At 72.8% G+C, this 229099-nt stretch carries 207 protein-coding genes, 8 tRNA genes and 1 riboswitch (1 of these 216 cut by a window edge); of the genes, 153 read left to right on the top strand and 62 right to left on the bottom strand.

Annotation, left to right across the window (positions count from 1 at the left end; translation table 11 throughout):
• A protein-coding gene (locus ACZ51I_RS25890) for a purine-cytosine permease family protein (protein WP_468880149.1) crosses the window boundary here: on the top strand, positions 1–107 show its final stretch. Its footprint begins 1327 nt before the window's first position; 107 of the gene's 1434 nt are visible here — the last part of the coding sequence; the start codon falls outside the window, past its left edge; its stop codon occupies positions 105–107.
• A gap of 34 nt (positions 108–141) precedes the next feature.
• Here ACZ51I_RS25890 and ACZ51I_RS25885 read toward each other — a convergent pair whose 3' ends face one another.
• The 3 genes from ACZ51I_RS25885 to ACZ51I_RS25875 all read right to left on the bottom strand — a co-directional run bounded on the left by ACZ51I_RS25885 (position 142) and on the right by ACZ51I_RS25875 (position 3131).
• Positions 142–822 carry a gamma-glutamyl-gamma-aminobutyrate hydrolase family protein gene (locus ACZ51I_RS25885; RefSeq protein ID WP_468880146.1) on the bottom strand — a complete coding sequence of 227 codons (681 nt, stop codon included), beginning with the start codon at positions 820–822 and terminating at the stop codon, positions 142–144.
• A gap of 28 nt (positions 823–850) precedes the next feature.
• A complete protein-coding gene (eat, locus tag ACZ51I_RS25880) occupies positions 851–2284 on the bottom strand; it encodes an ethanolamine permease (protein ID WP_468880143.1) in 1434 nt (477 codons plus the stop codon).
• Between the two features lie 118 nt (positions 2285–2402).
• Positions 2403–3131, bottom strand: coding sequence for a FadR/GntR family transcriptional regulator (locus tag ACZ51I_RS25875; RefSeq protein WP_116161919.1), 729 nt, complete (start codon positions 3129–3131; stop codon positions 2403–2405).
• 89 nt (positions 3132–3220) lie between these two features.
• Here ACZ51I_RS25875 and ACZ51I_RS25870 point away from each other — a divergent pair, with 89 nt between their 5' ends.
• The 4 genes from ACZ51I_RS25870 to ACZ51I_RS25855 all read left to right on the top strand — a co-directional run bounded on the left by ACZ51I_RS25870 (position 3221) and on the right by ACZ51I_RS25855 (position 8096).
• On the top strand, positions 3221–4585 hold the full coding sequence (locus ACZ51I_RS25870) for a glutamine synthetase family protein (RefSeq protein WP_468880141.1): 1365 nt from the start codon (positions 3221–3223) through the stop codon (positions 4583–4585).
• A 23-nt stretch (positions 4586–4608) separates the two neighbouring features.
• Positions 4609–5973 carry an aldehyde dehydrogenase family protein gene (locus ACZ51I_RS25865; RefSeq protein WP_468880138.1) on the top strand — a complete coding sequence of 455 codons (1365 nt, stop codon included), beginning with the start codon at positions 4609–4611 and terminating at the stop codon, positions 5971–5973.
• The gene (locus tag ACZ51I_RS25860; protein WP_468880135.1) at positions 5970–6752 is read left to right on the top strand and encodes a 3-oxoacyl-ACP reductase; all 783 of its coding nucleotides are present in this window, start codon (positions 5970–5972) and stop codon (positions 6750–6752) included. Before ACZ51I_RS25865 ends, ACZ51I_RS25860 begins: the two co-directional genes overlap by 4 nt.
• 87 nt (positions 6753–6839) lie before the next feature.
• Positions 6840–8096 (top strand): haloacid dehalogenase-like hydrolase, encoded by a 1257-nt coding sequence (locus ACZ51I_RS25855; RefSeq protein WP_468880132.1) that lies wholly within the window; start codon positions 6840–6842, stop codon positions 8094–8096.
• On the opposite strand, the gene ACZ51I_RS25850 is transcribed toward ACZ51I_RS25855, so the two are convergent.
• A complete protein-coding gene (locus ACZ51I_RS25850; protein WP_468880130.1) occupies positions 8093–9295 on the bottom strand; it encodes an amino acid deaminase/aldolase in 1203 nt (400 codons plus the stop codon). The genes ACZ51I_RS25855 and ACZ51I_RS25850 overlap by 4 nt on opposite strands.
• Before the next feature lie 108 nt (positions 9296–9403).
• Here ACZ51I_RS25850 and ACZ51I_RS25845 point away from each other — a divergent pair, with 108 nt between their 5' ends.
• From ACZ51I_RS25845 to ACZ51I_RS25835, 3 genes are read left to right on the top strand one after another with little or no spacing between them, the layout of a single operon-like run.
• Positions 9404–10783: a hypothetical protein gene (locus tag ACZ51I_RS25845; RefSeq protein WP_468880128.1), complete on the top strand. Its 1380-nt coding sequence runs from the start codon at positions 9404–9406 to the stop codon at positions 10781–10783.
• Positions 10780–11961, top strand: a complete 1182-nt coding sequence (gene mycP / locus ACZ51I_RS25840) for a type VII secretion-associated serine protease mycosin (RefSeq protein WP_468880126.1) — start codon at positions 10780–10782, stop codon at positions 11959–11961. Before ACZ51I_RS25845 ends, mycP begins: the two co-directional genes overlap by 4 nt.
• A gap of 34 nt (positions 11962–11995) precedes the next feature.
• Positions 11996–12730, top strand: coding sequence for an SseB family protein (locus tag ACZ51I_RS25835; RefSeq protein WP_468880123.1), 735 nt, complete (start codon positions 11996–11998; stop codon positions 12728–12730).
• Positions 12731–12734: 4 nt separating this feature from the next.
• On the opposite strand, the gene ACZ51I_RS25830 is transcribed toward ACZ51I_RS25835, so the two are convergent.
• Positions 12735–13112, bottom strand: a complete 378-nt coding sequence (locus ACZ51I_RS25830) for a DUF1844 domain-containing protein (RefSeq protein ID WP_468880117.1) — start codon at positions 13110–13112, stop codon at positions 12735–12737.
• Between the two features lie 331 nt (positions 13113–13443).
• Between ACZ51I_RS25830 and infC the strand changes: the two genes are divergently transcribed.
• The 10 genes from infC to ACZ51I_RS25780 all read left to right on the top strand — a co-directional run bounded on the left by infC (position 13444) and on the right by ACZ51I_RS25780 (position 23408).
• Positions 13444–14130, top strand: a complete 687-nt coding sequence (gene infC, locus ACZ51I_RS25825; protein ID WP_468880111.1) for a translation initiation factor IF-3 — start codon at positions 13444–13446, stop codon at positions 14128–14130.
• 124 nt (positions 14131–14254) lie between these two features.
• Positions 14255–14449, top strand: a complete 195-nt coding sequence (rpmI, locus tag ACZ51I_RS25820; protein ID WP_015032399.1) for a 50S ribosomal protein L35 — start codon at positions 14255–14257, stop codon at positions 14447–14449.
• 106 nt (positions 14450–14555) lie between these two features.
• Entirely contained in the window at positions 14556–14942 is a 387-nt protein-coding gene (gene rplT, locus ACZ51I_RS25815; protein WP_017241732.1) for a 50S ribosomal protein L20, read from the top strand.
• 108 nt (positions 14943–15050) lie between these two features.
• Complete coding sequence (locus ACZ51I_RS25810; RefSeq protein WP_468880107.1) at positions 15051–15890, top strand: TrmH family RNA methyltransferase; 840 nt, start codon at positions 15051–15053, stop codon at positions 15888–15890.
• Between the two features lie 81 nt (positions 15891–15971).
• Entirely contained in the window at positions 15972–17114 is a 1143-nt protein-coding gene (locus ACZ51I_RS25805; protein ID WP_468880105.1) for a sensor histidine kinase, read from the top strand.
• Between the two features lie 156 nt (positions 17115–17270).
• Positions 17271–18398 (top strand): phenylalanine--tRNA ligase subunit alpha, encoded by a 1128-nt coding sequence (pheS, locus tag ACZ51I_RS25800; RefSeq protein ID WP_468880103.1) that lies wholly within the window; start codon positions 17271–17273, stop codon positions 18396–18398.
• On the top strand, positions 18398–20926 hold the full coding sequence (gene pheT, locus ACZ51I_RS25795; protein WP_468880101.1) for a phenylalanine--tRNA ligase subunit beta: 2529 nt from the start codon (positions 18398–18400) through the stop codon (positions 20924–20926). The genes pheS and pheT overlap by 1 nt, the downstream gene beginning before the upstream one ends.
• 91 nt (positions 20927–21017) lie before the next feature.
• Positions 21018–21194 carry a hypothetical protein gene (locus ACZ51I_RS25790; RefSeq protein ID WP_468880098.1) on the top strand — a complete coding sequence of 59 codons (177 nt, stop codon included), beginning with the start codon at positions 21018–21020 and terminating at the stop codon, positions 21192–21194.
• 280 nt (positions 21195–21474) lie between these two features.
• On the top strand, positions 21475–22815 hold the full coding sequence (locus ACZ51I_RS25785; protein WP_468880097.1) for a transcriptional regulator: 1341 nt from the start codon (positions 21475–21477) through the stop codon (positions 22813–22815).
• 62 nt (positions 22816–22877) lie between these two features.
• Positions 22878–23408 (top strand): NUDIX hydrolase, encoded by a 531-nt coding sequence (locus tag ACZ51I_RS25780; protein WP_468880094.1) that lies wholly within the window; start codon positions 22878–22880, stop codon positions 23406–23408.
• 152 nt (positions 23409–23560) lie between these two features.
• Here ACZ51I_RS25780 and ACZ51I_RS25775 read toward each other — a convergent pair whose 3' ends face one another.
• Positions 23561–24421 (bottom strand): 3-hydroxybutyryl-CoA dehydrogenase, encoded by an 861-nt coding sequence (locus tag ACZ51I_RS25775; protein WP_468880092.1) that lies wholly within the window; start codon positions 24419–24421, stop codon positions 23561–23563.
• Between the two features lie 199 nt (positions 24422–24620).
• On the opposite strand from ACZ51I_RS25775, the gene ACZ51I_RS25770 reads away from it, so the two are divergent.
• The gene (locus tag ACZ51I_RS25770) at positions 24621–25844 is read left to right on the top strand and encodes a glycoside hydrolase family 10-like protein (protein WP_468880090.1); all 1224 of its coding nucleotides are present in this window, start codon (positions 24621–24623) and stop codon (positions 25842–25844) included.
• 4 nt (positions 25845–25848) lie between these two features.
• Here ACZ51I_RS25770 and ACZ51I_RS25765 read toward each other — a convergent pair whose 3' ends face one another.
• On the bottom strand, positions 25849–26052 hold the full coding sequence (locus ACZ51I_RS25765; RefSeq protein WP_121829032.1) for a DUF1918 domain-containing protein: 204 nt from the start codon (positions 26050–26052) through the stop codon (positions 25849–25851).
• 262 nt (positions 26053–26314) lie between these two features.
• Between ACZ51I_RS25765 and ACZ51I_RS25760 the strand changes: the two genes are divergently transcribed.
• Positions 26315–26767 carry a GNAT family N-acetyltransferase gene (locus ACZ51I_RS25760; protein ID WP_468880088.1) on the top strand — a complete coding sequence of 151 codons (453 nt, stop codon included), beginning with the start codon at positions 26315–26317 and terminating at the stop codon, positions 26765–26767.
• 84 nt (positions 26768–26851) lie between these two features.
• A complete protein-coding gene (locus ACZ51I_RS25755; RefSeq protein WP_468880087.1) occupies positions 26852–28012 on the top strand; it encodes a methyltransferase in 1161 nt (386 codons plus the stop codon).
• Positions 28013–28139: 127 nt separating this feature from the next.
• Here ACZ51I_RS25755 and ACZ51I_RS25750 read toward each other — a convergent pair whose 3' ends face one another.
• From ACZ51I_RS25750 to argG, 4 genes are all read right to left on the bottom strand, one after another.
• On the bottom strand, positions 28140–29738 hold the full coding sequence (locus ACZ51I_RS25750) for an ABC-F family ATP-binding cassette domain-containing protein (protein ID WP_468880085.1): 1599 nt from the start codon (positions 29736–29738) through the stop codon (positions 28140–28142).
• Between the two features lie 141 nt (positions 29739–29879).
• Positions 29880–30719: a sigma factor-like helix-turn-helix DNA-binding protein gene (locus tag ACZ51I_RS25745; protein WP_468880083.1), complete on the bottom strand. Its 840-nt coding sequence runs from the start codon at positions 30717–30719 to the stop codon at positions 29880–29882.
• 85 nt (positions 30720–30804) lie between these two features.
• Positions 30805–32136, bottom strand: coding sequence for a M48 family metalloprotease (locus ACZ51I_RS25740; protein ID WP_468880080.1), 1332 nt, complete (start codon positions 32134–32136; stop codon positions 30805–30807).
• Between the two features lie 174 nt (positions 32137–32310).
• Complete coding sequence (argG, locus tag ACZ51I_RS25735; protein WP_468880077.1) at positions 32311–33765, bottom strand: argininosuccinate synthase; 1455 nt, start codon at positions 33763–33765, stop codon at positions 32311–32313.
• A 536-nt stretch (positions 33766–34301) separates the two neighbouring features.
• On the opposite strand from argG, the gene argC reads away from it, so the two are divergent.
• The 5 genes from argC (at position 34302) to ACZ51I_RS25710 (ending at position 39305) form a co-directional block, all read left to right on the top strand.
• Positions 34302–35330, top strand: coding sequence for an N-acetyl-gamma-glutamyl-phosphate reductase (gene argC / locus ACZ51I_RS25730; protein ID WP_468880075.1), 1029 nt, complete (start codon positions 34302–34304; stop codon positions 35328–35330).
• A gap of 118 nt (positions 35331–35448) precedes the next feature.
• Positions 35449–36615: a bifunctional glutamate N-acetyltransferase/amino-acid acetyltransferase ArgJ gene (argJ, locus tag ACZ51I_RS25725; RefSeq protein WP_468880074.1), complete on the top strand. Its 1167-nt coding sequence runs from the start codon at positions 35449–35451 to the stop codon at positions 36613–36615.
• Positions 36612–37562, top strand: coding sequence for an acetylglutamate kinase (gene argB, locus ACZ51I_RS25720; RefSeq protein ID WP_468880072.1), 951 nt, complete (start codon positions 36612–36614; stop codon positions 37560–37562). Before argJ ends, argB begins: the two co-directional genes overlap by 4 nt.
• A complete protein-coding gene (locus tag ACZ51I_RS25715; protein WP_468880070.1) occupies positions 37559–38758 on the top strand; it encodes an acetylornithine transaminase in 1200 nt (399 codons plus the stop codon). The genes argB and ACZ51I_RS25715 overlap by 4 nt, the downstream gene beginning before the upstream one ends.
• 7 nt (positions 38759–38765) lie before the next feature.
• Entirely contained in the window at positions 38766–39305 is a 540-nt protein-coding gene (locus ACZ51I_RS25710; protein WP_468880068.1) for an arginine repressor, read from the top strand.
• An 84-nt stretch (positions 39306–39389) separates the two neighbouring features.
• On the opposite strand, the gene ACZ51I_RS25705 is transcribed toward ACZ51I_RS25710, so the two are convergent.
• Positions 39390–39986 (bottom strand): pyridoxamine 5'-phosphate oxidase family protein, encoded by a 597-nt coding sequence (locus ACZ51I_RS25705; protein WP_468880066.1) that lies wholly within the window; start codon positions 39984–39986, stop codon positions 39390–39392.
• A 75-nt stretch (positions 39987–40061) separates the two neighbouring features.
• Positions 40062–41405: a HEAT repeat domain-containing protein gene (locus tag ACZ51I_RS25700; RefSeq protein ID WP_468880063.1), complete on the bottom strand. Its 1344-nt coding sequence runs from the start codon at positions 41403–41405 to the stop codon at positions 40062–40064.
• A gap of 148 nt (positions 41406–41553) precedes the next feature.
• Here ACZ51I_RS25700 and argH point away from each other — a divergent pair, with 148 nt between their 5' ends.
• From argH to ACZ51I_RS25685, 3 genes are all read left to right on the top strand, one after another.
• Positions 41554–42981, top strand: coding sequence for an argininosuccinate lyase (gene argH, locus ACZ51I_RS25695; protein WP_468880060.1), 1428 nt, complete (start codon positions 41554–41556; stop codon positions 42979–42981).
• A gap of 111 nt (positions 42982–43092) precedes the next feature.
• Positions 43093–43644: a TetR/AcrR family transcriptional regulator gene (locus tag ACZ51I_RS25690; protein WP_468880058.1), complete on the top strand. Its 552-nt coding sequence runs from the start codon at positions 43093–43095 to the stop codon at positions 43642–43644.
• Positions 43641–45182, top strand: coding sequence for an MFS transporter (locus tag ACZ51I_RS25685; protein WP_468880056.1), 1542 nt, complete (start codon positions 43641–43643; stop codon positions 45180–45182). Before ACZ51I_RS25690 ends, ACZ51I_RS25685 begins: the two co-directional genes overlap by 4 nt.
• Positions 45183–45255: 73 nt before the next feature.
• On the opposite strand, the gene ACZ51I_RS25680 is transcribed toward ACZ51I_RS25685, so the two are convergent.
• Complete coding sequence (locus ACZ51I_RS25680) at positions 45256–45927, bottom strand: lysophospholipid acyltransferase family protein (RefSeq protein ID WP_030316163.1); 672 nt, start codon at positions 45925–45927, stop codon at positions 45256–45258.
• Positions 45928–46166: 239 nt separating this feature from the next.
• On the opposite strand from ACZ51I_RS25680, the gene ACZ51I_RS25675 reads away from it, so the two are divergent.
• The 3 genes from ACZ51I_RS25675 (at position 46167) to ACZ51I_RS25665 (ending at position 48593) form a co-directional block, all read left to right on the top strand.
• A complete protein-coding gene (locus ACZ51I_RS25675; protein ID WP_468880053.1) occupies positions 46167–47333 on the top strand; it encodes a glycerophosphodiester phosphodiesterase in 1167 nt (388 codons plus the stop codon).
• A 108-nt stretch (positions 47334–47441) separates the two neighbouring features.
• Complete coding sequence (locus ACZ51I_RS25670; protein ID WP_468880050.1) at positions 47442–48068, top strand: sigma-70 family RNA polymerase sigma factor; 627 nt, start codon at positions 47442–47444, stop codon at positions 48066–48068.
• Positions 48069–48104: 36 nt separating this feature from the next.
• Positions 48105–48593: a GNAT family N-acetyltransferase gene (locus tag ACZ51I_RS25665; RefSeq protein ID WP_468880047.1), complete on the top strand. Its 489-nt coding sequence runs from the start codon at positions 48105–48107 to the stop codon at positions 48591–48593.
• Here the strand turns inward: ACZ51I_RS25665 and ACZ51I_RS25660 are convergent.
• Together ACZ51I_RS25660 and ACZ51I_RS25655 are read right to left on the bottom strand one after the other, a co-directional pair.
• On the bottom strand, positions 48590–49003 hold the full coding sequence (locus ACZ51I_RS25660) for a hypothetical protein (RefSeq protein ID WP_468880045.1): 414 nt from the start codon (positions 49001–49003) through the stop codon (positions 48590–48592). The genes ACZ51I_RS25665 and ACZ51I_RS25660 overlap by 4 nt on opposite strands.
• Before the next feature lie 2 nt (positions 49004–49005).
• Positions 49006–49368, bottom strand: coding sequence for a hypothetical protein (locus ACZ51I_RS25655; protein WP_468880042.1), 363 nt, complete (start codon positions 49366–49368; stop codon positions 49006–49008).
• Between the two features lie 571 nt (positions 49369–49939).
• Between ACZ51I_RS25655 and ACZ51I_RS25650 the strand changes: the two genes are divergently transcribed.
• The 8 genes from ACZ51I_RS25650 (at position 49940) to ACZ51I_RS25615 (ending at position 60942) form a co-directional block, all read left to right on the top strand.
• The gene (locus ACZ51I_RS25650) at positions 49940–50995 is read left to right on the top strand and encodes a methionine ABC transporter ATP-binding protein (protein ID WP_468880039.1); all 1056 of its coding nucleotides are present in this window, start codon (positions 49940–49942) and stop codon (positions 50993–50995) included.
• Positions 50992–51660: a methionine ABC transporter permease gene (locus ACZ51I_RS25645; RefSeq protein WP_468880036.1), complete on the top strand. Its 669-nt coding sequence runs from the start codon at positions 50992–50994 to the stop codon at positions 51658–51660. Before ACZ51I_RS25650 ends, ACZ51I_RS25645 begins: the two co-directional genes overlap by 4 nt.
• A gap of 92 nt (positions 51661–51752) precedes the next feature.
• Positions 51753–52607 carry a MetQ/NlpA family ABC transporter substrate-binding protein gene (locus ACZ51I_RS25640; RefSeq protein ID WP_468880034.1) on the top strand — a complete coding sequence of 285 codons (855 nt, stop codon included), beginning with the start codon at positions 51753–51755 and terminating at the stop codon, positions 52605–52607.
• A 242-nt stretch (positions 52608–52849) separates the two neighbouring features.
• Positions 52850–53485, top strand: coding sequence for a GNAT family N-acetyltransferase (locus tag ACZ51I_RS25635; RefSeq protein ID WP_468880031.1), 636 nt, complete (start codon positions 52850–52852; stop codon positions 53483–53485).
• Positions 53486–53558: 73 nt separating this feature from the next.
• Positions 53559–54788, top strand: a complete 1230-nt coding sequence (gene cbiE / locus ACZ51I_RS25630) for a precorrin-6y C5,15-methyltransferase (decarboxylating) subunit CbiE (RefSeq protein WP_468880028.1) — start codon at positions 53559–53561, stop codon at positions 54786–54788.
• Positions 54789–55130: 342 nt separating this feature from the next.
• Positions 55131–58640, top strand: coding sequence for a nicotinate-nucleotide--dimethylbenzimidazole phosphoribosyltransferase (cobT, locus tag ACZ51I_RS25625; protein ID WP_468880026.1), 3510 nt, complete (start codon positions 55131–55133; stop codon positions 58638–58640).
• Between the two features lie 166 nt (positions 58641–58806).
• Complete coding sequence (cobA, locus tag ACZ51I_RS25620) at positions 58807–60039, top strand: uroporphyrinogen-III C-methyltransferase (protein ID WP_468880024.1); 1233 nt, start codon at positions 58807–58809, stop codon at positions 60037–60039.
• An 84-nt stretch (positions 60040–60123) separates the two neighbouring features.
• Positions 60124–60942 (top strand): TrmH family RNA methyltransferase, encoded by an 819-nt coding sequence (locus ACZ51I_RS25615; RefSeq protein ID WP_468880021.1) that lies wholly within the window; start codon positions 60124–60126, stop codon positions 60940–60942.
• A gap of 34 nt (positions 60943–60976) precedes the next feature.
• Here ACZ51I_RS25615 and ACZ51I_RS25610 read toward each other — a convergent pair whose 3' ends face one another.
• Positions 60977–62149 carry a serine/threonine-protein kinase gene (locus tag ACZ51I_RS25610; RefSeq protein ID WP_468880019.1) on the bottom strand — a complete coding sequence of 391 codons (1173 nt, stop codon included), beginning with the start codon at positions 62147–62149 and terminating at the stop codon, positions 60977–60979.
• 503 nt (positions 62150–62652) lie between these two features.
• On the opposite strand from ACZ51I_RS25610, the gene ACZ51I_RS25605 reads away from it, so the two are divergent.
• From ACZ51I_RS25605 to ACZ51I_RS25595, 3 genes are all read left to right on the top strand, one after another.
• Positions 62653–62820: a hypothetical protein gene (locus tag ACZ51I_RS25605; protein ID WP_468880016.1), complete on the top strand. Its 168-nt coding sequence runs from the start codon at positions 62653–62655 to the stop codon at positions 62818–62820.
• Between the two features lie 205 nt (positions 62821–63025).
• Complete coding sequence (locus ACZ51I_RS25600) at positions 63026–64012, top strand: phosphotransferase family protein (protein ID WP_468880534.1); 987 nt, start codon at positions 63026–63028, stop codon at positions 64010–64012.
• 67 nt (positions 64013–64079) lie between these two features.
• Positions 64080–64373, top strand: a complete 294-nt coding sequence (locus ACZ51I_RS25595; RefSeq protein WP_468880014.1) for a TFIIB-type zinc ribbon-containing protein — start codon at positions 64080–64082, stop codon at positions 64371–64373.
• 54 nt (positions 64374–64427) lie between these two features.
• Here the strand turns inward: ACZ51I_RS25595 and ACZ51I_RS25590 are convergent.
• The 6 genes from ACZ51I_RS25590 to ACZ51I_RS25565 all read right to left on the bottom strand — a co-directional run bounded on the left by ACZ51I_RS25590 (position 64428) and on the right by ACZ51I_RS25565 (position 64997).
• Positions 64428–64502 (bottom strand) — tRNA-Val (locus ACZ51I_RS25590).
• A gap of 28 nt (positions 64503–64530) precedes the next feature.
• Positions 64531–64602, bottom strand: a tRNA-Val gene (locus tag ACZ51I_RS25585).
• A 27-nt stretch (positions 64603–64629) separates the two neighbouring features.
• Positions 64630–64704, bottom strand: a tRNA-Val gene (locus tag ACZ51I_RS25580).
• Positions 64705–64738: 34 nt separating this feature from the next.
• Positions 64739–64810 (bottom strand) — tRNA-Val (locus ACZ51I_RS25575).
• 1 nt (position 64811) lies between these two features.
• Positions 64812–64885 (bottom strand) — tRNA-Cys (locus ACZ51I_RS25570).
• A 39-nt stretch (positions 64886–64924) separates the two neighbouring features.
• A tRNA-Gly gene (locus ACZ51I_RS25565) sits at positions 64925–64997 on the bottom strand.
• 304 nt (positions 64998–65301) lie between these two features.
• Here ACZ51I_RS25565 and ACZ51I_RS25560 point away from each other — a divergent pair.
• The 3 genes from ACZ51I_RS25560 (at position 65302) to ACZ51I_RS25550 (ending at position 68098) form a co-directional block, all read left to right on the top strand.
• Positions 65302–66369 (top strand): chorismate-binding protein, encoded by a 1068-nt coding sequence (locus ACZ51I_RS25560; RefSeq protein ID WP_468880011.1) that lies wholly within the window; start codon positions 65302–65304, stop codon positions 66367–66369.
• A complete protein-coding gene (locus tag ACZ51I_RS25555; RefSeq protein ID WP_468880008.1) occupies positions 66366–67196 on the top strand; it encodes an aminotransferase class IV in 831 nt (276 codons plus the stop codon). Before ACZ51I_RS25560 ends, ACZ51I_RS25555 begins: the two co-directional genes overlap by 4 nt.
• A gap of 62 nt (positions 67197–67258) precedes the next feature.
• Positions 67259–68098, top strand: coding sequence for a GNAT family N-acetyltransferase (locus ACZ51I_RS25550; protein WP_468880005.1), 840 nt, complete (start codon positions 67259–67261; stop codon positions 68096–68098).
• A gap of 118 nt (positions 68099–68216) precedes the next feature.
• On the opposite strand, the gene ACZ51I_RS25545 is transcribed toward ACZ51I_RS25550, so the two are convergent.
• Positions 68217–68732, bottom strand: a complete 516-nt coding sequence (locus tag ACZ51I_RS25545) for a DsbA family protein (RefSeq protein WP_468880002.1) — start codon at positions 68730–68732, stop codon at positions 68217–68219.
• Positions 68733–68881: 149 nt separating this feature from the next.
• Between ACZ51I_RS25545 and ACZ51I_RS25540 the strand changes: the two genes are divergently transcribed.
• Positions 68882–69295 carry a hypothetical protein gene (locus tag ACZ51I_RS25540; protein ID WP_468879999.1) on the top strand — a complete coding sequence of 138 codons (414 nt, stop codon included), beginning with the start codon at positions 68882–68884 and terminating at the stop codon, positions 69293–69295.
• Positions 69296–69416: 121 nt separating this feature from the next.
• Positions 69417–69581 carry a hypothetical protein gene (locus ACZ51I_RS25535; RefSeq protein WP_468879997.1) on the top strand — a complete coding sequence of 55 codons (165 nt, stop codon included), beginning with the start codon at positions 69417–69419 and terminating at the stop codon, positions 69579–69581.
• A 21-nt stretch (positions 69582–69602) separates the two neighbouring features.
• Here the strand turns inward: ACZ51I_RS25535 and ACZ51I_RS25530 are convergent, their stop codons facing one another.
• Together ACZ51I_RS25530 and ACZ51I_RS25525 are read right to left on the bottom strand one after the other, a co-directional pair.
• Positions 69603–70160 carry a CGNR zinc finger domain-containing protein gene (locus ACZ51I_RS25530; protein ID WP_468879994.1) on the bottom strand — a complete coding sequence of 186 codons (558 nt, stop codon included), beginning with the start codon at positions 70158–70160 and terminating at the stop codon, positions 69603–69605.
• A gap of 190 nt (positions 70161–70350) precedes the next feature.
• Positions 70351–70764, bottom strand: coding sequence for an SsgA family sporulation/cell division regulator (locus ACZ51I_RS25525; protein WP_015032345.1), 414 nt, complete (start codon positions 70762–70764; stop codon positions 70351–70353).
• Between the two features lie 190 nt (positions 70765–70954).
• Here ACZ51I_RS25525 and ACZ51I_RS25520 point away from each other — a divergent pair, with 190 nt between their 5' ends.
• Both ACZ51I_RS25520 and ACZ51I_RS25515 read left to right on the top strand, forming a co-directional pair.
• On the top strand, positions 70955–71377 hold the full coding sequence (locus tag ACZ51I_RS25520; RefSeq protein ID WP_468879991.1) for a TIGR02611 family protein: 423 nt from the start codon (positions 70955–70957) through the stop codon (positions 71375–71377).
• A 54-nt stretch (positions 71378–71431) separates the two neighbouring features.
• Positions 71432–71506, top strand: a tRNA-Val gene (locus ACZ51I_RS25515).
• Positions 71507–71556: 50 nt separating this feature from the next.
• Here the strand turns inward: ACZ51I_RS25515 and ACZ51I_RS25510 are convergent.
• Complete coding sequence (locus ACZ51I_RS25510) at positions 71557–74091, bottom strand: SCO7613 C-terminal domain-containing membrane protein (protein WP_468879989.1); 2535 nt, start codon at positions 74089–74091, stop codon at positions 71557–71559.
• 83 nt (positions 74092–74174) lie between these two features.
• On the opposite strand from ACZ51I_RS25510, the gene ACZ51I_RS25505 reads away from it, so the two are divergent.
• On the top strand, positions 74175–74621 hold the full coding sequence (locus ACZ51I_RS25505) for an SRPBCC family protein (RefSeq protein WP_468879986.1): 447 nt from the start codon (positions 74175–74177) through the stop codon (positions 74619–74621).
• Positions 74622–74660: 39 nt separating this feature from the next.
• Positions 74661–74732 (top strand) — tRNA-Val (locus tag ACZ51I_RS25500).
• Positions 74733–74786: 54 nt separating this feature from the next.
• Here the strand turns inward: ACZ51I_RS25500 and ACZ51I_RS25495 are convergent.
• Positions 74787–75515 (bottom strand): exonuclease domain-containing protein, encoded by a 729-nt coding sequence (locus tag ACZ51I_RS25495; RefSeq protein WP_468879983.1) that lies wholly within the window; start codon positions 75513–75515, stop codon positions 74787–74789.
• A 121-nt stretch (positions 75516–75636) separates the two neighbouring features.
• Between ACZ51I_RS25495 and ACZ51I_RS25490 the strand changes: the two genes are divergently transcribed.
• The 4 genes from ACZ51I_RS25490 (at position 75637) to ACZ51I_RS25475 (ending at position 80431) form a co-directional block, all read left to right on the top strand.
• Complete coding sequence (locus ACZ51I_RS25490; RefSeq protein WP_468879980.1) at positions 75637–76203, top strand: DUF4365 domain-containing protein; 567 nt, start codon at positions 75637–75639, stop codon at positions 76201–76203.
• Positions 76203–77516: a hypothetical protein gene (locus ACZ51I_RS25485; RefSeq protein WP_468879977.1), complete on the top strand. Its 1314-nt coding sequence runs from the start codon at positions 76203–76205 to the stop codon at positions 77514–77516. The genes ACZ51I_RS25490 and ACZ51I_RS25485 overlap by 1 nt, the downstream gene beginning before the upstream one ends.
• A gap of 153 nt (positions 77517–77669) precedes the next feature.
• The gene (thrS, locus tag ACZ51I_RS25480; protein ID WP_468879974.1) at positions 77670–79646 is read left to right on the top strand and encodes a threonine--tRNA ligase; all 1977 of its coding nucleotides are present in this window, start codon (positions 77670–77672) and stop codon (positions 79644–79646) included.
• 221 nt (positions 79647–79867) lie between these two features.
• Positions 79868–80431: an HIT family protein gene (locus ACZ51I_RS25475; RefSeq protein WP_468879972.1), complete on the top strand. Its 564-nt coding sequence runs from the start codon at positions 79868–79870 to the stop codon at positions 80429–80431.
• Between the two features lie 27 nt (positions 80432–80458).
• Here the strand turns inward: ACZ51I_RS25475 and ACZ51I_RS25470 are convergent, their stop codons facing one another.
• The gene (locus ACZ51I_RS25470; RefSeq protein ID WP_468879969.1) at positions 80459–82114 is read right to left on the bottom strand and encodes a hypothetical protein; all 1656 of its coding nucleotides are present in this window, start codon (positions 82112–82114) and stop codon (positions 80459–80461) included.
• Between the two features lie 176 nt (positions 82115–82290).
• Positions 82291–84507 (bottom strand): elongation factor G-like protein EF-G2, encoded by a 2217-nt coding sequence (locus tag ACZ51I_RS25465; RefSeq protein WP_468879966.1) that lies wholly within the window; start codon positions 84505–84507, stop codon positions 82291–82293.
• 281 nt (positions 84508–84788) lie between these two features.
• Here ACZ51I_RS25465 and pgsA point away from each other — a divergent pair, with 281 nt between their 5' ends.
• From pgsA to ACZ51I_RS25385, 16 genes are all read left to right on the top strand, one after another.
• Complete coding sequence (gene pgsA / locus ACZ51I_RS25460; RefSeq protein WP_468879963.1) at positions 84789–85451, top strand: phosphatidylinositol phosphate synthase; 663 nt, start codon at positions 84789–84791, stop codon at positions 85449–85451.
• A complete protein-coding gene (locus ACZ51I_RS25455) occupies positions 85448–86362 on the top strand; it encodes a phosphatidylinositol mannoside acyltransferase (protein ID WP_468879960.1) in 915 nt (304 codons plus the stop codon). The genes pgsA and ACZ51I_RS25455 overlap by 4 nt, the downstream gene beginning before the upstream one ends.
• Positions 86359–87513 (top strand): glycosyltransferase family 4 protein, encoded by a 1155-nt coding sequence (locus tag ACZ51I_RS25450; RefSeq protein ID WP_468879957.1) that lies wholly within the window; start codon positions 86359–86361, stop codon positions 87511–87513. Before ACZ51I_RS25455 ends, ACZ51I_RS25450 begins: the two co-directional genes overlap by 4 nt.
• Before the next feature lie 110 nt (positions 87514–87623).
• A complete protein-coding gene (locus tag ACZ51I_RS25445) occupies positions 87624–88259 on the top strand; it encodes an MBL fold metallo-hydrolase (protein WP_468879954.1) in 636 nt (211 codons plus the stop codon).
• 11 nt (positions 88260–88270) lie between these two features.
• The gene (locus ACZ51I_RS25440; RefSeq protein ID WP_468879951.1) at positions 88271–88813 is read left to right on the top strand and encodes a LemA family protein; all 543 of its coding nucleotides are present in this window, start codon (positions 88271–88273) and stop codon (positions 88811–88813) included.
• A gap of 115 nt (positions 88814–88928) precedes the next feature.
• Positions 88929–89843 carry a pyridoxal 5'-phosphate synthase lyase subunit PdxS gene (gene pdxS / locus ACZ51I_RS25435; protein ID WP_468879948.1) on the top strand — a complete coding sequence of 305 codons (915 nt, stop codon included), beginning with the start codon at positions 88929–88931 and terminating at the stop codon, positions 89841–89843.
• Between the two features lie 6 nt (positions 89844–89849).
• Positions 89850–90437, top strand: a complete 588-nt coding sequence (gene pdxT / locus ACZ51I_RS25430; protein ID WP_468879945.1) for a pyridoxal 5'-phosphate synthase glutaminase subunit PdxT — start codon at positions 89850–89852, stop codon at positions 90435–90437.
• A gap of 63 nt (positions 90438–90500) precedes the next feature.
• A complete protein-coding gene (locus ACZ51I_RS25425) occupies positions 90501–91253 on the top strand; it encodes a YebC/PmpR family DNA-binding transcriptional regulator (RefSeq protein WP_351188129.1) in 753 nt (250 codons plus the stop codon).
• A gap of 123 nt (positions 91254–91376) precedes the next feature.
• On the top strand, positions 91377–91958 hold the full coding sequence (ruvC, locus tag ACZ51I_RS25420; RefSeq protein WP_468879942.1) for a crossover junction endodeoxyribonuclease RuvC: 582 nt from the start codon (positions 91377–91379) through the stop codon (positions 91956–91958).
• A complete protein-coding gene (gene ruvA, locus ACZ51I_RS25415; protein ID WP_468879939.1) occupies positions 91955–92587 on the top strand; it encodes a Holliday junction branch migration protein RuvA in 633 nt (210 codons plus the stop codon). The genes ruvC and ruvA overlap by 4 nt, the downstream gene beginning before the upstream one ends.
• A gap of 27 nt (positions 92588–92614) precedes the next feature.
• Entirely contained in the window at positions 92615–93715 is a 1101-nt protein-coding gene (gene ruvB, locus ACZ51I_RS25410) for a Holliday junction branch migration DNA helicase RuvB (RefSeq protein ID WP_468879936.1), read from the top strand.
• A 165-nt stretch (positions 93716–93880) separates the two neighbouring features.
• The gene (yajC, locus tag ACZ51I_RS25405) at positions 93881–94378 is read left to right on the top strand and encodes a preprotein translocase subunit YajC (RefSeq protein ID WP_468879934.1); all 498 of its coding nucleotides are present in this window, start codon (positions 93881–93883) and stop codon (positions 94376–94378) included.
• Between the two features lie 144 nt (positions 94379–94522).
• On the top strand, positions 94523–96283 hold the full coding sequence (gene secD, locus ACZ51I_RS25400) for a protein translocase subunit SecD (protein ID WP_468879931.1): 1761 nt from the start codon (positions 94523–94525) through the stop codon (positions 96281–96283).
• Position 96284: 1 nt separating this feature from the next.
• Positions 96285–97355, top strand: coding sequence for a protein translocase subunit SecF (secF, locus tag ACZ51I_RS25395; protein ID WP_468879929.1), 1071 nt, complete (start codon positions 96285–96287; stop codon positions 97353–97355).
• On the top strand, positions 97352–97903 hold the full coding sequence (locus ACZ51I_RS25390) for an adenine phosphoribosyltransferase (RefSeq protein WP_468879927.1): 552 nt from the start codon (positions 97352–97354) through the stop codon (positions 97901–97903). The genes secF and ACZ51I_RS25390 overlap by 4 nt, the downstream gene beginning before the upstream one ends.
• Positions 97904–98129: 226 nt before the next feature.
• Complete coding sequence (locus ACZ51I_RS25385; protein WP_468879925.1) at positions 98130–100613, top strand: RelA/SpoT family protein; 2484 nt, start codon at positions 98130–98132, stop codon at positions 100611–100613.
• A gap of 67 nt (positions 100614–100680) precedes the next feature.
• Here ACZ51I_RS25385 and ACZ51I_RS25380 read toward each other — a convergent pair whose 3' ends face one another.
• Together ACZ51I_RS25380 and ACZ51I_RS25375 are read right to left on the bottom strand one after the other, a co-directional pair.
• Positions 100681–101910, bottom strand: a complete 1230-nt coding sequence (locus ACZ51I_RS25380) for a DUF349 domain-containing protein (RefSeq protein WP_468879924.1) — start codon at positions 101908–101910, stop codon at positions 100681–100683.
• 200 nt (positions 101911–102110) lie between these two features.
• Positions 102111–102917 carry a peptidylprolyl isomerase gene (locus tag ACZ51I_RS25375; protein WP_468879922.1) on the bottom strand — a complete coding sequence of 269 codons (807 nt, stop codon included), beginning with the start codon at positions 102915–102917 and terminating at the stop codon, positions 102111–102113.
• 165 nt (positions 102918–103082) lie between these two features.
• On the opposite strand from ACZ51I_RS25375, the gene ACZ51I_RS25370 reads away from it, so the two are divergent.
• The 5 genes from ACZ51I_RS25370 to rpsD all read left to right on the top strand — a co-directional run bounded on the left by ACZ51I_RS25370 (position 103083) and on the right by rpsD (position 108188).
• Positions 103083–103790: an MBL fold metallo-hydrolase gene (locus ACZ51I_RS25370; protein ID WP_468879920.1), complete on the top strand. Its 708-nt coding sequence runs from the start codon at positions 103083–103085 to the stop codon at positions 103788–103790.
• 8 nt (positions 103791–103798) lie between these two features.
• Positions 103799–105061 (top strand): histidine--tRNA ligase, encoded by a 1263-nt coding sequence (gene hisS / locus ACZ51I_RS25365; RefSeq protein ID WP_468879917.1) that lies wholly within the window; start codon positions 103799–103801, stop codon positions 105059–105061.
• Positions 105062–105193: 132 nt separating this feature from the next.
• The gene (locus tag ACZ51I_RS25360) at positions 105194–105820 is read left to right on the top strand and encodes a vitamin K epoxide reductase family protein (RefSeq protein WP_468879914.1); all 627 of its coding nucleotides are present in this window, start codon (positions 105194–105196) and stop codon (positions 105818–105820) included.
• Between the two features lie 42 nt (positions 105821–105862).
• On the top strand, positions 105863–107215 hold the full coding sequence (locus tag ACZ51I_RS25355) for a replication-associated recombination protein A (protein ID WP_468879912.1): 1353 nt from the start codon (positions 105863–105865) through the stop codon (positions 107213–107215).
• Positions 107216–107573: 358 nt separating this feature from the next.
• Complete coding sequence (gene rpsD / locus ACZ51I_RS25350; protein WP_015032311.1) at positions 107574–108188, top strand: 30S ribosomal protein S4; 615 nt, start codon at positions 107574–107576, stop codon at positions 108186–108188.
• Between the two features lie 34 nt (positions 108189–108222).
• Here rpsD and ACZ51I_RS25345 read toward each other — a convergent pair whose 3' ends face one another.
• A complete protein-coding gene (locus tag ACZ51I_RS25345) occupies positions 108223–110457 on the bottom strand; it encodes an ATP-binding protein (protein WP_468879908.1) in 2235 nt (744 codons plus the stop codon).
• 158 nt (positions 110458–110615) lie between these two features.
• Here ACZ51I_RS25345 and ACZ51I_RS25340 point away from each other — a divergent pair, with 158 nt between their 5' ends.
• The 14 genes from ACZ51I_RS25340 to nusB all read left to right on the top strand — a co-directional run bounded on the left by ACZ51I_RS25340 (position 110616) and on the right by nusB (position 123985).
• Positions 110616–111053, top strand: coding sequence for a DUF948 domain-containing protein (locus ACZ51I_RS25340; protein ID WP_468879906.1), 438 nt, complete (start codon positions 110616–110618; stop codon positions 111051–111053).
• A 6-nt stretch (positions 111054–111059) separates the two neighbouring features.
• A complete protein-coding gene (locus ACZ51I_RS25335; protein ID WP_468879904.1) occupies positions 111060–111404 on the top strand; it encodes a DUF6167 family protein in 345 nt (114 codons plus the stop codon).
• Positions 111404–114073, top strand: a complete 2670-nt coding sequence (gene alaS, locus ACZ51I_RS25330; protein ID WP_468879903.1) for an alanine--tRNA ligase — start codon at positions 111404–111406, stop codon at positions 114071–114073. Before ACZ51I_RS25335 ends, alaS begins: the two co-directional genes overlap by 1 nt.
• Positions 114074–114075: 2 nt before the next feature.
• The gene (ruvX, locus tag ACZ51I_RS25325) at positions 114076–114540 is read left to right on the top strand and encodes a Holliday junction resolvase RuvX (RefSeq protein WP_468880531.1); all 465 of its coding nucleotides are present in this window, start codon (positions 114076–114078) and stop codon (positions 114538–114540) included.
• A 102-nt stretch (positions 114541–114642) separates the two neighbouring features.
• Positions 114643–116385 (top strand): endolytic transglycosylase MltG, encoded by a 1743-nt coding sequence (gene mltG / locus ACZ51I_RS25320; protein ID WP_468879901.1) that lies wholly within the window; start codon positions 114643–114645, stop codon positions 116383–116385.
• Positions 116385–117212: a shikimate dehydrogenase gene (locus ACZ51I_RS25315; RefSeq protein WP_468879899.1), complete on the top strand. Its 828-nt coding sequence runs from the start codon at positions 116385–116387 to the stop codon at positions 117210–117212. Before mltG ends, ACZ51I_RS25315 begins: the two co-directional genes overlap by 1 nt.
• A gap of 143 nt (positions 117213–117355) precedes the next feature.
• Complete coding sequence (gene aroC, locus ACZ51I_RS25310; RefSeq protein WP_468879897.1) at positions 117356–118540, top strand: chorismate synthase; 1185 nt, start codon at positions 117356–117358, stop codon at positions 118538–118540.
• Positions 118537–119055: a shikimate kinase gene (locus tag ACZ51I_RS25305; RefSeq protein ID WP_468879894.1), complete on the top strand. Its 519-nt coding sequence runs from the start codon at positions 118537–118539 to the stop codon at positions 119053–119055. The genes aroC and ACZ51I_RS25305 overlap by 4 nt, the downstream gene beginning before the upstream one ends.
• Entirely contained in the window at positions 119052–120149 is a 1098-nt protein-coding gene (gene aroB, locus ACZ51I_RS25300; protein ID WP_468879891.1) for a 3-dehydroquinate synthase, read from the top strand. Before ACZ51I_RS25305 ends, aroB begins: the two co-directional genes overlap by 4 nt.
• Positions 120146–120592, top strand: a complete 447-nt coding sequence (aroQ, locus tag ACZ51I_RS25295) for a type II 3-dehydroquinate dehydratase (protein ID WP_468879889.1) — start codon at positions 120146–120148, stop codon at positions 120590–120592. The genes aroB and aroQ overlap by 4 nt, the downstream gene beginning before the upstream one ends.
• A 150-nt stretch (positions 120593–120742) precedes the next feature.
• Positions 120743–121756 carry an AAA family ATPase gene (locus ACZ51I_RS25290; RefSeq protein WP_468879886.1) on the top strand — a complete coding sequence of 338 codons (1014 nt, stop codon included), beginning with the start codon at positions 120743–120745 and terminating at the stop codon, positions 121754–121756.
• Positions 121757–121816: 60 nt separating this feature from the next.
• The gene (locus ACZ51I_RS25285; RefSeq protein WP_468879884.1) at positions 121817–122929 is read left to right on the top strand and encodes an aminopeptidase P family protein; all 1113 of its coding nucleotides are present in this window, start codon (positions 121817–121819) and stop codon (positions 122927–122929) included.
• A 49-nt stretch (positions 122930–122978) separates the two neighbouring features.
• A complete protein-coding gene (efp, locus tag ACZ51I_RS25280) occupies positions 122979–123545 on the top strand; it encodes an elongation factor P (protein WP_468879881.1) in 567 nt (188 codons plus the stop codon).
• 2 nt (positions 123546–123547) lie between these two features.
• Positions 123548–123985 (top strand): transcription antitermination factor NusB, encoded by a 438-nt coding sequence (gene nusB, locus ACZ51I_RS25275; RefSeq protein ID WP_468879878.1) that lies wholly within the window; start codon positions 123548–123550, stop codon positions 123983–123985.
• A gap of 150 nt (positions 123986–124135) precedes the next feature.
• Here the strand turns inward: nusB and bldD are convergent, their stop codons facing one another.
• On the bottom strand, positions 124136–124636 hold the full coding sequence (bldD, locus tag ACZ51I_RS25270) for a transcriptional regulator BldD (protein ID WP_093608484.1): 501 nt from the start codon (positions 124634–124636) through the stop codon (positions 124136–124138).
• A 245-nt stretch (positions 124637–124881) separates the two neighbouring features.
• On the opposite strand from bldD, the gene pyrR reads away from it, so the two are divergent.
• From pyrR to ACZ51I_RS25200, 14 genes are all read left to right on the top strand, one after another.
• Complete coding sequence (gene pyrR / locus ACZ51I_RS25265) at positions 124882–125448, top strand: bifunctional pyr operon transcriptional regulator/uracil phosphoribosyltransferase PyrR (protein ID WP_468879875.1); 567 nt, start codon at positions 124882–124884, stop codon at positions 125446–125448.
• 85 nt (positions 125449–125533) lie between these two features.
• Entirely contained in the window at positions 125534–126511 is a 978-nt protein-coding gene (locus ACZ51I_RS25260) for an aspartate carbamoyltransferase catalytic subunit (RefSeq protein WP_468879873.1), read from the top strand.
• A 2-nt stretch (positions 126512–126513) separates the two neighbouring features.
• Complete coding sequence (locus ACZ51I_RS25255; protein WP_468879870.1) at positions 126514–127800, top strand: dihydroorotase; 1287 nt, start codon at positions 126514–126516, stop codon at positions 127798–127800.
• The gene (locus ACZ51I_RS25250) at positions 127797–128378 is read left to right on the top strand and encodes a PH-like domain-containing protein (RefSeq protein WP_468879867.1); all 582 of its coding nucleotides are present in this window, start codon (positions 127797–127799) and stop codon (positions 128376–128378) included. The genes ACZ51I_RS25255 and ACZ51I_RS25250 overlap by 4 nt, the downstream gene beginning before the upstream one ends.
• Positions 128375–129517 (top strand): glutamine-hydrolyzing carbamoyl-phosphate synthase small subunit, encoded by a 1143-nt coding sequence (gene carA, locus ACZ51I_RS25245; protein WP_468879866.1) that lies wholly within the window; start codon positions 128375–128377, stop codon positions 129515–129517. The genes ACZ51I_RS25250 and carA overlap by 4 nt, the downstream gene beginning before the upstream one ends.
• Complete coding sequence (carB, locus tag ACZ51I_RS25240) at positions 129510–132818, top strand: carbamoyl-phosphate synthase large subunit (RefSeq protein WP_468879864.1); 3309 nt, start codon at positions 129510–129512, stop codon at positions 132816–132818. Before carA ends, carB begins: the two co-directional genes overlap by 8 nt.
• A gap of 77 nt (positions 132819–132895) precedes the next feature.
• Positions 132896–134005 (top strand): quinone-dependent dihydroorotate dehydrogenase, encoded by a 1110-nt coding sequence (locus tag ACZ51I_RS25235; RefSeq protein WP_468879862.1) that lies wholly within the window; start codon positions 132896–132898, stop codon positions 134003–134005.
• Entirely contained in the window at positions 134002–134838 is an 837-nt protein-coding gene (gene pyrF / locus ACZ51I_RS25230) for an orotidine-5'-phosphate decarboxylase (protein WP_468879859.1), read from the top strand. Before ACZ51I_RS25235 ends, pyrF begins: the two co-directional genes overlap by 4 nt.
• Positions 134839–135135: 297 nt before the next feature.
• Positions 135136–135459 carry an integration host factor gene (locus ACZ51I_RS25225; RefSeq protein WP_030693098.1) on the top strand — a complete coding sequence of 108 codons (324 nt, stop codon included), beginning with the start codon at positions 135136–135138 and terminating at the stop codon, positions 135457–135459.
• Between the two features lie 73 nt (positions 135460–135532).
• Positions 135533–136096 (top strand): guanylate kinase, encoded by a 564-nt coding sequence (gene gmk / locus ACZ51I_RS25220; RefSeq protein ID WP_468879855.1) that lies wholly within the window; start codon positions 135533–135535, stop codon positions 136094–136096.
• A 28-nt stretch (positions 136097–136124) separates the two neighbouring features.
• Positions 136125–136397 carry a DNA-directed RNA polymerase subunit omega gene (rpoZ, locus tag ACZ51I_RS25215; RefSeq protein WP_005319902.1) on the top strand — a complete coding sequence of 91 codons (273 nt, stop codon included), beginning with the start codon at positions 136125–136127 and terminating at the stop codon, positions 136395–136397.
• A gap of 123 nt (positions 136398–136520) precedes the next feature.
• Positions 136521–137732, top strand: coding sequence for a bifunctional phosphopantothenoylcysteine decarboxylase/phosphopantothenate--cysteine ligase CoaBC (gene coaBC / locus ACZ51I_RS25210; RefSeq protein WP_468879852.1), 1212 nt, complete (start codon positions 136521–136523; stop codon positions 137730–137732).
• A gap of 279 nt (positions 137733–138011) precedes the next feature.
• Positions 138012–139235 (top strand): methionine adenosyltransferase, encoded by a 1224-nt coding sequence (gene metK, locus ACZ51I_RS25205; RefSeq protein ID WP_468879850.1) that lies wholly within the window; start codon positions 138012–138014, stop codon positions 139233–139235.
• Between the two features lie 94 nt (positions 139236–139329).
• Positions 139330–141459, top strand: a complete 2130-nt coding sequence (locus tag ACZ51I_RS25200; protein ID WP_468879847.1) for a primosomal protein N' — start codon at positions 139330–139332, stop codon at positions 141457–141459.
• A 72-nt stretch (positions 141460–141531) separates the two neighbouring features.
• Here ACZ51I_RS25200 and ACZ51I_RS25195 read toward each other — a convergent pair whose 3' ends face one another.
• Entirely contained in the window at positions 141532–142050 is a 519-nt protein-coding gene (locus tag ACZ51I_RS25195; RefSeq protein WP_468879844.1) for a hypothetical protein, read from the bottom strand.
• 401 nt (positions 142051–142451) lie between these two features.
• Between ACZ51I_RS25195 and fmt the strand changes: the two genes are divergently transcribed.
• The 7 genes from fmt to ACZ51I_RS25160 all read left to right on the top strand — a co-directional run bounded on the left by fmt (position 142452) and on the right by ACZ51I_RS25160 (position 149315).
• Positions 142452–143384 (top strand): methionyl-tRNA formyltransferase, encoded by a 933-nt coding sequence (fmt, locus tag ACZ51I_RS25190; RefSeq protein ID WP_468879842.1) that lies wholly within the window; start codon positions 142452–142454, stop codon positions 143382–143384.
• A gap of 166 nt (positions 143385–143550) precedes the next feature.
• The gene (locus tag ACZ51I_RS25185) at positions 143551–144963 is read left to right on the top strand and encodes an RsmB/NOP family class I SAM-dependent RNA methyltransferase (protein WP_468879840.1); all 1413 of its coding nucleotides are present in this window, start codon (positions 143551–143553) and stop codon (positions 144961–144963) included.
• A gap of 149 nt (positions 144964–145112) precedes the next feature.
• Positions 145113–145796, top strand: a complete 684-nt coding sequence (gene rpe / locus ACZ51I_RS25180) for a ribulose-phosphate 3-epimerase (protein ID WP_041128223.1) — start codon at positions 145113–145115, stop codon at positions 145794–145796.
• A gap of 121 nt (positions 145797–145917) precedes the next feature.
• The gene (locus ACZ51I_RS25175) at positions 145918–146967 is read left to right on the top strand and encodes a sugar-binding transcriptional regulator (RefSeq protein ID WP_468879837.1); all 1050 of its coding nucleotides are present in this window, start codon (positions 145918–145920) and stop codon (positions 146965–146967) included.
• Positions 146968–147019: 52 nt separating this feature from the next.
• Positions 147020–147448 (top strand): guanyl-specific ribonuclease, encoded by a 429-nt coding sequence (locus ACZ51I_RS25170; RefSeq protein ID WP_468879835.1) that lies wholly within the window; start codon positions 147020–147022, stop codon positions 147446–147448.
• Positions 147438–147767 carry a barstar family protein gene (locus ACZ51I_RS25165; RefSeq protein ID WP_468879833.1) on the top strand — a complete coding sequence of 110 codons (330 nt, stop codon included), beginning with the start codon at positions 147438–147440 and terminating at the stop codon, positions 147765–147767. Before ACZ51I_RS25170 ends, ACZ51I_RS25165 begins: the two co-directional genes overlap by 11 nt.
• A gap of 105 nt (positions 147768–147872) precedes the next feature.
• A complete protein-coding gene (locus tag ACZ51I_RS25160) occupies positions 147873–149315 on the top strand; it encodes a GuaB1 family IMP dehydrogenase-related protein (RefSeq protein WP_468879830.1) in 1443 nt (480 codons plus the stop codon).
• Between the two features lie 224 nt (positions 149316–149539).
• Here the strand turns inward: ACZ51I_RS25160 and ACZ51I_RS25155 are convergent, their stop codons facing one another.
• On the bottom strand, positions 149540–150523 hold the full coding sequence (locus tag ACZ51I_RS25155; RefSeq protein WP_468879827.1) for an SGNH/GDSL hydrolase family protein: 984 nt from the start codon (positions 150521–150523) through the stop codon (positions 149540–149542).
• A gap of 341 nt (positions 150524–150864) precedes the next feature.
• On the opposite strand from ACZ51I_RS25155, the gene ACZ51I_RS25150 reads away from it, so the two are divergent.
• Together ACZ51I_RS25150 and ACZ51I_RS25145 are read left to right on the top strand one after the other, a co-directional pair.
• Complete coding sequence (locus ACZ51I_RS25150; protein ID WP_468879825.1) at positions 150865–152352, top strand: amino acid permease; 1488 nt, start codon at positions 150865–150867, stop codon at positions 152350–152352.
• 10 nt (positions 152353–152362) lie between these two features.
• A complete protein-coding gene (locus tag ACZ51I_RS25145) occupies positions 152363–152818 on the top strand; it encodes an Lrp/AsnC family transcriptional regulator (protein WP_015032260.1) in 456 nt (151 codons plus the stop codon).
• Between the two features lie 76 nt (positions 152819–152894).
• On the opposite strand, the gene ACZ51I_RS25140 is transcribed toward ACZ51I_RS25145, so the two are convergent.
• The gene (locus ACZ51I_RS25140) at positions 152895–153458 is read right to left on the bottom strand and encodes a Repetin (protein WP_468879821.1); all 564 of its coding nucleotides are present in this window, start codon (positions 153456–153458) and stop codon (positions 152895–152897) included.
• 285 nt (positions 153459–153743) lie between these two features.
• Between ACZ51I_RS25140 and ACZ51I_RS25135 the strand changes: the two genes are divergently transcribed.
• On the top strand, positions 153744–154550 hold the full coding sequence (locus ACZ51I_RS25135; protein WP_468879818.1) for a carbon-nitrogen hydrolase family protein: 807 nt from the start codon (positions 153744–153746) through the stop codon (positions 154548–154550).
• A gap of 58 nt (positions 154551–154608) precedes the next feature.
• Complete coding sequence (locus ACZ51I_RS25130) at positions 154609–156306, top strand: flavin monoamine oxidase family protein (protein WP_468879815.1); 1698 nt, start codon at positions 154609–154611, stop codon at positions 156304–156306.
• Between the two features lie 13 nt (positions 156307–156319).
• Here the strand turns inward: ACZ51I_RS25130 and ACZ51I_RS25125 are convergent, their stop codons facing one another.
• The 3 genes from ACZ51I_RS25125 to ACZ51I_RS25115 all read right to left on the bottom strand — a co-directional run bounded on the left by ACZ51I_RS25125 (position 156320) and on the right by ACZ51I_RS25115 (position 159832).
• A complete protein-coding gene (locus ACZ51I_RS25125) occupies positions 156320–157039 on the bottom strand; it encodes a DUF5995 family protein (RefSeq protein ID WP_468879813.1) in 720 nt (239 codons plus the stop codon).
• 73 nt (positions 157040–157112) lie between these two features.
• Positions 157113–158507 carry a uracil-xanthine permease family protein gene (locus tag ACZ51I_RS25120; RefSeq protein WP_468880528.1) on the bottom strand — a complete coding sequence of 465 codons (1395 nt, stop codon included), beginning with the start codon at positions 158505–158507 and terminating at the stop codon, positions 157113–157115.
• Positions 158508–158617: 110 nt separating this feature from the next.
• Positions 158618–159832 (bottom strand): MFS transporter, encoded by a 1215-nt coding sequence (locus ACZ51I_RS25115; protein ID WP_468879810.1) that lies wholly within the window; start codon positions 159830–159832, stop codon positions 158618–158620.
• A gap of 140 nt (positions 159833–159972) precedes the next feature.
• On the opposite strand from ACZ51I_RS25115, the gene ACZ51I_RS25110 reads away from it, so the two are divergent.
• On the top strand, positions 159973–161115 hold the full coding sequence (locus ACZ51I_RS25110) for an ROK family transcriptional regulator (RefSeq protein ID WP_468879807.1): 1143 nt from the start codon (positions 159973–159975) through the stop codon (positions 161113–161115).
• A gap of 160 nt (positions 161116–161275) precedes the next feature.
• Here ACZ51I_RS25110 and ACZ51I_RS25105 read toward each other — a convergent pair whose 3' ends face one another.
• Positions 161276–163645 carry a chitinase C-terminal domain-containing protein gene (locus ACZ51I_RS25105; RefSeq protein WP_468879805.1) on the bottom strand — a complete coding sequence of 790 codons (2370 nt, stop codon included), beginning with the start codon at positions 163643–163645 and terminating at the stop codon, positions 161276–161278.
• Positions 163646–163918: 273 nt separating this feature from the next.
• Positions 163919–164048: riboswitch (FMN riboswitch) on the top strand.
• A 173-nt stretch (positions 164049–164221) separates the two neighbouring features.
• Here ACZ51I_RS25105 and ribD point away from each other — a divergent pair.
• The 10 genes from ribD to ACZ51I_RS25055 all read left to right on the top strand — a co-directional run bounded on the left by ribD (position 164222) and on the right by ACZ51I_RS25055 (position 172789).
• Complete coding sequence (ribD, locus tag ACZ51I_RS25100) at positions 164222–165304, top strand: bifunctional diaminohydroxyphosphoribosylaminopyrimidine deaminase/5-amino-6-(5-phosphoribosylamino)uracil reductase RibD (RefSeq protein WP_468879802.1); 1083 nt, start codon at positions 164222–164224, stop codon at positions 165302–165304.
• Between the two features lie 2 nt (positions 165305–165306).
• Complete coding sequence (locus ACZ51I_RS25095; protein WP_468879800.1) at positions 165307–165915, top strand: riboflavin synthase; 609 nt, start codon at positions 165307–165309, stop codon at positions 165913–165915.
• Entirely contained in the window at positions 165912–166547 is a 636-nt protein-coding gene (gene pnuC / locus ACZ51I_RS25090; protein ID WP_468879798.1) for a nicotinamide riboside transporter PnuC, read from the top strand. Before ACZ51I_RS25095 ends, pnuC begins: the two co-directional genes overlap by 4 nt.
• On the top strand, positions 166544–167821 hold the full coding sequence (locus ACZ51I_RS25085) for a bifunctional 3,4-dihydroxy-2-butanone-4-phosphate synthase/GTP cyclohydrolase II (protein ID WP_468879795.1): 1278 nt from the start codon (positions 166544–166546) through the stop codon (positions 167819–167821). The genes pnuC and ACZ51I_RS25085 overlap by 4 nt, the downstream gene beginning before the upstream one ends.
• A gap of 30 nt (positions 167822–167851) precedes the next feature.
• Positions 167852–168337, top strand: a complete 486-nt coding sequence (ribH, locus tag ACZ51I_RS25080) for a 6,7-dimethyl-8-ribityllumazine synthase (protein WP_053643767.1) — start codon at positions 167852–167854, stop codon at positions 168335–168337.
• Positions 168338–168372: 35 nt separating this feature from the next.
• Positions 168373–168654 (top strand): phosphoribosyl-ATP diphosphatase, encoded by a 282-nt coding sequence (locus ACZ51I_RS25075; protein WP_055644610.1) that lies wholly within the window; start codon positions 168373–168375, stop codon positions 168652–168654.
• Positions 168655–168707: 53 nt separating this feature from the next.
• Positions 168708–169556, top strand: coding sequence for an ATP phosphoribosyltransferase (gene hisG / locus ACZ51I_RS25070; RefSeq protein WP_468879791.1), 849 nt, complete (start codon positions 168708–168710; stop codon positions 169554–169556).
• 44 nt (positions 169557–169600) lie between these two features.
• The gene (locus tag ACZ51I_RS25065) at positions 169601–170053 is read left to right on the top strand and encodes a PH domain-containing protein (protein ID WP_468879788.1); all 453 of its coding nucleotides are present in this window, start codon (positions 169601–169603) and stop codon (positions 170051–170053) included.
• 220 nt (positions 170054–170273) lie between these two features.
• Positions 170274–171743, top strand: a complete 1470-nt coding sequence (locus tag ACZ51I_RS25060; RefSeq protein ID WP_468879785.1) for a hemolysin family protein — start codon at positions 170274–170276, stop codon at positions 171741–171743.
• Complete coding sequence (locus tag ACZ51I_RS25055; protein WP_468879783.1) at positions 171740–172789, top strand: hemolysin family protein; 1050 nt, start codon at positions 171740–171742, stop codon at positions 172787–172789. The genes ACZ51I_RS25060 and ACZ51I_RS25055 overlap by 4 nt, the downstream gene beginning before the upstream one ends.
• 66 nt (positions 172790–172855) lie before the next feature.
• Here ACZ51I_RS25055 and ACZ51I_RS25050 read toward each other — a convergent pair whose 3' ends face one another.
• Both ACZ51I_RS25050 and ACZ51I_RS25045 read right to left on the bottom strand, forming a co-directional pair.
• Positions 172856–174775 carry an AAA family ATPase gene (locus ACZ51I_RS25050; protein WP_468880526.1) on the bottom strand — a complete coding sequence of 640 codons (1920 nt, stop codon included), beginning with the start codon at positions 174773–174775 and terminating at the stop codon, positions 172856–172858.
• Between the two features lie 318 nt (positions 174776–175093).
• A complete protein-coding gene (locus ACZ51I_RS25045) occupies positions 175094–175723 on the bottom strand; it encodes a uridine kinase family protein (RefSeq protein WP_468879780.1) in 630 nt (209 codons plus the stop codon).
• A 225-nt stretch (positions 175724–175948) separates the two neighbouring features.
• On the opposite strand from ACZ51I_RS25045, the gene ACZ51I_RS25040 reads away from it, so the two are divergent.
• The 4 genes from ACZ51I_RS25040 to ACZ51I_RS25025 all read left to right on the top strand — a co-directional run bounded on the left by ACZ51I_RS25040 (position 175949) and on the right by ACZ51I_RS25025 (position 180789).
• On the top strand, positions 175949–177334 hold the full coding sequence (locus tag ACZ51I_RS25040; RefSeq protein WP_468879777.1) for a peptidase C39 family protein: 1386 nt from the start codon (positions 175949–175951) through the stop codon (positions 177332–177334).
• A gap of 880 nt (positions 177335–178214) precedes the next feature.
• On the top strand, positions 178215–178997 hold the full coding sequence (locus tag ACZ51I_RS25035) for an SAM-dependent methyltransferase (RefSeq protein WP_468879774.1): 783 nt from the start codon (positions 178215–178217) through the stop codon (positions 178995–178997).
• A gap of 198 nt (positions 178998–179195) precedes the next feature.
• Positions 179196–179342: an SCO1431 family membrane protein gene (locus ACZ51I_RS25030; protein WP_468879771.1), complete on the top strand. Its 147-nt coding sequence runs from the start codon at positions 179196–179198 to the stop codon at positions 179340–179342.
• A 274-nt stretch (positions 179343–179616) separates the two neighbouring features.
• On the top strand, positions 179617–180789 hold the full coding sequence (locus ACZ51I_RS25025) for an acyl-CoA dehydrogenase family protein (protein ID WP_468879768.1): 1173 nt from the start codon (positions 179617–179619) through the stop codon (positions 180787–180789).
• On the opposite strand, the gene ACZ51I_RS25020 is transcribed toward ACZ51I_RS25025, so the two are convergent.
• Positions 180752–181027, bottom strand: a complete 276-nt coding sequence (locus ACZ51I_RS25020; protein ID WP_468879765.1) for a hypothetical protein — start codon at positions 181025–181027, stop codon at positions 180752–180754. The genes ACZ51I_RS25025 and ACZ51I_RS25020 overlap by 38 nt on opposite strands.
• A 320-nt stretch (positions 181028–181347) precedes the next feature.
• Between ACZ51I_RS25020 and ACZ51I_RS25015 the strand changes: the two genes are divergently transcribed.
• Together ACZ51I_RS25015 and ACZ51I_RS25010 are read left to right on the top strand one after the other, a co-directional pair.
• Positions 181348–182409, top strand: coding sequence for an Rv3169 family protein (locus ACZ51I_RS25015; protein ID WP_468880524.1), 1062 nt, complete (start codon positions 181348–181350; stop codon positions 182407–182409).
• Positions 182410–182419: 10 nt separating this feature from the next.
• Complete coding sequence (locus ACZ51I_RS25010) at positions 182420–183511, top strand: phosphotransferase family protein (RefSeq protein WP_468879762.1); 1092 nt, start codon at positions 182420–182422, stop codon at positions 183509–183511.
• A gap of 9 nt (positions 183512–183520) precedes the next feature.
• On the opposite strand, the gene ACZ51I_RS25005 is transcribed toward ACZ51I_RS25010, so the two are convergent.
• A complete protein-coding gene (locus ACZ51I_RS25005) occupies positions 183521–183889 on the bottom strand; it encodes a hypothetical protein (RefSeq protein WP_352021751.1) in 369 nt (122 codons plus the stop codon).
• A 224-nt stretch (positions 183890–184113) separates the two neighbouring features.
• Between ACZ51I_RS25005 and ACZ51I_RS25000 the strand changes: the two genes are divergently transcribed.
• The 4 genes from ACZ51I_RS25000 (at position 184114) to fxsA (ending at position 188194) form a co-directional block, all read left to right on the top strand.
• The gene (locus ACZ51I_RS25000; RefSeq protein WP_024760806.1) at positions 184114–184554 is read left to right on the top strand and encodes an Lrp/AsnC family transcriptional regulator; all 441 of its coding nucleotides are present in this window, start codon (positions 184114–184116) and stop codon (positions 184552–184554) included.
• A 66-nt stretch (positions 184555–184620) separates the two neighbouring features.
• Positions 184621–186258: an amidohydrolase gene (locus ACZ51I_RS24995; RefSeq protein WP_468879759.1), complete on the top strand. Its 1638-nt coding sequence runs from the start codon at positions 184621–184623 to the stop codon at positions 186256–186258.
• A 469-nt stretch (positions 186259–186727) separates the two neighbouring features.
• Positions 186728–187504 carry a polyprenol monophosphomannose synthase gene (locus tag ACZ51I_RS24990; protein ID WP_468879756.1) on the top strand — a complete coding sequence of 259 codons (777 nt, stop codon included), beginning with the start codon at positions 186728–186730 and terminating at the stop codon, positions 187502–187504.
• 96 nt (positions 187505–187600) lie between these two features.
• Complete coding sequence (fxsA, locus tag ACZ51I_RS24985) at positions 187601–188194, top strand: FxsA family membrane protein (RefSeq protein ID WP_468879754.1); 594 nt, start codon at positions 187601–187603, stop codon at positions 188192–188194.
• Positions 188195–188351: 157 nt separating this feature from the next.
• On the opposite strand, the gene ACZ51I_RS24980 is transcribed toward fxsA, so the two are convergent.
• The 4 genes from ACZ51I_RS24980 to yczE all read right to left on the bottom strand — a co-directional run bounded on the left by ACZ51I_RS24980 (position 188352) and on the right by yczE (position 191904).
• The gene (locus ACZ51I_RS24980; RefSeq protein ID WP_015032218.1) at positions 188352–188726 is read right to left on the bottom strand and encodes an RNA polymerase-binding protein RbpA; all 375 of its coding nucleotides are present in this window, start codon (positions 188724–188726) and stop codon (positions 188352–188354) included.
• A 255-nt stretch (positions 188727–188981) separates the two neighbouring features.
• Positions 188982–190352 carry an MFS transporter gene (locus ACZ51I_RS24975; RefSeq protein ID WP_468879750.1) on the bottom strand — a complete coding sequence of 457 codons (1371 nt, stop codon included), beginning with the start codon at positions 190350–190352 and terminating at the stop codon, positions 188982–188984.
• 44 nt (positions 190353–190396) lie between these two features.
• Positions 190397–191161: a glycerophosphodiester phosphodiesterase gene (locus ACZ51I_RS24970; RefSeq protein WP_468879747.1), complete on the bottom strand. Its 765-nt coding sequence runs from the start codon at positions 191159–191161 to the stop codon at positions 190397–190399.
• Positions 191158–191904 (bottom strand): membrane protein YczE, encoded by a 747-nt coding sequence (gene yczE / locus ACZ51I_RS24965; protein WP_468879745.1) that lies wholly within the window; start codon positions 191902–191904, stop codon positions 191158–191160. The genes ACZ51I_RS24970 and yczE overlap by 4 nt, the downstream gene beginning before the upstream one ends.
• A gap of 102 nt (positions 191905–192006) precedes the next feature.
• On the opposite strand from yczE, the gene ACZ51I_RS24960 reads away from it, so the two are divergent.
• Positions 192007–193509 carry an SCO1417 family PLP biosynthesis transcription factor gene (locus tag ACZ51I_RS24960; RefSeq protein ID WP_468879742.1) on the top strand — a complete coding sequence of 501 codons (1503 nt, stop codon included), beginning with the start codon at positions 192007–192009 and terminating at the stop codon, positions 193507–193509.
• Positions 193510–193563: 54 nt separating this feature from the next.
• Here ACZ51I_RS24960 and ACZ51I_RS24955 read toward each other — a convergent pair whose 3' ends face one another.
• Positions 193564–195357 (bottom strand): hypothetical protein, encoded by a 1794-nt coding sequence (locus ACZ51I_RS24955; RefSeq protein ID WP_468879740.1) that lies wholly within the window; start codon positions 195355–195357, stop codon positions 193564–193566.
• A gap of 37 nt (positions 195358–195394) precedes the next feature.
• The gene (locus ACZ51I_RS24950; protein ID WP_015032212.1) at positions 195395–195589 is read right to left on the bottom strand and encodes a hypothetical protein; all 195 of its coding nucleotides are present in this window, start codon (positions 195587–195589) and stop codon (positions 195395–195397) included.
• Positions 195590–195897: 308 nt separating this feature from the next.
• Here ACZ51I_RS24950 and ACZ51I_RS24945 point away from each other — a divergent pair, with 308 nt between their 5' ends.
• Both ACZ51I_RS24945 and ACZ51I_RS24940 read left to right on the top strand, forming a co-directional pair.
• Positions 195898–196290 carry an ankyrin repeat domain-containing protein gene (locus ACZ51I_RS24945; protein ID WP_468879737.1) on the top strand — a complete coding sequence of 131 codons (393 nt, stop codon included), beginning with the start codon at positions 195898–195900 and terminating at the stop codon, positions 196288–196290.
• Positions 196291–196551: 261 nt separating this feature from the next.
• Positions 196552–197967, top strand: coding sequence for a HEAT repeat domain-containing protein (locus ACZ51I_RS24940; RefSeq protein WP_468879734.1), 1416 nt, complete (start codon positions 196552–196554; stop codon positions 197965–197967).
• A gap of 451 nt (positions 197968–198418) precedes the next feature.
• Here the strand turns inward: ACZ51I_RS24940 and ACZ51I_RS24935 are convergent, their stop codons facing one another.
• The 3 genes from ACZ51I_RS24935 to ACZ51I_RS24925 are packed head-to-tail and all read right to left on the bottom strand — an operon-like array spanning position 198419 to position 200660.
• A complete protein-coding gene (locus ACZ51I_RS24935; protein ID WP_468879731.1) occupies positions 198419–199282 on the bottom strand; it encodes a 5-oxoprolinase subunit C family protein in 864 nt (287 codons plus the stop codon).
• A complete protein-coding gene (locus ACZ51I_RS24930; RefSeq protein WP_468879729.1) occupies positions 199279–199899 on the bottom strand; it encodes a 5-oxoprolinase subunit B family protein in 621 nt (206 codons plus the stop codon). The genes ACZ51I_RS24935 and ACZ51I_RS24930 overlap by 4 nt, the downstream gene beginning before the upstream one ends.
• Positions 199896–200660, bottom strand: a complete 765-nt coding sequence (locus ACZ51I_RS24925) for a LamB/YcsF family protein (RefSeq protein ID WP_468879727.1) — start codon at positions 200658–200660, stop codon at positions 199896–199898. Before ACZ51I_RS24925 ends, ACZ51I_RS24930 begins: the two co-directional genes overlap by 4 nt.
• A gap of 202 nt (positions 200661–200862) precedes the next feature.
• Here ACZ51I_RS24925 and ACZ51I_RS24920 point away from each other — a divergent pair, with 202 nt between their 5' ends.
• From ACZ51I_RS24920 to ACZ51I_RS24900, 5 genes are all read left to right on the top strand, one after another.
• Entirely contained in the window at positions 200863–201567 is a 705-nt protein-coding gene (locus ACZ51I_RS24920; RefSeq protein WP_468879725.1) for a GntR family transcriptional regulator, read from the top strand.
• An 87-nt stretch (positions 201568–201654) separates the two neighbouring features.
• On the top strand, positions 201655–203199 hold the full coding sequence (locus tag ACZ51I_RS24915) for a hypothetical protein (RefSeq protein WP_468879724.1): 1545 nt from the start codon (positions 201655–201657) through the stop codon (positions 203197–203199).
• The gene (locus ACZ51I_RS24910) at positions 203196–203699 is read left to right on the top strand and encodes a hypothetical protein (protein WP_468879721.1); all 504 of its coding nucleotides are present in this window, start codon (positions 203196–203198) and stop codon (positions 203697–203699) included. The genes ACZ51I_RS24915 and ACZ51I_RS24910 overlap by 4 nt, the downstream gene beginning before the upstream one ends.
• The gene (locus ACZ51I_RS24905) at positions 203696–204598 is read left to right on the top strand and encodes a hypothetical protein (RefSeq protein ID WP_468879719.1); all 903 of its coding nucleotides are present in this window, start codon (positions 203696–203698) and stop codon (positions 204596–204598) included. The genes ACZ51I_RS24910 and ACZ51I_RS24905 overlap by 4 nt, the downstream gene beginning before the upstream one ends.
• 81 nt (positions 204599–204679) lie before the next feature.
• Complete coding sequence (locus ACZ51I_RS24900; RefSeq protein WP_468879716.1) at positions 204680–209353, top strand: hypothetical protein; 4674 nt, start codon at positions 204680–204682, stop codon at positions 209351–209353.
• Between the two features lie 97 nt (positions 209354–209450).
• Here ACZ51I_RS24900 and ACZ51I_RS24895 read toward each other — a convergent pair whose 3' ends face one another.
• Positions 209451–209819 (bottom strand): hypothetical protein, encoded by a 369-nt coding sequence (locus ACZ51I_RS24895; protein ID WP_468879714.1) that lies wholly within the window; start codon positions 209817–209819, stop codon positions 209451–209453.
• A gap of 441 nt (positions 209820–210260) precedes the next feature.
• Here ACZ51I_RS24895 and ACZ51I_RS24890 point away from each other — a divergent pair, with 441 nt between their 5' ends.
• From ACZ51I_RS24890 to ACZ51I_RS24875, 4 genes are read left to right on the top strand one after another with little or no spacing between them, the layout of a single operon-like run.
• Positions 210261–213218: a sensor histidine kinase gene (locus tag ACZ51I_RS24890; RefSeq protein WP_468879712.1), complete on the top strand. Its 2958-nt coding sequence runs from the start codon at positions 210261–210263 to the stop codon at positions 213216–213218.
• Positions 213215–213658, top strand: coding sequence for a roadblock/LC7 domain-containing protein (locus tag ACZ51I_RS24885; RefSeq protein ID WP_468879709.1), 444 nt, complete (start codon positions 213215–213217; stop codon positions 213656–213658). Before ACZ51I_RS24890 ends, ACZ51I_RS24885 begins: the two co-directional genes overlap by 4 nt.
• Before the next feature lie 10 nt (positions 213659–213668).
• Positions 213669–214073, top strand: a complete 405-nt coding sequence (locus ACZ51I_RS24880) for a DUF742 domain-containing protein (protein ID WP_468879707.1) — start codon at positions 213669–213671, stop codon at positions 214071–214073.
• Complete coding sequence (locus tag ACZ51I_RS24875; protein ID WP_468879705.1) at positions 214054–214659, top strand: GTP-binding protein; 606 nt, start codon at positions 214054–214056, stop codon at positions 214657–214659. Before ACZ51I_RS24880 ends, ACZ51I_RS24875 begins: the two co-directional genes overlap by 20 nt.
• A 12-nt stretch (positions 214660–214671) precedes the next feature.
• On the opposite strand, the gene ACZ51I_RS24870 is transcribed toward ACZ51I_RS24875, so the two are convergent.
• The 3 genes from ACZ51I_RS24870 to ACZ51I_RS24860 all read right to left on the bottom strand — a co-directional run bounded on the left by ACZ51I_RS24870 (position 214672) and on the right by ACZ51I_RS24860 (position 217216).
• Entirely contained in the window at positions 214672–215859 is a 1188-nt protein-coding gene (locus ACZ51I_RS24870) for a lipid-transfer protein (RefSeq protein ID WP_468879702.1), read from the bottom strand.
• Positions 215856–216329 (bottom strand): Zn-ribbon domain-containing OB-fold protein, encoded by a 474-nt coding sequence (locus tag ACZ51I_RS24865; RefSeq protein ID WP_468879700.1) that lies wholly within the window; start codon positions 216327–216329, stop codon positions 215856–215858. Before ACZ51I_RS24865 ends, ACZ51I_RS24870 begins: the two co-directional genes overlap by 4 nt.
• Positions 216330–216394: 65 nt before the next feature.
• Positions 216395–217216 (bottom strand): M15 family metallopeptidase, encoded by an 822-nt coding sequence (locus tag ACZ51I_RS24860; RefSeq protein ID WP_468879698.1) that lies wholly within the window; start codon positions 217214–217216, stop codon positions 216395–216397.
• Here ACZ51I_RS24860 and ACZ51I_RS24855 point away from each other — a divergent pair.
• Complete coding sequence (locus tag ACZ51I_RS24855; RefSeq protein ID WP_468879696.1) at positions 217215–217784, top strand: NUDIX domain-containing protein; 570 nt, start codon at positions 217215–217217, stop codon at positions 217782–217784. The genes ACZ51I_RS24860 and ACZ51I_RS24855 overlap by 2 nt on opposite strands.
• A gap of 175 nt (positions 217785–217959) precedes the next feature.
• Here ACZ51I_RS24855 and ACZ51I_RS24850 read toward each other — a convergent pair whose 3' ends face one another.
• Complete coding sequence (locus ACZ51I_RS24850) at positions 217960–220413, bottom strand: glycoside hydrolase family 31 protein (protein ID WP_468879694.1); 2454 nt, start codon at positions 220411–220413, stop codon at positions 217960–217962.
• Positions 220414–220627: 214 nt separating this feature from the next.
• Between ACZ51I_RS24850 and ACZ51I_RS24845 the strand changes: the two genes are divergently transcribed.
• A complete protein-coding gene (locus ACZ51I_RS24845) occupies positions 220628–222601 on the top strand; it encodes an acetoacetate--CoA ligase (protein WP_468879691.1) in 1974 nt (657 codons plus the stop codon).
• Positions 222602–222766: 165 nt separating this feature from the next.
• Here the strand turns inward: ACZ51I_RS24845 and ACZ51I_RS24840 are convergent, their stop codons facing one another.
• The gene (locus tag ACZ51I_RS24840) at positions 222767–224086 is read right to left on the bottom strand and encodes an aminotransferase class I/II-fold pyridoxal phosphate-dependent enzyme (protein ID WP_468879688.1); all 1320 of its coding nucleotides are present in this window, start codon (positions 224084–224086) and stop codon (positions 222767–222769) included.
• Between the two features lie 45 nt (positions 224087–224131).
• Here ACZ51I_RS24840 and ACZ51I_RS24835 point away from each other — a divergent pair, with 45 nt between their 5' ends.
• Both ACZ51I_RS24835 and ACZ51I_RS24830 read left to right on the top strand, forming a co-directional pair.
• The gene (locus tag ACZ51I_RS24835) at positions 224132–225412 is read left to right on the top strand and encodes an MFS transporter (RefSeq protein WP_468879685.1); all 1281 of its coding nucleotides are present in this window, start codon (positions 224132–224134) and stop codon (positions 225410–225412) included.
• A 23-nt stretch (positions 225413–225435) separates the two neighbouring features.
• Positions 225436–226326, top strand: coding sequence for a hypothetical protein (locus tag ACZ51I_RS24830; protein WP_468879682.1), 891 nt, complete (start codon positions 225436–225438; stop codon positions 226324–226326).
• 69 nt (positions 226327–226395) lie between these two features.
• Here ACZ51I_RS24830 and ptsP read toward each other — a convergent pair whose 3' ends face one another.
• Entirely contained in the window at positions 226396–228066 is a 1671-nt protein-coding gene (gene ptsP, locus ACZ51I_RS24825; RefSeq protein ID WP_468879680.1) for a phosphoenolpyruvate--protein phosphotransferase, read from the bottom strand.
• An 80-nt stretch (positions 228067–228146) separates the two neighbouring features.
• On the bottom strand, positions 228147–228596 hold the full coding sequence (locus ACZ51I_RS24820) for a PTS sugar transporter subunit IIA (protein ID WP_468879677.1): 450 nt from the start codon (positions 228594–228596) through the stop codon (positions 228147–228149).
• Positions 228597–229099 lie beyond the last annotated feature (503 nt).

The following is a 229099-nucleotide window of genomic DNA, read 5'->3' as shown; positions in this document are numbered from 1 at the left end:
CCACGGCGCTCGGCGGCGTCGACCTCTCCCTGCCGGTCGGCATGACCGTCGCCTCCGGCCTGTACGTGCTCCTCGGCCGCCGCGCGGTCGCGGCGACGAGCGACTGAGCCGCGGGGCGGCGACCGGCGGGCGACTCGCGCGTCACCGCCCCGCCGCCTCCACCAGCCCCCGCATCACCCGCAGGTCCTCGCCCATCTCCGGATGCCACTGCACCCCGAGCGCCCAGGCCGGCGCCGCCAGTTCCACCGCCTCCACCGTGCCGTCCTCCGCGTGGGCCGAGGCCGCGAGCCCCGCGCCCAGGCGGTCCACGGCCTGGTGGTGGTAGGTCGGCACCTCGGTCAGCTCGGGCACCAGCGAGGCGTACAGCGTGCCCGGCACCGGCTTCACCGCGTGCCGGCCGATCACCCCGACCGCCTCCACGTGCCCGTCCAGGTGCTGGACCAGCGTGCCGCCGAGCGCCACGTTCAGGAGCTGCATGCCCCGGCAGATGCCGAGCAGCGGGGTGCCGGAGGCCAGCGCCGCGTCGATCAGGGCCAGTTCCCAGGTGTCCCGGGCGCGGGCCGGCGGGCCGGTACGGGGCTCGGGCTCGGCCCCGTACCGTACGGGCTCGACATCCGCCCCGCCCGCGACGACCAGGCCGTCGAGCCGGGCCACGACCGCCGCCGCGTCCTCGGGCCCGCCCGGCGGGAGCATCACCGCGAGCCCGCCGCTCTCCCGTACGAGACGCGGGTACCGAGCGGGCAGCAGAGCGGCGGTCATGTCCCACACGCCCCAGCGCGCCCGGTCCAGGTAGGTGGTCACGCCGATGAGCGGCTTGGTCACGGAAGGTCCTCCAGGAAGGGAAGGGACATCAGTCGCGTTCGAGTTCGGCCTCGGCCGCGGCGAGCGCCGCGAACTCCTCCTCGGGTGCCCTGGCCACCAGACGGTGCCGACTGTAGAACGCGAAGTAGGCGAGGGCGATCACGTACACCCCGAGCGCCATGAACGCCGCCGTCCGGTCCACCAGGAAGGTCGCGACCAGCGCCGAGAGGGCCAGGACGAAGGCCACCGAGGAGGTCACCATCCCGCCGGGCGTGCGGTACGGCCGGTGCAGCCCCGGCTCGCGACGGCGCAGCACGATGTGGGAGAGCGCCATCAGGGCGTACGAGATGGTGGCGCCGAAGACCGCGATGTTCAGCATCCGCGCGCCGTTCCCGGTCCCGGCGGCGAGCGCGAAGCCGAGGGCGCCCGGGATGAGCAGGCCCAGGTACGGCGACTTGCGGCGGCTGGTCAGGGAGAGGAACCGGGGCAGGTAGCCCGCCCGGGAGAGGGCGAACAGCTGGCGCGAACCGGCGTAGATGAGGGAGAAGAAGGAGGCGACCAGGCCCGCGAGGCCCGCGTAGTTCACGAAGCGGCTGAGCGCCGTCGGCGCCCCGTCGCCCTGGAGCGCCACGACCAGCGGATTGCCGGCCTCCTGGACGGCGGCCGAACCGCGCGCGCCGGTGGCCGCGAAGAAGGTCATGACGGCGAGGAGCACCAGGATGCCCATGGAGATCGCGAGCGCCCTGGGCATCGACCGCACCGGGTCCTTCGCCTCCTCGGCGGCGAGCGGCACACCTTCGACGCCGAGGAAGAACCACATCCCGAAGGGGAACGCGGCCCAGATGCCGAGGAGCCCGAACGGCAGCCAGGAGTTCGACCCGAGGGCCTCGCCGTCGACCGGGATGTCGTTCAGGCCGTCCACGTGGAAGTCGGTGAGCGCGCCGAGCGCGAAGACGACCAGGGCCGCGACCGCGATCGCCGTCACGATCAGGCTGAAGCGCAGCGCCTCGCCCACGCCCCACAGGTGGATGCCGATGAAGAGCGCGAAGCAGACCAGATAGACCGGCCAGCCGGACTCCAGACCGAAGAGGCCGAGGGACTCGACGTAGTCGCCGATGAAGATGGAGATCGCGGCGGGGGCGAGGATGTACTCGATGAGGATCGCGGTGCCGGTGAGGAAGCCGCCCCAGGTGCCGAGCGCCCGGCGGGCGAAGCCGTAGCCGCCGCCCGCGGTGGGCAGGATGGCGGAGAGCTCGGCGAGCGCGAAGACCAGACAGGCGTACATCGCGCCCATCAGGACGGTGGCGACGGCGAGGCCGCCGAAGCCGCCCTTCGACAGGCCGATGTTCCAGCCGGAGAAGTCCCCGGACACGACGTACGCCACGCCGAGACCGGTCAGCAGCAGCCAGCCGGCGCTGCCGCGGCGCAGCGCCCGCCGCTCCAGGTAATCGTCCTTCGACGGCGTGGTGTCTTCGAGCGTCATGGCAGCGTCAGCTCCCCGCAACGGGCCCAATGGATTGGATCCATACCTTTGCGGTGGCCGACGGGGGAGCGCAACCCCCGTGCGTTACTTTCGGGTTACGCCGTCCCCGGTGCCGGGCTCACGTCAGGAAGCCCCGCAGCAGCGCCGCCGTACCCGCGCAGTGCTCCCGCATCACCTCGCGCGCCGCGTCCGCGTCCCCGTCGAGGACGGCCTCCACCAGGGCGGTGTGCTGGTGCTGGGAGTGCTCCAGATTGCGCACGAGCAGGGGGATGCAGTCCAGCAGGTCGTTCACCGTCGCGCGGACGGCGGCGTACTGGGCCGTCAGCGTCGGCGAGCCGGAGAGCTCCGCGAGCGTCAGGTGGAGCAGGGTGTCCTGGCGGCGGTAATCGGCCAGCGGGGCGTCATGGGTCGCCGCGACGGCCGTGCGCAGCCGCTCGGCTCCCGCCGCGTCCAGGCCGTGGGCCGCGCACAAACCGGCGGCGCCCACCTCGAGAACCTCACGGAAGCGCAGGGTGTCCTCCATGTCGACCGTGGCGATCCGGCGGCGCAGCTCGTCCTCGTCGGCCGTCTGCACCCGGGGCAGCACGAACGTCCCGCCGTACCGGCCGCGCCGGCTCTCCACGAGCCCCTGTTCCTGGAGGACCTTGAGGACCTCGCGCAGGGTCACCCGGCTGATCCCCATCCGGTCGGCGAGCTCCCGCTCGGCGGGCAGCCGCTCCCCGCCGGGCACCAGACCGAGCCGTACCACCTGGAGGATCTGCTCCAGGGCCTCCTCGAATCCGTTGCCCGCCCGCACCGGCCGCAGCACGGGCGTCAGCCGGTCCGCCGATTCACTCGTACTGGCCACGTTCTCGTTTCCCTTCCTCCAGCACTTCCCAAGCAATGGTCTTCCGCAATACCTTATGGCTCCCGGCAGGCCGAAGGAGGAGCAATCCCGTGGCAGACCGCACACCCCCGCTCACCGTCGAGGAGCTGCGCGCCCTCGTCGCGAGCGGCGACATCGACACCGTCGTCCTGGCCTTCCCCGACATGCAGGGAAGACTCCAGGGCAAGCGGTTCGCCGCACCGTTCTTCCTGGACGAGGTCCTCGGCCACGGCACCGAGGGCTGCAACTACCTTCTCGCCGTCGACACCGAGATGAACACCGTCGAGGGCTACGAGATGTCCTCCTGGGACCGCGGCTACGGCGACTTCGCGATGCACCCCGACCTCACCACCCTCCGCCGCCTTCCCTGGAACGACGCCACCGCCATGGTGACGGCCGACCTCGCCTGGGCCGACGGCACCCCCGTCGTCGCCGCGCCCCGCCAGATCCTCCGCCGCCAGCTGGAGCGCCTCGCGGAGCTCGGCCTCACCGCCCACGTCGGCACCGAGCTCGAGTTCATCGTCTTCAAGGACAGCTACGAGCAGGCCTGGGACGCGAACTACCGCGGCCTCACCCCCGCCAACCAGTACAACATCGACTACTCCGTCCTCGGCACCGGACGCGTCGAACCCCTCCTGCGCCGGATCCGCAACGAGATGACCGGCGCCGGACTCACCGTCGAGTCCGCCAAGGGCGAGTGCAACCCCGGCCAGCACGAGATCGCCTTCAAGTACGACGAGGCCCTCGTCACCTGCGACCAGCACGCCGTCTACAAGACGGGCGCCAAGGAGATCGCCGCCCAGGAGGGCTGCTCGCTCACCTTCATGGCGAAGTACAACGAGCGCGAGGGCAACTCCTGCCACATCCACCTCTCCCTCCAGGACGCCGACGGCCAGAACGTCATGGCCGGGGACGACGAGCACGGCATGTCAGAGACCATGCGGCACTTCCTCGCCGGACAGCTCGCCGCCCTCCGCGACTTCTCCCTCCTCTACGCCCCGAACATCAACTCCTACAAGCGGTTCCAGCCCGGCTCCTTCGCCCCCACCGCCGTCGCCTGGGGCCACGACAACCGCACCTGCTCGCTCCGGGTCGTCGGCCACGGCCGCTCCACCCGCTTCGAGAACCGCCTCCCCGGCGGCGACGTCAACCCGTACCTCGCCGTCGCCGGCCTGGTCGCCGCGGGCCTGTACGGCATCGAGCAGCGCCTCGAACTGCCCCCGCCGTGCACCGGCAACGCCTACACCGCCGACTACGCGCACGTCCCCACCACCCTGCGCGAGGCCGCCGAACTCTGGGAGACCAGCGAGATCGCCAAGGCCGCGTTCGGCGCCGAGGTCGTCGCCCACTACCGCAACATGGCCCGCGTCGAACTCGACGCCTTCGACGCGGCGGTGACCGACTGGGAGCTGCGCCGCTCCTTCGAACGCCTGTGACGAAGACGAAAGAAGAGGAAGAGTTGCTCCAGGTACTGAACCCGGCGACCGAGGAACTCGTCGCCACCGTCCCCGCCGCCACCCCCGCCGACGTCGACGCCGCCGTCGCCCGCGCCGCCACCGCACAGCGCGGCTGGGCCGCCGCCGCGCCCGCCGACCGGGCCCGGCTGCTCCGCCGCTTCGCCGCCGCCGTCGACGACCACGCCGAGGAGCTGGCCCGCCTGGAGGTCACCGAGGCCGGTCACACCATCGGCAACGCCCGCTGGGAGGCCGGCAACGTCCGCGACCTGCTCGACTTCGCCGCCGGGGGAGTGGAGCGCCTCAACGGCCGCCAGATCCCGGTGGCCGGCGGCCTGGACGTCACGATCCTCGAACCGCTCGGGGTCGTCGGCGTCATCGCCCCCTGGAACTTCCCCATGCCGATCGCCGCCTGGGCCACCGCACCCGCCCTCGCCGCCGGCAACGCCGTCCTCCTCAAGCCGGCCGAGACCACCCCCCTCACCGCGCTCCGCCTCGCCGAACTCGCTCTGGAGGCGGGCCTGCCCGAAGGCCTCTTCCAGGTCCTGCCCGGCACCGGCCCCGTCGCGGGGAACGCGCTCGTCGAGCACCCAGGCATCGCCAAGATCGTCTTCACCGGCTCCACCCGGGTCGGAAAGTCGATCATGGCGAAGTGCGCCGGCCAGGTGAAGCGGGTCACCCTCGAACTCGGCGGCAAGAGCCCCAACATCGTCTTCGCCGACGCGGACCTGGAGGCCGCGGCGGCCGCCGCTCCGATGTCCTTCCTCGACAACAGCGGCCAGGACTGCTGCGCCCGCACCCGCATCCTCGTCCAGCGGAGCGCGTACGACCGCTTCCTGGAGCTCCTCACCCCCGCCGTCGAGGAGATCGTCGTCGGCGACCCCGCCGACGAGCGCACCCAGATGGGCCCGCTCATCTCCCGCGCCCAGCTCGACCGCGTCCGCTCCTACGTGACCGACGATCTCGAAGGAATCCGGGGGAAGGCACCCGAGGGCCCCGGCTTCTGGTTCCCGCCGACCGTCCTCACCGGCGTCCCGGAGGACGCCCCCTGCGCCGTCGAGGAGATCTTCGGGCCCGTCGCCGTCGTCCTCCCCTTCGAGGACGAGGCCGACGCGATCCGCCTCGCCAACGCCACCGAGTACGGCCTGTCCGGCTCCATCTGGACCCGGGACGTCGGCCGCGCCCTGCGCGCCTCCCGCGCCGTCCGGGCGGGCAACCTCTCCGTCAACTCCCACTCCAGCGTCCGCTACTGGACCCCGTTCGGCGGCTACCAGCAGTCCGGCCTCGGCCGCGAACTCGGCCCCGACGCCCTGACCGCCTTCACCGAAACCAAGAACGTCTTCATCAGCACGGAGGGCCCCGCACTGTGAGCAACGAGATCATCTGCCGCCGCCTCGTCGGCCGTACCGCCGTCATCACCGGAGCCGGCAGCGGCATCGGCCTCGCCACCGCCCGCCGCCTCGCCTCCGAGGGCGCCAACGTCGTCTGCGCCGACATCGACGAGACCGCGGGCAAGGCGGCCGCGGAGGAGGTCGGCGGCACCTTCGTGAAGGTCGACGTCACCGACCCCGAGGAGGTCGAGGCCCTCTTCAAGACGGCCTTCGACACCTACGGCTCCGTCGACATCGCCTTCAACAACGCCGGTATCTCGCCGCCCGACGACGACTCCATCCTGGAGACCGGCCTGGAGGCGTGGAAGCGCGTCCAGGACGTCAATCTCACCTCCGTCTACCTCTGCTGCAAGGCCGCCCTGCCCTACATGCGCCGCCAGGGCAAGGGCTCCATCATCAACACCGCCTCCTTCGTCGCCATCATGGGCGCGGCCACCAGCCAGATCTCGTACACCGCCTCCAAGGGCGGCGTCCTCGCCATGTCCCGCGAGCTCGGCGTCCAGTTCGCCCGCGAGGGCATCCGCGTCAACGCCCTCTGCCCCGGACCGGTCAACACCCCGCTCCTCCAGGAGCTGTTCGCCAAGGACCCCGAGCGGGCCGCGCGCCGCCTCGTCCACATCCCCGTCGGCCGCTTCGCCGAGGCCGAGGAGATCGCCGCCGCAGTCGCCTTCCTCGCGAGCGACGACTCCTCCTTCGTCAACGCCAGCGACTTCCTCGTCGACGGCGGCATCTCGGGCGCGTACGTGACCCCCCTCTAGACCCTCGCCGCCGCCACCCCGTTCCCCCACCCGACAGCCGGGCGTCGCAAGGCGCCCGGCTGTCCGCGTACACCCAGGAGAGTGTTCATGAACGGCAAGCTCCGCACCTCCGCCGCGGCGGCCGCCCTCGCCCTCGCCGTCACCGGCCTCTTCCCCGCGGGGAACGCCGAGGCGAGGCCCACCGGATGCCCTGCCCTGAAGGTCTCCGACGGTTGGTACGGCGACAACAAGGCGCGCATCGACGCCCTCATCGCCGACCACTGCGGCGACAAGGGGCCCCGGGGAAGGAAACCCGTCGCCGTCTTCGACTGGGACAACACCGTCATCAAGAACGACGTCGGCGACGCCACCTTCTACTGGCTCCTCCGCAACGACCGGATCCGTCCCCCGAAGGACGGCGACTGGTCCACCACCAGCCGGTACCTCACCCCCGAGGCCGCGACCGCCCTCGGCGAGGCCTGCCCCACCGGCGTACGCACCCTCCCCACGGCCACCGACACGCGCTGCGCCGACGAGCTCCTCTCCGTCTACGGCTCGGGCGCCACCACCGGCGGCAAGACCGCCTTCGCCGGCCACGACCGCCGCCGCATGGAGCCGCAGTACGCCTGGCTCGCCCAGCTCCTGCACGGCTGGACCACCCGCCAGGCCGCCTCCTTCGCGGCCGCCGCCCGCGCCGAGAACCTCGCCGCCCCGCAGGGCGCCGCCCAGCAGGCCGGCTCCTCCCGGGTCACCGGCTGGGTCCGGTACTACGACCAGCAGCGGGACCTGATCCGCGCCCTCCAGGACGGCGGTTTCGACGTCTGGATCGTCTCCGCCTCGCCCGAACCCGTCGTCGACGTCTGGGCGAAGGGCGTCGGCGTCGACCCCTCCCACGCCCTCGGCATCCGCAACACCACCGACCACGGCCGTCTCACCAGCCACCTCAAGGGCTGCGGCACCGTCCGGGACGGCGAGGACGCGATGATCACCTACATCGACGGCAAGCGCTGCTGGATCAACCAGGAGATCCTCGGCGTCCGGGGCCCCGCCGCCGAGCACGTCCAGCCCGCCTCCCGTCGCCAGGTCCTCGCCGCCGGCGACTCCGACACCGACGTCTCGTTCCTGCGGGACGCCACCGGGCTGCGCCTCGTCCTCAACCGCAACAAGAACGAACTCATGTGCCGGGCGTACGAGAACGGGGACGGCCGCTGGCTCGTCAACCCCATGTTCATCGAGCCGAAGAAGCCGAAGCCGAGCGCGTACCCCTGCTCGACCACGGCCTACACGGCGAGCGACGGCAGCGCGCAGCCGGTCCGGCGGGCCGACGGCAGCATCGTCCCGGACCAGCTGGACACCGTCCACTAGAGGAAGGTCCGCCCCTCACCCCGGTACGTGGGCACGGTCGCCGTGACGCGATCGCCCTCGACCAGGTGCAGGCTCTCGAACCGCTCGCACAGCTCCCCGGCCTTCGCGTGCCGGAACCAGACCTTGTCACCGATCCGCAGGTCGTCGGCGGGGGAGCCGAGCAGGGGGGTCTGCACCTCGCCGGGACCCTCCTGCGGGTCGTACCTGAGCCCCTCCGGCAGGTACGGGACGGGCAGCCGGTCCGGGCCCGCGGCACCCGACGCCGGGTAGCCGCCGCCCAGCACCGTCACCACGCCCACGCCCGGGCGGCGGACCACCGGCTGCGCGAAGAGCGCGGCCGGGCGGCCGCTGAAGGACGTGTAGTTGTCGAAGAGACGCGGCACGAACAGGCCCGAGCCGGCCGCGATCTCCGTCACCGCGTCCTCGGCGGCCGTGTGCTGCACGCTTCCCGTGCCGCCGCCGTTCACGAACTCCAGGTCCGGCGCCACCGCCCGGACGGCCCGCACCACGGCCGCCCTCCGCTCCGCGAGCTCCTTGCGGGCGGCGGACTGCATGAGACGGACCGCCCGCGACCGGAGGGGCCGGCCCGCGACCGCGTCCCCGACCCCGGCGACATGCCCCTCGTACGCCATGATCCCGACCAGCCGGAAACCCGGGCGCCGCACCACGGAACGGGCCAGCTCGGCCAGCTGGGCGGGCTCCCGCAGCGGGGAGCGCCGCGCCCCGACCCGGACGCGCCCGCCGAAGAGGTGCAGCGCGGTGTCCAGCTCCAGACAGACCCGCACCTCCTCCGTCCCGCCCGCGCGGGCGGCGTCGATCAGATCGAGCTGCGCCACGTCGTCCACCATCACGGTCACGGCGGCGGCCAGCTTCGGATCCCGCGCCAGCTCCCCGCACCCGGAACGGTCGGCCGAGGGGTACGCGAGGAGGACGTCCTCGAACCCGGCCCGCGCCAGCCACAGCGACTCGTCGAGCGTGAACGACATGATCCCGGCGAACCCGTCCCGTGCGAGGACCCGTTCGAGCAGCGCCCGGCACCGCACGGACTTGCTCGCCACCCGGACCGGCTTGCCCCCGGCCCGGCGCACGAGGTCAGCCGCGTTGTCGTCGAAGGCCTCCAGGTCGACGATCGCCACGGGCGCGTCGAGATGAGCGGTGGCCCGGTCGTAACGGGCCCGGTCGGCGGCACGGGGAGTCATGGGCCGAGCTTGCCAGACAGGTTTACGGGTGGGTAGCCCCTGGTTCCCGCGCGCGGGGGAACAGCCCGTAGAGTGACGGGCATTGTCGACACGAGCGGGGGAACGGGGATGACCGGCGAGCACCGCCCCACGGCCTCCCGCATCACGGAGGCCCTGCTCGCGTCCCCGGCCGACGCGGATGTCCCCGCTGCGGAGACGACCACCCGCCTCCGCCCCGTCCCTCCACGGGACCCCCGACAGCCGCCTCCGGCCCAGGCGCCCGCGCCGCCCGCGCCCGCGCCGCCCGTGTCGGCGGCCGCGCCAACCACCCGGTTCGCCCCGCCCGCCCCGCCCGTGCCGGCGGCCGCGCCGTCCTCCTCGGTCGCCGCCGCGCCGCCCGTCCCGACAGCGCCCACGTCGGCGGCCGTGCCATCCGCCCCGCCCCGGCCCACGACGGCGCCCGCCGGGCCGACGGGCGTTCCCGCCCGGCCGACGACCGCACCCGCCCGGCCCTCGGCCGCCCCTGCCCCGTCCGTCGGGGCCCCCGCCCGGCCCGCAACCGCCGCCGTACGGCCCGCAGCCGTCCCCGGCCACCCCCTGGGCGGCCCCTCCCGGCTCGGCGGTGTCGCCGGTGGGCGCTCCGCCGGCCCCGGGCGCGTACAGTCGCCGTCCCTCCCCCCGTACCGCGGCCCCGGTGCCCTGCCCCCCGAGGCGCCGACCGAGGTCACCACGCGGCTGCGGGTCGTTCGGGAGCGCGCGGGTGTCGGGCGGAGTCTCGCCGTCGCCGTCTGCGCCGTGCTCGGGTTCGGGCTCATCGGCGGGGCCCTCGCCGGCGTGTGGCTGGCCGCCGCCGAACCGGGGAAGCCCGCCGAACCCCTCGGGTACGCGGAGGCGAAGGACCTCTGGCACAACGCCCCCGTCGACACGCTCTTCCCCCGCACCCTCCCCGGCCCCGGCGCCGGCCCCGGGGGCGCCGCCCGTACCTGGACCCGGATCGTCGTCGCCCCGGACACCGCCTGCACCCCGGCCGTCCTCGCCAAGGGCCTCCTCGCCACCGTCCAGCCCCTCGGCTGCGAGCGCGTCCTGCGTGCCACGTACACCGACGCCACCGCCAGCAGCGTGATCACCGTCGGCCTCGTCTTCACCCATGCCGACGCCACCACCCAGCGCGGCCTCGGCCAGAACCTCACCACCCGCCTCGGCACGGACGTGCCCCCGGCCCTCGCCGGTCCCGGCACCGTCGCCTCCCGCTTCGGAGCGGCCCAGCGCGCGGGCTGGTGGCTGAACGCCCCCGCCGATCTCCCCGTCGTCGTCACCGCCGTCTCCGGCTTCGCCGACGGCCGGACCGTCGACGGCGGCCCGGTCCCCGCCGACCGGGCCATGGCCCGGGACCGTACCGACGCCACCGCCCAGTCCGGCCTCGGCCACGAGGCCAAGGGCATCACCGAGCGCCTCGTACGACTGCTGCGCGCGGCCGCCACGACGGCCGCCAAGGAGACCGCCCGGTGACCCGCCCCGCCCACCGGCGCAGGGCCCGTGGCGGCGCCGTCGCCCTGCTCGCCGCCGCCTTCTCCGTCCTGCCCGCCACCACCCCCGCGCACGCCGACACCATCCGGGCCCGCCAGTGGGGCCTCGAAGCCCTCCACACCACCCAGGCCTGGCGCACCACCAGGGGCGAGGGCGTCACCGTCGCCGTCCTCGACACCGGCGTCGACGCCGGCCACCCCGACCTCGCGGGCTCGGTCCTCGCCGGCCGCGACCTCATCGGCTTCGGCGCGTCGAAGGGCGACCGCTCCTGGGCCCGGCACGGCACCGCCATGGCCGGCATCATCGCGGGACACGGCCACGGCCCGGGCGCCCAGGACGGCGTCCTCGGCGTCGCCCCGGACGTCCGGATCCTCCCCGTGCGGGTCATCCTGGAGTCCACCGACGGCGCCCGCGACAAGGCCCGCAAGACCCGCGGCACCGCCCTCGCCGAGGGCATCCGCTGGGCCGCCGACCACGGCGCCGACGTCATCAACCTCTCCCTCGGTGACGACTCCAAGTCCGCCCACCCCGACGCGGGCGAGGACGCCGCCGTCCAGTACGCCCTCTCCCGGGGCGTCTCCGTCGTCGCCTCCGCCGGCAACGGCGGCGAGAAGGGCGACCACATCTCGTACCCCGCCGCCTACCCCGGCGTCATCGCGGTCACCGCCGTCGACCGCTACGGCACCCACGCCTCCTTCTCCACCCGCCGCTGGTACGCCACGGTCAGCGCCCCCGGCGACGACATCGTCATCGCCGACCCCGACCGCCGCTACTACGAGGGCTGGGGCACCAGCGCCGCCGCCGCGTTCGTCTCCGGCGCCGTCGCCCTCGTCCGCGCCGCGCACCCCGACCTCACCCCCGCCCAGGTCAAGCGGCTGCTCGTCGACACCGCCCGCAACCGGCCGAAGGGCGGACGCAGCGACGCCAAGGGGTACGGGACGGTCGACCCGGCAGCCGCGATCGCCGCCGGGGGCCGGATCAAGGGCGGCGACCCCAAGAACACCGCCACCGGCTACCAGGGCCGCTACTTCGGCCCCGGCCCCGTCCCCGCCGCCGAGGAGAGCCGCCCCCTCGGCCTGCTCGCCCCCGTCGCCGGCGGACTCGGCGCCCTGCTCCTCCTCGCCGCCGTGGCGCTCCGGCGCGCCCACCGGACCTCCTAGCCGGGGGCCCGGACCCGGCGGTTAGGCTCGGGGGGTGGCGCTCAAGAACATCCCGGACCCCGGTTTCTCCGACGACGACGGCACCGCCGACCCGCGGCTCGCCGCGGCCCTCGCGGCCTGGGCGGAGGACCGGACCGCCCACGGCCCGGTCCTCGAAGCTTTGAAGGGGGCCCGGCTGCTCGTCCCCGTCGTCGCTGTCCTCGGCGAGGTCGAGATCGACCCCGAGACGGGCCTGAAGCAGGAGAAGACGAGCGACATGGCCGTCCCCACCCTCACGGCCGGCGACCGGCGGGCCCTCCCGGCCTTCACCTCGATCGCCTCGCTCGCCCTCTGGGACCCGGCGGCCCGGCCCGTCGCCGTCCCCCTCCACCAGGCGCTCCAGGCGGCCGCCCACGAGAAGGCCGACACGCTCGTCCTCGACCTCGCGGGCCCCGTGCCGTACCAGGTGACCGGCCCCGCGCTGCTCGCCCTCGCCGAGGGCCGCTCGAGCACCGACCCGCTCGACGACCCGGCCGTGCGGGAGGCCGTGCGCGCCGCCGTGGCCGCCGAGCCCGCGGTGCTCCGCGCCCACCTGGGCCCCGGCACCGCCGACGGCACCGTCGCCCTGGTCCTCGCCCCGGACGCCGCTCCCGCGGAGGCGGCCCAGCGTGTGGCCCGCGCCCTGGCCGCCGACGAAACACTGAGGGCCCGCCTGGTGCGGGGCCTCGACCTGGCACTCCTGCCGGTCTCGGCCACGCCTCCGGGCGAGCCCTTCTACATCAAGAAGTGACCCTCTAGCCGTACACCGGTCCGGTGTACTTCTCGCCAGGACCCTGGCCCGGCTCGTCCGGGATCAGGGACGCCTCGCGGAAGGCGAGCTGGAGGGACTTCAGGCCGTCCCGCAGCGGAGCCGCGTGGAAGGAGGAGACCTCCGTCGCGCCGGCGTCCAGGAGACCCGCGAGGGCGTGGATCAGCTTGCGCGCCTCGTCGAGGTCCTTGTGCTCCTCGCCCTCCTCGGTGAGCCCGAGCTTCACCGCGGCGGCGCTCATCAGGTTGACGGCGACCGTCACGATCACCTCGACCGCCGGGACCTCCGCGATGTCGCGGGTCATGGATTCGAAGTCGGGGGTTTCGGGGGAGTCCGGGGACTCGTTCTGGGGCGTCTCGCTCATGCCCCACACGATAAGCGGACGTACGGTTCGCGCCGACCGCCGGGTCCTGCTAACCTTGTGTAACGACCGGCTGGACACCTCTGTGTCCGGCCCACAAGTGGAGGCTCCGTACTCCCACCTGACCACCCTCGCGGGTGGCGGGTCACTCCGGTCAGGTGGCGCCCATCGTTCCGTACGGACGATGGAGCCGCCCGATGCGCGCCCCGCGGTTCACCGTGGTGGTGCTCCGGTTTCCGTGGAGCCCCGCCTGTGTACCGTCCGGGGCGTTTTTCATGTTCCGGCTCGGTCGGTCTCAGAAAACAGACGTTGCGCGTCCGTCCGCCAGGCGGTCGTGTGGTGCTACCTAGGAGGATCCATCAGCGCCGAGCCCCGCATCAACGACAGGATTCGCGTTCCCGAGGTGCGACTTGTCGGACCCAGCGGCGAGCAGGTCGGGATTGTTCCGCTTGCCAAGGCCCTGGAGCTCGCACAGGAGTACGACCTCGACCTGGTCGAGGTCGCGGCGAACGCCCGTCCGCCCGTGTGCAAGCTCATGGACTACGGGAAGTTCAAGTACGAGTCGGCCATGAAGGCCCGTGAGGCGCGCAAGAACCAGGCGCACACGGTCATCAAGGAGATGAAGCTCCGGCCGAAGATCGACCCGCACGACTATGACACCAAGAAGGGTCACGTCGTCCGGTTCCTCAAGCAGGGCGACAAGGTCAAGATCACGATCATGTTCCGTGGTCGTGAGCAGTCCCGTCCCGAGCTTGGCTTCCGGCTGCTGCAGCGGCTCGCGTCGGACGTCGAGGAGCTTGGCTTCATCGAGTCCAACCCGAAGCAGGACGGCCGGAACATGATCATGGTTCTCGGCCCGCACAAGAAGAAGACCGAGGCCATGGCCGAGGCGCGTGAGGCCCAGGCCGCACGCAAGGCCGAGCGTCAGGGCGTCGCCTCCGACGAGGCGCCCGAGGCTCCGGCCGCCGAGTCCGAGGCCCCGGTCGAGTCCGAGGCTCCGGCCGAGACCCCCGAGGCGTGACCCGACGGGCTGCCATCCAGGCAGCCCTGGGCCCCGCCCCGAACCACCAAACGAAGATCTGACGCTCCCGGATGTCCGGTGTCCGCACCGGACGGGAGCGCCACTGACGAGGAGATACGGCGCGATGCCGAAGAACAAGACGCACTCCGGTGCCAAGAAGCGCTTCAAGGTCACCGGCTCCGGCAAGATCCTGCGCGAGCGCGCCGGTAAGCGCCACCTGCTCGAGCACAAGTCGTCCAAGCTGACGCGTCGCCTCACCGGCAACGCCGAGATGGCCCCGGGTGACGCCGCCAAGATCAAGAAGATGCTGGGCATCTGAGTTGATCTCCCGCCTCCGGCGACGGGGGCATCCGGCTGAGACCGGGATCCATTCGTATTTCGGGTCGTGTGAGCACCACCGCGACCCCGCTACAAGGAGTTAACAAGTGGCACGCGTCAAGCGGGCAGTCAACGCCCACAAGAAGCGCCGGGCGATTCTCGAGGCGGCCTCCGGCTACCGCGGTCAGCGTTCGCGCCTGTACCGCAAGGCCAAGGAGCAGGTCACCCACTCGCTGGTCTACAACTACAACGACCGGAAGAAGCGCAAGGGCGACTTCCGTCAGCTGTGGATCCAGCGCATCAACGCCGCTGCCCGCCAGAACGGCATGACGTACAACCGCCTCATCCAGGGTCTGAAGGCCGCCAACATCGAGGTGGACCGCAAGATCCTCGCCGAGCTGGCCGTCAACGACATCAACGCGTTCGCCGCGCTGGTCGAGGTCGCGCAGAAGGCCCTCCCGGCCGACGTCAACGCCCCGAAGGCCGCCGCCTGATCTTCCAGGCCGCAGTACTTCTGCCCGGACCCGCAGGCCTCGCGCCTGCGGGTCCGGCGCGTTGACCGCCCCTCCGCCGCACCCGACGAGTCAGAGAGCCGCAGGCACATGTCCACCCCCGAGCTGATCTCCCCGCGTTCCCCGCGCGTCGTCGCCGCCCGACGGCTCGCCAAGCGCAACTTCCGGGGCAAGGACCGCCTCTTCATCGCCGAGGGCCCGCAGGCCGTCCGCGAGGCCGTCGAGCACCGCGGCACCACCGGGGAGCCCACCCTCGTCGAGCTGTTCACCACCGTCGAGGCCGCCGAGCGCTACGCCGCGATCGTCGACGCCGCCCGCGCCGCCGGAGCCCGCGTCCACCTCGCCTCCGACGCCGTCCTCGCCGAGGTCTCCCAGACCGTCACCCCGCAGGGCCTCGTCGGCGTCTGCCGGTTCCTCGACTCGCCGTTCGAGGAGATCATCGCCGCCCGGCCCAAGCTGGTCGCCGTCCTCGCCCACGTCCGAGACCCCGGGAACGCCGGCACCGTGCTGCGCTGCGCCGACGCGGCCGGCGCCGACGCCGTCGTCCTCACCGACGCCTCCGTCGACCTCTACAACCCCAAGTCCGTCCGCGCCTCCGTCGGCTCCCTCTTCCACCTGCCGGTGGCCGTCGGCGTCCCCGTCGAGCAGGCCGTCGCCGGGCTCAAGAGCGCGGGCGTACGGATCCTCGCCGCCGACGGCGCCGGGCAGGACGACCTCGACGACGAGCTCGACGCCGGCACCATGGGCGGGCCCACCGCCTGGATCTTCGGCAACGAGGCCTGGGGACTGCCCGAGGAGACCCGGGCGCTCGCCGACGCCATCGTCCGCGTCCCGATCCACGGCAAGGCCGAGAGCCTCAACCTCGCCACCGCCGCCGCGGTCTGCCTCTACGCCTCCGCCCGCGCCCAGCGCCCCCGGACCTCCGCCTGACGGGTCCATTCCGCCCCCGGGGCCCAGTAGAGTGACCCACTCGGGGGCCCACTGCGCTACACGGAGGGGTGGGGAACGGGGATGACGGTAGACACGGACAGTCCCGCGGAGGCACGGAGCGCCTCGCCGCACGCCCCGGCACCACCCGGCCCGACGGCGACAGCCGGTTTCGCCGGGCTCGACCCCGATGATCTGCCCGACGGGCTCGTCATCGCCGACGAGACCGGGCGCGTCGTCTGCTTCAACGCCGCCGCCGGACGCATCACCGCCGTCCCCGGCGAGCAGGCCCTCGGCCTCCCCCTCGACGAGGCGCTGCCCCTGGAGGACCTCAAGGGACGCCGCTGGTGGGCGCTGACCGATCCGTACGGCGGCCTCGCCACCCGCCGCGGACAGCCCGAGCGCAACCTGCTGCTCCCCGGCGGCCGCGAGGTCCTTGTCTCCGCCCGGTACGTCCGCGAGCACCCCACCGGACCCGTCCGCCGGGTCGTGGTCTCCCTGCGCGGCACCGAGGCGCGCCGCCGCACCGAGCGCAGCCACGCCGAGCTGATCGCCACCGTCGCCCACGAGCTGCGCTCCCCGCTCACCTCCGTGAAGGGCTTCACCGCCACCCTCCTCGACAAGTGGGAGCGGTTCAACGACGAGCAGAAGCGGCTCATGCTGGAGACGGTCGACGCCGACGCGGGCCGCATCAAGCGGCTCATCGCCGAACTCCTCGACATCTCCCGGATCGACTCCGGACGCCTCGAAGTGCGCCGCCAGCCCGTCGACATCGCCGCCGCCATCGGCCGCCACATCCAGGTGCACATCACCGGCGGCCAGTCCCCGGACCGTTTCTTCGTACGGATCAGGCCACAGCTGCCCGCGCTCTGGGCCGACCCCGACAAGATCGACCAGATCCTGGGGAACCTCCTCGAAAACGCGGTGCGCCACGGCGACGGAACCGTCACCATCGAGGTGGCACCCACCACGCTGGGCGACGACGGAGAAGAGGGGACGGAGGTCACCGTGAGCGACGAGGGACCCGGCATCCCCGAAGCGTCGATGAGCCGCGTCTTCACCCGCTTCTGGCGGGGCAGCAAGCGCGGCGGCACCGGCCTCGGCCTCTACATCGTCAAGGGCGTCGTCGAGGCCCACGGCGGCACCATCACCGTCGGGCGCGGCCCCCGTGGCGGGGCCGAGTTCCGATTTATCCTGCCCGTCGGCACCCCGGCCCACCTTCTCTGACGTCTCAGCAGCCGAGACCGTACGAGATCAGGAGCCGCCCGGCCTGCCCACGGGCTCATTCGCGTCCCCGCGCCCCGTTAGACTCGTCCTTTGGCACGTTTGCGCCCTTGACGTCGAGCGGGGCCGCCCAGCCAGCCAACGGAAGCACGGGAAGAGATGTCCGCACCCAATAAGTCGTACGACCCGGTTGAGGTCGAGGCACTGAAACCGGAAGAGATCGAGCGCATGCGGGACGAGGCGCTCGCCGCCTTCGCCGCCGCGGGCGACCTCGACGCGCTCGCACACGCGAAGACCGCGCACACCGGTGGCACCTCGCCGCTGGCGCTCGCCAACCGGGAGATCGGTGCCCTGCCGCCGCAGGCCAAGGCCGCCGCCGGCAAGCTCGTGGGCCAGGCCCGCGGCATCGTCTCCAAGGCGCTCGCCGCCCGGCAGACCGAGCTGGAGGCCGAGCGCGACGCCCGGGTCCTCGTCGAGGAGGCCGTCGACGTCACCCTGCCGTACGACCGCGTCCCGGCCGGCGCCAGGCACCCGCTGACCACGCTCATGGAGCGCGTCTCCGACGTCTTCGTCTCCATGGGGTACGAGGTCGCCGAAGGCCCCGAGGTCGAGGCGGAGTGGTTCAACTTCGACGCCCTCAACTTCGTCCCGGACCACCCGGCCCGGCAGATGCAGGACACCTTCTTCGTCGAGGGTCCCGAGGGGACGACCGGCGATGAGTCCGGCGTCGTGCTCCGGACGCACACCTCGCCGGTCCAGGCCCGCACGCTCATCGACCGGGAGCCCCCGGTCTACGTCGTGTGCCCCGGCCGCGTCTACCGCACCGACGAGCTCGACGCCACGCACACCCCGGTCTTCCACCAGATCGAGCTGCTCGCCGTCGACGAGGGCCTGACCATGGCCGACCTCAAGGGCACCCTCGACCACATGGTCCAGGCGCTCTTCGGCCCGGACATGAAGACCCGGCTGCGGCCGAACTTCTTCCCGTTCACCGAGCCGTCCGCCGAGATGGACATGCTCTGCTACGTCTGCCGCGGCGAGTCCGTCGGCAACCCGGACCGTCCCTGCCGCACCTGCGGCAGCGAGGGCTGGATCGAGCTCGGCGGCTGCGGCATGGTCAACCCCAAGGTGCTCGTCGCCTGCGGTGTGGACCCCGAGAAGTACAGCGGATTCGCCTTCGGGTTCGGCATCGAGCGGATGCTGATGTTCCGCCACAACGTCGACGACATGCGAGACATGGTCGAGGGTGACGTCCGGTTCACCCGGCCGTTCGGGATGGAGATCTGATGCGGGTCCCGCTTTCTTGGCTGCGGGAGTACGTCGACCTGCCGGCGACGGAGACCGGCCGCGACGTCCAGGCCAAGCTCATTTCGGCAGGCCTCGAGGTCGAGACCGTCGAGCAGCTCGGCGCCGGCCTGACCGGCCCGCTGGTGGTCGGCAGGGTCCTCACCATCGAGGAGCTGACGGAGTTCAAGAAGCCCATCCGCTTCTGCACCGTCGACGTCGGCCAGGCCAACGGCACCGGTGAGCCCCAGGAGATCATCTGCGGCGCCCGGAACTTCGCCGAGGGCGACAAGGTCGTCGTGGCCCTGCCCGGCGCCGTGCTCCCCGGAGACTTCCGGATCGCCGAGCGCAAGACGTACGGCCGCGTCTCCCGGGGCATGATCTGCTCCGGCGACGAGCTCGGCATGGGCGACGACGGCACGCACGGCATCATCGTGCTGCCGCCGGAGCACGAGGTCGGCACCGACGCCACGGTCCTCCTGGAGCTGTTCGACGAGGTCCTCGACATCGCCGTCACCCCGGACCGCGGCTACTGCCTCTCGATCCGCGGCGTCGCCCGAGAGACGGCCACCGCCTACGGCCTGCCGCTGCGCGACCCGGCGCTCCTCGACGTGCCCGCGCCCAACTCGTACGGCTACCCGGTCCAGATCGCCGACCCGATCGGCTGCGACCGCTTCACGGCCCGTACGGTGGTCGGCCTCGACCCCGAGGCCCGCAGCCCGATCTGGCTGCAGCGCCGGCTGCAGAAGGTCGGCATGCGCCCGATCTCGCTCGCCGTCGACATCACCAACTACGTGATGATCGAACTCGGCCAGCCGCTGCACGCCTACGACCGCAGCCGGATCGACGGCCCCATCGGGGTCCGCCGCGCCGCCGCCGGCGAGAAGTTCACCACCCTCGACGGCACCGCGCGCGTCCTCGACTCCGGGGACCTGGTCATCACCGACAACCGCGGGCCGATCGGCCTCGCCGGTGTCATGGGCGGCGCCAACACCGAGATCGCCGACCCGGTCACCGACCCGGAGACCGGCATCGTCACCGGCACCACCGAGGTCGTCATCGAGGCCGCGCACTTCGACGCGATCTCGATCGCCCGCACGGCCCGCCGCCACAAGCTGGCCTCCGAGGCGTCCAAGCGCTTCGAGCGCGGTGTCGACCCGCAGGCCGCCGCCGCGGCGGCGCAGCGCACGGTCGACCTCCTCGTGCTCCTCGCGGGCGGCACCGCCGAGGCCGGTGTCACCGAGATCGCCGCCCCCTCCGCGCCGCACACCATCACCATGCCGGCGAACCACCCCGACAAGGTCGCGGGGGTCGACTACGGTCGCGAGATCGTCGTCCGCCGCCTCCAGGAGGTCGGCTGCGACGTCTACGGGCAGGACGAGCTCGTCGTCACCGTCCCGTCGTGGCGTCCCGACCTCTACGTGCCGAACGACCTGGCCGAAGAGGTCATCCGCCTGGAGGGCTACGAGAACCTGCCCTCCACGCTGCCGAAGCCCCCGGCCGGCCGCGGGCTCACCGAGCGCCAGCGCGTCCACCGCCGGGTGGGCCGCGCGCTCGCCGGCGCCGGCTACGTCGAGGCGCTGAACTACCCGTTCATCGGCGAGCAGGCCCTCGACCACCTCGGCCTCGACACGGACGACGACCGTCGCCGCCTCGTGAAGCTGGTCAACCCGCTCTCCGACGAGGAGCCCGCGCTCCGTACGACCCTGCTCCCGGGTCTGCTCGGCGCGCTCCGCCGCAACGACAGCCGCGGCAGCCACGACCTGGCGCTCTTCGAGACCGGTCTGGTCTTCCGGCCCGGGGGACAGCCCGGCGTCGCCGTCCGGCTGCCCGTCGACCGCCGCCCCACCGACGAGGAGATCGCCACGGTCAACGCCGCGCTGCCCGCGCAGCCGCGCCGCGCCGCCGTCGTCCTCGCCGGCGCGCGCGAACAGGCCGGCTGGTGGGGCAAGGGCCGTCCGTCCGACTGGGCGGACGCGATCGAGGCCGGCCGGACCGTGGCCGCCGAGGCCGGGGTCGAGCTGATCATCAGCGCCGACCAGCAGGCGCCCTGGCACCCGGGCCGCTGCGCCGCGTTCCACGTCGAGGTGGACGGCGAGAAGGTCCTCGTCGGCCACGCAGGCGAACTCCACCCGCGTGTGGTGAAGGCGTTCGGCCTCCCGGCCCGCTCCTGCGCGATGGAGATCGACCTGGACCTCCTGGAGAAGGCGAACGAGGGTCCCGTGAAGGCCCCCCGGATCTCCTCCTTCCCGGTCGCCACCCAGGACGTCGCCCTCGTCGTCGCCGCCGGTGTCCCGGCCGCCGAGGTCGAGGCCGCCCTCACCGAGGGCGCGGGTGAACTCCTCGAGTCCATCCGGCTGTTCGACGTCTACACCGGCGACCAGCTCGGCGAGGGCAGCAAGTCCCTGGCATACGCCCTGAAGTTCCGCGCCCCGGACCGCACCCTGACGGTCGACGAGGCCAGCGCGGCGCGCGACGCCGCGGTGGCCCTGGCCGCCGAGCGCACGGGCGCCGTCCTGCGCGGCGCCTGAGCGGCACGGCACAGCTCCACCAGGAGGGCCGCCCCGGGATGTTCCCGGGGCGGCCCTCCGCCGTGTGACCTGAACTCGTAGACCGCTCGGGGTGCGGCCGTACGCGCGCGTGGGACGCCTGGCGGAGGGCGTGCCGCACCACACGGCCGGCCGGCCCGCCGACGACGTCGCGCCGCTCGTCGTGCGCGACGACCGTGTCGGGGTGCCGGCGCAGCCCGCCGAACCCGGGCTGCGCCGTCCCCGGCCCGCCCCCTCCTCCCACTGCTGAGCGGAGGGGCCGGGGCCGGTGCCGCCCGCCCCGCCACGGAGTGTCGGGCAGATCAGCGGGGCGGGCGGCGCGGACCGGGCGGCCGCGTTGTACGAGGGGGAGCCGGCGGCCCGGTCGTCGCCTTGCGGCGAGAAGGACAGTCAACCGGGGCCGGGGCGGGCACGGCAGAGTGCGCGGACCGGGTGAACGGGTACTTCGTTCACACCCCGTGCGAAATCGGCCACCGCTACGCTGAGTTCGCCGAGCGCGCGGAGCGGCCGTGCGAGCGACCGGAGCGGTCATGCAGCCCAACACCTTGCTCGACGCCCTGCTCGACGAAGCGGGCGTCTCGAACGCCGGCCTGGCCGCCCGTGTGAACCGCGCGGGCCGGGCCAGGGGCCTCGCCCTGCGGTACGAACACACCGCCGTGGCCCGCTGGTTGAAGGGCCAGCGGCCGCGCGGCCAGGTCCCCGACCTGATCTGCGAGGTGCTCGCCGCCCGGCTGCACCGGCAGGTCACCCTGGACGACATCGGTCTCGGGGTGCCGGGCGGCCCTCCGCCGGAAGCCGGATCGCCGCTCTCCGGCTTCGTGGAGCGGGCGGCCGCGCTGTGGCGCTCCGACGAGCAGCAGCGGCCGCACATCGTCGCCGCCCCGACCGTGACCGGCACCCCGGCGGTGATGCCGGTGTGGGAGTGGGAGAACCCTCCGGAGGACGCGGACGTCTCCCGTACGGGCCGGACGACGGTCTCGGCGGCCGACATCGCCGTCCTGAGCGCCGCCCGGTCGCACTACGAGCAGATGTACCGGCGGACCGGCGGCATCGCGACCCGGGCGCGGATCGTCGGCTTCCTCACCACCGAGACCGCGCCGCTGCTCCGCGGCGCGTACGGCGACGCCCTCGGCCGGCAACTGCACCGGGCCACCGGCGGGCTCGTCGCGGTGGCCGGGATCTGCGCGTACGACGCGGACGCGCACGGTCTCGCCCAGCGCTACTTCCACCAGGCGTTGCGGCTCGCGAAGGCGAGCGGGGACCGGGGGCTCGGCGCGTACGTGATCGCGCTGCTCGTCAACCAGTCGCTGTTCATGGGGGAGTACCGGCAGGCCGTGGCGTTCGCGGAGGCGGCGCTGCGGGCGGCCGGGCGGCAGATCACCCCGGCGCTCGCCGCCGACCTGACGGCGATGCAGGCGAAGGCGTACGCGCGTCTGGGCGACGGCGCGTCCGCGCTGGCCTGCGTCAGACGGGCCGAGACGGCGGCGGGACGGATCAGTCCCGGGGAGGAGCCGGCCGAGACCGGCTACGTCCAGCCGGGGTTCGTCAACGTGCAGGTGGCGGAGGCCCTGCTCGGTCTGGGTGAACTCCGGGCGGCCCACGAGCACGCGGCGGCCGCGGTCGGGACGCCCTCGCACGACCGGGGCAGGGTGCACCGGCTCGCCATGCTGTGCCAGATCGAGCTGCGGCAAGGAGAGGCCGACCGGGCGGCGCGCACCGCGGTGGAGATGACGGAGCGGGCGCGCGGGATGGAGTCGCGGCGGCTGCGGGACCGGCTGACGCAGGTGCGGGAGCGTCTCCTCGCGAGCGGCGCCGGGGACGCCCGGGAGGCCGCCGCTCTCATCGAAGGGGCGCTGCGCGTTCCCCTCTGAACCGCCAACTGCTGCGATATTGCCACCAGACAAGCACCGACCGATCGGAAGGTGGCAAGAACGTGCAGTGGACGAAACTGAGTGAACGCTCCGTCTATGAGAATCGCTGGTTCCGGGTGAACCTCGCGGACGTCGAACTCCCGGACGGCCGCCACCTCGACCACTATCTGATCCGGCTCCGCCCGGTCGCCGTCGCGACGGCCGTCAACGAGGCCGACGAAGTCCTGATGCTCTGGCGCCACCGCTTCATCACCGACAGCTGGGGCTGGGAACTGGCCGCCGGCGTCGTCGAGGACGGCGAGGACGTCGAGGCCGCCGCCGCCCGCGAGATGGAGGAGGAGACCGGCTGGCGGCCGGGGCCGCTGCGCCATCTCCTCACCGTCGAACCCTCGAACGGCCTCACCGACGCCCGCCACCACCTCTACTGGGCGGAGCGGGCCACCTACACGGGACCGCCCGAGGACGCGTTCGAGTCCTCACGGCGGGCCTGGGTCCCGCTGAAGCAGGTGCCCGACATGATCGCCCGGGGCGAGATCCCGGCCGCCAACATGGCGGCCGGACTGCTGATGCTCCACCATCTGCGCCTCGGCTGAGGGGTGGGGCGGAAGGTGTGCCGGACGGCCCGTACCTGTGCGGGTGTACGGGCCGTCCGGCCGGAGTGACGGCGTCAGGGGTCGGACGCCGGACTCCGGGTCTGGGGAGAACCGGCGGTCCAGGACCTCCGGGTCTGGGGAGAACCGGTGGTTCAGGAGTACGGGTAGAAGCCCGAGCCCGTCTTCCGGCCCAGCCGGCCCGCGTCCACCATGCGCTGGAGCAGCGGGGGAGCGGCGTACAGCGGCTCCTTGAACTCGTAGTACATCGAGTCCGCGATCGACGCGATCGTGTCCAGACCGATCAGGTCGGAGAGCTTCAGCGGGCCCATCGGGTGGGCGCAGCCGAACTCCATGCCGTTGTCGATGTCCTCGCGGCTCGCGATGCCCGACTCGAACATCCGGATCGCCGAGAGGAGGTACGGCACGAGCAGCGCGTTGACCACGAAGCCGGAGCGGTCCTGGGCACGGATCGCGTGCTTGCCGAGCACCTTCTCCGCGAAGGCCTGGGCCCGGCTGATCGTGCCCTCGGAGGTGGTGAGGGCCGGGATCAGCTCGACGAGCTTCTGCACCGGGGCCGGGTTGAAGAAGTGGATGCCGATGACCTGGTCGGGGCGGGAGGTCGCCACGGCCAGCTTGACCAGCGGGATGGAGGAGGTGTTCGAGGCCAGGATGGCGTCCGGCCGGGTCATCACCTGGTCGAGGACCTGGAAGATCTCGGTCTTGACCTGCTCGTTCTCCACGACCGCCTCGATGACGAGGTCGCGGTCGGCGAACTCGCCGAGGTCGGTGGTGAAGCTGAGGCGGGCGAGCGTCGCGTCCCGCTCCTCCTCGCTGATCTTGCCGCGTTCGGCGGCCTTGTTCAGCGAGTTGTAGAGCCGTGTGCGGCCGATCTCCAGCGCCTCGCCGGTGGTCTCGGCGACCCTCACCTCGAGCCCGCTCCGGGCACACACCTCCGCGATGCCCGCGCCCATCTGGCCGCAGCCCACCACTCCGACGCGCTCAATGTCGGCCATGGAGTCCGTCACCTCGTGCCTTTCGCTCTTCTCCGGCGGCGGGGGCCCGTGTGATTCCGGATGCGTCCGCCTCTACCCCCACGACGTTACCGCTCATTAACCGATGATCGATCGTCCGGGGCGGGCATGCTCTCCCGGTGCGTGTGACGTATCCGACAGAGGAGGGGTACAAGTGCGGCCTTTCGGCAGAAGAGGGTTCGTGGCCGGTGCCGCCGGAGCGGCGCTCGCCGTGACGGGAACGACAGGGGCGTCGGTGGCCGGCGCCGCGCAGCCGGTACGGGGGGAGGCGCACCGCCGACGGGAGTTCCGCGGCATGTGGCTGGCGACGGTCGCCAACCGCGACTGGCCCTCCCGGGCCGGGCTGACCGCCGAGGAGCAGCGCGCCGAGCTGCTCGGCCACCTGGACACGGCCGTCGGGCGCCGGCTCAACACGGTGGTCCTCCAGGTCCGGCCCACCGCGGACGCGCTGTGGCCCTCGCCGTACGAGCCGTGGGCGGAGTGCCTGACCGGGACGCAGGGCCGGGACCCCGGCTGGGACCCGCTGGGCACGGCCGTCGAGGAGGCCCACGCGCGGGGGCTCCAGCTGCACGCCTGGTTCAACCCGTACCGCGTGGCGAATCACACGGACCCGGGCCGGCTGGTCGCCGGCCATCCGGCCCGGCTCCATCCGGAGTGGGTGGTGCCGTACGGCGGGAGGCTCTACTACGACCCGGGGCTGCCCGAGGTCCGCGGCTTCGTCCAGGACGCGATGCTGGACGCCCTGCGCCGCTACGACATCGACGCCGTGCACTGGGACGACTACTTCTATCCGTACCCGGTGGCCGGGCAGGTCTTCGCCGACGACGAGGCGTACGGGCGGTACGGGGGTGACTTTCCCGACAAGGCGTCCTGGCGCCGCCACAACATCGATCTCCTGGTCTCGGAGATGTCCGCGCGGATCAAGGAGACCAAGAGGGGGACGGCCTTCGGGACGAGCCCTTTCGGGGTCTGGCGGAACATCGCCACCGACCCCGAGGGCTCGGACACCAGCGCCGGTGTCCAGACCTACGACGACCTGTACGCCGACACCCGGAAGTGGGTCCGGGAGGGCTGGGTCGACCACGTGATCCCGCAGTTGTACTGGAACATCGGGCTGCCCGCCGCCGACTACGCCAAGCTGCTGCCCTGGTGGGACGCGGTGGTCCGGGACACGGGCGTCGGCCTCTACATCGGCGAGGCGCTCTACAAGGCGGGCGATCCCGCCCAGCCCGCGGCCTGGCAGGACCCGGGGGAACTCTCACGCCACCTGGAGCTGGCCCGCACGTACCCCTCGGTGGGCGGTCACTGCTTCTTCTCGGGGAAGGACGTGGCCGCGGACCCGATCGGGGCGATGAGCACCGTGGTGTCCGATCACTACCCGACCCGGGTCCGTCCACCGAGGTAGGAACTCAGCCGGTCCCCGCCTCAGGGTGGTGGCGTACGACGGTGTCGGGGCCCGGCGACATCAGGGCCTCGTGGCCGTCGTCGTCGAACTTCACGCGGTACGGGGGAGTGCCGTTCTCCCCCAGTACCTGAAGGACCTCGGCCGTGCGGTCGTGATGACCGACGGTCCGGCCGTGTACCAGCAGCTTGTCGCCCACGCTCGCCTGCATCGGGGGCCTCCTCGCGACCGGGCCTGTCCTGTCCTGTCCTGCGCAGGGTCTTGTCTGCCATTGTGACCCGCCCGGCCCGGATCCGTCGCGCCGGCTCTGCGCCCCCGGCGGGACCGCGAGGGGGACCTGCGCGCCCGGGGCACCGCCTCCCCGGCCACCCCTCGGCGGTGCACCGCCGCTCCCGCCCGCCCCCGGCTCCGGTCCCGCGGCGCCTCCGGCAAATTCGCCTGACAAGCCCCCGCCGTCCTGGAAGCCTGCGCTCATGAGCGACAGCACCCTTCCCGAGGACCCCGTCACGCACGGGGCGTACGAGATCTCGTCCGACCCCGCCCGGATCGACGCGGCCCGCGTCCACCACTGGATCTCCACCGACGCCTACTGGGCCCTCGGCCGGCCTCGGGAGAAGCAGGACCGGGCCATCGCGGGCTCGCTCAACCTCGGCGCGTACCACCGGGAGACCGGCGAGATGAGCGCCTACGCGCGCGTGGTCACCGACTACGCCACCTTCGCGTGGCTCTGCGACGTCTACGTCGACCGCCCGGCCCGCGGCACCGGCCTCGGCACCGCGCTCGTCACCGCCGTCCGGGACCTCCTGGAGCCGTACGGGCTGAACCGCATCATGCTCGCCACCGCCGACGCGCACGGCGTGTACGAGAAGGTGGGTTTCGCACCGCTGCGGGATCCGGACAAGTGGATGGCTCTCGGGCGGCAGTAGAGCCGGACCCCTCCGCTCCCGCGAAACCACCCTTGACCAGGGGCGCCACCGTACCCGGCCGGAAGCGGCTAGCCTGAGACCACGATGAACCGTTTGAGCACGTCATGGGGCGCCTTCACGCTGACCCGCTTCCCCGAGGACCCGCGCGACCAGCTGCGCGCCTGGGACGCGGCCGACGAGTACCTCCTCGGGCACCTGGCCGAGACCGGTACCGACCTGTCCGGCACCGTCGCCGTCCTCGGCGACCGCTGGGGAGCCCTCGTCACCGCGCTGCGGGCCGCCGGACCCCGCGAACTCGTCCAGATCTCCGACTCGTACCTCGGCGGGCAGGCGACCCGGGCCAACCTCGCCCGCGCCGGAGCCGCCCCGGACGCCGTCCGGCTGCTCACCACCCAGGACCCGCCGCCCGAGCGGATCGACGTGCTCCTCGTCCGCGTCCCCAAGAGCCTCGCGCTCCTGGAGGACCAGCTGCACCGGCTCGCGCCCGCCGTGCACGAGGGCACCGTGATCGTCGGCGCCGGCATGGTCAAGGAGATCCACACCTCCACGCTCAAGCTCTTCGAGCGGATCCTCGGCCCCACCCGCACCTCGCTCGCGGTGAAGAAGGCCCGGCTGATCCACACCACCCCCGATCCCGCCCTCACTCCGCGCCCGAACCCCTGGCCGCACCGGTACGACCTCCCGGCCGACACCCCGGCGCCCGGCCTTCCCGGCCTGACCGTCACGAACCACGCCGGCGTCTTCTGCGCCGACCGCCTCGACATCGGCACCCGCTTCTTCCTCGCGAACCTGCCCGGCCACCTCGGCAGGGCCCGCGTCGCCGACCTCGGCTGCGGCAACGGCGTCGTCGGTCTCGCCATCGCCCTCGCCGAGCCCGAGGCGGAACTGGTCTTCACCGACGAGTCGTACCAGGCCGTCGCCTCCGCCGAGGAGAACTTCCGCGCCCACGCGGGCGAGGACCGCAAGGCCGAGTTCCTCGTCGGCGACGGGCTCGCTGCGCTGCCGCCCGGCTCGGTGGACCTCGTCCTCAACAACCCGCCGTTCCACACCCACCAGGCCACCACCGACCGCACCGCCCGCCGCATGTTCTCGGACGCCCGGCGTGCCCTGCGACCCGGCGGCGAACTGTGGGTCATCGGCAACCGGCACCTCGGCTACCACGTCACCCTCCGCCGCATCTTCGGCAACAGCGAACTCGTCGCCAGCGACGCCAAGTTCGTGGTCCTGCGCGCGGTGGCGCCCTAGCGGGCGTCCCCGAGGGACGTGATCCGCCGGATCGCGACCCTCGGGGATCGCCCGCGTCACACGGCGGCGCGACGAACCGGCGTCCCGCCCGGGGGCGCCGTCGGGCGGCGGCCCCGGGCGACCCGCCTCACGCCAGGCCGACCAGCTCCCGGTACTCCGCGCTCCACAGGTCCTCGTCCGCGTCCGGGAGCAGCAGCACCCGCTCCGGGCTCAGCGCGTCGATCGCGCCCTCGTCGTGCGTGACCATCACGATCGCGCCCGGATAGGTGCCCACCGCCGCGAGGCCCTCGTCGCGTGACGCCGGGTCCAGGTTGTTGGTGGGCTCGTCCAGGAGCAGCACGTTCGCGCCGGAGTGCACCAGGGCGGCCAGCGCGAGCCGCGTCTTCTCGCCGCCGGAGAGCACCCCGGCCGGCTTGTCGGCGTCGTCGCCCCGGAACAGGAAGGCACCGAGCACCGTCCGTACCTCACCGTCCGTCAGGTGCGGAGCCGCCGCCGCGAGGTTCTCCCGGACCGTACGCCCCGGGTCCAGCGTCTCGTGCTCCTGGGCGAAGTAGCCGAGCCGCAGCCCGTGCCCGTGCACCACCCGCCCCGCGTCGGGGGTCTCCCTGCCGGCGAGGAGCCGCAGCAGGGTCGTCTTGCCGGCCCCGTTGAGCCCGAGCACGACCAGGCGACTGCCCCGGTCCACGGCCAGGTCCACGCCGTCGAGGACCGGCCGATCCCCGTACGCCTTGGTGAGCGACACCGCGCCCAGCGGCGTCCGGCCGCAGGGGGCGGGCTCGGGCAGCCGGATGCGGGCGACCCGCTCGGCCTGGCGCGCCGGGTCGAGGCCGGCGAGCATCCGGTCGGCGCGGCGCGCCATGCTGCGGGCCGTGGTCGCCGTCGCCACCCGGGACTTCATGCGGTCCGCCTGCGCGTGCAGGGCGGCCGCCTTCCGCTCGGCGTTGGCACGCTCGCGCACCCGGCGCCGCTCGTCGGCGTCCCGCTGGGCGAGGTACGCGTCCCAGCCGGTGTTGTGCGCGTCCAGGGCGGCGCGCCGGGGGTCGAGGTGGAAGACCCGGTTGACCGTGTCGGCGAGAAGCCGCACGTCGTGGCTGATCAGCACGAGTCCGCCCCGGTGGGTGGCGAGGTGGCCGCGCAGCCAGCCGATCGAGTCGGCGTCCAGGTGGTTGGTCGGCTCGTCGAGCAGGAGCGTGCTGTCCCGCCCGTGACCGGCGAAGAGGATCCGGGCCAGTTCGACCCGGCGCTTCTGGCCGCCGGACAGCCGGCCGACGGGCCGGTCCATGAGCTCGTGGGGCAGCCCGAGGCCGGCGGCGACCCGGGCGGCCTCCGCCTCCGCCGCGTAACCGCCGCCCGCCTCGAAGGCGGTCTCGGCCGCGTCGTACGCGGCGAGCGTCCGCGCGTCGGGCGCCTCGCCGAGCCGCCGGGCGGCCTCCGCGAGCCGCCGGACCGCCCGGTCGAGGCCGCGCGCGGAGAGGATCCGGTCGGTGACGGTCACGGCGGGGTCGGCGGCGCGCGCGTCCTGGGCGAGATGGCCGACAGGGCCGGTACGGGTGACGCTGCCGGCGGCCGGGGCACGCAACCCGGCCAGGGTGTCGAGAAGGGTGGTCTTGCCGGCGCCGTTGCGGCCGACCAGACCGATGCGGTCGCCGGGGGCGACGTGGAAGGAGACGCCGGACAGCAGGAGCCGGGCACCGACGCGCACGTCGGCACCACGAACGGTGATCATGGGATAACGCTCCGAACGGACTTGAGGACACACGGGTGGCGTGAGTGCGGGTCCTCAGCTAGGAGATTCGGGGCGTGGACATGCGGTCGAGGCTAACGGAGCGGGCCCGCGGGCGCACCGGAGTTTCTCCCCGGCAGCGCCTCAGGAGTCGGGAAAGGCCAGGTCGAGCGCGCGTACCCGGTCTTCGCCGGTGGTGAGGGAGAGGGCGACGATCCGGTCCCGGCGCAGGGCGGCCGCGAACGCCGAGACCGGGCGGCCGGCGGAGAACCCGACCGCGCCGACCGCCCCGTCGACCAGCGCGGGCCGCGACACGTCCGTGCTCCGTGCGAAGGCGGCGGCCGTCTCGGCGACCGCGGCCGCCCCGTGCACCGGGCCGCCCTCGGAGTACGCGACGACACCCGGGTCGAGAACCGCCACCAGCGCGCGGACGTCACGCGCGCGTGCCGCCGCCAGGAAGCGGTCGACCACCGCGCGCTGCCGTCCCCGGTCACCTGCGGTACGGGCCGTCCCGCCGCCCCGGAGCCGCTCCCGCGCCCGTCGGGCCAGCCGCGCCGCCGACTCAGGGGACCCGCCGACGATCCGCGCGGTCTCGGGCGCGGGCAGCCCGAACACATCGTGCAGGACATAGGCGAGCCGCTCCTCCTCCCCGAGCCGCTCCAGCATCACGAGCAACACCAGCCACAGGGAGCCGACGCCGTCACGCCGGACGTCCGGCATCCCCGTTCCCCGCGCCGGAGCCCCCGTCCCCGGCGCCCGCGCTTCCCGTTCCTGGAGCCCCCGTACGCACGCCTCGCCCACCGCCGCCGTCAGCCAGGCGCGTACGGTCGCACCGTCGGCCCGCGCGAGGCTCGCCCGCGCCGCCGCGAGCGCCGCCTCGGCCTCCGCCGGCGACCCCGTCAGCCGTAGGGCGACGGCCCGCAACTGCTCCTCGTGGGCGTCGAAACGGCCGGTCAGCGCGGTCAGGAACGTGTCGTCGTGCATGGCGCATCACTCCTCGTCGGTTGCGTCACCGCGTTGACGCGAGGACCCGCCGGTATGTGACAGCCACCGGCCCCGGCCCGCGGGATCAGCCCCGTACGAGCTCCCGCGCCACGCTCCGCTTCGTCCCGGCCAGCTCCGCGTCGACCTCCGCCGCCCGCGCAGCGTCCAGGACGACCAGGGCCCCGCCCGGGGTGCTCCGCGTCAGCCGCCGGTGCCGCAGATGGGTGGGCGGGTGCGTCGAGTCCACCTGGTGACCGCGCCGCTCCGCGACCCGGCGCAGCCGCTCGTACTCGCGCTCCGGAACCGACGTGGCGTGCGCGGCCAGCCGTTCCCACAGGCCCTCGGAGGGATCCTCGCGCCGCGTCGCACCCCCGATCCGGGTCTGCGCCGCGACGGCCTCCCGGCGCAGGTGGCCCGCGACGCCCGGGGCGATGAGGAGCCGGTCCATCAGCCCGGCCGCCGCCTCCGTGCCCGCCGCGCGGGCGGCGGACGAGTCGGCGAGGTACTCGGCGCGCTGCGACTCGCGCAGGGTCAGGTGCTCCAGGAGGAAGAGGATGCCGTCGACGAGCAGCCGGGGCAGGGCGGTCACCAGGTTCACGAGGTCCTGGGCGAGGCTGTGGGCGCGCTCCGGGGCCAGCGTGTAGCGCCAGGTGCGGAGGGACTGGAACGCGCTGCCGACGAGCAGGGAGCGGCGGGTGTCCCCATGGGCGTAGTGCCCGAACTCGTGGCCCAGGACCGCGATCCGCTCCTGCGGGGACAGGATCTCCCAGAGGCCGAGGCCGATGTGGAGCACACGGTGCTGCCGGATGCCGTACGTGCTGACCGAGGCGTTGACGTCGGCGTCGATCACCACGGCCCGCACACCCGTCGTCCCCACGGTCCCCGCGACCTCGTCGAGCAGTACGAAGAGCCGGGGCGCGTCCGTCCGGCGCAGGAGCGACCGGCGACCGTCGTCCTTCGGGAGACGGGCGAACCGGGGCCGGAGCACGACGGCGAGGCCGATCAGAAGGCCCCCGAGCGCGGGCAGGGCGCCCCTGCCCCAGAAGGCGACGAGCAGCCAGAGGCCGCCGGCGAGCAGGGCGACGGTCACGCCGTGGACCGACACCGCGAGCGCCGTGGCCCAGGCGCCGGCCCGCCCCCGCCGGGTGCCCCGGCGGGGCCCGTCCGCCGTCGCGCCGGGCATGGCACCGGCGGCCGGGTCCTCGAGGTCGGCGATGAGCTGCTCCCCGTACTCTCGCGCGAGGCGCCGACGCAGGCGCTCGATCCGCCCCGGGGCCTCCTCGTCCCGCGCGCCGGGGTCCACGTTCCAGTCGCACGCGGCGCACCAGGTGACGTACTGCCCGCCGTCGGCCACCGGCTCCCCGCACTCGGGGCAGGCTCTTCCCGCCGCGCGAACCGCGTGTGCCGTCTCCGTCATTCCGTACTCCCCACCCCGGCGTGCCGCGCGGCACGCCCCGTTCCGATTCGCGCAGAGACTAGCGGCCCCCACACACCTCCCGAGCCGCTGGTGGCAGCTGCTCCGACCAGCGAAAAGGCCGGTCCGACACAAAGGTGTCGAACCGGCCTTCCGTGGCTGGGGAGCCGGGGCTCGTCAGTCCGTGCCGAACTCCATCGCGGCCCGGTCCAGCATCTCCTCGTCGTCGGAGACCTCGCCTCGGGAGGCGATGGCCTCGGCGCCGCCCTCGGGCATCTGCGGCATGGTGCCGATCAGACCGGTCGCGGCCGCCTGGGCGGCACCGATGGCGGGGCTGCCGGTGCCGATCAGGCCGAGGCCCGCGTACTGCTCCAGCTTCGCCCGGGAGTCGGCGATGTCGAGGTTGCGCATGGTGAGCTGACCGATCCGGTCCACCGGGCCGAAGGCCGAGTCCTCGGTGCGCTCCATGGACAGCTTGTCCGGGTGGTAGCTGAAGGCCGGGCCCGTGGTGTCGAGGATCGAGTAGTCCTCGCCGCGCCGCAGCCGCAGCGTCACCTCGCCGGTGACGGCCGCGCCGACCCAGCGCTGGAGCGACTCGCGGACCATGAGGGCCTGCGGGTCGAGCCACCGTCCCTCGTACATGAGGCGGCCGAGACGCCGGCCCTCGTTGTGGTACTGGGCGAGGGTGTCCTCGTTGTGGATGGCGTTGACCAGGCGCTCGTACGCGGCGTGCAGCAGCGCCATGCCGGGCGCCTCGTAGATGCCGCGGCTCTTGGCCTCGATGATCCGGTTCTCGATCTGGTCGGACATGCCCATGCCGTGGCGGCCGCCGATGGCGTTCGCCTCCATGACCAGGTCGACGGGGGAGTGGAACTCCTTGCCGTTGATGGTCACCGGGCGGCCCTGCTCGAAGCCGATCGTGACGTCCTCGGTGGCGATCTCGACCGAGGGGTCCCAGAACCTCACGCCCATGATCGGGTCGACGGTCTCGACGCCCGTGTCCAGGTGCTCCAGGGTCTTGGCCTCGTGGGTGGCGCCCCAGATGTTGGCGTCGGTGGAGTACGCCTTCTCGGTGCTGTCCCGGTAGGGGAGGTCGTGGGCGAGCAGCCACTCCGACATCTCCTTGCGGCCGCCGAGCTCGGTCACGAAGTCCGCGTCCAGCCAGGGCTTGTAGATCCGCAGGTGCGGGTTGGCGAGCAGGCCGTAGCGGTAGAACCGCTCGATGTCGTTGCCCTTGAAGGTCGAGCCGTCGCCCCAGATCTGGACGTCGTCCTCGAGCATCGCCCGGACCAGCAGGGTGCCGGTGACGGCGCGGCCGAGCGGGGTGGTGTTGAAGTACGCGCGGCCGCCCGAGCGGATGTGGAACGCGCCGCAGCTGAGCGCGGCAAGTCCTTCCTCGACCAGCGCGGCGCGGCAGTCCACCAGGCGCGCGATCTCGGCACCGTAGGTCTTCGCGCGGCCGGGCACCGAGGCGATGTCGGGCTCGTCGTACTGGCCGATGTCGGCGGTGTAGGTGCAGGGGATGGCGCCCTTGTCGCGCATCCATGCGACCGCGACGGAGGTGTCGAGGCCGCCGGAGAAGGCGATGCCGACGCGCTCGCCGGCGGGCAGGGAGGTGAGGACCTTGGACATAGGAAGAGTATGCATCATCTCGCATGGTCATGCAAAGGGGCTCTCGGGGACACCAGGGGGCGGGTGTGCAGTCCGGTCCAGGAGTGCCCGTATCCGCGTGACCGGCAGCGCCTGATGGCAGGCCGCCGCCGAATCCTCCAGCGGCTCCACCGGGCGGGCTTCGGAGAGCCCGGGGTGGGCGGAGGCCGCGAGCCGCGTGGCCGGGTCCTCGTGACCGGCGGCCGAACCGCCGGGTCGACGGGGAGCGTCGGGTCGCGGGCGGGCCGCGCCCCCTCGGCGAGGGCGTGCCCGAGCCTGCCTCGCGTCGGGTGCCCTCCGGCGGGGACCGCCGCGGAGCGGCAGGCTCCCGTGGTGGCGCGGCCGGTCGCCGCGTTCGTAGGTGAGGTCCGACCGGTCGGCGGGAGCCGGGGTCGCGCCGTCGGCGGCGACCGGATGTCGACCGGACGCCCGGCGCGCCCCCGCCCGGCGGTCGCCGCGCGTCGTTGCATAAAAGTTCGTCGGTACGTATAGTCATGCCATCCATGAGGAGGGTTTCGATGACGGTACGAGTAGCAGTGGCGGGTGCGAGCGGATACGCGGGCGGAGAGCTCCTGCGTCTCCTCCTCGCCCACCCCCACGTGGAGATCGGGACGCTGACCGGCCACTCCAACGCCGGCCAGCGACTCGGGGCCCTCCAGCCCCATCTGCTCCCGCTCGCCGACCGCGTCCTCGCGCCCACCACCGCCGAGGAGCTCGCCGGACACGACGTGGTCTTCCTCGCGCTGCCGCACGGTCAGTCCGCCGCCGTCGCCGAGCAGCTCGGGCCCGACGTGCTCGTCGTCGACATGGGGGCGGACTTCCGCCTCAAGGACCCCGCCGACTGGGAGACGTACTACGGCTCCCCGCACGCCGGGACCTGGCCCTACGGCCTCCCCGAACTGCCGGGTGCCCGCGCCGCCCTGGAGGGGGCCAAGCGGGTCGCGGTCCCCGGCTGCTACCCGACCGCCGTCTCGCTCGCGCTCTTCCCGGCGTACGCGGACGGTCTCGCCGAGCCCGAGGCCGTGATCGTCGCCGCCTCCGGCACCTCCGGCGCCGGCAAGGCCCTCAAGCCGCACCTGCTCGGCAGCGAGGTCATGGGCAACATGTCCCCGTACGGCGTCGGAGGCGGCCACCGTCACACGCCCGAGATGATCCAGAACCTCAGCGGACCGGCGGGGGAACGGGTCACCGTCTCCTTCACGCCCACCCTGGCGCCGATGCCCCGCGGCATCCTCGCCACCTGCACCGCCACCGCGAAGCCCGGTGTCACCGCCGAGAGCGTCCGGGCCGCGTACGAGAAGGCCTACGCGGACGAGCCCTTCGTCCACCTGCTCCCCGAGGGGCAGTGGCCGGCGACGTCGTCCGTCCACGGTTCCAACGCCGTTCAGGTGCAGGTCGCGTACGACGCCAACGCGAACCGGATCATCGCGATCAGCGCCATCGACAACCTCACCAAGGGCACCGCCGGCGGCGCCGTGCAGAGCATGAACATCGCCCTCGGGCTGCCCGAGGACACCGGACTTTCCACGACGGGAGTCGCTCCGTGAGCGACGCACGCGCAGCCACCGGTCTGCAGACGACGACGAAGCCCACACCCCTGAGCCGCGCGGGCGGAGACGGGGGCACCTCCCAGGCGTCGGCTCTGGGGGAGAACGGAGAAGCACAGTGAGTGTCACCGCAGCGAAGGGATTCACGGCGGCGGGCATCGCCGCCGGGATCAAGCAGAACGGCAACCCGGACCTGGCCCTCGTGGTCAACACCGGGCCCCGCCGCGCCGCCGCGGGAGTCTTCACCTCCAACCGCGTCAAGGCCGCGCCCGTCGTCTGGTCCCAGCAGGTCCTCGCCGACGGTGAGCTGACCGCCGTCGTCCTCAACTCCGGGGGCGCCAACGCCTGCACCGGCCCCAAGGGCTTCCAGGACACCCACGCCACCGCCGAGAAGGTCGCCGAGGTCCTGGGCGCGCGGGGCACGGAGGTCGGCGCCGGCGAGGTCGCCGTCGCCTCCACCGGCCTCATCGGCGTCCTGCTCCCCATGGACAAGCTGCTCCCCGGTGTGGAGAGGGCCGCCGCCGAACTCTCCGAGCACGGCGGCGAGAAGGCCGCCATCGCCATCAAGACCACGGACACCGTCCACAAGACCGCGGTCGTCACCAAGGACGGCTGGACCGTCGGCGGCATGGCCAAGGGCGCGGGCATGCTCGCACCCGGCCTCGCCACCATGCTCGTCGTCCTCACCACCGACGCCGACGTCGATGCCAAGGGCCTCGACGCCGCCCTGCGGACCGCCACCCGGCTCACCTTCGACCGGGTCGACTCCGACGGCTGCATGTCCACCAACGACACCGTCCTCCTCCTCGCCTCGGGCGCCGCCGGTGCCACCCCCGGCCAGGACGAGTTCGCCGAGGCCGTACGGACCGTCTGCGACGACCTCGCCCGCCAGCTCATCGGCGACGCCGAGGGCGCCAGCAAGGACATCCGTATCGAGGTGATCAACGCCGCGACCGAGGACGAGGCCGTCGAGGTGGGCCGCTCCATCGCCCGCAACAACCTCCTCAAGTGCGCCATCCACGGCGAGGACCCCAACTGGGGCCGGGTGCTCTCCGCCATCGGCACCACGCGGGCCGCCTTCGAGCCCGACCGGCTCAACGTCGCCATCAACGGCGTCTGGGTCTGCAAGAACGGCTCCGTCGGCGAGGACCGCGAGCTGGTCGACATGCGCTACCGGGAGGTCACCATCACGGCCGACCTCGCCGCCGGCACGCAGTCCGCCGTCATCTGGGCGAACGACCTCACCGCCGACTACGTCCACGAGAACAGCGCGTACTCGTCATGAGCAACACCGCGCGGAAGCACACCGCCCTCCCGAAGGCCCAGATCCTCATCGAGGCCCTGCCCTGGCTCACCCGCCACCACGGCAAGACCGTCGTCATCAAGTTCGGCGGCAACGCCATGATCGACGAGGACCTCAAGGCCGCCTTCGCCCAGGACGTCGTCTTCCTGCGCCACGCCGGCCTCAAGCCGGTCGTGGTGCACGGCGGCGGCCCCCAGATCAACCGCGCCCTCGACCAGGCCGGCCTGGTCAGCGAGTTCAAGGCGGGCCTGCGGGTCACCACACCCGAGGCCATGGACGTCGTACGGATGGTCCTCGCCGGCCAGGTCCAGCGCGAGCTCGTCGGGCTGCTCAACCAGCACGGGCCGTTCGCCGTCGGGATGACCGGCGAGGACGCCCACACCATCACCGCCACCCAGCACCGGCCGGTCATCGAGGGCGAGCGGGTCGACATCGGCCGCGTCGGCGAGATCACCGCCATCGAGACCGGAGCCATCGAGGCGCTCCTGGAGGACGGCCGGATCCCGGTCATCTCCTCCATCGCCCGCTCCCAGGACGACGGACATGTCTACAACGTCAATGCTGATACGGCGGCTGCGGCACTCGCTGCGGCGCTGGGTGCCGAGACCCTGATGGTCCTGACCGACGTCGAGGGCCTGTACGAGGACTGGCCGAACAGCGACGAGGTCATCAGCAGGCTCACCGCGAGCCAGCTGGAGAAGCTGCTGCCCGAGCTGTCCAGCGGCATGGTCCCCAAGATGGAGGGCTGCCTGCACGCCGTACGGAACGGGGTCACCACGGCCCGCGTCATCGACGGCCGGGTCCAGCACTCGATCCTGCTGGAGATCTTCACGGACGAGGGCATCGGCACGATGGTCGTGCCGGACGGCCGGGGCGCCCGGGACGACCGGGGTGCTCGGAGCGATCAGAGCGATCAGGGGGACGAATGACCGGCAACACGGAGCTGACCCAGCGGTGGCGGGGTTCGCTCATGGACAACTACGGCACCCCCCGGCTGCCGCTCGTCCGCGGTGAGGGCGCCAAGGTCTGGGACGCCGACGGCAAGGAGTACCTGGACTTCGTCGGCGGCATCGCCGTCAACGCCCTCGGCCACGCCCACCCGGCGGTCGTCGAGGCCGTCACCCGGCAGATCCAGAGCCTCGGCCACGTCTCCAACCTCTTCGTCGCCGAGCCGCCCGTGGCGCTCGCCGAGCGGCTCCTCGGCCTCTTCGGCCGGCCCGGCAAGGTCTTCTTCTGCAACTCGGGCGCCGAGGCCAACGAGGCCGCGTTCAAGATCGGCCGGCTCACAGGCCGCTCCCACATGGTCGCCACCGACGGCGGTTTCCACGGCCGGACCATGGGCTCCCTGGCGCTCACCGGACAGCCCGGAAAGCAGACGCCCTTCCTGCCGCTGCCCGGCGACGTCACCCACGTCCCGTACGGGGACGCGGAGGCGCTGCGGGCCGCCGTCACCGAGGACACCGCCTTCGTCATCATCGAGCCCATCCAGGGCGAGAACGGGGTCGTCGTCCCGCCCGCCGGCTACCTCGAGGCGGCCAGGGAGATCACCCGCGCCACCGGTACCCTGCTCGTCCTCGACGAGGTGCAGACCGGCATCGGCCGGTGCGGCCACTGGTTCGACTACCAGGCCCACGAGGGCGTCGAGCCGGATGTCGTGACCCTCGCCAAGGGTCTCGGAGGCGGCCTCCCGCTCGGCGCGACCGTCGCCTTCGGCGAGGCCGCGGAGCTGTTCGCGCCCGGCCACCACGGCACCACCTTCGGCGGCAACCCGGTCGCCTGCGCCGCCGGCCTCGCCGTTCTGGACACCCTCGGCTCCGGCGCGGCCCTCGATCACGTGAAGTCGGTCGGGGAGCGGCTGCGCCAGGGAATCGAGGGTCTGGGCCACCCGTTGGTCTCCCACGTCCGTGGTGCGGGCCTGCTGCTGGGTATCGTGCTCACCGGGCCCCTCGCACCCCAGGTGCAGCAGGCGGCCCAGGACGCCGGCCTCCTGGTCAACGCGCCCGCCCCCGATGTCGTACGGATCATGCCTCCGCTGGTCCTCACCGACGCCGAGGCGGACGCCTTCCTCCAGGCGCTGCCGGGGGTCCTGGACGAGGCGAACGGGCAAGGACGAACCGGAGAATGAGACGACGATGACCGACGCGCAGGAGAACGAGCACGGAGGGCCGTCGGTTCCGCAGACCCGCACCGCACGCCACCGCAGGATCGTCGACATCCTCAACCGGCAGCCGGTGCGCTCGCAGAGCCAGCTCGCCAAGCTCCTCGCGGATGACGGGCTGAGCGTCACCCAGGCGACGCTCAGCCGCGACCTCGACGAGCTCGGCGCGGTGAAGATCCGCAACACGGGCGGCGAGCTGATCTACGCGGTGCCCAGCGAGGGCGGCTTCCGCACCCCGCAGGCGCCGCTCGGCGAGTCCGCCAAGGAGGAGCGCATGCGCCGCCTCTCCGGCGAACTGCTGATCTCCGCCGAGGCCTCCGCCAACCTCGTGGTGCTGCGGACCCCGCCGGGCGCCGCCCAGTTCCTCGCGTCGGCCATCGACCAGGCCGAACTCCACGCCATCCTGGGCACGATCGCGGGCGACGACACCCTGCTGCTCATCAGCCGCGACCCGGCCGGCGGGCAGGCGCTGGCGGACCACCTGCTGAAGCTGGCGCAGAAGCAGGGAACCTGACACATCGGCAGGTGATCACCGCCGGCCCGCCCCGTGCCCCCGGACGGCCGCCGTCGCAGCCGCCCGGCGCGCGTACGAGGGCTGTCAGGCGGGCAGTGGGGGCAGCGGCAGCGGGAGGGCCGGCAGCCCGTCCAGGCTGCTCGCGATGTGGTCCTTGCGCGCGCAGTACGCGTTGAACTCCTCGTCCGTCTTCCGGTTGAAGTACTCGGCGTGGAGCGCGCGGTCCTCCTGGTACTCCATCAGGGGGACGGCGAACCCGCATGCGTCGCTGACCCGTCGCGCGCGGACCAGGATGATCGCCCGCGCGCTGCCCTGCCCCTCGACGGCCTCGGCCGGGAACCGCGCGAACAGTTCGCCCCACCGCGGATCGTCCCGCAGCACGGCCTCCCCGGTCCCGTGGACCCGCACGACGGTCGGCGGCCCGGAGAACGCGGTCCACATCAGCGTGATCCGGCCGTTCCCCGGCTCCCGCAGATGCGCGATCGTCTCGGCGCTGCTGCCGCCGAAGTCGACGTAGGCGAGGGTCAGTTCGTCGAGGACGACGAGCGTGCCCTTGCGCCCCTTGGGGGAGAGGTTGACGTGACCGGCGCCGTCGAGCGGAGCGGTGGCCGTGAAGAACACGGGCTGCTCTTCTATGAAGGCCCGAAGCCGCCCGTCGATATGTTCATACGTTTTTCCCATGGCCTCATTCTTTCCCGCGCGGACTCCCCGCGCGGGAGCGTCTCGGCGGCTGGAAGCGCAGCGGCGTAGGGCGCGTCAGTTTCTCAGCACAGCAAGGGCGTTGTGACGCAGCTTCGGCTCGGGGTCGTCGATCAGCGACCGGGCGATCGCCCGAAGTTCCGGACCGCCGTGCGCGGTCAGCAGCCGGTACGCCCCCACCCGCACGTGCCGGGGGTGCTCCGCCCCGAGCCGGGCCCGCAGTACGGCCACCGGCAGCCGGTCCGCCCACGGTACGAGGGCGGTGACCGTCTCCCGTACGACCCCGGGCGCGGGGTCGTCGAGGAGCGGCGCCAGGCGCGTCGCCACGTCCGATGCCTCCAGTACGCGCAACCCGGCCACGGCATGCGCGCGCACACCGGGGTGCGGGTGGTCCACGAGGCCCCACAACAGGGGGGTGTCCTCGCGATCGCCGCACTCGGCGAGACCGAGGGGCGCGGCCGGGGGCACCGTCCCGCCCGCGCAGAGGGCCCGGTAGAGCGGGGCGGCCTCGATGTCGTGCTGCCGCAGGACGTACCGCGCGCACGCCCGCACCAGGGGGGAGCGGTCGGTGAGGAACGGCTCGGCCTCGCCGGGCCGCCCGGCCCGCCGCAGCGCCGTCACACCGGCCGCCCGCACCCGGGGGTGTCCGGAGCGCAGCAGCGGCACGAGGACCTCGTCACCGGTCCCCGGGCCCGCCCCGGCCACCGCGCCGTCCGCGCAGACGTCCTGGACCACCGGGTCGGGATCGGTGGCGGCGGCCAGGGCGAACCGCTCGGGGGAGAGGTGCCGGCGCCCGACCGCGATGCGTGCCGCCAGGCGGCGGGTCGCCCGGTCCCGGCCGGCGAGGGCGGCGTCGAGCACGCGTGCCGGTCCCTGCCGGAGTGTCGCCTCCAGGAGGGACCGGGCGGCGTCCCCGCGCCGGCGCGCGGCGGTCCGCATGACGACGGGCGCCACGACGGCGATCGTGTCGGGCCCGGCTCCCGGAAGCGCGCTCCGCAGCAGGTCGCGGGCCGGCTCGCGTACCGCCTCCGCCCAGTCCGAGCAGCGGATCGCCACGAGGGGGAGCAGGGGCCCGAGGGCCGGGGCGGGAAGGGCGGCCGCGCGCCGGAGGGCGGCCTCGCGTATCCGGCCGTCGGGGTGGCAGAGCGCGAGGGCCAGCCGGGACTCGTCGGGCTCGTCGCGCGAGAGGTTCAGGGAGGGGAGCGGTGCGTCCCACGACCAGCGGAAGCGGCGGCCGGTCGCCCACGCGTGGTCCGGCAGCGCGGACGGACGGGTGCGGGCGAGTTCCCGGGCGGCCACGTCGAGGCCGGTCCAGGCGGCGGCGTCCGACGTGTCGATCGCCGAGGCGAGCGGGGCTCCCCGGGCCAGTCGGGTGGCCCCCGCGGTGTCCGTGTCTTCCATGGGCGGAGCGTAGGGGCAGGGTGACCTGGGGCGCCCCTGGATTTCGGCACCTCCGGACCCTGATTGACAAAACATACGGCGCTCCGCATAGTTATGCCTATCAGTATCGACCTCGCGTCATCCGCCCACGTTCGATCGAGGAGCAGCAGTGAGCAGCAACAACGGTGACGTCCGGCTCTGGGGCGGACGGTTCGCCGACGGCCCCGCCGAGGCCCTGGCGAAGCTCTCCGCTTCGGTCCACTTCGACTGGCGTCTCGCGCCGTACGACATCGCCGGTTCCCGTGCCCACGCGCGCGCGCTGCACAAGGCCGGGCTGCTCACCGAGGACGAGCTGACCCGCATGCTCGCCGGACTCGACCAGCTGGAGGCGGACGTCGCCGACGGCTCCTTCGTCGGCACCATCGCCGACGAGGACGTCCACACCGCCCTGGAGCGGGGCCTCCTGGAGCGCCTCGGGCCGGACCTCGGCGGCAAGCTGCGCGCCGGCCGCTCCCGGAACGACCAGGTCGCCACCCTCTTCCGGATGTACCTGCGCGACCACGCCCGGATCATCGGCGGGCTCGTCGCCGACCTCCAGGACGCGCTCGTCGGCCTCGCCGAGGCCCACCCGGACGTCGCCATGCCCGGTCGGACGCACCTCCAGCACGCCCAGCCGGTGCTCTTCGCCCATCACGTCCTCGCGCACGCCCAGGCCCTCTCCCGGGACGCCGAGCGGCTGCGGCAGTGGGACACCCGGACGGCGGTCTCCCCGTACGGCTCCGGCGCCCTCGCGGGCTCCTCCCTCGGGCTCGACCCGGAGTCGGTCGCGAAGGACCTCGGCTTCGAGCGCGGCTCCGTCGGCAACTCGATCGACGGCACGGCCTCCCGTGACTTCGTCGCCGAGTTCGCCTTCATCACGGCGATGATCGGCGTCAACCTCTCGCGCATCGCCGAGGAGATCATCATCTGGAACACGAAGGAGTTCTCCTTCGTGACCCTGCACGACGCCTTCTCCACCGGCTCGTCGATCATGCCGCAGAAGAAGAACCCCGACATCGCCGAGCTGGCCCGGGGCAAGTCCGGCCGCCTCATCGGCAACCTCTCCGGCCTGATGGCCACCCTGAAGGCCCTCCCGCTCGCCTACAACCGGGACCTCCAGGAGGACAAGGAGCCGGTCTTCGACTCCTGCGACCAGCTGGAGATCCTGCTGCCCGCCTTCACCGGCATGATGGCGACGCTCACGGTCAACCGGGAGCGGATGGAGGAGCTGGCCCCGGCCGGCTTCTCGCTCGCCACCGACATCGCCGAGTGGCTGGTCAAGCAGGGCGTGCCGTTCCGGGTGGCGCACGAGGTGGCCGGCGAGTGCGTGAAGGTCGCCGAGTCGGAGGGCAAGGAGCTCGACGAACTCACCGACGAGCAGTTCGCCAAGATCTCCGAGCACCTCACCCCGGAGGTCCGCACGGTCCTCAACGTCCCCGGCGCCCTCGCCTCGCGCGACGGCCGCGGCGGCACGGCCCCCTCGGCGGTCGCCACGCAGCTGGTCGAGGTCAAGGCGGACCTGGTGATCCAGCACGCCTGGGCCGAGGCCAAGAAGTAACACCCCGTACGAGGCGCCGCCGCCCTCCCACCCGGAGGGCGGCGGCGCCTCTTCGTATCCATCGGGCTCTCGAATGAGACATCAATGTCTCATTCAATGTATGGTTGTCTCATGTCAGTCGATCGCACCCAGGTGCTCCGTGCCGCCGCCGCCCTGCTCACCCGCAAGGCGACCGCCACCATGGACGAGGTCGCCCGTGCCGCCGGAATCGGCCGGGCCACCCTGCACCGGCACTTCGCCGGACGGGACGCCCTGGTGCGGGCACTCGAAGAACTCGGGCTCCAGGAGCTGGAGGCGGCCCACGACCGGGCCCGCACCGGCGAAGGACCCGCCGACGAAGCCGTACGCCGGCTCGTCGCCGAGGTCGAGCCCGTCGCGCCCCTGCTGTCGTTCCTCGTCACCGAGAACCAGCTCTTCGAGGGCGACCAGCAGAACGAGGGCTGGGAGCGCCTCGACGCCCGGGTGTCCGCGCTCTTCCGGCGCGGCCAGGAGCAGGGCGTCTTCCGTATCGACCTGACCCCCGCCTGGCTCACCGAGGCCTTCTACGGGCTCATCGGTTCCGGCGCCTGGGCCGTGCAGGACGGCCGGGTCGCCGCCAAGGACTTCCAGTACATGATCGTCGAGCTGCTGCTCGGCGGAGCGCGCAGGAGCGTGGAGAAGTGACCAGCACCGTCAAGACCTCAGGCCATACCGAGGGCGTGCACCGCCCAGGCCGGTGGCTCGCCCTCTCCGTGCTCGTCCTGGCCGTCCTCCTCGTGGCGGTCGACGCCACGGTCCTGGGACTCGCCACGCCGTTCCTCTCCGAGGACCTCGAGCCCTCCGGCACGCAGCTGCTCTGGATCGGCGACGTCTACTCCTTCGTGATCGCCGGACTCCTGGTCTCCATGGGCAGCCTCGGCGACCGCATCGGCCGCAAGAAGCTGCTCCTGATCGGTGCCACCGCCTTCGGCGCCGTCTCGGTCCTGAACGCCTACGCGACCAGCCCCGAGATGATGATCGTCGCCCGCGCCCTCCTCGGCGTCGCCGGCGCGACGCTGATGCCGTCGACCCTGGCGCTCATCCGCAACCTCTTCCACGACCCGCGCGAGCGCAGCCTCGCCATCGGCATCTGGGGTGCCATGGCCTCGGCCGGCGCCGCCGTGGGACCGGTCGTCGGCGGCTTCCTCCTGGAGCACTTCTGGTGGGGCTCGGTCTTCCTCATCAACCTGCCGGTCATGGCCGTCCTCGTCCTCGTCGGCGTCAAGCTGATCCCCGAGTCGAAGAACCCGAACCCCGGCCCCTGGGACCTGCCCAGCGTCGCCCTCTCCCTCGTCGGCGTCATCGGCGTCGTCTACGCCGTCAAGGAACTGGCCTCCCACGGCCTCTCCCTCGACGCCGGAATCGCCGCCCTGGTCGGCGCCGCCGCCCTGACGTGGTTCGTCCGCAGGCAGCTGACCCTGCCCGCGCCGCTCCTGGACATGCGGCTCTTCCGCCATCGCGGCTTCTCCGGTGCCGTCCTCGCCGACCTGCTGACCATCCTCGGCCTCTCCGGCCTGGTGTTCTTCCTGTCCCAGTTCCTCCAGCTGGTCCAGGGCCGCCAGCCCCTGGAGGCCGGACTCGCCGAACTGCCGGCCGCCATCGGCGCGGTGACGGCCGGTCTGATCGCCGGTGTCGTGGCCCGCCGCTTCTCCGTACGGTCCGTGGTGGCCGGCGGTCTCGCGGCGGTCGGCCTCTCCCTCGCCGTCCTCACGACGCTCGACCAGCACACCGGCTACCCGCTGCTCGGCGCGACCCTCCTCGTCGTCGGCGTGGGCGCGGGCTTCGCCTTCACCGTCACCGCCGACGTGATCATGTCCAGCGTCCCGAAGGAACAGGCAGGAGCGGCCTCCGCCGTCTCCGAGACCGCGTACGAACTGGGCGCCGCGCTCGGCATCGCCGTCCTCGGCTCCATCGTGACCGGCGTCTACCGGGACTTCGCCACCCCGGCCGGCGTCCCCTCGGACCTCGCGTCGGCCGCCCACGAGTCGCTCGGCGGTGCCGTCGAGGCCTCCGGCGGCCTGGCGCCCGGGACGGCGACCGCCCTGGTGTCCGCCGCCCAGGAGGCCTTCGTCGACGGTCTGCGGATCGCGGCCGGCGTCGGCGCGGCGGTCCTCCTCGCGGCGGCGGTCGCGGCCTGGTTCCTGCTGAAGGGCCAGAAGCTGGAGGAGGGCGTCGAGCACTGACGCACTCCGCGCACGCGAAGGTGCCCCGTACGGCCGACGGCTGTACGGGGCACCTCGATGTACGGAAGCGGAACTACGCGGCCTTCGCCTTGGTGGCGTACATGTCCACGTACTCCTGACCCGAAAGCCGCATCACCTCGGCCATCACCGAGTCCGTCACCGCCCGCAGGACGTACCGGTCGCGGTCCATGCCGTCGTACCGCGAGAACTCCATCGCCTCGCCGAAGCGGACCGTCACCCGGCCGGGGCGCGGGAAGCCCGCCCCGCCCGGCTGGATCTTGTCGGTGCCGATCATCGCGAACGGCACCACCGGCGCCCCGGTCATCAGGGTCAGCCGCGCGATACCCGTACGGCCCCGGTACAGCCGGCCGTCGGGGGAGCGGGTGCCCTCCGGGTAGATCGAGAAGATCTTGCCCTCCTCGAGCACCCGACGGCCCGTCATCAGCGCCGCCACACCGCCCCGGCCGCCGTCCCGGTCCACCGGGATCATGCCGACGCTGGTGAAGAACCAGGCCATCGCCCGGCCCTTGATGCCCTTGCCCGTCACGTACTCGTCCTTGCCGATGAAGTAGACCGGACGGTCCAGGCAGATCGGCATGATCATCGAGTCGATGAAGGTCAGGTGGTTGCCCGCGAGGATCACGGGACCCGTCCCGGGGATGTTCTCGGCGCCCTCCACGCGGGGGCGGAACATCAGGCGCATGACCGGCCCGAGCACTGCCTTGATGATCGCGAGACGGGACAACGGTTCCTCCGGTGGGAAGCGGGTCGCTCGAGCTGTCGAGCCGACGGTTGCAGCTGGCGACGATACTCGCGGGTCACCCCCACGCGCACATCGGGTTCACCGAGTGGATACACCGTGTTGACATGAGTTTCCGCCATGTTCGGCCCAGGTCCGCCGCCCGTAGGGGCTCATTGCCTAGCGTCGGGGGAACAGTTGACAGGTGCGGGACATCACACCGCACTCCCACAGGAGGATCCCTCATGACCCAGGGCGAACGCCGGACCCCGGCACGGCGCACGGTTATCGGCGCGGCGGGCGCCACCGTCCTCGGTGCCTCCACGGCCCTCGCGGCCGGCACCGCCCAGGCCGCCGGCGCGGAGGGCAGGGCCGGCCGTGGCCACGGCTACCGCTCCCTGCCCGTCCCCACCGTCATCGGCCACCGGGGCGCCAGCGGTTACCGCCCCGAGCACACCCTCGGCTCCTACCGGCACGCCCTCGACCTCGGCGCCCACGTCGTCGAGCAGGACCTCGTCCCCACCCGCGACGGCCACCTGGTCTGCCGTCACGAGAACGACATCACCGGCACCACCGACGTCGCCGACCACCCCGAGTTCGCGTCCCGGAAGACCACCAAGACCGTCGACGGCGTCACGCTCACCGGCTGGTTCACCGAGGACTTCACCCTCGCCGAGCTCAAGACCCTCCGTGCCAAGGAGCGCATCCCCGCCACCCGCCAGGAGAACACCCTCTACGACGGCCGCTGGACGGTCCCCACCTTCGAGGAGGTGCTCCGCTGGGCCGAGGAGGAAGGCCGGCGCCGGGGCCGCGAGATCTGGCTCCACGTCGAGACCAAGCACCCCGGCTACTTCCGCGCCCTCGGCCTCGGCCTGGAGGAGCGGCTGGCGAAGCTCCTGCGCCGGTACGGCCGCCACCGCGCCGACTCCCCGGTCTTCCTCCAGTCCTTCGAACCCAGCAGCATCCAGCGCCTGGCGAAGCTGGTGGACGCCCCCGGCGTCGTGCTGCTCTCCGGGGCGAGCAGCCGCCCCTGGGACTTCGTCGAAGCCGGGGACCCGCGCACGGTCGCCGACCTGGTCACACCCGAGGGCCTGCGCTGGATCGCCTCGTACGCGCAGGGCATCGGCCCCACGCTCGACCTGGTCATCCCGAAGGACGCGGCCGGCCGGCTCGGCACCCCGACCACCCTGGTCCGCGACGCGCACGCCGAGGGGCTGATCCTCCACCCGTACACCCACCGCAACGAGAACACCTTCCTGCCCGCGGACTTCCGCAAGGGCACGGACCCGACCGCGTACGGCGACTCCTTCGGGGCGCTGAAGCGGTACCTGGAGACGGGGATCGACGGCATCTTCTCCGACAATCCGGACACCGCACTGCTCGCCGCCGCGGACCTCGCCGCCCGCTACTGACCCGCCGAGGGGGCCGTACGGGCGGACCGCCGGACCGTACGACCCCCTCCCGGGTGGTTTAGGACGCGCACCGCAACCACGGTGGCGCACCCCGGCATCGTGCCGGTCATGACCACCCCCGAGACACTCCCGGAGCCGCAGCCGCTCCCCGAGAAGCTCCCCGAGACCGATTCCGCCTCCGCCGCGCGCCCGGACCCGGACCCCGCCCCCGGCCTCCTCGCCGCCCTCGCCCCCCTGCTCTCCGCCGAGTCCGACGCCGAGGCGCCGGCCGCCGGTATCGACCCCGGCGACCTCGAACAGGCCGTCTGGCTCCGTCTCCTGGAGCGGCTTCAGGAGACCGGCACCGCCCCCGAACGGCCCGCCGAATGGCTGCGCCGGGCCGTCCGCGCGGAAGCGCGCCGCGCCCGCAGGACCCACGACCGGGAGCGCCCCTACCGGGACGAACCCGTCCAGGAGACGGACGGCGCGGAGGCCCAAGGCTCCCCGGAGAACTCCCTGCTGGCCGCCGAGGGCCGCCGCACGCTGCGCGCCGCCGTCACCAGGACGCCCGGCCGCTGCCCGAAGGTGCTCACCGCGATGCTCGACCCGGAGGACCCCACCTACCGGGAAATCGCAGGAGAGTTGGGTATCTCACAGGGCAGTCTGGGGCCGATGCGTTCCCGTTGCCTGGGATGCCTGCGCAGAATGCTGGCTGCGGAGGTTCCCGCCCCCGGTCGACGGGGAAGGGTGCGGTAGACCGGTGATCGACAGATGAGCGGGAGGCGTGCACACATGGGCCTGAGTGTGACCATCTCAGCGGCGGACGCGCGGGACGCGGAGCACATCCTGAAGCTGCAGTACCTGTGCTACCAGGGCGAGGCGGAGCTGTACGGAGACTGGTCCATCGAGCCGCTCACCCAGTCGCTCGACGCCCTGCGCGCCGAACTGGACGAGGGGCACGGCCTCGTGGCCCGGCTCGGCGACGAGGTCGTCGCCTCCGTACGGGCCCGCCTCGACGAGGACGGCACGGTACGGATCGCCAAGCTGATCGTCCACCCTCGCATGCGGCGGCACGGCCTCGGCGGCCGCCTCCTCGACGCCATCGAGCGGCACTTCGTCCCGGAGGCGAAGGGGGCGGCGTCCGCCAAGCGCTTCCAGCTCTTCACCGGCCATCGCAGCGAGGGCAATCTGCGCCTCTACCGCAGGAAGGGGTACGCGCAGGTCGGCACCCGCGAGCTCGGCCCGAAGCTCACCCTGGTGACCCTGGAGAAGGCCGCCTAGGCGGTCTTGGACCTCCGCAGCCACCAGATGCCGGTCAGCGGCAGCAGCACCGGGATGAAGACGTAGCCGTAGCCGAAGTCCGACCAGACCGTGGCGTCCGGGAAGGCGGACGGCTCCACCAGCGTCCAGGTCCCCACGACCAGTACGCCCGCGAGTTCGGCGGCGCAGCACACCAGCGCCGCCCTGCGGGCCTTCTCCCCGCCCCGTACCAGCGTGTACGTGATGAAGACGTAGACGACCGCCGCCACCGCCGACAGGCTGTACGCCAGCGGCGCACGGTCGAACTCGGTGGCGATCTGGTAGATCGAGCGCGAGACCGCGCCGACCGACATCACGCCGTACAGCCAGACGAGCAGCATGCCCGGGCCGGAGACGAGCCGGGTCTTTCCCTGGGTCTCGGTCGCGGTCATGGTCAGCCCACCGTCCAGATGTCGTAGAGACGCACTTCGAGCACGGCCAGGACGACCGCGCCGGCCGCCACCGTCGCCGAACCCCACCGGCTGCGCTCCGCGAGCGACATGAACGCGGCGATGGGCACGGCGCACAGGGCGCCGAGCAGATAGGCGACGAAGATCGTCGTGCCCTCCTCGGCCTTCTCGCCGCGCGTCAGCTGCACGATGCCGACGATCAGCTGGACCAGGACCAGGAAGGTGACCACGGCCATGCCGATGAAGTGCCAGTCCTTGGTCGGCTGGTCCCGGAGGGCGGCGAAGCCGCACCAGGCGGCGAGGGCGAGCGCGGCCACGGAGACCGCGACCGTCAGGGCGTCAAGCATGCGCCCGAGGGTATTACGGCCCGAATGACCGGTTGCCCCCACCCCCCGCGCGCGCAGGCCGCCGACCGGGCCCCACGCGGCCGCGTGGCCTTGGCCACACCTCGTACCCCACCGGCCGTCCGCGTCACGACCGGGCCAGGGCCTCTTCCCTTCAGGTCACGCACCGGAAGCCGCCCCACCCGGGGAGCGGGCGCGTCCGCATGGCGTCTCAAAGACGTCCGCTATTCGGACAGCCCGCTTCCCTTCACAGCCGCGCATGTTTTACTTGCAGACATGACCACGACGAGCAGCCGCACCCTTGCGACCGAGGCGAACACGACGCCCGGTGCTCGTTGTATGTGTCGAATGTGCGCCTTCTGAGGGCCCCCGCCTGAGTCTCGCGCCCCGAAGCGAGACCCCGACGGCCGAGCCGATCCGACCGCCGACCGGCGCCGGACCGTGCCTGCCCCGCGCACCGCTGCCGCCCGGCCACCAGCCGGAACAGCCTCCCCGTGCGCCTGACTGTCCGAAAGACGAATGCCCCGTGCACGACGGACCCCGCGTCGCGCACTCGACAGTGACGGAAACCCCTGTGATCACCACTTCGGGCCTGACCAAGGTCTACGAGTCGCGCGGCCGGCGGGTCACCGCTCTGGACGGCGTCGACCTCCACGTCCGCGAGGGCGAGGTGTTCGGTGTCATCGGCCAGAGCGGCGCCGGCAAGTCCTCGCTCATCCGCTGCGTCAACCTCCTGGAGCGCCCCACCTCCGGCACCGTGACCGTCGACGGCGTCGACCTCACCGCCCTCGCCGGAAAGAGCCGCCGCGCCGGCAAGGACCTGCGCCGGGCGCGCAGCAGCATCGGCATGGTCTTCCAGCACTTCAACCTGCTGTCCTCCCGCACGGTCAAGGACAACATCGAGCTCCCCCTGGAGATCCTCGGCGTCTCCGGCGCCGAGCGCTCCCGCCGCGCCCTGGAACTCCTCGACCTCGTCGGCCTCGCCGACAAGGCGAAGTCCTACCCCGGCCAGCTCTCCGGCGGCCAGAAGCAGCGCGTCGGCATCGCCCGCGCCCTCGCCGGCAAGCCCAAGGTCCTGCTCTCCGACGAGGCCACCAGCGCCCTCGACCCGGAGACCACCCGCTCCATCCTCCAGCTCCTGCGCGACCTCAACCAGCAGCTCGGCCTCACCGTCCTGCTCATCACGCACGAGATGGACGTCGTCAAGACGATCTGCGACTCCGCCGCCCTGATGCAGCACGGCCGGGTCGTCGAGTCCGGCACCGTCGGCGAACTGCTCGCCACCCCCGGCTCCCAGCTGGCGGCCGAGCTGTTCCCCGTCAGCGGCGCCGCCACCGGCCCCGAGCGCACGGTCGTCGACGTCACGTTCCACGGCGAGGCCGCGACCCAGCCGGTGATCTCCCAGCTGTCCCGTACGTACAACATCGACATCTCGATCCTCGGGGCGGCGATGGACACCGTCGGCGGGAAGCAGATCGGCCGGATGCGGATCGAGCTGCCCGGACGGTACGAGGACAACGTCGTCCCGGTCGGCTTCCTGCGCGAGCAGGGCCTCCAGGTCGAGGTCGTGGACGACACCGTGGCCGTCGAGGACGCCGCGCACGCGCTGGTCAAGGAAGGTGCCAAGTGACCTGGTCGGAGATGCAGCCCCTCCTGGAGCAGGGCACCGTCGACACCCTCTACATGGTCCTGTGGGCCACCGTCGTCACCGTCCTCGGCGGCCTGCCGCTCGGCATCCTCCTCGTCCTCACGGACAAGGGCGGGCTGCTGCAGAACCGGCCGGTGAACAAGGTCGTCGGTGCGATCGTGAACATCGGCCGTTCGCTGCCGTTCATCATCCTCCTCATCGCCCTCATCCCCTTCACCACCTTCGTCGTGGGCACCTTCATCGGCCCGACCGCGATGATCGTTCCGCTCGCCATCGGCGCCATCCCCTTCTTCGCGCGCCTCGTCGAGACGGCGATCCGCGAGGTCGACCACGGACTCGTCGAAGCCGTCCAGGCCATGGGCGGCGGCATCCCCACCATCGTCCGCAAGGTGCTGCTCCCGCAGGCCCTGCCCTCGCTGGTGTCCGCCGTCACCACCACCGTGATCGTCCTCATCGGGTACTCCGCGATGGCCGGCGCGGTCGGCGGCGAGGGCCTCGGCTCCAAGGCCGTCACCTACGGATACCAGCGCTTCGACACCACGTTCATGCTGGTCACCGTCGTCGTCCTGGTGGCGATCGTGACGGTCGTCCAACTCATCGGCGACGGAGTCGTCCGACTCCTCGCCCGCCGGGGCCGCACCGCGTAACAGCCCCCGGCCACCGAAGACTTCGTCCTTCGAAGAACAGCCCGGACTTGTTGTCCAGGCGTCCACCGCTCCACCGGAAAGAGGCACTCTTCGTGCGTAAGAACATCAAGCTCACCGCCGGTATCGCCGCCACCGCCGCCCTCGCCCTCGGCCTCACCGCCTGCGGCACCTCCTCGGACCCGTCCTCCGGCAAGGACTCGGCCGGCGCCGCCGACAAGCCGCTCGTCGTCGCCGCGTCCCCGACGCCGCACGCCGACATCCTCAACTTCGTCAAGGACAACCTGGCCGAGAAGGCCGGCCTGAAGCTGGAGGTGAAGGAGTTCACGGACTACGTCCTGCCGAACACCGCCACCCAGTCCGGCCAGGTCGACGCCAACTTCTTCCAGCACAAGCCGTACCTCGACGACTTCAACAAGAAGAACAAGACCACCATCGTCCCGGTGGTCAACGTCCACCTGGAGCCGCTGGGCCTCTACTCCAAGAGCCTCAAGTCGGTGAAGGACATCAAGCCCGGCCAGACGATCGCCGTCCCCAACGACACCACCAACGGCGGCCGCGCGCTCCAGCTGCTCGCCGAGAACGGCCTGATCACCGTCAAGCCGGGCGTCGGCACCAACGCCAAGCTCTCCGACATCACCGACAAGAAGGGCCTGGAGTTCAAGGAGCTGGAGGCCGCCACCGTGCCCCGCGCCCTGAACGACGTGGACGCCGCCGTCATCAACGGCAACTACGCCATCGAGGCCAAGCTCCAGCCGGCGAAGGACGCCCTCGTCCTGGAGAAGGCCGAGGGCAACCCGTACGCCAACTTCCTCGCCGTCAAGGAGGGCAACGAGAAGGACGCCCGCGTGCAGAAGCTCGCCGAGCTCCTCAACTCGCCCGAGGTGAAGAAGTACATCGAGGACACCTACAAGGGCTCGGTCATCCCGGCCTTCGGCGCCGTCAAGTAACGCCGCCGAGCGAGAACCGCGTCCGAGGGACCGTCAGACCGGCTCCCCCGTACAGTCCTTGAGCAGAAGGCCCCCGCACCCCGTCCGGTGCGCGGGGCCTTCGCCGCACCCGCACCACGGACTCCCGGCACACCCGCCACACGTCCCCCGGCACACCCGACCCGGCCATGCGCACCGGCGGCCGCATGCTGCATGCTGTGCGTTCACGGTCGATTCGGACGGTCCACGGCATGGAGCTGCGCATGACTACCACCTTTCCGGACATCTCCATCAACACGGACCGGCTGGTGCTGCGCGCGCTCGAAGAGGCGGACGTCCCCGCCCTCGCCGAAATGATGAACGACGAACTCGTGGGTGCCTGGACCGCGGTGCCCCAGCCCTTCACCGAGGCCGCGGCCCGCACCTGGATCACCGACTACGCCCCGACCGAACGCGCCGCGGGCAGAGGCATCGACCTCGCCGTCACCGAGTTCCTCACCCAGCGCCTCGTCGGGGTCATCCAGCTGGGCAACACGAACTGGCGGGTCCGCTCCACCGAGCTCTCCTACATCATCGCCCCCTGGGCCCGCGGCGAGGGCTACGCCTCCGAAGCGGCCCTCGCCACCGCCCAGTGGCTCTTCGGCGACCAGAAGTTCGAACGCCTGGAACTGCGCACGGCCGCCGACAACACCGCCTCCCAGCAGGTCGCCCAGAAGATCGGCTGCATCAGCGAAGGCGTCCTGCGCAACGCGTGCATAGCCCGCACCCGCACCGAGGACGGCGAGTGGACCGAACTGCGCACCGACTTCATCGTCTGGGGCCTCCTCCCCGAGGACCTCGACGGTGTCGCCGACCAGATGGCCGAGGCCGGCTACTCCTCGTACACCGACTGGAGCTGAGCCCGGGAGCGATCACGGGGTACGCTCGACACCGCCCCCGACCTGCGACAACACCACAGGGAGACTGACGACGATGGCCGACCGCGTCACGGTGATCGGCTGGGACGGCTCGCCCCTCACCGCGGCGGCCCGGTCCGCGCTCTCCGCCGCCACCCTCGTGGCCGGCGCCGCCCACCACCTGGCGCTTCCCGAGGTGCCCCCCGGCGCCGAACGCATCCGCCTGGGCAGCGTCGACCTCGCCGCCCGCCGCATCGCGGGACACCGCGGGACCGCCGTCGTCCTCGCCGACGGAGACCCGGGCTTCTTCGGCGTCGTCCGCACCCTCCGCGCCCCCGAGCACGGCCTGGAGGTCGAGGTCGTCCCCGCCGTCTCCGCCGTCGCCGCCGCCTTCGCACGGGCCGGCATGCCCTGGGAGGACGCCCGGATCGTCGTCGCCCACGAGCGCACCCTGCGCCGCGCGGTCAACGTCTGCCGCGCCCATCCCAAGGTCGCCGTCCTCACCTCCCCGGGCGCGGGACCCGCCGAACTCGCCCTCCTCCTCGACGGCGTCCACCGCACCTTCGTCGTCTGCGAGGAACTCGGCACCGACCGCGAACAGGTCTCCGTCCTCACCTCCGACAAGGCCGCCGACCACACCTGGCGCGACCCGAACGTCGTCCTCGTCATCGGCGGCGCGGCCGGCGGCGTCCCCACCGCCCCCTGGCTGACGGGCCAGGACCCGGCCGCGCGCATGGTCCGCGGCTGGGGCCTGCCCACCGAGGAGTACGACTCCGAGGGCGATGGCCCCGGAACCGGCCGGGTCCACCCCGGCGCGGGCGCGGACCCCGCCCTCCGCGCCGCCCAACTGGCCCGCCTCGGGCCCCGCACCGGCGACCTCGTCTGGGACATCGGCTGCGCGGGCGGCGCCTTCGCCGTCGAGGCCGCCCGCTTCGGCGCCGCCGTCATCGCCGTGGACGCCGACCCGGCCGCCTGCGCCCGCACCGAGCGTGCCGCCCGCCGCCACGGGGTACCCCTCCAGACCGTGCACGGCCGCGCCCCGCACGTCCTGGAGAGCCTGCCCGAACCCGATGTCGTACGGATCGCGGCCGGCGGCGTCCCCGTGGTCACCGCCTGCACCGACCGGCGCCCGGAGCGCATCGTCGCCCACGCCTCCACCCGAGACGAGGCCGAGGCGATCGGCGCCGCCCTCGCCGACGGCGGCTACGCCGTCGAGAGCCTCCTCCTGCAGACCGTCGAACTCGATCCGGACGACTGGTCGGAACGGCAGCGTTCCGTCGTGTTCCTGCTGTCCGGACGCAGGTAGGCCTGCCCCGGCCCCACCGGGGGCACCCCACCCGTGACCCGCCCGCCCCGCCGGGGCAGGTAGGCTGGCCGATTGTTGTACCGCGCCGGGACGTTCGACATTCTGTGCGTCAATGTCCCGAATGGGTGGCCGCATTGCGCCGCTGATGTGGTACGCGACAAGGGGGGACCGCGCGACGTGGCGCAGTCCACAGCGCACCGTGGCGAATCTCCCTGCCACGATGGCCGAGGGCCGCGACAATGAGTGGGTGTTCGCGTGTGCTTCGTGCCGCGCGGCGCACGCGCTCGTTCTAGTCGACGGGCGCAGGTCTGAAGGAGCACAAGCGATGGGCGAGGGGTACGCATGACGGACACCGGCCAGGTCCCGGGCGAGGGGCTGCCGGAGAACGCAGGCATGGTCGAGCAGCCGGGCTTCCCCGCTCCGGACGCGTACACCTTCCTGGACCCCTCCGAGCACACCACCGAGGACGACGACCTGCTCCTGATGCCGGGCGCCCAGGGCGCCTGGAGCGAGCATCCGCCGGGCGTCGTGCCCGCGCCTCCGGTCGCCGTACCGCCGCCGGCGCCCGCCGTCCCGCAGCCGGGCGCGCCGGAGACGCAGGCCCCGATGGGCGACCCTCTCACCGACCCGCTGCCGGACCAGCTCGCGGGCCCGCTCCCCGACGGGGTGGCGCTCGCCGACGTCCTGACCGCCCCGCAGGGCCAGACCCCGTCGCACGGCGTGCCGCACGGCACTCCGGCGCACGGCGTCCCGGCGCAGGCCACTCCGGCGCACGGCACCCCGGCGCACGGCACCCCGGCGCACGGCACCCCGGCGCACGGCACCCCGGCGCACGGCGTCCCAGTGGCCCCGCAGGAGCCGGTCGCCACCGAGCACGGCTACGAGCCCGGCATCCTCGACACCGGCGCCCACGAGGCGGCCGGCCGGGACTCCGGCTCCGTCGACCTCGGCGGTGTCCGCGTGCCCCCGCCCGCCACGGCCCCGACCCCGCCGCCGGCCCGGCGCCCGCTGCACATGGGCCCGCCGGTGCCCGACGCCACCGGCGGCGTCGTGCTCTCGCTCGCCGACCGCGGCCCCGCCGCCGCGCCCGCGCCGGCCCCGCAGCCCGCGCCGGCCCCCGAGCCGGTCGCGGCCACGGCCCCCGCCCCGACGCCGGTGCGGGACCCGGGCCCGCCGACCACAGGCCCCGAGTACTTCGAGATCGCGCAGGACCAGCAGCTCGCCCCGCAGGGCGCCGAGCCGTGGGTCGCGCACCCGCAGGAGCAGGCCGTCCCGCAGGCGCCCGCAGAAACGGTCGTCCCGACGACGGGCCAGTTCGTCCAGGTCGAGGGCTCCGTCCCGACGGCCCCGCACCTGGCCCCGGTCCCGGCCGCCGAACCGCCCCAGGCCGCCGAGCCGGCGCCGCTCGCCGAGCAGGCCCCGGCCGTGGTGCCCGAGGCGCCCGCCGCCGTCGTGGAGACGGCTCCGGAGGAGGAGCCCGAGGCCCAGGTCACGGTCCCCGCACCGCGCGAGGCCGAGCCCGAGCCCCAGGTGGTCGAACCCACCGCCGAGGTCCCGGCGGAGCCCGCCGCCCCCGAAGCCGCGCTGCCCGTCGTGGAGCCCGCCCCGGCCCAGCAGGCCGAGGCATCGGAGCCCGCGCGGACCGCCGAAGCCGCGCCGGTCGAGGCCCCGGTCGAAACCCCGGTCGAGACGGCTCCCGAGGTCACTCCCGAGGCCGCGGAGACCGTCGCGGAACCGGTCGTGGAGGTCCCCGTGGAGGCGACCACCGAGCAGCCCGCCGCCGTCGATCCGACGCCGGAGGGTCCGGCCGAGGCACCCGCCGAGGCACCGGTGCAGGCCGTGGCCGAAGAGACCCCCGTCGTCGCCGAAGCCCTGCCCGAGCAGTGGGAACAGCCCGAGGCGGCCGTGGAACCCGCGCCGACCGAGCTCCCGGCCGAAACGCCCCCCGGGGCACCGGCCGAGGTGGAAGCCGAAACCGTCGAAGCAGTCGAGACCGAAGTCGTCGAGACGGAAGCCGAGGCTGTCGAGGCCGAAGCCGTCGAGGCCGAAGTCGAAGCCGAAGCGGAAACCGGGCCCCCGGCCGACGAGCAGACGGAGACGCTCCCCGAGCCCTCCGCCGGCGCCCCCGCCCCCGGTTACGACGACGCCGAGCGCGAGGCCGTGCTCCGCGTGATGCGCGAGCGCCGCGACATCCGCAACGGCTTCCGCAGCGACCCGATCCCGCACGAGGTCCTCCTGCGCGTCCTGGAAGCGGCCCACACCGCGCCCAGCGTGGGCCACTCGCAGCCGTGGGACTTCGTCGTCATCCGCTCGGCCGAGACCCGGCAGACGATGCACGAACTGGCCCAGCGCCAGCGCGAGGCCTACGCCAGGTCGCTGCCCAAGGCCAGGGCGAAGCAGTTCAAGGAACTGAAGATCGAGGCCATCCTCGACACCCCGGTGAACATCGTCGTGACCGCCGACCCCACCCGGGGCGGCCGCCACACGCTGGGCCGCTACACGCAGCCGCAGATGGCCCCGTACTCCTCGGCGCTCGCCGTCGAGAACCTCTGGCTCGCGGCCCGTGCCGAGGGCCTCGGCGTCGGCTGGGTCAGCTTCTTCGACGAGCGCGAGATGGTCCGTACCCTCGGCCTTCCCGAGCACCTCGAAGTGGTCGCGTACCTCTGCGTGGGCTACGTCGACGAGTTCCCCGAGGAGCCCGAGCTGATGCAGGCGGGCTGGTCCAAGCGCCGCCCGCTGGCCTGGGTCGTCCACGAGGAGACGTACGGCCGCCGAGCGCTGCCCGGCGAGGAGCCGCACGACCTCCTCCAGGAGACCGTCGCCAACATCCGCCCGCTGGACGCCAAGGCGCTCGGCGAGGCCTGGGAGCGCCAGAAGCGCATGACCAAGCCCGCGGGGGCCCTGGGCATGCTGGAGATCATCTCCGCGCAGCTGTCCGGACTCTCCAGGATGTGCCCGCCGCCGATCCCGGAGCCCGCGGCGGTGGCGATCTTCGCCGGCGACCACGGCGTCCACGCCCAGGGCGTCACCCCGTGGCCGCAGGAGGTCACCGGCCAGATGGTGGCGAACTTCCTCGGCGGGGGAGCGGTCTGCAACGCCTTCGCGAACCAGGTGGGCGCCGAGGTCTGCGTCATCGACGTCGGCGTGGCGTCCGAGCTCCCGGCCACCCCCGGCCTCCTGCCCCGCAAGGTCCGCCCGGGCACCGGCGACTTCACCACGGGCCTCGCGATGACCCGTGAAGAGGTCCTGTCGGCGATCGAGGTGGGCATCGAGACGGCCCGCGACCTGGTCGCCGCGGGCAACAAGGCACTGCTCACGGGCGAGATGGGCATCGCGAACACCACCGCGTCCGCCGCGCTGATCTCGGTCTACACCGGCGTGGACGCCTCCGAGGTCACGGGCCGGGGCACGGGCATCAACGACGAGACGCACGCCCGCAAGGTGGACGTGGTCCGTCGCGCCCTCGACCTGCACAAGCCGGACCCGGCGGACCCGATCGGCGTGCTCTCGGCGGTCGGCGGCCTGGAGCACGCGGCTCTCGTGGGCCTGATCCTGGGCGCGGCGTCGCTCCGTACCCCCGTGATCCTGGACGGCGTCTCGACGGGCGCGGCGGCCCTCGTCGCCCGCGCCATCGCCCCGGAGGCCCTCGCGGCCTGCATCGCGGGTCACCGCAGCGCCGAGCCGGGCCACGTGGCGGCCCTCAACAAGCTGGGCCTGCGCCCGCTGGTCGACCTGGACCTCCGTCTCGGCGAGGGCACGGGCGCGCTGCTCGCGCTCCCCCTCGTGCAGAGCGCCGCGCGCGCGATGCACGAGGTGGCCACGTTCGACTCGGCGGGAGTCACCGAGAAGTAACACCGAGGCGCGTCCCCCACTCCCGTCGCGGGGTGGGGGACATCCGTCACACCCTGCAAACCCCAGGTCACAGCTATCGTGACCATGCACGACCGTGCACGAGCCGCTCCACCGCCGCAGCGGCACCCTCGCCCGCACCGCACGCTCTCCGAGGAGCCGCTCACCCATGGCAGAGAACGCCGAGCACCCCGCCTACCCCGTCGGACTGCGCCTGGCAGGCCGCCGCGTCGTCGTCCTCGGCGGCGGACAGGTGGCCCAGCGCCGCCTCCCGGCTCTGATCGCCGCAGGCGCCGACGTCACCCTGATCTCGCCCTCCGCGACCCCCTCCGTGGACGCGATGGCGGAGTCGGGTGAGATCACCTGGATCAAGCGCCGGTACGAGGACGGGGACCTGGCCGACGCCTGGTACGCGCTGGTCGCCACCACGGACCCGGCCGCGAACGCCGCCGCCTCCGCCGAGGCCGAGCGGACCAGGACCTGGTGCGTGCGCGCGGACGACGCGGAGGCGGCGACGGCCTGGACCCCGGCGACGGGCAGGGACGCGGGCGTCACGGTGGCCGTGCTCACGGGCCACGACCCGCGCCGCTCCGCCGCCGTGCGCGACGCGATCGTGGAGGGCCTCCGCGACGGTTCGATCGCCGCGCCCACGCACCGCTCCCGTACCCCCTTCGTCGCCCTGGTCGGCGGCGGCCCCGGCGACCCGGACCTGATCACCGTCCGTGGCCGCAGGCTGCTCGCGGAGGCGGACGTGGTCATCGCGGACCGGCTCGGCCCCCGCGACCTCCTGGACGAGTTGCCGCCGCACGTCGAGGTGATCGACGCGGCGAAGATCCCGTACGGCCGCTTCATGGCCCAGGAGGCCATCAACAACGCGCTGATCGAGCACGCCAAGCGGGGCCGGTCGGTGGTCCGTCTCAAGGGCGGCGACCCGTTCGTCTTCGGCCGGGGCATGGAGGAGGCGCAGGCGCTGGCCGCCGAGGGCATCGCCTGCACGGTGGTCCCGGGCATCTCCAGCTCGATCTCGGTCCCCGGCGCGGCCGGCATCCCGGTGACGCACCGCGGGGTTGCCCACGAGTTCACGGTGGTCAGCGGCCACGTGGCCCCCGACGACCCGCGCTCGCTCGTCGACTGGGCGTCGCTGGCGAAGCTCACCGGCACGCTGGTGATCCTCATGGGCGTCGACAAGATCGGCAAGATCGCCGAAGCGCTGATCGCCCACGGCAAGTCACCGGACACTCCGCTGGCCCTGGTCCAGGAGGGCACGACGGCGACACAGCGCCGAGTGGACGCGACGCTGGCGACGGTCGCGGAGACCGTCAAGGCGGAGGAGGTCCGCCCGCCGGCGGTCATCGTGATCGGCGAGGTGGTCACCGAGGGCCCGGACAAACCGGCGCGGTGAGCAGCAGCACCAGCACCGACCGGGGGAAACAGCTCCCGACCCGCACGCATTGGCACCACATCCCGGACAAGGCAGTATCACCTCGTGGCCGAACTCATCACCATCGACGACCCCGACGACCCTCGCCTGCGCGACTACACCGGCCTGACCGACGTCGAGCTCCGCCGCAGACGCGAGCCGGCCGAGGGCCTGTTCATCGCGGAGGGCGAGAAGGTCATCCGCCGGGCGAGGCAGGCCGGGTACGAGATGCGGTCGATGCTGCTCTCCGCCAAGTGGGTGGACGTCATGCGCGACGTCATCGACGAGGTCCCGGCGCCGGTGTACGCGATCCAGCCGGACCTCGCCGAACGCGTCACCGGCTACCACGTGCACCGGGGCGCGCTGGCCTCGATGCAGCGCAAGCCGCTCCCGGAGGCGGCCGAACTGCTTGCCGGCGCCCGCCGAGTGGTGATCATGGAGTCGGTCAACGACCACACCAACATCGGCGCCATCTTCCGCAGCGCCGCCGCCCTCGGCATGGACGCGGTCCTGCTCTCCCCGGACTGCGCGGACCCGCTCTACCGGCGCTCCGTGAAGGTGTCGATGGGCGCGGTGTTCTCCGTCCCGTACGCCCGCCTGGAGAGCTGGCCCCGGGGCCTGGAGACCGTACGGGAAGCCGGGTTCAAGCTGCTCGCGCTGACTCCGGCGGAGAAGGCGACCGCGATCGACGAGGCCGCCCCGCACCGCCTGGACCGGGTGGCGCTGATGCTCGGGGCGGAGGGCGACGGCCTGTCCACGCAGGCCCTGCGGGCCGCGGACGAGTGGGTACGCATCCCGATGGCCCACGGCGTCGACTCGCTCAACGTGGGCGCGGCGGCGGCCGTCGCGTTCTACGCGGTCGCGACGGGCCGCCCGGAGTCCTGAAGGTCCGGGGGCACTGGCCGGGCCCGCTCGAGGACTACCCCTGAAGGGCCTGCGCGGCGGCGATGCCGAGGGCCACGACGAGCGTCACGACCACGAAGACGAAGAGCCGCTGCCGCAGCAGCCGGGGGTTGGCGGGGCGGCGGCCCGTCGACGTGGAGCGGGCGCCGGGCCGGGTCCCGGGACGGGACTGCGGCCCGCGCGAGCCACCGGTCCGGGGCCCCGAGGGCCGGGACGAGGGATTGCCCCCCCGCCCCTGGCCGCGCTCGGACCCCCGCTCCGGCCCACGGCCGGGCACGTCCCGGTCGGTGTACCGCTCGGTGGGCCGCACGGTGTTCCGCTCCTCGGCGCGCTCCCGCTGCACCGGCGGCCGGGAGGCCGGCAGCCCCTGGGCCTCCCGCGCCGCGATCTCCTTGAGCCGCATGGACAGCTGAAGCGTGCTGGGCCGGTCCTCCGGATCCTTCGCGAGGCAGGCCCTGATGAGCGGCGCCAGCGCGTCCGGCACCCCGTGCAGCTGCGGCTCCTCGTGCACCACGCGGTAGAGCATGACCTCGGAACTGCCGTGCCCGAAGGGGGAGTCGGCCATCGCCGCGTACGCCAGGGTGGCGCCGAGCGAGAACACGTCGGTGGCCGGGGTGACCGCCGCACCGCGCACCTGCTCGGGCGCGAGGAAGCCGGGCGAACCGACGGCCGTGCCCACGTGGGTGAGGGTGCTGGCGCCGGTGGCCCAGGCGATGCCGAAGTCGATGATGCGGGGGCCCTTGGGGGAGAGCAGGATGTTCGAGGGCTTCAGGTCACGGTGGACGACCCCGGCCTCGTGGACGGCGACGAGGCCCTCCGAGAGCGCCGCCCCGATCGAGGCGACGTCGGCGGCGCGCAGCGCGCCCTCCTCGGCGACCCGGTCGTGCAGCGAGGGGCCGGGCACGTACTGGGTGGCGAACCAGGGCCGCTCGGCCTCCAGATCGGCGGCGACGAGACGGGCCGTGCAGCCGCCGCGGATCCGCCGGGCCGCCGACACCTCGCGCGCGAACCGCGAGCGGAACTCCTGGTCCTCGGCCAGGTCGGGCCGGATCACCTTCAGCGCCACGCGCTGGCCGCGCCGGTCGGACCCCAGGTACACGACGCCCATCCCGCCGGCACCCAGCCTGCGGTGGAGCCGGAACGACCCGACGATCCGCGGATCCTCGCGCCGGAGCCGCATCATCGCCATGTCCGTCCCCTCGTCCGTTCGACGTGGCACAGCTTACGTAGTGGCGCCCGCACGCGCTCATAGGCCGCGCCCTCGCACCGGGATCGATTGTCAGTACTGAGGGGGACCCCGGGGGAGCGGCGGCGTCGGCGGAGGCGCCCAACCCCCCTGCCCGGAAACCCACTTGACGTACGGACACGAATGCGAACGGACGCCCCGGAGGGCCCCTCCCGGCACCGCCGGACCCGGCCCGCGCTCCTGTTCGTTCGCCCGGCGCCCGGGGAAGTGAGCGATGTCACTCGCACGTCGTCCCCTCCGGGAAGACCCCGGCTTCCGGGCCCCCGTCTCCACCCAGGGGAGTACGTCGCACGGGCGGGCGTCATCCTCCGGGAGGCCCGGAAGTCGGTACGCGGGCATGACGTCCCGGCGCTTCCCGCTCCCTAGTGTGGAGGTCAAGCGGCGGGTGCAGCACTCGTCCCCCGAGGTCACGTACCCGCCGCGCCAGACACGACAGGAGAGGAACCATGGCCTACACGGCACCGCGGACGACCCCCCGGCCTGCCGGCCGCCGTCACCCCCTGGTGGCCGCCGCCATGGTCCTCCCTCTCGCGGCCCTGCTCGTGGTCGTCTTCGGCGGCTGGGAAGCGGTGGTCACACAGGCGTCGTCCGTGGGCGTGATGCTGGGGCGCTGAACAGCGCCCCGGACCCGGGAGAGCGGCCCGGGTCGGGACATCCGGCCATCAGCCCCGTGGGGACGGGGGTGCGGCGGACGGCAGCGTGGGGCCGGTCAGCTGGGGAGCTGACCGGCCCTCGCGCGTTCCCCGGCAGGACCGCACCCGGCGGCGGCCGGGGCGATCACCCACCCCGTACGCTCCCGGGGTGGACTCAGCACCCCCGATACCCCTCGCCTCGCCCTCCCCGCCCGGCGGCCGGGGCCCCCTCCACCGCCTCGCCGCCCTCGCCCGCACCGCCGCCCATCCCACCGGCGCGCCCTGCCGTTGCGCGGGCGCCCTCGTCGGGGTGTTGGCCGACCGGGACGACGGGACCGTCGTGCGGCACGGGACGCTCGTCGCCAAGGCGCACGAGCCCGGCACCGACCCGGAGGCCCATCGCGTACGGCTAGCCCTGGCCGCACACGAGGACGTCGCCGGCGTCTTCCTGCCGCCCCTGCCGCTGCCGCGGTCCGGCCCCGACACGCTCGACGGCCGCCCGGTCACCGTCTGGCCGTACGGCCCGCCCGTCGACCCGGAGCACCCCGAGGCGGCACCGTGGGAGGAGGCGGCGCGCCTCCTCGCCCTGTTGCACCGCACGCAGCCCCCGCCCGGCTGCGCCGACCGCCTCCCGGACATGCGGGCCCCCGCGAAGGTCGCGCTCGCGGTGGACCGGATGCGCCGTACGGCTCCGGACCACCCGGCGACCGTCACCGTCCTGGCTGCCTGGCGGACGGTCCCCGATGACCCGGCGACGGCTCACCGGCTCCTCTGCCACGGCGACTTCCACCTCGGCCAGCTGGTCCGGGCCACTCGCCACGAGGCCGCGACCGGTCCCCGGTCCGGCATCGACGCGCCCTGGCGGCTCATCGACATCGACGACCTGGGCCTCGGCGACCCCGCCTGGGATCTGGCCCGGCCCGCGGCCTGGTTCGCGGCCGGTCTCCTGCCGCCCGAGGTCTGGTCACGGTTCCTCGGCGCGTACCGGGCGGCGGGCGGCCCCGCCGTGGACGCCGACCCGTGGACGCGGCTCGACGTGCCCGCCCGGGCGCTGACGGTACAGACCGCCGCTCTGGCCCTCGCGAAGGCCACGGCGGGGCAGCGACCGCTCGACGAGGTCGAGGAAGTGATGATCGACACCTGTGCCCGCATCGCCGGACATCGAACCGGGTAGGCCCTTTCGGCGTCCACGTAAGGTGAAGCCACTATTCGAACGGCAATGTCAGGGAGTTGAGCCGAGCATGCAGTGTCCCAAGTGCCATGCGGCCATGCACACGTACAACCGCAACGGCGTCCAGATCGAGCAGTGCAGCGGTTGCCGGGGCATTTTCCTGGACTACGGAGAGCTGGAGGCCCTGACCCGCCTGGAGTCCCAGTGGGTCCAGCAGGCCCCGCCCGCCCCGCCGGCCTACCCAGCGCAGGGTGCCCCCGCGGCGCCCGCCTGGGGCGCCCCGCACCAGGGCGGCCACCACGGTGGTCACCACGGCGGCCACTACCGCAAGGGCGGCTTCGGGCGGATGCTCTTCTCCTCCTGACGGGGGCACGAAGAAGCCCCCGGCCGCGAGCTGCGGCCGGGGGCTTCTTACGTCTGGTGCGCGATACTGGGATTGAACCAGTGACCTCTTCCGTGTCAGGGAAGCGCTCTCCCGCTGAGCTAATCGCGCGGGTACACCCGGGGGTGCTTGTACTGTGTGCGCGATACTGGGATTGAACCAGTGACCTCTTCCGTGTCAGGGAAGCGCTCTCCCGCTGAGCTAATCGCGCGGGCGCACCCGAGGGGTGCGTGAACTGTGGTGCGCGATACTGGGATTGAACCAGTGACCTCTTCCGTGTCAGGGAAGCGCTCTCCCGCTGAGCTAATCGCGCGGGGGATCCGAAGATCCAGGACCCGAAGATCCAGTGGACGATACTGGGATTGAACCAGTGACCTCTTCCGTGTCAGGGAAGCGCTCTCCCGCTGAGCTAATCGTCCTTGGAGGTGGAGACGGGATTTGAACCCGTGTAGACGGCTTTGCAGGCCGTTGCCTCGCCTCTCGGCCACTCCACCAGGAGTGAATACGGGGGTCCGGGAAGATCCCCCACATCGAGCGGACGACGAGATTCGAACTCGCGACCCTCACCTTGGCAAGGTGATGCTCTACCAACTGAGCCACGTCCGCTTGTCGTTTCCGTTCCGCTTGCGCGTCCCGGCGACGAGTTGAACTCTAGCGGATTCCCGGGCCAGTACAAAAACGCGTTTCCGCAGCGTGCTGACCTGCACGCCCTTCACCGCGCCCGGCCGGACCTGCCGGAGGGTTCGCGCGGTGTTCACTCGCCGTGTCCCCGAGGTGGCGGGGAGCCCCCGCCGCGAGCGCCCCCGGCGCACCACCGTGCGCGCCCCTCGGTTCCGCTCCCGCCGCACGGGCCCATCAGGCCCCGCCGCACGACAGCGTGCCCCGCCCCGCCGGACCCTAGACTCGATGCGTGCACGACCTTGCTCCCCTGGCCCGCTTCGGCGGCCTCGTCGCGACCGACCTCCGGGACGTCACCCATGATCCCGAGGCCCTGGACTCCGCCGGCTTCTGGGCCGTCTGCGCGGACTTCGAAGGGCGCCTGACCTGCGCGCGCTTCGGGGACGTCCGGCCCGACCCGGTCCCGGCGCCGGTCCCCGGCGCCTGGCGCGGCCCCGCCGCCGATGACTGGACGTCCTCGCTCGACCGCGGTGCGTACACGGAGGGCGTACGGCGCGTGCGCGAGCACATCGCGCGCGGCGAGGTCTACCAGGCGAACCTCTGCCGGGTGCTGACCGCCCCCCTGCCGGACCCGGCCGGGGCCGACGTCGACGCCCTCACCGCACTCCTGGCCCGGGGCAACCCCGCTCCCTACGCCGGAACGATCCGCCTGCCCGCCCACGGCGTGGAGATCGCCACCGCGTCCCCCGAGCTGTACCTGCGCAGGGAGGGGGCCCTGATCTCCTCCGGCCCGATCAAGGGGACCGGCCGCACCGCCGCCGACCTCCTCCCCAAGGACCACGCCGAGAACGTGATGATCGTCGACCTGGTCCGCAACGACCTGGGCCGGGTCAGCGAGACCGGCACCGTCGCCGTCCCCGAACTCTGCGCCGTCGAGGAGCACCCCGGCCTCGTCCACCTCGTGTCCACGGTCACCGGACTGCTCCGCGAGGACGCCGGCTGGCCCGAGCTGCTCGCCGCGACCTTCCCGCCCGGCTCCGTCACCGGCGCGCCCAAGTCCAGCGCGCTGCGCATCATCGAGGCCCTGGAGACGGCGCCCCGCGGCCCGTACTGCGGAGGCATCGGCTGGGTCGACGCCGACGCGGGCACCGCCGAGCTGGCCGTCGGCATACGCACCTTCTGGATCGACCGCCCCGAGGGCGTGCTCCGCTTCGGCACGGGCGCCGGGATCACCTGGGGCTCCGACCCCGAGCGCGAGTGGGAGGAGACCGAGCTGAAGGCGGACCGGCTGGTCGCGATAGCGTCGGGCGCCTACGAGTCAGGCGCCTGTGAGGCGAGCGGAAAGGCCACTTCTCGATGAAACTCTGGGTCAACGGCGGGCTGCACGACGCGGAGACCGCCCAGGTCTCCGTACTGGACCACGGACTGACCGTCGGCGACGGCATCTTCGAGACGGTCAAGGCGGAGCGCGGCGAAACGTTCGCTCTCACCCTGCATTTGGAGCGCCTCACCCGCTCCGCCCGCGGCCTCGGACTGCCCGACCCGGACCTCGACGAGGTCCGCCGCGCCTGCGCCGCCGTCCTGGAGGCCAACCCGATGGAGCTCGGCCGGCTCCGCATCACGTACACGGGCGGTCTGTCCCCGCTCGGCTCGGAGCGCGGCGACGCCGGCCCGAGCCTGGTCGTCGCCCTCGGCGAGACCGGACGCCGCCCCGACTCCACCGCCGTGATCACCGTCCCCTGGACGCGCAACGAGCGCGGCGCCCTCACCGGTCTCAAGACCACCTCGTACGCCGAAAACGTCGTCGCCCTCGCCAGGGCACGCGAGCAGGGGGCATCCGAGGCGCTCTTCGCCAACACCGTGGGGCAGCTCTGCGAGGGCACCGGCTCCAACGTCTTCGTCGTGGTCGACGGCCGGATCCTCACCCCGCCCGTCTCCTCCGGCTGCCTCGCGGGCATCACCCGGGCCCTCGCCGTGGCGTGGACCGGCGCCGAGGAGACCGACCTGCCGCTGGAGGTGCTGGAGAGCGCCGACGAGATCTTCCTGACCTCGACCCTCCGCGACGTCCAGGCCGTGCACCGGGTCGACGGGCGTGAGCTCGCGGTCGCCCCCGGCCCCGTCACCGCCAAGGCGATGCGGGTCTTCGACGAGCGGGCGGCCGCCGATCGGGACCCGCGGTTCGCGTAACCCGGGGCCGGCTCGCGTAAATGCGAATGACGGGCGGCGGCCCGATGGGTACAACACCCATGATGACCACCACTCTGCGGCCGTCCGAGCCGCTTCAGCAGACGCCCGGCGGCGGCCGTGCGCGCAGCTACGACGTATGCGTGAACAGCCGCCGCGTCGGTTCCGTCCACGTCTCGACCGATCCCGCCTTCGGCGCCGCGGCGGGCGTGATCGAGGGGCTCCGGATCGACGAGCCGGACCGGGGACGCGGCCGGGGCACGGTCGCGGCGCTCGCCTCCGAGGAGGTGCTGCGGGGCTGGGGCTGCTCCGAGGTGCAGATATCGGTGCCCGCCGACGCCGAGGCGGCGCTGCGGATGGCCCGCTCGCTCGGCTACACCGAGCGCAGCCGGAACATGGTCAAGGAACTGGCCGCCGAGCCCCCCGAGCTGCCCGGGGGCGTCGAGGTCCGGCCGATGGCCCAGGACGAGTACGCCGTGTGGGAGGCGCGGGCCAAGGAGGGCTTCGCGCAGAGCTGGATCGACCGGGGCGTCCCCGAGGACCAGGCCCGCGCCAAGGCCGAGGACAGCCACCGCAGGTACCTGCCGGAGGGCCTCGCCACCCCCGGCGTCGCGATCCACGTCGTGGTACGGGACGGGCGGCCCGCCGGGCACCTGTGGACCGGCCGGATCGAGCTGGAACCGGGGCGGTGGGCGGCCTTCGTGTACGACATCGAGGTCGGCGCGGAGCAGCGCGGGCGCGGCTACGGCCGGGCGCTCATGCTGCTCGCCGAGCGGGTCGCGCGGCAGGCCGGGGAGGACCTGCTCGGACTGCACGTCTTCGCGGGCAACACCCCGGCGATCCGGCTCTACGAGTCCCTGGGCTACCGCACGACGCTCGTCAACAGCGCGAAGCCCCTGCTCTAGCGGCGGGAGCGGCCAAGGGCGGGCGGGCTCAGGCGGTCGGGTGCTCGGACGGCGAGCGGTCCGGCGCTCCGAAGCGGAGGCGGTGGGGCGGACAGGAGGCGGTGGGGCGGTCAGGCGCTCAGGCGCTCAGGAGGCGGTCCGCGATCTCCTCGATCCGCTCCCGCAGGCCTTCCTGGCTCTTGCCGCCGTCCAGGCGCTCGCCGCCGATGACGTAGGTCGGGGTGCCGGTGACCTTGATCGCCTTGCCCTCGGCCTCGTCGGCGTCCACGGTCAGCAGGTGCCGGCCGTCGATCAGGGCGGTGTCGAACTCCTCGGCGTCCAGGCCGAGTTCGGCGGCCACCTCCAGGAGGACCGGCTCGCCCCGCTCGCCGAGTTCGGCGGTCCTGGCGAGCAGCGCCTCCGTGTACGGCCAGCCCTTGCCCTGCTCGACGGCCTCCTCGGCGGCCTGGGCGGCGGCGTACGCGTGCTTGTGCTTGGCCAGCGGGAAGTGGCGCAGCTGTACGTCGAGCCGGTCGCCGTACTTCTCGCGGAGCGCGCGGACGTCGTCGAGGGCCCGGAAGCAGTCGGGGCACTGGAGGTCGAACCAGGCCTCGAGGACGACGGGGGAGGCGGGTGCGGTGGTGGAGTCGTTCATGGCAGCAGTCTCCCTCATCGGGACCCGGGAAGGAGATCCCCGCCGGGACGACCCGGAGATCTCCCTGAGACAGGGCCAGGGACATGGCCCCGGGTGGCTCGGGCGGTGCAGGATGGAAGGGACGTACCGCCCTGCCCCTGGAGGATCGCATGCTCGCCGAGACCATCTGTTCCGCGGTGTCCGCGGCGGGCCTGGGCATCGCCGCGGTTTCGGCGTACCGGAAGCGGTTCCTGACCGCGGCGCGGATCGCGGCCTACGCCCTGGTGCCGCTGGGCCTGGTGATGACGGGCGCGGTCGAGTGGATCGCGGGCACGGCCTTCAGTCCGGTGGCCTGGGCCGGCTTCGGTGTGCTCGGCCTCGCCTGGCTGCTCTTCCTGTCGACGCGGGCCGTGGAGCGGCGCCGGGCCGGCCGTGAGGTGGCCGGTGGGGGAGCCGGGACGAGAGCCGTGGCGCCGGCCGCGTCGGCGCCCTCACGTGCCGTGCCGGCGAAGCCGCAGGCGGGGCAGCCCGCGGGCGAGGATTTCAGCGACATCGAGGCGATTCTGAAGAAGCACGGAATCTGATCACTTCTGGCGATTCCGGTGTCCGTCTCTGTTCCCTGATCCACGGGAAGGGATGAACTGCCCGCGTGGTGGCGCGTGTTCGGGGTTCGCCGGGTGCGGGGTGCGCCATCATCCCCCCGAGATGCTGGATACCTCGCGGGAGCCCGCACCCGCCGCCCCCGACGCCCCTGCCGAAGAGCCGCGCGGCTGCCTGTTCGCGCTCTCCCAACCCCCACTGATGATCTTCCTCGGGGTGATCGGCTGTCTGCTGCTGATGGCCGCGGTGCACGATCTCTTCGTGCTCTGACCTGCCCGGCCCGGCCCGGGGTCAGCCCGCGGCTTCCTTGCGGCGCGCCCGGTACGCGGCCACGTGCAGTCGGTTGCCGCAGGTGCGGCTGTCGCAGTACCGGCGCGAGCGGTTGCGTGAGAGGTCCACGAAGGCGCGGCCGCAGTCCGGCGCCTCGCAGCGCCGCAGCCGCTCCTGCTCGCCCGCCACGATGATGAACGCGAGGGCCATGCCGCAGTCGGCCGCGAGGTGGTCCGCGACCGAGGCGCCCGGCGCGAAGTAGTGCACGTGCCAGTCGTAGCCGTCGTGGTCGGTGAGCTGAGGGGTGGTGCCCGCGCCCGCCACCAGCTGGTTGATCAGGGGAGCGGCGATCCGGGCCTCGGGGGCGGAGAAGACCGCCGCGAACTTCTCGCGCACCTCGCGCACGGCGCGCAGGTCGGCGGGGCCGAGCTCGCCCACGCCGCTGACCTCGTGGGCGCGCAGGAAGTCGTGGAGCTCCGGGAGGCTCGCGAGCTCGTCGGCGCGCTCGCCCTGGGGGGCGGTGTTCATGAGATCGACGACGGTGTCGAGGGCGATCCTGGTGTCGTGGGGGATCAGCACGATTCGCTCCCTGGCCGGCCGCGGGCGGGTGCCCGCGGAATGGCGCTGACTTTAGCGCCCCGGAAAACGACACCGGCGCCCACCACCGCGCCGGCTGCGCGGTGGTGGGCGCCGGATCTCGTGCCTATGTGACTGACCACGCGGCGCCGTCTCCCCGAGTCGGACGGCGCCGTGCGGCTCTCGGCCTGGCTCAGCTGTCGGCCAGGATGTGGGAGAGCTCCGTGTCGAGATCGAAGTGCCGGTGCTCGGTGCCCGGTGGCACGGCGGCGTCGGTCCTCTTCAGGAACGACTCCAGGGCCCTCGCCGGGGCCTCGAGCAGGGCTTCTCCCTCGGGGGAGCTCAATGCGATGCAGACGACTCCCTGACCGTGACTACGGGATGGCCAGACGCGGACGTCGCCCGTGCCGGTGGGCCGGTGCAGCCCCTCGGCGAGAAGGTCGCGGGCGAAGACCCACTCGACCGTCTCCTCGGCTCCGGTGTGGAAGGTGGCGTGCACGGCATACGGATCGGCCGTGTCATACCGCAGGCCCGCGGGTACAGGCAGTGAGGACTCGCTCGACACAACGAGGCGCAGGTGCAGCTCGCAGCTGACCGTGGTGTTCATAAGCGCCAGGGCCTTTCGCTCAGTGTGCGCTCGGGGATTCGCACGTCGGCGAAATCGACATGCCACCTCCGGTGCCGTTGTAAACCCCTCTGTCGGTTTTGTGAGTGTTCAGGTAGCTCGTATGGGCGCGTGTGACCTGCGGTAATACCGCCATTCCGGTGGGGGCTCCCCGTCCGGTAAGTTGGGAGCCATGAATGCGGAGAGTGACGAGCGCACGGGGGATTCCGCGGACGGCGAGGAAGCCGGACTGGGATCCCGCGCACCGGAGTTCATCAAGGCCCGCCGAGGCCTGCATCTCAGCTGGCAGGTCGGCGTCTTCATCGTGGGACTCGCCGTGGTCGGCGCCGGAGTGGTCATGCTGCCGCTCCCCGGCCCCGGCTGGCTGGTCATCTTCGGCGGCATGGCGATCTGGGCGACCGAGTTCGTCTGGGCCCAGCTCGTCCTCCGCTGGACCAAACGCAAGGTCACGGAGGCCGCCCATCGCGCCCTCGACCCCAAGGTCCGCCGCCGGAACATCATCCTCACCAGCATCGGCCTGGTGATCATCGCGGCGCTGCTCGGCGTCTATCTGTGGAAGTTCGGCTTCGTCATGCCGTGGAAGATCGAGGAGTGACCTTCCGCCGGTTCGGAAGCGCCGCTGACATGCGGTAATGTTTGCGGTGCGCCGGGGCGATTAGCTCAGCGGGAGAGCACTTCGTTCACACCGAAGGGGTCACTGGTTCGATCCCAGTATCGCCCACCACCCGGCCCGAAGGCCCGGAGACGGAACACCGTCTCCGGGCCTTCGGCGTCTCACCGCATCCGCGCCACGCGCTCCCGCAGCCTCCGGGCGTCCCGCAGCCGCTGCTCGTACGTGGCGCCCACCGCGAGCAGCAGCAGCCCCGCCAGGGCAGGCGGCAGCCAGCGCGGCAGCGCGCCCACCGCCTGCACCACGTACGGCGCCAGTTCGTGCAGCCCGTCCAGGGCGAGCACCGCGCCGCCGAGCACCAGGAGCGCCTGGAGCCGGAAGCGGGCGCCGAGCAGCGTCACCGCGAGCGTCGCGACCCCCAGGGCCAGCGGGCGGGCCCACCCCGGTTCCGTCCAGGCCGCGATCAGACTCGGCAGCAGCGTCACCGCGAGACCGGGGCCGTACGCCGTCCAGGACGAGGCATCCGTGTCCCGGCGCCGCCGCAGGAACCCGACGACCAGGGCGGGGACCGTCACCGGCAGCGTGTACGCCTCCGGGGTCGTGACGTCCCAGACCGCGAGCCGCACCCACGTCGCGAGCAGGAACAGTGCCGCCGCCGTCCACGAGGCGAACCGCCGACGCTCCGGCCGCAGCGCCGTCGCCGCCGCGATCACGCCGCCGAGTGCCAGCGCGAGCGCGAGGAACGCGGGCCGGGACGCGGCGATCCCCAGGGCGAGCAGCCCCACGGCCGCCCCCGTGATCTCGACCGCCAGGGCCACCGGGCGCGGCGCCCTGGACCCGAGGGCCGCGGTCCCCGCCGGGACGAGCAGCAGCGCGAGCGCCGTCCAGTGGTCCGCGAACCCGCCGGCGGCCGCCACGGCGAACACGAGCCCCGTCGCCGCGAGCACCGCCCCGCAGGCGGAGACCACCCGGCGCGCGTCCGCACCGAGCGCCGCGACCCCCGCGAAGAGCGCCAGGACCACGCCGAGCGCGGCGAAGGTGGCGCCCCGCACGTCCAGGGCCAGAGCGAGCGCGCTCACGGCGGACGCGAGACCACCGACGTACGCCGTCCACCCGAGGACACTGCCGGGCTCGGGATTCTGCGCCCGGGACGGGGAGGGCGCCCACGCGTGCCAGGAGACGCCGGGCCCGGAGAGCGGCGGGAGGGCCGGTCCACCGGTCTCCGCGGTGGTCGTTCCCGGCGTGTCGGGGTGACCGGTCGGCCGCTCCGTCGGAACGGTGACCGGGGGCAGGCCGCGCGTCAGGGGGGCCGGACGGACCGCGAGCCACAGGGCGGCCGCCGCCGTGAGCAGCTGGAGGGCGAGCGTCGCCGCGTACGGCAGGCCGAAGGAGACCGGCAGGGCCGTCAGCAGCGCCCAGCCCAGCGCGAGGGCACCGCTCCGGGCCCACAGCCGGGGTAGTGCCGCGAGACCGGCGACGGCCACCGCCAGGACCAGGACCGCCGTCGCCGGGTAGGAGGTCAGGGCGCGCGTGGCGTGCTCTCCCGACCAGACGTCCGTCGTCCGGACCAGCGGCCCGAGGAGCCCCGCCACGACCGGCGGCAGCGCCCACACGACTCCGAGCGCCGCCACACCCGCGCCCGCCCCGGCAAGACCGAGCCGGATCCCGTACGGCACCCGCACCGGGGCGCCGCGCAGCCGCTCACCGCTCGGCGCCGGTGTGACGCCCAGACGCCAGACCGTGGCCAGGAGGAGGCCGGACAGGGTGTAGGCCGGGACCGTCCAGTCGGTGGGGAGGGTCGTGCGCAGGAGGCCGCCGGCTGCCGCCACGACGGACAGGCCCGCGATCGCCGAGGCGGCCGTCGCGAAGGCGGGGGCGCGCCAGGCCGCGTACAGGGCCACCGCCGCGCCCGCGAGGAGGAGCGGTGCGGCGCTCCCCGGCGTGACGAGGGAGAGCCGCCCACCCGTCAGCAGTGCCCAGCCGCCGAGTGCGGCCGCGGCCGTGCCCGCCGTGATCCGGACCGCCGCCGGCCGGGTCCACAGCACGACCGCCGCGTCCGCCGTCGCGGTGAGGAGCGCCGCCCAGGCGAAGGCCGTCGAGCCGCCGCCCGCCGCGAGGACTCCCAGCGGCAGCGGAAGCTGCGCCGCGACCACGGCCACCGGCAGCGGGATCCGCAGCCGGGACAGCAGCGAGCCGTACGCCGTCCACGCGCCGGCGAGGACCGCCGACGCCACCGCCGCGTACCCCAGGCCGTCCGCCCCGGGCAGCGCCACCCGGTGCAGCGCGTACGCGTCGAGCACCATGAGGACCAGAGCGAGCGCCGCCACCGACTCGGCCGTCGACACCAGGCCCTTGCGCAGCAGCGCCACCGGTGCCGCGAGCGCCGTGCCGGTCACCACGGCGAGGACCGTCGCGCGGCCGCCGATCCCCATCGAGCCCCAGCTCACCAGGGTGAACGCGACCGCCGCGATCGTCAGCAGGGTGCCGCCGAGCATCAGCAGCACGTTCTGCGCGCTCCGGGGCGTCGAGTCCGCGACCGGTGGCCGTGGCCGGAGCGGCCCCGTCGTCGCGGCCGGCGGGTACAGCGCCCGGACCAGCCAGGCGCGGCGGGCCAGCAACTGGGATCGGCGCGCGTCGAGTTGCGCCAGCTCGCGGTCGACGAGCGCCAGCTCGTCCGCGGGCGGCAGGGAGTTGTCCATACCCGGAGTGTGGCCGCGGCCACCGCCGGCGGGAATGCGTCCCGGTACTCAGATTCCCGCCTGAGTACGTCCACACTGGGGGCATGGACTGGTGCCGGTACCGCTTCCGCTGCGTCTGGCGGCTCCCCGCCCCGCCCGACGCCGTCTACACCGTCCTCGAACGAGCCGAGGACTACCCCCGCTGGTGGCCCCAGGTCCGCGAGGTCGTCCCCCTCGACGAGACCACCGGCACCGCCCGCTTCCGTTCCCTCCTCCCGTACGACCTCGTCGTCACCGCCCGGGCCCTGCGCGGCGACCCGGCCGCCCGCGTCCTGGAGATCGGCCTCGGCGGGGACCTGGAGGGATGGGCCCGCTGGACCCTCAGCCCCGAAGGGACCGGAACCCACGTCCTGTACGAGCAGGAGGTCGAGGTCCGCGCCCGGCTGCTGCGGGCCCTGGCCGTCCCGGGACGGCCGGTCTTCCGCGCCAACCACGCCCTGATGATGCGTGCCGGACGGCGTGGACTCGCGGCCCACCTGCGCGCGGTTTGAACCAGAGGTGTGAGGGCCTGTATGGTTCAACCCGTTCCCGGGCGATTAGCTCAGCGGGAGAGCACTTCGTTCACACCGAAGGGGTCACTGGTTCGATCCCAGTATCGCCCACCGGGAGAGGCCGGTCCGTCGAAAGACGGACCGGCCTCTGTCATGCCGCGCCCGTCACGCCGCCGTCCGCAGCTCCGGCCGCAGCGGCCACGCCGGGTCCACCGTCTCCGGCGTCCCCTGCCGGGTGAACCACGCCTGGAGCCCCCGCGCCTGCGCCGCGTGCCACACCGCCTGGAGCGTGTGGAGCTCCGCCGGCGTCAGCCGCTCGAGGCGGGACGAGAAGCGCCGCGCCACCGCCCGTACGACCTCCAACGCCGCCGCCGCGTCCGCCGCCGCGTCGTGCGCGCCCGCCAGCTCCACCTCGTAGTGCGCGCACAGGTCCGTCAGCGTCCTGCGGCCCTTCCGGTAGCGGTCCAGGTGCTTGTCGAGGACCCGGGGGTCGAGCACGCACAGGGGGCTGCCCGCCGTGTAGTCGCCCAGCGTCGAGGCCCGGTGCCGGCGCAGCTCGCGGTCGAGGATCGTCAGATCGAACGGGGCGTTCATCACCACCAGCGGCCGCCCCGCCGCCGACTGCTCGGCCAGCGCGCGCGCCAGCTCCTCCATCACCGGCGCCGGCCACCGCCCGTACCGCTGGAGGTGATCGTCCGTCAAACCGTGGACGGCCGTGGCCCCTTCCGGCACGGGTATGCCGGGATTGACCAGCCAGCGCGTCACCCGCGGCCGCGCCCCTGCCGTGTCCTGCACGACGAGGGCGGCCGAGACGATCCGGTCCTCCTCGACGTCAACTCCCGTGGTCTCCGTGTCGAAAGCGGCCAGGGGCCCTTCGTACCAGTGCATCGACATCCGCGAACTCCCTGCACACCTGCGGCAGATGGCCAACCCCCTGCCCCGAAACGGTGATACCCGGACTGTTTGCGTCGTACGCGGACCGGTCACAACACAAGGGACGGGGAAGGAAGACGACATGGCGCTCGCCCAGCCCGAGTCGGGAGGGCTGCCGCCCCAGCGGGCGGCACCGACGCGCGGCTCACTCGCCACCACCGCCTGCATGGAGACCCTTCAGGTGGGATACCTGCACGCCGTCGCCGCCGCGGCGGGCTGCTCGCTGTCCCAGCCCTTTCCGGACAACGGCATCGACTGGCACGTGAGCCACAGCGCCCCCGGGCACACCGTCGACGACGAGGTGACCATCAAGGTGCAGCTCAAGTGCACCTACCAGATACCGCCGCGCCCCCCGGGGAGCGCCTTCTCGTTCACCCTCGACAACGACCACCTGGTGAAACTCGCCCGGACGCCGGTGTCCGTGCACAAGATCCTGGTCGTGATGCTCGTCCCGAGGTCACCGGAGGACTGGCTGAGGGCGAGCCACGACCGGCTCGACCTGCGGCACTGCTGCTACTGGATCAACCTGGCCGGGCACCCGGTCACGGGACGCCGCCGGACCACCGTGCGCGTCCCGACGACGCGGATCTTCGACGACCGGGCACTCTGCGAGATCATGACCCGGGTCGGCGTGGGAGGGAGACCTTGATGCACCGACCGATCGACGAACCGGGGTTCGGGCACGAGGGGGACGGGGCCGGGAGCGGCCCCGTCCCCCCGCCGTGCCGGCCCCACCCGGCACCCGGCGAGACCCCCGGACCCTGGACCGGCGTCCCCGCCCCGCCCCTCGGGCCCTGGGCCGACACCCAGGGCGCACCCGACCCCGGCAGGGTCGACCCGCGGGTCCTCGGCGCCCTCCTGGCCCGCCACGGCTGGCGGCGGCGCGGCGGCGCCGTCGGCCGGTACAGCCGCTGGACCCCGCCCGGCGGCGGCACCGGCACCAGCCTCCTCGTCCCGGAGAGCCGCGCCTTCCCGGACTGCGACGACCTGCTCGGCGAGGCGCTCACCGCCCTCGCCCGCAGCGCCACGCCCTCGGCCCGCGAGGTCCTCACCGGCCTCTCCGTACCCAGCGACGAGATCCGCTGGTGGCGCGACGTGCCCCCGGGCCCGGCCGGCACCGTCCCCTGGACCGTGCAGGAACAGCTCCGGTCCGCCGCCCGCCAGCTCCTCCTCGCCGGCGCCCTCGCCGTGCGCGGCCGGGCCGGCTACCACGGCGCCCGGCACCGCCGAGCGGCCCGGGCCTCCCTGGAGACCGTCGTCGTCGGCGCCCCGCCCGGTGGCCGCGGCCTCACCGCCTTCCTGCCGGTCGAACCGGGCCGCCCGATTGCGGTCCGGCTCTACCACGCGCTCCACGCGGCCCGCGAGGCCACCGACTACCAGCGGGCCACCGGCGGCATGGACGCCTTCGACACCGCCGTCGAGGCGGGTGTCAGCCGTGAGCTCACCGAGGCGCTCGTCGCCCTCGTCCGGGGCACCGAGGGCGCCCGTATCGCCCTGGCATGGTCCCCGGCCGCCGGGGCGCCCCAGGGGTGCGCGGCCCGGCCCGAACCGGTCGAGTTCTCGCCCGGCGACCTGCCCGCGCTGCGGGAGGCGAGCGCCCGCTATCTGACCGACGAGCCCTCCGTGCCCGTCCGGCTCACCGGCGCCGTCGTCCGCATGCGCCGCTCCGGGCCGCGCGGCGAGGGGATCGTACGGCTCCGGGTGCTCGGTGGCGCGGAGGTGCCGCACGTCCGGGTCGCCCTCGACGAGGAGGCGTACCGCACGGCCGGCCACGCCCACCTCGTCGGGCTCCCGATCCGGGTCGTGGGCCGCCTGGAGAGCCGGGGCGGCTTCCGCCGGCTCACCGACGCCTCCGGGGTCGTCCCCGTCCAGGTCGACGAGGCGGAACGGGACCGGCTCCTCAAGGCCCTGCACGAGAACCTGGACTTCTTCGAGGAGGCGTGCGGGCCCGACGAGGACTGAGGGCCCGGTCGGGAGCGAGGCGACGGCGGAAACCGTTTCGCGGGCGGTGCGGACCGGTCGGTAGGATCAGTGACGACGCGGCACCTCGTCTCTGCCGCGCGTCGCCGGCGCCGGCACCTCGTGTCTGTCAGCGCCCTTATGTATGGAGCATTCGTGTCTGATGTCCGTGTGACCGTCCAGTCCGCCTCGGAAACAGAGGAGAGGGCGGTGAGCGCGGGCACCACGGCCGGCGCCCTGTTCGCCGACGACCGCACCGTCATCGCCGCCCGCGTGGGCGGCGAGCTGAAGGACCTGTCGTACGAGCTCGCCGACGGCGACGTCGTCGAGGGCGTCGAGATCTCCTCCCCGGACGGTCTCGACATCCTGCGCCACTCGACCGCGCACGTCATGGCCCAGGCCGTGCAGGAGCTCTTCCCCGAGGCCAAGCTGGGCATCGGCCCGCCGGTCCGGGACGGCTTCTACTACGACTTCGACGTCGAGAAGCCCTTCACCCCCGAGGACCTCAAGGTCATCGAGAAGAAGATGCAGGAGATCCAGAAGCGCGGCCAGCGCTTCGCCCGCCGCGTGGTGACCGACGAGGCCGCCCGCGAGGAGCTGGCGGACGAGCCGTACAAGCTGGAACTCATCGGCATCAAGGGCTCCGCGTCGACCGACGACGGGGCGAACGTCGAGGTGGGCGGCGGCGAGCTGACCATCTACGACAACCTCGACGCCAAGACCGGCGAGCTGTGCTGGAAGGACCTCTGCCGTGGTCCGCACCTGCCGACCACCCGGAACATCCCGGCGTTCAAGCTGATGCGCAACGCGGCCGCCTACTGGCGCGGCAGCGAGAAGAACCCGATGCTCCAGCGCATCTACGGCACCGCCTGGCCGTCGAAGGAGGAGCTGAAGGCCCACCTCGACTTCCTGGCCGAGGCCGAGAAGCGCGACCACCGCAAGCTGGGCAACGAGCTCGACCTCTTCTCCATCCCGGACGAGATCGGCTCCGGCCTCGCGGTCTTCCACCCCAAGGGCGGCATCATCCGCCGGGTCATGGAGGACTACTCGCGGCGCAGGCACGAGGAGGAGGGCTACGAGTTCGTCTACTCGCCGCACGCCACCAAGGGCAAGCTGTTCGAGAAGTCCGGCCACCTGGACTGGTACGCCGAGGGCATGTACCCCCCCATGCAGCTCGACGAGGGCGTGGACTACTACCTCAAGCCCATGAACTGCCCGATGCACAACCTGATCTTCGACGCGCGCGGGCGCTCCTACCGTGAGCTTCCGCTGCGCCTGTTCGAGTTCGGCACCGTGTACCGGTACGAGAAGTCCGGCGTCGTCCACGGTCTGACCCGGGCGCGTGGCTTCACCCAGGACGACGCGCACATCTACTGCACCCGCGAGCAGATGGCGGAGGAGCTCGACCGCACCCTCACCTTCGTCCTCAACCTGCTCCGTGACTACGGTCTGACCGACTTCTACCTGGAGCTGTCGACCAAGGACCCGGAGAAGTTCGTCGGCTCGGACGAGGTGTGGGAGGAGGCCACCGCGGTCCTCCAGCAGGTCGCCGAGAAGCAGGGCCTCCCGCTGACCCCCGACCCGGGCGGCGCCGCGTTCTACGGCCCGAAGATCTCGGTGCAGGCCCGGGACGCCATCGGCCGCACCTGGCAGATGTCGACCGTGCAGCTCGACTTCAACCTGCCGGAGCGCTTCGACCTGGAGTACACCGCGCCGGACGGCACCAAGCAGCGCCCGGTGATGATCCACCGCGCGCTGTTCGGCTCGATCGAGCGCTTCTTCGCCGTGCTCCTGGAGCACTACGCGGGCGCGATGCCGCCGTGGCTGGCCCCGGTCCAGGCGACCGGCATCCCGATCGGTGACGCGCACGTCGACTACCTGCACGAGTTCGCCGCCAAGGCGAAGAAGCAGGGCCTGCGGGTGGACGTCGACTCCTCCTCGGACCGGATGCAGAAGAAGATCAGGAACGCCCAGAAGCAGAAGGTCCCGTTCATGATCATCGCGGGTGACGAGGACATGGCCGCCGGCGCCGTCTCCTTCCGCTACCGCGACGGTTCGCAGGAGAACGGGATCCCCGTCGACGAGGCGATCGCCAAGCTCGCCAAGGTCGTCGAGGACCGCGTCCAGGTCTGATGGCCTGAGCCGTTCAGGAGGCCTCCGGGGAATGCCCCGGGGGCCTCTTCCCGTCCCCCGTCTCTTCCTCGCGGGTGAACGCCTGGATCAGCCACGAAGAGAACGGTGCGGCGGTCCCCGCGTTCCAGCCGGGGCGGTTCCGGTGCTGACGCTCACCGGATCAGCATGGCCGCTGCATGGATCTTCCGCCCCGGCGACACGTTCCGAACGGACGACGCAATATGCTGCTCGACATGACGACTGAGCCGGAGCAGCAGATCGGAGTGGGGACGCAGGACGCGTTCCAGCGCCTGTGGACGCCTCACCGGATGGCGTACATCCAGGGCGAGAACAAGCCGACCGGGCCGGGGTCCGAGGACGGCTGTCCGTTCTGCGTGATCCCGTCGAAGTCGGACGAGGACGGTCTGGTGATCGCGCGCGGCCAGGGTGTGTACGCGGTGCTCAACCTCTACCCGTACAACGGCGGTCACCTGATGGTGGTCCCGTACCGCCACGTCGCCGACTACACCGACCTCGACGAGGCGGAGACGGTCGAGCTCGCCGCCTTCACCAAGCGCGCGATGGTCGCGCTGCGGGCGGCGTCCGGCGCGCACGGCTTCAACATCGGCATGAACCAGGGCGCCGTCGCGGGCGCCGGCATCGCCGCGCACCTGCACCAGCACGTGGTGCCGCGCTGGGGCGGGGACACGAACTTCATGCCGGTCGTGGGACACACCAAGGTGCTGCCCCAACTCCTCGCCGACACCCGGAAGATGCTGGCCGACGCCTGGCCGGCCACCCTGTGAACCCCTGAGCGCCGTGGAGGACCCGGGTCACGCCTCGTAGACGTCGGCCTTCTTCGGGCCCGGGTCCTGGACGTTGCCGCTGAGGACGAGCGAGCGGTTGACGAAGCGCTCCGTGTCCACGTTGTGCTCGTCGAGCACCCTGAGCGTCGCGGCGTGGACGGCCCGGAGGACCGGCGTGGCCATGCGGATGGCGTCGTCGGACATGAAGCGGTTCTTCCAGAGCGGCCCGGCCCAGACGTGCCGCAGACCGAACGGCTCGGGCAGGGTCATCTTGCCGCCGAGGAACTCCAGGACCGGCGGGTACCAGGTGAACGGCGCGCGCACCGCGAGCCGGACGATGTCGTTGGTCCCGAGCAGCGGCTGCTGGATCTCCTTCGTCTCCCAGAAGCGGACGGTCTTGGAGACCTCCCGCGTGTTCGCCTTCGGCTTGGTGGTGAAGAGGCTGTGCACGGGGCCGAGGGCGTGGCCGGTGACCTCGATCCGGAGCGTGTGGTGGAGCGAGGTGACGGTCACCATCATGGTGAGGACGAGATTGCCGTCCCAGAGCGTGAACTGCACGCCGAGGTAGTGACGGTTGCCCGCGCCGAACTGCTGGTCGTTGCAGATGCGCTGTATCTCGTGCGGCTTCACCTGGTAGTGGACGATGTCGTCGCCCTCGGGCCGGGTGACCTCGTCCGCGCCCTCGCCGACCGGGGAGACGATCCAGTGCTTGACGGTCGGCTTGGGGAAGCCGGTCTTCAGGGAGCCGCGCTCCAGGAGCGTCAGCTCGTCGTGGATCCTGCGGATGACGTCCCAGGCGCGGAAGGGGTGCAGGTCCCGGCCGGGCTGGGGGACCAGCTCCTCGGCGAGCGTCCAGCTTCCCCAGCGGGTGCCGAGGCCCAGGATCCCCTTGGTGCCGGCGTAGAAGACGATGTTGGACTGCTGCTCGGCCGACAGCTTCTCCAGGTTGAGCCGGAGCGCCTCAGCCGACTTCTCGCCCGGGTCCTGGGGGACGGACTTGGGGACGTGGGGGCCCATCCCGCCGCCGCCGAGCAGGCCGGCCCAGCGCTCGCGCAGGTCTGCGGCGGCGTTGCGGCAGATCCGGCTCGCGAGGTACCAGCCGACGACCGGGGCGACGACCATCGCGCGCAGGTAGTTCGGCAGGATCCCGCCGAAGGGCAGCTTGACCAGGACGAGCACGGCGAGGAGACCGGCGGCCCAGAGGAGGGCGGTGCCAAGGGCGCTGTGCCGCCTGTTCTCGGCGCCGGCGACGAGGCGCCGCAGCTGGATGACGGCGAGCCACAGCAGCAGGCCGGGCAGGAAGAGGACACCGCAGAAGAAGGTGACCATGGTCAGCTTCACGTCGCGCTGCCTGCGGAGGTGGGTGGCGGCCAGGCAGTGCTCGACGATCGGCTGCGGCTCCGCCCCGAAGGACTGGATCAGGGCCTTGCGGCCGCCGCCCAGCATCCGCACCTGGACCGCGTGGGAGAACGCCTCACCGAGATCGGGGCTGAAGAGACCCCACTTCCCTTCCTTGACCGTGGTCTTGTAGAGCTCGTTGTCGGCTTCCTTGATCGTCTTCAGAGGGCTGTCCCGGTACGCGGCGGAGGCGAGCGCGTTCGTCGCGCCCGTGCCGCCTCCCGCGTTCTGCAGGGGGATCTGAGCCCCCGGTCCGAATCCGTCGATCGCCACTGCCGCCCCCATCGCGCGCGAGTACCTGTGCGGGCTGTTCCCAACTGCCGCGCCCCGCACACCTTCTGAGCTGGGCACCCCAGCGTAACCGGGTATGGCCGGATGCGTCACGGCCTGTGGACATCGACGGCCGAATGACGTCCGCCCGGCGGGTGCCGGACGGACGTCCACCACTGGCGCCCCCTCAATTAGGCGCCTTTTTCGGCTTGTTCGCGGATCTTCGCCGCCAGGTGCTGCGGCATCGGCTCATGCCGGGCGTACGTACGGTCGAACCGTCCCGTGCCGTGCGAGATCGAGCGAAGGTCGATCGCGTACCGGCCGATCTCGATCTCCGGCACCTCGGCCCTGACCACGGTCCTCCCTGGACCGGCCTGGTCGGTGCCGACGACCCGGCCCCGCCGCCCCGACAGATCGCTCATGACCGGGCCGACGTACTCGTCGGGGACGAGGACCTCGACCTGGGCGACCGGTTCCAGGAGGTGGACGGGCACGTCGGCGGCGGCCTCGCGCAGCGCGAGCGCCCCGGCGGCCTGGAAGGCGGCGTCGGAGGAGTCCACCGAGTGGGCCTTGCCGTCCCGCAGGGTGACCCGGATGTCGACGAGCGGGTGGCCGGTGGCGAGCCCCCGCGCCGCCTGCGCCCGTACCCCCTTCTCGACGGATGGCACGAACTGGCGCGGGACGGCCCCGCCCACCACCTTGTCGACGAACTCGATGCCACTGCCCGGCGGCAGCGGCTCCACGTCGATCTCGCAGATCGCGTACTGACCGTGCCCGCCCGACTGCTTGACGTGCCGGCCACGGCCCGAGGCCGCGCCGCCGAAGGTCTCGCGCAGCGCCACCTGGTACGGCACGGAGTCGACCTGCACGCCGTACCGGCCGCGCAGCCGCTCCAGGGCGACGTCCTGGTGGGCCTCGCCCAGGCACCACAGCACCACCTGACGGGTGTCCTGGTTCTGTTCGAGCCGCAGGGTCGGGTCCTCGGCGACGAGCCGCGCGAGGCCCTGCGAGAGCCGGTCCTCGTCGGCCTTGCCGTGAGCCTGCACTGCCAGCGGCAGCAGCGGCTCCGGCATCGTCCACGGCTCCATCAGGAGCGGATCGTCCTTCGACGAGACGGTGTCCCCGGTCTCGGCGTGCCCCAGGCGGGCGACACAGGCGAGATCCCCGGCGACGCACTCCATGAGCGGGCGCTGCAGCCTGCCGAACGGCGAGGTGAGCCCGCCGATCCGCTCGTCCGCCTCATGGAGTGCGTGGCCGTTGTGGGAAGGGTCGACGAGCCCGCGACCGGACACGTGCACGGTCTCGTCTGGGCGGAGGGTGCCGGAGAAGACCCGGACCAGGGAGATCCGGCCCACGTAGGGGTCGGCGGCCGTCTTGACGACCTCGGCGACCAGGGGTCCCCCGGGGTCGCAGGTGATCGGCGGCCGGGAGCGGCCGTCGGGGGTGGTGACGGCGGGCGCCTCGTGCTCCAGGGGGGAGGGGAAGCCGCCGGTGATCAGCTCCAGGAGTTCGAGGGTGCCGAGGCCCTGCGTCCCGCCGTCCGCGGCGGGGGCGGCCGCGAGCACCGGATGGAAGGCGCCCCGGGCGACGGCCTTCTCCAGGTCGTCGACGAGGGTCTTCACCTCGATCTCCTCGCCGCCGAGATACCGGTCCATGAGGGTCTCGTCCTCGCTCTCGGCGATGATCCCCTCGATGAGCCGCGCGCGGGCCTCCGCGATGAGTTCCCGCTGCGCCTCGTCGGGCGGGTTCTCCCGGCGTACCCCGGAGGAGTAGTCGAAGACCCGCTCCGAGAGCAGGCCGACCAGACCGGTGGCGGGCGCGTGCCCGTCGGCGCCCTCGGCGCCGCGCACCGGCAGGTACAGCGGGAGGATCGCGTCGGGGTCGTCCCGGCCGAAGAGCCCGGCGCAGACGGCGGTGAGCTCGGTGAAGTCGGTCCGGGCGGTGTCGAGGTGGGTGACGACGATGGCGCGGGGCATGCCGACGGCGGCGCACTCCTCCCAGATCATCCGGGTGGAGGCGGCTATGGCGTCGGCCTCCTGGGCGGCCGAGACGACGAAGAGGGCCGCGTCCGCCGCGCGCAGACCGGCCCTGAGCTCCCCGACGAAGTCGGCGTATCCGGGGGTGTCGAGAAGATTGATCTTGTATCCGTCCCAGCCGAGCGGGACGAGGGAGAGCTGTACGGACCGCTGCTGGCGGTGCTCGATCTCGTCGTAGTCGGAGACCGTGCCGCCGTCCTCGACCCGTCCGGCCCGGTTGACCGCCCCGGCGGTCTGCGCGAGCGCCTCGACGAGCGTCGTCTTGCCCGATCCGCTGTGGCCGACCAGCACCACGTTCCGTATGGCCGAGGGCCGGTCGGCCGTAGGAGCCCTGCCGGCGGCCCCGGCGGGCGTCTTCGCCTTGTCACCCATGATGTGTTCCTCCCGACTGCTCGCACGATGCGGCGGGACGCGGGCGCGGGGGAGTGGTGTGTCGCGGTACGGCTCCAGCGGTGCCCGCGGTGGTCCTTCGAGCTTTGCACCGACGCCAGGACGCGTCCATACGTCGTACCCGGCAGGGCCCTCCGGGGAGCCTCCGGCGGGACGCCGACGCGGCGGGGCGGGTGCCCGCCGCTGCGCCGGTGCGCTCGTGGCTACGATGGGCGAGCCGGTGGTCGTAGGGGCCGCGCGGCCCACCGAACCTCGGGAAGGCCATGCTGAACAAGTACGCGCGTGCCTTTTTCACGCGTGTCCTCACACCGTTCGCCGCGTTTCTGCTCCGCCGGGGCGTCAGCCCCGACGCGGTCACGCTCATCGGCACGGCGGGGGTGATGGCCGGTGCGCTGGTCTTCTTCCCCCGCGGAGAATTCTTCTGGGGCACGATCGTCATCACCCTGTTCGTCTTCTCCGACCTCGTCGACGGCAACATGGCCCGGCAGGCGGGGATCTCCAGCCGATGGGGTGCCTTCCTCGACTCGACGCTCGACCGGGTCGCCGACGGTGCGATCTTCGGCGGCTTCGCGCTCTGGTACGCCGGCAAGGGCGACGACAACATCCTGTGCGCCGTGGCGATCTTCTGCCTGGCGAGCGGCCAGGTCGTCTCGTACACCAAGGCCCGTGGCGAGTCGATCGGTCTGCCCGTCGCCGTGAACGGCCTGGTCGAGCGCGCCGAGCGCCTGGTGATCTCGCTCGTCGCCGCCGGACTCGCGGGACTCCACGCGTTCGGGGTGCCCGGGGTCCAGGTCCTGCTCCCGATCGCCCTGTGGATCGTGGCCGTCGGCAGCGCCGTGACCCTCGGCCAGCGGGTCGTCACCGTGCGCCGGGAATCGGCCGAGGCGGACGCCGCCGCGGCCGGGGGCGGAGGCTCGGCCTCGTGAGCACGGTGAAGGAGCGGCTGAGCGACTGGCTGTACGGCGCCGGCTGGGCGACCGTGAAGAAGCTGCCGGAGCCGGTGGCGGCGGGCCTCGGCCGGCGGATCGCCGACCTCGCCTGGAAGCGGCGCGGCAAGAGCGTCCTGCGGCTCGAGGCCAACCTCGCGCGCGTGGTGCCGGACGCGACGCCCGAGCGGCTCGCCGAGCTGTCGCGGGCCGGCATGCGCTCGTACATGCGGTACTGGATGGAGTCCTTCCGGCTGCCGACCTGGAGCAAGGAGCGGGTCGAGCGGTCCTTCGACATCAAGGACGTCCACTACCTGGAGGAGGGCCTCGCCTCCGGGCGCGGTGTCGTCCTCGCCCTGCCGCATCTGGCGAACTGGGACCTCGCGGGCGTGTGGGTGACCCGCGTGCTCGGCGTGCCGTTCACGACGGTCGCCGAGCGGCTCCATCCGGAGTCGCTGTACGACCGGTTCGTCGCGTACCGCGAGTCCCTCGGCATGGAGGTCGTCCCGCACACCGGAGGCTCCGCCTTCGGCACGCTCGCGCGGCGGCTGCGGGCCGGCGGGCTCGTCTGCCTGGTCGCCGACCGCGACCTGTCGGCCTCCGGCACCGAGGTCACGTTCTTCGGGGAGACGGCCCGGATGCCGGGCGGTCCGGCGCTCCTCGCGCAGCGGACGGGCGCCCTGCTGCTGCCGGCGACGCTCTGGTACGACGAGACGCCGGTCATGAAGGTGCGGGTCCACCCGCCCGTCGAGGTACCCGAGTCGGGTACGCGGGCCGAGAAGACGTCCCTCATGACACAGGCGCTCGCCGACGCGTTCGCCTCGGGCATCGCGGACCACCCGGAGGACTGGCACATGCTGCAACGACTGTGGCTCGCGGACCTGGACGAGCGGGAGGGGCCGGGCGCGTGAAGATCGGGATCGTCTGTCCGTACTCCTGGGACGTGCCGGGCGGCGTCCAGTTCCACATCCGCGACCTCGCCGAGCACCTCATCGGACTCGGCCACGAGGTCTCCGTCCTCGCCCCCGCCGACGACGACACGCCGCTGCCGCCGTACGTCGTCTCCGCGGGCCGCGCCGTGCCCGTGTCGTACAACGGCTCGGTGGCCCGGCTCAGCTTCGGCTTCCTCTCCGCCGCGCGCGTCCGCCGCTGGCTGCACGACGGCACCTTCGACGTCGTCCACATCCACGAGCCGACCTCGCCCTCGCTGGGGCTGCTCACCTGCTGGGCGGCACAGGGGCCGATCGTGGCCACCTTCCACACCTCGAACCCCCGCTCGCGAGCCATGATCGCCGCCTATCCGATCCTCCAGCCCGCGCTGGAGAAGATCAGCGCCCGCATCGCGGTCAGCGAGTACGCGCGGCGCACGCTCGTCGAGCACCTCGGCGGCGACGCGGTCGTCATCCCCAACGGCGTCGACGTGGACTTCTTCGCCCGCGCCGAACCGAAGAAGGAGTGGCAGGGCGAGACCCTCGGCTTCATCGGCCGCATCGACGAGCCGCGCAAGGGCTTGCCGGTCCTCATGCGGGCCCTCCCGAGGATCCTCACCGAGCGGCCCGGGGCGCGGCTCCTCGTCGCCGGGCGCGGTGACGAGAAGGAGGCGGTGGCCACGCTGCCGGCCGAGATGCGCTCCAGGGTGGAGTTCCTCGGCATGGTCAGCGACGAGGACAAGGCGCGGCTGTTGCGCAGCGTCGACGTGTACGTGGCGCCCAACACGGGCGGCGAGAGCTTCGGCATCATCCTCGTCGAGGCGCTGTCGGCCGGTGCGCCGGTCCTCGCCTCCGACCTGGACGCCTTCACGCAGGTTCTCGACCAGGGCGCGGCGGGTGAACTCTTCGCCAACGAGGACGCCGACGCGCTCGCGGACGCGGCGATCGCGCTCCTCGCGGACGGTCCGAGGCGCGCGGAGCTGAGCGCGCGGGGCTCGGCCCACGTGCGGCGCTTCGACTGGGCGACGGTGGGCGCGGACATCCTGGCGGTCTACGAGACGGTGACGGACGGGGCGGCGGCGGTGGACACGGACGAACGAGCGGGCGGCCTCAGGGCCCGCCTGCGCCTGTAGCCGAGCCTCGGAAGGAGCCCTGGAGAGCGGGGCCCCGGTCCGGCGGAACGATCGCCGACGACGGCCGGGGTGGGCGCGTGCCCGCGGCGGGCGGTGGGCAGGGTGCCCGTATGGAAGCGATCACCCGGCTCGATCTCGGGCACTTCACCCGCCCCGCCGAAGAGTGGGGCGGCCCCCACCCCCGCGTGGAACCCGTTCTCGGGTATCTCGTGCGGCACGCGGGCGTGAGACTGCTCTTCGACACCGGCATGGGGACCGGGTCCCCGGAGACCGACGCGCACTACCGGCCCGTCCGGCGCCCCCTGCCCGTCGCACCCGCCGACGTCGACCTCGTCGTCAACTGCCACCTCCACTTCGACCACATCGGCGGCAACCAGCGCTTCCCCGACACCCCCGTCCTCGTCCAGCGCGCGGAGCTCGCCACCGCCCGCGCCGGCGGGTACACCATCGACTCGCTCCTCCCCGGCGTCCGGTACGAGGAGCTCGAGGGCGAGCACGAGATCGTGCCGGGCGTGCTGATCGTGCCCACCCCCGGTCACACCGAGGGCCACCAGTCGCTCGTCCTCGACCACGGCGACCGGATCACGGTCCTCGCCGGTCAGGCGTACGACTTCGCGCACGAGTTCGGCAGCCCGTACCGGCCCTGGCTCAGTCGGCTCGGCGAGCTCGCCGGCGGCCGTCCCGCGCGTGTCCTCTTCGCCCATGACCGTGATCTCTGGGAAGGTGTGCTGCCACCGCCCCGGTAGCCTGTGCGCCCGTGACCGAAACCCTGATCTGGACCGTCGTCGCGCTGATCCTCGTCGGCGTCTACCTGAGCTGGACCGCCGGACGGCTCGACCGGCTGCACGCGCGCATCGACGCCGCCCGCGCCGCCCTGGACGCGCAGCTCCTGCGCCGGGCCTCGGTCACCCAGGAGCTCGCCACCTCCGGCATCCTCGACCCGGCCGCCTCGATCGTGCTGTACGAGGCCGCGCACGCCGCCCGCCAGGCGGAGGAGGACCAGCGGGAGGTCGCCGAGAGCGAGCTGAGCCAGGCGCTGCGGGCCGTCTTCGGCGAGCCCGAGCAGGTGGAGCTCGTACGGGAGGCGCCCGGCGGCGAGGAGGCCACGGGAGAGCTGGCCGCGGCCGTCCGCCGGGTGCCGATGGCCCGCCGCTTCCACAACGACGCCGTCCGCGCCGCCCGCGCCCTGCGCCGCCACCGCACGGTCCGCTGGTTCCGGCTCGCGGGCCACGCCCCCTTCCCGCTGGCCTTCGAAATGGACGACGAGCCGCCGGTGGCCCTTGCCGATCGCCCGACCTGACCCCACGTAACCTGCGAAAACGATCCACCGGGTCCACATTGGCCCTTGCTGTGGACCCCAGGTGGCCTGTTTCCTCGTCTTGTCGTCAACCCCCGTTGTCACGAGTGAGGTATCCGTGTCCACCACGCCTTCCACCACCTTCCAGTCCCCCGAGACCGGCACCGCGCGCGTGAAGCGCGGCATGGCCGAGCAGCTCAAGGGCGGCGTGATCATGGACGTGGTCAACGCCGAGCAGGCGAAGATCGCCGAGGACGCCGGCGCCGTGGCCGTCATGGCCCTGGAGCGCGTCCCCGCGGACATCCGCAAGGACGGCGGCGTCGCCCGTATGTCCGACCCGAACATGATCGAAGAGATCATCGGCGCGGTCTCCATCCCGGTCATGGCCAAGTCCCGCATCGGCCACTTCGTCGAGGCCCAGGTCCTGCAGTCCCTCGGTGTCGACTACATCGACGAGTCCGAGGTCCTGACCCCGGCCGACGAGGTCAACCACTCCGACAAGTGGGCCTTCACGACCCCCTTCGTCTGTGGCGCCACCAACCTGGGCGAGGCCCTGCGCCGCATCGCCGAGGGCGCGGCCATGATCCGCTCCAAGGGCGAGGCCGGCACCGGCAACGTCGTCGAGGCCGTCCGCCACCTGCGCCAGATCAAGAACGAGATCGCCAGGCTGCGCGGCTTCGACAACAACGAGCTGTTCGCCGCCGCCAAGGAGCTTCGCGCCCCGTACGAGCTCGTCAAGGAGGTCGCCGAGCTCGGCAAGCTGCCGGTCGTGCTGTTCTCCGCCGGTGGCGTCGCCACCCCCGCCGACGCCGCGCTCATGCGCCAGCTCGGCGCCGAGGGCGTCTTCGTCGGCTCCGGCATCTTCAAGTCGGGCGACCCGGCCAAGCGCGCCGCCGCCATCGTGAAGGCCACCACCTTCTACGACGACCCGAAGGTCATCGCGGACGCCTCCCGCAACCTGGGCGAGGCCATGGTCGGCATCAACTGCGACACCCTCCCCGAGGCCGAGCGCTACGCGAACCGGGGCTGGTAAGCACCCATGAGCACGCCCGTGATCGGTGTCCTGGCCCTCCAGGGCGACGTACGGGAGCACCTGATCGCCCTGGCCGCGGCGGACGCCGTGGCCAGGCCGGTCCGGCGTCCCGAGGAGCTCGCCGAGGTCGACGGTCTGGTCGTCCCCGGCGGTGAGTCCACCACCATCTCCAAGCTGGCCGTCCTCTTCGGCCTGATGGAGCCGCTGCGCGAGCGGATCGCCGGCGGCATGCCCGTCTACGGCACCTGCGCCGGCCTGATCATGCTCGCCGACAAGATCCTCGACCCGCGCTCGGGCCAGGAGACCTTCGGCGGCATCGACATGATCGTCCGCCGCAACGCCTTCGGCCGGCAGAACGAGTCCTTCGAGGCCGGTGTGACCGTGACGGGCATCGACACCCCCGTCGAGGGCGTCTTCATCCGCGCCCCGTGGGTCGAGTCGGTCGGCGCCCGGGTCGAGGTGCTCGCCGAGCACGAGGGCCACATCGTCGCCGTCCGCCAGGGCCGCGCCCTCGCCACCTCCTTCCACCCCGAACTCACCGGCGACCACCGCATCCACGAGCTGTTCGTGGACATGGTGCGCGCCGAGCGGTGACCCGATCCCGGTAGGATCTCTGGGGTTCGTTCAAGAAGTTGGTTACGCGAAGGAGACAGGCAGATGTCCGGCCACTCTAAATGGGCTACGACGAAGCACAAGAAGGCCGTGATCGACGCCAAGCGCGGCAAGCTCTTCGCGAAGCTGATCAAGAACATCGAGGTCGCCGCCCGGACGGGCGGTGCCGACCCGGACGGCAACCCGACGCTCTACGACGCCATCCAGAAGGCGAAGAAGAGCTCCGTCCCGAACAAGAACATCGACTCCGCGGTCAAGCGCGGCGGCGGCCTCGAGGCCGGCGGCGTCGACTACGCCACCATCATGTACGAGGGTTACGGCCCGAACGGTGTCGCGGTGCTCATCGAGTGCCTCACCGACAACCGCAACCGCGCCGCCTCCGACGTGCGCGTCGCCATGACCCGCAACGGCGGCTCCATGGCCGACCCGGGTTCCGTCTCGTACCTGTTCAACCGCAAGGGCGTCGTCGTGCTCCCCAAGGGCGAGCTGTCCGAGGACGACGTCCTGGAGTCGGTGCTCGAGGCCGGCGCCGAGGAGGTCAACGACCTCGGCGAGTCCTTCGAGATCATCAGCGAGGCCACCGACCTAGTCGCGGTCCGTACCGCCCTCCAGGAGGCCGGCATCGACTACGACTCGGCCGAGTCCAGCTTCGTCCCGACCATGCAGGTCGAGCTCGACGAGGAGGGCGCGCGCAAGATGTTCAAGCTGATCGACGCCCTGGAGGACAGCGACGACGTGCAGAACGTCTTCGCCAACTTCGACGTCAGCGACGAGGTCATGGAGAAGGTCGACGCCTGACCGCGATCTCTCGACGCAGCGGGCCGACGGGACACACCCCGTCGGCCCGCTGCGTTGTCAGTGCCAGCCGATAGCCTGCACAAACAGACTTGCGATCAGCCCACGATCACGGAGGGGGGCGCTGTGCGCGTACTCGGGGTGGACCCCGGACTGACCCGGTGCGGCGTCGGCGTCGTCGAGGGCGTCGCCGGCCGTCCCCTGACCATGCTCGGGGTCGGTGTCGTGCGCACGGCCGCGGACGCCGACATCGGCCTGCGCCTGGTCGGCATCGAGCGCGGCATCGAGGAGTGGCTCGACCGCTTCTCACCCGAACTCGTCGCCGTGGAGCGGGTGTTCAGCCAGCACAACGTGCGTACGGTGATGGGCACGGCCCAGGCCAGCGCCGTCGCCATGCTCTGCGCCTCCCGGCGCGGCATCCCCGTCGCCCTGCACACCCCCAGCGAGGTCAAGGCCGCCGTCACCGGCAGCGGCCGCGCCGACAAGGCCCAGGTCGGGGCCATGGTGACCAGGCTCCTGCGGCTCTCCGCCCCGCCCAAGCCGGCCGACGCCGCCGACGCCCTCGCCCTCGCCATCTGCCACATCTGGCGGGCCCCCGCCCAGAACCGCCTGCAACAGGCGGTCGCCGCCCAGAACCGTCTCCAGCAGGCCGTCGCCCGGCACACCGCCGCCCGGCCCGCCTCCGCAGTGAAAGGCCGAACCCGATGATCGCCTTCGTGAGCGGCCCGGTCGCCGCCCTCGCCCCCACGACCGCCGTCGTCGAGGTCGGGGGAGTGGGCATGGCCGTCCAGTGCACCCCGAACACCATCGCCGGCCTGCGCCTCGGTGAGCACGCCCGGCTCGCGACCTCCCTCGTCGTCCGCGAGGACTCCCTCACCCTGTACGGCTTCGCGGACGACGACGAGCGGCAGGTCTTCGAGCTCCTCCAGACCGCCAGCGGCGTCGGCCCCCGCCTCGCCCAGGCCATGCTCGGCGTGCACAGCCCCGACGCGCTGCGCCTCGCCGTCTCCACCGGCGACGAGAAGGCCCTCACCGCCGTCCCCGGCATCGGCAAGAAGGGCGCCCAGAAGCTCCTCCTCGAACTGAAGGACAAGCTCGGCTCCCCGCTGGGCGGCAGCGGCCTCGTCGGCGCCCAGCGCGCCGCGGCCGCCGGCCCCGCGCCGTGGACCGAGCAGCTGTCCGCCGCCCTCATCGGCCTCGGCTACGCGAGCCGCGAGGCCGAGGAGGCCGTCAGCGCCGTCACCCCGCAGGCCGAGGCCGCCCTCGCCGAGACCGGCACCGCCCCCGTACCGCAGCTGCTCCGCGCCGCCCTGCAGACCCTCAACCGGGCCCGCTGACCTCCCGTCCGAAGGAAGAACACCACCGTGAACTGGGACGACGACAGCACCGTCGAGGCCACCGACGCCGAGGCGCGCATCGTCGGCGCCTCCGCCGAGGGTGACGACCAGGCCGTCGAGGCGGCCCTGCGCCCCAAGGACCTCAGCGAGTTCGTCGGCCAGGAGAAGGTCCGCCAGCAGCTCGACCTGGTCCTCAAGGCCGCCCGCCAGCGCGGCGCCACCGCCGACCACGTGCTGCTCTCCGGCGCCCCCGGCCTCGGCAAGACCACCCTCTCGATGATCATCGCGGCCGAGATGAACGCGCCGATCCGCATCACCTCGGGCCCCGCCATCCAGCACGCCGGCGACCTCGCCGCGATCCTCTCCTCCCTCCAGGAGGGCGAGATCCTCTTCCTCGACGAGATCCACCGGATGTCCCGCCCCGCCGAGGAGATGCTCTACATGGCGATGGAGGACTTCCGGGTCGACGTCATCGTCGGCAAGGGCCCCGGCGCCACCGCCATCCCGCTGGAACTCCCGCCCTTCACCCTGGTCGGCGCCACCACCCGGGCCGGACTCCTGCCGCCCCCGCTGCGCGACCGCTTCGGCTTCACCGCCCACATGGAGTTCTACGACCCGGCCGAGCTCCAGCGCGTGATCCACCGCTCCGCCGGACTCCTCGACGTGGAGATCGACCCCGACGGCGCCGCCGAGATCGCCGGCCGCTCCCGCGGCACCCCCCGCATCGCCAACCGCCTGCTGCGCCGGGTCCGCGACTACGCCCAGGTCAGGGCCGACGGAGTGATCACCCGGGAGATCTCCGAGGCGGCCCTCAGGGTGTACGAGGTGGACAGCCGCGGCCTCGACCGGCTCGACCGCGCCGTCCTGGAGGCCCTGCTCAAACTCTTCGGCGGCGGACCCGTCGGGCTCTCCACCCTCGCGGTCGCCGTGGGGGAGGAGCGCGAGACCGTCGAGGAGGTCGCCGAACCCTTCCTCGTACGCGAGGGTCTGCTGGCCCGCACCCCCCGTGGCCGGGTCGCCACTCCGGCGGCATGGGCCCACCTCGGACTCGTTCCGCCGCAGGCAGCGGGCCCGGGCGGCGCGGCGAACAGCAGGGGAACGGGACAACAGGGGCTCTTCGGGGCGTGACGGTGCGGACACTCGCCCGTACCGGAACCGGGGTGCGATGCTGGACGTTGTTCCATCGATGCGGACTCGCCTAGACTCCGCCGATGCCGCCCTTTCTGGTCGGCGCACCCACCCCCGAAGATCAGGCCGCGGTTTCTCCGCGACCGTGCGAAGGAAACCCGTCCCGTGAGCATCGTGACTCTCCTCCCCTTCATCGTCCTCATCGGGGCCATGTTCCTGATGACCCGCTCTGCCAAGAAGAAGCAGCAGGCGGCGGCGCAGATGCGCAACGAGATGCAGCCCGGCACCGGCGTACGGACGATCGGGGGGATGTACGCCACCGTCAAGGAGATCGGTGACGAGACCGTCCTCCTGGAAGTCGCGCCCGGCGTGCACGCGGTCTACGCGAAGAACGCGATCGGCGCCGTCCTGGAGGACTCCGAGTACAACCGGATCGTCCACGGCGACGACGAGGAGTCGGGCTCCGACGCCCTCGTTCCGGACGACGCCTCCTCGCTGACCGAGCCGGCCGAGCCCGCCGAGGCCACCGAGGTCGCGGACAAGGGCACGGAGACCGTCGAGGACGCGCCGAAGGCCGACCTGACGAAGAAGACGGACGCGGCCGAGGCCGCCGCCGAGGGGGAGAAGGACGGCAAGGCCGACGGCGAGACCGACGCGAAGTAGTCGCGGCCGGGGGCCGCGCGCACGCCCACCGGCGTACGCGGTCCCCGGAACGGTTCCACGTCTGCGGGGGCAGGTCCCCACACATACTTCGTGGCCGTCTCACGCATACCCGGCGTGAGGCGGTTGGACAGGGAGATACGACAGGTGGCAGCACCGAAGAAGGGCCGAAGGCCGGCGGGGGGACAGAGCCGTCCGGGCCGCGCCCTGGCACTCATCCTGATCGCCATGGTGGCGCTCACCGGCGGGATGTTCTGGTCGGGGCACACCACCCCGCGCCTCGGCATCGACCTCGCCGGCGGAACGTCGATCACGCTCAAGGCGAAGGCCGAGCCCGGCCAGGAGTCGGCGGTCAACGAGACCAACATGAACACGGCGGTCGGCATCATCGAGCGCCGTGTCAACGGTCTGGGTGTCTCCGAGGCCGAGGTTCAGACGCAGGGCGCCGAGAACATCATCGTCAACATCCCTCGCGGGACGAACGAGAAGCAGGCCCGCGAGCAGGTCGGCACCACCGCGCAGCTCTACTTCCGGCCCGTCCTCGCCGTCACGCCCGCGGCGCCGCAGACGGCGCCGAGCGCCACGCCCTCGGGCAAGCCCTCGGGCTCGCCGAAGCCGTCCGCCTCCGCCTCCTCGGGCACGACGGTGGGTGAGAAGTCGGCCACCCCGACGGCCACCGCCTCCACGCAGGGCCGCGCGCTCACCGAGGCCCTCAAGGCCCCGAGCCCGACGCCCACCGCGAGCTCCTCCGCGAAGCCGAAGGCCACCGGCACGCCGCAGGCGACCCCGAAGCCGGACCCCGCCACCGCGGCGCTGGAGCAGAAGTTCACCACCCTGAACTGCCTCGACCCCAAGGCGCGCACCGCCGCCGGCCAGGGCGTCAAGTCCAGCGAACCCACCGTGGCCTGCGGCAAGAACGCGGTCGGCCAGTGGGAGAAGTACCTCCTCGGCCCGGCCGAGGTGGACGGCAAGGACGTCGACAACGCCAAGGCCGGCCTGGACCAGCGGACCGGTCAGTGGATCGTGGACATGGAGTTCACGGACGGCGGTTCGAAGAAGTTCCAGTCGATCACCAGCAAGCTGTCGCAGCAGACCGAGCCGCAGAACCAGTTCGCCATCGTCCTGGACGGCGAGGTCGTCTCCGCGCCCCGCGTCCAGACCACGCTGAGCGCCAGCGCCCAGATCTCCGGCAGCTTCAACCAGCAGTCCGCCCAGGACCTCGGCAACATCCTCTCCTACGGCGCCCTGCCGCTCACGTTCCAGACCCAGAGCGTCGACACCGTCACCGCCGCGCTCGGCGGTGACCAGCTGCAGGCCGGTCTCATCGCCGGCGCCATCGGCCTCGGCCTCGTGATCATCTACCTGGTCGCGTACTACCGCGGCCTGTCGCTGATCGCCATCCTCAGCCTCGGCGTCTCGGCGCTCCTCACGTACGTGATCATGGCCCTGCTCGGCCCGGCCATCGGCTTCGCGCTGAACCTGCCGGCCGTCTGCGGCGCCATCGTCGCCATCGGCATCACCGCGGACTCGTTCATCGTGTACTTCGAGCGCATCCGCGACGAACTGCGCGAGGGCCGTACGCTTCGCCCGGCCGTCGAGCGCGCCTGGCCGCGCGCCCGCCGCACCATCCTGGTCTCCGACTTCGTGTCGTTCCTGGCCGCGGCCGTGCTGTTCATCGTCACCGTCGGCAAGGTCCAGGGCTTCGCGTTCACGCTCGGCCTGACCACCCTGCTCGACATCGTCGTGGTCTTCCTCTTCACCAAGCCGGTCATGACGCTGCTCGCCCGGACCAAGTTCTTCGGCAACGGCCACGCCTGGTCCGGCCTGGACCCGAAGCGGCTCGGCGCCAAGCCGCCGCTGCGCCGCACCCGCCGTGCCCACGCCCCCGTCGACGCGAAGGAGGCGTGAGATGTCGAAGCTCGGCGATCTCGGCGCCCGGCTCCACCGCGGTGAGGTCGGATACGACTTCATCGGCAACCGCAAGATCTGGTATGGCCTGTCCATCCTGATCACCATCACCGCCATCGTCGCCCTGGCCGTCCGCGGCCTCAACATGGGCATCGAGTTCCAGGGCGGCGCCGTCTTCACCACCCCGAAGTCGGACGTCTCCGTCAGCCAGGCGCAGGAGTACGCGGAAGAGGCCTCCGGCCACGACGCGATCGTCCAGCAGCTCGGCAACGGCTCCCTGCGCATCCAGGTCGGCGGCCTCGACACCGCGCAGTCCGACCAGGTCCGCGAGGAGCTCGCCAAGGACCTGAACGTCCCCGAGGACAAGATCGCGGCCGAGCTCGTCGGCCCCAGCTGGGGTGAGCAGATCGCCACCAAGGCCTGGACCGGTCTCGGGGTCTTCATGATCCTGGTGGTGATCTACCTGGCCATCGCCTTCGAGTGGAGAATGGCGGTCGCGGCACTCGTCGCCCTCATCCACGACCTCACGATCACGGTGGGCATCTACTCCCTGGTCGGCTTCGAGGTCACCGTGGGTACGGTCATCGGTCTGCTGACGATCCTCGGCTACTCGCTGTACGACACCGTCGTCGTCTTCGACTCCCTCAAGGAGCAGACGAAGGACATCACGAAGCAGACCCGCTTCACCTACAGCGAGCTGGCCAACCGCTCGATCAACGGCACCCTGGTCCGTTCGATCAACACCACCGTCGTCGCGCTGCTGCCGGTCGCCGGCCTGCTCTTCATCGGTGGCGGTGTCCTCGGCGCCGGCATGCTCAACGACATCTCGCTGTCGCTGTTCGTCGGCCTCGCCGCGGGTGCGTACTCCTCGATCTTCATCGCCACCCCGCTGGTCGCCGACCTCAAGGAGCGCGAGCCGTCGATCAAGGCGCTCAGGAAGCGGATCATGGCCAAGCGCGCCGGCGCCGCCGCCAAGGGCGAGGCGCTGGACGGGGCGGGCGAGCCGTCCGCCGAGGCCGCCGTCGTCGGCCCCCGGACCGGCCGCCGCGGCGCCCAGGAGCACCGAGGATGACCGCCGAGGCCCAGGACGTGACCACGCTCCTGCTCAGCCGTATCCGTGACGTCCCGGACTACCCGAAGCCGGGCGTGCTGTTCAAGGACATCACGCCGCTGCTCGCGGACCCGGCGGCGTTCACGGCCCTCACCGACGCCCTCGCCGTGCTGTGCTCCGCGCAGGGCGCGACGAAGATCGTCGGCCTGGAGGCCCGCGGCTTCATCCTGGCCGCCCCGGTGGCCGTCCGCGCGGGCCTGGGGTTCATCCCCGTCCGCAAGGCCGGCAAGCTCCCCGGGGCCACACTCCGCCAGGCGTACGAGCTGGAGTACGGCACCGCCGAGATCGAGGTGCACGCCGAGGACCTGGCCGCGGGCGACCGCGTGATGGTCATCGACGACGTCCTCGCCACCGGCGGCACGGCCGAGGCCTCGATCGAGCTGATCCGCCGCGCGGGCGCCGAGGTCGCGGGCGTCGCCGTGCTGATGGAGCTGGGCTTCCTCCCGGGCCGCGCCCGTCTGGAGCCCGCCCTGAACGGCGCACCGCTCACGGCGCTGATCACGGTCTGACATCGGGGTACACCCCGACAGGGGCGCTCCGGGGAATCCCCGGAGCGCCCCTTCGCGTTCTCCCGGACATCACCCGGGTCCCGCCGCCCTGCCCGTCCCGGAGCCGTCCGAACCCGGGCGCGTGGGCACAGCCGAGCGTGGCTCGATACCATGGGCTTTCCGGGCCTGACCGGGGGACCCGGACCTCCCCCAGACTCCGTCCGGGGGGACCCCAGAGGAGCGCTTCTTGCCAGACGAGGCCCAGTCACTCTCCGCCGCGCAGCCCGACCCGAAGGCCGAGAAGGCCGCGCCGGGGACCGGTGCGCCCGAGAACAAGCCGGCGGAGACCAGCCCCGCGCCTGCCGCGCCCGCGCCCTCGCCCGCCCCCGAGCGGCCCGCGCCCGCCGCCCCCGAGCGGCCCGCCCCCGCACGTTCCGGCGGCTCGTCCAACCGCGTCCGGGCCCGCCTCGCCCGGCTCGGCGTGCAGCGCTCCTCCCCGTACAACCCGGTCCTCGAACCGCTGCTGCGGATCGTCCGCTCCAACGACCCCAAGATCGAGACGGCGACGCTCCGCCAGATCGAGCGGGCCTACCAGGTCGCCGAGCGCTGGCACCGCGGCCAGAAGCGCAAGAGCGGCGACCCGTACATCACGCACCCGCTGGCCGTCACCACCATCCTCGCCGAGCTCGGCATGGACCCGGCGACCCTGATGGCCGGGCTCCTCCACGACACCGTCGAGGACACCGAGTACGGTCTCGACACCCTCCGCCGCGACTTCGGCGACCAGGTCGCCCTGCTCGTCGACGGCGTCACCAAGCTCGACAAGGTCAAGTTCGGCGAGGCCGCCCAGGCCGAGACCGTCCGCAAGATGGTCGTCGCCATGGCCAAGGACCCGCGTGTCCTGGTCATCAAGCTCGCCGACCGCCTGCACAACATGCGCACCATGCGCTACCTCAAGCGGGAGAAGCAGGAGAAGAAGGCCCGCGAGACCCTCGAGATCTACGCGCCCCTGGCCCACCGCCTGGGCATGAACACCATCAAGTGGGAGCTGGAGGACCTCGCCTTCGCGATCCTCTACCCCAAGATGTACGACGAGATCGTCCGGCTCGTCGCCGAGCGCGCCCCCAAGCGCGACGAGTACCTCGCCATAGTGACCGACGAGGTCCAGGCCGACCTGCGGGCCGCCCGCATCAAGGCCACCGTCACCGGCCGCCCCAAGCACTACTACAGCGTCTACCAGAAGATGATCGTCCGAGGCCGTGACTTCGCGGAGATCTACGACCTGGTCGGCATCCGCGTCCTCGTGGACACCGTCCGCGACTGCTACGCGGCCCTCGGCACCGTCCACGCGCGATGGAACCCGGTCCCCGGCCGGTTCAAGGACTACATCGCGATGCCGAAGTTCAACATGTACCAGTCGCTGCACACGACGGTCATCGGACCCAACGGCAAGCCCGTCGAGCTCCAGATCCGGACATTCGACATGCACCGGCGCGCCGAGTACGGCATCGCCGCGCACTGGAAGTACAAGCAGGAGGCCGTCGCCGGCGCCTCCAAGGTCCGCGCCGACGTCCCGAAGAGGACCGGCAAGGACGACCACCTCAACGACATGGCGTGGCTGCGTCAGCTCCTCGACTGGCAGAAGGAGACCGAGGACCCCAGCGAGTTCCTGGAGTCCCTGCGCTTCGACCTCTCCCGCAACGAGGTCTTCGTCTTCACCCCGAAGGGCGACGTCATCGCGCTGCCCGCCGGCGCCACCCCCGTCGACTTCTCGTACGCCGTCCACACCGAGGTCGGCCACCGCACGATAGGGGCGCGGGTCAACGGGCGGCTCGTGCCGCTCGAATCGACCCTCGACAACGGCGACCTGGTCGAGGTCTTCACCTCCAAGGCCGCCGGCGCCGGGCCCTCCCGCGACTGGCTGGGCTTCGTCAAGTCCCCGCGCGCCCGGAACAAGATCCGCGCCTGGTTCTCCAAGGAGCGCCGCGACGAGGCCATCGAGCAGGGCAAGGACGCCATCGCGCGGGCCATGCGCAAGCAGAACCTGCCGATCCAGCGGATCCTGACCGGCGACTCCCTCGTCACCCTCGCCCACGAGATGCGCTACAGCGACATCTCCTCGCTGTACGCGGCGATCGGCGAGGGCCATGTCACCGCCCAGTCCATCGTGCAGAAGCTGGTCCAGGGCCTCGGCGGCGAGGAGGCCGCCACCGAGGACATGGACGAGGCCGCCCCGCCCACCCGAGGCCGCTCCAAGCGCCGCACCAACGCCGACCCCGGTGTCGTCGTCAAGGGCGTCGAGGACGTCTGGGTGAAACTGGCCCGCTGCTGCACCCCCGTCCCCGGCGACCCGATCATCGGCTTCGTCACCCGGGGCAGCGGTGTCTCGGTGCACCGCAGCGACTGCGTCAACGTGGAGTCGCTCTCGCGGGAGCCGGAGCGGATCCTGGAGGTCGAGTGGGCCCCGACCCAGTCCTCGGTCTTCCTCGTCGCCATCCAGGTCGAGGCCCTGGACCGCTCCCGGCTCCTCTCGGACGTCACCCGGGTCCTCTCGGACCAGCACGTCAACATCCTCTCGGCGGCCGTCCAGACCTCCCGCGACCGGGTGGCCACCTCCCGCTTCACCTTCGAGATGGGCGACCCGAAGCACCTCGGGCACGTCCTGAAGGCCGTGCGGGGCGTGGAGGGCGTCTACGACGTCTACCGAGTGACCTCGGCCCGCAGGCCGTAACAGCACGTACGAGGAAGGCCCCCCGGCGATGCGCCGGGGGGCCTTCCTCGTACGGTCACGGCATTCGTCAGCCGCCGAACTCCTCCAGGCCCTTCAGCGCCTGGTCGAGCAGGGCCTGACGGCCCTCCAGCTCACGCGCCAGCTTGTCGGCCTTGGCGTCGTTGCCCGCGGCGCGGGCCGCGTCGATCTGCTTGCGCAGCTTCTCGACCGCGTCCTGCAGCTGACCGGTCAGACCCGCGGCACGCGCGCGTGCCTCCGGGTTCGTCCGGCGCCACTCGGCCTCCTCGGCCTCCTGGATCGCCCGCTCCACGGTGTGCATCCGGCCCTCGACCTTGGGACGGGCGTCGCGCGGGACATGGCCGATGGCCTCCCAGCGCTCGTTGAGGGAACGGAAGGCCGCACGCGCCGCCTTCAGGTCCGTCACCGGCACCAGCTTCTCGGCCTCGGTCGCGAGCTCCTCCTTCAGCTTGAGGTTCTCGGTCTGCTCCGCGTCCCGCTCGGCGAACACCTCGCCGCGCGCCGCGAAGAAGACGTCCTGGGCGCCGCGGAAGCGGTTCCACAGGTCGTCCTCGTGCTCGCGCTGGGCGCGGCCGGCCGCCTTCCACTGCGTCATCAGCTCGCGGTAGCGGGCCGCCGTGTCGCCCCAGTCGGTGGAGGTCGACAGCGACTCCGCCTCGGCGACCAGACGCTCCTTCGCCTTGCGGGCGTCCTCGCGCTGGGCGTCCAGGGAGGCGAAGTGGGCCTTGCGGCGCTTCGAGAACGCCGAGCGGGCGTGCGAGAAGCGGTGCCACAGCTCGTCGTCGGACTTGCGGTCGAGCCGGGGGAGGCCCTTCCAGGTGTCCACCAGGGCCCGCAGCCGCTCGCCCGCGGAGCGCCACTGCTCGCTCTGGGCCAGCTCCTCGGCCTCCGTGACGAGCTTCTCCTTGGCGGCGCGCGCCTCGTCGGTCTGCTTGGCCTTCTGGGCCTTGCGCTCCTCGCGGCGCGAGTCGACCGTCTCGACGAGCTTGTCGAGGCGGGCCGCCAGCGCGGCCAGGTCACCGACGGCGTGGTGCTCGTCGACCTGCTGCCGGATGTGCTCGATCGCCGCGGTGGCGTCCTTCGCCGAGAGGTCGGTGGTCCTCACTCGCTTCTCGAGGAGGCCGATCTCGACCACCAAGCCCTCGTACTTGCGCTCGAAGTAGGCCAGGGCCTCCTCAGGGGTGCCGGCCTGCCACGATCCGACGACCTTCTCGCCCTCGGCCGTCCGCACGTACACGGTGCCCGTCTCGTCGACGCGGCCCCACGGGTCGCTGCTCACAGCGCCTCCTCACCATGATGCCGTCGCGGGGTCGTACCCCCCGGGCATCGTCCACAGTTTCCCGGCGGGCCTCGCCCGCCTTCCGCAGCGCGGCCGACGGCCCAACGCTGCACAACGCCAATCTAGGCGAACGGCGGCCCGGCTGTCCGCACTCAGCACGACCGAGATTCGACGGCCACGCGCGCGTGCGGACCGCGGGCTCACTTCTTCGTGACGGTCGCCTTCTCGATGGTGACGGGCTTCTTCGGGGCGCCGTCCGTGGCGCCGCCCTCGACGCCCGCCTTCGCCACGTCCTGGACCGCCTTGAGGCCGGCCGCGTCGATCTTCCCGAAGGGGGTGTAGGTCGGCGGCAGCTTGGTGTCCTTGTAGACGAGGAAGAACTGCGAGCCGCCGGTGCCCGGCTGACCCGTGTTCGCCATGGCGACGGTGCCGGCCGGGAAGGTCACGGTGCCGTCCGCGCCCGCCTTGCCGAGGGCGTCCAGGTTCTCGTCGGGGATCGTGTAGCCGGGGCCGCCGGTGCCGTCACCCTTGGGGTCGCCGCACTGGAGCACGTAGATGCCCTGGGTCGTGAGGCGGTGGCACTTGGTCCCGTCGAAGTACTTCTTGCCCGCGAGGTGCGCGAAGGAGTTCACCGTGCGCGGGGTCTTCGCCGCGTCCATGGTGAACGTGATCTCGCCCTCGTTCGTCTTCAGGGCCATGGCGTACGTGGCCTTCCGGTCCACGGTCAGCTTCGGCTCCGGGCTCGCCGACTCGCCGTCCGTGGGCGCCGAGCTGCTGGGCGTGCCCGTCGGGGTGTCGCCCGCCGCGCTGTCCGAGCCCTTCGCGGAGCCGTCCGTCAGGGCCACGGAGGCGTAGACGGCGCCGCCCGCGGCCAGCACCACCGCGAGGACGGCCGCGATGACGGTGTTGCGGCGCTTCGCCTTGCGCCGGTTCTCCTCCCGCCGCTGCTGCTGCCGCGCGTACTTCTCCCTGGCAAGCTGCCGCCGCCGCTGATCGCTGGTGACCACCGGGTCCGCTCCTTGTCGCTCGTCTGTTCCTGTCCTGGCCGGATGTGCCCGTACCGTATACGGGTTGGCTGTGGAACCGGCACCGCCGGTAGGCTCTGATCTGCCGCATTCCGTGATCTCCGCGAAATTCCGCGCCCCCGTGCCGGACGACAACTAAGGACGAACGTGCTGATTGCCGGGTTCCCCGCCGGGGCCTGGGGGACCAACTGCTATCTGGTCGCCCCCGCCGCAGGCGAGGAGTGCGTGATCATCGACCCGGGCCACCAGGCCACCCAGGGTGTCGAGGAGACGCTGAAGAAGCATCGGCTCAAGCCCGTCGCCGTCGTCCTCACCCATGGACACATCGACCACGTCGCCTCCGTCGTTCCGGTGTGCGGCGCCCATGACGTCCCCGCGTGGATCCACCCGTCCGACCGCTACATGATGAGCGACCCGGAGAAGGCCCTCGGCCGCTCCATCGGGATGCCCCTCATGGGCGAGCTGACCGTGGGAGAGCCCGACGACGTGCGCGAGCTCACCGACGGCTCCCGGCTGAAGCTCGGCGGTCTGGACTTCTCCGTCGCCCACGCGCCCGGTCATACCAAGGGGTCGGTGACCTTCCGGATGCCCGAGACCACGGAGATCCCCTCCGTGTTCTTCTCCGGGGATCTGCTGTTCGCCGGCTCCATCGGACGCACCGACCTCCCCGGCGGTGACATGGACGAGATGCTCGAATCGCTGGCCCGCGTGTGCCTGCCCCTCGACAACTCGACCGTGGTCCTGTCGGGGCACGGTCCCCAGACGACCATCGGCCAGGAGCGCGCCACCAACCCCTATCTGCGGGACGTGGCCGCCGGCCTCGGGAGCACGGACGCTCCCCGACGAGGAATGTGACGACTCACGTGAGCACCTTCAAGGCCCCCAAGGGCACGTACGACCTGCTGCCGCCCCGCTCCGCGACCTTCCTCGCGGTGCGCGAGGCGATCGCCACGCCGCTGCGGAACTCCGGCTACGGCTACGTCGAGACCCCCGGCTTCGAGGACGTGAAGCTGTTCTCCCGCGGCGTCGGCGAGTCCACCGACATCGTCACCAAGGAGATGTACACCCTCACGACCAAGGGCAACGACGAGCTGGCGCTGCGGCCGGAGGGCACCGCGTCCGTCCTGCGCGCGGCGCTCCAGGGCAACCTGCACAAGCTCGGCAACCTGCCGGTCAAGCTCTGGTACTCCGGTTCGTACTACCGGTACGAGCGGGCCCAGGCGGGCCGCTACCGCCACTTCTCCCAGGTCGGCGCCGAGGCGATCGGCGCCGAGGACCCGGCGCTCGACGCCGAGCTGATCATCCTGGCCGACCAGGCGTACCGCTCGCTCGGTCTGCGGAACTTCCGCATCCTGCTGAACTCGCTCGGCGACAAGGAGTGCCGCCCCGTCTACCGGGAGGCCCTCCAGACGTTCCTTCGCGGGCTCGACCTCGACGAGGAGACCCTGCGCCGCGCCGAGATCAACCCGCTGCGCGTCCTCGACGACAAGCGCGAGGCCGTGCAGAAGCAGCTGACCGACGCCCCGCTGCTGCGCGACTACCTGTGCGACGCGTGCAAGGCGTACCACGAGGAGGTGCGCGCGCTGATCACCGCGGCGGGCGTCGTCTTCGAGGACGACCCCAAGCTGGTCCGCGGCCTCGACTACTACACCCGCACCACCTTCGAGTTCGTCCACGGCGGACTCGGCTCGCAGTCGGCGGTCGGCGGCGGCGGCCGCTACGACGGCCTCTCCGAGATGATCGGCGGCCCCGCGCTGCCGTCGGTGGGCTGGGCGCTCGGCGTGGACCGCACGGTCCTCGCCCTGGAGGCGGAGGGCATCGAGCTCGACATCCCCGCCGCCACCAGCGTCTTCGCGGTCGCCATCGGCGACGAGGCGCGCCGGCTGCTCTTCGGCAAGGTCACCGAGCTCCGCAAGGAGGGCATCGCCGCCGACTTCTCCTTCGGCGGCAAGGGCCTCAAGGGCGCCATGAAGGACGCCAACCGCTCCGGTGCCCGCCTCGCCGTCGTCGCCGGCGAGCGCGACCTCGCCGAGGGTGTCGTCCAGCTCAAGGACATGGAGTCCGGCGAGCAGCAGGCCGTCCCCGTGGACGGTCTCCTGGACGCCGTACGGGCCAAGCTGGCCTGATCCGCCGTACGGAAGGGCCCGGACCACCAGGTGGTCCGGGCCCTTCCTCATCTCCGGCGAACGGCAGCCCGACGGGTCGGTGTTGCAGAATGACCCTGCCCACACGGCCGGTCGAGCGAGGGAAAAGGTGGCATGGCGAAGGCAGCGGTGGACGAGGTCGGCTCCGGCCGGGACGGCGGCGGCACGATCGGCGCGAGCAGGGCCTTCTCCTGGCTGCTCGTGATCACCGGCGCGGCCGGACTGCTCGCCGCCTGGGTCATCACCATCGACAAGTTCAAGCTCCTGGAGGACCCCACCTTCACCCCGGGGTGCAGCCTCAACCCGATCGTCTCCTGCGGCAACATCATGAAGAGCGAGCAGGCCGCGGTCTTCGGCTTCCCCAACCCGATGCTCGGCCTCGTCACCTACGCCATGGTGATCGCGATCGGCGTGGGCCTGCTCGCCGGAGCCCGCTACCGCCGCTGGTACTGGCTCGGCCTCAACGCCGGCACCCTCTTCGGCGTCGGCTTCTGCACCTGGCTGACGTACCAGTCGCTGTACGAGATCAACTCGCTCTGCCTGTGGTGCTGCCTGGCCTGGGTCGCCACCATCGTCATGTTCTGGTACGTGACCTCGCACAACGTGCGCCGCGGCGTGATCCCCGCCCCCGGTGGCCTGCGGACCTTCTTCGACGAGTTCACCTGGGTCCTGCCCGTCCTGCACATCGGGATCATCGGCATGCTGATCCTGACCCGCTGGTGGGACTTCTGGACCAGCTGACGGAAGACCCGGCTGTCGGTGCGGTGACCTAGGCTTCAAGACGTGGAGCCCGACCTCTTTACCGCAGCAGCCGAAGACCGCCAGGAGAAGGACCCGGCCAGCAGTCCGCTGGCCGTCCGGATGCGCCCCCGCACCCTCGACGAGGTGGTGGGCCAGCAGCACCTGCTCAAGCCCGGATCGCCGCTGCGCCGACTCGTGGGAGAAGGGGACGGCGGCCCCGCCGGCGCCTCCTCGGTGATCCTCTGGGGACCGCCGGGCATCGGCAAGACCACCCTGGCGTACGTGGTCTCCAAGGCGACGAACAAGCGCTTCGTGGAGCTGTCCGCGATCACCGCGGGCGTCAAGGAGGTCCGGGCCGTCATCGACGGCGCCCGGCGCGCGGTCGGCGGCTACGGCAAGGAGACCGTCCTCTTCCTCGACGAGATCCACCGCTTCTCCAAGGCCCAGCAGGACTCGCTCCTGCCGGCCGTCGAGAACCGCTGGGTCACGCTCATCGCCGCCACCACCGAGAACCCGTACTTCTCCGTGATCTCCCCGCTCCTCTCGCGCTCCCTGCTCCTCACCCTGGAGCCGCTGACCGACGAGGACCTCAAGGGACTGATGGCCCGGGCGCTCACCGACGAGCGGGGGCTCGGCGGAGCCGTGACCCTGCCGGAGGACGCCGAGGCGCACCTCCTGCGCGTCGCCGGTGGCGACGCCCGGCGGGCCCTGACCGCCCTGGAGGCCGCCGCGGGCGCGGCTCTCGCCAAGGGCGAGGCGGAGATCACCCTCCAGACCGTCGAGGAGACCGTCGACCGCGCGGCCGTGAAGTACGACCGGGACGGCGACCAGCACTACGACGTGGCGAGCGCGCTCATCAAGTCGATCCGCGGCTCGGACGTGGACGCCGCCCTGCACTACCTGGCACGGATGATCGAGGCGGGGGAGGATCCGCGCTTCATCGCCCGGCGGTTGATGATCTCCGCGAGCGAGGACATCGGCCTCGCCGACCCGAACGCCCTGCCGATCGCCGTCGCCGCAGCCCAGGCCGTCGCCATGATCGGCTTCCCCGAGGCGGCCCTCACCCTGAGCCACGCGACCATCGCCCTGGCACTGGCCCCCAAGTCGAACGCGGCGACGACCGCGATCGGCGCCGCCCTCGCCGACGTGCGGGGCGGCCTCGCGGGCTCGGTCCCGCCGCACCTGCGCGACGGCCACTACAAGGGCGCGGCCAAGCTCGGCCACGCCCAGGGCTACGTGTACCCCCACGACGTGCCGGGCGGCATCGCGGCCCAGCAGTACGCCCCGGACACCATCCACGGCCGCCGGTACTACGAGCCCACCCGCTACGGCGCGGAGGCGAGATACGCGGACGTGGTGGAGCGGGTCAGGGCGCGGCTGAAGGGGGAGGACTAGCCCCCGGCGGCCCCGGTACGAGGGGGTGCCCCGGACCCGGTACACTGGTCCGGATTGCTGCGTCCCGTGTCCGGCCTCGGTCGGCACCACCAGAACGGGACATTCAGCCGGAGACCCTGCCCTCGGGCGGGGTTTCCAGGAGCGTCGCGCACCTTCGAAGGTGTCGCGTGCCACCCATCACCACCCGGGTTCCCGGGAGCGGCGATGGGTCGTTCGCGTGCTGCACGTATGTGCCCAGACCTGGGAGCGGCTGCCCGGCAGGTCCGTCCCGTACGGACCCGGCGGGTTTCCCGGCTGCGGATGCGACCTCCCCTAACCCTGGTGAAGCCGTTCACGTATCAATGAGAGAGGTTGGTTCATGCCGAACCAGTCCCGTCCCAAGGTCAAGAAGTCGCGTGCCCTCGGCATCGCGCTGACCCCGAAGGCTGTCAAGTACTTCGAGGCCCGCCCCTACCCGCCGGGCGAGCACGGCCGTGGCCGCAAGCAGAACTCGGACTACAAGGTCCGTCTGCTCGAGAAGCAGCGTCTGCGCGCGCAGTACGACATCAGCGAGCGTCAGATGGCGCGTGCCTACGACCGCGCCAAGAAGGCCGAGGGCAAGACGGGCGAGGCGCTGGTCGTCGAGCTCGAGCGTCGCCTCGACGCCCTGGTCCTGCGTTCGGGCATCGCCCGCACCATCTACCAGGCCCGCCAGATGGTCGTGCACGGTCACATCCAGGTCAACGGTGGCAAGGTCGACAAGCCGTCGTTCCGCGTCCGTCCCGACGACGTCGTCATGGTCCGCGAGCGCAGCCGCACCAAGCCGCTGTTCGAGATGGCCCGTGAGGGTGGTTTCGCCGCCGACGGTGAGACCCCGCGCTACCTGCAGGTCAACCTGAAGGCCCTGGCCTTCCGCCTCGACCGCGACCCGAACCGCAAGGAAATCCCGGTCATCTGCGACGAGCAGCTGGTCGTCGAGTACTACGCCCGCTGATCTCAGCACGGCAGTAGTACCACCCCCGCGGTGTTCAGCCCGCCGCTTCCCCGCCCTTTCCGGTGGGGGAGCCGGCGGGCTTCCGCGTTCCCGGGACCGCCGCCGGCCTGGCCGTACGGAACGGGCGACGGGCCGCCGCGTCCCCCCGGCCGCCGTCGGCCTGATCCCGGCGCCCGGCGAGCGCGCGCTCCACGGCCTCGTCGAGGGACAGCCCCCGGCCCTCCCGGACCGCGGCACCGAACGCCTCCGCGCCCAGGGCTTCCGCCGCCCGCTGCTCGCAGAGCGCCCGCGGCCCGTCGAAGGCCTCCGAGCCGAACAGCCGGATCCCCACCGTGTCCCACACCGGCACCGCCGCCCCCTGGAGGACGGCCGCCTCCGCCGGATCCCCCTCGCTCACCGTCACGAGGGCGAGCAGCTCGATCGCCAGGACGAGGCCGACCAGGTCACGGAAGGTGTGATTGATGGAGACGCACTCGGTGAGCAGCTTCCGCGCCTCCCCGTACGCGTCCCGCGTCCACGCCGAGAACGCCAGGACGTACAGGGCGTAGGCCCGGGTCCAGAGCTCCCCGCGCTCCTCGCAGACCTCCCGCACCTCACGGCAGATCGCGACCGCCCCCTCCAGGTCGCCCCGGAAGGCCCGCGCCATCGCCACCTCGACCTGCCCCATCAGCACGTTGCTGTTCAGCTCGCCGAGCTCCTGGTAGGAGTCGAGCGCCCGCTCGATCAGCGACTCGGCCCGCGGCAGATCGTCCGAGAGCAGCGCGAGACAGCCCATCCGGTGCGTCGCGTAGGCCTCCGCCAGCGCGTTCCGCGAGGACCGGGCCCGCTCGCCGCACTCGTGGAGCGCCGCGACCGCCGCCGTACCGTCTCCCTGAAGCACCGACACGTACCCCGCGACCCACAGCGCCTTGAGCCGGGCCTCCTCGTGCCCCGACTCCAGCGCGAGCGCACGCTCCAGCCAGTGCCGCCCCTCCGACAGGCGCCCGCAGCCCACCCACGCGAACCAGAGCGTGCCCGCCAGGTGCTGGGCGAGATGCGCGTCCTCCGGCAGTTCCAGACACAGGTCGAGCGCGGCCCGCAGATTGGGCATCGCCGCCGCCGTACGGGCCGCCACCTCCGTCTGACGGGGGCTGAACCACTCCAGCTCGCACCAGGTGGCGAGCCCCATGTACCAGTCGCGGTGCCGCCGCCGCACCCGCTCCGTGTCGCCGAGCTCCGCCAGCCACTCCGCCCCGTACGCGGCGACCGTGTCGAGCAGCCGGTAGGCGGGCCCCGCGGGGGTGTCCTCCCGCGACACCAGCGACTGCGCGAGCAGGCCCCCGAGGTGGTCGAGGATCCGCTCGGGCGGCAGCTCAGGGCCCCCGCACACGTACTCCACCGCCTCGAGGTCGAAGGGGCCGGCGAACACCGAGAGCCGCGCCCAGAGCAGCCGCTCCTCCGGGGTGCACAGCTCATGGCTCCAGCCGATCGCGGTGCGCAGCGTCTGATGGCGGGGGAGCGCCCCGCGCTCGCCGTCCGTCAGGAGCCGGAAACGGTCGTCGAGACGGTGCAGCATCTGCTCCACCGAGAGGAGCGGGAGCCGGCCGGCCGCCAGCTCCAGGGCGAGCGGGATCCCGTCGAGCCGCTGGCACAGCTCCCGTACGGCCTCCGCGCCGAGATCCGGGGCCCCGCCCGTCCCCGTACCCGGAAAGTCCGAAGAGACCGGGTCCCCCGGGACGGCCGGAGCCACCGGTACCACCGGCGCCCCCGCCTCCGCCGCCCGCTCCGCCAGGAGCGCCACCGCGTCCGCCTCGTCCATCGGGTCCAGTGCGAACACCGCCTCGCCCGCCACCCGCAGCGGCCGCCGGCCGGCCGCGAGCACGGTGAGGCCGGGCGCGTGGGCGAGAAGATCCCGTACCAGCGGCGCGCAGCTCTCCACCAGGTGCTCGAAACCGTCCACCACCAGCAGCATCCGCCGTTCCGCGAGGTGCTCGACCAGCACCTCGCGCGGGGCCTTCGGCGTGTGGTCGGTCAGACCGAGCGCCTCGACCAGGGCGTACGCCACCAGGCCGGGGTCGCGCAGCGGCGCCAGCTCGGCGAGCCGGACCCCTTCGCCGTAGCGTTTCTGCACCTCGGCGGCGGCCCGCAGCGCCAGCCGTGTCTTGCCGACCCCGCCGACGCCCACGACCGTGACCAGGCGGGATGTACCGAGGAGCGCCGTCAGCTCGGCCTGCTCGGCGGCCCGTCCGACGAACCGGTTCAGTTCGGCCGGGAGATTGCTCCGTCGCATGGGACACGGAGCGTACCCACCCGCGCGCGCTCCGTACAATCGGCTTCCCGTAACTCCCGTCCCACGGGCGGTAATGCGGTACGGCAGGACAGCCCGGGCGCGATAGGGTCGGGGGACGACTTTTCACAAGGCCCAACGACAGCAGAGAGCGGTGCACAGTGACCGGTGGAGAGGTTGCCGGGATCCTGGTGGCCGTGTTCTGGGCGATCCTCGTCTCCTTCCTCGCCGTGGTGCTGGTGAGGCTGGCGCAGACGCTCAGGGCGACCACCCGGCTCGTGGCGGACGTGACCGAGCAGGCCGTTCCCCTGCTGGCGGACGCCTCCGCGACCGTGCGTTCGGCACAGACCCAGCTCGACCGGGTCGACGCCATCGCCTCGGACGTCCAGGAGGTCACCTCCAACGCCTCCGCGCTCTCCACGACCGTCGCCTCCACCTTCGGTGGCCCGCTGGTCAAGGTGGCCGCCTTCGGCTACGGCGTCCGCAAGGCGCTCGGCCGGAGCCGTGAGGCGCAGGACGCGCCGCGGACCACCGCCCGCCGCACTGTGATCGTCGGCCGTACCGTGCCGTCCTCGCGACGCCGGAAGCAGAAGGGCTGAGCCGCGATGTTCCGCCGCACGTTCTGGTTCACGGCCGGCGCAGCCGCCGGCGTGTGGGCCACCACCAAGGTCAACCGGAAGCTGAAGCAGCTGACCCCCGAGAGCCTCGCGGCCCAGGCGGCGAACAAGGCCGTCGAGACCGGCCACCGGCTCAAGGACTTCGCTCTCGACGTGAGGGCGGGCATGGTCCAGCGGGAGGCCGAGCTGGGCGAGGCGCTCGGCCTGGACGCCCCCGTGGACCCCGGCCGGGAGCTGCCGGAGCCGCGCCGGAGGGCCGCGCTCGGCCGGGCCACCACCTATTCGTTTTCCAAGATGCCTACGCGTTCGTACAACCGGAATGAGGACCACTGATGGAGTCGGCTGAAATCCGCCGCCGCTGGCTGAGCTTCTTCGAGGAGCGCGGGCACACCGTCGTCCCTTCGGCGTCGCTCATCGCGGACGACCCGACTCTGCTGCTCGTCCCCGCCGGCATGGTGCCGTTCAAGCCCTACTTCCTGGGCGAGGTCAAGCCGCCCTTCACGCGCGCCTCCAGCGTGCAGAAGTGCGTGCGCACGCCGGACATCGAGGAGGTCGGCAAGACCACCCGGCACGGCACGTTCTTCCAGATGTGCGGCAACTTCTCCTTCGGCGACTACTTCAAGGAAGGCGCCATCAAGCTGGCCTGGGAGCTGCTGACCACCCCGGTGGAGCACGGCGGTTACGGGCTGGAGCCGGAGAAGCTCTGGATCACCGTCTACCAGGAGGACGACGAGGCCGAGCAGATCTGGCGCGACGTCGTCGGCGTCCCCGCCGAGCGCATCCAGCGCCTCGGCAAGAAGGACAACTACTGGTCCATGGGCGTCCCCGGCCCCTGCGGCCCGTGCTCCGAGATCAACTACGACCGCGGCCCCGACTTCGGCGTCGAGGGCGGCCCCGCCGTCAACGACGAGCGCTACGTGGAGATCTGGAACCTGGTCTTCATGCAGTACGAGCGGGGTGAGGGCTCGGGCAAGGACGACTTCCCGATCCTCGGCGAGCTCCCGTCGAAGAACATCGACACGGGCCTCGGCCTGGAGCGCCTGGCGATGATCCTCCAGGGCGTCCAGAACATGTACGAGACGGACACCCTCCAGGTCGTCATCGACAAGGCCACCGCGCTGACCGGCGTCGCCTACGGCAAGGCCCACGACAGCGACGTCTCGCTCCGCGTGGTCGCCGACCACATGCGCACCTCCGTGATGCTCATCGGCGACGGCGTCACCCCCGGCAACGAGGGCCGCGGCTACGTGCTGCGCCGCATCATGCGCCGCGCCGTCCGCAACATGCGCCTGCTCGGCGCCACCGGGCCGGTCGTCCAGGACCTCGTCGACACCGTGATCAACACGATGGGCGAGCAGTACCCGGAGCTGGTCACCGACCGCAAGCGCATCGAGACCGTCGCCCTCGCCGAAGAGGCCGCCTTCCTGAAGGCCCTCAAGGGCGGCACGAACATCCTCGACACCGCCGTCACCGAGACCAAGGCCGCCGGCGGCACGGTCCTCGCCGGTGAGAAGGCCTTCCTGCTCCACGACACCTGGGGCTTCCCGATCGACCTCACCCTGGAGATGGCCGCCGAGCAGGGCCTCTCCGTGGACGAGGACGGCTTCCGCCGCCTGATGAAGGAGCAGCGGGACCGCGCCAAGGCCGACGCCAAGGCCAAGAAGACCGGCCACGCCGACGTCACCGCCTACCGGGAGATCGCCGACGGCAACGGCGCCACTGAGTTCACCGGCTACACCAACACCGAGGGCGAGACCACCGTCGTGGGCCTCCTCGTCAACGGCGTCCCCTCGCCCGCCGCCTCCGAGGGCGACGAGGTCGAGGTCGTCCTCGACCGCACCCCGTTCTACGCCGAGGGCGGCGGCCAGATCGCCGACCAGGGCCGCATCAAGCTGCACAGCGGTGCCGTCATCGAGGTCCGCGACGTCCAGCAGCCGGTCCCGGGCGTCTCGGTCCACAAGGGCTCCGTGCAGGTCGGCGAGGTGACCGTGGGCTCCACCGCCTACGCCGCCATCGACGTCAGGCGCCGCCGGGCCATCGCCCGCGCCCACTCCGCCACGCACCTGACCCACCAGGCCCTGCGCGACGCCCTCGGCCCGACGGCCGCCCAGGCCGGTTCCGAGAACCAGCCCGGCCGCTTCCGCTTCGACTTCGGCTCGCCGAACGCCGTCCCCGGCCAGGTCCTCACCGACGTCGAGCAGAAGATCAACGAGGTCCTCTCGCGCGAGCTGGAGGTCCACGCCGAGGTCATGCCGATCGACGAGGCCAAGCGGCAGGGTGCCATCGCCGAGTTCGGCGAGAAGTACGGCGAGAAGGTGCGCGTCGTCACCATCGGCGACTTCTCCAAGGAGCTGTGCGGCGGTACGCACGTCCACAACACCGCCCAGCTGGGCCTGGTGAAGCTGCTCGGCGAGTCGTCCATCGGCTCCGGCGTGCGCCGTATCGAGGCCCTCGTCGGTGTCGACGCGTACAACTTCCTCGCCAAGGAGCACACGGTCGTCGCCCAGCTCCAGGAGCTCGTCAAGGGCCGCCCGGAGGAGCTGCCGGAGAAGATCTCCTCCATGCTCGGCAAGCTGAAGGACGCCGAGAAGGAGATCGAGAAGTTCCGCGCGGAGAAGGTCCTCCAGGCCGCCGCCGGTCTCGTCGACTCCGCCCAGGACATCCGCGGCGTCGCCCTCGTCACCGGGCAGGTCCCGGACGGCACCGGCGCCGACGACCTGCGCAGGCTCGTCCTGGACGTGCGGGGACGCATCTCCGGCGGCCGCCCGGCCGTCGTGGCCCTGTTCACCACGGTCAACGGCAAGCCGCTGACGGTCATCGCCACCAACGAGGCCGCCCGCGAGCGCGGTCTCAAGGCCGGCGAGCTGGTCCGCGCGGCCGCCAAGACCCTCGGTGGCGGTGGCGGCGGCAAGCCGGACGTCGCCCAGGGCGGCGGCCAGAACCCGGAGGCCGTCGGCGAGGCCATCGCTGCCGTCGAGCGCCTCGTGGTGGAGACGGCGTGACGATGCGCCGCGGCCGCCGTCTCGCGGTCGACGTCGGGGACGCCCGGATCGGGGTCGCCTCGTGCGACCCCGACGGGGTCCTCGCGACGCCGGTGGAGACCGTGCCGGGGCGCGACGTCCCGGCCGCCCACCGGCGGCTCCGCCAGATCGTCGGGGAGTACGAGCCGATCGAGGTCGTGGTGGGCCTGCCCCGCTCGCTCAGCGGGCGGGAGGGCCCGGCCGCGACCAAGGTCCGCGCCTTCGCCCGCGAGTTGGCGAAGGGCATCGCCCCGGTGCCGGTCCGGCTGGTCGACGAGCGGATGACCACCGTCACCGCGACCCAGGGCCTGCGGGCCTCGGGCGTGAAGGCGAAGAAGGGGCGGTCCGTCATCGACCAGGCCGCCGCTGTGATCATCCTGCAGAACGCTCTTGAGGCCGAACGGGTATCAGGTAATCCGCCCGGTGAGGGCGTCGAAGTGGTCATCTGATCGCGATACGGTAACGTTCCGCGCGATGCGGCGGTGTTCGAACAGCTGCCGCACTACGTAGAGGCGGATCGTCCGGAAGCCTCGCGGCTGTTTTGGGGATCGATGACTGAGTATGGCCGGGGCCCTGGCTCCGAACCGTGGCACCCCGGGGACCCGCTCTACGGGGACCAGGGGTGGGAGGGCCAGCAGCAGTACCCGCACCCGCAGCAGTCGAGCCAGTACGGCCACGAAGCCCAGGGCTACGCGGACCCGTACGGCCAGGGCGGTCACGCCGACCAGGGCTACGGGGGCGACCCGTACCAGCAGCAGGGGCAGCAGGAGCAGTACCAGCAGCCGCAGCAGGAGCAGTACCAGCAGCAGTACGCCGAGCCCCAGTACCAGCAGCAGTACCAGCAGTACGAGACGGGGTACCCGGGCGGTCACGACACGCCCGGGCACCTCGGACAGCAGTACGACGGCAACTGGGAGACCGGCCAGGCGGCGATGGCGTACGGCGCGCCCCCGGCCGATCCGTACGGCGGTCAGAACCCGGACCTCTACGGGACTCCCGACGCCTACCCGCCGCCCCAGCCGCCCGGCCGCCGGCAGAACCCGCCGGAGCCGGTCGTCGACTGGGCGCCGGAGGAAGAGCCGGAGCCGGAGGAGGAGAAGCACCCCTTCTTCACCGGCGACTCCGGCGACGGCCCGGACGACGACCACGACGAGGAGCCGGGCCGCGGCGGCCGGGGTTCCCGCGACGACCGCGAGCGCCGGAGCAAGGCGAAGAAACGCAAAGGCAAGAACGGCGTGGCCTGCCTGGTCGTCGCGCTCGTCCTGGTCGGCGGCGTCGGCGGCATCGGCTACTTCGGCTACCAGTTCTGGCAGGGCGAGTTCGGCGCCGCGCCCGACTACGCGGGCACCGGCAGCGGCGAGGTCCAGGTCGAGATCCCGAAGGCCGCCGGCGGCTACGAGATCGGCAACATCCTCAAGAAGGCCGGCGTGGTCAAGAGCGTCGACGCCTTCGTCTCGGCGCAGCAGCGGAACCCCAAGGGCCTCTCGATCCAGGCGGGCGTCTACACGCTGAAGAAGGAGATGTCGGCGGACAGCGCGGTCACGCTGATGCTCAACCCGGCGAGCCAGACCAACTTCGTCATCCCCGAGGGCCGGCGGAACGTCTGGGTGTACGGGGAGATCGACAAGCGGCTCGGCCTGGAGCCCGGGACGACGCAGGGCATCGCGAAGGCGAAGGCGAACGACCTCGGTCTCCCGGACTGGGCGAAGAACCACAGGAACGTCAAGGACCCCCTGGAGGGCTTCCTCTTCCCGGCCAGCTACCCGGTGGCCAAGGGCAGCAAGCCCGAGGACGTGCTGCGCAAGATGGTGAGCCGCGCGAACCAGGAGTACGGGAAGTTCGAGCTGGAGGCCAAGGCCAAGCAGCTCGGCGTCGACAGCCCCTGGGAGCTCGTCACCATCGCGAGCCTCGTCCAGGCGGAGGGCACGTCCCACGACGACTTCCGCAAGATGGCCGAGGTCGTCTACAACCGGCTCAAGCCGTCGAACCCGCAGACCTACGGCGGGCTCGAGTTCGACTCGACGTACAACTACATCAAGAACCAGAGCAAGCTCGACCTCACCCTCGAAGAGCTGCGCAAGTACGACAACCCGTACAACACGTACTTCGTCAAGGGACTCCCGCCCGGTCCCATCGGCAACCCGGGCGCCGAGGCGATGGAGGGCGTGGTCAACCCGACGAGCGACGGCTGGTACTACTTCATCTCGATCGACGGCAAGACCTCGCAGTTCACCAAGACCAACGCCGAGCACCAGAAGCTGGTCGAGAAGTTCAACGAGTCGAGGAAGAACTGATGGCGGCAGCACGCCGGGCGGCGGTTCTGGGATCCCCCATCGCCCACTCGCTCTCCCCGGTCCTGCACCGGGCCGCGTACGCAGAACTCGGGCTCGACGACTGGTCGTACGAGCGCTTCGAGGTCGACGAGGCTGCGTTGCCCGGCTTCGTCGGCGAACTCGACGGCAGCTGGGCAGGGCTCTCGCTGACCATGCCGCTCAAGCGGGCGATCATCCCGCTGCTCGACGAGATCAGCGACACGGCCGCCTCCGTCGAGGCCGTCAACACGGTCGTGCTCCGCGAGGACGGGCGCCGGGTCGGCGACAACACCGACATCCCCGGCATGATCGCCGCCCTGGGTGAGCGGGGCGTGCAGAAGGTGGAGGCCGCCGCCGTTCTCGGTGCCGGCGCCACCGCCTCCTCCGCGCTCGCCGCCCTCGCCCGGATCTGCGCGGGCCCCGTCACCGCGTACGTACGGAGCGAGGCGCGGGCCGAGGAGATGCGCGGCTGGGGCGAGCGCCTCGGCGTGGACGTCCGCACGGCCGACTGGGAGCGGGCGGCCGAGGCCTTCGAGGCGCCGCTGGTCATCGCGACCACCCCCGCGGGCACCACGAACGCCCTGGCGACCGCCGTCCCCGACTCGGTCGGCACCCTCTTCGACGTCCTGTACGACCCCTGGCCGACCCCGCTCGCGGCCGCCTGGTCCGACCGCGGCGGCAAGGTCGTCGGCGGCCTCGACCTCCTCGTCCACCAGGCCGTCCTCCAGGTCGAACAGATGACGGGCGTCCCGAGGGCCCCGCTCGCCGCCATGCGCGCCGCGGGGGAGCGGGCGCTGGCCACCCGGTAGCGCCCGATCGGATCGCGCCGCGTCCGATAGCTGGACCGGAGGGCGGGTTCGCCCCCCGGACGTGGGAGGATCGGGGTGGCGGGCCCGGGCCGCGCACCCGGCCGCGTCGTCGCAGTGCCCAGGCGCGAGCATGAGGAGCATCGTTGAGCAGGTTGCGTTGGCTGACCGCTGGGGAATCCCACGGACCCGCGCTGGTCGCGACGCTGGAGGGTCTTCCCGCCGGCGTCCCGGTCACCACTGAGCTGGTGGCGGACCACCTCGCGCGGCGACGCCTCGGCTATGGGCGTGGCGCCCGCATGAAGTTCGAGCAGGACGAGGTCACCTTCCTCGGCGGCGTCCGGCACGGACTCTCCCTCGGCTCCCCGATCGCCGTCATGGTCGGCAACACCGAGTGGCCCAAGTGGGAGAAGGTCATGTCGGCCGACCCGGTCGACCCCTCGGAGCTCAAGGAGACGGGCCGCAACGCGCCCCTGACCCGGCCCCGGCCCGGCCACGCCGACCTCGCCGGCATGCAGAAGTACGGCTTCGACGAGGCCCGGCCGATCCTTGAGCGCGCCAGCGCCCGGGAGACCGCCGCCCGTGTCGCCCTCGGCGCCGTCGCCCGGTCCTTCCTCAAGGAGGCCGCCGGCATCGAGATCGTCAGCCACGTCGTCGAACTGGCCGCCGCCAAGGCCCCCTACGGCGTCTACCCGACCCCCGCTGACGTCGAGAAGCTCGACGCCGACCCGGTCCGCTGCCTCGACGCCGACGCGTCGAAGGCGATGGTCGCGGAGATCGACCAGGCCCACAAGGACGGCGACACCCTCGGCGGCGTCGTCGAGGTCCTCGCGTACGGCGTGCCCGTCGGTCTCGGCTCGCACGTCCACTGGGACCGGCGTCTCGACGCCCGCCTCGCCGCCGCGCTCATGGGCATCCAGGCCATCAAGGGCGTCGAGGTCGGCGACGGCTTCGACCTCGCCCGCGTGCCCGGCTCGCAGGCCCACGACGAGATCGTCCGCACCGAGGACGGCATCAAGCGCACCTCCGGCCGCTCCGGCGGCACCGAGGGCGGCCTGACCACCGGCGAACTGCTGCGCGTCCGCGCCGCCATGAAGCCGATCGCGACCGTCCCGCGCGCCCTGGCCACGATCGACGTCGCCACCGGCGAGGCCGCGGCCGCCCACCACCAGCGCTCCGACGTCTGCGCCGTCCCCGCCGCCGGCATCGTCGCCGAGGCCATGGTCGCGCTCGTCCTCGCGGACGCGGTCGTCGAGAAGTTCGGCGGCGACAGCGTCCCCGAGACCCGCCGCAACGTGCGGTCGTACCTCGACCACCTGACCATCCGGTGACCGCCGGACCCCTGGTCGTCCTCGTCGGGCCCATGGGCTCCGGCAAGTCCACGGTGGGCGCGCTCCTGGCCGAACGGCTCGGCGCGCCCTACCGGGACACCGACGCCGACATCGTCGCCGCCGAAGGACGCGAGATCTCCGACATCTTCGTCGAGGACGGCGAGCAGCACTTCCGTGCCCTGGAGCGGGCCGCGGTCGCCACCGCCGTCGCCGAGCACGAGGGCGTCCTCGCCCTCGGCGGCGGCGCGATCCTGGACGCGGGGACCCGCGCCCTGCTCGCCGGGCTGCCCGTCGCGTACCTCTCGATGGACGTCGAGGAGGCGGTCCGACGTGTCGGCCTCAACACCGCGCGGCCGCTGCTCGCCGTCAACCCGCGCCGCCAGTGGCGCGAGCTGATGGAGGCGCGCCGCCATCTGTACACCGAAGTCGCACGGGTCGTCGTCGCCACGGACGACCGCACCCCCGAAGAGGTCGCCCAGGCGGTCCTCGACGCACTGGAGTTGAAGGACGTATGACGGACCAGGACCAGGTGACCCGTATCCAGGTCGGCGGTTCCGCGGGCACCGATCCGTACGAGGTACTGGTCGGGCGGCAGCTCCTCGGCGAGCTCCCCGCCCTGATCGGCACCCGGGCCAAGCGGGTCGCCGTGATCCACCCGGAGGCGCTCGCCGACACCGGCGAGGCACTCCGCGCCGACCTGGCGGACCAGGGCTACGAGACGGTCGCCATCCAGGTGCCGAACGCCGAGGAGGCGAAGACCGCCGAGGTCGCCGCCTACTGCTGGAAGGCGCTCGGCCAGACCGGCTTCACCCGCACCGACGTCGTCGTCGGCGTCGGCGGCGGCGCCACCACCGACCTGGCGGGCTTCGTGGCCGCGACCTGGCTGCGGGGCGTGCGCTGGATCGCCGTGCCGACCACCGTCCTGGCCATGGTCGACGCGGCCGTCGGCGGCAAGACGGGCATCAACACCGCCGAGGGCAAGAACCTCGTCGGCGCCTTCCATCCGCCCGCCGGCGTCCTGTGCGACCTCGCGGCACTCGACTCGCTGCCGGTGCACGACTACGTCAGCGGTCTCGCGGAGATCATCAAGGCCGGCTTCATCGTCGACCCGGTGATCCTCGACCTCATCGAGGAGGACCCGCAGGCCGCCCGCACCCCGGCCGGTCCGCACACCGCCGAGCTGCTCATCCGCTCGATCAAGGTCAAGGCCGAGGTCGTCTCCGGCGACCTCAAGGAGTCCGGCCGCCGGGAGATCCTGAACTACGGCCACACCCTCGCCCACGCCATCGAGAAGAACGAGCGGTACAAGTGGCGCCACGGCGCCGCCGTCTCCGTCGGCATGGTCTTCGCGGCCGAGCTCGGCCGCCTCGCCGGGCGGCTCGACGACGCCACCGCCGACCGGCACCGGGCGATCCTGGAGTCCGTCGGCCTGCCGCTCACCTACCGCGGCGACCAGTGGCCGAAGCTCCTGGAGACCATGCGGGTCGACAAGAAGTCGCGGGGCGACCTGCTGCGCTTCATCGTGCTCGACGGGATCGGCAAGCCGACCGTCCTGGAGGGCCCCGACCCGGCCGTCCTGATCGCGGCGTACGGCGAGGTGTCGGCGTGAGCGAGGCGCGTCCGGTACTGGTGCTCAACGGCCCCAACCTGGGCCGTCTGGGCTCCCGCGAGCCCGACATCTACGGCGCCACCTCCTACAAGGGGCTCGTCGAGTCCTGCAAGACCCTCGGCGCGGAGCTCGGCTTCGACGTCGAGGTGCGGGAGACCAACGACGAGGGCGAGATGATCCGCTGGCTCCACGAGGCCGCGGACCGCTCGACCCCGGTGGTGATCAACCCCGGCGCGTTCACGCACTACTCGTACGGGATGCGGGACGCGGCCGCCCAGCGGACCGCCCCGCTGATCGAGGTCCACATCTCGAACCCGTACGCCCGTGAGGAGTTCCGGCACACCTCGGTCGTCGCGGCCGTGGCGACCGGGACGGTCGCCGGGTTCGGGATCGGTTCCTACCGGCTGGCGCTGCGGGCGCTCGCCGAGGAACTCGCCGGCTGACGGTCCCGGACAGGGGCCGACAGGACCTGACAGGGCACCAGGGGGCGTCCCCGGCCGTTCCCCCTGTGGGGGCCGGGGGCGGTAACGTTCCGCCGTCCACGGACAACCGGTCCGGGGACCCATCAGGCGTACGAGACGGAGTGGCACCGGATGCAGCACGCAGTGGGGGGCCCGCTGCCACCGCCCGAGCGGTCGGACCGGACACCGGAGCAGGGCCGGGGGCCCGTTCCCGGGGCGATAGGCGGCGATCCCGGCGGGCAGCCCCCCGTCGCCCCGCCGGTCCCGCCGGGAGCGCCGTACCCGGGCCAGGCCGCCGGGTCCCGGCTCGGCGCGCACCCGACGGTCCAGGCAGGCGCCCCCCGGCCCCCGCACGCTCCGCCGCCTCCGGCAAGCCCCGGAGCGCCCGCCTGGGGCTCCGGAGCCGTACCGCAGCACCCGACGGGCGCGCCACACCCGGCCGCCTCCCAGCGCCCCGGAGGTGCCCCGCACCCGCCCGGCGCGTCTCCGTACCCGCCCGCACCCCGAGCGGATCCGACCGGGCACGTGCCGCTGCCTCCCGTGAGCGTGCCGCTCGCCCCGCCCGTGGAGCACGGCGCCGGGACCGGCGGGGCGACCCTCGCCGTCCTGCTCATCGGCCCGGCCGGCGCGGGCAAGACGACCGTCGCCCGGCACTGGGCGCAGCGCCGCCGCGTACCCACCGCGCACATCAGCCTCGACGACGTCCGCGAGTGGGTCTGCTCCGGCTTCGCGGACCCGCAGTCCGGCTGGAACGAGCACTCGGAGGCGCAGTACCGGCTCGCCCGCCGCACCTGCGGTTTCGCCGCGCGCAACTTCCTCGCCAACGGCATCTCCTGCATCGTCGACGACGCCGTCTTCCCGGACCGCCCCGTCGTCGGCCTCGGCGGCTGGAAGCGCCACGTCGGTCCCGGTCTGCTGCCCGTCGTCCTCCTGCCCGGCCTGGAGGTCGTCCTGGAGCGCAACGCCGAGCGCAGCGGCAACCGGCGCCTCTCGGACGAGGAGGTCGCCGCCATCCACGGCCGGATGGCCGGCTGGTACGGCTCGGGGCTGCCGATCATCGACAACTCCACGTACGACGTCGAGACCACCGCCCGCGTCCTCGACGACGTCCTCGCCCGCGCGATCGCGAGCCCGCCGACCTGGTGACCCCGCCCGGACGGCCCTTCCGAACAGGCCGGGGCGGCGCGCTGCTCGTAGGCTCGGAGCATGTCAGAGGTGTATGCGGACCGCCGTGTACGGCTGCGCGACCGGTGCGCGGCCGCGGGCAGCCCGGCGGCCCTGGTCTCCCGCCCCGCCAACGTCCGCTATCTCGCGGGTGGTTCGCCGCCCGGCGCCGTCCTGCTCGTCGGGCCGGAGCCGGAGGCGGACGTCCTGCTCTGCCCCGTCGCGCCCGGTGGTGAACCGGTCGACGGGCGGCTCGACGAGCTGCTGCGGCAGCAGGTCCTGCCCGCCGGAGGGGGTGATCCGGCCGTCGCCGCCGTCGACCTGGCCCGCCGGGCCGGCGCCGACGCGCTCGCGGTCGAGGAGCACCATCTGACGGTGGCCCGGCACCGGGCCATGGGCACCGTCGCCCCCGGCCTGCACCTCGCGGACCTCGCCTGCGCCGTGGAGCAGCTCAGGATCGTCAAGGACGAGGACGAGATCGCCTGCCTGCGGATCGCGGCGGAGATCGCCGACCAGGCCCTCGGCGAGCTCCTGGAGTCGATCCTCGTGGGGCGGACCGAGCGCCACCTCGCCCTGGAGCTGGAGCGGCGGCTCGTCGACCACGGGGCCGACGGGGCCGCCTTCCCGACCTCGGTGGCGACCGGCCCGCACTCGGGGCGCCGGGGGCACCGGCCCACCGACCGCCGGGTCGAGGAGGGTGATTTCCTCTCCGTCTGCCTCGGCGCCGACTACCGGGGCTACCGGTGCGAGATCGGCCGCACGTTCGTCATCGGCACCACCCCCGCGGACTGGCAGATCGAGCTGTACGAGCTCGTCTTCGCCGCTCAGAGGGCCGGACGCGAGTCGCTCGCACCCGGCGCCGAGTACCGGGACGTGGACCGGGCGGCCCGCCAGATCCTGGACGCCGGGGGGCACGCGGAGGCCGCCGTGCCCCTCACCGGGCACGGGGTCGGGCTCGAAATCGACGAGGACCCGCAGCTCTCACCCTCGGCCATGGGTAAACTGGACGCTTGTGTGCCGGTCACCGTCGAACCGGGGGTCCACCTCCCGGGCCGGGGCGGAGTCCGGATCGATGACACGCTCGTCGTACGCCAGGAGGCGGACGGCGGACCCGAGCTACTCACCATCACGACCAAGGAGCTGCTCGCGCTGTAGAGCGCGTACGCCTCCTCGGTCCCACGTCAGTCCAGGAGATTCCGCAACCGTGGCTTCCACGAACGACCTCAAGAACGGCATGGTGCTCAAGCTCGAAGGCGGCCAGCTCTGGTCCGTCGTCGAGTTCCAGCACGTCAAGCCCGGCAAGGGCCCGGCCTTCGTGCGCACCAAGCTCAAGAACGTGCTGTCCGGCAAGGTCGTCGACAAGACCTTCAACGCCGGCGTGAAGGTCGAGACGGCCACCATCGACCGCCGCGACATGCAGTTCTCCTACATGGACGGCGACTACTTCGTCTTCATGGACATGGAGACCTACGACCAGCTGATGGTCGAGCGCAAGGCCGTCGGCGACACCGCCAACTTCCTCATCGAGGGCTTCACCGCCTCCGTCGCGCAGCACGAGGGCGAGGTGCTCTACGTCGAGCTCCCCGCCGCCGTCGAGCTGACCATCCAGCACACCGACCCGGGCGTCCAGGGCGACCGCTCCACCGGTGGCACCAAGCCCGCCACGCTGGAGACCGGCCACGAGATCCAGGTCCCGCTCTTCGTCACCACCGGTGAGAAGGTCAAGGTCGACACCCGCGACAGCAGCTACCTCGGCCGGGTGAACAAGTAACCGTGGCCGCTCGGAGCAAGGCCCGCAAGCGCGCCTTCCAGATCCTCTTCGAGGCGGACCAGCGCGGTGCCTCCGTCCAGGAGGTCCTCGCGGACCAGGTCCGGCACGCGCGGTCGGACGACCGCCAGCCGCCGGTCAACGACTTCACCATGCAGCTGATCGAGGGATACGCGGCCCATGAGGCGCGGATCGACGATCTCATCGCGACCTACGCGGTGGACTGGGACCTCGACCGGATGCCCGTCGCCGACCGGAACATCGTGCGCCTCGGCGCGTACGAGCTGCTGTGGGAGGACGGCACGCCCGACGCGGTCGCGATCGACGAGGCGGTGCAGCTCGCCAAGGAGTTCTCCACCGATGAGTCCCCGACCTTCGTCAACGGTCTGCTGGGGCGCTTCAAGGACTTGAAGCCGCGTCTGCGCCGCGACGCGGACGACTAGTCGCGTACGGCACGCGAAGGGGCCCGCAGCACTCGGTGCTGCGGGCCCCTTCGCGTACCGCGTCTCCTCCGGGAGAAAGCACGGGGCCCGTGGACGTCGGCTGACGTCCACGGGCCCGGCGGTACGTTTCTGCTGTGCCCTCGTAAGGGCTCAGGCCTCCTCGTGGGCGACCGCGCGGCGCGCGTCCGCGTCCAGGACGCCCCAGCTGATCAGCTGCTCGGTGAGGACCGAGGGGGACTGGTCGTAGATGACGGCGAGCGTGCGCAGGTCGTCCTGGCGGATCGACAGCACCTTGCCGTTGTAGTCGCCGCGCTGCGACTGGATCGTCGCCGCGTAGCGCTGGAGCGGGCCCGCCTTCTCCTGCGGGACGTGGGCCAGGCGCTCCAGGTCCAGGACCAGCTTCGGCGGCGGCTCGGCGGCCCCGCCCGGGGTCGTGCCCGGCAGGAGCTCCTGCACCGGCACGCCGTAGAAGTCGGCCAGCTCGGCAAGACGCTGCACGGTCACCGCGCGGTCTCCGCGCTCGTACGAGCCGACCACGACCGCCTTCCAGCGGCCCTGGGACTTCTCCTCCACCCCGTGGAGGGAGAGACCCTGCTGGGTGCGGATGGCGCGGAGTTTGGCCCCGAGCTGCTTTGCGTATTCGCTGGACATAACGCTCCCGGACGCTGTGACGACATGCGGCTGCGCCGCGCGGCTGGTAACTCACTGTGAGGTTACGCAGCGTTACACCCACCCGTCAAGCCGAATGGTCCGGACCGCCCCCTCCCGGGGGACGGTGCCCGGAGTGGCGGCAGGGGTGCGCGGGACCGGGACTCCCATCCCTGGTAGAGTGACGGGCGCAAATCCGACGTCCTTTAAGAGCCGTCCCGTGAGGCGGAGAAGGAGGTCCGTTCTCCATGGACACTCAGCAGCAGTACGGCGACGACGCGCGGCCCGTTCTCGAGGCCCCCGACATCGCGCGGGTCCTGACCCGCATCGCCCACGAGATCGTCGAGCGCGCCAAGGGCGCCGACGACGTGGTCCTCCTCGGCATCCCCACCCGGGGCGTCTTCCTCGCCTCCCGGCTCGCCGAGAAGCTCGAGACGATCACCGGCACCAAGATCCCGGTCGGTTCCCTCGACATCACCATGTACCGGGACGACCTGCGGATGAAGCCCGCCCGCGCCATCGGCCGCACCGAGATCCCCGGTGACGGCATCGACGGCCGCCTCGTCGTCCTCGTCGACGACGTCCTCTTCTCCGGCCGCACCATCCGCGCCGCCCTCGACGCCCTCGGCGACATCGGCCGCCCGCGCGCCGTCCAGCTCGCCGTCCTCGTCGACCGCGGCCACCGCGAGCTCCCGATCCGCGCCGACTACGTCGGCAAGAACCTCCCCACGTCGCTGCGGGAGACGGTCAAGGTCCAGCTCGCCGAGGAAGACGGTCGCGACACCGTCCTGCTCGGCTCCAAGCCCGCCTCCTAGCCGGACCGGCTTTCCCGCCGGGGCCGGGGCACACTCCTGCGCCCCCGCATGCCCGCACACCTCCCCACCACGGAGAGACACCCCGATGATGCGTCACCTCATCTCGGCCGCCGACCTCACCCGCGACGACGCCGTCCAGATCCTCGACACCGCAGAGGAGATGGCCCGGGTGGCCGACCGGCCCATCAAGAAGCTGCCGACCCTGCGAGGCCGGACCATCTGCAACCTCTTCTTCGAGGACTCCACCCGGACCCGGATCTCCTTCGAGGCCGCCGAGAAGCGCCTCTCCGCCGACGTGATCAACTTCGCGGCCAAGGGCTCCAGCGTCTCCAAGGGAGAGTCCCTCAAGGACACCGCGCAGACCCTGGAGGCCATGGGCGTCGACGCGGTCGTCATCCGGCACGGCGCCTCCGGAGCCCCCTACCGGCTCGCCACCTCCGGCTGGATCGACGCCCCCGTCATCAACGCCGGCGACGGCACCCACCAGCACCCCACCCAGGCCCTCCTGGACGCCTTCACCATGCGCCGCCGCCTCGTCGGCCGCGACGCCGGCCTCGGCCAGGACCTCGCCGGCAAGCGCATCACGCTCGTGGGCGACGTCCTGCACAGCCGGGTCGCCCGCTCCAACGTCGACCTGCTCCACACCCTCGGCGCCGAGGTCACCCTCGTGGCCCCGCCCACCCTGGTCCCCGTCGGCGTCGAGACCTGGCCCTGCGACGTCTCGTACGGCCTCGACAGCGTGCTGCCGAAGTCCGACGCGGTGATGATGCTGCGTGTGCAGCGCGAGCGGATGAACGCCGCCTTCTTCCCGACCGAGCGCGAGTACTCGCGCCGCTACGGGCTCGACGGCGAGCGGATGGCGAAGATGCCCGAGCACGCCATCGTCATGCACCCCGGCCCCATGGTCCGCGGCATGGAGATCACCGCCGAGGTCGCCGACTCCGACCGCTGCACGGTCGTCGAGCAGGTCGCCAACGGCGTCTCCGTCCGGATGGCCGTCCTCTACCTGCTTCTCGGCGGCAACGAGTCCGCCGCCCCCGCCCGTACCGAGGAGAACAAGTAACCATGAGCAAGATCCTTATCCGCGGTGCGAAGGTCCTCGGCGGCGACGTCCAGGACGTCCTCATCGACGGCGAGACCATCACCGAGGTCGGTACGGGCCTCTCCGCCGAGGGCGCGACCGTCATCGACGCCGAGGGCCAGATCCTGCTGCCCGGCCTCGTCGACCTCCACACCCACCTGCGCGAGCCCGGCCGCGAGGACTCCGAGACCGTCCTCACCGGCACCCGCGCCGCCGCGTCCGGCGGCTACACCGCCGTCTTCGCCATGGCCAACACCCACCCCGTCGCCGACACCGCCGGCGTCGTCGAGCAGGTCTACCGGCTCGGCAAGGAGTCCGGCTACTGCGACGTGCAGCCCATCGGCGCCGTCACCGTCGGCCTGGAGGGCAAGAAGCTCGCCGAGCTCGGCGCCATGCACGACTCCGCCGCCGGCGTCACCGTCTTCTCCGACGACGGCAAGTGCGTCGACGACGCCGTGATCATGCGCCGCGCCCTGGAGTACGTGAAGGCCTTCGGCGGCGTCGTCGCCCAGCACGCCCAGGAGCCCCGCCTCACGGAGGGCGCCCAGATGAACGAGGGCGTCGTCTCCGCCGAGCTCGGCCTCGGCGGCTGGCCCGCCGTCGCCGAGGAGTCGATCATCGCCCGCGACGTCCTCCTCGCCGAGCACGTCGGCTCCCGCGTCCACATCTGCCACCTCTCCACCGCCGGCTCCGTCGAGATCGTCCGCTGGGCCAAGTCCCGCGGCATCGACGTCACCGCCGAGGTCACCCCGCACCACCTCCTCCTCACGGACGAGCTGGTCCGCTCGTACAACCCGGTGTACAAGGTCAACCCGCCGCTGCGCACCGAGAAGGACGTCCTCGCCCTCCGCGAGGCGCTGGCCGACGGCACGATCGACATCGTCGCCACCGACCACGCCCCGCACCCGCACGAGGACAAGGACTGCGAGTGGGCCGCCGCCGCCATGGGCATGGTCGGCCTGGAGACCGCCCTCTCCGTCGTCCAGCAGACGATGGTCGAGACCGGCCTCCTCGACTGGGCCGGCGTCGCCGAGCGGATGTCCTTCGCGCCCGCCCGCATCGGCCGGGCGAAGGGACACGGACGACCCGTCTCGGCAGGTGAGCCCGCGAACCTGACGCTGGTCGATCCGGCTTACCGTGGTGTCGTGGACCCCGCGGACTTCGCCTCCCGCAGCCGCAACACCCCCTACGAGGGCCGCGAGCTGCCGGGACGCGTCACCCACACCTTCCTGCGGGGCCGGGCAACGGTCGTGGACGGGAAGCTGGCGTGACACCACTCATCGCAATCGCCGCAGAGGCCGCCGAGCAGAAATCGGCGGAGGTGACCGACTGGGCCGGGCGGCTCGGCTGGGTCGCCGGACTGCTGCTCTTCGTCGCCTTCGTGTACTGGCTCATGCGCCAGGGCTGGAAGTGGCGCGGCAGTCTCCAGTCGGACCTGCCCGAGCTCCCCACCGCGCCGGAGACCACCGGTGAGACGAGACTGACTCTCAGCGGGCGCTACCACGGGTCCACGACCGCCGGGCAATGGCTCGACCGGATCGTCGCCCACGGCCTCGGCGCCCGCAGCCGCGCCGAGCTCACGCTCACCGACGCCGGGATCGACGTCGTGCGCCCCGGGGCGAACGACTTCTTCGTGCCGACCGCCGCCCTGCGCGAGGCCCGCCTCGACAAGGGCATCGCCGGCAAGGTCCTCGCCGAAGGCGGGCTCCTGATCATCACCTGGGAGCACGGCGGCAAGCGGATCGACTCCGGCTTCCGCTCCGACCGCGCGGCCGAGCACACGGCCTGGGTCGAGGCCATCAACTCCATGAACGCCGTAACCACCACGACGGAAGGCATCGCACGATGACGACCTCCACCAGGGGAGCCGCCAAGGCTCCCGCCGTACTCGTCCTGGAGGACGGCCGCGCCTTCCGCGGCCGCGCCTACGGGGCCGTGGGGGAGACCTTCGGCGAGGCCGTGTTCTCCACCGGCATGACCGGCTACCAGGAGACCCTCACCGACCCGTCCTACCACCGCCAGGTCGTGGTCATGACCGCCCCGCACGTCGGCAACACCGGCGTCAACGACGAGGACCCCGAGTCCGGCCGCATCTGGGTCGCCGGCTACGTCGTCCGCGACCCCGCCCGCGTCTCCTCCAACTGGCGCTCCCAGCGCTCGCTGGACGAGGAGCTGGAGCGCCAGGGAGTCGTCGGCATCTCCGGCATCGACACCCGCGCCCTCACCCGCCACCTGCGCGAGCGCGGCGCCATGCGCGTCGGCATCTTCTCCGGCGAGGCGCTGGCCGACGAGGCCGCCCTCCTCGCCAAGGTCAAGGCGCAGCCCCAGATGAAGGGCGCGGACCTCTCCGCCGAGGTCGCCACGAAGGAGACGTACGTCGTCCCGGCGATCGGCGAGAAGAAGTTCACCGTCGCCGCCGTCGACCTCGGCATCAAGGGCATGACCCCGCACCGGATGGCCGAGCGCGGCATCGAGGTGCACGTGCTGCCCGCCACCGCCACCGTCGAGGACGTCTACGCGGTCTCCCCGGACGGCGTGTTCTTCTCGAACGGCCCCGGCGACCCGGCCACCGCCGACCACGCCGTCTCCGTCATGCGGGGCGTCCTGGAGCGCAAGACCCCGCTCTTCGGCATCTGCTTCGGCAACCAGATCCTCGGCCGCTCGCTCGGCTTCGGCACCTACAAGCTGAAGTACGGCCACCGGGGCATCAACCAGCCCGTCCAGGACCGCACCACCGGCAAGGTCGAGGTCACCGCGCACAACCACGGCTTCGCCGTCGACGCGCCCCTCGACAAGGTCTCCGACACCCCCTACGGGCGTGCCGAGGTCTCCCACGTCTGCCTGAACGACAACGTCGTGGAAGGCCTCCAGCTGCTCGACCAGCCGGCCTTCTCCGTCCAGTACCACCCCGAGGCGGCCGCGGGCCCGCACGACGCCGCGTACCTCTTCGACCGTTTCGTATCCCTGATGGAGGCCGAGCGTGCCTAAGCGCACCGATATCCAGTCCGTCCTGGTCATCGGCTCCGGCCCGATCGTCATCGGCCAGGCCGCCGAGTTCGACTACTCCGGCACCCAGGCCTGCCGCATCCTCAAGGCCGAGGGCCTGCGGGTCATCCTGGTGAACTCCAACCCGGCGACGATCATGACCGACCCGGAGATCGCCGACGCCACGTACGTCGAGCCGATCACCCCCGAGTTCGTCGAGAAGATCATCGCCAAGGAGCGCCCCGACGCCCTCCTGCCCACGCTCGGCGGCCAGACCGCGCTCAACACCGCGATCTCCATGCACGAGCAGGGCGTCCTCGAGAAGTACGGCGTCGAGCTCATCGGCGCCAACGTCGAGGCCATCCACAAGGGCGAGGACCGCGACCTCTTCAAGGGCGTCGTCGAGGCCGTCAAGGGCAAGATCGGATACGGCGAGTCCGCCCGCTCCGTCATCTGCCACTCCATGGACGACGTCCTCCAGGGCGTCGAGACGCTCGGCGGCTACCCCGTCGTCGTCCGCCCCTCCTTCACCATGGGCGGCGCCGGCTCCGGCTTCGCCCACGACGAGGAGGAGCTGCGCCGCATCGCCGGCCAGGGCCTCACGCTCTCCCCGACCACCGAGGTGCTCCTGGAGGAGTCCATCCTCGGCTGGAAGGAGTACGAGCTGGAGCTCATGCGCGACAAGAACGACAACGTCGTGGTCGTCTGCTCCATCGAGAACTTCGACCCGATGGGCGTCCACACCGGCGACTCGATCACCGTCGCCCCGTCGATGACGCTCACCGACCGCGAGTACCAGCGGCTGCGCGACATCGGCATCGCGATCATCCGCGAGGTCGGCGTCGACACCGGCGGCTGCAACATCCAGTTCGCCGTCAACCCGGACGACGGCCGGATCATCGTCATCGAGATGAACCCGCGCGTCTCCCGCTCCTCGGCGCTCGCCTCCAAGGCGACCGGTTTCCCGATCGCCAAGATCGCGGCCCGTCTCGCCGTCGGCTACACGCTGGACGAGATCCCGAACGACATCACGGAGAAGACCCCGGCGTCCTTCGAGCCCACGCTCGACTACGTCGTCGTCAAGGCCCCGCGCTTCGCCTTCGAGAAGTTCCCGCAGGCCGACTCCACCCTCACCACCACCATGAAGTCGGTCGGCGAGGCCATGGCCATCGGCCGCAACTTCACCGAGGCGCTCCAGAAGGCCCTGCGCTCCCTGGAGAAGAAGGGCTCGCAGTTCACCTTCGTCGGTGAGCCCGGCGACAAGGCCGAGCTGCTGCGCGAGTCGGTCCGCCCGACCGACGGCCGCATCAACACCGTCATGCAGGCCATCCGCGCCGGCGCCACCCCGCAGGAGGTCTTCGACGCCACGAAGATCGACCCGTGGTTCGTCGACCAGCTCTTCCTGATCAAGGAGATCGCCGACGAGCTGGCCGCCGCCGAGAAGCTCCACCCCGAGCTGCTCGCCGAGGCCAAGCGCCACGGCTTCTCCGACGCCCAGATCGCGGACATCCGCGGCCTGCGCGAGGACGTCGTCCGCGAGGTCCGGCACGCCCTCGGCGTCCGCCCGGTCTACAAGACGGTCGACACCTGCGCCGCCGAGTTCGCCGCCAAGACCCCGTACTTCTACTCGTCCTACGACGAGGAGAGCGAGGTCGCCCCGCGCGAGAAGCCCGCGGTGATCATCCTGGGCTCCGGCCCGAACCGCATCGGCCAGGGCATCGAGTTCGACTACTCCTGCGTCCACGCCTCCTTCGCCCTGAGCGACGCGGGCTACGAGACCGTGATGGTCAACTGCAACCCGGAGACCGTCTCGACGGACTACGACACCTCCGACCGCCTGTACTTCGAGCCGCTGACCCTCGAAGACGTCCTCGAGATCGTCCACGCCGAGACCCTCGCCGGCCCCGTCGCCGGTGTCGTCGTCCAGCTCGGCGGCCAGACCCCGCTGGGCCTCGCCCAGGCGCTCAAGGACAACGGCGTGCCGGTCGTCGGCACCTCCCCGGAGGCCATCCACGCCGCCGAGGACCGCGGCGCCTTCGGCCGCGTCCTCGCCGAGGCCGGGCTCCCCGCGCCGAAGCACGGCACCGCCACCACCTTCGCCGGCGCCAAGGCCATCGCCGACGAGATCGGCTACCCCGTCCTCGTACGCCCCTCGTACGTGCTCGGCGGCCGCGGCATGGAGATCGTGTACGACGAGGCCCGCCTGGAGTCGTACATCGCCGAGTCCACCGAGATCAGCCCCACCCGGCCGGTCCTGGTCGACCGCTTCCTCGACGACGCCATCGAGATCGACGTCGACGCGCTCTACGACGGCGAGGAGCTCTACCTCGGCGGCGTCATGGAGCACATCGAGGAGGCCGGCATCCACTCCGGCGACTCGGCCTGCGCCCTGCCCCCGATCACCCTCGGCGGCTTCGACATCAAGCGGCTGCGCGCCTCCACCGAGGCCATCGCCAAGGGCGTCGGCGTCCGGGGCCTGATCAACATCCAGTTCGCCATGGCCGGCGACATCCTCTACGTCCTGGAGGCCAACCCGCGCGCCTCCCGGACCGTCCCCTTCACCTCGAAGGCGACCGCCGTCCCGCTCGCGAAGGCCGCCGCCCGCATCTCGCTCGGCGCCACCATCGCCGAGCTGCGCGCCGAGGGCCTGCTGCCGAAGAACGGCGACGGCGGCACCCTGCCGCTCGACGCGCCGATCTCCGTCAAGGAGGCCGTGATGCCGTGGTCGCGCTTCCGCGACGTGCACGGCCGCGGGGTCGACACCGTCCTCGGCCCGGAGATGCGCTCCACCGGCGAGGTCATGGGCATCGACGCGGTCTTCGGCACGGCCTACGCCAAGTCGCAGGCCGGCGCCTACGGCCCGCTGCCCACCAAGGGCCGCGCGTTCATCTCGGTCGCCAACCGCGACAAGCGCTCGATGATCTTCCCGGCCCGCGAGCTGGTCGCCCACGGCTTCGAGCTGCTCGCCACCTCCGGCACCGCCGAGGTCCTCAAGCGGAACGGCATCAACGCCACGGTCGTCCGCAAGCTCAGCGAGGGCGAGGGCCCGAACGGCGAGAAGACCATCGTCCAGCTCATCCACGACGGCCAGGTCGACCTGATCGTCAACACCCCGTACGGCACCGGCGGCCGCCTCGACGGCTACGAGATCCGTACGGCCGCGGTGGCGCGCAGCGTCCCGTGCCTCACCACGGTCCAGGCGCTCGCCGCGGCCGTCCAGGGCATCGAGGCGCTCGGCCACGGCGACGTGGGCGTCCGCTCGCTCCAGGAGCACGCGGAGCACCTGACCGCGGCCCGCGACTAGCAGCCCGTACGAGGAGGGGGACACCGGCAGGACCTGCGGTGTCCCCCTCGTCATGAGCAGACCTGGACCCCCAGCACATGTACAAGTTCTTCTTCCACCTGGTCTTCAAGCGCATGGATCCCGAGCAGGCCCACCACATGGCCTTCCGCTGGATCCGGCTCGCGGCCCGCACCCCCGTCCTGCGCACTCTGGTCGCCGCCGTCCTCGCCCCCCGCCACAAGTCGCTGCGCGTCGAGGCCATGGGCCTTCGCATGCACGGCCCCTTCGGGCTCGCCGCCGGCTTCGACAAGAACGCCGTCGCCATCGACGGCATGTCGATGCTCGGCTTCGACCACGTCGAGATCGGCACCGTCACCGGCGAGGCCCAGCCCGGCAATCCCAAGAAGCGCCTCTTCCGGCTGGTCCCGGACCGCGCCCTGATCAACCGCATGGGCTTCAACAACGAGGGCTCCGCCGCCGTCGCCGCCCGCCTCGCCGCCCGCAACCCCGTCTTCCGGACGGTCGTCGGCGTCAACATCGGCAAGACCAAGGTCGTCCCCGAGGCCGAGGCCGCCGCCGACTACGTGAAGTCCACCGAGCGCCTCGCGGCCCACGCCGACTACCTCGTCGTCAACGTCTCCTCACCGAACACCCCCGGCCTGCGCAACCTCCAGGCCACCGAGTCCCTGCGCCCGCTCCTCACGGCCGTCCGCGAGGCGGCCGACCGCACGGTCACCGGCCGCCGGGTCCCCCTCCTGGTCAAGATCGCCCCCGACCTGGCCGACGAGGACGTCGACGCGGTCGCCGACCTCGCCCTGGAGCTGGGTCTCGACGGCATCATCGCCACCAACACCACCATCGCGCGCGAGGGCCTCGGCCTGAAGTCCGACCCCGCGCTGGTCGAGGAGACCGGCGGCCTGTCGGGCGCGCCCGTCAAGGAGCGCTCCCTGGCCGTGCTGCGCCGCCTCCACGCGCGCGTGGGCGACCGCCTGGTCCTCGTCGGCGTCGGCGGCATCGAGAACGCCGAGGACGCCTGGCAGCGCATCCTCGCCGGCGCCACCCTCGTCCAGGGCTACAGCGCCTTCATCTACGAGGGTCCGTTCTACGCCCGCGCGATCCACAAGGGCCTCGCGGCGCGCCTCGCGGCCTCCCCGTACGCCACCCTCGCCGAGGCCGTCGGCGCCGACAACCGAAAGGCCACCCCGTGACCCTCTCCTTCGGCACCCGCCTGCGCACCGCCATGGACGAGCGCGGTCCGCTCTGCGTCGGCATCGACCCGCATGCCGCCCTGCTCGACTCCTGGGGCCTGAGCGACGACATCGGCGGCCTGGAGCGCTTCACCTTCACCGTCGTCGAGGCCCTCGCCGAGACCGTGGCCGTCTTCAAGCCGCAGTCCGCCTTCTTCGAGCGCTTCGGCTCGCGCGGCATCGCCGTCCTGGAGCGCGCCACCGCCGATCTGCGCGCGGCCGGCGGCCTGGTCGTCATGGACGCCAAGCGCGGCGACATCGGCTCCACCATGGCCGCCTACGCGGAGACCTTCCTGCGCAAGGACTCCCCGCTCTTCTCCGACGCGCTCACCGTCTCGCCGTACCTCGGCTACGGCGCCCTGAAGCCGGCCGTCGACCTGGCCCGGGAGTCGGGCGCCGGCCTCTTCGTGCTGGCCCTCACCTCCAACCCGGAGGGCGCGGAGGTCCAGCGCGCGGTCCGCGAGGACGGCCGCACGATCGGCGCGACCATGCTCGCCCATCTCGCCGAGGAGAACGCGGGGGAGACCCCGATGGGCTCCTTCGGCGCGGTCGTCGGCGCCACCCTCGGCGACCTGTCCTCCTTCGACCTGGACATCAACGGGCCGCTCCTCGCCCCCGGCATCGGCGCCCAGGGCGCGACCCCCGCCGACCTCCCGGCCGTCTTCGGCGCCGCGGTGCGCAACGTCGTCCCGAACGTCAGCCGGGGCGTCCTCAGGAACGGTCCGGACGCGGCCGCCCTGCGGGACTCGGCGCACCGGTACGCGGACGAGATCCGCGCGGCCGTCGCCGGCTGACCGGTCTCCCGGACAATCCGCAGGTCGGAGCCGACGGGGCCGCCGACGGTGAGCCGTCTCACTCCTTGACGAAAACTTGGCTCAAAACCGGGTCGATATGCCGGAAAAGTCCTGGTCAGTCGATGCTGACCAGGACTTTTCCGCTGTTCTCGCTGACTGGAGCGGCCCTGGCCGCTAGTCTCCGGGGCAGAGCAGGCGTTCAACGACCACACCGTTGATCGTTGCTCCACTGGTGTGGGGCGTCCAGGTTCCTCACCGGTCCGTATCCGACAGATCGACATCCGAGGTGACGTAGGCGTGGCTCTTCCGCCCCTTACCCCTGAACAGCGCGCAGCCGCGCTCGAAAAGGCCGCCGCGGCTCGCCGGGAGCGGGCCGAGGTCAAGAATCGACTCAAGCACTCCGGCGCCTCCCTCCACGAGGTCATCAAGAGCGGCCAGGAGAACGACGTCATCGGCAAGATGAAGGTCTCCGCCCTGCTCGAGTCGCTGCCCGGCGTCGGCAAGGTCCGCGCCAAGCAGATCATGGAGCGCCTCGGCATCTCCGAGAGCCGTCGTGTCCGTGGTCTCGGCTCCAACCAGATCGCCTCCCTGGAGCGCGAGTTCGGCAGCACCGGCGCCTGACCTTTCGGGACATATCCGGCATGTAGCCCTCCTCCCTGCGCAGGCAGGGGTGAACCACTGGAATAATCGCTGCATGGCAGCAGAGGTACGTCCGCGGCTGACCGTGCTCTCCGGCCCCTCAGGGGTCGGCAAGAGCACGGTCGTCGCTCATATGCGCAAGGTCCACCCCGAGGTCTGGCTCTCGGTGTCGGCAACGACCCGGAAGCCCCGCCCCGGCGAGAAGCACGGCGTCCACTACCACTTCGTCACGGACGACGAGTTCGACAAGCTGATCGCCAACGGTGAGCTCCTCGAGTGGGCCGAGTTCGCGGGCAACCGCTACGGCACCCCCCGCGGCGCCGTTCTGGAGCGCCTGGACTCCGGTGAGCCCGTGCTCCTGGAGATCGACCTCCAGGGCGCCCGCCAGGTCAAGGACTCCATGGCGGAGTCCCAGCTGGTCTTCCTCGCCCCGCCGAGCTGGGAGGAGCTGGTCCGCCGGCTCACCGGCCGCGGCACCGAGTCGCCCGAGGTCATCGCGCGCCGCCTGGAGGCCGCGAAGGTCGAACTGGCCGCCGAATCGGAGTTCGACACCACCCTCGTCAACACCTCCGTCGAGGACGTCGCACGCGAGCTGCTAACGTTGATGCACGTTGTCTGATCTTTTTTCCATCTTCGGAAGGTAGAGCGTGTCCTCTTCCATCACCGCGCCCGAGGGCATCATCAACCCGCCGATCGACGAGCTGCTCGAGGCCACTGACTCGAAGTACAGCCTCGTGATCTACGCGGCCAAGCGCGCGCGGCAGATCAACGCGTACTACTCCCAGCTCGGCGAGGGCCTGCTGGAGTACGTGGGTCCGCTTGTCGACACCCACGTCCACGAGAAGCCGCTCTCGATCGCCCTGCGCGAGATCAACGCGGGTCTGCTGACGTCCGAGGCCATCGAGGGCCCCGCGCAGTAAGCACGTAGCGCTTGTAACGCTTGTCACCACAGGCCCGGCGGAACATCCGCCGGGCCTGTGGTGTCTCATGGAGTCGTACGCAACCGAGCACCCATTCGAGCCTTCAGGGGAGCAGTGACAGTCGTGGCCAAGCCGAAGGTCGTCCTGGGCGTGAGCGGCGGCATCGCCGCCTACAAGGCCTGCGAGCTGCTCCGCCGGCTCACCGAGTCCGGCCACGACGTGCGCGTCGTCCCCACCGACTCCGCGCTGCACTTCGTCGGCGAGGCGACCTGGTCCGCACTCTCCGGGAACCCCGTCTCCACCGAGGTGTGGGAGTCCGTCCACGAGGTCCCGCACGTCCGCATCGGGCAGGCCGCCGACCTCGTCGTCGTCGCTCCCGCCACCGCCGACATGCTCGCCAAGGCCGCCCACGGCCTCGCGGACGACCTGCTCACCAACACGCTGCTCACCGCGCGCTGTCCGGTCGTCTTCGCCCCCGCCATGCACACCGAGATGTGGGAGCACCCGGCGACCCAGGAGAACGTGGCCACCCTGCGCCGCCGCGGCGCCGTCGTGATCGAGCCCGCCGTCGGCCGCCTCACCGGCGTCGACACCGGAAAGGGCCGGCTGCCCGAGCCCTCGGAGATCTTCGAGGTGTGCCGGAGGGTCCTCGCCCGCGGCGTCAGCGCCCCCGACCTCGCCGGCCGCCACGTCGTGGTCAGCGCCGGCGGCACCCGCGAGCCCCTCGACCCCGTCCGCTACCTCGGCAACCGCTCCTCCGGGAAGCAGGGCTACGCCCTCGCGAAGGCCGCCGCCGCCCGCGGCGCCCGGGTCACCCTCGTCGAGGCGAACACCGGCATCCCCGACCCGGCCGGGGTCGACGTGGTCCACGTCGGCACCGCCGTCCAGCTCCGCGAGGCCGTGCTCAAGGCCGCCGCCGACGCCGACGCGGTCGTGATGGCCGCCGCCGTCGCCGACTTCCGTCCGGCCGTCTACGCCCCCGGGAAGATCAAGAAGACGGACGACGGCGGCGCGCCGACGATCGAACTCGTCCGCAACCCCGACATCCTCGCCGAGCTGTCCGCCGACCGTGCCCTGCCCGGCCAGGTGGTCGTCGGTTTCGCCGCCGAGACCGACGACGTCCTCGCCCACGGGCGCGCGAAGCTCCGCCGCAAGGGTTGCGACCTGCTCGTCGTCAACGAGGTGGGGGAGCGCAAGACCTTCGGCTCCGAGGAGAACGAGGCCGTCGTCCTCGCCTCGGACGGCGCCGAGACCCCCGTACCGTACGGGCCGAAGGAAGCGCTCGCCGAGACCGTCTGGGACCTCGTCCTGCCGCGGCTGCGGTCCGCGACCTGACGCATCCCGCCCGCCCGCGCGGCGGAGGGCGACGTTGGCGCGAAGCCATTCCCCGGGGGGTGCGAAACACCGCCTCACGAGTGATTTGTGCCCCACCCGGGCGGGCAGGTCTGCCTTGCCGGAGGCCGGTTCCGCACGTCCACGGGCATTCGCCAGGCGAGACACCTGGTCCATTGCCCGACCACGACCGATAGACTGTTCGTGGAACGTCGCGGGGCGCAGCCCCCTGCCGGTCCGCGTCACGAGTAGCCAGCAGCCGCTGCAACCCCAGGGAGCGTTGTGTCCCGTCGTCTGTTCACCTCGGAGTCCGTCACCGAGGGGCACCCCGACAAGATCGCTGACCAGATCAGCGACACCATCCTCGACGCACTGCTGCGCGAGGACCCCACCTCGCGCGTCGCCGTCGAGACGCTGATCACCACCGGCCTGGTGCACGTCGCCGGTGAGGTGACCACCAAGGCGTGGGCGGACATCCCCACCCTCGTCCGCAACAAGATCCTCGAGATCGGGTACGACTCCTCGAAGAAGGGCTTCGACGGCGCCTCCTGCGGCGTGTCGGTGTCCATCGGGTCGCAGTCCCCGGACATCGCGCAGGGTGTCGACACGGCGTACGAGAAGCGTGTCGAGGGGTCCTCCCAGAGGGACGAGGACGACGAGCTGGACAAGCAGGGCGCCGGCGACCAGGGCCTGATGTTCGGCTACGCGTCGGACGAGACCCCCGAGCTGATGCCGCTGCCGATCCACATCGCGCACCGGCTCTCGCGTCGTCTCACCGAGGTCCGCAAGAACGGCACCATCCCGTACCTGCGCCCCGACGGCAAGACCCAGGTCACCATCGAGTACGACGGCGACAAGGCCGTCCGCCTCGACACGGTCGTGGTCTCCTCGCAGCACGCGTCCGACATCGACCTGGAGTCGCTGCTCGCGCCCGACATCCGCGAGTTCGTCGTCGAGCACGTGCTCAAGCAGCTCGTCGAGGACGGCATCAAGCTGGACACCGACGGCTACCGCCTGCTCGTGAACCCGACCGGCCGCTTCGAGATCGGCGGCCCGATGGGCGACGCGGGTCTCACCGGTCGCAAGATCATCATCGACACCTACGGCGGCATGGCCCGCCACGGCGGCGGCGCCTTCTCCGGCAAGGACCCGTCCAAGGTCGACCGCTCCGCCGCGTACGCCATGCGCTGGGTCGCCAAGAACGTCGTCGCCGCGGGCCTCGCCTCGCGCTGCGAGGTCCAGGTCGCCTACGCGATCGGCAAGGCCGAGCCCGTCGGTCTCTTCGTCGAGACCTTCGGCACCAACACCGTCGAGAACGAGAAGATCGAGAACGCCATCGGCGAGGTCTTCGACCTCCGCCCGGCCGCGATCATCCGCGACCTCGACCTGCTCCGCCCGATCTACTCCCAGACCGCCGCCTACGGCCACTTCGGCCGCGAGCTGCCGGACTTCACCTGGGAGCGCACCGACCGCGTCGACGCCCTGAAGCAGGCCGCCGGCCTGTAGCCCCGGGCCGCAGGCGACGGAAGCCCGGCACCCCGTGGGGGTGCCGGGCTTCCGCCATGTCCGGCTGTCGGTGACGTCTGGTAGGTATGGGGCTGTGAGCAGCGAGAACGAGAAGTCCGACGAGCCCGAGCAGCTCGCGCTCATCCGGGAGACCGTCCGGAAGGCGAAGGTGCCGCGGGCCAAGCCGCGCACCTGGCGGGGCGCCGCGCTGGCCAAGGAGCTGCCGGTGGCACGGGTCGTGGTGAACAAGGGGGCGCTCCACCTCGACCAGTTCTTCGACTACGCCGTGCCCGAGGAGCTGGACGCCGACGCCCGGCCCGGCGTGCGGGTGCGGGTCAGGTTCGGGGCGGGCGCCCACCAGGTCAAGAACGGCCGGCGCGAGGGCGGGCGGCTCATCGACGGCTTCCTCGTCGAGCGGCGGGCCACCTCCGACTACTCCGGGCCGCTGGCCGCGCTCGCCGGCGTCGTCTCGCCCGAGCCGGTGCTCGGACCCGAGCTGCTCGGCCTCGCCCGCGCCGTCGCCGACCGGTACGCGGGAAGCCTCGCCGACGTGCTCCAGCTCGCCGTGCCGCCGCGCAGCGCCAAGGCCGAGGGCCGGCCCTCGCCCGCGCCGCTGCCGCCGCCGAAGGCGCCGGAGCCGGGCAGCTGGACGCGGTACGAGCGCGGGCCCGCGTTCCTGGACTCCCTCGCGCGCGGCGGGGCGCCCAGGGCCGTCTGGAACGCGCTGCCGGGGCCGTACTGGGCGCAGGAGATCGCGCGGGCCGTCGCCGCCACCCTCGCCTCCGGGCGCGGCGCGCTCGTCGTCGTCCCCGACGGGCGGGCCGCCGGCCGGGTCGACGCGGCGCTGACCGAGATCCTGGGGGAGGGCCGGCACGCGCTGCTCACCGCCGAGGCGGGCCCCGAGAAGCGGTACGCGCAGTGGCTCGCCGTGCGGCGCGGTGCCGTCCGGGCCGTCGTCGGCACCCGGGCCGCGATGTTCGCCCCCGTACGGGACCTGGGCCTCGCCGTCATCTGGGACGACGGCGACGGCAGCCACAGCGAGCTCCACGCCCCGCAGCCCCACGCGCGCGAGGTGCTGCTCCTGCGCGCCGCCCACGACCGGTGCGCCTTCCTCCTCGGCTCCACCAGCTGCACCGTCGAGGCCGCCCAGCTCGTCGAGTCCGGATGGGCCCAGGCGCTGACCGCCGGCCGCGAGCAGGTCCGCACGGCCGCCCCCCTGATCCGGACCGTCGGCGACGGCGAACTCGCCCGCGACGAGGCCGCCCGCGCCGCCCGGCTGCCCTCGCTCGCCTGGCAGACCGTACGGGAGGGGCTCAAGACCGGGCCGGTGCTCGTGCAGGTGCCCCGCCGGGGGTACGTGCCCAGGCTGGCCTGCGAGCGCTGCCGCACGCCCGCCCGCTGCCGGCACTGCGCCGGGCCCCTGGAGGCCCCCGAGCAGCAGGAGCTGCGGTGCGGCTGGTGCGGGCGCGGCGCCCCCGACTGGTACTGCGTGGAGTGCGGATCGACCCGGCTGCGGGCCCAGGTGGTCGGCGCCCGGCGGACGGCGGAGGAGCTCGGCCGGGCCTTCCCCGCCGTCCCGGTGCGGACCTCCGGACGCGACCACGTCCTGGACAGCGTCCCCGGGCGCCCCGCGCTCGTCGTCTCCACGCCCGGCGCCGAACCCGTCGCCGAGGGCGGCTACGCGGCGGCGCTGCTCCTCGACGGCTGGGCCATGCTCGGCCGGCCCGACCTGCGCGCGGGCGAGGAGGCGCTGCGCCGCTGGATCGACGCCGCCTCGCTCGTCCGCGGCCAGGCCGAGGGCGGGACGGTCGTCGTGGTCGCCGAACCGACGCTCCGGCCCGTCCAGGCGCTCGTCCGCTGGGACCCCGTCGGGCACGCCCAGCGGGAGCTGGCCGAACGGGCAGAACTGGGCTTCCCACCGGTCTCCCGGATGGCCGCCGTGTCGGGGCCGCCGGAGGCCGTCGAGGGCTTCCTGGCAGCGGCCGGGCTCCCCGCCGACGCCGAGGTGCTGGGCCCGGTGCCGCTGCCCGTCGTCCGTCCCGGCGGGCCGCGCAGACCGGGCGACCCCCCGCCGGGCGAGCTGTGGGAGCGGGCCCTGGTCCGGGTCCCGCCGGGCAGCGGCGCGGCCCTGGCGGCCGCGCTCAAGCAGGCGCGGGCGGGACGCCTCGCGCGGGGCGGCGGGGATCCGGTGCGGATCCGCGTGGACCCGCCGGACATCGGCTGACGGACGCCCCCGACGCGCCTCGGCCGCCTGTCCCAGGGGGGCGGGCGGCCGAGGCGTGGGGTTGCGTCGGGGTCAGCCGTTGCGCGGGCCGGGGAAGGCCGGCGGGCGCGGGTCCTCGCGGAGCGCGGCGCTGCCCGAGGTGGGCTGCGGCGGCATCGAACGGGCGGCGGGAACCGAGGGGAGCGTACGGGTCACGCCCGGCTCCACCGCGTGGTCCTGGTCAACGGCCGCGCCCGCCTGGGGGGCGCGCCGGGCGCCGTACCGGCGGTGGACGGCCTGCTTGGTGACACCGAGCGCGGAACCCACCGCGTCCCAGGAGAACCCGAGCGAGCGGTCGAAGTCGACCGCCGCGGTCACGAGGGTCTCGACACTGTCCCGCAGCTCCTGGGCGAGACGTACGGTCGGGGCGGGCGCGCGCCCGTAGACGACGAAGCCCGTCGACGGGCCGGAGCGGCGAGGGCGGTAGACATTGCCCAGCTGCGCCGTGAGTGTGCGCAGTGCGTCCACCTGCCGCCGGACCCGCTCGATGTCCCGCACCAACAGATGCAGACTTGCCCGGGCTTGGGCGTCGTGGGTTGCGTGGTCGGCCATGTGAAAGCCTCTCGAACCGGCGTGTAAGGGGGAGGGCCGCAGGGGGGAACAGCGACCCCATTCGGTCAATCTCTCTTGACCAACGCGCCACCGGGAGTTGGGTCACGCTGCGGGGGCGTACACGCATATGCGCGGGGCGCTCATCCCTCCGTACGCCCCCTGGGGGGCGTCGTGCGGGCCGGGCCGGGCTCCCGACGCCCTGCGGCCCCGTCTCCCGCGTTGTCGTCCCTCGCCATGGCTCCGCCACGCCTCCCTCCTCCGCCTCGGATCCGCGGGCCCCAGGACGCCGCTCGCTGATCCGGCCCGGCCCGCCCGTCGCCCCCTTCCTCGCAGGGCGCATCAGGGCGCATAGACTGGTGCGCTGCCCGCAACGCCCCCGGAGAGACAGGCAGTCGCCACCCATGAAGCTCGTCTTCGCAGGCACCCCCGAGGTCGCCGTTCCCGCCCTGGACGCCCTGCTCGCCTCCGGGCGGCACGAGGTGGCCGCCGTGGTCACCCGGCCGGACGCCCCGGCGGGGCGTGGCCGGCGGCTCGTCGCCAGCCCGGTGGCCCAGCGGGCGGAGGAGGCCGGGATCGAGGTCCTGAAGCCGGCCAGGCCGCGCGACGAGGAGTTCCTCGCCCGGCTGCGGGAGATCGCGCCGGACTGCTGCCCGGTCGTCGCGTACGGCGCGCTGCTGCCCAAGGCCGCGCTCGACATCCCCGCCCGCGGCTGGGTCAACCTGCACTTCTCGCTGCTGCCGGCCTGGCGGGGCGCGGCGCCCGTGCAGCACGCGCTGATGGCCGGCGACCAGGTGACGGGCGCGTCGACCTTCCTCATCGAGGAGGGTCTCGACTCGGGCCCGGTCTTCGGCGTCGTCACCGAGGACGTCCGCCCGACCGACACCAGCGGCGACCTGCTCACCCGGCTCGCCTTCGCGGGCGCCGGACTGCTCGCCGCGACCATGGACGGCATCGAGGACGGCACCCTCCAGGCCGTCCCGCAGCCGATCGAGGGCATCACCCTCGCCCCGAAGATCCAGGTCGAGGACGCCCACGTCGACTTCGCCGCCCCCGCCCTCCGGGTGGACCGCGTGGTCCGCGGCTGCACCCCGGCCCCCGGCGCCTGGACCGTCTTCCGCGGCGAACGCCTCAAGCTGATCCAGGTCACCCCCCTCCCGGACCGCACGGACCTGGCCCCGGGCGAGCTCGCGGTCGGCAAGAACAACGTGTACGCGGGCACCGGCTCGTACGCGGTCGAACTCCTCTGGGTCCAGCCGCAGGGCAAGAAGCCGATGAAGGCCGCCGACTGGGCCCGCGGCGTCCGCATCGCCCCGGGCGAGCGGCTGGGGGCGTAGCCGCTCGAGCTCGTCGCCTTCGAGGCGGACGGCGGCGGGCCGGAACCGGTCGCGTGCCTGATCGGGCAGAGGCCTGGCCTTGCGGGAGGGCCGTTTTCCGTAGGGGAGCCGGACGGACGTAGGCTGAGAGCGTTCGACCCTCTTCATTTCGTCACGCGGAGCACCTTTGAGCGAGCAGGCACGTCGCCGTCCCCACAAGCCCTACCGGCGGCCCCAGAAGGACCCCGTCCGGATGCTCGCCTTCGAGGCGTTGAGGGCGGTGGACGAGCGGGACGCCTACGCGAACCTGGTGCTGCCGCCGCTGCTGCGGAAGGCCCGCGAGAAGGGCGACTTCGACGGGCGCGACGCCGCGCTCGCGACCGAGCTCGTGTACGGGACGCTGCGCCGGCAGGGCACGTACGACGCGATCATCTCCGCCTGTGTCGACCGGCCGCTGCGCGAGGTCGACCCGCCCGTGCTCGACGTCCTCGCGCTCGGCGCCCATCAGCTCCTGGGCACCCGGATCCCGACCCACGCCGCCGTCTCCGCCAGCGTCGAGCTCGCCCGGGTGGTGCTCGGAGACGGCCGTGCCAAGTTCGTGAACGCCGTCCTGCGGAAGATCTCGCGGCAGGACCTCGACGCCTGGGTGGCACAGGTCGCCCCGCCGTACGACCAGGACGCCGAGGACCACCTCGCCGTCGTCCACTCCCACCCCCGCTGGGTCGTCTCGGCGCTCTGGGACTCCCTCGGCGGCGGCCGCGCCGGCATCGAGGACCTCCTGGAGGCCGACAACGAGCGCCCCGAGGTCACCCTCGTCGCCCGCCCCGGCCGCTCCACCACCGAGGAGCTGGCCGCGGCCACCGAGACCCTGCCGGGCCGCTGGTCGCCGTACGCCCTGCGGATGGCCGAGGGCGGCGAGCCCGGCGCCATCGAGGCCGTCAAGGAAGGCCGGGCCGGCGTCCAGGACGAGGGCAGCCAGCTCGTGGCGATCGCCCTCGCCAACGCGCCCCTGGAGGGCTCCGACACCCGCTGGCTCGACGGCTGCGCCGGTCCCGGCGGCAAGGCGGCCCTGCTCGGCGCCCTCGCGGCCGAGCGGGGCGCCTTCCTGCTCGCCTCCGAGAAGCAGCCGCACCGCGCCCGCCTCGTCGAGCGCGTCCTCGCCGGCAACCCCGGCCCCTACCAGGTCATCGCCGCCGACGGCACCCGCCCGCCGTGGCGCCCCGGCTCCTTCGACCGCGTCCTCATGGACGTGCCGTGCTCCGGCCTCGGCGCCCTGCGCCGCCGCCCCGAGGCACGGTGGCGCCGCCGCCCCGAGGACCTGGACGGCTTCGCCCCGCTCCAGCGCGCCCTGCTCACCGAGGCCCTGAGCGCCGTGCGCGTCGGCGGAGTCGTCGGCTACGCGACCTGCTCGCCGCACCTCGCCGAGACCCGGGTCGTCGTCGACGACGTCCTGAAGAAGGTGGGCGGCGCCGAACTGATCGACGCCCGCCCGCTGCTGCCCGGCGTCCCGGCGCTCGGCGACGGCCCGGACGTCCAGCTGTGGCCGCATCTGCACGGTACGGACGCCATGTACCTGGCGCTGCTGCGCCGGACCGCCTGACCTCCGGCGTCCGGCCCTTCGGTCACCTGACCGCAATCTCCCGGTCCGTCCAGGTCCCGTACTCGTCGCTTCGTACCGAAATTGGTCTGGACCGGAACCGAAACCGCTCAGCGGCAAAGAAGTACCCAAGAACGTGGGAGGCTTGGCACATGGCGCAGATCAACCCCAGCATCCTGTCCGCGGACTTCGCCCGGCTCGCCGATGAGGCGAAGGCCGTCGGCGGTGCCGACTGGCTGCACGTCGACGTGATGGACAACCACTTCGTGCCCAACCTGACGCTGGGCGTGCCGATCGTGGAGTCGCTCGCCCGCGCGACGGACACCCCGCTCGACTGCCACCTCATGATCGAGGACCCCGACCGCTGGGCCCCGCAGTACGTGGAGGCGGGCGCCGGCTCGGTGACCTTCCACGTCGAGGCGGCCGCCGCGCCGGTGCGGCTCGCGCGCGAGATCCGGGCCAAGGGCGCGCGCGCCTCGATGGCGCTCAAGCCGGCCACGCCCATCGAGCCGTACGAGGACCTGCTCCCCGAGCTCGACATGCTGCTCATCATGACCGTCGAGCCCGGCTTCGGCGGCCAGGCCTTCCTCGACATCATGCTGCCCAAGATCCGTCGTACCCGTGAGCTGATCTCCAAGCACGGTCTGGAGCTGTGGCTCCAGGTCGACGGCGGGGTCGCCGAGTCCACGATCGAGCGGTGCGCCGAGGCCGGCGCCGACGTCTTCGTCGCGGGCTCCGCGGTGTACGGAGCGGCGGACCCGGCCGCGGCCGTCGCCTCGCTCCGGGCCCGCGCGGAGGCCGCGACGGCCTCTGCCGCGTGGGCGTGTGGCCACTGAGCCTCCGGCGGATGAACGCGGTCCGTCGGGCCGCCGACAGGGCTGATCAAGGCCCGCCGGATCTGACAGGATGAACGGCGAGTCCAGAGTGTGAACGACAGCCGTACGTGAACAGCGGTACGTGAACAGCAGTGAGGAGATCGCGGTGGCGGGAATGTCGGCGGGACGGTCAGCCCTGCGGATGGGCCCCGCGGAGCTGGTGCAGGCGGCGGCCATGGCCCGCCGCTTCTACCTCGAGGGCAAGTCCAAGATCCAGATCGCTGAGGAGTTCGGCGTGAGCCGCTTCAAGGTGGCCCGGGTCCTGGAGACCGCCCTGGAGCGCGACCTCGTGCGGATCGAGATCCGTGTACCGGCCGAGCTGGACGCCGAGCGCTCCGACGCCCTCCGTGCCCGCTACGGGCTCCGCCACGCCGTCGTCGTCGAGTCCCCGGCGGAGAGCGACGAGGAGTCGCCCGACCCGGAGAACCTCGGCGAGGTCGCGGCCGACCTGCTCGGCGAGCTGGTCACGGAGGGAGACGTCCTCGGGCTCGCCTGGGGCCGCTCCACCATCCACATGGCGGCGGCCCTCGACCGGCTGCCGCCCTGCACCGTCGTCCAGCTCACCGGGGTGTACGACGCCGGGACCGCCGAACGCGGCTCGGTCGAGGCCGTGCGCCGCGCCGCCCAGGTGTCCGGCGGCGAGGCCCACCCCATCTACGCGCCCATGCTGCTGCCCGACCCGGCGACCGCGGCCGCGCTGCGCGGCCAGACCGGCATCGCGCGGGCCTTCGAGTACTTCGACAAGGTCACCGTCGCCTGCGTCTCCATCGGCTCCTGGGAGCCGGGCATCTCGACCGTCCACGACATGCTCTCCGACGACGAGCGCGCCCACTACGCCTCGCTCGGCGTCGCCGCCGAGATGTCCGCGCACCTCTTCGACTCCGAGGGGCGCCGGGTCGGCCGCGACCTGGGCGAGCGCTGCATCACCGTCGAGGCGGACCGGCTGCGCCGCATCCCGGAGGTCGTGGCGATCGCCGGCGGCCAGCGCAAGGCGGCGGCGATCGGCGCGGTGCTCCGCTCCGGCCTCGTCACCAGCCTGGTCACCGACCGCGCCGCGGCGGACTACCTGCTCACCGAGTCGACCCCCGGTACGCATCCGGCGCTGGACCGCAAGGACCCCGACGGCAGCTGAGAGCGCCTGTCGAGAAGGGGCCGGAGCCATCCCCCGACGGTATGTTCGGGAGATGTCGCTCCGGCCCCCGCGCGTGCTCCTCGCGCTCGTCCTCGCCGTCCTCCTGGCCGGGTGCTCCTCGGCGGGCGGCGGGACCGGCACCGCCGCCCCGGCCTCCCCCCGTACGACCGCCGCCGTACCCACCGGCACCTCCGGGCTCCCCACCGTACGGGCCTCGGAGCTGCCGCCCGAGGCTCGGAGGACGCTCGGCCTCATCGCCCGCGGTGGCCCCTTCCCGTACGCCAAGGACGGCGCCGTCTTCTCGAACTTCGAGCGGATCCTGCCCCGCGAGGAGCGCGGCTACTACCACGAGTACACCGTCCCGACCCCCGGCGAACGCGACCGGGGAGCCCGCCGGATCGTCACCGGACGGAACGGCGAGACGTACTACACCGACGACCACTACGAGACCTTCCGGGAGGTGGTCACGGATGAGGCTTGACGACCCCGTCGTCCTCGACCTGACCGGAGTCACCGACAAGGCCGCCCTCATGGACCGGTGCGCCGGCGCGCTCGCCCTCCCCGACTGGTTCGGCCGCAACTGGGACGCGCTCGCCGACTGCCTCACCGACCTGCCCGAGCCGGTCACCCTCGTCGTCACCGGCTGGCAGGCGTACGCCAGGGCGCGGCCGCGCGAGTGGGAGACCGCCCAGGAGGTCTTCGCCACGGCGGTCGAAGAACGCCCCACGCGCCTCTCCGTCCTCCTCGCCCTCGGGGGTTTCGGAGGATCTGACGAAGCACCTCCCGCAAGCCTCGGATGATTCGCCCGGGGCTGGTATTCGTACGGGCGTGGGACAATGAACTACGTGCTTTTTCCCCTGGCTGAAATGCCTAGGGGCCGATCCGAACGACTGGGATGTCAGCACGTGCGTTTCCTCAATGACGTCAAGCCGCCCTACGACCTGACGTACGACGATGTGTTCATGGTGCCGAGCCGCTCGGCCGTCGGCTCCCGCCAGGCCGTGGACCTCTCCTCGCCCGACGGCACCGGGACCACGATCCCGCTCGTCGTGGCCAACATGACCGCCATCGCCGGCCGCCGGATGGCCGAGACCGTCGCCCGCCGAGGCGGCCTGGTCGTCATCCCGCAGGACATCCCGATCGAGGTCGTCACCGACGTCATCTCGTGGGTGAAGAGCCGCCACCACGTCCTGGACACCCCGATCGTCCTGGAGCCGCACCAGACCGTCGCCGACGCGCTCTCCCTGCTGCCGAAGCGCGCCCACAACGCCGGTGTCGTCGTCGACGAGAACCGCCGCCCGGTGGGCGTCGTCACCGACGCCGACCTCTCCGGAGTCGACCGCTTCACCCAGCTCTCCGAGGTCATGTCCAGGGACCTGCTGCTCCTGGACGCCGACATCGACCCGCGCGAGGCCTTCAACACCCTCGACGCCGCCAACCGCCGCTACGCCCCGGCCGTGGACGCGGACGGCAAGCTCGTCGGCATCCTCACCCGCAAGGGCGCCCTGCGCGCGACGCTCTACAGCCCCGCCGTCGACAAGAACGGGCAGCTGCGCATCGCCGCCGCCGTCGGCATCAACGGCGACGTCGCCGGCAAGGCCAAGCAGCTGCTCGACGCGGGCGTCGACACGCTCGTCATCGACACCGCGCACGGCCACCAGGAGTCGATGATCAGCGCGATCCGCACCGTGCGGGCGCTCGACCCGCAGGTCCCGATCGTCGCGGGCAACATCGTCGCCGCCGAGGGCGTCAAGGACCTCATCGAGGCGGGCGCGGACATCATCAAGGTCGGCGTCGGCCCCGGCGCCATGTGCACCACCCGGATGATGACCGGCGTCGGCCGTCCGCAGTTCTCGGCCGTCCTGGAATGCGCCGCCGAGGCGAAGAAGTACGGCAAGCACGTCTGGGCCGACGGCGGTGTCCGTCACCCGCGTGACGTCGCCATGGCACTCGCCGCGGGCGCGTCCAACGTGATGATCGGCTCCTGGTTCGCCGGGACGTACGAGTCCCCGGGCGACCTCCAGCACGACGCCAAGGGCCGTGCCTACAAGGAGTCCTTCGGCATGGCCTCGGCCCGCGCCGTCCGGAACCGGACCTCGGACGAGTCCGCCTACGACCGCGCCCGCAAGGCGCTGTTCGAGGAGGGCATCTCCACCTCGCGGATGTTCCTCGACCCGCAGCGTCCGGGCGTCGAGGACCTGATCGACTCGATCATCGCCGGTGTCCGGTCCTCCTGCACCTACGCCGGAGCCGCGTCGCTCGCCGAGTTCGAGGAGAAGTCGGTGGTCGGCATCCAGTCGGCGGCGGGCTACGCGGAGGGCAAGCCGCTCCACGCGAGCTGGAGCTAGCCGCTCGCCGCGCCGCACACCACGGGCCCCCGGGAGACACCTCCCGGGGGCCCGCGGTTCGTTGCGGGCCGCCGCCCGTCGTGGACGCACGCTGCGCCGGGGCGACGCCCACCCGCCAGGACGGCGGCCCCCCTCGCGGACCGCTCCGCCGGGACGCCTGCCCACACGGGGGTGGCCGGGCGCACCGCCCGGCGCGGGCTCGCTCGAGCCCCTCAGGCGGTCGGCTACAGAAGGTCGCGCAGCGTCTCCGTCACCGCTTGGGCCATCCGCGCGTGGCCCGCGTCGTTCGGGTGCAACCCGTCCGCCAGGTCGTCCGGACCGAGCAGCGGGCGGCCGGGGAGGACGTGCAGCCGGGCGTCGCCCTCGGCGGCCAGGTCCCGGCCCGCCCGTTCCATGGCCCTGCGCAGCTCCGTGAGGGTGGCGCCGAGGGCGTTGCGGGTGTGCTCGGCCTCCGGGCGCAGGACCGGCGAGACGATCAGCAGCGGGGTGTCCGGGTGGCCGCGGCGGACCAGGCCCACGAAGGCGCGGACGGTCTCGTACAGCCAGTCCGCAGTCGCCGGCGCCCTGGACCAGCAGTTGGTGCCGAAGGCGAGGGTGATGGCCTCGCCCGGGAGCCGCGCAAGGTGCTCCGCGAGGGGCAGCTCGCCCCGCGCCCCGCCCGCGTACCCCAGATTGACCGGATCGAGGTCGAGGAGCCGCCCCGCCACGGCCGGCCAGGAGAGCGCCGGGCGGGTCGCCCACCAGCCCTCGGTGATCGAGTCGCCGTGGACGAGCCAGCGGGGCCGGACCGGGGCCGGGGAGAGCGCGCCGCCGACGGCCCGCAGGGCGAGCGGCACGGGCGCCTGATCCTCCGGGAGGTGGACCGTGCACACCCCGCCGTGCGGGGGCAGCGGGAGCGTGACGGCCCCCTCGGACGTCGGCGTGACACACGTCTCGCCGACGAAACGCGTCCCCTGCCACAGGGCGAAGCAGTGACGCAGCGCCCGCAGCGGGTCCTCGGGCTCCGGGACGGCCGCCCGGTAGCGGAGCTCCACCGCGCGCGTGCCGGGCTCGGCCGTGAACTCGAGCCGTACGCCGATGGGCAGCGCGGCCCGCTCGGCGATGTCCCACGGCAGCCGGTCGAGATCGCCGGGGTCGGCGCGTACGGGCCGGTCGCCGTCCAGCCACGCCGTGCCGCGCAGGAACGGTGCCGGGTCGAGCCAGTGCACAGATGCCTCCGGTCCTCGGGTCGTCGGGGGTGCGCAGCCTTGGTCCTACCCCGTGAGGAGTTCCTACGCCTGCGCGGGCCGGTTCACACCCGGATGTGTCGATTCATGCGGGGGAGCGCAATGTTTGCCCGTCTGCGCCCGAAGTGCGCAATGATCATTCGCCACTGCGCAACAACCCTGCATTACGACTGCGAACTTCTCCCCTTAGGCTCGTGCCCTGTACCAGGAGTGGCGGCGACCGCCTGCTCGGCGGTTTCCGTCCCCCGTGGATCTGCTTCGGCATGCCCGCGTACCGCCGTGGTCGCCTCCGTACCCACAGGCAGCGATAAGGAGCCTCCGCAGTGCTGGACCACGGCGCAGCCCCACCGGTCGACGACACGACCACCCCGAAGACCTCCGCTCTCCACGCCCTCATCCGCCGCAAGCCGGTGGAACACCTGGTCGAAGAGGGTGGTCAGGGTGAGGGCGGCAGTCTCCGCCGCTCGCTCTCGATGTGGCAGCTGACCATGATCAGCATCGGTGCCACGCTCGGCACCGGCATCTTCGTCGTCCTCGGCGACGCCGTGCCGAAGGCAGGCCCCGCCGTCACGATCGCCTTCGTGATCGCCGGCCTGACGGCCCTGTTCTCGGCCCTCTCGTACGCCGAGCTGGCCGGCACCATACCGGTCGCCGGGTCCTCCTACTCGTACGCGTACGCAACGATGGGTGAACTCGTCGCCTGGGTCTGCGGCTGGTGTCTGGTCCTGGAGTACGGCGTCTCCGTCGCCGCCGTGGCCGTCGGCTGGGGCGAGTACCTGAACGAGCTGCTCGACGGCACGATCGGCGTCACCATCCCCGACGTGCTCTCCTCCGCCCCGGGCGAGGGCGGCATCATCAACCTGCCCGGTCTGGTCGTCGTCCTGCTCGCGATGGTGTTCCTGCTGGGCGGTGCCCGCGAGTCCGCCGTGGTCAACACGATCATGGTCGTGGTGAAGATCGTCGCGCTCGCCCTCTTCTGCGCCATCGGTTTCATGGGCTTCAAGTCCGGCAACTACAAGGACTTCATGCCCCTCGGTACGGCGGGTGTCAGCGCCGCCGGCGCCAGCCTCTTCTTCTCGTACATCGGCTTCGACGCCGCCTCCACGGCCGGCGAGGAGGCGAAGGACCCCAAGCGTGACCTGCCCCGCGCGATCATGCTCTCGCTGCTCATCGTCACCGTCCTCTACGTCCTGGTCGCCGCCGTCGCGGTCGGCGCGTGGAACTGGAAGGAGTTCGAGGGCTCCGAGGCCACCCTGGCGGCGATCATGAACGACGTCACCGGCCAGACCTTCTGGGGCACGATGCTCGCCGCCGGCGCGGTCATCTCCATCGCCAGCGTCGTCCTCACCGTGCTCTACGGCCAGACCCGCATCCTGTTCGCGATGTCCCGCGACGGCCTGGTCCCGAAGGCCTTCGGCAAGGTCAGCGGCAAGACCGGCACCCCGCGGGTGAACACGGTCATCGTGTCCCTCTTCTGTGGCCTGCTCGCCTCGCTCATCCCGCTGGGCAAGCTCGTCGACGCCACCAGCATCGGCACCCTCTTCGCCTTCGGCCTGGTCAACATCGCGGTCATAGTGCTCCGTTACACCCGCCCCGACATGCCGCGCACCTTCAAGGTGGCCCTCGGACCGGTCTTCCCGATCCTCGGCTTCGTCTTCTGCGCCTACAACATGTTCAGCCTCGACGCCGTCACCTGGGCGGTCTTCGGTTGCTGGATGGCGGCCGGGCTCGTGTTCTACTTCCTGTACGGCATGCGCCGCTCCCGACTGGCCACGGCTCCGGCCCTGGCAGAGGCTCCAGCAGAGAAGTGATCCACCCGTAGTGCGACTCAACGACCTCGACGAACGCATCGTCCACGCCCTCGCGGAAGACGCCCGGCGCAGCTACGCCGACATCGGCTCGCTCGTCGGACTCTCCGCGCCCGCCGTGAAGCGGCGCGTGGACCGGCTCCGGGCCGAGGGGGCCATCACCGGATTCACCGTACGGGTGGACCCGGCGGCGCTCGGCTGGGAGACCGAGGGGTTCGTCGAGATCTACTGCCGCCACAACACCTCGCCGGACGACATCCGGCGAGGTCTGGAGCGGTATCCCGAGGTGGTGTCCGCGTCGACCGTCACCGGTGACGCGGACGCCGTCGTCCAGGTCTTCGCCTCGGACATGCGCCACTTCGAGCGCGTCCTGGAACGCATCGCGGGCGAGCCCTTCGTCGAGCGCACCAAGTCCGTCCTGGTGCTCTCGCCGCTCCTGCGGCGCTTCTCCTCCGGCTCGCCGGCGTAGTCCCCCGGGAGGAGGGGCGGCGCGGGCCGTGGTTCCCGCACCGCCCCCCGCGCCCCGCCTACCCCCGTGGGGCGGTCTATTCGGTGGGGTACTCGAGCTGCCAGGGCAGCACCTTGAAGTCACCGGTGCCCGGCAGCACCTTCTCGAAGGGGGCGGAGCTCAGGCACGGCGGAACCTCCAGGTTCGTGTCGCGCCCGATCCAGCTGTAGCCCAGACGGTCGTGCTTCCCGTCGTCGTGCACCGAGACCCCGACGCGCTTGTTCCGGAAGGCGTCCACGTCGGTCTCGGTCACCACCCCCGTCACCACGGCCACCTTGCCGCCCGTGGTGAGGCAGTCCACCTTCGCCACCGCGTAGCCGCCCTTCCCGTCCTTGTAGTGGCTGAGCCGGAAGGTGCCGGTCGCGGCCTGCGGATCCTTGTTGTCCTTCTTCGCCAGGTGCGCGTCGAAGGAGAACGTGATGTCGTCACCGGCCGGCCGGTACAGCTTCGCGGTGCCGGTCAGCGCGGCGGCCTCCCTGACGGTGGCCGTGGCCGCCGCCGGGGCGGGAGCCTCCTCCGCCGAAGCGGCGGCGATCCCCCCTGCCCCCAGGGTGAGCAGGACGGCGGCGGCGACGGCGACGGTCTTCGTGCGGCGGTTCATCGTGGTCCCTTTCGGCAGGTCGTCCGGGGTCTCCCGGACGACCACCACTCTTCCGCGCGGGCCGCGCCCGGGCGTCGCGCCGCAGGACGGTTCCCTTCTCCGCCGCGCGGCGGGGGAGCCGTACGACCACGGTCGGAGCCGTACGCAACGAATCGACGGCCCCACCACAGATCGCGCAACGGTTCGACGGTCGGTCCGCAACGCTGCCGCCTTGTCCCGGTGGAGTGCGAAACCGTACCGTTTTTGACGTCTTCCCCCTGTACTTTCGACCGCCGAGGATCGCCGATGCCCGCGCTGCGCACCGCCCTGCTCCAGAGCTCTGGCGAGCTCGGTGACGTGGCCGCCAACCTCAAGATCCTCGACGAGGCCGCCGCCCGTGCCGCGGCCGCCGGCGCCGGGCTGCTGCTCGCCCCCGAGCTGTTCCTGACCGGCTACGCCATCGGCGCCGACATCGCCCGCCTGGCCGAGCCGTCCGACGGCCCCTCCGCCCGCGCCGTCGCCGCCATCGCCGTGCGCCACGGCCTGGCCGTCGGCTACGGCTACCCGGAGCGGGACACCGAGCGGCACGGCGTCCTGTACAACTCCGCGCAGCTCATCGGCGCCGACGGCGTCCCGCTCGCGCAGTACCGCAAGACCCACCTCTTCGGAGGCTTCGAGACGAAGTGGTTCACCCCCGGGGACCGCGCCGTCGTCCAGGCGGAGCTCGGCGGGCTCACCGTCGGCATGATGATCTGCTACGACGTCGAGTTCCCCGAGAACGTGCGGGCGCACGCGCTGGCCGGGACGGACCTCCTCCTCGTGCCGACCGCGCTCATGCACCCCGCCGAGGTCGTCCCCCTCTCCGTGGTGCCGGTCCGCGCCTTCGAGAACCAGCTCTACCTCGCGTACGCGAACCGGACCGGCCCCGAGGGCGACTTCGAGTTCGTCGGCCTCTCCACCCTGGCCGGCCCCGACGGCACCGCCCGGGCCCGCGCCGGTCGCGGCGAGGACCTCGTCGTCGGCGACGTCGACCCGGCCCTCCTCGCGGCCTCCCGGGCGGAGAACCCGTACCTCCGCGACCGCCGCCCGGACCTCTACGGCTCCCTCCTCTGAGCCGCGCCCCACACCCCCCTCCCGCCTCACCTTTTTCCGTGCAAGGAGTCCGTACCCCATGACGTCCACGGTGCCCACGACCGCCGTCCCGCACAGCGACGGCCAGCCGCCGATCACCATGTTCGGTCCGGACTTCCCGTACGCCTACGACGATTTCCTGGCCCACCCGGCCGGGCTCGGCCAGATACCGGCCACCGAGCACGGCACCGAGGTCGCCGTCATCGGCGGCGGGCTCTCGGGCATCATCGCCGCGTACGAGCTGATGAAGATGGGGCTCAAGCCCGTCGTCTACGAGGCCGACCAGATCGGCGGCCGACTGCGCACCGTCGGCTTCGAGGGCACCGGCGCCGAGGGCCTCACCGCCGAGATGGGCGCCATGCGCTTCCCGCCCTCCTCGACGGCCCTCCAGTACTACATCGACCTGGTCGGCCTGGAGACCAAGCCCTTCCCGAACCCGCTGGCCGAGTCGACCCCGTCGACCGTCGTCGACCTCAAGGGCGAGTCGCACTACGCCACCACCGTCGACGACCTCCCGCAGGTCTACCGCGACGTGATGAACGCGTGGAACGCCTGTCTGGACGAGGGCGCCGACTTCTCCGACATGAACCAGGCCATGCGCGAGCGCGACGTCCCGCGCATCCGTGAGATCTGGTCGAAGCTCGTCGAGAAGCTCGACAACCAGACCTTCTACGGCTTCCTCTGCGACTCCGAGACCTTCAAGTCCTTCCGGCACCGCGAGATCTTCGGCCAGGTCGGCTTCGGCACCGGCGGCTGGGACACCGACTTCCCCAACTCCATCCTGGAGATCCTCCGCGTCGTCTACACGGAGGCCGACGACCACCACCGCGGCATCGTGGGCGGCTCGCAGCAGCTGCCGCTGCGCCTGTGGGAGCGCGAGCCGGAGAAGATCGTCCACTGGGCCCAGGGCACCTCGCTGTCCTCGCTCCACGACGGTGCTCCGAAGCCGGCCGTGACCCGGCTCAACCGGACCGCCGGCAACCGCATCACCGTCACCGACGCCTCCGGCGACATCCGTACGTACCAGGCGGCGATCTTCACCGCCCAGTCCTGGATGCTGCTCTCCAAGATCGCCTGCGACGACTCGCTCTTCCCGATCGACCACTGGACGGCGATCGAGCGCACCCACTACATGGAGTCCTCCAAGCTCTTCGTGCCCGTGGACCGGCCCTTCTGGCTGGATAAGGACGAGGAGACCGGCCGTGACGTCATGTCGATGACGCTCACCGACCGGATGACCCGCGGCACCTACCTCCTGGACGAGGGCCCGGACAAGCCGGCCGTCATCTGCCTCTCGTACACCTGGTGCGACGACAGCCTGAAGTGGCTGCCGCTCTCGGCGAACGAGCGGATGGAGGTCATGCTGAAGTCGCTCGGCGAGATCTACCCGAAGGTCGACATCCGGAAGCACATCATCGGCAACCCGGTGACGGTCTCCTGGGAGAACGAGCCCTACTTCATGGGCGCCTTCAAGGCCAACCTGCCGGGCCACTACCGCTACCAGCGCCGCCTGTTCACGCACTTCATGCAGGACCGGCTGCCCGAGGACAAGCGGGGCATCTTCCTCGCCGGCGACGACATCTCCTGGACGGCCGGCTGGGCCGAGGGCGCGGTGCAGACGGCGCTCAACGCGGTGTGGGGCGTGATGCACCACTTCGGCGGCGCGACCGACGGCACCAACCCGGGTCCGGGCGACGTGTACGACGAGATCGCTCCGGTCGAGCTGCCGGAGGACTGAGTCCGTACGGGAGTCAGGGCCTGGTCAGGGGCGTGAGCAGCATCCGCCCCACCAGGCCCACCGACCGGTCGAGGCGTTCGGTGAACTCCCCGGCCAGGTCGGGCAGCCCCCGCAGCTGCCACAGCGAGCGGGCGGCGAGCCAGGCCCCGTCGCGGGCCCGGTCCAGGCTCCAGCAGCCCAGCAGATGAGTCAGCGGGTCCGCGATCTCCAGGAGGTCCGGGCCCGGCATCAGCTCCTCCCGGATGCGCTCCTCCAGGAGGACGAGGATGTCGCCGACCCGGTCGAACTCGTCCTCCAGATCGGCCGGCGCGCACTCCAGGATCCGGCAGGCGTCGACCACCGCGAGCGCCAGGTCGTGGCCGACGTGGGCGTTGATCCCGGCGAGTGCGAACTGCAGCGGCCGTACGCCCGGGTGGCGCCGGTAGTGGAAGAGGGGCCGCCAGCAGGCGGGGGCGGGACGGCCGGTGGTGACGGCGTCGACGGCCGCGAGATAGCGCTCGGCGAACCGTACGTCGAGGGTCGTGGCGGCCCGCCGGTCGGTGAAGGTGCCCGCCTCGATGGCGTGGCCGATCTCCTCGGTGACCGTGAGGTAGACCCGGTTGAAGACGGCGACCCCGTCGGCCGGATGCCAGGCCGTGCGGAGCGCCCGCATCCGGTCCACCACGGGGTCGACCGCGACGAACTGGCCGATGCGCGGTCCGATCTGCTGCCCGAGCTGTTGGGTCTGCGCCATGGGGGCAGGCTCCCAGCCGCCGGGCCCGGGAGGGAACTCCTCGGGCCCGGCTTACCCAGAACGGGCGAATCACTCAGCTCTTCGACACGCCGTCCGTGTTCTTCTCGTACGAGCTGGTGCCCGCGTCCAGGAGGGGTTCCTGCGTCTTCAGGTGGGCCGGGGCGAAGGCCCGCAGCACGTGGTAGCCGGTGATGACGACGATCGTGCCGAGCGCGATGCCGCCCAGCTCGAAGGTGTCGGTGAAGGTCAGCTTCACGCCGCCGACGCCGATGATGATGCCGGCGGCGGCCGGGACGAGGTTGAGCGGGTTGCGCAGGTCGACCTTGGCGTTGATCCAGATCTGGGCGCCGAGCAGGCCGATCATGCCGTAGAGGATCACGGTGATGCCGCCGAGGACGCCACCGGGGATCGCGGCGACGACCGCGCCGAACTTGGGGCAGAGGCCGAAGAGCAGCGCGAAGCCGGCGGCTGCCCAGTAGGCGGCGGTCGAGTAGACGCGGGTGGCGGCCATGACGCCGATGTTCTCGGAGTACGTGGTGTTCGGCGGGCCGCCCACGGCCGTGGACAGCATCGAGGCGGCGCCGTCGGCTGCGATCGCCGTGCCGAGCTGGTCGTCCAGCGACGCGCCGGTCATCTCGCCGACGGCCTTGACGTGCCCGGCGTTCTCCGCGATCAGGGCGATGACGACGGGCAGCGCGACCAGGATCGCGGACCACTCGAAGCTGGGGCCGTGGAAGGACGGCAGACCGATCCAGTCGGCCTTGGAGACGCCGGAGAGGTCCAGCCGCCAGTGGTCGGTGACCTGGCCGCTCGCGGACTGCGAGTGGATCCGGCCGAAGACGAGGTCGAAGATCCAGGAGATGCCGTAGCCGAAGATCAGGCCGAGGAAGATGGCGATCCGGGACCAGAAGCCGCGCAGACAGACCACGGCGAGACCGGTGAAGAGCATCACGAGCAGCGCCGTCCACTGGTCCTGAGGCCAGTACGTCGAGGCGGTGACCGGCGCCAGGTTGAAGCCGATGAGCATGACGACCGCGCCGGTCACGATCGGAGGCATCGCCGCGTGGATGATCCGCGCCCCGAACTTCCGGACGGCGAGACCGGCCAGGAAGAGCACCGCGCCGACGACGAGGACCGCGCCGGTCACGGTGGCGCTGGTGCCGCCGGAGGCCCGGATGGCGGCGGCGACGCCCACGAAGGAGAGCGAGCAGCCCAGGTAGGACGGGACGGTGCCGCGGGTCGCGAGCAGGAAGATCGCGGTCGCGACACCGGACATCATGATCGCGAGGTTCGGGTCCAGACCCATGAGGACCGGAGCGACGAAGGACGCCCCGAACATCGCGACGACGTGCTGGGCGCCGAGGCCGACCGTGCGGGGCCAGGAGAGCCGCTCGTCCGGGCGGACCACGGCTCCCGGAGCGGGTGTTCTCCCGTCGCCGTGCAGGGTCCAGCGCACGCCGAGGTTCATGAGGTCGCTCCCGTTCTCCGGTTCCGGCGGTCGCGTCATGACCGCAAAAGATCAGCCACATGGTATGCGCCTGGACCGCACCGCCGCCGGGCCGGAGAGGGGGACCGGCGCTATCCCACCGGCCCGGCGCTCTTCGCGGGCGCGGGCGCCGCCGACGCCGCCTCACGGCCGCCCGTCCTGAGCACGCCCGCGCCGAGCACCAGCCCCAGGGCGAGCAGCGTGACCAGGCCGAAGGAGAAGACCAGGGAGGTCGCGTCGGCGATGCCGCCGATCGCCGAGGGGGCGATGAGGCCCGAGGTGTACGTGATGGTGGCGACGCCCGCGATGGCCTGGCTCGGGTTGGGGCCGCTGCGCCCGGCCGCGGCGAAGGCCAGCGGGACGACGACCGCGATCCCGAGCCCGATCAGGCCGAATCCGGCCATCGCGACGGCGGCGTGCGGGGCGAGGACGACCAGGAGCCCGCCGAGGGTGGCGACGGCGCCCCCGACCCGTACCGTACGAACCGCTCCGAAGCGGTCCACCACCCGGTCTCCGGCCAGGCGCGCCACCGCCATCGTCAGCGCGAAGGCGGTCGTCGAGGCGGCCGCGAGCCCCGCCGAGCTGCCCAGCTCGTCCCGGAGGTAGACGGCCGACCAGTCGAGGCTGGCGCCCTCCGCGAAGACCCCGCAGAAGCCGATGGCCCCGATGACCAGCGCGGACTTGGGCGGCAGCGAGAAGCGCGGCGGCGGCTCCTCCTCCGGGGTGCTGCGCACGTCGAGCACGCCCTGGCAGAAGACCAGGCCGAGTGCGGTGAGCACGAGGGCCGCGACCAGGTGGTGCAGCCGGGCGTCGCCGCCGAGGTGGGCCGCGACCGTGCCGGCGGCGGAGCCGAGCAGGGCGCCCACGCTCCACATGCCGTGCAGGCTCGACATGATGGACTTGCCGAGCCGGTTCTCGGTCTCGACGCCGAGCGCGTTCATCGCCACGTCGGACATGCCCGCGGTCGCCCCGTACACGAAGAGCACCCCGCACAGCCCCCAGACGTTCGGGGCGAGCGAGGGCAGCGCCAGCGAGAGGGTCCACAGGGCGAGCAGGCCGCGCAGGGCCGTGCGGGCGCCGAAGCGGTGTGAGACGGCCCCGGCGAGCGGCATGGCGAGGGAGGCGCCGAGCGCGGGGAAGGCGAGCGCGAGCCCGAGCTGACCGGCACTCACGCCCGCGTGCTCCTGGATCCAGGGGATCCGGGTCGCGAAGCTTCCGGTGACCGAGCCGTGGACGCAGAAGACGGCGGCGACGGCGAAGCGCGCCCGCCGGAGGCGATCGGTGCTGGTGACGGTCTCCGCCGCCATGGGCCCTCCCGTGGTCAGGGGTGTGTCGGGGTGTGCTGTGGGGGTGCCGCGTAAACTATCAGGAACCCTGCCTGATAAATAGACCGCAGGGGTCGGTCCGGGCCGGACGCGCCCGGGAACGAGTCTGAGAGGATCGCCGCATGGCCGCATCCCCGAGCACCGCACGAGCCATCAACGACCGGTTCGCCCTGCGACTGCTCCAGGACGAGGGCCCGCTGACGGCCACTCAGCTCAAGACGCTCACCGGACTCTCCCGCCCGACCGTCGCCGACCTCGTCGAGCGGCTCCAGGGCTCCGGCCTCGTGCACGTCGTCGGCGAGGCCGGAGCCGAGCGGCGCGGACCCAACGCCAAGCTGTACGGGATCGTCGCCGACCGCGCCCACCTCGCCGCCCTGGACGTCCGCACCCGCTCCGTCTCCGTCACCGTCGCCGACCTCCTCGGCACCACGCTCGCCGAGGCCTCCGTCCCCGTCGGAGGCGACAGCGGCACCGGACCGGCCGTCGAGAAGGCGGTCGCGCTCCTGGAACGGACCGTGCGGAAGGCGGGCGCCGACCGGCTGCACAGCGTCGCCGTCGGCGCCCCCGGCCTCATCGACCCCGCCACCGGCGAGCTGCGCGACTCCACGGGCCTGCCCGCCTGGCACCGGCGGCTCGTCGGCGTCCTCCAGGACCGGCTGCCCGCCCACGTCCTCGTCGAGAACGAGACCAACCTCGCCGCCGTCGCCGAACTGCGCGAGGGCGCGGCCCGCGACCGCGAGGACTTCGTCCTGCTCTGGCTCGGCCAGGGCGTCGGCGCCGCCGTCGTCCTCGACGCGCGCCTGCGCCGGGGCGCCTCCGGCGGTGCGGGAGAAGTCGGTTTCCTGCCGGTCCCCGGCACCTCCGGACTCCCCTCGGCCACCGGCTGCGACGGCGGCTTCCACGAGCTGGCCTGCGCGGCGGCCGTCGGGGCCCTCGCCGCCGCCCACGGCCTCGACCCGGCCGAGGCGCTCGCCTCCGACCACGGCCCCTTCCTCGACGCCCTCGCCCGCCGCCTCGCCGTCGGCGCGGCCGCCGTCGTCTCGGTCCTGGATCCCGGCTGCGTGGTCCTGGCCGGGGAGACCGGCCACCAGGGCGGCGCCGGGCTCGCCGCGCGCGTGGAGTCCGAACTCGCGGCGCTCTCCCCGCTCCGCACCGAGGTCCGGCCCACCGCCCTCGGCGACGCGGCGGTCCTCCGCGGCGCCCTGCTGATGGCGCGCGACACGGCCCAGGACGCCCTCTTCGGGCCGCCGGCGACGGGACTCTAGCCGCCGGGCCCGGCCCCCGTCCGTGGCGTACGCGTCAGGCCGTGTCAGGGACCGGGAGAACACGACCGCGCCGCGCCCCGGGCAGGGGGCGCGGCGCGGTGGGGCCCGGCGGCGGCAAGGGCCGTGATGTCCGCCGCCGGGGGTCATCGGACGGGGTGGGTCAGCAGGTGCCGAGGTCCTTCCAGACACCCCACTCGCCGGTCGTGCCCGGCTCCTCGTTCTGGGTCCACCACTGGGCCTTCCACTTGTGGCCCTTGTGGGAGACCTCGTTGCCCGCGTTGTAGATCGTGCCGGCCACGTACGCGGGCACGGTGCAGCCCGTGGTGGGCGGCGTCGTGGGCGGGGTCGTCGGCGGTGTGGTCGGGGGAGTCGTCGGCGGGGTCGTGGGCGGCGTGGTCGGCGGGGTGGTGGTGCCCGGCTCCACGACCGTCGTGCCGCGCGCCAGGTCGCCGGCGAGGGCGTACGTCGTGCCGTTGATGTTCACCGTCCAGTTGGAGGGGGTGGACACCGGCAGGTAGTAGTTGAAGGCCAGGTCGACCGTCGCGCCCGGGGCCAGCGACTGCCAGGCCGGGAGCTTCAGGGAGACGCGGTGGAAGTCGCCCTTCAGGCCGCCCACGTTGGAGCCCGTGTGGTCGCTGCTGATGACCTTCGTGCCGAAGCCGGACTGGTCCGAGGCGTTGGCCGGGGCCGAGGTGCCGTAGTCGAACTGGAACTCCGTGCCGCCGGGCAGGGTCGTCGCCGTGTTGTTGGTGATCTTGATCTTCGGCGTGATCGGGTAGTTCGAGTCGCCCAGCTTGAACTCGGTGAACTGGGCGTCGATCTTCACGGCCCGGGTCGGCAGCGCCTTGCCGGCCTTCTTCGCGCCGTACGGGGTGGCCGCCTTGAACTTGTCGTACATCAGCGAGGTGAGGGTCGAGCCCATCTCGTACTGGCCCTTGGCCGCGTTCCAGGCGTAGTCGCCGGCCATCTCCCAGACCATGGTGCCGCCGATGCCCCGGTCGACCACGTAGTCGGCCTTCGCGGCCACGGACTGCTCGTCCTCGGTGGAGAGGAAGACCTTCTTCTGCGCGTTCCACAGCCACGGCGCGACCAGGGTCGTGTCGTACTTGCGGGCGTAGGTGCCGGTCAGGGTGGTGTTCGCCGGGAAGCCGTACTGGGTGACGTAGTCGCCGACGATCCCCTTCTCCAGGTTCTTGGCGTGCCACATCGGGTTGGAGCCGGCGGGCGACTCGACACCGTTGGTGTCCTTGTCGTGCCAGAGGTTGTCGATGCCCGTGGCGCCGTCGCCGCACTTGGTGAGGCCGGCCCCGGCCGGGCAGGTGGTCGCGGAGGCCTTGCCCCACAGACCGTCGGTGCCGCCCTGCACGTTCTTGTGGCCGCGGGTGTAGTACGGCAGGCCGATGTTGATGCGGCCGGCCGGCATGGAGCCGCGGAAGTAGTGGTAGGCCCAGTCGGTGTTGAGGTAACCGATGCCGCCGTACTGCGAGGAGCCGTAGACGTTGGCCGCGGCGAGTTCGCCGTCCTTGCCGTCGTCGAAGAGGGAGGCGTTGGGCCCGACGTACTCGTTCCAGGCGCCGTGCAGGTCGTAGGACATGATGTTGACGTAGTCCAGATACCTCTGCATCTGGAAGGTCTCCATGCCCCGCAGCAGGTAGCCCGAGGAGGGGGCGGCGACGGTCAGCAGGTAGTGCTTCCCGTCGGCGGCGCCGGCCGTGTCCAGTTTCTCGCGCAGGGACTTCATCAGGGCCGCGTAGCCCTGCACGAGTCCGGCGCGGCGGGCGTTGGCGAGCTGCCAGTCGAGCGGGTTGCCCGCGTCCTTCATCGTGGTCGGGTACTCGTAGTCGATGTCGACGCCGTTGAACCCGTACGTGCGGATGAAGTCGACGGCCGAGGCCGCGAAGGTGTCGATCCCGGCCTGGTTGACCGACCCGTCGGCGTTGGTGGCCATCGCGTAGAAGCCGCCGGAGTTCACCCGGTCGCCGTTGTCCGCGAAGTAGCCGCCGGTCTCCGCCCAGCCGCCGACCGAGATCAGCGTCTTGACGTTCGGGTGCTGCTTCTTGAACTTGTTGAGCAGGTTGAAATGGCCCTTGTACGCGTACGCGGGGTCCATCTCGGCGCCGGCGACACCGGGCCAGGTCATCCCCGTGGCCGCGTTGTCCGGACCGTTCGTGCCCACGGAGAGTTTGTTGTCGCCGCCGATGTGGCCGAACGCGTAGTTGATGTGGGTGACCTTGTCCCACGGGATGTCCTTGGCCAGGTAGGCGGGCTGGCCGTTCTTGCCGGTGCGCCAGCCGGTGAAGTAGCCGATGACCCGGCGCTGGTGGTCCGCGCCCATCTTCTCGCGGCCCTCGGTGTCGTAGACCGAGCAGTACGGGACGTCGACGCCGGGGGTCTTGTAGAGCCCGTCGGGACGACAGGACTCGTTGTCGGCGGCGTACGAGACGCCTCCGGAGAGCGAGCTGAGCAGCAGCCCGGCGACGGCCGCGCCGGACGCGAGCAGCGAGGCTCTCTTCGCCGTGGGGGACGACACGATCGGTTCCTCCTGGGGTGGGGATCCCCCTACGCCCTCAGGGTGTAGGGGGGTGGGGAAACACAACGAACAAGGGGGTGGGTCGTGTTGGGCCCGGGGAGTGCGCACGCCGACGGGCCGTTACCGCGGAGGTGACACGGAGATTAAGAGGACTAGACCAGTGCGTCAATAGGTCTGGACCAAAGAAGAGTTCAGGGGCGTCTGTGAGCCAGCCCACAGGGTCCGGCCCGCTCACTCCTCGCGAGCCGTGGCACACTGGCCCTGTATCAGCAGCAGCGCACTCCGGGGTCGGTGTAATTCCGAACCGGCGGTATAGTCCGCGACCCGTCCGCAGCCAGCGGCCGGTTGACCAGGTGAGATTCCTGGACCGACGGTGAAAGTCCGGATGGGAGGCAGTGCGCGGCGGGTGACCCTTCCAGGGGCGCACCGGCCGTACGTCCGCTGGTCGCCGTGTCGCAACCGATCGGCGTCCCCGCGGGACCGCGGCCTCGGCGCACCCTGTGCGAGACGTCCTACCCGCTCTCTGTCGACATCGACAGGCCCCGGAGTCCGTGCCCGAAGAGGCAGGAGGACCCGGTGGCCCAGCAGGCCGACATCATCGCCATGCGACGCGCCGTCGAGCTCGCCGCACGCGGACTCGGCGCCACCAGCCCCAACCCGGTCGTCGGGTGCGTCGTCACCGACGCCTCGGGCCACCAGGTCGGCGAGGGCTTCCACCAGCGCGCCGGCGGCCCTCACGCCGAGATCCACGCCCTGCGCGCGGCCGGCGTCCTGGCCCGTGGCGGCACCGCGTACGTCACCCTCGAACCCTGCAACCACACCGGCCGCACCGGCCCCTGCGCCCAGGCCCTCGTCGAGGCCGGGATCAGCCGGGTCGTGTACGCGGTCGGCGACCCGAACCCGCAGGCCACGGGCGGCGCCGACACCCTCCGCGCCGCCGGGATCGAGGTCGAGCAGGGACTCCTGGAGGAAGAGGCCGAGGCCGGCAACATCGCCTGGCTCACCTCCGTCCGCCGCGGCCGCCCCTTCGTCCGCTGGAAGTACGCCGCCACTCTCGACGGCCGCATCGCCGCCGCCGACGGCACCTCCCGATGGATCAGCTCCGCCGAGTCCCGCGCCGACGTCCACCGGCTGCGCGCCGAGGCCGACGCCGTCGTCGTCGGCTCCGGCACCGCCCGCGCCGACGACCCCCACCTCGCCGTACGGGGTGTCGAAGGCGCCGTCCAGCCGCTGCGGGTCGTCGTCGACACCGAGGCGACCGCCGTGAAGCCCGGCTCCCGGGTCCTCGACGAGGCCGCCCCCACCCTGATCGCGATCGCCGAGGACGCCGAGGACGCCGAGACCACGCTCACGGACGTCGTACGGCTTCCCAGGGCCGAGCGCGGCCTCGCCGTCCCCGCCCTCCTGGACGCCCTGCACGCGCGCGGTGTCCGCTCCGTCCTCCTCGAAGGCGGCCCCACCCTCGCGGGCGCCTTCCTCGCCGCGGGCGCGGTCGACCAGGTCGTCGCCTACCTCGCCCCCGTCCTCCTCGGCGCGGGCCCCGCCGCCCTCGCCGACGCCGGAATCGCCACCCTCACCGAAGCGTTGCGGCTCGACATCACCGAGACCGAGCGCATCGGATCCGACCTCCGCATCACCGCCACCCTCAAGGGAGCCTGACCGTGTTCACCGGAATCGTCGAAGAACTGGGCGAGGTCGTCGCCGTCGAGCAGCTGGAGGACGCCTCCCGCTTCCGGCTGCGCGGCCCCCTGGTCACGGAAGGCGCCCAGCACGGCGACTCCATCGCCGTCAACGGTGTCTGTCTCACGGTCGTCGAGTTCGGCGACGGCGAGTTCACCGCCGACGTCATGGCCGAGACCCTCAAGCGGTCCTCGCTCGGCGCCCTGGAGACCGGCTCCCGGGTCAACCTGGAGCGCCCCATGGCCGTCGGCGGCCGCCTCGGCGGTCACATCGTCCAGGGCCACGTCGACGGCACCGGCACCATCCTGGAGCGGACCCCGTCCGAGCACTGGGAACTGGTCAAGGTCGGCCTGCCCGCCCACCTCTCCCGGTACGTCGTCGAGAAGGGCTCGATCACGGTCGACGGCGTCAGCCTCACCGTCGTAGAGGTCGCCGACGACTGGTTCACCATCAGCCTCATCCCGACCACCCTCGACCTGACCACGCTCGGCATCAAGCAGCCCGGCGACCCGGTCAACCTCGAAGTGGACGTCATCGCCAAGTACGTCGAGCGGCTGCTCGGCACCGACGCCAAGGAGAACGAGAAGTGAACTGGCTCAACTCCGAGGCGTTCACCGTCCTCGACCAGAAGATCATCTGGTCCGACATGATCGGCAACATCTTCGGCCTCGCCGCCCTCACCCTCGGCTGGCGCCGCTCCGTCTGGACCTGGCCCGTGCAGTTCCTGGCCGGCCTCATCCTCTTCGGCGCCTTCTTCGGCCATCTCGCCGGCAGCGCCGGCAAGCAGGTCGTCGTCATGCTCGTGGCGCTCTACGGCTGGTGGCAGTGGCAGCGCCGCAAGGGCCAGGGGACGGACGGCCAGATCGCCGTGCGCTTCGCCACCTGGGTGGAGCGCGCCGTCATGATCGCCGCGGCCGCCGTCGGCACCGTCGCCGTGGCCCTGCTCTTCGAGGCCTTCCCGAACCTGTCCTGGGACCCGTGGCCCGACGCGTACATCTTCGTGGGCACCATCGTGGCCATGTACGCCCAGGCCCGGGGCATGGTCGAGTTCTGGTTCGCCTGGCTGCTGGTCGACCTGGTCGGCGTCCCGCTGAACTTCGCCAACGGCTACGCCTTCTCCGGCTTCGTCTACGTCATCTACGGCGCGCTCGTCCTGTGGGGCATGCGCGACTGGTGGCTGCGGTCCCGCGCCACCACCGTCCCGGAAGGAGCCCACGCATGAACGCCCATTCCCTCTGGGACGCCACCGACCTCGCCCTCGACCCCGTCGAGCAGGCCATCCGCGACATCGCCGCCGGCCGCCCCGTCGTCGTCGTCGACGACGAGGACCGCGAGAACGAGGGCGACCTCGTCATCGCCGCCGAGAAGGCCACCCCCGAGATCGTCGCCTTCATGATGAGCGAGTGCCGCGGACTGATCTGCGCCCCCATGGAGGACGAGGAACTGGAGCGCCTCCAGCTCCCGCAGATGGTCGAGCACAACACCGAGTCGATGCGGACCGCCTTCACCGTCTCCGTCGACGCCTCGCCCGCCCACGGAGTCACCACCGGCATCTCCGCCGCCGACCGCGCCACCACCCTGCGGATGCTCGCGAGCGGCCACCACGAGCCCTCCGACTTCGTCCGCCCCGGCCACATCTTCCCGCTGCGCGCCAAGCCCGGCGGCGTCCTCGTCCGCAACGGACACACCGAGGCCGCGGTCGACCTCGCCCGCCTCGCGGGCCTCCGCCCGGCCGGCGCGATCGTCGAGATCGCCGGCGAGGACGGCGTGATGCTGCGCCTGCCCGAACTCGTCCCCTTCGCCCGCAAGCACGGCCTGACGATCATCTCCATCGAGGACCTGATCGCCTACCGCCGCTCCGCAGAGCCGACCGTCCGCCGCGAGGCCGAGGTCCATCTCCCCACCGCGCACGGCGTGTTCACCGCGTACGGCTACCGCTCCACCGTCGACGGCGTCGAGCACGTCGCCCTCGTCCACGGCGAGATCGGCGACGGCGAGGACGTCCTCGTCCGGGTCCACTCCGAGTGCCTGACCGGCGACATCTTCCACTCCCTGCGCTGCGACTGCGGCCCCCAGCTCCAGGCGTCCATGGACCGGATCACCGAGGCCGGACGTGGAGTCGTGGTCTACCTGCGCGGCCACGAGGGCCGCGGCATCGGCCTGCTGTCCAAGCTGCGCGCGTACGAGCTCCAGGAGCGCGGCCGTGACACCCTCGACGCCAACCTGGAGCTCGGGCTGCCCGCCGACGCCCGCGACTACGCGGCCGGCGCGCAGATCCTCGGCGACCTCGGCGTCCGCAGCCTGCGCCTGATGACCAACAACCCCGACAAGATCGACGCCCTCACGGGGCACGGCCTCCGCGTCGAGGGCCGGGAGCCCATGCCGGTCCAGGCCGGCGAGCACAACCTCCGCTACCTGCGCACCAAGCGGGACCGGATGGGGCACGACCTTCCCTGGCTGGACGGCTCCCCGGCCTCCACCTGCGGCAACCAGTAACCACGTACGAACGAATCGGCTAGGAGAGACATGAGCGGCAAGGGCGCACCCGTCCTCAGCGTGAAGAACTGCGGCGACCTCCGGGTCGCGGTCATCGCGGCGCAGTGGCACGAGAAGATCATGGACGGTCTCGTCGACGGCGCCCTGCGCGCCCTCGGCGAGCTCGGCATCGACGAGCCGACGCTGCTGCGCGTCCCCGGCAGCTTCGAGCTCCCGGTCGTGGCGAAGGTCCTCGCCGGGCGCGGCTACGATGCCATCGTGGCGCTCGGCGTCGTCATCCGCGGCGGAACGCCGCACTTCGAGTACGTGTGCCAGGGCGTCACCCACGGCCTCACCCAGGTCTCGATCGACACCGGCGTACCCGTCGGATTCGGCGTCCTCACCGTCGACAACGAGGAGCAGGCGCTCGACCGGGCCGGCCTCGAAGGATCCTCCGAGGACAAGGGCCACGAGGCCGTCACCGCCGCCGTCGCCACCGCCACCACGCTGCGCACGGTCAGCGAACCCTGGCGCTGATCACGCGCCCCTTACCCCGTACTCTTAGGACCATCATGGCGAACGGAACCCGTAAAAGCTTCGAAGAGCTCTTCGCCGAGCTCAAGCTCAAGGCAGAGACCGGCGACCCGGCCACCTCCCGCACCGCGGAGCTCGTGGACAAGGGCGTCCATGCCATCGGCAAGAAGGTCGTCGAGGAGGCCGCCGAGGTCTGGATGGCCGCCGAGTACGAGGGCAAGGAAGCGGCCGCCGAGGAGATCTCGCAGCTGCTGTACCACGTCCAGGTGATGATGGTCGCCCGCGGGATCTCGCTCGACGACGTCTACGCCCACCTCTGAGCACGCCCGTACCACCACCCTTCCGCAACTCCCAGGCAAAGGAAGCTCACCCCATGCTGCGCATCGCCGTCCCCAACAAGGGTTCCCTCTCCGGACCTGCGTCGGCAATGCTCCATGAGGCCGGCTACCGCCAGCGCAAGGAGTCCAAGGAGCTGGTGGTCATCGACCCGGACAACGAGGTCGAGTTCTTCTACCTGCGGCCGAAGGACATCGCGATCTACGTCGCCTCCGGGAAGCTGGACATCGGCATCACCGGCCGTGACCTGCTCCTGGACTCCGGAGCCAGCGCCGAGGAGATCCTCGCGCTGAACTTCGGACGCTCCACCTTCCGCTACGCCACCCGCCCGGGCACCGCGAGCGGCCCCGAGGACTTCGGCGGCATGACGATCGCCACCTCCTACGAGGGCATCGTCGCCAAGCACCTCGCGGACCAGGGCATCGACGCCTCCGTCGTCCACCTGGACGGCGCGGTCGAGACCGCGATCCAGCTGGGCGTCGCCCAGGTCATCGCGGACGTCGTCGAGACCGGCACCAGCCTGCGGAACGCGGGCCTGGAGGTCATCGGCGAGCCGATCCTGACCTCCGAGGCCGTCGTCATCCGCCGCCACGGCGCCACGGACGACCACCCGCAGGTCCAGCAGTTCATGCGCCGCCTCCAGGGCGTCCTGGTCGCCCGCTCGTACGTGATGATGGACTACGACTGCCGGGCCGAGCACCTGGAGCAGGCCGTCGCCCTCACGCCGGGCCTGGAGTCGCCGACCGTCTCCCCGCTGCACAACGAGGGCTGGGTCGCCGTCCGCGCCATGGTCCCCGCCAAGGAGGCGCAGCGGATCATGGACGACCTGTACGAGATCGGCGCCCGCGCCATCCTCACCACCGCCATCCACGCCTGCCGCCTCTGACGGCCGCCGGCCCGTACATCCCCCCAGGCACCGAGGAACCCCCGATGTCCCAGTCGACACCGCCCGCCCTGCCGGTCACCTTCCGCCCCGTTCGCACCCGGGCGGTCCTGCTGACCGTGGGCGCCGTGATGTTCGCCGTCATCGTCACCGTCGCGCTGATGCTGGAGCGGCTGGGGCCGGGGGAGCGCGTCAGCTTCTACTTCACGGCCGCGCTGCTCTTCGGCGTCCTCATCCTGCTGAGCCGCCCCAAGGTCGTGGCCGACGAGGACGGCGTCACCGTCGTCAACATCACCAGGACCCGGCGGCTCGCCTGGGCGGAGATCGTCAAGGTCAACCTCCGTCCCGGCGACGCCTGGGTCTTCCTCGACCTGAGCGACGGCACGAGCCTGCCCGCGCTCGGCATCCAGCCCGGCATCGCCAGGGAAGCGGCGATCCGCGACGCCCGCGCCCTGCGTGCCCTCGTCGACAGCCGCGGTACGGGCGCCGAGCAGGCCTGAACCGCCGGGGCCGTCCCCCATCCGGGGCCGACCCCCTGCCCCTCGGGGCGCTCCCATGATTACTCTGGAGACGGTGGTGCCGAGTGGCACCGCCGTCTCGCATGTGCAGGGCCGCCGCCGCGGCCCGCGAGACCACCCTTCGACCCGAGGAGTGACTCCCTCCAGCAATGGACGGATCGTCCGGTAGTACCCTCGCCGCCCCCTCCCAGGAGGCGGCGGCATGATCATCTCCCTTCTGCTGCTCGTCGCGGCCTTCGTCCTCATCCTCGCCAACGGCTTCTTCGTGGCCGCCGAGTTCGGGCTCGTGACCGTCGAGCGCGCCGAGGCCGAACGGGCCGCGGCCGCCGGCGACCGGCGTGCCCGCACCGTCGTCACGGCGCTGCGCGAGCTCTCCTTCCAGCTCTCCGGCACCCAGCTCGGCATCACGATCACCTCGCTCGTCGTGGGCATGCTCGCCGAGCCCGCGCTCGCCGGGCTGCTGCACGGGCCGCTCACCGCGACCGGACTGCCCGAAGGGGCCGTCTCCGGTATCTCGGTGGTGATCGGCATGCTGCTCGCCTCCGCCGTCCAGATGGTGGTCGGCGAGCTCGTGCCGAAGAACTGGGCGGTCTCCCGGCCGCTTCAGGTCGCCCGCTTCGTGGCCACCCCGCAGCGCCGCTTCTCCGCCGTGTTCCGGCCGGTGATCTCCCTCCTGAACCGGGTCGCGAACAGCCTCGTACGGCTCCTGGGCGTCGAGCCCACCGACGAGCTGGACTCGGTCCGCACCCCCGGTGAGCTCGTCTCGCTCGCCCGGCACTCCGCCCAGGCGGGCGCGCTCGAACAGGACACCGCCGACCTCTTCGTACGGACCATGACCCTCGGCGGCCTGACCGCCGAGCAGCTCATGACCCCGCGCGTGAAGGTGAGCGCCCTCCAGTGGGACGCCACCGCGGCCGACGTCGTCAACCTCACCCGGGCCACCGGCCTCTCGCGCTTCCCGGTCTACCGCGACCGCATCGACGAGATCGTCGGCATGGTCCACCTCAAGGACGCGCTCGCCGTCGCCCCGCACGCCCGCCTGCGCACCCCCGCCGGACGGATCGCGGTTCCGCCGCTCCTCGTCCCCGAGACGCTGCCCGCCCAGACGCTCCTGGAGCGGCTGCGCCGTGAGCAGCCGATCGCGGTGGTCGTCGACGAGTACGGCGGCACGGCCGGCGTGGTCACCCTGGAGGACATCGTCGAGGAACTCGTCGGCGAGGTCCGCGACGAGCACGACACCGCCGCCGACGGGCGGCCGGAGCTCGCCGCCGCGCCCGCCGAGGACGGCCGTCCCGCCTGGGAGGCCGACGGCTCCTGCCGGGTCCACACCCTGCGCCGGATAGGCCTCGACGTGCCCGACGGGCCGTACGAGACCGTCGCCGGACTCGTCGCGGACCTCCTCGGCCGCATCCCCGCCCCCGGGGACCGGGCCGAGCTCCCCGGCTGGCGGCTCTCGGTCCGCCAGGTCGACCGCTACCGCGCCGAGCGCGTACGGATCGTCCGCACGGCCCCGGACGCGGAACCGCCCGGCACGCCGGGGTCGGACCTGGGCGGGTCGTCCGCCCTGGACCGTGACGCGGTCGGGTCGCCGGTCCCGGATCGTGAGCCGGTCGGCTCGTCGGCCTCCCCGGCGCCTCCCTCCGCGCCCGTCCCGGCGGAGGCGGTCCGATGAGCACCCTGCAACTCCTCTTCGCCGTCCTCCTGGTCCTCGCCAACGGCTTCTTCGTCGGGGCCGAGTTCGCCCTCGTCTCCGTCCGGCGCAGCCAGATCGAGCCGCTCGGGAGCGCCAGGGCGCAGCGGGTCCTGTACGGCCTGGAGAACCTGCCGCAGATGATGGCCGCCGCCCAGTTCGGCATCACCGTCTGTTCGCTGACGCTCGGCGCCGTGGCCGAGCCGACCGTCGCCCACCTCCTCGAACCGGTCTTCCACACGATCGGCGTCCCGGAGGGGCTGATCCATCCGCTCGGCTACGTCATCGCCCTCGCCGCGGTCGTCTTCCTCCACCTCGTCATCGGCGAGATGGTCCCGAAGAACCTGGCGATGGCCGACCCCGAGCGCACCGCCCTCTGGCTGGCCCCCGGCCTGGTCGGCTTCGCCCGGCTCTGCCGACCGGTCACGGCCGCGCTCGGCGCCTGCGCCCGGCTGGTCCTGCGGGCGTTCAACGTCGAGCCGAAGGACGAGGTGGAGGCGGTCTTCACCAGCGCCCAGCTCGGCCGCCTCGTGGAGGACGCGGGGCAGGCAGGGCTGCTCGACCCGGCCGAGCAGGAGCGCCTGGAGGACGCCCTCGAACTGGGCAGCCGCCCGGTGACGGACGTCCTCATCGCGCCGGCCTCCCTCGTCACGGTCCCTCCGTCGGTGACCCCGCGCGAGATCGAGGAGCTGACCGTACGCACCGGGTTCTCCCGCTTCCCCGTCCGCGCCGAGGGCCGGGTGACCTTCATGGGCTTCGTGCACGTGAAGGACGTCCTGGACCTGGAGGAGCGGGAGCGGGCCGTGCCGCAGCAGCTGTGGCGGCCGATGGCGACGCTCCGCGCCGAGCTGCCGCTCGACGACGCCCTCACCGTGATGCGCCGCGCCGCCACCCATCTGGCGCAGGTCGCGGACGGCTCGGGCCGGGTCCTCGGCCTGGTCGCCCTGGAGGACGTCCTGGAGATGCTGGTGGGCGAGGTCCGCGACCCGGCGCACCGCGTGCATCGGGTCCCGGCGGCCAGGCCCTAGGGGGAGTCTCGTCGATCGTGCCGGTCTCGCCGCTCCCTGATCCGGCCTGATCGACAAGACACCCCCCTAGTAGCCCGGAGGCTCCTGCTGGGGGCCGCGGTCGACCGGGCCGCGGCCCGACAGGACCTCGCCGTACGCCTGCATGAGGTCGGCGAGCCGGAGGGTGGCGAGGTCCTCCCGGCCCGGGGGCGTCGGGTATCCGGAGAGCCGCAGGTCACGGTAGGCGCAGGACTTCTCGTACAAGGTGCGCAGGAAGCGGCCGTTGCCGAGCTCGTCGATCCAGCCCTGCTCGACGACGTGCCCGCTGATCGAGCGGAGCTCGTCGAGGGACTCCTCGTCCCAGCGGTCCCCGTTCGCCGCCGCGAGGACCTCGCCGATGGCGGTCAGTTCCAGTGGGCGGTACGAGGGGAAGTCGACCCGGGTGGTGAACCGGGAGGACAGGCCCGGGTTGGTGCTGAGCAGCCGGTCCATGCCCTCGGGGTAGCCGGCCAGGATGACCACGAGGTGGTCGCGGTTGTCCTCGGCCCGCTTCAGGAGCACCTGGAGGGCCTCGTCGCCGTAGGCGTCGCCCTTGCTGTAGCCGGTGTTGGAGAGGGCGTACGCCTCGTCCACGAAGAGCACCCCGCCGACCGCCGAGTCGATCAGCTCGTTGGCCTTGACCGCCGTCTGGCCGAGGAACTCGCCGACGAGGTCGGCTCGTTGGGCCTCCACGAGATGGTCGCCGCCGAGCAGCCCGAGGGCGTAGAAGACGCGCCCCAGGATCCGGGCGACCGTGGTCTTCCCCGTCCCCGAGGGGCCCGAGAAGACGAAGTGGCGTTTGGGCGGCTGGACCGGAAGGCCCTGCCCGGCCCGGAGCCTCGCCATCTCCAGCTGCGCCGAGAGCGCCTTGACCTGGCGCTTGACCGGTTCGAGTCCGACCATGCCCTCCAGCTCGGCGAGCGCCTCGGCGAGGAGCACCGGATCGGTGGGCCCCGCCGTGAAGCGCGGCGGCATCGGCTGGCCGGGAAGCGGGGCCTTCTGCCGTACGGTCTCGGGCGGCGGGACGGGGGCGGCGGGCGGCACCGGTTCGGGCGCGAGCAGCAGCCCGTCGCCGACCCCGCCGGCGTCGGGCTCGGCGCCCGGCACGGTGTCCACCGCGTCCTGGCCGAGCCCCCCGCCGAGGGTGCCCCTCGCGACCGTCGCGAGGCCGGCGGGGTCGTCCACCCCGTCGTACCCCTCGAAGCCGTCGTACTCGGTGATCGCCGCGAGCCGCGCCGCCGTGTCCATGAACGCCGGGTCGATCCGGTGCACGGCCCGGTAGAGCGGCAGCGCGGCGGCGCTGCGGCCGGTGCCCTCGTGGGCCCGCGCCAGCCAGTAGCGCAGCTCCTTGCGCTGCGGCTGTTCGCTGCGGCACCGCATCAGGGAGGCCGACAGGAGCGGCTCGGCCTGGCTGTACATCTCCAGGCGCACCCGCGCCATGCCGCCGAAGAGGCCGGCCTCGATGCCGAGCAGCGGGTCGTCGACGAGGGGCTCGGTGTGCCGGACGAGCTGGTCCCAGTCCTTGACGAGATAGGCGCGGCAGGCGTGCAGGAAGCGCACCTGCGGATCGGTGTCGACCGGGGGGAGGCCCGCGAGAGCCCGGTCGAGCTCCGGGACGTGGCGGCCGTCGAGCCAGTGGGAGGCGTGCGCGAGCAGCAGGTCGCGCGGGCTCTCGAGGACCGGCTGCACCCACCAGCCCAGCCAGTACCAGGAGTTCAGGGTGCGCCGGTACCGGGTCCGCTGCTCGCCGAAGCGCTCGCGGTTGCGGTACATGCGCAGCAGCGCGGTCGTGGTGTCGGCCCGGAGGGCGTGCAGCCCGAGCCAGGCGTCCGCCATCCCGGGGTCGATCCGTACCGCCGTCCGGAACTCGTCCTCCGCCTGCGGGTACGCGCCCATCGTGTAGGCGTCGACTCCGCGCAGCCAGGCGAGCTCGGCCGGGGCCTGCGCGCCCTGCGTGCCGATGTCCATCGGGTCCCCCACAACCGTCATCGCATGGACGGGATTTGACCGCACCTGGGGCATCGTACCTGCGCAGGGGGTGCCCGCTTAAGGAGAAGCGCATGATCCGGAAGCGGTGACCCTGGGTGAGCGTCAGGGGCCCCGGAGGGGGCGGAAGGGGCCCTGAGAAGGGCTCCGGAGGCAGAACGAAGCCCCCGATCACGGGGGAACAACCGGGGGCTTCGTGTCCGCGGCGGCTCCGAAAAGCCGCACATTCAGAACGTAAGACCTGTACGGCCCTTGGGTCAAGCGAAGTTGAGGCACTTGCGGAAGCGGACTTCCGGCCCCTCAGTTCACGGACATGAAGCCGTCACCGTGCGTGATGATCTGGTGTGCGCCCGGTGTCACAGCCGGCCCGGGAAGCCAGTCGTACCCCTCCTGGCACTCCCGTACCAGGGTGTCGGCGGAGGGCCGGGAGGGGTCCTCGCGGAAATGGCGAGTCTCCGCCACGGTCCAGCCGTCCCAGAAGGATGCCTGCTCCGGTCCGTCGCGCCGGCGGCCGCGCAGCCAGGACTCCTCCGCGCCGCGCTCCATCCACAGCAGCCACGCCAGGAACGGCCGTACCTCCCGCCGTCCGGCACCCACACCCTCGACGAGGACCACGGGCGCCGACGGCAGCGTCCGCGCCTCCCCGAAGCGCCGCAGCCGCCAGTCGTACGGGTGGTAGGAAGCGGCCTCGCCCCGCGAGAGCGGCTCCAGGACCTGCTCCCGCAGCCGGCCGGTCCACGCGAAGAGCTCCTCGTGGGTGGCGAGGTCGTCGAGGTGGAGGACGGGGGCGTCGTCGAGCGCGGCGGAGAGACGGGCCGCGAGGGTGGACTTGCCGGAGCCGGCGTGCCCGTCGACCGCGACCAGCCGGACCGGTCCGCAGGAGGGCGGCAGCCGGAGCAGCGCGTGCGCCGCGCGGTCGAGGTCGTTCATGGCCCCAGGGTAGGGGAGGGGGAAGCGCCGCAGGTCAGCGAGATACCGCCGCCAGTGGTAGGGACCAATATTGGTGCGGCGACGCGTGGCGAAGTGCTGGCGGAGGCGCGGCGGGAGCCGGGATAGTGGGCCCGCGCAGCCCCGCCCGTCCACCGGCGCCGAGGTCGTACGCCCACGCCCCGGCTCTCTCGTACGCCCACCGTTCTCGACTGGGGGTCACCGCCCATGACCAGCTCCACCCCGCGCAGAACCGTCCTCGCCGCGGCGCTCGCGGCCGCCGCGGGAGCGACCGCGGCCGGCCCCGCCACCGCGGCCGGCCCCGACTGCGCCGCCTCCGACTGCGCCGCCGACGACGCCCAGCGGGGCCACGCCCCCGCCGCCGGTCTCGTCGACAACCGCTTCTGGTCCTCGTACACGGACTGGAGGTGCGGCACGACGGCCGGTACGAAGGCGGTCGCCGGCCTCCGCCCCGGCCTGGTCCTCGCCACCCCCGCCGGGCGCGTCGACTACACCGATCCGCACACCGGCCGCACCTCCGCCTGGGAGTACGCGAGCTGGACCTCGCCCGTCCACACCCCCACCGTGCCCGCCACCGAGGTCATCGCCTCCTGGAACGCCGCCACACCACCCGGCACCTGGCTCCAGGTCGAACTGTCCGGCACGTACTCGGACGCCACCGCCACCCCCTGGTACGTGCTCGGCCGCTGGGCCTCCGGCGACGGTGACATCCGGCGCACCTCCGTCGACGACCAGACCGACGGCAGGAGCACCGTCTGGACCGACACCTTCGCGATCGACGACGCGGCGAGCGGCCTGCGGCTGAGCTCGTACCGACTGCGCCTCACCCTCTACCGCACGCCGGGGAGCGACCTGACCCCGACGGTCTGGCGGCTCGGCGCCATGGCCTCGGACATCCCGGACCGCTTCACCGTCCCGGCCTCCACACCGGGCCTCGCCCACGAGCTGGCCGTCCCGCGCTACTCCCAGAACATCCACGTCGGCCAGTACCCCGAGTACGACAACGGCGGCGAGGCCTGGTGCAGCCCGACCTCCTCCCAGATGATCGTCGAGTACTGGGGACGCCGGCCCACGCCGGAACAGCTCGCCTGGGTGAACCCGTCCTTCGCCGACCCCCAGGTCTGCCACGCGGCCCGCTTCACCTACGACCACCAGTACCAGGGCTGCGGCAACTGGCCCTTCAACGCCGCCTACGCGGCCACCTACCCCGACATGAACGCCGTGGTCACCCGGCTGCGCTCGCTCACGGAACTCGAATCCCTGGTCGCGGCCGGCATCCCGGCCATAACGTCCCAGTCCTTCCGCAAGGAGGAACTGACCGGAGCGGGCTACGGCACCTCGGGCCACCTGATGACCGTCATCGGCTTCACCCCGACCGGCGACATCATCGCGAACGACCCCGCCTCCCCGAACAACGAGGCCGTCCGCCGGGTCTACCACCGACGCGAGTGGGAGAACATCTGGTTGAGGACAAAACGGTACGACGCGAACGGCAAGGTCAGAGGCGGTACGGGCGGGGTCTGTTACCTCTACTGGCCCCACAAACCGACGCCGGGCCGGCAGCGCGTGCTGAGGTCGCTCGGGCTGGCGTGAACACGGCCGGACCGGATGGGCGCGGTGATCATCGGGTGCCAGAGTCGGGACGTGCGCAGTGATGAGGCCCGCGTGCAGGGATCTCCGTCACCGACCTGGCTCGGGAGCGGTGGGGAGGCGGATCGTCGGCCTGTCCGCGAGGGTCGCCAACGCGGACGAGGTCGCCGCATGGCTGTGCGCCCGCCTGGTCCGTACCACCTGGCGGCCCGCGCGGCTCACCTGGCAGCTGCCCGTCCTGGCCCCGGTCGGCGAGGCGGACTGGGCGGCGCGGGTCACCGTCCGTACCGAGGCAGCCGTACGCACCGCCCGGCAGGTCACCGAGGACGGCGGCAGCGTCCTCGCGTTCTGCGGCAGCAAGCGCCGGGTCGGGACCACCCTGGCGGCGGACCGGGCCCCCGGCGTGGACGCCGAAGCGCCGAAGCCGTGGAGCGGCTGTGCACCGAGGCGGGGGTGCGGCTGCACTACCGGGAGTGCCGTACAAGCGGGAGGCCGAGCAGGCCATCCGCGCCCGCGAGGCGGAGATCCGGGGTCGCCGCCTCCACGGTGGCGGCCGGCGTCAACCTCCCGCCCGCGCGGTGATCGTCCGCGTGTGTGGAACAGTACGACCACCGCCCTGCACCTCGCCGACGGCGAGGAGACCACCCTTGCTCCTGCCGCCCGCCGATCCGGTCGACGCGTCAGCGGGCTGCCGTGGCGCGGCCGTCTGCACCCGCGGTGACCGGATGGCGTCCGGGTGGCTCGGAGCGTACGCGGCCATCCGGGCCTGACCCGCGGTTCCCGGCGGGGCCGGACGGTCCCCTGCGACCGCGGTGGACCAGCGGTCGCCGCAAGTAGGTATCCGCGTAAGGGAGTTGCGCGGGCGCTGCGCTACGTTTCCGGTGTGACCGACATCGAATCGAGCATCGACACGTCCCGGCCGCACACCGCCCGAATATGGAACTACTGGACCGGCGGGAAGGACAACTACCCGGTCGACCGGGAGGCCGGTGAGCAGATCCGGGCGCTGCATCCCGGGATCGGGGAGTACGCGAAGGCGGACCGGCTGTTCCTCGGGCGGGCGGTGCGGTACCTGACCGAGCACGAGGGGATCCGGCAGTTCCTGGACATAGGCACGGGGCTGCCGAGCGCCGACAACACGCACGAGGTCGCCCAGCGCGTCGCACCCGAGTCGCGGGTCGTGTACGTGGACAACGACCCGCTCGTCCTCGCGCACGCCCGCGCGCTGCTGGTCGGGACGCCCGAGGGCGCCACCGACTACCTGGACGCCGATCTGCGGGACGTCGACACGATCCTCGCCGCCGCGGCGAAGACGCTCGACCTCTCGCAGCCCGTCGCGCTGATGCTGCTCGGGGTCGTCATCTTCGTCGAGGACGACGAGGAGTCGTACGCGATCGTCCGCCGGCTCATGGACGCCCTCGCGCCCGGCAGCCACCTCGTCCTGTCCCACACGGTCACGCACCCCGACATGCCGGACGTCGACGCGGCGGTGGCGTTCTGGAACGAGCACGGCACCCCGAAACTCACCCAGCGGACCCCCGCCGCCGTCGCGCGCTACTTCGACGGCCTGGAGCTGCTGGAACCCGGGGTGGTGTCCTGCTCCGCGTGGCGGCCGGAGACGGAGGCCCCGGACGTCGCGATGTACGCGGGCGTCGGCCGCAAGTGACGCCGGGGCCCCGCCTGCGGACGGAAGTGGTGTCCGGCACAGGAGGGGCGTGCCCTCCCTCCCGCCCCGACCGCCCCTCGGCCGCCCCGCGCAAGGCCTCCGACCCTCTCGGCGGCGTTCTGAGGCGGCGCGGCGGCCCCGGGGGACGTGACGGACATCTCTACCCCGGGGCCGCCCCCTTGGCGCAAGGTGGTCGCCATGACCTCCCTCGCCTCCTCCCGTCTCCTCACCCGCGCACGGACGGGCGGCCCCCGCGACGACGGCCCCAAGATCCTGGAGCACGTCCTCGGCTGGACCCTGGTCGTCCTGCTCGCCGTCCTCGTCACCCGCGCGGGCCTCATGTGACGCGGTCGTGATCCACCGGGAGCCGTGTGGATGCGCAGTGGCCGCGTGATCCACCGGCAGTCGCGCGGATCCCCGGTGGCCTCGTGATCCTCTGGCCCCCTGCGATCGCGTGATCCACCGCCAACCGCGCGGGTCCCCTGCGATCGCGTGATGCAACGGCAACCGTGTGGATCCCCCGCGACCGCGTGATCCTCCCCTCCGGAGCGGGCATACTCCCCGCGTTCTCGGCACTCCGCGCGCGCCCCGCGCGCCCGGCAGGGAGGAGCGTCCGGTCATGGCCGACAGCACCGCGGACGGCGTGGAGCGCCGGCTGCCCACCGACGAGGCCCGGGAACTGCTCTCCCTGGTGCGTGACATCGCCCGGCGGGAGATCGCCCCGCACGCCGCCGAGGAGGAGGCCGCCGGCCGCTTCCCCCGCGAGCTGTTCACGCTGCTCTCCCGGTCCGGGCTGCTCGGCCTGCCGTACGACCCCGAGTACGGCGGGGGCGGTCAGCCGTACGAGGTCTACCTCCAGGTCCTGGAGGAGCTCGCCGCCGCCCGGCTCACCGTCGGGCTCGGGGTGAGCGTCCACAGCCTGTCCTGCCACGCGCTCGCCGGCTTCGGCACCGAGGAGCAGCGGGCCGCGCACCTGCCCGCGATGCTGGGTGGCGGTCTCCTGGGCGCCTACTGCCTCTCCGAGCCCTCCGCAGGATCGGACGCGGCGGCCCTGCGGACCCGGGCCGTCCGGGAGGGTGACACCTGGGTCGTCGACGGCACCAAGGCCTGGATCACCCACGGCGGCATCGCGGACTTCTGCACGGTCATGGCCCGCACCGGCGGCCCTGGCGCGCGCGGCGTCACCGCCTTCCTGGTGCCGGGGGACGCGCCGGGGCTGAGCGCCGCTCCACCCGAGCGGAAGATGGGCATGAAGGGCTCCCCGACCGCGCAGCTCCACTTCGACGGCGTGCGGGTCGGCGACGACCGCCGGCTCGGCGGCGAGGGGCAGGGCTTCGCGATCGCGCTCGACGCCCTGGACTCGGGGCGGCTCGGCATCGCCGCCTGCGCCGTGGGGCTCGCCCAGGCGGCCCTGGACGAGGCCGTCGCGTACGCGAGGGAGCGCCGTCAGTTCGGCCGGCCGATCGCCGACTTCCAGGGGCTCCGCTTCCTGCTCGCCGACATGGCGACCCGGATCGAGGCGGGCCGGGCGCTGTACCTGGAGGCGGCGCGGCTCCGGGACGAGGGGCGGCCCTTCGGCCGGTGCGCGGCGATGGCCAAACTCTTCTGTACGGACGCCGCCATGCAGGTCACGACGGACGCGGTGCAGGTGCTCGGCGGGTACGGCTACACGGCGGACTTCCCCGTGGAGCGGTATCTGCGCGAGGCGAAGATGCTCCAGATCGTCGAGGGCACGAATCAGATCCAGCGCGTGGTCATCGCCCGTCACCTGGTCGGACCAGAGTCCCGCTGACCCGTACGGTGCGGTCCGCCCAGACCGGTCCGGCGGCGAGCCGGGTCCACTCCTGGTCGCGGTGGCCGGGCAGGGTGCGGCCCTCGCTGGCCCAGAGCGAGAGCACGTCCCGGTAGATGGGCGGGTCCGCGGGGGCGGCGGGCATGATCTGCGTCGGCGGGTGTGCGTGCGTCTGCGTCTGGGCGGGGACCGGTACGGGCACCGGAGCCGCCACCGGCACGAATCCGGGCGCCGCCACCGGCGCGGGGGCTGCCGCGGGCGTCGGAGCAGCCGGGTGAGGAACCGATTCTTCACCGCGCGGTTCGGCCTGCCGATGCCGACCGTAACCGCTGGGAGTGGTGTACAGCGTGGTCATGCCCGGACCAACGCGCCCCGGCGGCCGGGGTCACCGCCGAACGGATTCGAGCGGCAGTTCGCCCGGTACCCGGTGCACGGGCCTGGCCCCTCGGGTGACAGCTGACGTACCGTCAGATCTTCCCGACGACCAGGAGGTCAGCCGTGGACGACGACCGGCCCGTCGCGCTCGACGAATACCCCGTGCACCAGGCACCGCTCTCGATGAAGCACCACGTCAGCGGCGACCGCAACGCCTACGACCGGTGCATCTTCCACGTCTTCGACCACGCCGGCCGCGCCCTGCTCATCGCGGGTCTCGGGGTCTACCCCAACACCGGCGTCATCGACGCCTACGCCACCCTGCGCACCGGCGACCGGTTGCACGCCGTCCGCGCCTCCGACGCCCTGGGCGACGACCGCATGAACCTCTCCGTCGGCCCGCTGACCATCACCGTCGACGAACCCCTCGAGCGCCTCTCCCTGCACTGCGCGGCCGACCCCGACGAGCCCGGCGGGCTTTCCTTCGACCTGGCCTGGACCGGCGACTTCCCCGCCGTCTGGGAACCCCACCACACCCAGCGTCACGGCGGGCGGCTCACCCTCGAAGGCCGCCGCTTCGTGCAGGCCGGGCACTGTGCGGGCACCATCAGGGCCGGCGGCGAGGAGTTCACCGTCACGGCGGGGGAGTGGACCGGCACCCGCGACCGCAGCTGGGGCGTCCGCCCGATCCCCGGCGAGGAGCCCGGCCGCGCCGCCGAGTCCCGCCCCGAGGGCTTCCACTGGCTCTGGATCCCGATGCGCTTCCAGGACCGCTTCCTCATGATCATCGCCCAGGAGGACGCCGACGGCTACCGCACCCTCAACGAGGCCCTGCTCGTCCGCGACGGCCGCCGCGACACCCAACTCGGCTGGCCCCGCACCGACATCACGTACCGTCCGGGCACCCGCCACCCCGAAAGCGCCACCGTCCACCTCACCGACCCGGCCGGGAAGCCCCTGGAGATCGGCGTCGAGATCCTCGCCTCCTCCCCGCTCGCCGTCGGCGCCGGATACCCGCCCGCCACCGACTGGCAGCACGGGACCTGGCAGGGCCGCGGCTGGACCGACCGCCGCGTCTACGACCTCTCCGACCCCGCCGCCCACCCCATGGCCGCCTACGGCGTCACCGACCACGCCGCCCGCTTCACCCTCGACGGCCGCACCGGCTACGGAATCTTCGAGCACGGCTCCTTCGGTCGTCACGACCCCAGCGGCTTCACCGACCACACCTCGACCGCCCACTGAGGAGCGCCCCTTGGCCACCGCCCCGCGCCCCCGCACCACCACCCGGGACCCCGAGGAACTCGGCCGGCGGCTCACCGCCTGGCTGGGCCGGCACCTGCCCGGAGCCAGGGTCACCGGCCTCGCCGTCCCCGGCTCCAACGGCATGTCCAGCGAGACCCTGCTCTTCGACCTCGACCACCCGGACGCCCCCGTACGCGGCTGCGCCCTGCGGCTCGCGGCCGACCCCGCCGCGTACACCGTCTTCCCCGTCTACGACATGGCCCGCCAGCACCGGGTGATGCGCCTCGTCGGCGAGCACACCGACGTTCCCGTGCCGCGCGTGCTCTGGCTGGAGGAGGACCCCGAGCCGCTCGGCGCCCCCTTCTTCGTGATGGCCCGCGCCGAGGGCCGCGTCCCGCCGGACGTCATGCCCTACACGTACGAGGGAAGCTGGCTGCACGCCGCCACCGACGCCGAACGCGCCCTCCTGGAGGCCGAGTCGGTCTCCGTACTGGCGAGGCTGCACGACCAGTTCCCCGCGAAGGAGGCGGAGTTCCTGCTGCCCGAAGGCACCGGGAGCCCGCTGCGCCGCCACGTCGACGCCCAACGCGCCTACTACGCCTGGGTGGTGGACGGGCTGGCGCCCTCGCCGCTCATCGAGTCGGCCTTCGCGCGCCTCGAGGAGCTCTGGCCGGCCGACGAGGGCCCCGCCGTCCTCGGCTGGGGCGACGCCCGCATCGGGAACATCGTCTACGACGGGTTCACGCCGGCCGCCGTCCTGGACTGGGAGATGGCGGCGTACGTCCCCCGCGAGGTCGACCTCGGCTGGACGGTCTACCTGCACCGCTTCTTCCAGGACCTGACCGTAGACTTCGGGCAGCCGGGACTCCCGGACTTCCTGCGGCGCGACGCGGTCGAGCGGCGGTACGCGGAACTCACCGGGCACACCCCGCGCGACATGGACTTCCACACGCTCTACGCGGCGCTGCGGCACGCGATCGTGATGCTCAGGATCGCGTACCGACAGGCCCACTTCGGCGAGGTCGAGGTGCCCGGTGATCCGGACGGCCTGATCCTGCACCACGCCTCACTCGCGGCGATGGTGCGGGGGAGCTACTGGTAGCCGAGGAGGTCAGGCCGCGCGCCGCATCTGCGGCACCCGGATCGGACGCGAGCCCGGACCGCCGACGTGCGAGAAGGGCTGCGTGCGCCAGTCGAGCCCCTGGGGGAGCGTCAGGAGCAGCGCGGTGTCCTGCTCCTGGACCCCCAGGACGTCGTCGGCGGGGCGGGCCTCGGAAGCCGCGAGGCCCGTGCCCGGGCAGACCGTCAGGACGAAGGGGTTCCACGGCGTCGGGCAGAGCGCGTGCTCCGGCAGCGCGTCCTCGTCCGCGAGCAGCGCGATGGGCTGCACGCACTCCGGGCAGACGACCCGGAACATCTCAAAGGTGTCGTACGCGTCGAGCTCGTCGGACGTGTCGACCGAATCAACAGGCTCCTGCATTGGGATCTCCCCCTCGGCTGGGTCGGCCGGATCTGTGCGGCCCCGACCACAGCAAGCACTTCCCATACGAGCCCGTGCATAACCGTGAGGCGGCGCCCCAGGCCCGGCCCAAACCTGTGGCGTTCGTCACATGCCCGTCGCAGGTGCCCCGTGACCGCCCATAGCGGCCCATACGGGCCGCCCCCGGCGGTGCCGCGGTCCGCGCGGAGCAATAGGGTCACCGCATGGAGGAGCTGGATCGTCAGATCGTGGAATTGCTCGTCAAGGACGGGCGCATGAGCTACACCGACCTGGGCAAGGCCACCGGCCTGTCCACGTCGGCGGTGCATCAGCGCGTCCGCCGCCTGGAGCAGCGCGGTGTCATCCGCGGCTACGCCGCCGTCGTGGACCCGGAGGCCGTGGGCCTGCCGCTCACCGCGTTCATCTCGGTCAAACCCTTCGACCCCAGCGCCCCCGACGACACCCCCGACCGGCTCGCCGACATCCCGGAGATCGAGGCCTGCCACAGCGTCGCGGGCGAGGAGAACTACATCCTCAAGGTCCGGGTCGCCACCCCGCTGGAGCTGGAGCACCTGCTCAGCCGCATCCGCTCCCAGGCGGGCGTCTCCAGCCGCACGACCGTCGTCCTGTCCACGCCGTACGAGGCCAGGCCGCCGCGCATCTGACCCGCGCGGCCCGCGAGGAGGGACCTGCCGGACAAACCGGGTCCCGGCAGGTCCTAGCCTTGTCGCATGAGTGAGTCCACGCCTCCTTCGTCTCCCGGCGAACACCGCACCGTGCTGCTGCGCGGTGGAGAAGTCCACAGTCCCGCCGACCCCTTCGCCACCGCCATGGTGGTGGAGCGCGGTCACGTCGCCTGGGTGGGCTCGGAGGGCGCCGCCGACGCCTTCGCATCCGGCGTGGACGAGGTCGTCGACCTGGAGGGCGCGCTCGTCACCCCGGCGTTCGTCGACGCGCACGTGCACACCACGGCCACCGGCTTCGCCCTCACCGGACTCGACCTCTCGTCCGCCGCCTCGCTCGCCGAGGCCGCCGGCCTGATCCGGGCCCACGCCGCCGCCCGCCCCGAGGACCGCATCCTCATCGGCCACGGCTGGGACGCCTCGCGCTGGCCCGAGCGCCGGCCGCTCACCCGCGCCGAGCTCGACGAGCTCACCGGCGGCCGTCCGCTCTACCTGACCCGGATCGACGTCCACTCGGCCGTGGTCACCACCGCCCTCCTGGACCTCGTGCCCGGCGTCCGTGACCTGGACGGCTTCCACGACGGACAGCGGCCGCTGACCGGCGACGCCCACCACGCCGTGCGCGCGGCCGCGTTCGGCGCCGTGTCGCCGCGCCAGCGCACCGAGGCCCAGCGCGCCGCCCGGCAGAAGGCCGCCTCCCTCGGCATCGGCACCCTGCACGAGTGCGGCGGACCGCGGATCTCCTCCGAGGAGGACTTCACCGGCCTCCTGGACCTGGCGCGCGAGGAGGCCGGGCCCCGGGTCGTCGGCTACTGGGCCGATCTCGACATCGAGCGGGCGCGGGCCCTGGGCGCCCTCGGCGCGGCCGGCGACCTCTTCGCCGACGGCTCCCTCGGCTCCCACACGGCCTGCCTCCACGAGCCGTACGCCGACCACGCCGGGCACCGCGGCTCGGCCCACCTGGACGCGGCCGCCATCGCCCTGCACGTCGTCGCCTGCACCGAGGCGGGCCTCCAGGCCGGCTTCCACGCCATCGGCGACGCGGCGGTGACCGCGGTCGTCGAGGGCGTCAGGGCCGCGGCCGAGAAGCTCGGCCTGGCCCGGATCCGGGCCGCCCGGCACCGCGTCGAGCACGTCGAGATGCTCACCCCCGAGACGATCGCCGCCTTCGCCGAGCTGGGGCTCACCGCCTCCGTCCAGCCCGCCTTCGACGCTTTCTGGGGCGGCGAGGAGGGCATGTACGCCGACCGGCTCGGCGCCGAGCGGGCCCGCACCCTCAACCCGTACGCCGCGCTGCTGCGCGCCGGTGTGCCGCTGGCCTTCGGTTCCGACAGCCCGGTCACCCCGCTCGACCCCTGGGGCACCGTCCGGGCCGCCGCCTTCCACCGGACCCCCGAGCACCGGATCTCCGCCCGCGCCGCCTTCACCGCCCACACCCGGGGCGGCTGGCGGGCCGTGGGCCGGGACGACGCGGGGACCCTGGTCCCCGGCGCCCCCGCCGACTACGCGGTCTGGCGCACCGAGGAACTCGTCGTCCAGGCGCCCGACGACCGGGTCGCCCGCTGGTCCACCGACCCGCGCTCCGGAACGCCCGGTCTGCCCGATCTGTCGCCCGGCGCCGAGCTCCCCGCCTGCCTCCGGACGGTGGTGCACGGGCAGACGGTGTTCGTACGGCCGAACGAGTGATGTGGGGACATTTCGCACCCCGGATCACCGCTCCGCACGTTTGTCCCCGACCTGCGGATCTTCCCCTCCGGCCTGGCCTTTTGTGTCATCTGCCCAGGTCAAACGGGTGTTGACAGTCGCCGGGCGGGGGCGGGTAGGTTCTCCGCGTCCACCACAGGACGTCCGACCGGACCGCACCCCCACGCCATAGCCGAACGCCGCCCGCGCCTCGGCCGCGAGGGAAGGTTTCTCCGGCGGAAGGTGCGACCCGGGTGGGGCCCGGACGTTCAGTAGACAACGGCTCTCGGTCGACCCGCAGCCAGCGGATCCCAGGTCGGACCGAAGGACGCCGGGCCCCGCACCGCACGTCACCCGCGGGCCGCGCCCCGCGAGGGCCGCCACGTCACCCGTCCCACCCGACCCGCCGCGCCGGAGCACCCCGGGGACCTCGCTATGGTGGGGGCCTGCGTATGTATCCGAAGGGGCAGTAGTGAACGACGGTGGCCAGAGGCGTTACGGCCCGCTCGGCAAGGCCTTGGTGATCATTCCGACCTACAACGAGGCGGAGAACATCAAGCCGATCGTCGCGCGGGTCCGGGAAGCCGTACCCGAGGCGCATGTTCTCGTCGCCGACGACAACAGCCCTGACGGCACGGGCAAGTTCGCGGACGAGATCGCGTCCGAGGACGACCACGTGCACGTCCTGCACCGCAAGGGCAAGGAAGGGCTCGGCGCCGCCTACCTCGCCGGCTTCCGCTGGGGCATCGAGCACGGCTACGGCGTCCTCGTCGAGATGGACGCCGACGGCTCCCACCAGCCCGAGGAGCTCCCGCGGCTGCTCACCGCCCTCAAGGGCGCGGACCTGGTCCTCGGCTCCCGCTGGGTGCCGGGCGGCCGGATCGTGAACTGGCCGAAGTCCCGCGAGTTCATCTCCCGGGGCGGCAGCCTCTACTCGCGCGTGATGCTCGACGTGCCGATCCGCGACGTCACCGGCGGCTACCGGGCGTTCCGCAAGGAGACCCTGGAGGGCCTGGGGCTGGACGACGTGGCCTCGGCCGGCTACTGCTTCCAGGTCGACCTGGCGCGCCGCGCGGTCGCCGCCGGCTTCCACGTCGTCGAGGTCCCGATCACCTTCGTGGAGCGCGAGGTCGGCGACTCGAAGATGAGCCGCAACATCGTCGTCGAGGCGCTGTGGCGGGTCACCGGCTGGGGCCTGACGGCGCGGGCGGAGAAGGTCGGGAAGCTGCTCGGCCGCAAGGCCTCCTGAGCGTCGTCCGGCTTCCTTACCGGCCCTCGCCCTGACCCTCCCGCCCGGATCCTTCCTTTACGACGTTCCGGCGGGGCTCCAGGCACACTGGGGTCCATGACGACCGGCGCACCGCCTCCCCTCGCCCCCAAGCGCTCACGCGCGCGTACGTTCCTTCCGCTCGGCGTCGCCGCCTGGCTGGTCCTGGAGATCTGGCTGCTCATGGTGGTGGCGGACGCGGCGGGCGGACTGACCGTCTTCGCCCTGCTCGTCGGCGGTGCCGTGCTCGGCGCCGTCGTCGTCAAGCGGGCGGGCCGCCGTGCCTTCCGCAACCTCACCTCGACCTTCCAGCAGGCCCAGGCGGCCGCGCGGGCCGGGGCGGCGCCCCCGCCCGCCGACCGGGCCGGCGCGGACGACCGCAACGGCTTCCTGATGCTCGGCGGCCTGCTCCTGATGCTCCCCGGCCTGCTCACGGACGCGGCCGGTCTGCTCCTGCTGATCCCGCAGGTCCGCTCGCTCCTCGGGCGGTACGCGGAGAAGGCCGTCGAGCGCCGGATGGGCGGCGTGCCGTCCGGCAGCCTCCAGGACGCCTTCCAGCAGGCCCGTATCCACCGCCCGGACGGGAAGGTGGTCCAGGGTGAGGTCATCCGCGAGGACGCGCCCCAGGGCCCTGGCGGCCCCGAGGGGCCCCGCCGGCCGCTGACGCCCTGATCCCCCGCCTGATTCCACGCCTGCGCCCGCCCCCGGGGCTCCCGAGGGCGGGCGCAGGCGGTTCCCGAGGGGGCGTGCGGGCACGGGGGAACGCCGCGGGGCCCGGTACACGATGTGTACCGGGCCCCGCGGCGTTGTGCTGTTGTGCGGCGGTCCGTTAGGCGGACTTGCGGCTGTCGCGCGGATGCACGGCGATGTTCATGGCGCCGGAGCGCAGGACGGCCAGCCTTTCGGCGAGGACCTCCTCCAGCTCCTCGCGGGTTCGCCGCTCCATGAGCATGTCCCAGTGCGTACGCGCAGGCTTGCCCTTCTTCTCCTCAGGTCCGTCCCCGTCCACCAGGAGTGCCTGGATTCCGCAGACCTTGCACTCCCACTCCGGCGGAATCTCCGCCTCGACCGAGAAGGGCATCTCAAAACGATGTCCCTTCTCGCATGCGTACTCCACCGCCTGGCGCGGGGCCAGATCGATGCCGCGGTCGGTCTCGTAGCTCGTCACCACGAGGCGCGTGCCGCGAAGAGCTCGCTCACTCATGAATCGTGCCTCCCGGGCTTGTCGCCCACAGGACAGGTGTCGCTGTCGTCGTTATCCGGTCAACGTCCGGTCGGCGGTAAAGATTCCCGTGCCGGGTCATGCGTCGCCCGTCGTGCCGCCCCTTGTTGTACCCACCAGTGCCCGTTTTGTCACATCTGGCGGCAGACGTGACCCGGTGTCTTCACCAAAGCAGCACGCAGTAACGGTCCGCCTGGCAGGCCAAACGCGTACACTACCGCCCTTTCGGCGCCACGTCTAAATACGCTCCGGTATCGGGTTCCCCGCGGCTTCCACCGCACGCCGGATCGGGACCCTGGCGAGCAGGACGGAGCCCGCGACGAAGAAGATCACCAGGGAGATGATGGCATCCCGGTAGCTTCCGGTCAGCTGATACGCGAGACCGAAGACGAGCGGGCCCAGCCAGCTCAGCCCCCGGTCGCTCATCTCGTACGCCGAGAAGTACTCCGCCTCCTTGCCGCGCGGCACCAGGTGCGAGAACAGCGATCGCGACAGGGCCTGGCTGCCGCCCAGGACCAGGCCGATCGCGGCCGCCAGACAGTAGAAGAACACCGGCGAGCCGGCCGGCAGGAGGTAGCCGGCCACCAGGATCAGCGTCCAGACCGCCAGGGAGCCCAGAATCGTCCGCTTGGCGCCGTACTCCCGGGCGAGTCGCCCCATGCCCAGGGCACCCGCCACCGCGAGCACCTGGACCAGCAGGACCGCCGTGATGAGCGTCGTCTGGTCCAGGTCCAGTTCCTCCGAGCCGTACACGGAGGCCTGCGAGATCACCGTCTGCACGCCGTCGTTGTAGACCAGGTACGCGAGGAGGAAGGAGAGCGTCAGCGGATGCCGGCGCATGTCCTTCAGCGTCGCCCGCAACTGGCGCCAGCCGCTGCCGACCACGCCCTCACCGCCCCGCCCGGCCCCCTCCGCGCGGACCTGGCGGTCGCGCAGCCGGCGCAGCGGCACGACGGTGAACGCACCCCACCACACGCCGGCCGAGGCCAGACAGATCCGGACCGCCTCCCCCTCCGTCAGGCCGAAGGAGTCGTGGCCCGAGTACAGGACCAGGTTCAGGACGAGGACCAGCGCGCCGGACGTGTAGCCGAAGGCCCACCCGCGCGAGGAGACCGCGTCCCGCTCGTCCGGCTCCGCGATCTGCGGCAGATACGCGTTGTAGAGCACCATCGAGACCGAGAGGGAGGCGTTCGCCACGATCAGCAGGAACGTGCCCAGCAGATACCGCTCGCCCGCCAGGAAGAACATCCCGGCCGTCGCGGTCGCCCCCAGATAGGCCGCCGCCGCGAGCAGCGGCTTCTTCCGGCCCGTACGGTCCGCGACCGCGCCGGCCAGTGGCATCACCAGGATCGCGACCACGAGCGAGGCCGACACGGCGTACGCGAAGAGCGAGCCCGCCCGCACCGGGATGCCCAGCGGATGCACGTATCCCTCGGCGTCGGCCGCGGCCCGCGCCACCGACGTCAGGTACGGGCCGAGGAACACGGTGATGACGCTCGTCGAGTACACCGAGCACGCGAAGTCGTAGAAGTACCAGCCCCGCTGCTCGCGCCGCCGCTCGGCGCGGCCGGCGGCGTACTCCTCCGGCTCGGTGGTGTCAGCGGTCACGGCCGCGCCCCCCTCGTTCGTCCCCGTGGCCGGGACGCCGCGGCTCAGACCCACGCTCCCCGGTCGGTGAGCACGTCGCGCAGCGTCTCCAGATGATCGGTCATGATGCCATCGACCCCCAGGTCGAGGAGAGTGTTCATCCGCTCCGGATCGTTCACCGTCCACACGTGGACCTGGAGCCCGCGCGCGTGCGCCTCCCGTACGAACCGCCGGTCGACCACCGGGACCCCGCCCTGGCGCTCCGGGACCTGCGCCGCCACGGCCCCGGCCCGCAGCGCCGCCGGGATCCCCCAGGAGCGCAGCCGCAGGCCGACCACCCCGCGCACCCCGTACGAGGTGGCGAGCCGCGGACCGGCCAGGCGCTGCGCCCGCGCCACCCGGGACTCGGTGAAGGAGCCCACGCAGACCCGGTCCCAGGCGCCGGTCCTGCGGATCAGGTCGATCAGCGGGGCCAGGGCCGACTCGGCCTTCAGGTCCACGTTCCAGCGCGCCCCGGGGAACTCCTCCAGGAGGTCCGCGAAGAGCGGCAGGGGCTCCGCCCCGGCCACGCGGGCCTCCCGCACCGCCGCCCACGGCAGGTCGCGGATCCGGCCCGCGGTGTCCGTCACCCGGTCGAGGGTCGCGTCGTGGAACGCGACGAGCACCCCGTCGGACGTGGTGTGCACATCGGTCTCGAAGTAGCGGTAGCCCGCCGCGGCGGCCCGGCGGAAGGCGGCCGCGGTGTTCTCCAGGCCGTTCGCCGTGCCGCCGCGATGGGCGAACGCGAGAGGGGAGGGATGGTCGAGATAAGGGTGGCGTACGCGAGTCACGGGCGCAGTATGACGCCTTCCGGTGTCCCGGCGGCGACCGCGGAGGGGACGGAACCCGGCTCGGGGGCGAGCGCCGCGCCCTCGGGGCCCGGCTCAGGGGTGAGCGCCGCGCTTTCGTGGCCCCGCTCGGCGTCCGGTTCCGGGACGGCGAACCAGCGCAGGAAGAACTGGGCGAGCGGTCCGATCGCGAGCGCGTAGAGGACCGTGCCGACGCCGACCGAGCCGCCGAGCAGGAAGCCCGTGGCGACCACCACCACCTCGATCGCCGTCCGCACCAGCCGGATGGACCGGCCGGTGAGCCGGTGCAGACCGGTCATCAGACCGTCGCGCGGGCCGGGCCCGAACCGCGCCGCGATGTACAGGCCGGTCGCGACCCCGTTCAGGACGATGCCGAGCGCGAGCAGCGGCACCTGCCCGGCCAGGCCGTGGACGTCCGGGACCAGGGCAAGGGCGCCGTCCATCGCCACACCGATGACGAACACGTTGGAGACCGTGCCGAGCCCCGGCCGCTGCCGGAGCGGGACCCAGAGGAGCAGCACCATCGCCCCGACGACGATCGACACCACGCCGATGGTCAGCCCGGTCTTCCCGGCGAGACCCTGGTGGAGGACGCCCCACGGCTCCAGGCCGAGCCCGCTGCGCACGAGCAGCGCCGAACTGACCCCGTACAGCGTCAGCCCGACGTAGAGCTGGATGAGTCGACGGGTGAGGTGCCGGCCGTCGAGGCCGGAGGCGATGGACAAGGGACTGCCCCCAAGGTGGTGGTAGTGGACTGGCTCATGACACTCTGTGGCGGGGGATCGGGTGTCGCCCATGGCCAATTCGAGGAAGGTGGACTGATTTCCATGGCTCAGTGGACTTCGGCGGTGGGGCCGGCTCAGCTCGCCCGGCAGCTCCAGGCGCAGCAGCCCCGGCCCGCCGGACCCGGCGCCCGCAAGCCGCCCGCCTACCGCTCCCTGGCCGACGGCGTCCGGCTGCTCGTCCTGGAGGGCCGGGTCCCCGTCGCCGCCCGCCTGCCCGCCGAGCGGGAGCTCGCCCTCGCGCTCAACGTCAGCCGCACGACGGTCGCCGCGGCCTACGAGGCGCTGCGCTCCGAGGGCTTCCTGGAGTCACGGCGCGGCGCCGGGAGCTGGACCGCGGTGCCCGCCGGGAACCCGCTGCCCGCGCGCGGCCTCGAGCCGCTGCCCCCCGAGGCGCTCGGCTCGATGATCGACCTCGGCTGCGCGGCGCTGCCCGCGCCCGAGCCCTGGCTCACCCGGGGCGTCCAGGGCGCGCTGGAGGAGCTGCCGCCGTACGCCCACACGCACGGGGACTACCCGGCGGGACTGCCCGCGCTGCGGCAGATGCTCGCCGACCGGTACACCGCGCGGGGCATTCCCACCATGCCCGAGCAGATCATGGTCACGACCGGCGCCATGGGCGCCATCGACGCCATCTGCCACCTCTTCGCGGGACGCGGCGAGCGGATCGCCGTCGAGTCGCCCTCGTACGCCAACATCCTCCAGCTGATGCGCTCGGCCGGCGCCCGGCTCGTGCCCGTCGCCATGGCCGAGGGCCTCGGCAGCTGGGACCTGGGCCGCTGGCGCCAGGTGCTGCGGGACGCGGCGCCCCGCCTCGCGTACGTCGTCGCCGACTTCCACAACCCGACCGGCGCGCTCGCCGACGAGGACCAGCGGCGGCAGCTCGTCGAGGCGGCCCGCTCGGCAGGCACGGTCCTCGTGGTCGACGAGACGATGGCCGAGCTGCACCTGGACGACGACCTGGAGATGCCCCGGCCGGTCTGCGCCTTCGACCCGGCGGGCGCCACCGTCCTCACGGTCGGCTCGGCCAGCAAGGCCTTCTGGGCGGGCATGCGCATCGGCTGGGTCCGGGCCGCGCCCGACGTCATCCGGTCCCTGGTGGCCGCGCGCGCGTACGCCGACCTGGGCACCCCCGTCCTGGAACAGCTCGGCGTGAACTGGCTCATGCGGACGGGTGGCTGGGAGGAGGCCGTGGGCCTCCGCCGCGAGCAGGCGAGGGAGAACCGGGACGCGCTCGTCACCGCCGTCCGCCGCGAACTCCCGGAGTGGGAGTTCTCGGTCCCGCGCGGCGGCCTGACCCTGTGGGTCCGCACCGGCGGCCTGTCCGGCTCCCGGCTCGCCGAGGCGGGGGAGCGGGTCGGCGTCCGCGTCCCCTCGGGACCCCGCTTCGGCGTCGACGGCGCCTTCGAGGGCTTCGTCCGGCTGCCCTTCACCGTCGCCGGCGCGGTCGCCGACGAGGCGGCCGCCCGGCTGGCCGCCGCCGCCCGCCTGGTCGAGTCCGGCGCCGGAAGCGGCGGGTCGGAACCGCCGAGGTCGTTCGTGGCCTAGACGTACGGAAGGAGGGTGCACACGCGCGCGTGTGCACCCTCCTTCCGTACGCCCTCAGCCCTCCGCGGGGACCGGGGTGTGGAACGGTGCACCGCCGCCCGGCTCGGTGCGGGGCGCCGGGGTCGGTTCCGGGGCCGGGCCGGGTGCCGTCTCGATCGTGGCGGCCGAGAACGAGACCGTGTCCTGGGCGGTGACGGTGACAGCGGTCGGGGCCACGGTCTTGACCGTCACCAGGGGCGGGTTCGCGGGTGCGGCCGGCGCCATGACCGTGGGCGGGGTCAGGGGTGCGGCCGGCGCCGTGACCGTGGGGGGAGGGCTCGTCGGCGCGGCCGGGGTCGTGTTCGTGCGGCGCTCCGGGAGCAGGTCCAGGACCGCCTGGCGGTGCGCCTCGCTCGTCGCGTCGTCGTACGGGTCGGGCGTCGCCGGCACCTGGAGCCGCAGCACGGGACCGGTGCCCAGGCGCGCGTAGCCACGGCCCGCCGGGACCTCGGCGGTCGGCGTCGTGTGCGGCCGGGCGCCGAGGACGGCCGCGATCTGTTCCGGGGCGGCGGGGCCGAGGACGATCCGGGCCCGCGTGTGCGCCCGTACCGCCTCGCTCAGCATGTCCGTGCTGTCGAACTGCTCGGCCACCACCACCGTGACCTGCGCGGCGCGCCCGTGCCGCAGCGGCACCTGGAGCAGCTCCTGCGGGTCGGGGCGGCCGTCGGCGGCGGCCAGGTCGCCGAGGACGCTCGGCCGGTCCAGCAGGATCCACAGCGGGCGGCGGGTGTCCTCGGGCGCGGGAAGACCGGCCTGCCGGGCCCGGTTGGCGGCGGTCAGCCGCCGCTCCGTCTCGTGCGCCGCCCACTCCAGGGTGGCGAGGGCGCCGGACAGTCCGCACTCGACCGCGAGGACGCCGTCGCGGCCGGCCAGGCACGCGTACTCGCCGGAGCCGCCGCCCTCGACGATCAGCACGTCGCCGTGGGGGAGGGCCTGGAGCGCGATCGAGCGCAGCAGGGAGGTGGTGCCGCTGCCGGGCTGGCCGACGGCGAGCAGATGGGGCTCGGTGGAGCGGGGCCCGGTGCGCCAGACGACGGCCGGGGCGTCCTCCGTACCGTCGGCCGACACGACGGGCACCGTCCGCTGCACGGCGTCGGCGTCCGTGAAGCCGAGGACCGTCTCGCCCGGCACCGTGACGAAGCGCTGGGCGGCGATGCTGGTGGGCAGGGCGGGCAGCACGCTCATGACGAGCCGGTTGCCCTCCTCGTCCCAGTCGAAGCGGTACTCACGGCCCCGCCCCGACTTGGCGTGCAGCAGCTGCTCGATGCGGGCGCGGGCGGCCGGCTCGCCGTCGGTGAAGTACGGGGGGTACGCGATCCTCAACCGGGTCAGCCGCCCGTCCTCGTCGAAGGCGTACTCCCCGAACGCGCCGCTCCACTCGCCGCCGTGGGCGAAGAGCGGTTCGGGATCCTCGGGCACGGAGAAGTACGGCACGAGCGCCTCGTACAGGCCCTTGAGGCGGGCGAGCTCCGCGTCGTCGGGCCCGGTCCTCACGACCGGGCGTTCACGGCCCTTCCAGGCGGCCGCGCCCATGAGCGCGACGAGAGCGAGAAGCGGGCCGTACGGCATGAGGGCGACGACCAGGACGCAGGACGCGACCAGGAGCAGCGTGGGACCACGCCGCTCCTTCGGGGTCGCGACCCACCTGGCGCGCGCGCTCGCGGCCAGCTTCCGCAGACCACGGGAGACCGTGATCAGTGGATGGAGCACGTCGGTGGCGCTGTCGGCGGCCGTGCGCGCGATCTCTCGACTGCGAGCGATCTGTGCGCTGCCGCTGGTCAGAATGCGGGGGAGTGGTCGCCGGGCCACGAAGTACTCCTGAATCGGTGGAAGGGACTGGAGGGCGTCAGAACTTGATCCCGCCCAGGAGGCCGGCGAGGCTCTGCCCACCCGCCGTGATGCTCGGGGCGATGGCGGTGCCCGCGAGGTAGAAGCCGAACAACGCGCTGACGAGGGCGTGCGAGGCCTTCATCCCGTCCTTCTTGAAGAACAGGAAGCAGATGATGCCGAGCAGGACGACGCCTGAAATGGACAGGATCATTGGTCGTTCTCCTGGTTGAGGGGACAGTCACCATGAGTCCTTCCAGATTCACAGCAAGTATCTATGTGACTAAAGGTGCATTGGGGTGAAAAACGGGTGATTTCACTTGAGCGGCCGACGTCGGACGCCGCGCCGGGTGGCGAAATGACCGGAGTGCGCTAGAAGCGGACCCCGGGGCGGGATGACGTGATGTTTGCCTCCGCCGGGCGCGGTCATGTCGCCGGACGGGCAGTACCCTGTCGAATCACTCGTACGGCCGCGCTTGCCGTGCACAGGACGACAACGCAGGAGAGAGGCGGTCCCACCGGATGAGCGAGACTCCGGATCCCGAGGTCATCGAGCTGGCGTCCAAGGTCTTCGACCTCGCGCGCACGGGTGACGCCGAGGCCCTCGCCGCCTACGTCGACGCGGGCGTCCCCGCGAACCTCACCAACGACAAGGGCGACACCCTCGTCATGCTCGCCGCCTACCACGGCCACGCCGCCGCGGTCACCGCCCTCCTGGAGCGCGGCGCCGAGCCCGACCGCGCCAACGACCGCGGCCAGACCCCGCTCGCCGGCGCCGTCTTCAAGGGCGAGGACGCCGTCATCCGCGCGCTCCTCGCCGCCGGCGCAAAACCGGAGGCAGGGACTCCGTCCGCGCTCGACACCGCCCGCATGTTCGGCAGGACCGAACTCCTCGAACTCTTCGGAGCCAGGTGAACGGCGGCTGAACCCCAGGTGGGAGCGGCGTCGTAAATGTGGTCGCGGTGGCGAAATGGGTGGGTCATCATGACGTCGGGCCCGGCAAAACGGGCCACCGACGAGAGGCTGAGGAAGATGATCACTGGCAGACGAACGGCGACGACGACGTGCGGCCCCGAATGTTGCCGCACGGCCTAGGCGTACGGGCGATGTACCGCCCGACCGGGCTCCCCCCGGTTTCCCCCGGTCGTGTCGACAGCTTGATGTGAGGCGTCTTCCATGTTCGATCCAGTCATAGCGCCGAGCGGCACCCTGCTCGGTCTGCTGCAGCGGGGCCGCGGCGACGGCACCCTGCACGCGCTCGCCGCGCCACGTGCCGAGGCCCTCGCGGCCCTCAACCACTGCGTTCTCGACGACCCCCGCCACGACTGGCAGGTCGAGAACCGCTCCCTCTACTACGCCCGTCTCTACCTGGACCTCCATGGAGGTCTCGACGAGATCGAGGCGCACCTCCTGGGTGCCGAGGACCACCTCGACACCGAGGAGTCCAGGACCGGGCTCGCGCTCGCCGTCCTCGGGCACCTCGCGTCCTACGGACGCCAGGACGCCCTGCTGCTGCTCCGGCGGTACGCGGCGACCGGCACGAACTGGGCCTGGGCCCTCGACGAGCTGGCCGTCCGCGACGACGACGCCGGTCTCCGCGCGCTCGCCCTGCCCGTCCTGGCCCGCTTCCCGGCCGACGCGGAGGGCGACGCCGAGCTGGCGCGCACCGTCCGCGACGCCTTCGAGCCCCGCCCCTGGCGGCTGTGGGCCGAGGACCCGCGGGACGCCGTCGGCGCCCGCGTCAGGACCGCCCGGGAGCAGGGCTCCTTCGACCGCTGGCAGCGCCAGATGCGCCCGGCGGGGCCCCGCCCCGGCTGGAGCGTCAAGGCCGTCCTCGACTGGGCGCAGGAGGGGTACGAGCGCGGTGCCGTGCTGTACGGCCCCGCCGCCCGCTGCCTCACCGCCGTCGCGGGACCCGAGGACCGGCCCGAGCTCCTCGCCGCCGCCCGGCACGGCGCGGACGGAGCCCGCGGCGCCGCCCTGCACCACCTCGCCGAGTCACGGGACCCCGCCGTCCTCGACCTCGTCGAGGCCGCCGCCGACGGCGGCTCACGCGAGGTCGCCGACGCAGCCGTCGCCGCGTACCGGCGGATGTGCGGCGAGGACGCCGTCGCCCGCGCCCGCGCGTGGGTCCGGCGCCCCGACGCCCTCGGGACGGCCGCCGCCGAGGTCCTCGCCTGCCGCGGCACGGCCCAGGACGCCACCCTCGTCCTCGGCGCCCTGCGCGACACCGTGCGCTCCGCGGGCCCCGACGCCCCCGAGCTCGCCTGCCTCGTCGACGGCGCCGGACGCCTCGGCATCGGCTGCGCGGCCCCCGTGCTGCGCCACGTCTACCGCGAGACGACCTCCTCCCAACTGCGCGGCCGCGTGGCCCGCGCCCTCGCCGCCACCGACCCCACCTTCGCGAGCGGCTTCGCCGTCGAATGCCTCTGGGACTGCGAGGAGACCACCCGCGAGGTCGCGGCCCAGCACGCCGAGACCGGTGACGTGCGCGTCGCCGAACGATTGCGCCGCCTCGCCGCCGACCCGGCCGAAGAGGTCGAGGTCCAGACGGCTGTACGCAACCGGATAGGGCCGGACCTCCAGGTCTGACCCCGGCTCCGGGGCAGCGCGGATCCGGCCAACCCCTCCCGGCCCGACCCCGCGCACCCGAGCCACCCGCCACCCGGCCCCCGGGGCGGCGCGGCCTGCGGCGGAGAACCCGCCGACCGTGGCCCCGCCCCGGGGGCCGTGCGCGTCTCCCGGGAACGGCGCCGGGAAGCTCCGACGTCGACTCGGCTCCTCATGTCCATCGCCGAGCAGATGGGCGTCCGCCTGGAGAACACCGCCCAGTCCGTCGACATCAAGGAACGCCTCGTGTCTCCTGGCGCCGGTGACGGTGGCCCCTCTCACCGGACACCGCAGGGTCCCGCCCCCCTCGAAGGCGCCGCGACCACGGAAATGGGCCCGGCCACGTCCTGGTCCTGCGCACCCCGGGCGCCCATCGCCGGACCGAGCCGCCATCGAGCCCCGCTGCCGGGGCCCCCGAGTCGTCCCCCAGCCCTCAGCGCCCCGGCACGAACCGCACCGGCGTCCCCGGGACCGCCTGCGCCGCCGCGCCCAGGTCGGCCTCCCGTACCACCGCGACCACCGGATAGCCCCCGGTCGTCGGATGGTCCGCGAGGAACACGACCGGCCGCCCGTCCGGCGGCACCTGCACCGCGCCCAAGACCATGCCCTCGCTCGCCAGCTCGCCCGGCACGGCGCGCTCCAGGGCCGGGCCCTCGAGCCGCAGCCCGATCCGGTTGCTCGCCGGGGAGACCCGGTACGCGCGCGTGGTGAAGGCGCGGAGCGCCGCACCCGTGAACCAGTCGTCGCGGGGGCCCACCCGCACCCGCAGGACGAGTTCGTCCGGCGGGCCCGGCCACGGAGGCGCGTCGACCGGCCCCCGCACGACCGGGGCCGCGCCCAGCGGCAGCACCGCCCCCTCCGTGAGCGGCGCCGTGCCGAGACCCGACAGGAGGTCGGTGGAGCGGCTGCCGAGCACCGGCGCGACGGCGATCCCGCCGCCGATCGCCACGTACGAACGCAGTCCGCGCACGGCCGCGCCCACCTCCAGGACCGACCCGGCCCCGACCCGCACCGTCGTCCCCCAGGCGGCCGGGCGCCCGTCCACCCGGACCGGGCACGGCGCGCCGCCGACCGCCACGGTCACCGCGCACCGGGGCCGCAGCGCGCACCCGCTGACGGTGGTCTCCAGGACCGCCGCTCCCTCCGCGTTGCCGACGAGCCGGTTGACGAGCCGTACGGCCGCCGGGTCGAGAGCGCCCGAGCGGGGCACGCCGAGGTGCGCGTACCCCGGGCGCCCCAGGTCCTGGACGGTGGTCAGCGCCCCGGCCCGGACCACGGCGACGGCCCGGGTGCTCATCGCCCGCCCCCTGCCGTGAACCGGACCCGGGTGCCCGGAGTGAGGAGCGCGGCCGGGTCCCTTTCGGTGTCCCACAGCACGAGGTCCGTGGTGCCGATCAGTTGCCAGCCGCCGGGGGAGGAGCGCGGGTACACCCCCGTGTACCTGCCGGCCAGGGCGACGGAGCCGGCCGGGACGGCCGTCCGCGGGGTGGCGCGGCGCGGCACCTCGTACCGCTCGCCGAGCCCCGTCAGATAGCCGAAGCCGGGTGCGAACCCGCAGAAGGCCACCCGGAACTCGGCCGCCGTGTGGATCCGTACCGCCGCCTCCACGGACACCCCCCAGAGCGCGGCCACGTCCGCCAGGTCGGGTCCGTCGTAGCGGACCGGCACCTCCACGGCCTCGCCCACGCGCGCGGGGAGCGGCGCCGGCTCCCAGCCGGTCAGCTCGACCGCCAGCCGCGCCGGATCGTCCACCCCGTCGAGCAGCACCGTCCGCGCCGCCGGCACGATCTCCCGTACGGCGGGCAGTGTGCCGGCCGCCTTCCGCCGCAGCAGCTCGGCGTGGAAGGCCTCGGTCGCCCCGCCGCCGTCCAGTTCCACGAGGAGGGCCCGGTCGCCCACCCTCAGCACCCTCACGCGAAGGCCTCGACGCGCACGCCGGAGGCTTCCAGCCGCGCACGGACCCGCCGGGCGAGGTCCACCGCGCCCGGGGTGTCCCCGTGCAGGCAGAGCGACCGGGCCCGTACGGCGACGGAGTTCCCGCCGTGTGCCGTGACGACCCCGGAGCGGGCCAGGGACAGCGCCCGTTCGACCACCTCGTCCGGATCCGTGAGGACGGCCCCCTCCTGCCCCCGGGGCAGCAGGGAGCCGTCCTCACGGTAGGCCCGGTCGCCGAAGGCCTCGGCGACGACCGGCAGCCCGGCCGCCGCGGCCGCCTCGTGCAGCCGGGACCCCGGCAGCCCGAGCACCGGCAGCGTCCGGTCGGCCAGCAGCACACCCTCGACGACGGCCGCCGCCTGTTCCGCGTCCCGGACCACCCGGTTGTAGAGCGCCCCGTGCGGCTTGACGTACGAGACGCGCGAGCCCGCGGCGCGGGCGAAGACCTGCAGGGCGCCGATCTGGTACGCCACCTCGGCGGCCAGCTCCGCCCCGGGGACGTCCATCGCGCGCCGCCCGAAGCCGGCCAGGTCGCGGTAGGACACCTGCGCGCCGATCCGTACCCCGCGTGCCGCCGCGAGCTCGCAGACCCGCCGCATGGTGACCGCGTCCCCGGCGTGGAAGCCGCAGGCCACGTTGGCGCTGGTCACGACCGAGAGGAGCTGCTCGTCATCGGTCAGCGTCCAGCGGCCGAAGCCCTCGCCGAGATCGGCGTTGAGGTCGATCGGAACCGAGGACATGCGGTGCTTCCTCTCTCGCCCGGTGGCGCGGCCGGTGCTCATGGACGCGCGGTGCGGCAGGGCCCTGCCATGCCATCACGGTAGAGGATTGTTGAACGATCCGACAAGAGATGTGTTGTCGCCTCCCCGTTTCTGCGGTTGACTCGGCCCGTTCCGCGGGCCATCCGGCCGCGGGCGTCGGAAGGCGGGAGGCGCGGTGGACATGAGCGGGGCCGGCGGGCTGACGGACGACCGCGCGCTGCTGGGGCGCACGAGCACGGCGGAGCGCGTCGCGGACGTCCTGCGCACCCGGATCGCGGAGGGCTACTTCCCGCCCGGCACGCGACTCTCCGAGGAGAGCATCGGCGGCGCCCTCGGCGTCTCCCGCAACACACTCCGCGAGGCCTTCCGGCTCCTCACCCACGAGCGCCTGCTCGTCCACGAGCTCAACCGGGGCGTCTTCGTCCGTGTCCTCGCCGTCGACGACGTGGACGACATCTACCGCACCCGCCGGCTCGTCGAATGCGCCGTCGTCCGGGGCCTGGGACAGCCGCCGTTCACCCTCGACGCCCTCGCCGCCGCCGTCGCCGAGGGCGAGGCCGCGGCCCGCGCCGAGGACTGGACGGGCGTCTCCACGGCCAACATCCACTTCCACCGCGAACTCGTCGCCCTCGCGGAGAGCGCCCGCACCGACGAACTGATGCGCGGGGTTCTCGCCGAACTCCGCCTCGCCTTCCACCTCGTCGACGACCCGCGCACACTGCACGAGCCCTACCTCCGGAGGAACCGGGAGATCCTGGACGCCCTGCGCGCCGGAGAACGCGCCTCGGCGGAGCGGCTCCTCGCCCGGTACCTGGACGACTCCCGCACCCGCGTCGTCCAGGTCTACGCCCGGGCGGTCGAGGACCCGGCGGCCCCGGCCGGCTGACCGCGGAGCCCGTACGGGGCTCCCCCGGGGCCGGTCGTATCTGCGCCGTTTCGACCGTTGTCAGGGTGAGGACCTAATCTGTGCACCGTGACTTCGCCTGCCTCGACGGACCTCGCTCCGCCCCAGCTCAGCGCGGGGCCGCGCCCCGCGCAGGGCCCGGCCGCCGACGAAGGGCTCGCGCGGCGGCTCCGCGCGCTCGCGTGCACCGCCCCGCTGCACGACCTCGACGCGCGCAAGGCGAACCTGGCCGGCGAGTACACGGTCTACGCGATGGCCGAGGTGGCCCTCGCCGCGATCGACCTCATCACGCTGAACATGGACTTCGACACCGGCGCCGACCACGAGCAGATCGTCGCCCGCCTGCTGCCCCGCGTCGCCGCCCAGGCCCCCACCCGCCCCGCCGCCGAGCACGAGCGCGTCGCCCGCTGGGTCCTGGAGAACCTGATCAACGTCGGCAGCGTCGACCGCGGCTTCCGCGCCGTCTACGGCACCTTCGGCAGCGACGGCGTCTACGTCCGCAGGGACTACGACTTCAAGCTCATCGAAGAGGTCCCGGGGTACGGCGGCGGGGTCTACCTCCGCACCACCGACGAAGCGGTCAACGTCCTCGTCGGAGCCCTCGACACCGACGTCACCAGCGCGCAGATCGCCGCCGAGGTGAAGCTGGAGGTCCTCATCAACCGGGGCAGGCTCGCCGACGCCCAGCTCGCCGCCGAGCAGGCGCGCTACCGGACCGTGCAGTACGCCGAGACCCTCCGCAAGACCCTGGAGGCCACCCGGCGCAACGTCCGCGCCGTCGACTGGCTCCAGACGGTCCCGGACATGATCGCCGAGGCGCTCGACCACGTGGCCGACCGCTACCGCCACGAGAACGCGATCCTCACCAACATCCGCAAGGCCCGCGACGAGGCCGAGGCCACGTCCGACGCGAAGACGGCCGAGCACAAGCGGCGCGCCGCCGAACTCGTCGACATAGTCAAGGACTGCATCCGGCGCCACACCCAGCTCCAGTCCCGCCTCCTGGAGGCCGGGCCGCTCTTCCGCGCCGAGCAGGACCGGCAGGCCTTCGCCGCCCCCACCGCCTACACCGGACTCGACCTGTACGGGCAGCTGGTCGCCCCCGTCCTGCCGCTCCCCGTCGAGCAGGCCACCCGCGTCACCGACGCCTTCTTCGCCCACGGCACCGGACTGCGGACCCCCACCTCCGTGCGTGTCGGCGACCTCGTCGACCTGCTTCTCACCCCGCCCGTCGAGCGCGAGCACCTCGGCGCGGAGATGCCCGAGCCCGACCTCATCGCCACCCCCGACGACTCCCGCTTCAGCGAGGAGCAGCTCGCGAGCGCCATGCGCCTGCTCGACCTGGAGCACGACGCCCCGCGCCGTCTCTCCGGCCTGCTCGCCGAGGCCCGCCGCCTCGACCCGGATCTTCCGTACCTGGTCGCCCTCCTCGCCGTCCACGCGGCGAGCCCGCCGGTCGGCACCGCCTACCGCCAGGGCGAGGAACGCCTCCTCTTCGCCGTCGACGACGGCACCGTCCTCGACGACCCCGAGTTCGGCGGCGCCGACCTCATCGTCGGTACGGCACTGCTCGACGCGGCGGGCATGGCCGCGGACCGCACGGAGGCATCGTGACCCTCACGCCCGTCGCCCCCACGGACCCCTCCCGTCCCGGCGCGGCCGACCCGGCCCCGCCGCCCGACAGCTCGGCCGAGCCGCCCACCGCCGGGTCGGCACCCGAACCGACCACGCCCGGCGCACCCCCGTCCACGCCGGTCGCCACCACCGAGCCCGGCGCCGCCGCCGGTCCGGAAACCGGCCCCCGAGTGCGTGCCGTGCTCGTGGACCCGCCCACCGCCGCGCGTGCCGAGACCGGGGCCGACCCCCGTGAGGCGCCCGCTGCCCGGCCCCGGCTCGGAGCCGTACCGGCGGCGGAGCCGTCCCGCTCCGACTCCGCGTCCCGGCGGCGAAGCGTCCCGGCGGTGCGCGCCGTGCGGCTCACCGCCGAACCGGCCGCACCCTCGCGCCGCCCCGCCGTGGCTCCCGCGGCCGTCACCCCCGTTCCGCTGCCCCTGCCCGAGCCCGCCCCCCGCGCCGTACCGACCGAGAGCCGTACCGAGGAGCCCCAGCCGTGAGCGAAACCCACGCCGAGTACGCCGACGCGTGGAGCGAGCAGGAGCCCCCGCAGCCCCCGGCCGCCTCCACCGCCTCCGCCGTCACCCCCGCGGACGCCGCCGACGCGGCCCGGCTCGTCTCGTTCGGGCTCCAGCCCAAGCTGCTCCCGGCCCGCGACGCCGAGTACACCGAACTCCTGCGCCGCTACCGCGAGAACCCCGCCTTCGCGCGCCTCGCCGACGCCGTCGCCACCGGCCTCGGACTCGTCGTCCTGGAGGTCTCCCCGCGCGCCGGCATGGCCGTCACCGCGGGCGAGGACTCCGTCTTCGCCGTCCGCATGGGCGACTACGCCCGCCGCGCCTCCACGGACTCCGCCGACCGGTTCCTGCACGGCCTGGCCCACCTCGCCATCGCCGCCATGGCCTTCCCCCGGCCCGAGGACCTCGCCGACGACGCGTACATCGGCCGGCTCACGGTCAACGGCGTCGACGCCTTCGTACGCCAGGCCTGTCTGCGCCTCGAGCAGCGCGCCGAGGAGCAGGGCGAGAACACCGACCCGGCCTCCGACGCCCCCGGCCTGGAGGCAGCCTGGCGGATCTACGCCCGCCGCAGCGCCACCGGAGCCACCAAGGACGCCCGCCGCCTCGCCGGTTCCACCACCGGCATCGTCGGCAAGGCGGCCGCGTTCCTCACCGACTCCGGATTCCTCCAGCGCACCGGCGACGAGGGCGGCGGCTCCTACCGCACCACCGCCCGCTACCAGCTCCAGGTCCGCGACATGGCCGGCTCCGCCGCCATGGCAGAGCTCCTCGACCTCGGCGTCGTCCCCGTCAGCGACGGCTCCGCGACCCTCCTGCCGCCACCCGAGGGCGACGACCTGGAAATCGCCGCCGACGCGGGCCTGCCCTTCCACGCGTAACCGGCCCCGCGCGACCACCACCGCGCGACCGCCCCGCGCAACCGACCTTTCTGAGCACGACGAGCACGAGAGTCCCTCGCCATGTACGAGCTGTCCCGGGTCCGCCTCTACTCCATCGGCCCCGCCGGTGCGCGCTACGCCGACACCGTCCTGGACCTGCGTGGAGTCGGCGCGCCCGTGCCCCACCCCGCCCCCACCCAGGCGGAGTTCTTCGAGGAGGAGCCGGTCGGCCCGCCGCGCCGCCCCGCCCCGGCGGGCGTGCTCTTCCTGGAGAACGGCGGCGGCAAGTCCGTCCTCCTCAAGCTGATCTTCTCGGTCATGCTCCCCGGTCACCGCAACACCCTGGGCGGCGCCAGCTCCGGCGTGCTGCGCAAGTTCCTCCTCGCCGACGACTGCGGCCACGTGGCCCTGGAGTGGCAGCACACCCTCACCGGCGAACTCGTCGTCGTCGGCAAGGCCAGCGAGTGGCGCGGCCGCCAGGTCTCCAACGACCCGCGGAAGTTCGCCGAGGCCTGGTACTCCTTCCGCCCCGGACCCGGCCTCAGCCTGGACAACCTCCCCGTCGCCGAGGCGACCTCGGTCCGCCCGCCCGTCGAGGGCGCCTCCGGTGCGACCGGCCGCCGCCGCACCATGAAGGGCTTCCGCGACGCGCTCACCGAGGCCGGAAAGGCCTACCCGCACCTGGAGGTGGTCTGGGAGGAGATCCACGACCGCTGGAACGAGCACCTGGGCGAGCTCGGTCTCGACCCCGAACTCTTCCGCTACCAGCGCGAGATGAACGCCGACGAGGGCGAGGCCGCCGGCCTCTTCGCGGTCAAGAAGGACTCCGACTTCACCGACCTGCTGCTGCGCGCCGTCACCGACACCCGCGACACCGACGGCCTCGCGGACCTCGTCGGCGGCTTCGGCAACAAGCTCGGCCGCCGCGCCGAACTGACCGCCGAGCGCGACTTCACCGCCGGTTCCGTCGACCTCCTCGGCCGGATCGTCGAGGCCGCCGGAACCCGTGCCCACGCGCGCGAGGTCCACGCGGGCGCCGAGCGCCGCACCCGCACGCTCGCCCGGCGGCTCTCCGCCCGCGCCGCCGAGGAGCGCGGCCGCGCCGCCGAACTCGCCCGGCGGGTCACCGAGGCCGGGCACACCGTCGCCGAGGCCGAGACCGCCCGCGGCCGCAGCTCCCTCATCGCCGCCGAACTCGCCTACCGGCACGCCTCCCTGGCCCTGACCGCCGCCGAGAAGGGCGCCGCCGCCCAGCGCCGCGAACTCACCGACGCCCGCACCCTGCACGCCGCCTGGCAGGCGACCGAGACGGTCCTGCGCCACCGGGCCGCGAGCGACCGCTCCGCGCGCGTGGCCGCCGCCATCCGCGAGGCCGAGCGCGACGCGGCCCCCGCCCTGGCCGCCCGCGCCGAGGCCGCCGCCGATCTCGTACGGGCCCTGGCCGCCGCCGCCGAGGAGGGCGAGCGCCACGCGGCCGAGGAGGAGGAACGCTCCACCGCCCTCCAGGACGCGGGCGAGACCGCCCACCGCGACGCCACCGCCGCCGCCACCGAGGCCCAGCGGGCCCGCAGCGAGGCCGGCCACCTGCGCCAGCGGCTCGCCGAGGTCGAGCAGGAGACCGCCGAGGCCGTACGGGCCGGCTGGCTCGACGACACCGCGCCGGACGCCGACCCGGCCCGCGCCGCCCTCGCCGCGAGCGACGCCGAGAAGACGACCGTCGCCGCCTGGGACACGGCCCGCGAGGCCGCCCGCACCGCGGCCGAACGCGCGCGTGCGGCCGCCGGAGCCGAGGCCCGCGCCGAACTCGCCGCCGCCCGCGCCGCGGACGCCGCCGAGGCCGCCGGGAACGCCTACGACGCGGAGCGCCGCGCCGCCGAGGCCCTCGCCTCCGAGGAGCGTCTCGCCGAACTCCTCAGCCTGCCGTCCTCCGGCTCCCCGCTCCCCGGCCAGCGCGCCGCCGCCGCTCCCGGAGGCGACCGCGAGGACGTGCCGGCGGAGGACACCGGGTCCGCGCCGCAGGGCCCGCTCACCGTCACCGAGTTCGACCGGTACGCCGACGAGCTGCGCGGGCTGCTCGACCAGGCCGTCGCCTCCGCCGAGCGCCAGCTCTTCGAACTGCGCACCGCCGCCGCCGACGACTCCCGCATCCTCGGCGCCCTCGGCGACGGCGGCCTGCTGCCGCCCGGCCCCGACGTCCTCGCCACCGTCGAGTACCTCGGCGAGCACGGCATCCCCGCCCTCCCCGGCTGGCGCTACCTCGCCCAGGCCGTGGACCCCGCCGACCACGCCCGCGTCCTCGCCGCCCGCCCCGAACTCGTCGACGGCGTCGTGATCACCGACCCCGTCTCGTACGGACGGGCCCGCGAGGTCCTCGGCTCGGCCGCCCTGCTGCCCCGCTCCGCCGTCGCCGTCGGCACCGCCGCCGCCCTGCTCGCCCCCGTACCGGCGCAGCGGTCGGGGGAGGACACCGGCGTCTTCCTCGTACCGCCGAACCCGGCCATGCACGACGAGCACGCGGCCGACGAGGAGCGGCACGCGCTGCGCGCCCGCGCGACCGCCCGCGACGAGGAGATCCGCACCCTCGCCGCCCGCCTCGCCGGCGACCGCGCCCTCGCCTCCCGGATCGGCGCCTGGCGAGCCGACTGCCCGTCCGGGATGCTCGCCGAGCTCGCCGCCGTCGCGACGACCGCCCGCGAGACCGCCGAAGCGGCGGCCGCCGCCCTAGAAGAGGCCCGCACGGCCCGTACGGAGGCCGACGAGGCCGCCGCCGAAGCCGCCCAGCTCCGCGACGAGCGCCAAGAGGCCGCCCAGCGGGCCCGCCGGGTCGCCGACGCGCTCGCCGGACTGGCGTTCCGGCTGCGTGAGCGGTCCGCCTGGCAGGCCAAGCTCCGCGAACTCGCCGACGACGCCGCCGAGGCCGAGGCCCGCGCCCAGACCTGCCTGGAGCGCGCCCGCGCCGCCGACGAGGACCGCCGCGCCGCCCAGCGCGCCGCCGACGACGCCCACCGCACCGCGCGCGCCCTGCGGGCCGAGCGCGCCGAGATCGCCGGCGCCCCCGACACCCTCCCCGAGGAGGACCCGACCGCGCCCCGCACCGCGCTCCCCACCCTCCGCGAGGCCTACCGGGCAGCGTCCCAGCTGTACGAGAAGGTCGGCGTCGGCGCCGACCTGCGCGCCGAGCAGGCCCGCGCCGAGAGCGACGAGTCCGCGGCCCTCGCCGAGCTCGACCGCCTCACCAACAAGGTCCGCGCCCGCGCCGAACAGCTCCTGGAGTCCACCGACGGCGCCGACGGTCCCTCCCGGCAGGCGGCCGCCGCCCGCGCCGAGGCCCTGGTGCAGATGCTGGAGACCCGCGCCTCGGAGGCGAGCGAGAAGCTCGGCCGCCTCCGCGGCGAGGCCGAGCGCCTGGCCCCCGAGGACGGGGAGGCGCACACCGAACTGCCCGAGGAGCTGGTCCCCGCCGACGCCGAGCGGGCCCAGGCCCTGCTCCGTACCGCCACGGCCGAACTCGCCTCCCGCAGCGACGCCCTGGACGCGGCGCGCGCCGCCCACACCGGACTGCTCCGGGACCACCGGGCGGCCGAGGACGCGGCGGGCGGCTTCGACGAGACGGCGGCGCTGCTGCGTGACCTGCTCCGCGACCACACGGACGAGGAGCGGGAGGAGACCGAGCCGTACCCGGGCACCCTGGAGGAGGCACGGACGACGGCCGCCGAGGCGCGCCGCGCCCTGCGTGCCTGCACCGCAGAGCTGTCCGCCGCCGACGCCGCCGTGCGCGAGGCGAGCGACATCCTCGTCCGGCACGCCAACTCCACCCGCTACGAGCAGGTCCGCACCCCCGCCCGCCAGCAGATCCGTGAACTGCCGGCGTCCGCCCTGCCGGAGCACGCCGCCAAGTGGGCCGAGGCCTTCGCGCCCCGGCTGAGGGTCCTGACGGACGAGCTGGAGCAGCTGGAGCGCAACCGGGACTCGATCGTCGACCGGCTGCGCGGCCTCGTGGAGTCCTCGCTCGCGACGCTCCGTTCCGCCCAGCGGCTCTCCCGTCTTCCCGAGGGACTCGGCGAGTGGTCGGGCCAGGAGTTCCTGCGGATCCGCTTCGAGGAGCCCGACCAGGCCACGCTCGCCGAGCGGCTCGGCGAGGTCGTCGACGAGGCGACCCGCGCCGCCGTCAGGAAGAACTCCGACCTGCGGCGCGACGGCATGTCCCTGCTCCTCAGGGGCGTTCAGGCGGCGCTCGAACCCAAGGGCGTTTCGGTCGAGATCCTCAAGCCGGACGCGGTGCTGCGCGCGGAGCGGGTCCCCGTCGGGCAGATGGGCGACGTCTTCTCCGGCGGGCAGCTGCTCACCGCCGCCATCGCCCTGTACTGCACGATGGCCGCGCTCCGCTCCAACGACCGGGGTCGCGACAAGCACCGGCACGCGGGCACGCTGTTCCTCGACAACCCGATCGGCCGCGCCAACGCCACGTACCTCCTGGAGCTCCAGCGGGCCGTGTCGGACGCGCTGGGCGTCCAGCTGCTCTACACGACGGGCCTGTTCGACACGACCGCGCTCGCCGAGTTCCCGCTGGTGATCCGGCTGCGCAACGACGCGGACCTGCGCGCCGGGCTGAAGTACATCAGCGTGGAGGAGCACCTGCGCCCCGGGCTGCCGCAGCCGGCCTCGGAGGGGGAGACGATCCACGGCGAGATCACGGCGACGCGGATGTTCCGCCGCCACCTGTCCGACGAGCCCGTGCCGACGGACCAGGCGTAGTCTCCGGCCCGCCGGTCGTCCGACGGCAGGGGCTTCCTGCGACGGCGAGCGGCCCGGCCCCCTCAGGGGGACCGGGCCGCTCGGCTTCCGCTCGTGTTCAGGCCGCCTCGGGCAGCGGTGACGTCTCCGCCCGGTCCTCGTCGCGCCGCGCCCGGATCGGCGGACGGGCCGTGCTGCTCGGCTCCGAGACCACGCCGTTGCGCTGGTGCCACACCTGACGGGTGATCCAGACGTCGAGGACGCTCCAGGTGGCCACGACGGTCGAGGCCACCGCCGTGACGGTCATCGGAAACGCAAGCCACGCGCCCGCGAGCGTACAGAAGAAGGCCACCACGGCCTGGATGAGTGTCACCGACGTGATGATCACGGCCCGCACGGCGGCGTTGCGCACCGGATCGGGCATCCGCCGTCGGCCCCGTTCGTCCTCCACCCACAACTGCCGCGCCGACCGCGCCTCGTGTTCCATTGTCCCGTCACTCCCCACCACTGAACGACTACAGGGTCGGCTGCCCGTCTTGAGCCCGTTTACACGGACAGAACCCTCCCCGTACGTAATGACGCGCGAGAGAGGGAAAAGGTTTCGCCCCACGTAAGGATGATCGCGATGCGTGGACCGGGGCGCGGAACGAACAGTTCCAGCCATCTGTGCAGGCCGGAGAAATGGCACGCCATCAGGTGTCCTACGCCACACCGCCCCAGCCCAACTCCCGTAATACCGGGACATCTCATGATCAGCACTCACTCGACAGGCTGAAAATAGCTCGGACGCACCTTCGGAATGGCCTTGATGCAGTAGTAGGCTCGCGCCGCCGTTTGTTGAAATTCAAGGTTGACGCCGCGTGTTGACACCGGACGTCACGAACGTGAAGGACCTCCGTGGCGCGCGGGGGCCGAGCTGGGGGAGGCCATGCGCTTTCGCGGGAAGTCCATCCGCAGGAAGATCGTGGCGTTGCTGCTCGTACCGCTCGTGTCCCTCACCGGACTGTGGGGTTTCGCCACGGTCCTGACGGGCCGCGAGGCCGACCAGCTCCTCGACGTCGGCTACATCGTCGACAAGGTCGGCTACCCCCTGGAGGACACCGCCCGGGTCATCCAGATCGAACGCCGCCAGGCGCTCGTCTACCTGGCCGACCCCCGGGGCTCCGACGCCCTCCCCTCCCTGCGCGAGACCCGCCGCGCCACCGACCGGCAGATCGCCCGCATCCGCGCCAACGCCGCCGACCCCGGCGTCCGCGAGGAGATGCGGCCCGTCACCGCCCAGCGGCTCACCTCCCTCCTCGACGCGCTCGACGGCCTCGCCTCGCTGCGCCGCTCCGTCGAGAACCGCGGCATCGGCCGCATGCAGGCCCTCGAGTACTACAACCGGCTCGTCGACCCCTGCTACAGCTTCCTCGTCACCCTCCACGCCCTCGAGAACGTGGAGATGGACAAGCAGGGACGCGCCCTCGTCGGCATCACGCGCGCGCGGGAGCTGCTCTCCCGCGAGGACGCCCTCGTCCTCTCCGCGCTCGTCGCGGACCGCGTCACCTCCGAAGAGATCCGCGCGATATCCGACCTCATCGCCAACCGCGAGCAGTTCTACGAGGTCAACCTCGAACTCCTGCCCGCCGCCGAGCGCGAACGCTTCGAGAAGTACTGGCACAGCCCCGACACCCAGCCGCTGCGCACCGCCGAGAGCGCCGTCATCGACGAGGGCCCCACCGACAGCCCGCGCGCCGTCACCGCCGAGCGGTGGCAGGACCAGGCGAGCCCCGTCCTCGACGACCTCGCCCGCGAGAACACCGCCGCCGGCGACCGCTACCAGGACCGCGTCCGGCCCGCCGCGTACAGCGTCCTCCTCAAGGTCGGCATCGCCGGCGTCCTCGGCTTCCTCGCCCTGCTCGCCTCGATCGTCATCTCCGTCCGCATCGGCCGCCGGCTCGTCCGCGACCTGCGCCGCCTGCAGAAGGAGGCCCAGGAGGTCTCCGGCGTCCGGCTGCCCAGCGTCATGCGCCGCCTCGCCGCCGGCGAGCAGGTCGACGTCGGCACCGAGGTGCCCCATCTGCGGTACGGGGAGGACGAGGTCGGCCAGGTCGGCCAGGCCCTCAACACCCTCCAGCGCGCCGCCGTCGAGGCCGCCGTCAAGCAGGCGGAACTGCGCCGCGGCGTCTCCGAGGTGTTCGTCAACCTCGCCCGCCGCAACCAGGTCCTGCTCCACCGTCAGCTGACCCTCCTCGACACCATGGAGCGGCGCACGGAGGACACCGACGAGCTGGCCGACCTCTTCCGCCTCGACCACCTCACCACCCGTATGCGCCGGCACGCCGAGGGCCTCGTCATCCTGTCCGGCGCCGCCCCCTCCCGCCAGTGGCGCAAGCCCGTCCAGCTCATGGACGTGGTCCGCGCCGCCGTCGCCGAGGTCGAGGACTACGAGCGGATCGAGGTGCGCCGGCTGCCCCGCCTCGGCGTGGGCGGCCCCGCCGTCGCCGACCTAACCCACCTCATCGCCGAACTCCTCGAGAACGCCACGGTGTACTCGCCCCCGCACACCGCCGTCCAGGTCCTCGGCGAACGCGTCGCCAACGGCTTCACCCTGGAGATCCACGACCGCGGCCTCGGCATGAACCCCGACGCCCTGCTCGACGCCAACCTCCGGCTCGCCGAGACCCCCGAGTTCGAGCTCTCGGACACCGACCGGCTCGGCCTCTTCGTCGTCAGCCGGCTCGCCCAGCGCCAGAACGTCCGGGTCTCGCTCCAGCCCTCCCCGTACGGAGGGACCACCGCGGTCGTGTTCATCCCGGCCGCTCTGCTCACCGAGGCGCCGGAGACCCAGGGAGCCGGCTTCCGGCTCGACCGCAAGACCCTGGAGCGCCCGGGGCGGACGGACGACGCGTCCGCCGGCGGCGGCGCCCTGCCCACCCGCAGGGCCGCTCTCACGAAGGTCCCCGACGTGACCGAGGGACCCGGACCGCTGGACGGCCCGGTGGAGCTGGAGGCGCCGCTCGGCACCGAGGACTTCGACGTCCTGCTCGACCGGTCCGCGGACCTCCTCGACAGCGACAGCGAGCGCGGCGGCCTCTTCCGGCCCCGCGACCGGCGCCGCACCGGACTCGCGCCGGCCGGCGAGCAGCACGAGCAGGCCCCGGACCGGACGCCGGGGCTCGCCGGGCCGGACGCGCCCGCCGACGGCACCCTCCACGGTCCCGCGCGGCTGCCGCGCCGCCGCACCCCGACGCTCGTCGTGGACCACGGCCGCCGCCTCGACGAACCGGACGGCGCCCACGCGCAGCCCGACCGCGCGCATCCCCAACCGGGCCGTACCCACGCCCAGGCGGACGCCGCCCCGCCGCAGCAGGACCGCGCGCGTCCGCGGGAACACCGGTCGGGACTCCCGCAGGCCGACCGGAGGGGCCCCCTGCCGGCCGCCGGACCCACGCTCGTCCCCGTACGCCCGGAGACCCCAGCACGGCCGGGGGCTCCGGTAAGGCCAGAAGGTCTCGTACGCCCGGACGCCCCGGTACGCCCTGAGGGGCTCGTACGGCCGGAAGCCTCCGGACGCCGCGAGGCGCCCGCACCCCCCGACGGCCCGGTGCCGCCGGAGGACGCGGACGCGTTCGGCGGTCTGCCCCGCCGTGTCCGTCAGGCCAGTCTCGCGCCGCAGCTGCGCGAGACCGAGGGTCCGGCCCGGGGGGCGGGAACCCGCGCCGACGGCCGTACGGGCACGGGAGCGCCGTCCGACGGGCCCGACTCCTTCGAGCGCGACGCCGAGGAGGTACGCGCCCGCATGGCCGCGATGCAGCGTGGCTGGCAGCGCGGCCGGCGGGACACCACAGAGCCGGACGAACCGACAGCACCAGGAACCACACCCGAGGGGGACGGTCGATGACCGCACCGAACGCCGCAGCACCCAGCACGACCTCCGGACACGGAAACGGCGAGCTGAACTGGCTCCTCGACGAGCTCGTCCAGCGCGTCGGGTCCATCCGGAAGGCCCTGGTGCTCTCCAGCGACGGACTCCCCACCGGTGCCTCCCAGGACCTGACCCGGGAGGACGGCGAGCACCTGGCCGCCGTGGCCTCCGGTTTCCACAGCCTCGCCAAGGGCGTCGGGCGCCACTTCGAGGCGGGCAAGGTCCGCCAGACGGTCGTCGAGCTGGAGGACGCCTTCCTCTTCGTCACGGCCGCCGGTGACGGCAGCTGCCTGGCGGTGCTCGCGGACGCCGACTCGGACGTCGGCCAGGTCGCCTACGAGATGACGCTGATGGTGAAGCGGGTCGGGGCGCACCTCACGACGGCTCCCCGGGCCGGTCTGCCCTCGGGAGGGTGAGTGGGTCGACATGAGTGACGCAGCCGAGCGGACCTCCGGCCGCCACCACTGGTTCGACGACGAGGCCGGGCCGGTGGTCCGTCCGTACGCGATGACCCGCGGCCGGACGAGCGCCGCCGGCCGCCACCGTCTCGACCTGATCGCGGTGGTCGTTCCCGAGCCCGCCGCCGACGACCCCGGCCGGGACCAGACGCTCTCCCCGGAACACGTGGAGATCGTCGAACGCTGCTTCGAGCAGCCCCAGTCGATCGCCGAGCTCGCCGCCGGACTCGACCTCCCCGTCGGGGTGGTCCGGGTCCTCGTCGGTGACCTCGCCGAGGACGAACTCGTCCGTGTGACCCGCCCCGTTCCGCCGGCCGAGCTGCCGGACGTGAGCATCCTTCGCGAGGTGATCAATGGCCTTCGGGCGCTCTAGCCGCAAGAAGCCCTTCGTCGAACCGGTGACCCTGAAGATCCTCGTCGCGGGCGGGTTCGGGGTCGGCAAGACGACGCTGGTGGGCGCGGTCAGCGAGATCAGACCCCTGCGGACCGAGGAGATCCTCAGCGAGGCGGGGCGGCCCGTCGACGACCTGCACGGCGTCGAGACCAAGACGACCACCACGGTCGCCATGGACTTCGGCCGGATCACCCTCCGCGAGGACCTCGTCCTCTACCTCTTCGGTACGCCGGGGCAGGACCGTTTCTGGTTCCTGTGGGACGAGCTGGCCCAGGGGGCCCTGGGCGCGATCGTCCTCGCGGACACCCGCCGCCTTGAGGACAGCTTCGCGGCCATCGACTACTTCGAGCGGCGCGGCATCCCGTTCACGGTGGCCGTCAACTGCTTCGAGGGCGCCCGCAGGTTCCCGGCGGAGACCGTGCGCGGCGCGCTCGACCTGGACCCCGAGGTGGAGCTGCTGATGTGCGACGCCCGGGACCGCGAGTCCGTGAAGGAGGTCCTCGTGGCGGTCGTCCAGCACGCTCTCGTCCTCGCGGACCGCAGCCCCGCCGCCGTCACGACCTGACGGGCGGGAGCCTCAGCGCACCGCCACCACCGCCGAACCGTGTCCGAACAGGCCCTGGTTCGCGGTGATCCCGACCCGCGCCCCCGGCACCTGCCGGTCGCCCGCCGTACCGCGCAGCTGCCAGGTCAGCTCGCAGACCTGGGCGATCGCCTGGGCGGGCACCGCCTCTCCGAAGGAGCCGAGGCCGCCGCTGGTGTTGACGGGCAGGCGGCCGCCGAGGGCCGTGGCGCCGTCCCTCAGCAGCTTCGCGCCCTCACCCTGCGGGCAGAGCCCGATGTCCTCGTACCACTCCAGCTCCAGGGCGGTGGACAGGTCGTACACCTCCGCGAGGGACAGGTCCTCGGGTCCGATCCCCGCCTCCTCGTAGGCGGCGCCGGCGATCGAGGCGCGGAAGGTGTGCGGAGCGGGGGAGACGGTCGCCGCCGAGTCGGTCGCGATGTCGGGGAGGTCGAGCACCGCCTTGGGGTACGTGGGGGAGACGGTGGACACCGCCCGGACCCGGACCGGGTCGGCGTGCCCGTGGCGGCGGGCGAACTCCATGCTGGACAGCACGAGCGCGGCGCCTCCGTCCGAGGTGGCGCAGATGTCGAGGAGCCGGAGCGGATCGGCGACGACCGGCGAGGCCGCGACCTCTTCGGCGGTCACGCGCGCGCGGTAGCGGGCCAGGGGGTTGAGGGCGCCGGCCGCCGCGTTCTTCACCTTCACCTGGGCGAAGTCCTCGGCCGTGTCCCCGTACAGCTCCATCCTGCGGCGCGCGTAGAGCGCGAAGTACGCCGGGTTGGTCGCCCCGAGCACCCGGAACCGCAGCCAGTCCGGGTCGCCGGGCCGCTCGCCGCCGGCCGGGGCGAGAAAACCCTTCGGTGTCGCGTCCGCGCCGACGACCAGGACCACGTCCGCGAGACCGGCCAGGATCTGGGCGCGTGCGGTCCCGATGGCCTGGGCGCCCGAGGCGCAGGCGGCGTACACGCTGGTGACCCGCGCCCCCTGCCAGCCGAGGGCCTGGGCGAAGGTCGCTCCGGCCACGTAGCCCGGGTATCCGCACCGCATGGTGTCCGCGCCGACGACCGAGCCGACGTCGGACCATGCGAGACCGGCGTCGGCGAGCGCGGCGCGGGCGGCGGCCGTCCCGTACGCGACGAAGCTCCGGCCCCATTTGCCCCAGGGGTGCATCCCGGCCCCGAGCACGGCGATGTCGTTCACGACCGGTCCTCCCGCTCCGCGTGGGCGACCGGCCGCCAGTTCCAGGTGGTCCAGATGTGCCGCTCGTCCTCGTTCAGGACACCGGGCACCACCTCGACCTCCGTTCCGACGGCGAGGTCGTCCGTCGTCACGCCGGGCGCCGCCTGCCCGAGGACCACCATCGCCTCGGCCGCGAGCTCGACCGCGACGAGGACGTACGGCTTCCAGGGCGCGTCCGGGTCGGAGACGTACGGGGCGGGCGGGCGGTACCGGCCGTCGGTGTACGACCAGACCCGGCCGCGCGGCGAGAGCGGGACCTCGGCCAACTCGCCGGCGCCCGGACACAGGGGGTTGCGGCACCCGTCGGCCTCGCGCGGGAAGAAGACCGACGCGCAGGCCGTGCAGCGGGTGCCGAGCAGCCGGAACTCCGCCTCCGGCACGGTGTCGTCGGTGAACCACCCGGCCACCACCGGTCTGCGCGTCCGTGCCATCGGGACCTCCCGTGATCTGACGAAGCGTCAGAAGTGTGGCACGGGAGACCGGCAGTGAGAAGGGCTCAGTGTCCGGCCACCGACCTCCGTGCCACCGGGAAGTCGAAGAACGTGCCGGGGAACGGCTCCGGCTTGAAGGTGAAGTGCCACCACTCCTCGGGCAGGTTCACGAACCCCTGCTCGGCGAGGGCGCCCTTGAGCAGCTGCCGGTTGGCCCGCTGAACCCCCTGGATCCGCGGGTCGTCGGTGTGCGAGCGCGTGTCGAAGCAGTCGTACCCGGTCCCCATGTCCACCGAGTTGTCCGGGAACCGCTCCGCCCGGGGCGCCCAGCACTCCACCAGCTCCTCGCCCGGGACGTACGCGCGCGTGGGCACCGCCGGCAGCCGCACGATCGTGAGATCCACCGTCGAACCCCGGCTGTGCCCGGACTTCTCCGCGATGTAACCGTCCGCGAAGAGCCTCGACTTGTCGACGAGCGGATAGAACTCCTTCTTCATCCGCTCGTCCTCCAGGTCCTTCGCCCAGCGCACGAAGTGGTCCACGGCCCGCTGCGGCCGGTAGCAGTCGTACACCTTCAGCGTGTAGCCCCGCGCGAGCAGCCGGAGCTGCGCGCGGTGCAGCGCCTCGGCCGCGGGGCGGGTCAGGATGCACAGCGGCTGCCGGTAGCCGTCCACCGGCTCGCCGACGAAGTTGTGCTCCGTCGTGTAGCGCATCTCCTGGAGGATCGTCCGGTCCACCGAGCTCAGGGCCACGAACTCCCGCGGCGCCTTCGGTTCCGGGGCGGCCGAGGCTGGGGGAGCGGGCGCGACGACGGCACCGGCGACGGCGAGCAGCCCGGCCGCGGCCGTGAGGGCGAGGGTACGGAGGGCGGTTGCGAGTCCAGTCATGCGCCCCGTCTATCAGTTCCGGCAGCGCCGGGAAAGGGCGATCGCATACGGTCGGGCCGTGAAGGACTCCCGTGACTCCCACTGCTCGTCGTGCGGCGCGGCCCACCCGGCCGGCGCCGGCTGGCCCCGCACCTGCCCGGCCTGCGGGCACACCGCCTACCGCAACCCGCTGCCCGTCGCCGTCGCCCTCCTCCCCGTCTCCGACGCGACGGGAACGGGCCTGGTCGTCATCACCCGCACCATCGAACCCGCGCGGGGCGGGCTCGCGCTCCCCGGCGGCTTCATCGACCACGGCGAGGACTGGCGCGCCGCCGTCGCGCGCGAACTCCGGGAGGAGACCGGCATCGAGGCGACCTCCGAGGATGTCCGTCTCGCCGACGCGATGAGCTCCCCCGCCGGCCACCTCCTCCTCTTCGGCCTCCTCCCCGCCCGTCCGGCCGCCCAACTCCCTCCGTCTGTCCCCACGGACGAGACGAGCGGCCACGAGGTCCTCAGGGCCCCGGCGGAACTGGCCTTCCCGCTCCACACGGAGGCGGTACGGAAGTGGTTCGGGGGCGCTTACGGCTGAGGGGCCTGGGGGAGGGGGAGGGGAGGGGAGGGGGGATCCAATCTCCAATATTCGGCTACGGGATATTGGATCCGACTATTGGATATTGGATCCGGCTACGGGATATTGGATCCGAATATTGGATATTGGATCCGAATATTGGATGCCGGATCCGTCTACGGGACATTGGATCCGACTACTGGATAGTGGATCCGACTATTGGATCCACCCCACCCACCCCCCGCACCACCACCGGCAGCCCCGCCTCCGCCACCCCGTCGTCCGTGACGCGCTCCACCACCACCCGTCCGTCCACCAGCCGCGACTGGTACCGCTCGATCGCGGCAGGATCCCAGCCGTCCCCGCTGTCCCGCACGACGAGCCCGCCACCCGTCCGCCCCGCGGCCGGAGCCCACACCTCCAGGACGAGCGCGTCCCCCTCACCGCGCACGGGGAGCACCGCCCCGGCCCGCGCCAGGACCGGCGCCCGGGAGAGCGGCGCGTCGAGCAGCACCTGCCCCGGACCCTCGTACGCCCGCCCCGTGGCCGTGTCGTACCAGCGTCCGCGCGGCAGCCGCACCGCCCGCCGGTCCGCGCCCCGCGTCAGGACCGGCGCCACCAGCAGCGCGTCGCCGAGGAGGAACGCGTCCTCGCAGTCGCGCAGCGCCCGGTCCTCGGGCGATCCCCACCACACCGGACGGACGTACGGCGCGCCCGTCATCCGCGCCAGCCGGGCCAAGGTCGTGAAGTACGGCCGCAGCCGCTCCCGCTCGGTCAGCGCCACGCGCGCGTGCTCCAGGACCTCCGGGCCGAACTCCCACGGTTCGCGCCGCCCCGCGCCGATCGCCGCGTGCGTACGGAAGAGAGGAAGCCACGCGCCCAGCTGGTACCAGCGCAGGAACAGCTCCGGGGACGGACTGCCGTCGAAACCGCCCACGTCCGGCCCCGAGTACGGCACCCCGCACAGCCCCAGGCCCAGGACGAGGGAGAGCGAGGCCCGCAGCCCCGGCCACCCCGTGGACACGTCGCCGGACCACGTGCCCCCGTACCGCTGCATGCCCGCCCAGCCGGAGCGCGAGAACAGGAACGGCCGCTCCTGGGGCCGCAGCCGGCGCAGCCCCTCGTACCCGGCCCGGGCCATCGCGAGTCCGTACACGTTGTGCGCCTCCCGGTGGTCGCCGCCCCGCCCCTCCAGCGCGTGCCGCGCCGAACGGGGCAGGGTCGGGTCGCCGAAGGGGACGAAGGACACCGGCTCGTTCATGTCGTGCCACACCCCGGCGAAGCCCTGCCGGAGCCGCTCCTCGTACAGGCCGCCCCACCACTCCCGTACCGCCGGATCGGTGAAGTCCGGATAGGCGCACTCGCCGGGCCACACCACCCCGCGTATCTCCTGACCCCGGGAGTCCTTGACGAAGACGTCCGCCGCCGACCCGCTGTCGTAGAGCGGATCGCCCGGTTCCGCCTTCACCGCCGGGTCCACGATCGACACCAGGCGCACGCCCTGCTCCCGCAGCTCCTCCGCGAGCCCCGGCAGATCGGGGAACCGCTCCCGGTCGACCGTGAACACCCGGTGCTCGTCGTAGTGGTCGATGTCCAGGTGTACGGCGGACAGCGGCAGCCCCCGCGCCCGGTACCCGGCCACCACGCGCCGCACCTCCCGTGCGCTGCCGAAGCCCCAGCGCGCGTGCTGCGGCCCGAGCGCCCAGGACGGCGGCAGCGCGGGCGCGCCCGTCAGCGCCGCCCAGCCGTGCAGCACGCGCGCGGGGGTGCCGACGACCACCCAGCAGCGCAGCGGCCCGCCGCTCATCCGCACCTCACTGGTCCCCGGCCGGTCATGTCCCGACCCGGCCCCCTCCTCGCCCTCGGCCAGGGTGACCAGGCCGTCCCAGGAGTTGTCGTGGAAGACCAGGTGCGTTCCGGCGTCCGAGACCACGAACTGGACGGGCATCGTCAGGTAGAGCGGATCGTCCCCGGGGCCGAATCGGCCCTTGGGGTCGGTGTTCCACAGCCGGTACGAGCCGTCCCGCAGGCGCGGCCCTCCCGACCGCCCGCCGAGACCGAAGAACCGGGCGTCGGCCGGCACCTCGCTGCGCTGCACCCAGCGCGCGGCGCCCGCCGCCACCGCCCCCGCCGCCACCGCCCCCGCTCCGTCACCTTCGACCGCCTCCGGGGCCGGCATCCCGCCCGCCACGGGCTCCCACCAGCGCGGCGGCAGGTCCCGGCGGAGCAGCACCCCGCCCGGCGTCCGGAGCTCCACCGCCCCGTGCCGGGAGACCGCCACCGTCACCCGCTCCGACACGATCCGCCATCCGCCGTCGGTGTCCGGTTCGAGGGAGGCCCGCGGGTCCGCGTCGGGTGCCTCACCGGTCAGGGCGTACGAGGGGAGCGGTCCGGCCCCGTCCCACCCCCAGAACACCGTGCCGCCCGACGCCACACAGATCCGGAGCGAGGACCGGGCGAACCGGACGGTCCCCCCGCCCGGAGCCGCCTCCGCCCCCACCGCGAGCCCCGGCACCCTGGCCCGCTCCGCGCCCCTGGGCGGCAGCCCCCGCGCGTCGGTACGGCGCTGCCGCCACGCCGACCGCACCGCCCGCCAGCCCTGCACCGAACCGAACACCTTCACCGAACGCACCAGTTCACGACCGTCCATGCAGCTCACCCTGCCACCGCCCGGACTCCGAACAGGCTCCGTTCAGCTGCCGTTCACCCGTGGTGGGAGCACATGTTCAACTGCCTGACCATGGGCGGGCAGACCTGGTGCGAACGACGATCACATGGCATCGTCCTGTCAGCCGCGTCACGCGCACACCCCAGCACGTGCGCGGGACACACGCAGACCCGCGTACAGCCAGGGAGCAGCCCCCATGACATCAGCAGCGCCGACCGAGCCCCTCTGGCAGCCGGACGAGGAACGCATCGCCACGGCCGCCGTCACCCGCTTCCAGGCCTGGGCCGCCGAGCACCACGGCGCCCCGGCCGAGGGAGGGTACCCGGCGCTCCACCGCTGGTCGGTCGAGGAACTCGAAGCCTTCTGGCAGGCCGTCGTCGAGTGGTTCGACCTCCGCTTCTCGACCCCGTACGAGCGGGTCCTCGGTGACCGCTCCATGCCCGGCGCCGACTGGTTCCCCGGCGCCACCCTCAACTACGCCGAGCACGCTCTGCGCGCCGCCGACGAGCGCCCCCATGACACGGCCCTGCTCCATGTGGACGAAACACATGAGCCCACGCCGACCACCTGGGGCGAGCTCCGCCGTCAGGTCGCCTCCCTCGCCGCCGAACTGCGTGCCCTCGGCGTGAACCCCGGCGACCGCGTCAGCGGCTACCTGCCCAACGTCCCGCAGGCCGTCGTCGCGCTCCTCGCCACGGCCGCGGTCGGCGCCGTGTGGACCTCCTGCGCCCCGGACTTCGGCGCCCGCAGCGTCCTCGACCGCTTCCAGCAGGTCGAGCCGGTCGTCCTCTTCACCGTCGACGGCTACCGCTACGGCGGCAAGGAGCACGACCGCCGCGACACCGTCGCCGAGCTGCGCGCCGAGCTTCCCACCCTCCGCGCCGTCGTCCACGTCCCCCTCCTCGGCACCCCGGCCCCCGAAGGCACGCTCGACTGGTCCGACCTGGTCGCCGCCGACGTCGAGCCGGTCTACGACCAGGTGCCGTTCGCGCACCCGCTGTGGATCCTGTACTCCTCCGGCACCACCGGCCTGCCGAAGGCGATCGTCCAGTCGCAGGGCGGCATCCTCGTCGAGCACGTCAAGCAGCTGGGGCTGCACTGCGACCTCGGCCCCGAGGACGTGTTCTTCTGGTACACCTCCACCGGCTGGATGATGTGGAACTTCCTCGTCTCCGGCCTCCTCACCGGCACGACCGTCGTCCTGTACGACGGCAGCCCCGGCTACCCCGACACCGCGGCCCAGTGGCGGGTCGCCGAACGCACCCGCGCCACGCTCTACGGCACCTCCGCCGCGTACGTGATGGCCTGCGCCAAGGCGGACGTCCACCCCGGCCGGGACTTCGACCTGTCCGCCGTGAAGTGCGTGGCCACCACCGGCTCCCCGCTCCCGCCCGACGGCTTCCGCTGGCTCCACGACGAGGTCCGCGAGAACCTGTGGATCGCCTCCGTCAGCGGCGGCACCGACGTCTGCTCCTGCTTCGCGGGCGCCGTCCCCACGCTGCCCGTCCACATCGGCGAGCTCCAGGCGGCGGGCCTCGGCACCGACCTCCAGTCCTGGGACCCCTCCGGGAAGCCCCTGATCGGCGAGGTCGGTGAACTCGTCGTCACCAACCCCATGCCGTCCATGCCGATCCACTTCTGGAACGACCCCGACGGCAGCCGCTACCGCGACAGCTACTTCGAGATGTTCCCCGGCGTCTGGCGCCACGGCGACTGGATCACGATCACCGACCACGGTTCGGTCGTCATCCACGGCCGCTCCGACTCCACTCTGAACCGCCAGGGCGTCCGGATGGGGAGCGCCGACATCTATGAGGCCGTCGAACGCCTCCCCGAGATCCGGGAGTCGCTGGTCATCGGCCTGGAGGAACCGGACGGCGGATACTGGATGCCGCTCTTCGTGCACCTCGTGGAGGGCGTCACCCTGGACGAGGAGCTGATCGACCGCATCAAGCGGACGATCCGCAGCGAACTCTCCCCGCGCCACGTCCCCGACGAGATCATCGAGGTCCCGGGGGTGCCGCACACCCTCACGGGCAAGCGCATCGAGGTCCCGGTCAAGCGCCTCCTCCAGGGCACCCCCCTGGCCAAGGCCGTCAACGCCGGCTCGGTCGACGACCTCGGTCTCCTCCACTTCTACGAGACCCTCGCGGCCGACCGCCGGGGCTGAGCACGCGCACGGGGCCCGCCGATCCGACCGGATCAGCGGGCCCCCGGTGCTTCCGGTCGGTCCTTCGCCAGCCCCCGAGCGCCGGCGCCCACCACGCACACCTTCAGGGCCGACGCCTTCCCGGAGCGCCCGCGCGTCACGGACAGAGCAGCCGGAACGCGCACCTCATCCGCCGTACGTCGCCTGCGCGTCCCCCAGCACCTCGGCGAAGTCCGCCGCCAGCCGCGAGGCTTCCCCGGGAGGGAGCGCCGCCGTCGTGATCCGTACGGCCGGCGGGGCCGCGATCCGGAACCGGGCCCCCGCGGCGACCCACCACCCCTGCGTCCGCAGTCCGTTCACCACCGCGGACTCGTCCCGCACGGGCACCCACACGTTCAGACCACTGGCCCCGACCGCGCGGATCCGGTACGCGCCGAGCGCGCCGATCAGCGCCGTGCGCCGCTCCGCGTACGCCTCCTCGCCCGCCGCCACCAGATCCCGTACCGCGTCGTCGGCGAGAAGGCCCGCCACCGTCTCCTGCAGGACGTGGCTGACCCAGCCCGAGGTCATCAGCATCCGCCCGTCGTGCCGCGCCAGTGTCACCGCGTCGCAGGAGACGCCGGCCCAGCGCAGGTCGATGCCGAGGTGTTTCGACACGGTCCGCACCTGCGCCCACCGGTCGAGCCCCGCCGCCGCCAGGGTGTACGCCGCGGCTCCACCGACCTCCGCGTTGTGATCGTCCTCGACGACGAGCACCTCGGGGAACTCCCTTAGCACCGCCACCAGTTCATCCCTGCGTGCCCGCGTGAAGAACGCCCCCGTCGGGCACTGGCCCCGCGGGCTGCACACCACCGCCCGGACCCCGCCCCGCAGGGCGGCCCGCAGCGACTCCGGCACGAGCCCCTCACCGTCCACCGCGACCGGGACGAGCCGCAACCCCAACGCGGGCACCAGGTCGAGGAGATGGTGGAAGCCGGGGTCCTCCACCGCCACGGCGTCCCCGGGCCGCAGCTCCGTCGAAAGGAGCCGCGCGATGCAGTCGAGGGCGCCGTGCGCGAACGTCACGTGCTCCGCCGGCACCCCGTCGCGCTCGAACCACGCCCTGGTCAGTGCCTCCAGGTGCGCGAGCCGCGGGGCGGCGCGATGGGACCCGTACACCGGGGCGACGGTCGCCGGGGGCCGCAGTACGGGGAGAAACGCCGGGTCCGGATGTCCACCGGCCAGGTCCACCAGGCCGGCGGGCACGCGCGGCGGACGCCGGGAGGCCACCGAGGGCACCTCCGCCACCACGGTGCCGCCCCGCCCCCGAGTGACGACCAGGCCCCGCTGCCGCAACTCCTTGTAGGCCGTGGCGACGGTCCCCGGACTCACCCCCAGCTCGTCGGCGAGCCGCCGCACCGGCGGCAGGGCGTCGCCCGGGGTGAGCCCGCCCTCGGACACGCCCCGCTCCACGGACGCGGCAATCCCCTTGGCCGTCGCCCCCTCGATCGCATATTGTGCTGTCACGTAATCAAGTATGTATCAATACAAAGCAGTTGGCAAGGGGGACCCATGAGCCACACCGACCGACCCGCCCGCCCGCCCCTCAAGGACCGCGTCCCAGGCGGCCCCGACGGCCGCCGCATGCTCCTCATCGGCTTCATCGACAAGTGCGGCACCGGACTCTGGTCCACGGCCATGGCCCTCTACTTCACCTACGTCACCGGCCTCGGCATCGGCCAGGTCGGCCTCCTCATCGCCCTCTCCGGCGCCGCGGGCATCGCCGGCGCCCCCCTCGGCGGCCGCCTCGCCGACCGCTTCCCCCTCGTCCGCGTCATCATCTGCACCCAACTCCTCCGCGCCGCCGCCCTCCTCGCCCTCCTCACCACCGACAACTACGCGCTGCTCGTCCTCTTCTCCGCCGCCGGCGCCCTGCCCGACCGCGCCACCAACGTCCTCACCAAGCTCTACGCCGCCCGCGTCGCCGGCCCCGACCGCATCCGCTACCAGGCCATCAACCGCACCACCTCCAACCTCGGCTGGACCCTCGGCGGCCTCGGCGCCGCCGCCGCGCTCGCCATCGGCTCCACCACCGCCTTCCACCTCCTGCTCGTGGGCGACGCCCTGTCCTACCTCGTGATGGCCGCCCTCACCCTCCGCTGCGCCGAACCCCCCGTCCCCTCACGCGTCGCCGCCACCTCCACCGACCCCGCCCCCACCACCAGGCCCTCCAGCCCCTGGCGCGACCGCGGCTTCCTCGCCTTCACCACCGGCGACGCCGTCTTCTTCCTCCACGACTCGATCCTCCAGGTCGCCCTGCCGCTCTGGATCGTGCACGCCACCGACGCCCCCGTCGGACTCGCGCCGCTCCTGATGGTGGTCAACAGCGCCCTCGTCGTGCTCTTCCAGGTCCCGCTCTCCCGCTTCGGCGCCACCACCGACGCCGCCCGCCGCCTGCTGCGCCCCCTGGCCGGCCTCTTCGCCGTCGGCACCCTCGCCCTCGCGGTCTCCGCCATGGGAGGCCGCACCCTCGCCATCACCGCCCTGGTCACGGCAGCCGTCGTCCTCACCTTCGCCGAGATGATCCACACCATCGCCTCCTGGGAGATCTCCGTCGCCCTCGCCCCCGACGACGCCCAGGGCGCCTACCTCGGAGTGCACGGCCTCGCCCAGTCCACCCAGCGCTTCGCGGGCCCCCTCCTCATGACCGGCCTCGTCTCCGCCGGCCCCCTGGCCTGGCCCGTCCTCGGCGCCACCCTGGTCGCCACCGCCGCCGCCCAGAACCGTCTCGTCCGCCGACGCCTCACCGAACCGTCACTGTCAGTGCCGAAGGTTACGGTGAGTGAGCACTGATCGGAGCGTCACCAGGGGGAGACATGACAGGCACCCGCACCACTTCCGCACACCTCCGCCGCGCCCTGCGCCGCGAGGTCCCCAGCACCGTCGGACTCCTCGCCGACGAACAGGACTTCGCCGCCATGCGCCAGTACCGGACCTTCGCCTTCGACGACCACACCACCTACCTGCGGCAGGTCGAGGCCCTCCTCAGGACCCTCGCCACCCAGGGCGGCCACACCACCGTCACCCTCTTCGACCCCGAGGAGTACGCGGCCTGGTGCGCCGAGACCGGCACCGACCCGGACCGGCCGGCCAGCCGCAGCCACTTCACCGCCCACCTCGCCGCCACCGGCGCACGCGTCACCTACACCGGCCAGCCCCTCACCACCCTCCTCCCCGAGCTCATCGACACCGCCGTCCGCCAGGCCACCTGGGAGTACGCCACCACCGTCCTCGCCACCGCCGGAGACTGCGCCGACTGCGGCAAGGACATCGGCAAGGCCGCGTACGAGCGGGCGGCCCGTCTGCTCGTACGACTCCTCGAAGCAGCTGGCCCCGGCACCCACCACCTCGTCTGCAGCGTCCACGCCGCCGACGACCAGCTCCTCGCCGTCCTCCACACACACGGCATCACACCTCCCGACGACGCCACCGCCCCGGAGTTCACCGCCGTACTCGCCACCGGCATCGCCCTCGCGGCACCCGGCGGGGTCGTCCTGCGCACCACCACCCCCGACGCCCCCGACCGGCTTCACGGCTGGCGCCTCACCGACGGCACCCTGACCCCCCTCACCGAGGCCGAGGTCTTCTCCGCCTACTGCACCGACGCCCGCACCGGCGAACCCCTCTCCCCGGAACCGGGCGTCGACTACCGCGCAGGCCACCACCTCGCCCCCGACCCGGACGACGACTGGACCACCTACCACTGACCCCGACACGACGAAGGGGCTCCCCGCCACCACGTGACGGAAAGCCCCTTCGACGAGCACCTCAGGGGATCACTCCCCGGACAGCACCGCCTGCGCGGCGAGCCGCGCCTCGTGCGCCGTGTCCGCGGCCCGCGCCGCGGCCGCGGCCCGCTCGCACTGCGCCAGCGTGTACTTCGCGAGCGTCGCCCGCACATACGGAATCGACGCCGCGCCCATCGACAGGGAGGTGACACCCAGACCCGTCAGCACACACGCGAGCAGCGGATCCGAAGCGGCCTCGCCACAGACACCACAGCTCTTCCCCTCGGCCTTGGCCGCCTCGGCGGACAGCGCCACCAGGTCGAGCAGCGCCGGCTGCCACGGGTCCTGGAGCCGGGACACCGCGCCGACCTGACGGTCTGCCGCGAAGGTGTACTGCGCCAGGTCGTTGGTGCCGAGCGAAAGGAACTCGACCTCCTGGAGGATCGAGCGCGCCCGCAGCGCGGCCGAGGGGATCTCGACCATCGCGCCGAACTTCGCCCGAAGCCCCGCCTCACGGCACGCGTCGGCGAACGCCTTCGCGTCCGTACGGTCCGCCACCATCGGAGCCATGACCTCGAGGTACACCGGCAGCCCCTCGGCCGCCTTGGCCAGCGCGGTCAGCTGTGTCCGCAGCACCTCCGGGTGATCCAGCAGTGACCGCAGACCCCGCACACCGAGCGCCGGGTTCGGCTCGTCCACCGGCGTCAGGAAGTCCAGCGGCTTGTCGGCGCCCGCGTCGAGCACCCGCACGACCACACGGCCCTCGGGGAACGCCTCCAGCACCTTGCGGTACGCCTCGACCTGCTTCTCCTCGGACGGCGCCTTCTTGCTGTCGTCCAGGAAGAGGAACTCCGTACGGAACAGACCGACACCCTCGGCGCCGGCCTCCACCGCCGCCGGCACGTCCGCCGGACCGCCGACGTTCGCCAGCAGCGGCACCTTGTGCCCGTCGGAGGTCGCACCCGGACCACTGGAGGAGGCCAGAGCGGCCTTGCGCTCGGCGGCCGCCTTCGTCAGCTCCGCCTTCTTCTCCTCGCTCGGCTCCACGAAGATCTCACCGGTGGAACCGTCCACCGCGATGAGCGTTCCCTCGGCCAGCTCACCCGCGCCCGGCAGCGCCACGATGGCCGGCACCCCCAGCGCCCGCGCGAGGATCGCGCTGTGGCTGGTCGGCCCGCCCTCCTCCGTCACGAACCCGAGCACCAGCGTCGGGTCGAGCAGCGCCGTGTCGGCCGGCGCCAGGTCGCGCGCGATCAGCACGTACGGCTCGTCGCTGTCCGGCACGCCCGGCATCGGCACACCGAGCAGCCGCGCGACGATCCGGTTCCGCACGTCGTCCAGGTCCGCGACCCGGCCCGCCATGTACTCGCCGGCACCCGCGAGCAGCTCGCGGTAGTGCGAGAAGGCGTCGTAGATACCGCGCTCGGCCGTGCTGCCGACCGCGATCCGGCGGTCGACGTCGGCGATGAGCTCCGGGTCCTGGGCGATCATCGCCTGGGCCTCCAGCACCGCCTGCGCCTCACCACCGGCCAGATTGCCCCGGGCGATCAGGTCCGCGGCCACAGCCTCCACGGCCTGACGGGCGCGCCCCTGTTCGCGCTCCGCCTCGTCCGCGGGAATCTGCTTGGCCGGCGGCTCCAGCACCGCTGTACCCATGTGCCGGACCTCGCCGATCGCCACTCCGTGGCTGACGCCGACGCCTCGCAGCGTTGTCTCCATCTCACCCGTCTCCGATTGAGCGACGGCCTCGGCCGCCGCGTTGAATGTCGAACTCGCGGTCGTCACGAGGACGTACCGGCTCAGCTCCAGCCGAAGAGCTGGTCGCCGGCCTTCACGTCGCCGTCCTCGACGACTCCGGAGAGCGAGTCCGCGGTGGCCTCCAGGGCCACGACGGGGCAGATGGCGGACTTGCCGGCGGCCTCGACCGCGGCGGGGTCCCAGCGCACGACGGCCTGTCCGCGCTGCACGGTGTCGCCCTTGCTGACGAGCAGCTCGAAGCCCTGCCCGTTGAGCTGGACGGTGTCGATGCCGAGGTGGGTGAGCACACCGTGCCCTTCGTCGTCGACGACGACGAAGGCGTGCGGATGCATGGAGACGACGACCCCGCTGATGGGGGAGACGGCCTCCGAAGGCTCACGTACGGGATCGATGGCGGTACCGGGACCGACCATCGCACCGGAGAAGACCGGGTCGGGAACTGCGGCGAGACCGATGGCGCGTCCGGCAAGCGGCGACGTCACGGTTGTCATGGGAAGCCTCCCAGGGGCGGAGATCGTGTGGCGCCGTCACTACCTGTCCTGGACGGCGTACTGTTCTGAAGCGTATGTCATAGGAAGTCCCGGTTCCGCACGAGACGTACCCGTTGGTCGGAGCTAGGGACTACCGGAAACGATTTGCCTCTACTGACGGTGGGATGTACTGTCGTACTCCTGCCTGACCCCAACGCGGCCTTGTGCCGCGGGTCGGCAGCACCAATCAAGCCAGATCCTAACCCCAGTGGTCTACACCTCTGCGTCCTCGCAGAGGGTGTGGTCTGAGGGGCCGGGAAAGCCTGGTAATGTTCAACCCCGCTGGGAACGGAAAGCGCGAATAGCGAATTCCTGCTCCAGCAGCCCGCTCCAGCGGGTGGCAGAAACGAAAATCGGATCTGCTAAGCTGGAAACGAAGGAAGCGCCCGGAGGGCCTGGAAACAGGAACGAAGGAAGCGTCCGCACCTTGAGAACTCAACAGCGTGCCAAAAATCAACGCCAGA

The sequence above is a fragment of the Streptomyces sp. NPDC034084 genome (assembly GCF_055575535.1).
This window is presented reverse-complemented; position numbering and strand designations above follow the sequence as displayed.

Bases quoted from the DNA above. Each gene is read 5' to 3' on its own strand.
- ACZ51I_RS25465 (WP_468879966.1), bottom strand. From the start codon at position 84,507: ATGGGTGACAAGGCGAAGACGCCCGCCGGGGCCGCCGGCAGGGCTCCT.
- ACZ51I_RS25490 (WP_468879980.1), top strand. From the start codon at position 75,637: ATGGCGCTCGCCCAGCCCGAGTCGGGAGGGCTGCCGCCCCAGCGGGCG.
- ACZ51I_RS25235 (WP_468879862.1), top strand. From the start codon at position 132,896: ATGTACAAGTTCTTCTTCCACCTGGTCTTCAAGCGCATGGATCCCGAG.
- argG (WP_468880077.1), bottom strand. From the start codon at position 33,765: ATGTCCAAGGTCCTCACCTCCCTGCCCGCCGGCGAGCGCGTCGGCATC.
- ACZ51I_RS25085 (WP_468879795.1), top strand. From the start codon at position 166,544: ATGAACGCCCATTCCCTCTGGGACGCCACCGACCTCGCCCTCGACCCC.
- ACZ51I_RS25605 (WP_468880016.1), top strand. From the start codon at position 62,653: ATGGCCTACACGGCACCGCGGACGACCCCCCGGCCTGCCGGCCGCCGT.
- rpsD (WP_015032311.1), top strand. From the start codon at position 107,574: ATGCCGAACCAGTCCCGTCCCAAGGTCAAGAAGTCGCGTGCCCTCGGC.
- argC (WP_468880075.1), top strand. From the start codon at position 34,302: ATGACGGTACGAGTAGCAGTGGCGGGTGCGAGCGGATACGCGGGCGGA.
- ACZ51I_RS25000 (WP_024760806.1), top strand. From the start codon at position 184,114: ATGGAGGAGCTGGATCGTCAGATCGTGGAATTGCTCGTCAAGGACGGG.
- ACZ51I_RS25360 (WP_468879914.1), top strand. From the start codon at position 105,194: ATGGCGAAGGCAGCGGTGGACGAGGTCGGCTCCGGCCGGGACGGCGGC.
- ACZ51I_RS25345 (WP_468879908.1), bottom strand. From the start codon at position 110,457: ATGCGACGGAGCAATCTCCCGGCCGAACTGAACCGGTTCGTCGGACGG.
- ACZ51I_RS25060 (WP_468879785.1), top strand. From the start codon at position 170,274: ATGATCATCTCCCTTCTGCTGCTCGTCGCGGCCTTCGTCCTCATCCTC.
- ACZ51I_RS25135 (WP_468879818.1), top strand. From the start codon at position 153,744: ATGCCCGCGCTGCGCACCGCCCTGCTCCAGAGCTCTGGCGAGCTCGGT.
- ACZ51I_RS25525 (WP_015032345.1), bottom strand. From the start codon at position 70,764: ATGAACACCACGGTCAGCTGCGAGCTGCACCTGCGCCTCGTTGTGTCG.
- ACZ51I_RS25845 (WP_468880128.1), top strand. From the start codon at position 9,404: ATGACCGGCGAGCACCGCCCCACGGCCTCCCGCATCACGGAGGCCCTG.
- ACZ51I_RS24995 (WP_468879759.1), top strand. From the start codon at position 184,621: ATGAGTGAGTCCACGCCTCCTTCGTCTCCCGGCGAACACCGCACCGTG.
- pgsA (WP_468879963.1), top strand. From the start codon at position 84,789: ATGCTGAACAAGTACGCGCGTGCCTTTTTCACGCGTGTCCTCACACCG.
- secF (WP_468879929.1), top strand. From the start codon at position 96,285: ATGTCGAAGCTCGGCGATCTCGGCGCCCGGCTCCACCGCGGTGAGGTC.
- ACZ51I_RS25690 (WP_468880058.1), top strand. From the start codon at position 43,093: ATGTCAGTCGATCGCACCCAGGTGCTCCGTGCCGCCGCCGCCCTGCTC.
- ACZ51I_RS25745 (WP_468880083.1), bottom strand. From the start codon at position 30,719: ATGCACGACGACACGTTCCTGACCGCGCTGACCGGCCGTTTCGACGCC.
- ACZ51I_RS24935 (WP_468879731.1), bottom strand. From the start codon at position 199,282: ATGAGCACCCGGGCCGTCGCCGTGGTCCGGGCCGGGGCGCTGACCACC.
- ACZ51I_RS25260 (WP_468879873.1), top strand. From the start codon at position 125,534: ATGATGCGTCACCTCATCTCGGCCGCCGACCTCACCCGCGACGACGCC.
- ACZ51I_RS24895 (WP_468879714.1), bottom strand. From the start codon at position 209,819: ATGGAACACGAGGCGCGGTCGGCGCGGCAGTTGTGGGTGGAGGACGAA.
- ribH (WP_053643767.1), top strand. From the start codon at position 167,852: ATGAGCGGCAAGGGCGCACCCGTCCTCAGCGTGAAGAACTGCGGCGAC.
- ACZ51I_RS25130 (WP_468879815.1), top strand. From the start codon at position 154,609: ATGACGTCCACGGTGCCCACGACCGCCGTCCCGCACAGCGACGGCCAG.
- bldD (WP_093608484.1), bottom strand. From the start codon at position 124,636: ATGTCCAGCGAATACGCAAAGCAGCTCGGGGCCAAACTCCGCGCCATC.
- ACZ51I_RS25535 (WP_468879997.1), top strand. From the start codon at position 69,417: ATGCTGGATACCTCGCGGGAGCCCGCACCCGCCGCCCCCGACGCCCCT.
- ACZ51I_RS25335 (WP_468879904.1), top strand. From the start codon at position 111,060: ATGTTCCGCCGCACGTTCTGGTTCACGGCCGGCGCAGCCGCCGGCGTG.
- ACZ51I_RS25655 (WP_468880042.1), bottom strand. From the start codon at position 49,368: ATGCTTGACGCCCTGACGGTCGCGGTCTCCGTGGCCGCGCTCGCCCTC.
- fmt (WP_468879842.1), top strand. From the start codon at position 142,452: ATGAAGCTCGTCTTCGCAGGCACCCCCGAGGTCGCCGTTCCCGCCCTG.
- ACZ51I_RS25700 (WP_468880063.1), bottom strand. From the start codon at position 41,405: ATGGAAGACACGGACACCGCGGGGGCCACCCGACTGGCCCGGGGAGCC.
- ACZ51I_RS25660 (WP_468880045.1), bottom strand. From the start codon at position 49,003: ATGACCGCGACCGAGACCCAGGGAAAGACCCGGCTCGTCTCCGGCCCG.
- ACZ51I_RS24880 (WP_468879707.1), top strand. From the start codon at position 213,669: ATGAGTGACGCAGCCGAGCGGACCTCCGGCCGCCACCACTGGTTCGAC.
- ACZ51I_RS24945 (WP_468879737.1), top strand. From the start codon at position 195,898: ATGAGCGAGACTCCGGATCCCGAGGTCATCGAGCTGGCGTCCAAGGTC.
- ACZ51I_RS25045 (WP_468879780.1), bottom strand. From the start codon at position 175,723: ATGAACGACCTCGACCGCGCGGCGCACGCGCTGCTCCGGCTGCCGCCC.
- ACZ51I_RS25030 (WP_468879771.1), top strand. From the start codon at position 179,196: ATGACCTCCCTCGCCTCCTCCCGTCTCCTCACCCGCGCACGGACGGGC.
- ACZ51I_RS25075 (WP_055644610.1), top strand. From the start codon at position 168,373: ATGGCGAACGGAACCCGTAAAAGCTTCGAAGAGCTCTTCGCCGAGCTC.
- cobT (WP_468880026.1), top strand. From the start codon at position 55,131: ATGACGGACACCGGCCAGGTCCCGGGCGAGGGGCTGCCGGAGAACGCA.
- rpmI (WP_015032399.1), top strand. From the start codon at position 14,255: ATGCCGAAGAACAAGACGCACTCCGGTGCCAAGAAGCGCTTCAAGGTC.
- ACZ51I_RS25545 (WP_468880002.1), bottom strand. From the start codon at position 68,732: ATGAACGACTCCACCACCGCACCCGCCTCCCCCGTCGTCCTCGAGGCC.
- ACZ51I_RS24980 (WP_015032218.1), bottom strand. From the start codon at position 188,726: ATGAGTGAGCGAGCTCTTCGCGGCACGCGCCTCGTGGTGACGAGCTAC.
- ACZ51I_RS25125 (WP_468879813.1), bottom strand. From the start codon at position 157,039: ATGGCGCAGACCCAACAGCTCGGGCAGCAGATCGGACCGCGCATCGGC.
- ACZ51I_RS25740 (WP_468880080.1), bottom strand. From the start codon at position 32,136: ATGACGGAGACGGCACACGCGGTTCGCGCGGCGGGAAGAGCCTGCCCC.
- ACZ51I_RS25610 (WP_468880019.1), bottom strand. From the start codon at position 62,149: ATGGCGATGATGCGGCTCCGGCGCGAGGATCCGCGGATCGTCGGGTCG.
- ACZ51I_RS25765 (WP_121829032.1), bottom strand. From the start codon at position 26,052: ATGCAGGCGAGCGTGGGCGACAAGCTGCTGGTACACGGCCGGACCGTC.
- ACZ51I_RS25475 (WP_468879972.1), top strand. From the start codon at position 79,868: ATGCTGCTCGACATGACGACTGAGCCGGAGCAGCAGATCGGAGTGGGG.
- ACZ51I_RS25040 (WP_468879777.1), top strand. From the start codon at position 175,949: ATGACCAGCTCCACCCCGCGCAGAACCGTCCTCGCCGCGGCGCTCGCG.
- ACZ51I_RS24845 (WP_468879691.1), top strand. From the start codon at position 220,628: ATGACATCAGCAGCGCCGACCGAGCCCCTCTGGCAGCCGGACGAGGAA.
- ACZ51I_RS25715 (WP_468880070.1), top strand. From the start codon at position 37,559: ATGACCGGCAACACGGAGCTGACCCAGCGGTGGCGGGGTTCGCTCATG.
- ACZ51I_RS25055 (WP_468879783.1), top strand. From the start codon at position 171,740: ATGAGCACCCTGCAACTCCTCTTCGCCGTCCTCCTGGTCCTCGCCAAC.
- ACZ51I_RS25540 (WP_468879999.1), top strand. From the start codon at position 68,882: ATGCTCGCCGAGACCATCTGTTCCGCGGTGTCCGCGGCGGGCCTGGGC.
- ACZ51I_RS25785 (WP_468880097.1), top strand. From the start codon at position 21,475: ATGCAGCCCAACACCTTGCTCGACGCCCTGCTCGACGAAGCGGGCGTC.
- rpe (WP_041128223.1), top strand. From the start codon at position 145,113: ATGGCGCAGATCAACCCCAGCATCCTGTCCGCGGACTTCGCCCGGCTC.
- ACZ51I_RS25390 (WP_468879927.1), top strand. From the start codon at position 97,352: ATGACCGCCGAGGCCCAGGACGTGACCACGCTCCTGCTCAGCCGTATC.
- ACZ51I_RS24900 (WP_468879716.1), top strand. From the start codon at position 204,680: ATGTACGAGCTGTCCCGGGTCCGCCTCTACTCCATCGGCCCCGCCGGT.
- ACZ51I_RS25140 (WP_468879821.1), bottom strand. From the start codon at position 153,458: ATGAACCGCCGCACGAAGACCGTCGCCGTCGCCGCCGCCGTCCTGCTC.
- ACZ51I_RS25830 (WP_468880117.1), bottom strand. From the start codon at position 13,112: ATGAGCGAGACGCCCCAGAACGAGTCCCCGGACTCCCCCGAAACCCCC.
- pdxT (WP_468879945.1), top strand. From the start codon at position 89,850: ATGAGCACGCCCGTGATCGGTGTCCTGGCCCTCCAGGGCGACGTACGG.
- argB (WP_468880072.1), top strand. From the start codon at position 36,612: ATGAGCAACACCGCGCGGAAGCACACCGCCCTCCCGAAGGCCCAGATC.
- ACZ51I_RS25255 (WP_468879870.1), top strand. From the start codon at position 126,514: ATGAGCAAGATCCTTATCCGCGGTGCGAAGGTCCTCGGCGGCGACGTC.
- cobA (WP_468880024.1), top strand. From the start codon at position 58,807: ATGGCAGAGAACGCCGAGCACCCCGCCTACCCCGTCGGACTGCGCCTG.
- ACZ51I_RS25520 (WP_468879991.1), top strand. From the start codon at position 70,955: ATGAATGCGGAGAGTGACGAGCGCACGGGGGATTCCGCGGACGGCGAG.
- ACZ51I_RS25675 (WP_468880053.1), top strand. From the start codon at position 46,167: ATGACCCAGGGCGAACGCCGGACCCCGGCACGGCGCACGGTTATCGGC.
- ACZ51I_RS25760 (WP_468880088.1), top strand. From the start codon at position 26,315: ATGAGCGACAGCACCCTTCCCGAGGACCCCGTCACGCACGGGGCGTAC.
- ACZ51I_RS24875 (WP_468879705.1), top strand. From the start codon at position 214,054: ATGGCCTTCGGGCGCTCTAGCCGCAAGAAGCCCTTCGTCGAACCGGTG.
- ACZ51I_RS25315 (WP_468879899.1), top strand. From the start codon at position 116,385: ATGGCGGCAGCACGCCGGGCGGCGGTTCTGGGATCCCCCATCGCCCAC.
- ACZ51I_RS25285 (WP_468879884.1), top strand. From the start codon at position 121,817: ATGTCAGAGGTGTATGCGGACCGCCGTGTACGGCTGCGCGACCGGTGC.
- ACZ51I_RS25495 (WP_468879983.1), bottom strand. From the start codon at position 75,515: ATGTCGATGCACTGGTACGAAGGGCCCCTGGCCGCTTTCGACACGGAG.
- hisG (WP_468879791.1), top strand. From the start codon at position 168,708: ATGCTGCGCATCGCCGTCCCCAACAAGGGTTCCCTCTCCGGACCTGCG.
- ACZ51I_RS25670 (WP_468880050.1), top strand. From the start codon at position 47,442: ATGACCACCCCCGAGACACTCCCGGAGCCGCAGCCGCTCCCCGAGAAG.
- ACZ51I_RS24940 (WP_468879734.1), top strand. From the start codon at position 196,552: ATGTTCGATCCAGTCATAGCGCCGAGCGGCACCCTGCTCGGTCTGCTG.
- ruvA (WP_468879939.1), top strand. From the start codon at position 91,955: ATGATCGCCTTCGTGAGCGGCCCGGTCGCCGCCCTCGCCCCCACGACC.
- ACZ51I_RS25595 (WP_468880014.1), top strand. From the start codon at position 64,080: ATGCAGTGTCCCAAGTGCCATGCGGCCATGCACACGTACAACCGCAAC.
- ACZ51I_RS24960 (WP_468879742.1), top strand. From the start codon at position 192,007: ATGGCTCAGTGGACTTCGGCGGTGGGGCCGGCTCAGCTCGCCCGGCAG.
- ruvX (WP_468880531.1), top strand. From the start codon at position 114,076: ATGCGCCGCGGCCGCCGTCTCGCGGTCGACGTCGGGGACGCCCGGATC.
- ACZ51I_RS25810 (WP_468880107.1), top strand. From the start codon at position 15,051: ATGTCCACCCCCGAGCTGATCTCCCCGCGTTCCCCGCGCGTCGTCGCC.
- ACZ51I_RS25550 (WP_468880005.1), top strand. From the start codon at position 67,259: ATGACCACCACTCTGCGGCCGTCCGAGCCGCTTCAGCAGACGCCCGGC.
- ACZ51I_RS24920 (WP_468879725.1), top strand. From the start codon at position 200,863: ATGAGCGGGGCCGGCGGGCTGACGGACGACCGCGCGCTGCTGGGGCGC.
- ACZ51I_RS24925 (WP_468879727.1), bottom strand. From the start codon at position 200,660: ATGTCCTCGGTTCCGATCGACCTCAACGCCGATCTCGGCGAGGGCTTC.
- ACZ51I_RS25850 (WP_468880130.1), bottom strand. From the start codon at position 9,295: ATGACTCCCCGTGCCGCCGACCGGGCCCGTTACGACCGGGCCACCGCT.
- fxsA (WP_468879754.1), top strand. From the start codon at position 187,601: ATGACGACCGGCGCACCGCCTCCCCTCGCCCCCAAGCGCTCACGCGCG.
- ACZ51I_RS25120 (WP_468880528.1), bottom strand. From the start codon at position 158,507: ATGAACCTCGGCGTGCGCTGGACCCTGCACGGCGACGGGAGAACACCC.
- ACZ51I_RS25065 (WP_468879788.1), top strand. From the start codon at position 169,601: ATGTCCCAGTCGACACCGCCCGCCCTGCCGGTCACCTTCCGCCCCGTT.
- ACZ51I_RS24865 (WP_468879700.1), bottom strand. From the start codon at position 216,329: ATGGCACGGACGCGCAGACCGGTGGTGGCCGGGTGGTTCACCGACGAC.
- ACZ51I_RS25165 (WP_468879833.1), top strand. From the start codon at position 147,438: ATGAGGCTTGACGACCCCGTCGTCCTCGACCTGACCGGAGTCACCGAC.
- aroB (WP_468879891.1), top strand. From the start codon at position 119,052: ATGACGGACCAGGACCAGGTGACCCGTATCCAGGTCGGCGGTTCCGCG.
- ACZ51I_RS24860 (WP_468879698.1), bottom strand. From the start codon at position 217,216: ATGACTGGACTCGCAACCGCCCTCCGTACCCTCGCCCTCACGGCCGCG.
- ACZ51I_RS25470 (WP_468879969.1), bottom strand. From the start codon at position 82,114: ATGGGGGCGGCAGTGGCGATCGACGGATTCGGACCGGGGGCTCAGATC.
- ACZ51I_RS24890 (WP_468879712.1), top strand. From the start codon at position 210,261: ATGCGCTTTCGCGGGAAGTCCATCCGCAGGAAGATCGTGGCGTTGCTG.
- ACZ51I_RS25755 (WP_468880087.1), top strand. From the start codon at position 26,852: ATGAACCGTTTGAGCACGTCATGGGGCGCCTTCACGCTGACCCGCTTC.
- pheS (WP_468880103.1), top strand. From the start codon at position 17,271: ATGTCCGCACCCAATAAGTCGTACGACCCGGTTGAGGTCGAGGCACTG.
- ACZ51I_RS25025 (WP_468879768.1), top strand. From the start codon at position 179,617: ATGGCCGACAGCACCGCGGACGGCGTGGAGCGCCGGCTGCCCACCGAC.
- pyrR (WP_468879875.1), top strand. From the start codon at position 124,882: ATGGACACTCAGCAGCAGTACGGCGACGACGCGCGGCCCGTTCTCGAG.
- ACZ51I_RS25805 (WP_468880105.1), top strand. From the start codon at position 15,972: ATGACGGTAGACACGGACAGTCCCGCGGAGGCACGGAGCGCCTCGCCG.
- ACZ51I_RS24830 (WP_468879682.1), top strand. From the start codon at position 225,436: ATGACAGGCACCCGCACCACTTCCGCACACCTCCGCCGCGCCCTGCGC.
- ACZ51I_RS25665 (WP_468880047.1), top strand. From the start codon at position 48,105: ATGGGCCTGAGTGTGACCATCTCAGCGGCGGACGCGCGGGACGCGGAG.
- alaS (WP_468879903.1), top strand. From the start codon at position 111,404: ATGGAGTCGGCTGAAATCCGCCGCCGCTGGCTGAGCTTCTTCGAGGAG.
- ACZ51I_RS25425 (WP_351188129.1), top strand. From the start codon at position 90,501: ATGTCCGGCCACTCTAAATGGGCTACGACGAAGCACAAGAAGGCCGTG.
- ptsP (WP_468879680.1), bottom strand. From the start codon at position 228,066: ATGGAGACAACGCTGCGAGGCGTCGGCGTCAGCCACGGAGTGGCGATC.
- ACZ51I_RS25445 (WP_468879954.1), top strand. From the start codon at position 87,624: ATGGAAGCGATCACCCGGCTCGATCTCGGGCACTTCACCCGCCCCGCC.
- ACZ51I_RS25505 (WP_468879986.1), top strand. From the start codon at position 74,175: ATGGACTGGTGCCGGTACCGCTTCCGCTGCGTCTGGCGGCTCCCCGCC.
- ACZ51I_RS25555 (WP_468880008.1), top strand. From the start codon at position 66,366: ATGAAACTCTGGGTCAACGGCGGGCTGCACGACGCGGAGACCGCCCAG.
- ACZ51I_RS25015 (WP_468880524.1), top strand. From the start codon at position 181,348: ATGAAGCACCACGTCAGCGGCGACCGCAACGCCTACGACCGGTGCATC.
- pheT (WP_468880101.1), top strand. From the start codon at position 18,398: ATGCGGGTCCCGCTTTCTTGGCTGCGGGAGTACGTCGACCTGCCGGCG.
- ACZ51I_RS25705 (WP_468880066.1), bottom strand. From the start codon at position 39,986: ATGGGAAAAACGTATGAACATATCGACGGGCGGCTTCGGGCCTTCATA.
- ACZ51I_RS25750 (WP_468880085.1), bottom strand. From the start codon at position 29,738: ATGATCACCGTTCGTGGTGCCGACGTGCGCGTCGGTGCCCGGCTCCTG.
- ACZ51I_RS25710 (WP_468880068.1), top strand. From the start codon at position 38,766: ATGACCGACGCGCAGGAGAACGAGCACGGAGGGCCGTCGGTTCCGCAG.
- ACZ51I_RS24855 (WP_468879696.1), top strand. From the start codon at position 217,215: ATGCGCCCCGTCTATCAGTTCCGGCAGCGCCGGGAAAGGGCGATCGCA.
- ACZ51I_RS25195 (WP_468879844.1), bottom strand. From the start codon at position 142,050: ATGGCCGACCACGCAACCCACGACGCCCAAGCCCGGGCAAGTCTGCAT.
- mltG (WP_468879901.1), top strand. From the start codon at position 114,643: ATGACTGAGTATGGCCGGGGCCCTGGCTCCGAACCGTGGCACCCCGGG.
- ACZ51I_RS25510 (WP_468879989.1), bottom strand. From the start codon at position 74,091: ATGGACAACTCCCTGCCGCCCGCGGACGAGCTGGCGCTCGTCGACCGC.
- ACZ51I_RS24950 (WP_015032212.1), bottom strand. From the start codon at position 195,589: ATGATCCTGTCCATTTCAGGCGTCGTCCTGCTCGGCATCATCTGCTTC.
- ACZ51I_RS24850 (WP_468879694.1), bottom strand. From the start codon at position 220,413: ATGGACGGTCGTGAACTGGTGCGTTCGGTGAAGGTGTTCGGTTCGGTG.
- ACZ51I_RS25110 (WP_468879807.1), top strand. From the start codon at position 159,973: ATGGCCGCATCCCCGAGCACCGCACGAGCCATCAACGACCGGTTCGCC.
- ACZ51I_RS24885 (WP_468879709.1), top strand. From the start codon at position 213,215: ATGACCGCACCGAACGCCGCAGCACCCAGCACGACCTCCGGACACGGA.
- ACZ51I_RS25635 (WP_468880031.1), top strand. From the start codon at position 52,850: ATGACTACCACCTTTCCGGACATCTCCATCAACACGGACCGGCTGGTG.
- ACZ51I_RS25115 (WP_468879810.1), bottom strand. From the start codon at position 159,832: ATGGCGGCGGAGACCGTCACCAGCACCGATCGCCTCCGGCGGGCGCGC.
- gmk (WP_468879855.1), top strand. From the start codon at position 135,533: ATGGCAGCAGAGGTACGTCCGCGGCTGACCGTGCTCTCCGGCCCCTCA.
- cbiE (WP_468880028.1), top strand. From the start codon at position 53,559: ATGGCCGACCGCGTCACGGTGATCGGCTGGGACGGCTCGCCCCTCACC.
- ACZ51I_RS25775 (WP_468880092.1), bottom strand. From the start codon at position 24,421: ATGGCCGACATTGAGCGCGTCGGAGTGGTGGGCTGCGGCCAGATGGGC.
- ACZ51I_RS25485 (WP_468879977.1), top strand. From the start codon at position 76,203: ATGCACCGACCGATCGACGAACCGGGGTTCGGGCACGAGGGGGACGGG.
- ACZ51I_RS24835 (WP_468879685.1), top strand. From the start codon at position 224,132: ATGAGCCACACCGACCGACCCGCCCGCCCGCCCCTCAAGGACCGCGTC.
- ACZ51I_RS25855 (WP_468880132.1), top strand. From the start codon at position 6,840: ATGAACGGCAAGCTCCGCACCTCCGCCGCGGCGGCCGCCCTCGCCCTC.
- carA (WP_468879866.1), top strand. From the start codon at position 128,375: ATGACGACCTCCACCAGGGGAGCCGCCAAGGCTCCCGCCGTACTCGTC.
- eat (WP_468880143.1), bottom strand. From the start codon at position 2,284: ATGACGCTCGAAGACACCACGCCGTCGAAGGACGATTACCTGGAGCGG.
- ACZ51I_RS24820 (WP_468879677.1), bottom strand. From the start codon at position 228,596: ATGACAACCGTGACGTCGCCGCTTGCCGGACGCGCCATCGGTCTCGCC.
- ACZ51I_RS25290 (WP_468879886.1), top strand. From the start codon at position 120,743: ATGCAGCACGCAGTGGGGGGCCCGCTGCCACCGCCCGAGCGGTCGGAC.
- ACZ51I_RS25050 (WP_468880526.1), bottom strand. From the start codon at position 174,775: ATGGACATCGGCACGCAGGGCGCGCAGGCCCCGGCCGAGCTCGCCTGG.
- ACZ51I_RS25005 (WP_352021751.1), bottom strand. From the start codon at position 183,889: ATGCAGGAGCCTGTTGATTCGGTCGACACGTCCGACGAGCTCGACGCG.
- ACZ51I_RS25170 (WP_468879835.1), top strand. From the start codon at position 147,020: ATGTCGCTCCGGCCCCCGCGCGTGCTCCTCGCGCTCGTCCTCGCCGTC.